At 68.8% G+C, this 230,686-nt stretch carries 212 protein-coding genes and 1 pseudogene (2 of these 213 running past the window's edge); 93 read left to right on the top strand and 120 right to left on the bottom strand.

The features are described from left to right. From zwf to BLV57_RS24750, 4 genes are all read left to right on the top strand, one after another. A protein-coding gene (gene zwf / locus BLV57_RS24765; RefSeq protein WP_091292552.1) for a glucose-6-phosphate dehydrogenase crosses the window boundary here: on the top strand, positions 1-1,521 show its 3' portion. The gene continues 6 nt to the left of window position 1, outside the view; 1,521 of the gene's 1,527 nt are visible here — the last part of the coding sequence; its start codon lies off the left edge, out of view; its stop codon occupies positions 1,519-1,521. Further along, on the top strand, positions 1,518-2,486 hold the full coding sequence (gene opcA, locus BLV57_RS24760) for a glucose-6-phosphate dehydrogenase assembly protein OpcA (protein ID WP_091292551.1): 969 nt from the start codon (positions 1,518-1,520) through the stop codon (positions 2,484-2,486). The genes zwf and opcA overlap by 4 nt, the downstream gene beginning before the upstream one ends. Further along, positions 2,483-3,262, top strand: coding sequence for a 6-phosphogluconolactonase (gene pgl, locus BLV57_RS24755; protein ID WP_091292549.1), 780 nt, complete (start codon positions 2,483-2,485; stop codon positions 3,260-3,262). The genes opcA and pgl overlap by 4 nt, the downstream gene beginning before the upstream one ends. 565 nt (positions 3,263-3,827) lie before the next feature. Next, positions 3,828-5,030: a sensor histidine kinase gene (locus BLV57_RS24750; protein ID WP_091292547.1), complete on the top strand. Its 1,203-nt coding sequence runs from the start codon at positions 3,828-3,830 to the stop codon at positions 5,028-5,030. A gap of 49 nt (positions 5,031-5,079) precedes the next feature. On the opposite strand, the gene BLV57_RS24745 is transcribed toward BLV57_RS24750, so the two are convergent. The 10 genes from BLV57_RS24745 to BLV57_RS24700 form a co-directional block, all read right to left on the bottom strand. Next, on the bottom strand, positions 5,080-6,000 hold the full coding sequence (locus tag BLV57_RS24745) for an NAD-dependent epimerase/dehydratase family protein (protein WP_091292545.1): 921 nt from the start codon (positions 5,998-6,000) through the stop codon (positions 5,080-5,082). Beyond that, complete coding sequence (locus BLV57_RS24740) at positions 5,997-6,602, bottom strand: dihydrofolate reductase family protein (RefSeq protein ID WP_091292543.1); 606 nt, start codon at positions 6,600-6,602, stop codon at positions 5,997-5,999. The genes BLV57_RS24745 and BLV57_RS24740 overlap by 4 nt, the downstream gene beginning before the upstream one ends. Next, a complete protein-coding gene (locus BLV57_RS24735; RefSeq protein WP_245757501.1) occupies positions 6,599-7,726 on the bottom strand; it encodes an FAD-binding oxidoreductase in 1,128 nt (375 codons plus the stop codon). Before BLV57_RS24735 ends, BLV57_RS24740 begins: the two co-directional genes overlap by 4 nt. Positions 7,727-7,778: 52 nt before the next feature. After that, positions 7,779-8,615 (bottom strand): DUF6597 domain-containing transcriptional factor, encoded by an 837-nt coding sequence (locus tag BLV57_RS24730; RefSeq protein WP_091292539.1) that lies wholly within the window; start codon positions 8,613-8,615, stop codon positions 7,779-7,781. A 110-nt stretch (positions 8,616-8,725) separates the two neighbouring features. After that, on the bottom strand, positions 8,726-9,067 hold the full coding sequence (locus tag BLV57_RS24725; protein WP_091292537.1) for an RNA polymerase-binding protein RbpA: 342 nt from the start codon (positions 9,065-9,067) through the stop codon (positions 8,726-8,728). 57 nt (positions 9,068-9,124) lie between these two features. Continuing rightward, entirely contained in the window at positions 9,125-9,355 is a 231-nt protein-coding gene (gene secG, locus BLV57_RS24720) for a preprotein translocase subunit SecG (RefSeq protein ID WP_091292535.1), read from the bottom strand. Between the two features lie 55 nt (positions 9,356-9,410). Continuing rightward, positions 9,411-10,196: a triose-phosphate isomerase gene (gene tpiA / locus BLV57_RS24715; protein ID WP_091292533.1), complete on the bottom strand. Its 786-nt coding sequence runs from the start codon at positions 10,194-10,196 to the stop codon at positions 9,411-9,413. Next, positions 10,197-11,417, bottom strand: coding sequence for a phosphoglycerate kinase (locus BLV57_RS24710; RefSeq protein ID WP_091292531.1), 1,221 nt, complete (start codon positions 11,415-11,417; stop codon positions 10,197-10,199). Between the two features lie 3 nt (positions 11,418-11,420). Further along, positions 11,421-12,425 carry a type I glyceraldehyde-3-phosphate dehydrogenase gene (gene gap / locus BLV57_RS24705; RefSeq protein ID WP_091292529.1) on the bottom strand — a complete coding sequence of 335 codons (1,005 nt, stop codon included), beginning with the start codon at positions 12,423-12,425 and terminating at the stop codon, positions 11,421-11,423. Positions 12,426-12,668: 243 nt separating this feature from the next. Continuing rightward, entirely contained in the window at positions 12,669-13,844 is a 1,176-nt protein-coding gene (locus BLV57_RS24700) for a winged helix DNA-binding domain-containing protein (protein ID WP_091292527.1), read from the bottom strand. A 436-nt stretch (positions 13,845-14,280) separates the two neighbouring features. On the opposite strand from BLV57_RS24700, the gene BLV57_RS24695 reads away from it, so the two are divergent. Beyond that, on the top strand, positions 14,281-14,922 hold the full coding sequence (locus BLV57_RS24695) for a LysE family translocator (protein WP_091292525.1): 642 nt from the start codon (positions 14,281-14,283) through the stop codon (positions 14,920-14,922). Here the strand turns inward: BLV57_RS24695 and BLV57_RS24690 are convergent. The 4 genes from BLV57_RS24690 to BLV57_RS24675 form a co-directional block, all read right to left on the bottom strand. Next, the gene (locus BLV57_RS24690) at positions 14,906-15,328 is read right to left on the bottom strand and encodes a S26 family signal peptidase (protein WP_091292523.1); all 423 of its coding nucleotides are present in this window, start codon (positions 15,326-15,328) and stop codon (positions 14,906-14,908) included. The genes BLV57_RS24695 and BLV57_RS24690 overlap by 17 nt on opposite strands. A 149-nt stretch (positions 15,329-15,477) precedes the next feature. Continuing rightward, positions 15,478-19,908 (bottom strand): coiled-coil domain-containing protein, encoded by a 4,431-nt coding sequence (locus BLV57_RS24685; protein WP_091292521.1) that lies wholly within the window; start codon positions 19,906-19,908, stop codon positions 15,478-15,480. 8 nt (positions 19,909-19,916) lie between these two features. Further along, positions 19,917-20,657 carry a hypothetical protein gene (locus BLV57_RS24680; RefSeq protein ID WP_091293218.1) on the bottom strand — a complete coding sequence of 247 codons (741 nt, stop codon included), beginning with the start codon at positions 20,655-20,657 and terminating at the stop codon, positions 19,917-19,919. A 47-nt stretch (positions 20,658-20,704) separates the two neighbouring features. Next, a complete protein-coding gene (locus BLV57_RS24675) occupies positions 20,705-22,144 on the bottom strand; it encodes a hypothetical protein (protein ID WP_091293219.1) in 1,440 nt (479 codons plus the stop codon). A gap of 101 nt (positions 22,145-22,245) precedes the next feature. Between BLV57_RS24675 and BLV57_RS24670 the strand changes: the two genes are divergently transcribed. The 4 genes from BLV57_RS24670 (at position 22,246) to BLV57_RS24655 (ending at position 28,256) form a co-directional block, all read left to right on the top strand. Beyond that, positions 22,246-22,683 (top strand): PPOX class F420-dependent oxidoreductase, encoded by a 438-nt coding sequence (locus tag BLV57_RS24670; protein ID WP_091293216.1) that lies wholly within the window; start codon positions 22,246-22,248, stop codon positions 22,681-22,683. 247 nt (positions 22,684-22,930) lie between these two features. Continuing rightward, the gene (locus BLV57_RS24665) at positions 22,931-25,513 is read left to right on the top strand and encodes a PQQ-dependent sugar dehydrogenase (RefSeq protein WP_091292518.1); all 2,583 of its coding nucleotides are present in this window, start codon (positions 22,931-22,933) and stop codon (positions 25,511-25,513) included. Between the two features lie 119 nt (positions 25,514-25,632). Beyond that, positions 25,633-27,042, top strand: a complete 1,410-nt coding sequence (locus BLV57_RS24660; RefSeq protein WP_091292516.1) for a hypothetical protein — start codon at positions 25,633-25,635, stop codon at positions 27,040-27,042. Continuing rightward, the gene (locus tag BLV57_RS24655) at positions 27,039-28,256 is read left to right on the top strand and encodes a glycosyltransferase family 2 protein (protein WP_091292514.1); all 1,218 of its coding nucleotides are present in this window, start codon (positions 27,039-27,041) and stop codon (positions 28,254-28,256) included. The genes BLV57_RS24660 and BLV57_RS24655 overlap by 4 nt, the downstream gene beginning before the upstream one ends. Before the next feature lie 48 nt (positions 28,257-28,304). Here the strand turns inward: BLV57_RS24655 and BLV57_RS24650 are convergent, their stop codons facing one another. Further along, positions 28,305-28,880, bottom strand: coding sequence for a TetR/AcrR family transcriptional regulator (locus tag BLV57_RS24650; protein WP_091292512.1), 576 nt, complete (start codon positions 28,878-28,880; stop codon positions 28,305-28,307). A 105-nt stretch (positions 28,881-28,985) separates the two neighbouring features. Here BLV57_RS24650 and BLV57_RS24645 point away from each other — a divergent pair, with 105 nt between their 5' ends. Beyond that, positions 28,986-29,870 (top strand): sterol desaturase family protein, encoded by an 885-nt coding sequence (locus BLV57_RS24645; RefSeq protein ID WP_091292511.1) that lies wholly within the window; start codon positions 28,986-28,988, stop codon positions 29,868-29,870. Here BLV57_RS24645 and BLV57_RS24640 read toward each other — a convergent pair. Continuing rightward, positions 29,798-30,694, bottom strand: a complete 897-nt coding sequence (locus BLV57_RS24640) for an alpha/beta hydrolase family protein (protein WP_091292509.1) — start codon at positions 30,692-30,694, stop codon at positions 29,798-29,800. The two genes, BLV57_RS24645 and BLV57_RS24640, sit on opposite strands and share 73 nt — an antisense overlap. 22 nt (positions 30,695-30,716) lie before the next feature. On the opposite strand from BLV57_RS24640, the gene BLV57_RS24635 reads away from it, so the two are divergent. The 4 genes from BLV57_RS24635 (at position 30,717) to BLV57_RS24620 (ending at position 35,982) form a co-directional block, all read left to right on the top strand. Continuing rightward, complete coding sequence (locus BLV57_RS24635; protein WP_245757499.1) at positions 30,717-33,242, top strand: tetratricopeptide repeat protein; 2,526 nt, start codon at positions 30,717-30,719, stop codon at positions 33,240-33,242. 3 nt (positions 33,243-33,245) lie between these two features. After that, positions 33,246-34,385: a glycosyltransferase family 4 protein gene (locus BLV57_RS24630; RefSeq protein WP_091292507.1), complete on the top strand. Its 1,140-nt coding sequence runs from the start codon at positions 33,246-33,248 to the stop codon at positions 34,383-34,385. Continuing rightward, positions 34,379-35,059: a class I SAM-dependent methyltransferase gene (locus tag BLV57_RS24625; RefSeq protein ID WP_091292506.1), complete on the top strand. Its 681-nt coding sequence runs from the start codon at positions 34,379-34,381 to the stop codon at positions 35,057-35,059. Before BLV57_RS24630 ends, BLV57_RS24625 begins: the two co-directional genes overlap by 7 nt. Before the next feature lie 86 nt (positions 35,060-35,145). Then, positions 35,146-35,982 (top strand): prenyltransferase, encoded by an 837-nt coding sequence (locus tag BLV57_RS24620; RefSeq protein WP_218134871.1) that lies wholly within the window; start codon positions 35,146-35,148, stop codon positions 35,980-35,982. A gap of 36 nt (positions 35,983-36,018) precedes the next feature. Here BLV57_RS24620 and whiA read toward each other — a convergent pair whose 3' ends face one another. From whiA to uvrC, 4 genes are read right to left on the bottom strand one after another with little or no spacing between them, the layout of a single operon-like run. Further along, entirely contained in the window at positions 36,019-37,014 is a 996-nt protein-coding gene (whiA, locus tag BLV57_RS24615) for a DNA-binding protein WhiA (protein WP_091292504.1), read from the bottom strand. Next, positions 37,014-37,991 (bottom strand): gluconeogenesis factor YvcK family protein, encoded by a 978-nt coding sequence (locus tag BLV57_RS24610; protein ID WP_091292503.1) that lies wholly within the window; start codon positions 37,989-37,991, stop codon positions 37,014-37,016. The genes whiA and BLV57_RS24610 overlap by 1 nt, the downstream gene beginning before the upstream one ends. Then, the gene (rapZ, locus tag BLV57_RS24605; protein WP_091293211.1) at positions 37,978-38,835 is read right to left on the bottom strand and encodes an RNase adapter RapZ; all 858 of its coding nucleotides are present in this window, start codon (positions 38,833-38,835) and stop codon (positions 37,978-37,980) included. The genes BLV57_RS24610 and rapZ overlap by 14 nt, the downstream gene beginning before the upstream one ends. A gap of 35 nt (positions 38,836-38,870) precedes the next feature. Beyond that, positions 38,871-40,814, bottom strand: a complete 1,944-nt coding sequence (uvrC, locus tag BLV57_RS24600; protein WP_091293210.1) for an excinuclease ABC subunit UvrC — start codon at positions 40,812-40,814, stop codon at positions 38,871-38,873. A gap of 164 nt (positions 40,815-40,978) precedes the next feature. Here uvrC and BLV57_RS24595 point away from each other — a divergent pair, with 164 nt between their 5' ends. The 3 genes from BLV57_RS24595 to BLV57_RS24585 all read left to right on the top strand — a co-directional run bounded on the left by BLV57_RS24595 (position 40,979) and on the right by BLV57_RS24585 (position 43,417). Further along, positions 40,979-41,671, top strand: a complete 693-nt coding sequence (locus BLV57_RS24595) for a S1 family peptidase (RefSeq protein ID WP_091292501.1) — start codon at positions 40,979-40,981, stop codon at positions 41,669-41,671. A gap of 172 nt (positions 41,672-41,843) precedes the next feature. After that, on the top strand, positions 41,844-42,566 hold the full coding sequence (locus BLV57_RS24590) for a S1 family peptidase (protein WP_091292499.1): 723 nt from the start codon (positions 41,844-41,846) through the stop codon (positions 42,564-42,566). Positions 42,567-42,637: 71 nt separating this feature from the next. After that, complete coding sequence (locus BLV57_RS24585) at positions 42,638-43,417, top strand: exodeoxyribonuclease III (RefSeq protein WP_091292498.1); 780 nt, start codon at positions 42,638-42,640, stop codon at positions 43,415-43,417. Here the strand turns inward: BLV57_RS24585 and BLV57_RS24580 are convergent. Next, positions 43,381-45,702, bottom strand: a complete 2,322-nt coding sequence (locus tag BLV57_RS24580) for an ATP-binding protein (RefSeq protein WP_143047141.1) — start codon at positions 45,700-45,702, stop codon at positions 43,381-43,383. The two genes, BLV57_RS24585 and BLV57_RS24580, sit on opposite strands and share 37 nt — an antisense overlap. Before the next feature lie 86 nt (positions 45,703-45,788). Here BLV57_RS24580 and BLV57_RS24575 point away from each other — a divergent pair, with 86 nt between their 5' ends. The 3 genes from BLV57_RS24575 (at position 45,789) to BLV57_RS24565 (ending at position 48,743) form a co-directional block, all read left to right on the top strand. Beyond that, the gene (locus tag BLV57_RS24575) at positions 45,789-47,009 is read left to right on the top strand and encodes a cytochrome P450 (RefSeq protein WP_091292495.1); all 1,221 of its coding nucleotides are present in this window, start codon (positions 45,789-45,791) and stop codon (positions 47,007-47,009) included. A 150-nt stretch (positions 47,010-47,159) separates the two neighbouring features. Continuing rightward, on the top strand, positions 47,160-47,567 hold the full coding sequence (locus BLV57_RS24570; protein WP_143047140.1) for a hypothetical protein: 408 nt from the start codon (positions 47,160-47,162) through the stop codon (positions 47,565-47,567). 57 nt (positions 47,568-47,624) lie between these two features. After that, positions 47,625-48,743: a glycosyltransferase family 2 protein gene (locus tag BLV57_RS24565; RefSeq protein WP_091292491.1), complete on the top strand. Its 1,119-nt coding sequence runs from the start codon at positions 47,625-47,627 to the stop codon at positions 48,741-48,743. On the opposite strand, the gene BLV57_RS24560 is transcribed toward BLV57_RS24565, so the two are convergent. The 9 genes from BLV57_RS24560 to rpe form a co-directional block, all read right to left on the bottom strand. After that, complete coding sequence (locus BLV57_RS24560; RefSeq protein ID WP_091292490.1) at positions 48,726-49,391, bottom strand: DUF2306 domain-containing protein; 666 nt, start codon at positions 49,389-49,391, stop codon at positions 48,726-48,728. The genes BLV57_RS24565 and BLV57_RS24560 overlap by 18 nt on opposite strands. Positions 49,392-49,628: 237 nt before the next feature. Continuing rightward, positions 49,629-50,282: a response regulator transcription factor gene (locus tag BLV57_RS24555; protein WP_091292488.1), complete on the bottom strand. Its 654-nt coding sequence runs from the start codon at positions 50,280-50,282 to the stop codon at positions 49,629-49,631. Further along, entirely contained in the window at positions 50,279-51,406 is a 1,128-nt protein-coding gene (locus tag BLV57_RS24550; RefSeq protein ID WP_091292487.1) for a sensor histidine kinase, read from the bottom strand. Before BLV57_RS24550 ends, BLV57_RS24555 begins: the two co-directional genes overlap by 4 nt. A 53-nt stretch (positions 51,407-51,459) precedes the next feature. After that, the gene (locus BLV57_RS24545) at positions 51,460-51,921 is read right to left on the bottom strand and encodes a PH domain-containing protein (RefSeq protein ID WP_091293208.1); all 462 of its coding nucleotides are present in this window, start codon (positions 51,919-51,921) and stop codon (positions 51,460-51,462) included. A 5-nt stretch (positions 51,922-51,926) separates the two neighbouring features. Next, positions 51,927-52,433 carry a 6,7-dimethyl-8-ribityllumazine synthase gene (gene ribH / locus BLV57_RS24540; protein WP_091292485.1) on the bottom strand — a complete coding sequence of 169 codons (507 nt, stop codon included), beginning with the start codon at positions 52,431-52,433 and terminating at the stop codon, positions 51,927-51,929. Further along, the gene (locus BLV57_RS24535; RefSeq protein ID WP_176968824.1) at positions 52,430-53,689 is read right to left on the bottom strand and encodes a bifunctional 3,4-dihydroxy-2-butanone-4-phosphate synthase/GTP cyclohydrolase II; all 1,260 of its coding nucleotides are present in this window, start codon (positions 53,687-53,689) and stop codon (positions 52,430-52,432) included. The genes ribH and BLV57_RS24535 overlap by 4 nt, the downstream gene beginning before the upstream one ends. Positions 53,690-53,748: 59 nt before the next feature. After that, on the bottom strand, positions 53,749-54,372 hold the full coding sequence (locus BLV57_RS24530) for a riboflavin synthase (protein WP_091292481.1): 624 nt from the start codon (positions 54,370-54,372) through the stop codon (positions 53,749-53,751). A gap of 10 nt (positions 54,373-54,382) precedes the next feature. After that, positions 54,383-55,375 (bottom strand): bifunctional diaminohydroxyphosphoribosylaminopyrimidine deaminase/5-amino-6-(5-phosphoribosylamino)uracil reductase RibD, encoded by a 993-nt coding sequence (gene ribD / locus BLV57_RS24525; protein ID WP_091293206.1) that lies wholly within the window; start codon positions 55,373-55,375, stop codon positions 54,383-54,385. A gap of 11 nt (positions 55,376-55,386) precedes the next feature. Further along, complete coding sequence (rpe, locus tag BLV57_RS24520) at positions 55,387-56,043, bottom strand: ribulose-phosphate 3-epimerase (protein WP_091293204.1); 657 nt, start codon at positions 56,041-56,043, stop codon at positions 55,387-55,389. 192 nt (positions 56,044-56,235) lie between these two features. Here rpe and phoA point away from each other — a divergent pair, with 192 nt between their 5' ends. Continuing rightward, positions 56,236-57,618, top strand: coding sequence for an alkaline phosphatase (gene phoA / locus BLV57_RS24515; protein WP_091292480.1), 1,383 nt, complete (start codon positions 56,236-56,238; stop codon positions 57,616-57,618). A 347-nt stretch (positions 57,619-57,965) separates the two neighbouring features. Here the strand turns inward: phoA and BLV57_RS24510 are convergent, their stop codons facing one another. The 4 genes from BLV57_RS24510 to ggt all read right to left on the bottom strand — a co-directional run bounded on the left by BLV57_RS24510 (position 57,966) and on the right by ggt (position 62,719). After that, the gene (locus BLV57_RS24510; protein WP_091292478.1) at positions 57,966-58,466 is read right to left on the bottom strand and encodes a flavoprotein; all 501 of its coding nucleotides are present in this window, start codon (positions 58,464-58,466) and stop codon (positions 57,966-57,968) included. Continuing rightward, positions 58,463-59,884: an RsmB/NOP family class I SAM-dependent RNA methyltransferase gene (locus tag BLV57_RS24505; protein ID WP_091292476.1), complete on the bottom strand. Its 1,422-nt coding sequence runs from the start codon at positions 59,882-59,884 to the stop codon at positions 58,463-58,465. Before BLV57_RS24505 ends, BLV57_RS24510 begins: the two co-directional genes overlap by 4 nt. Next, a complete protein-coding gene (gene fmt / locus BLV57_RS24500; protein WP_091292475.1) occupies positions 59,881-60,807 on the bottom strand; it encodes a methionyl-tRNA formyltransferase in 927 nt (308 codons plus the stop codon). The genes BLV57_RS24505 and fmt overlap by 4 nt, the downstream gene beginning before the upstream one ends. Positions 60,808-60,919: 112 nt before the next feature. After that, positions 60,920-62,719, bottom strand: coding sequence for a gamma-glutamyltransferase (ggt, locus tag BLV57_RS24495; protein WP_091292473.1), 1,800 nt, complete (start codon positions 62,717-62,719; stop codon positions 60,920-60,922). Between the two features lie 95 nt (positions 62,720-62,814). Here ggt and BLV57_RS24490 point away from each other — a divergent pair, with 95 nt between their 5' ends. Beyond that, a complete protein-coding gene (locus BLV57_RS24490; RefSeq protein ID WP_245757497.1) occupies positions 62,815-64,188 on the top strand; it encodes a pyroglutamyl-peptidase I in 1,374 nt (457 codons plus the stop codon). On the opposite strand, the gene BLV57_RS24485 is transcribed toward BLV57_RS24490, so the two are convergent. The 4 genes from BLV57_RS24485 to rpoZ all read right to left on the bottom strand — a co-directional run bounded on the left by BLV57_RS24485 (position 64,185) and on the right by rpoZ (position 69,161). Beyond that, positions 64,185-66,281, bottom strand: a complete 2,097-nt coding sequence (locus tag BLV57_RS24485; RefSeq protein WP_091292471.1) for a primosomal protein N' — start codon at positions 66,279-66,281, stop codon at positions 64,185-64,187. The two genes, BLV57_RS24490 and BLV57_RS24485, sit on opposite strands and share 4 nt — an antisense overlap. A gap of 99 nt (positions 66,282-66,380) precedes the next feature. Continuing rightward, positions 66,381-67,625, bottom strand: coding sequence for a methionine adenosyltransferase (gene metK, locus BLV57_RS24480; protein WP_425426031.1), 1,245 nt, complete (start codon positions 67,623-67,625; stop codon positions 66,381-66,383). Positions 67,626-67,654: 29 nt separating this feature from the next. After that, on the bottom strand, positions 67,655-68,875 hold the full coding sequence (gene coaBC, locus BLV57_RS24475) for a bifunctional phosphopantothenoylcysteine decarboxylase/phosphopantothenate--cysteine ligase CoaBC (RefSeq protein ID WP_091292469.1): 1,221 nt from the start codon (positions 68,873-68,875) through the stop codon (positions 67,655-67,657). Further along, the gene (gene rpoZ / locus BLV57_RS24470) at positions 68,868-69,161 is read right to left on the bottom strand and encodes a DNA-directed RNA polymerase subunit omega (protein ID WP_091292468.1); all 294 of its coding nucleotides are present in this window, start codon (positions 69,159-69,161) and stop codon (positions 68,868-68,870) included. The genes coaBC and rpoZ overlap by 8 nt, the downstream gene beginning before the upstream one ends. 237 nt (positions 69,162-69,398) lie before the next feature. On the opposite strand from rpoZ, the gene BLV57_RS24465 reads away from it, so the two are divergent. Next, entirely contained in the window at positions 69,399-70,520 is a 1,122-nt protein-coding gene (locus BLV57_RS24465) for a CYTH domain-containing protein (protein WP_091292466.1), read from the top strand. 509 nt (positions 70,521-71,029) lie between these two features. Continuing rightward, positions 71,030-72,187: an NAD(P)-dependent oxidoreductase gene (locus BLV57_RS24460; protein ID WP_176968793.1), complete on the top strand. Its 1,158-nt coding sequence runs from the start codon at positions 71,030-71,032 to the stop codon at positions 72,185-72,187. A 65-nt stretch (positions 72,188-72,252) separates the two neighbouring features. Here the strand turns inward: BLV57_RS24460 and mihF are convergent, their stop codons facing one another. From mihF to pyrR, 8 genes are all read right to left on the bottom strand, one after another. Beyond that, positions 72,253-72,570 (bottom strand): integration host factor, actinobacterial type, encoded by a 318-nt coding sequence (mihF, locus tag BLV57_RS24455; RefSeq protein WP_091292463.1) that lies wholly within the window; start codon positions 72,568-72,570, stop codon positions 72,253-72,255. A 165-nt stretch (positions 72,571-72,735) separates the two neighbouring features. After that, the gene (pyrF, locus tag BLV57_RS24450; RefSeq protein ID WP_091292461.1) at positions 72,736-73,566 is read right to left on the bottom strand and encodes an orotidine-5'-phosphate decarboxylase; all 831 of its coding nucleotides are present in this window, start codon (positions 73,564-73,566) and stop codon (positions 72,736-72,738) included. Between the two features lie 25 nt (positions 73,567-73,591). Then, entirely contained in the window at positions 73,592-76,906 is a 3,315-nt protein-coding gene (carB, locus tag BLV57_RS24445; RefSeq protein ID WP_091292460.1) for a carbamoyl-phosphate synthase large subunit, read from the bottom strand. Further along, complete coding sequence (gene carA, locus BLV57_RS24440) at positions 76,907-78,028, bottom strand: glutamine-hydrolyzing carbamoyl-phosphate synthase small subunit (protein ID WP_091292458.1); 1,122 nt, start codon at positions 78,026-78,028, stop codon at positions 76,907-76,909. After that, positions 78,025-78,522, bottom strand: coding sequence for a PH-like domain-containing protein (locus BLV57_RS24435; RefSeq protein WP_091292457.1), 498 nt, complete (start codon positions 78,520-78,522; stop codon positions 78,025-78,027). The genes carA and BLV57_RS24435 overlap by 4 nt, the downstream gene beginning before the upstream one ends. Next, a complete protein-coding gene (locus BLV57_RS24430) occupies positions 78,522-79,808 on the bottom strand; it encodes a dihydroorotase (RefSeq protein ID WP_091292455.1) in 1,287 nt (428 codons plus the stop codon). Before BLV57_RS24430 ends, BLV57_RS24435 begins: the two co-directional genes overlap by 1 nt. After that, a complete protein-coding gene (locus BLV57_RS24425) occupies positions 79,805-80,737 on the bottom strand; it encodes an aspartate carbamoyltransferase catalytic subunit (protein ID WP_091292453.1) in 933 nt (310 codons plus the stop codon). Before BLV57_RS24425 ends, BLV57_RS24430 begins: the two co-directional genes overlap by 4 nt. Next, positions 80,734-81,342, bottom strand: a complete 609-nt coding sequence (pyrR, locus tag BLV57_RS24420; protein WP_091292451.1) for a bifunctional pyr operon transcriptional regulator/uracil phosphoribosyltransferase PyrR — start codon at positions 81,340-81,342, stop codon at positions 80,734-80,736. Before pyrR ends, BLV57_RS24425 begins: the two co-directional genes overlap by 4 nt. Positions 81,343-81,601: 259 nt before the next feature. Between pyrR and bldD the strand changes: the two genes are divergently transcribed. Beyond that, on the top strand, positions 81,602-82,090 hold the full coding sequence (gene bldD, locus BLV57_RS24415; RefSeq protein ID WP_003096372.1) for a transcriptional regulator BldD: 489 nt from the start codon (positions 81,602-81,604) through the stop codon (positions 82,088-82,090). Between the two features lie 87 nt (positions 82,091-82,177). On the opposite strand, the gene nusB is transcribed toward bldD, so the two are convergent. The 3 genes from nusB to BLV57_RS24400 are packed head-to-tail and all read right to left on the bottom strand — an operon-like array spanning position 82,178 to position 84,328. Continuing rightward, entirely contained in the window at positions 82,178-82,639 is a 462-nt protein-coding gene (nusB, locus tag BLV57_RS24410) for a transcription antitermination factor NusB (RefSeq protein WP_091292450.1), read from the bottom strand. Further along, entirely contained in the window at positions 82,639-83,202 is a 564-nt protein-coding gene (gene efp, locus BLV57_RS24405; protein ID WP_091292448.1) for an elongation factor P, read from the bottom strand. The genes nusB and efp overlap by 1 nt, the downstream gene beginning before the upstream one ends. A gap of 34 nt (positions 83,203-83,236) precedes the next feature. Next, positions 83,237-84,328 carry a M24 family metallopeptidase gene (locus BLV57_RS24400; RefSeq protein ID WP_091293200.1) on the bottom strand — a complete coding sequence of 364 codons (1,092 nt, stop codon included), beginning with the start codon at positions 84,326-84,328 and terminating at the stop codon, positions 83,237-83,239. Positions 84,329-84,439: 111 nt separating this feature from the next. Here BLV57_RS24400 and BLV57_RS24395 point away from each other — a divergent pair, with 111 nt between their 5' ends. Beyond that, positions 84,440-84,910, top strand: a complete 471-nt coding sequence (locus BLV57_RS24395; RefSeq protein ID WP_176968792.1) for a B-4DMT family transporter — start codon at positions 84,440-84,442, stop codon at positions 84,908-84,910. Positions 84,911-84,929: 19 nt separating this feature from the next. Here BLV57_RS24395 and BLV57_RS24390 read toward each other — a convergent pair whose 3' ends face one another. The 10 genes from BLV57_RS24390 to BLV57_RS24345 form a co-directional block, all read right to left on the bottom strand. Beyond that, positions 84,930-86,429 carry a glycoside hydrolase family protein gene (locus BLV57_RS24390; protein WP_176968791.1) on the bottom strand — a complete coding sequence of 500 codons (1,500 nt, stop codon included), beginning with the start codon at positions 86,427-86,429 and terminating at the stop codon, positions 84,930-84,932. Positions 86,430-86,451: 22 nt separating this feature from the next. After that, a complete protein-coding gene (locus tag BLV57_RS24385; RefSeq protein WP_143047139.1) occupies positions 86,452-87,519 on the bottom strand; it encodes a GNAT family N-acetyltransferase in 1,068 nt (355 codons plus the stop codon). Beyond that, positions 87,516-87,950, bottom strand: a complete 435-nt coding sequence (gene aroQ, locus BLV57_RS24380) for a type II 3-dehydroquinate dehydratase (RefSeq protein WP_091292446.1) — start codon at positions 87,948-87,950, stop codon at positions 87,516-87,518. Before aroQ ends, BLV57_RS24385 begins: the two co-directional genes overlap by 4 nt. Then, positions 87,947-89,053, bottom strand: a complete 1,107-nt coding sequence (gene aroB, locus BLV57_RS24375) for a 3-dehydroquinate synthase (protein WP_091292444.1) — start codon at positions 89,051-89,053, stop codon at positions 87,947-87,949. Before aroB ends, aroQ begins: the two co-directional genes overlap by 4 nt. Further along, positions 89,050-89,577 carry a shikimate kinase gene (locus tag BLV57_RS24370; RefSeq protein ID WP_176968790.1) on the bottom strand — a complete coding sequence of 176 codons (528 nt, stop codon included), beginning with the start codon at positions 89,575-89,577 and terminating at the stop codon, positions 89,050-89,052. Before BLV57_RS24370 ends, aroB begins: the two co-directional genes overlap by 4 nt. Continuing rightward, a complete protein-coding gene (gene aroC / locus BLV57_RS24365; protein WP_091292442.1) occupies positions 89,574-90,761 on the bottom strand; it encodes a chorismate synthase in 1,188 nt (395 codons plus the stop codon). The genes BLV57_RS24370 and aroC overlap by 4 nt, the downstream gene beginning before the upstream one ends. A gap of 77 nt (positions 90,762-90,838) precedes the next feature. Then, complete coding sequence (locus BLV57_RS24360) at positions 90,839-91,477, bottom strand: prepilin peptidase (protein WP_091292440.1); 639 nt, start codon at positions 91,475-91,477, stop codon at positions 90,839-90,841. A 113-nt stretch (positions 91,478-91,590) separates the two neighbouring features. Next, positions 91,591-92,235 carry an anti-sigma factor family protein gene (locus BLV57_RS24355; RefSeq protein WP_091292438.1) on the bottom strand — a complete coding sequence of 215 codons (645 nt, stop codon included), beginning with the start codon at positions 92,233-92,235 and terminating at the stop codon, positions 91,591-91,593. After that, complete coding sequence (locus tag BLV57_RS24350) at positions 92,232-92,744, bottom strand: sigma-70 family RNA polymerase sigma factor (RefSeq protein ID WP_091292436.1); 513 nt, start codon at positions 92,742-92,744, stop codon at positions 92,232-92,234. Before BLV57_RS24350 ends, BLV57_RS24355 begins: the two co-directional genes overlap by 4 nt. Beyond that, entirely contained in the window at positions 92,741-93,109 is a 369-nt protein-coding gene (locus BLV57_RS24345; protein ID WP_091292434.1) for a hypothetical protein, read from the bottom strand. The genes BLV57_RS24350 and BLV57_RS24345 overlap by 4 nt, the downstream gene beginning before the upstream one ends. A gap of 118 nt (positions 93,110-93,227) precedes the next feature. Here BLV57_RS24345 and BLV57_RS24340 point away from each other — a divergent pair, with 118 nt between their 5' ends. Continuing rightward, positions 93,228-93,662 (top strand): Rieske (2Fe-2S) protein, encoded by a 435-nt coding sequence (locus tag BLV57_RS24340; RefSeq protein WP_091292432.1) that lies wholly within the window; start codon positions 93,228-93,230, stop codon positions 93,660-93,662. A 72-nt stretch (positions 93,663-93,734) separates the two neighbouring features. Here BLV57_RS24340 and BLV57_RS24335 read toward each other — a convergent pair whose 3' ends face one another. Together BLV57_RS24335 and BLV57_RS44255 are read right to left on the bottom strand one after the other, a co-directional pair. Next, positions 93,735-94,193, bottom strand: coding sequence for a PTS sugar transporter subunit IIA (locus tag BLV57_RS24335; protein ID WP_091292429.1), 459 nt, complete (start codon positions 94,191-94,193; stop codon positions 93,735-93,737). Then, complete coding sequence (locus BLV57_RS44255; RefSeq protein ID WP_091292427.1) at positions 94,190-94,561, bottom strand: PTS sugar transporter subunit IIB; 372 nt, start codon at positions 94,559-94,561, stop codon at positions 94,190-94,192. The genes BLV57_RS24335 and BLV57_RS44255 overlap by 4 nt, the downstream gene beginning before the upstream one ends. Before the next feature lie 56 nt (positions 94,562-94,617). On the opposite strand from BLV57_RS44255, the gene BLV57_RS24325 reads away from it, so the two are divergent. From BLV57_RS24325 to BLV57_RS24300, 6 genes are all read left to right on the top strand, one after another. Further along, a complete protein-coding gene (locus tag BLV57_RS24325; RefSeq protein ID WP_091293193.1) occupies positions 94,618-95,409 on the top strand; it encodes a GntR family transcriptional regulator in 792 nt (263 codons plus the stop codon). After that, entirely contained in the window at positions 95,406-96,635 is a 1,230-nt protein-coding gene (locus tag BLV57_RS24320; RefSeq protein ID WP_091292425.1) for a PTS transporter subunit EIIC, read from the top strand. Before BLV57_RS24325 ends, BLV57_RS24320 begins: the two co-directional genes overlap by 4 nt. Before the next feature lie 22 nt (positions 96,636-96,657). Beyond that, positions 96,658-96,927, top strand: a complete 270-nt coding sequence (locus tag BLV57_RS24315) for an HPr family phosphocarrier protein (RefSeq protein WP_091292423.1) — start codon at positions 96,658-96,660, stop codon at positions 96,925-96,927. A 55-nt stretch (positions 96,928-96,982) separates the two neighbouring features. Further along, the gene (locus BLV57_RS24310; protein ID WP_091292421.1) at positions 96,983-97,798 is read left to right on the top strand and encodes a serine hydrolase domain-containing protein; all 816 of its coding nucleotides are present in this window, start codon (positions 96,983-96,985) and stop codon (positions 97,796-97,798) included. A 107-nt stretch (positions 97,799-97,905) separates the two neighbouring features. Next, the gene (locus BLV57_RS24305) at positions 97,906-99,294 is read left to right on the top strand and encodes an alpha/beta hydrolase (protein WP_245757494.1); all 1,389 of its coding nucleotides are present in this window, start codon (positions 97,906-97,908) and stop codon (positions 99,292-99,294) included. A gap of 44 nt (positions 99,295-99,338) precedes the next feature. Then, positions 99,339-99,767: a hypothetical protein gene (locus BLV57_RS24300; protein WP_091292416.1), complete on the top strand. Its 429-nt coding sequence runs from the start codon at positions 99,339-99,341 to the stop codon at positions 99,765-99,767. Positions 99,768-100,084: 317 nt separating this feature from the next. Here BLV57_RS24300 and BLV57_RS44250 read toward each other — a convergent pair whose 3' ends face one another. The 3 genes from BLV57_RS44250 to BLV57_RS24285 all read right to left on the bottom strand — a co-directional run bounded on the left by BLV57_RS44250 (position 100,085) and on the right by BLV57_RS24285 (position 102,715). Beyond that, positions 100,085-100,360 (bottom strand): LuxR C-terminal-related transcriptional regulator, encoded by a 276-nt coding sequence (locus BLV57_RS44250; protein ID WP_091292414.1) that lies wholly within the window; start codon positions 100,358-100,360, stop codon positions 100,085-100,087. Between the two features lie 202 nt (positions 100,361-100,562). Beyond that, on the bottom strand, positions 100,563-101,504 hold the full coding sequence (locus BLV57_RS24290; RefSeq protein WP_091292412.1) for a D-2-hydroxyacid dehydrogenase family protein: 942 nt from the start codon (positions 101,502-101,504) through the stop codon (positions 100,563-100,565). Between the two features lie 17 nt (positions 101,505-101,521). Then, positions 101,522-102,715 carry an endonuclease/exonuclease/phosphatase family protein gene (locus BLV57_RS24285; RefSeq protein ID WP_091292410.1) on the bottom strand — a complete coding sequence of 398 codons (1,194 nt, stop codon included), beginning with the start codon at positions 102,713-102,715 and terminating at the stop codon, positions 101,522-101,524. Between the two features lie 152 nt (positions 102,716-102,867). On the opposite strand from BLV57_RS24285, the gene BLV57_RS24280 reads away from it, so the two are divergent. Both BLV57_RS24280 and BLV57_RS24275 read left to right on the top strand, forming a co-directional pair. Further along, positions 102,868-103,281 (top strand): hypothetical protein, encoded by a 414-nt coding sequence (locus tag BLV57_RS24280; RefSeq protein ID WP_091292408.1) that lies wholly within the window; start codon positions 102,868-102,870, stop codon positions 103,279-103,281. A 24-nt stretch (positions 103,282-103,305) separates the two neighbouring features. Then, positions 103,306-103,971, top strand: a complete 666-nt coding sequence (locus BLV57_RS24275; RefSeq protein ID WP_091293192.1) for a TetR/AcrR family transcriptional regulator — start codon at positions 103,306-103,308, stop codon at positions 103,969-103,971. On the opposite strand, the pseudogene BLV57_RS24270 reads toward BLV57_RS24275, so the two are convergent. The 8 genes and pseudogenes from BLV57_RS24270 to BLV57_RS43400 form a co-directional block, all read right to left on the bottom strand. Then, positions 103,949-104,523: pseudogene (locus tag BLV57_RS24270) on the bottom strand (GrpB family protein); the annotation flags it as partial. The gene BLV57_RS24275 and the pseudogene BLV57_RS24270 sit on opposite strands and share 23 nt — an antisense overlap. A gap of 41 nt (positions 104,524-104,564) precedes the next feature. Next, positions 104,565-105,440, bottom strand: a complete 876-nt coding sequence (locus tag BLV57_RS24265) for a shikimate dehydrogenase (RefSeq protein WP_091292405.1) — start codon at positions 105,438-105,440, stop codon at positions 104,565-104,567. Beyond that, complete coding sequence (mltG, locus tag BLV57_RS24260) at positions 105,412-106,773, bottom strand: endolytic transglycosylase MltG (protein ID WP_091292403.1); 1,362 nt, start codon at positions 106,771-106,773, stop codon at positions 105,412-105,414. The genes BLV57_RS24265 and mltG overlap by 29 nt, the downstream gene beginning before the upstream one ends. A gap of 338 nt (positions 106,774-107,111) precedes the next feature. Beyond that, positions 107,112-107,606, bottom strand: coding sequence for a Holliday junction resolvase RuvX (gene ruvX / locus BLV57_RS24255; protein WP_091292401.1), 495 nt, complete (start codon positions 107,604-107,606; stop codon positions 107,112-107,114). Further along, a complete protein-coding gene (gene alaS, locus BLV57_RS24250) occupies positions 107,599-110,262 on the bottom strand; it encodes an alanine--tRNA ligase (RefSeq protein WP_091292399.1) in 2,664 nt (887 codons plus the stop codon). The genes ruvX and alaS overlap by 8 nt, the downstream gene beginning before the upstream one ends. 66 nt (positions 110,263-110,328) lie before the next feature. Next, positions 110,329-110,613, bottom strand: a complete 285-nt coding sequence (locus BLV57_RS24245; protein WP_091292397.1) for a hypothetical protein — start codon at positions 110,611-110,613, stop codon at positions 110,329-110,331. Continuing rightward, positions 110,610-111,005 (bottom strand): DUF948 domain-containing protein, encoded by a 396-nt coding sequence (locus tag BLV57_RS24240; RefSeq protein ID WP_091292395.1) that lies wholly within the window; start codon positions 111,003-111,005, stop codon positions 110,610-110,612. The genes BLV57_RS24245 and BLV57_RS24240 overlap by 4 nt, the downstream gene beginning before the upstream one ends. 229 nt (positions 111,006-111,234) lie before the next feature. Next, positions 111,235-111,411, bottom strand: coding sequence for a hypothetical protein (locus BLV57_RS43400; RefSeq protein ID WP_176968788.1), 177 nt, complete (start codon positions 111,409-111,411; stop codon positions 111,235-111,237). A gap of 233 nt (positions 111,412-111,644) precedes the next feature. Here BLV57_RS43400 and BLV57_RS24235 point away from each other — a divergent pair, with 233 nt between their 5' ends. Beyond that, a complete protein-coding gene (locus tag BLV57_RS24235; RefSeq protein WP_091292393.1) occupies positions 111,645-113,705 on the top strand; it encodes a phosphocholine-specific phospholipase C in 2,061 nt (686 codons plus the stop codon). A 177-nt stretch (positions 113,706-113,882) separates the two neighbouring features. Here BLV57_RS24235 and BLV57_RS24230 read toward each other — a convergent pair whose 3' ends face one another. Then, positions 113,883-116,300: a LuxR C-terminal-related transcriptional regulator gene (locus BLV57_RS24230; RefSeq protein WP_091292390.1), complete on the bottom strand. Its 2,418-nt coding sequence runs from the start codon at positions 116,298-116,300 to the stop codon at positions 113,883-113,885. A gap of 47 nt (positions 116,301-116,347) precedes the next feature. Between BLV57_RS24230 and BLV57_RS24225 the strand changes: the two genes are divergently transcribed. Continuing rightward, positions 116,348-117,520 (top strand): cytochrome P450, encoded by a 1,173-nt coding sequence (locus BLV57_RS24225; protein WP_091292388.1) that lies wholly within the window; start codon positions 116,348-116,350, stop codon positions 117,518-117,520. A 77-nt stretch (positions 117,521-117,597) separates the two neighbouring features. Here BLV57_RS24225 and BLV57_RS24220 read toward each other — a convergent pair whose 3' ends face one another. Next, complete coding sequence (locus BLV57_RS24220; RefSeq protein WP_483860468.1) at positions 117,598-118,965, bottom strand: replication-associated recombination protein A; 1,368 nt, start codon at positions 118,963-118,965, stop codon at positions 117,598-117,600. A gap of 66 nt (positions 118,966-119,031) precedes the next feature. Here BLV57_RS24220 and BLV57_RS24215 point away from each other — a divergent pair, with 66 nt between their 5' ends. Next, positions 119,032-119,775: a metallophosphoesterase family protein gene (locus BLV57_RS24215; protein ID WP_091292386.1), complete on the top strand. Its 744-nt coding sequence runs from the start codon at positions 119,032-119,034 to the stop codon at positions 119,773-119,775. A 115-nt stretch (positions 119,776-119,890) separates the two neighbouring features. After that, positions 119,891-120,865, top strand: a complete 975-nt coding sequence (locus tag BLV57_RS24210) for a DUF222 domain-containing protein (protein ID WP_091292384.1) — start codon at positions 119,891-119,893, stop codon at positions 120,863-120,865. A gap of 33 nt (positions 120,866-120,898) precedes the next feature. Here the strand turns inward: BLV57_RS24210 and BLV57_RS24205 are convergent, their stop codons facing one another. From BLV57_RS24205 to BLV57_RS24185, 5 genes are all read right to left on the bottom strand, one after another. Next, a complete protein-coding gene (locus BLV57_RS24205; RefSeq protein WP_091292382.1) occupies positions 120,899-121,744 on the bottom strand; it encodes an SGNH/GDSL hydrolase family protein in 846 nt (281 codons plus the stop codon). Between the two features lie 68 nt (positions 121,745-121,812). After that, positions 121,813-123,000 carry a phosphotransferase gene (locus BLV57_RS24200; RefSeq protein ID WP_091292380.1) on the bottom strand — a complete coding sequence of 396 codons (1,188 nt, stop codon included), beginning with the start codon at positions 122,998-123,000 and terminating at the stop codon, positions 121,813-121,815. Between the two features lie 79 nt (positions 123,001-123,079). After that, on the bottom strand, positions 123,080-124,021 hold the full coding sequence (locus BLV57_RS24195; protein WP_176968786.1) for a DUF389 domain-containing protein: 942 nt from the start codon (positions 124,019-124,021) through the stop codon (positions 123,080-123,082). Beyond that, positions 124,021-125,793: an aspartate--tRNA ligase gene (gene aspS / locus BLV57_RS24190; RefSeq protein ID WP_091292379.1), complete on the bottom strand. Its 1,773-nt coding sequence runs from the start codon at positions 125,791-125,793 to the stop codon at positions 124,021-124,023. The genes BLV57_RS24195 and aspS overlap by 1 nt, the downstream gene beginning before the upstream one ends. Positions 125,794-125,897: 104 nt before the next feature. Then, positions 125,898-127,844, bottom strand: coding sequence for an intein-containing Rv2578c family radical SAM protein (locus BLV57_RS24185; protein WP_218134870.1), 1,947 nt, complete (start codon positions 127,842-127,844; stop codon positions 125,898-125,900). Between the two features lie 350 nt (positions 127,845-128,194). Between BLV57_RS24185 and BLV57_RS24180 the strand changes: the two genes are divergently transcribed. Further along, complete coding sequence (locus BLV57_RS24180) at positions 128,195-128,533, top strand: DUF190 domain-containing protein (protein WP_091292376.1); 339 nt, start codon at positions 128,195-128,197, stop codon at positions 128,531-128,533. Between the two features lie 21 nt (positions 128,534-128,554). Here BLV57_RS24180 and BLV57_RS24175 read toward each other — a convergent pair whose 3' ends face one another. After that, positions 128,555-129,010, bottom strand: coding sequence for a winged helix-turn-helix transcriptional regulator (locus BLV57_RS24175; RefSeq protein ID WP_143047138.1), 456 nt, complete (start codon positions 129,008-129,010; stop codon positions 128,555-128,557). Between the two features lie 106 nt (positions 129,011-129,116). Here BLV57_RS24175 and BLV57_RS24170 point away from each other — a divergent pair, with 106 nt between their 5' ends. Together BLV57_RS24170 and BLV57_RS24165 are read left to right on the top strand one after the other, a co-directional pair. Next, complete coding sequence (locus BLV57_RS24170) at positions 129,117-129,992, top strand: ketopantoate reductase family protein (protein ID WP_176968785.1); 876 nt, start codon at positions 129,117-129,119, stop codon at positions 129,990-129,992. Between the two features lie 45 nt (positions 129,993-130,037). Then, positions 130,038-130,976: a hypothetical protein gene (locus BLV57_RS24165; protein WP_091292371.1), complete on the top strand. Its 939-nt coding sequence runs from the start codon at positions 130,038-130,040 to the stop codon at positions 130,974-130,976. Here BLV57_RS24165 and BLV57_RS24160 read toward each other — a convergent pair. From BLV57_RS24160 to BLV57_RS24145, 4 genes are read right to left on the bottom strand one after another with little or no spacing between them, the layout of a single operon-like run. After that, complete coding sequence (locus BLV57_RS24160; RefSeq protein WP_245757493.1) at positions 130,973-131,755, bottom strand: class I SAM-dependent methyltransferase; 783 nt, start codon at positions 131,753-131,755, stop codon at positions 130,973-130,975. The genes BLV57_RS24165 and BLV57_RS24160 overlap by 4 nt on opposite strands. A gap of 52 nt (positions 131,756-131,807) precedes the next feature. Then, positions 131,808-132,761: an LLM class F420-dependent oxidoreductase gene (locus BLV57_RS24155; protein ID WP_091292369.1), complete on the bottom strand. Its 954-nt coding sequence runs from the start codon at positions 132,759-132,761 to the stop codon at positions 131,808-131,810. Then, positions 132,758-134,866: a S9 family peptidase gene (locus tag BLV57_RS24150; protein ID WP_425426030.1), complete on the bottom strand. Its 2,109-nt coding sequence runs from the start codon at positions 134,864-134,866 to the stop codon at positions 132,758-132,760. The genes BLV57_RS24155 and BLV57_RS24150 overlap by 4 nt, the downstream gene beginning before the upstream one ends. 12 nt (positions 134,867-134,878) lie before the next feature. Continuing rightward, complete coding sequence (locus tag BLV57_RS24145) at positions 134,879-135,715, bottom strand: PPK2 family polyphosphate kinase (RefSeq protein ID WP_091292367.1); 837 nt, start codon at positions 135,713-135,715, stop codon at positions 134,879-134,881. A gap of 149 nt (positions 135,716-135,864) precedes the next feature. On the opposite strand from BLV57_RS24145, the gene rocD reads away from it, so the two are divergent. After that, positions 135,865-137,088, top strand: a complete 1,224-nt coding sequence (rocD, locus tag BLV57_RS24140) for an ornithine--oxo-acid transaminase (protein WP_091292365.1) — start codon at positions 135,865-135,867, stop codon at positions 137,086-137,088. 31 nt (positions 137,089-137,119) lie between these two features. Further along, positions 137,120-138,484, top strand: coding sequence for a DUF2252 domain-containing protein (locus tag BLV57_RS24135; protein WP_091292364.1), 1,365 nt, complete (start codon positions 137,120-137,122; stop codon positions 138,482-138,484). Here BLV57_RS24135 and BLV57_RS24130 read toward each other — a convergent pair. The 4 genes from BLV57_RS24130 to BLV57_RS24115 form a co-directional block, all read right to left on the bottom strand. After that, a complete protein-coding gene (locus BLV57_RS24130) occupies positions 138,481-139,509 on the bottom strand; it encodes a family 2 encapsulin nanocompartment cargo protein polyprenyl transferase (RefSeq protein ID WP_091292362.1) in 1,029 nt (342 codons plus the stop codon). The two genes, BLV57_RS24135 and BLV57_RS24130, sit on opposite strands and share 4 nt — an antisense overlap. 192 nt (positions 139,510-139,701) lie before the next feature. After that, on the bottom strand, positions 139,702-140,583 hold the full coding sequence (locus BLV57_RS24125; RefSeq protein WP_091292360.1) for an NAD(P)/FAD-dependent oxidoreductase: 882 nt from the start codon (positions 140,581-140,583) through the stop codon (positions 139,702-139,704). Between the two features lie 19 nt (positions 140,584-140,602). Continuing rightward, positions 140,603-141,013 (bottom strand): nucleoside deaminase, encoded by a 411-nt coding sequence (locus BLV57_RS24120; RefSeq protein ID WP_245757492.1) that lies wholly within the window; start codon positions 141,011-141,013, stop codon positions 140,603-140,605. Then, positions 141,010-141,828 (bottom strand): TIGR03619 family F420-dependent LLM class oxidoreductase, encoded by an 819-nt coding sequence (locus tag BLV57_RS24115; RefSeq protein WP_091292358.1) that lies wholly within the window; start codon positions 141,826-141,828, stop codon positions 141,010-141,012. The genes BLV57_RS24120 and BLV57_RS24115 overlap by 4 nt, the downstream gene beginning before the upstream one ends. 93 nt (positions 141,829-141,921) lie before the next feature. On the opposite strand from BLV57_RS24115, the gene BLV57_RS24110 reads away from it, so the two are divergent. Next, a complete protein-coding gene (locus BLV57_RS24110) occupies positions 141,922-142,377 on the top strand; it encodes an Lrp/AsnC family transcriptional regulator (protein ID WP_091292357.1) in 456 nt (151 codons plus the stop codon). Here BLV57_RS24110 and BLV57_RS24105 read toward each other — a convergent pair. After that, the gene (locus BLV57_RS24105; protein ID WP_091293182.1) at positions 142,374-143,993 is read right to left on the bottom strand and encodes an ABC-F family ATP-binding cassette domain-containing protein; all 1,620 of its coding nucleotides are present in this window, start codon (positions 143,991-143,993) and stop codon (positions 142,374-142,376) included. The genes BLV57_RS24110 and BLV57_RS24105 overlap by 4 nt on opposite strands. Positions 143,994-144,077: 84 nt before the next feature. Here BLV57_RS24105 and BLV57_RS24100 point away from each other — a divergent pair, with 84 nt between their 5' ends. Further along, positions 144,078-144,719 (top strand): phosphatase PAP2 family protein, encoded by a 642-nt coding sequence (locus BLV57_RS24100; protein ID WP_091292355.1) that lies wholly within the window; start codon positions 144,078-144,080, stop codon positions 144,717-144,719. Here the strand turns inward: BLV57_RS24100 and zapE are convergent. Further along, on the bottom strand, positions 144,619-145,653 hold the full coding sequence (gene zapE / locus BLV57_RS24095; RefSeq protein WP_091292353.1) for a cell division protein ZapE: 1,035 nt from the start codon (positions 145,651-145,653) through the stop codon (positions 144,619-144,621). The genes BLV57_RS24100 and zapE overlap by 101 nt on opposite strands. 34 nt (positions 145,654-145,687) lie before the next feature. Between zapE and BLV57_RS24090 the strand changes: the two genes are divergently transcribed. The 5 genes from BLV57_RS24090 (at position 145,688) to BLV57_RS24070 (ending at position 149,962) form a co-directional block, all read left to right on the top strand. Further along, a complete protein-coding gene (locus BLV57_RS24090; protein ID WP_091292352.1) occupies positions 145,688-146,449 on the top strand; it encodes a pyrimidine reductase family protein in 762 nt (253 codons plus the stop codon). Positions 146,450-146,467: 18 nt separating this feature from the next. Next, positions 146,468-147,535: an ATP-dependent DNA ligase gene (locus BLV57_RS24085; protein ID WP_091293180.1), complete on the top strand. Its 1,068-nt coding sequence runs from the start codon at positions 146,468-146,470 to the stop codon at positions 147,533-147,535. A gap of 66 nt (positions 147,536-147,601) precedes the next feature. Then, positions 147,602-149,143, top strand: coding sequence for an alpha/beta hydrolase (locus tag BLV57_RS24080; protein WP_176968784.1), 1,542 nt, complete (start codon positions 147,602-147,604; stop codon positions 149,141-149,143). 88 nt (positions 149,144-149,231) lie between these two features. After that, positions 149,232-149,534: an ANTAR domain-containing protein gene (locus tag BLV57_RS24075; RefSeq protein ID WP_091292350.1), complete on the top strand. Its 303-nt coding sequence runs from the start codon at positions 149,232-149,234 to the stop codon at positions 149,532-149,534. Beyond that, positions 149,528-149,962 carry a response regulator gene (locus BLV57_RS24070; RefSeq protein ID WP_245757491.1) on the top strand — a complete coding sequence of 145 codons (435 nt, stop codon included), beginning with the start codon at positions 149,528-149,530 and terminating at the stop codon, positions 149,960-149,962. The genes BLV57_RS24075 and BLV57_RS24070 overlap by 7 nt, the downstream gene beginning before the upstream one ends. Here the strand turns inward: BLV57_RS24070 and BLV57_RS24065 are convergent. The 4 genes from BLV57_RS24065 to BLV57_RS24050 form a co-directional block, all read right to left on the bottom strand. After that, the gene (locus tag BLV57_RS24065) at positions 149,951-154,405 is read right to left on the bottom strand and encodes a HAMP domain-containing protein (protein WP_091292348.1); all 4,455 of its coding nucleotides are present in this window, start codon (positions 154,403-154,405) and stop codon (positions 149,951-149,953) included. The genes BLV57_RS24070 and BLV57_RS24065 overlap by 12 nt on opposite strands. After that, positions 154,405-155,478: an NsdA family TPR-like regulatory protein gene (locus BLV57_RS24060; protein WP_143047137.1), complete on the bottom strand. Its 1,074-nt coding sequence runs from the start codon at positions 155,476-155,478 to the stop codon at positions 154,405-154,407. Before BLV57_RS24060 ends, BLV57_RS24065 begins: the two co-directional genes overlap by 1 nt. 107 nt (positions 155,479-155,585) lie before the next feature. Next, on the bottom strand, positions 155,586-156,617 hold the full coding sequence (locus tag BLV57_RS24055) for a PAS domain-containing sensor histidine kinase (RefSeq protein WP_091292345.1): 1,032 nt from the start codon (positions 156,615-156,617) through the stop codon (positions 155,586-155,588). After that, the gene (locus BLV57_RS24050; protein WP_143047136.1) at positions 156,614-157,054 is read right to left on the bottom strand and encodes a response regulator; all 441 of its coding nucleotides are present in this window, start codon (positions 157,052-157,054) and stop codon (positions 156,614-156,616) included. Before BLV57_RS24050 ends, BLV57_RS24055 begins: the two co-directional genes overlap by 4 nt. Positions 157,055-157,148: 94 nt before the next feature. Between BLV57_RS24050 and BLV57_RS24045 the strand changes: the two genes are divergently transcribed. Continuing rightward, a complete protein-coding gene (locus BLV57_RS24045; RefSeq protein ID WP_091292344.1) occupies positions 157,149-157,508 on the top strand; it encodes a thioredoxin family protein in 360 nt (119 codons plus the stop codon). A gap of 61 nt (positions 157,509-157,569) precedes the next feature. Here the strand turns inward: BLV57_RS24045 and BLV57_RS24040 are convergent, their stop codons facing one another. Both BLV57_RS24040 and pruA read right to left on the bottom strand, forming a co-directional pair. After that, positions 157,570-158,499: a proline dehydrogenase family protein gene (locus BLV57_RS24040; protein WP_091292342.1), complete on the bottom strand. Its 930-nt coding sequence runs from the start codon at positions 158,497-158,499 to the stop codon at positions 157,570-157,572. A gap of 23 nt (positions 158,500-158,522) precedes the next feature. Then, entirely contained in the window at positions 158,523-160,151 is a 1,629-nt protein-coding gene (gene pruA / locus BLV57_RS24035; protein ID WP_091292340.1) for an L-glutamate gamma-semialdehyde dehydrogenase, read from the bottom strand. A gap of 122 nt (positions 160,152-160,273) precedes the next feature. On the opposite strand from pruA, the gene BLV57_RS24030 reads away from it, so the two are divergent. The 4 genes from BLV57_RS24030 to BLV57_RS24015 all read left to right on the top strand — a co-directional run bounded on the left by BLV57_RS24030 (position 160,274) and on the right by BLV57_RS24015 (position 164,974). Then, positions 160,274-161,842, top strand: a complete 1,569-nt coding sequence (locus tag BLV57_RS24030) for a PucR family transcriptional regulator (protein ID WP_091292339.1) — start codon at positions 160,274-160,276, stop codon at positions 161,840-161,842. A gap of 110 nt (positions 161,843-161,952) precedes the next feature. After that, entirely contained in the window at positions 161,953-162,933 is a 981-nt protein-coding gene (locus BLV57_RS24025; protein WP_091292337.1) for a hypothetical protein, read from the top strand. 93 nt (positions 162,934-163,026) lie between these two features. After that, positions 163,027-163,731, top strand: a complete 705-nt coding sequence (locus tag BLV57_RS24020) for an alpha/beta hydrolase (RefSeq protein ID WP_091292335.1) — start codon at positions 163,027-163,029, stop codon at positions 163,729-163,731. Positions 163,732-163,756: 25 nt separating this feature from the next. Then, positions 163,757-164,974 (top strand): acetyl-CoA C-acetyltransferase, encoded by a 1,218-nt coding sequence (locus BLV57_RS24015; RefSeq protein WP_245757490.1) that lies wholly within the window; start codon positions 163,757-163,759, stop codon positions 164,972-164,974. A 45-nt stretch (positions 164,975-165,019) separates the two neighbouring features. Here BLV57_RS24015 and BLV57_RS24010 read toward each other — a convergent pair whose 3' ends face one another. Beyond that, positions 165,020-165,901, bottom strand: coding sequence for an FG-GAP repeat domain-containing protein (locus tag BLV57_RS24010; protein ID WP_091292332.1), 882 nt, complete (start codon positions 165,899-165,901; stop codon positions 165,020-165,022). A 137-nt stretch (positions 165,902-166,038) separates the two neighbouring features. Here BLV57_RS24010 and BLV57_RS24005 point away from each other — a divergent pair, with 137 nt between their 5' ends. Beyond that, positions 166,039-166,638, top strand: coding sequence for a helix-turn-helix domain-containing protein (locus BLV57_RS24005; RefSeq protein ID WP_091292331.1), 600 nt, complete (start codon positions 166,039-166,041; stop codon positions 166,636-166,638). Between the two features lie 53 nt (positions 166,639-166,691). On the opposite strand, the gene BLV57_RS24000 is transcribed toward BLV57_RS24005, so the two are convergent. From BLV57_RS24000 to ligD, 4 genes are all read right to left on the bottom strand, one after another. Then, positions 166,692-166,928, bottom strand: coding sequence for a S1 RNA-binding domain-containing protein (locus BLV57_RS24000; RefSeq protein WP_091292329.1), 237 nt, complete (start codon positions 166,926-166,928; stop codon positions 166,692-166,694). A 122-nt stretch (positions 166,929-167,050) separates the two neighbouring features. Then, positions 167,051-168,061, bottom strand: a complete 1,011-nt coding sequence (locus tag BLV57_RS23995) for an MsnO8 family LLM class oxidoreductase (RefSeq protein WP_245757488.1) — start codon at positions 168,059-168,061, stop codon at positions 167,051-167,053. Positions 168,062-168,132: 71 nt separating this feature from the next. Next, positions 168,133-168,525 carry a DUF6221 family protein gene (locus tag BLV57_RS23990; RefSeq protein ID WP_091292327.1) on the bottom strand — a complete coding sequence of 131 codons (393 nt, stop codon included), beginning with the start codon at positions 168,523-168,525 and terminating at the stop codon, positions 168,133-168,135. 90 nt (positions 168,526-168,615) lie between these two features. Beyond that, positions 168,616-169,635 carry a non-homologous end-joining DNA ligase gene (ligD, locus tag BLV57_RS23985; protein ID WP_091293172.1) on the bottom strand — a complete coding sequence of 340 codons (1,020 nt, stop codon included), beginning with the start codon at positions 169,633-169,635 and terminating at the stop codon, positions 168,616-168,618. Between the two features lie 38 nt (positions 169,636-169,673). Between ligD and BLV57_RS23980 the strand changes: the two genes are divergently transcribed. The 8 genes from BLV57_RS23980 (at position 169,674) to BLV57_RS23945 (ending at position 175,798) form a co-directional block, all read left to right on the top strand. Continuing rightward, entirely contained in the window at positions 169,674-170,348 is a 675-nt protein-coding gene (locus BLV57_RS23980) for a TVP38/TMEM64 family protein (protein ID WP_091292326.1), read from the top strand. A gap of 118 nt (positions 170,349-170,466) precedes the next feature. Then, the gene (locus tag BLV57_RS23975) at positions 170,467-172,125 is read left to right on the top strand and encodes a serine/threonine-protein kinase (protein ID WP_218134885.1); all 1,659 of its coding nucleotides are present in this window, start codon (positions 170,467-170,469) and stop codon (positions 172,123-172,125) included. A gap of 53 nt (positions 172,126-172,178) precedes the next feature. Next, on the top strand, positions 172,179-172,487 hold the full coding sequence (locus BLV57_RS23970) for a hypothetical protein (RefSeq protein ID WP_176968782.1): 309 nt from the start codon (positions 172,179-172,181) through the stop codon (positions 172,485-172,487). Positions 172,488-172,506: 19 nt separating this feature from the next. Continuing rightward, entirely contained in the window at positions 172,507-172,929 is a 423-nt protein-coding gene (msrB, locus tag BLV57_RS23965) for a peptide-methionine (R)-S-oxide reductase MsrB (protein ID WP_091292323.1), read from the top strand. A 44-nt stretch (positions 172,930-172,973) separates the two neighbouring features. Continuing rightward, positions 172,974-173,654 (top strand): TIGR04222 domain-containing membrane protein, encoded by a 681-nt coding sequence (locus BLV57_RS23960; RefSeq protein WP_091292321.1) that lies wholly within the window; start codon positions 172,974-172,976, stop codon positions 173,652-173,654. A gap of 113 nt (positions 173,655-173,767) precedes the next feature. After that, positions 173,768-174,655: a TIGR04222 domain-containing membrane protein gene (locus BLV57_RS23955; protein WP_091292320.1), complete on the top strand. Its 888-nt coding sequence runs from the start codon at positions 173,768-173,770 to the stop codon at positions 174,653-174,655. Next, entirely contained in the window at positions 174,648-175,451 is an 804-nt protein-coding gene (locus BLV57_RS23950; RefSeq protein ID WP_091293167.1) for an MbnB/TglH/ChrH family RiPP precursor modification enzyme, read from the top strand. Before BLV57_RS23955 ends, BLV57_RS23950 begins: the two co-directional genes overlap by 8 nt. Next, positions 175,448-175,798, top strand: coding sequence for an SCO6045 C-terminal-like domain-containing protein (locus tag BLV57_RS23945; protein WP_091292318.1), 351 nt, complete (start codon positions 175,448-175,450; stop codon positions 175,796-175,798). The genes BLV57_RS23950 and BLV57_RS23945 overlap by 4 nt, the downstream gene beginning before the upstream one ends. Here BLV57_RS23945 and BLV57_RS23940 read toward each other — a convergent pair. Genes BLV57_RS23940 through hemE form a run of 4 tightly spaced genes read right to left on the bottom strand, consistent with a single transcriptional unit; the run spans position 175,769 to position 180,175 of the window. Beyond that, entirely contained in the window at positions 175,769-177,052 is a 1,284-nt protein-coding gene (locus tag BLV57_RS23940; RefSeq protein WP_091292316.1) for a CoA transferase, read from the bottom strand. The genes BLV57_RS23945 and BLV57_RS23940 overlap by 30 nt on opposite strands. After that, a complete protein-coding gene (gene hemQ / locus BLV57_RS23935) occupies positions 177,052-177,744 on the bottom strand; it encodes a hydrogen peroxide-dependent heme synthase (protein WP_091292315.1) in 693 nt (230 codons plus the stop codon). The genes BLV57_RS23940 and hemQ overlap by 1 nt, the downstream gene beginning before the upstream one ends. A 5-nt stretch (positions 177,745-177,749) precedes the next feature. Next, on the bottom strand, positions 177,750-179,129 hold the full coding sequence (hemG, locus tag BLV57_RS23930; RefSeq protein ID WP_091292313.1) for a protoporphyrinogen oxidase: 1,380 nt from the start codon (positions 179,127-179,129) through the stop codon (positions 177,750-177,752). After that, the gene (gene hemE, locus BLV57_RS23925) at positions 179,126-180,175 is read right to left on the bottom strand and encodes a uroporphyrinogen decarboxylase (RefSeq protein ID WP_091292312.1); all 1,050 of its coding nucleotides are present in this window, start codon (positions 180,173-180,175) and stop codon (positions 179,126-179,128) included. Before hemE ends, hemG begins: the two co-directional genes overlap by 4 nt. Before the next feature lie 85 nt (positions 180,176-180,260). Between hemE and BLV57_RS23920 the strand changes: the two genes are divergently transcribed. From BLV57_RS23920 to BLV57_RS23910, 3 genes are all read left to right on the top strand, one after another. Then, positions 180,261-180,824: a DUF3000 domain-containing protein gene (locus BLV57_RS23920; RefSeq protein ID WP_176968781.1), complete on the top strand. Its 564-nt coding sequence runs from the start codon at positions 180,261-180,263 to the stop codon at positions 180,822-180,824. Positions 180,825-181,911: 1,087 nt separating this feature from the next. Continuing rightward, complete coding sequence (locus BLV57_RS23915) at positions 181,912-182,628, top strand: response regulator (RefSeq protein ID WP_091292310.1); 717 nt, start codon at positions 181,912-181,914, stop codon at positions 182,626-182,628. A 100-nt stretch (positions 182,629-182,728) separates the two neighbouring features. Further along, entirely contained in the window at positions 182,729-183,952 is a 1,224-nt protein-coding gene (locus tag BLV57_RS23910) for a ribonuclease D (RefSeq protein ID WP_091292308.1), read from the top strand. A gap of 32 nt (positions 183,953-183,984) precedes the next feature. On the opposite strand, the gene BLV57_RS23905 is transcribed toward BLV57_RS23910, so the two are convergent. Then, positions 183,985-184,542 (bottom strand): TetR/AcrR family transcriptional regulator, encoded by a 558-nt coding sequence (locus BLV57_RS23905; protein ID WP_245757487.1) that lies wholly within the window; start codon positions 184,540-184,542, stop codon positions 183,985-183,987. A gap of 222 nt (positions 184,543-184,764) precedes the next feature. On the opposite strand from BLV57_RS23905, the gene BLV57_RS23900 reads away from it, so the two are divergent. The 10 genes from BLV57_RS23900 (at position 184,765) to BLV57_RS23855 (ending at position 200,240) form a co-directional block, all read left to right on the top strand. Further along, a complete protein-coding gene (locus BLV57_RS23900; protein ID WP_091292305.1) occupies positions 184,765-186,237 on the top strand; it encodes an amino acid permease in 1,473 nt (490 codons plus the stop codon). A gap of 10 nt (positions 186,238-186,247) precedes the next feature. After that, positions 186,248-187,018, top strand: a complete 771-nt coding sequence (locus BLV57_RS23895; RefSeq protein ID WP_091292304.1) for a DUF1989 domain-containing protein — start codon at positions 186,248-186,250, stop codon at positions 187,016-187,018. Beyond that, on the top strand, positions 187,015-187,617 hold the full coding sequence (locus BLV57_RS23890) for an urea amidolyase associated protein UAAP2 (protein ID WP_091292302.1): 603 nt from the start codon (positions 187,015-187,017) through the stop codon (positions 187,615-187,617). The genes BLV57_RS23895 and BLV57_RS23890 overlap by 4 nt, the downstream gene beginning before the upstream one ends. After that, positions 187,614-191,159, top strand: a complete 3,546-nt coding sequence (uca, locus tag BLV57_RS23885) for an urea carboxylase (RefSeq protein WP_091292301.1) — start codon at positions 187,614-187,616, stop codon at positions 191,157-191,159. The genes BLV57_RS23890 and uca overlap by 4 nt, the downstream gene beginning before the upstream one ends. Before the next feature lie 269 nt (positions 191,160-191,428). Continuing rightward, positions 191,429-192,619: a thiolase family protein gene (locus BLV57_RS23880; RefSeq protein ID WP_091293163.1), complete on the top strand. Its 1,191-nt coding sequence runs from the start codon at positions 191,429-191,431 to the stop codon at positions 192,617-192,619. After that, positions 192,620-194,731 carry a 3-hydroxyacyl-CoA dehydrogenase NAD-binding domain-containing protein gene (locus BLV57_RS23875; RefSeq protein ID WP_091292299.1) on the top strand — a complete coding sequence of 704 codons (2,112 nt, stop codon included), beginning with the start codon at positions 192,620-192,622 and terminating at the stop codon, positions 194,729-194,731. 355 nt (positions 194,732-195,086) lie between these two features. Next, complete coding sequence (locus BLV57_RS23870; protein WP_245757486.1) at positions 195,087-196,505, top strand: M1 family metallopeptidase; 1,419 nt, start codon at positions 195,087-195,089, stop codon at positions 196,503-196,505. 194 nt (positions 196,506-196,699) lie between these two features. After that, the gene (locus tag BLV57_RS23865; RefSeq protein WP_091292295.1) at positions 196,700-198,298 is read left to right on the top strand and encodes a twin-arginine translocation signal domain-containing protein; all 1,599 of its coding nucleotides are present in this window, start codon (positions 196,700-196,702) and stop codon (positions 198,296-198,298) included. A gap of 16 nt (positions 198,299-198,314) precedes the next feature. After that, positions 198,315-199,376, top strand: a complete 1,062-nt coding sequence (locus BLV57_RS23860; protein WP_091292293.1) for an alpha/beta hydrolase — start codon at positions 198,315-198,317, stop codon at positions 199,374-199,376. Between the two features lie 54 nt (positions 199,377-199,430). Further along, entirely contained in the window at positions 199,431-200,240 is an 810-nt protein-coding gene (locus BLV57_RS23855) for an LLM class flavin-dependent oxidoreductase (protein WP_091292290.1), read from the top strand. Positions 200,241-200,242: 2 nt separating this feature from the next. On the opposite strand, the gene BLV57_RS23850 is transcribed toward BLV57_RS23855, so the two are convergent. From BLV57_RS23850 to BLV57_RS43395, 3 genes are all read right to left on the bottom strand, one after another. Further along, the gene (locus tag BLV57_RS23850) at positions 200,243-201,370 is read right to left on the bottom strand and encodes a sensor histidine kinase (protein WP_091292288.1); all 1,128 of its coding nucleotides are present in this window, start codon (positions 201,368-201,370) and stop codon (positions 200,243-200,245) included. Further along, the gene (locus tag BLV57_RS23845) at positions 201,367-202,044 is read right to left on the bottom strand and encodes a response regulator transcription factor (protein ID WP_176968780.1); all 678 of its coding nucleotides are present in this window, start codon (positions 202,042-202,044) and stop codon (positions 201,367-201,369) included. Before BLV57_RS23845 ends, BLV57_RS23850 begins: the two co-directional genes overlap by 4 nt. Before the next feature lie 101 nt (positions 202,045-202,145). Further along, on the bottom strand, positions 202,146-203,621 hold the full coding sequence (locus BLV57_RS43395) for a PucR family transcriptional regulator (protein ID WP_176968779.1): 1,476 nt from the start codon (positions 203,619-203,621) through the stop codon (positions 202,146-202,148). A gap of 107 nt (positions 203,622-203,728) precedes the next feature. Between BLV57_RS43395 and BLV57_RS23830 the strand changes: the two genes are divergently transcribed. From BLV57_RS23830 to BLV57_RS23810, 5 genes are all read left to right on the top strand, one after another. After that, positions 203,729-205,189, top strand: a complete 1,461-nt coding sequence (locus BLV57_RS23830) for a sodium:solute symporter family protein (protein WP_091292285.1) — start codon at positions 203,729-203,731, stop codon at positions 205,187-205,189. Beyond that, positions 205,186-206,133 (top strand): agmatinase, encoded by a 948-nt coding sequence (gene speB / locus BLV57_RS23825; protein ID WP_176968778.1) that lies wholly within the window; start codon positions 205,186-205,188, stop codon positions 206,131-206,133. The genes BLV57_RS23830 and speB overlap by 4 nt, the downstream gene beginning before the upstream one ends. Further along, complete coding sequence (locus BLV57_RS23820; protein WP_091292283.1) at positions 206,134-207,786, top strand: thiamine pyrophosphate-binding protein; 1,653 nt, start codon at positions 206,134-206,136, stop codon at positions 207,784-207,786. It abuts the gene before it with no gap. Beyond that, positions 207,783-209,189, top strand: a complete 1,407-nt coding sequence (locus BLV57_RS23815; protein WP_218134869.1) for an aminobutyraldehyde dehydrogenase — start codon at positions 207,783-207,785, stop codon at positions 209,187-209,189. Before BLV57_RS23820 ends, BLV57_RS23815 begins: the two co-directional genes overlap by 4 nt. A 381-nt stretch (positions 209,190-209,570) precedes the next feature. Beyond that, on the top strand, positions 209,571-210,038 hold the full coding sequence (locus BLV57_RS23810) for a DUF6294 family protein (protein WP_091292280.1): 468 nt from the start codon (positions 209,571-209,573) through the stop codon (positions 210,036-210,038). 387 nt (positions 210,039-210,425) lie between these two features. Here the strand turns inward: BLV57_RS23810 and dxs are convergent, their stop codons facing one another. After that, a complete protein-coding gene (gene dxs, locus BLV57_RS23805) occupies positions 210,426-212,348 on the bottom strand; it encodes a 1-deoxy-D-xylulose-5-phosphate synthase (RefSeq protein ID WP_091292279.1) in 1,923 nt (640 codons plus the stop codon). Between the two features lie 112 nt (positions 212,349-212,460). Here dxs and BLV57_RS23800 point away from each other — a divergent pair, with 112 nt between their 5' ends. Genes BLV57_RS23800 through BLV57_RS23790 form a run of 3 tightly spaced genes read left to right on the top strand, consistent with a single transcriptional unit; the run spans position 212,461 to position 216,990 of the window. Beyond that, positions 212,461-213,939 (top strand): aldehyde dehydrogenase family protein, encoded by a 1,479-nt coding sequence (locus BLV57_RS23800; RefSeq protein ID WP_091292277.1) that lies wholly within the window; start codon positions 212,461-212,463, stop codon positions 213,937-213,939. A 14-nt stretch (positions 213,940-213,953) separates the two neighbouring features. Next, positions 213,954-215,453, top strand: a complete 1,500-nt coding sequence (locus BLV57_RS23795) for an APC family permease (protein ID WP_091292276.1) — start codon at positions 213,954-213,956, stop codon at positions 215,451-215,453. Beyond that, positions 215,446-216,990, top strand: coding sequence for a GMC family oxidoreductase (locus BLV57_RS23790; protein ID WP_091292273.1), 1,545 nt, complete (start codon positions 215,446-215,448; stop codon positions 216,988-216,990). The genes BLV57_RS23795 and BLV57_RS23790 overlap by 8 nt, the downstream gene beginning before the upstream one ends. Positions 216,991-217,041: 51 nt before the next feature. On the opposite strand, the gene BLV57_RS23785 is transcribed toward BLV57_RS23790, so the two are convergent. Then, positions 217,042-217,794, bottom strand: coding sequence for a LamG domain-containing protein (locus tag BLV57_RS23785; RefSeq protein ID WP_091292271.1), 753 nt, complete (start codon positions 217,792-217,794; stop codon positions 217,042-217,044). A 122-nt stretch (positions 217,795-217,916) separates the two neighbouring features. On the opposite strand from BLV57_RS23785, the gene BLV57_RS23780 reads away from it, so the two are divergent. Beyond that, entirely contained in the window at positions 217,917-218,729 is an 813-nt protein-coding gene (locus tag BLV57_RS23780) for an SAM-dependent methyltransferase (RefSeq protein WP_091292269.1), read from the top strand. Between the two features lie 42 nt (positions 218,730-218,771). Here the strand turns inward: BLV57_RS23780 and BLV57_RS23775 are convergent, their stop codons facing one another. Both BLV57_RS23775 and BLV57_RS23770 read right to left on the bottom strand, forming a co-directional pair. After that, positions 218,772-219,965: a class I SAM-dependent RNA methyltransferase gene (locus BLV57_RS23775; protein WP_091292267.1), complete on the bottom strand. Its 1,194-nt coding sequence runs from the start codon at positions 219,963-219,965 to the stop codon at positions 218,772-218,774. Then, positions 219,962-221,995: an APC family permease gene (locus tag BLV57_RS23770; RefSeq protein ID WP_091292265.1), complete on the bottom strand. Its 2,034-nt coding sequence runs from the start codon at positions 221,993-221,995 to the stop codon at positions 219,962-219,964. The genes BLV57_RS23775 and BLV57_RS23770 overlap by 4 nt, the downstream gene beginning before the upstream one ends. Positions 221,996-222,096: 101 nt before the next feature. Here BLV57_RS23770 and BLV57_RS23765 point away from each other — a divergent pair, with 101 nt between their 5' ends. Beyond that, a complete protein-coding gene (locus BLV57_RS23765) occupies positions 222,097-222,762 on the top strand; it encodes a potassium channel family protein (RefSeq protein WP_091292263.1) in 666 nt (221 codons plus the stop codon). Further along, entirely contained in the window at positions 222,762-223,418 is a 657-nt protein-coding gene (locus tag BLV57_RS23760; protein ID WP_091292261.1) for a potassium channel family protein, read from the top strand. Before BLV57_RS23765 ends, BLV57_RS23760 begins: the two co-directional genes overlap by 1 nt. A 95-nt stretch (positions 223,419-223,513) precedes the next feature. Here BLV57_RS23760 and BLV57_RS23755 read toward each other — a convergent pair whose 3' ends face one another. Continuing rightward, positions 223,514-224,164, bottom strand: a complete 651-nt coding sequence (locus BLV57_RS23755) for a DUF3159 domain-containing protein (RefSeq protein WP_091293157.1) — start codon at positions 224,162-224,164, stop codon at positions 223,514-223,516. Positions 224,165-224,232: 68 nt separating this feature from the next. Beyond that, entirely contained in the window at positions 224,233-224,610 is a 378-nt protein-coding gene (locus BLV57_RS23750; RefSeq protein WP_091292259.1) for an OB-fold nucleic acid binding domain-containing protein, read from the bottom strand. Between the two features lie 116 nt (positions 224,611-224,726). On the opposite strand from BLV57_RS23750, the gene BLV57_RS23745 reads away from it, so the two are divergent. Next, positions 224,727-225,446, top strand: a complete 720-nt coding sequence (locus BLV57_RS23745; protein WP_091292257.1) for an alpha/beta fold hydrolase — start codon at positions 224,727-224,729, stop codon at positions 225,444-225,446. Here BLV57_RS23745 and BLV57_RS23740 read toward each other — a convergent pair. The 3 genes from BLV57_RS23740 to dut all read right to left on the bottom strand — a co-directional run bounded on the left by BLV57_RS23740 (position 225,417) and on the right by dut (position 227,284). Further along, a complete protein-coding gene (locus BLV57_RS23740) occupies positions 225,417-226,040 on the bottom strand; it encodes a LysE family translocator (protein WP_091292256.1) in 624 nt (207 codons plus the stop codon). The two genes, BLV57_RS23745 and BLV57_RS23740, sit on opposite strands and share 30 nt — an antisense overlap. A gap of 87 nt (positions 226,041-226,127) precedes the next feature. Beyond that, positions 226,128-226,796 carry a DUF3710 domain-containing protein gene (locus BLV57_RS23735; protein ID WP_091292254.1) on the bottom strand — a complete coding sequence of 223 codons (669 nt, stop codon included), beginning with the start codon at positions 226,794-226,796 and terminating at the stop codon, positions 226,128-226,130. Then, positions 226,796-227,284 (bottom strand): dUTP diphosphatase, encoded by a 489-nt coding sequence (gene dut / locus BLV57_RS23730; RefSeq protein ID WP_091292252.1) that lies wholly within the window; start codon positions 227,282-227,284, stop codon positions 226,796-226,798. Before dut ends, BLV57_RS23735 begins: the two co-directional genes overlap by 1 nt. Before the next feature lie 24 nt (positions 227,285-227,308). Here dut and BLV57_RS23725 point away from each other — a divergent pair, with 24 nt between their 5' ends. Continuing rightward, on the top strand, positions 227,309-227,782 hold the full coding sequence (locus tag BLV57_RS23725) for a DUF3093 domain-containing protein (protein WP_245757485.1): 474 nt from the start codon (positions 227,309-227,311) through the stop codon (positions 227,780-227,782). Between the two features lie 99 nt (positions 227,783-227,881). Here the strand turns inward: BLV57_RS23725 and BLV57_RS23720 are convergent, their stop codons facing one another. After that, the gene (locus tag BLV57_RS23720; RefSeq protein WP_091292250.1) at positions 227,882-228,190 is read right to left on the bottom strand and encodes a DUF4193 domain-containing protein; all 309 of its coding nucleotides are present in this window, start codon (positions 228,188-228,190) and stop codon (positions 227,882-227,884) included. A 490-nt stretch (positions 228,191-228,680) separates the two neighbouring features. Here BLV57_RS23720 and cei point away from each other — a divergent pair, with 490 nt between their 5' ends. Next, positions 228,681-229,367, top strand: a complete 687-nt coding sequence (gene cei / locus BLV57_RS23715; protein WP_091292248.1) for an envelope integrity protein Cei — start codon at positions 228,681-228,683, stop codon at positions 229,365-229,367. A gap of 65 nt (positions 229,368-229,432) precedes the next feature. Here the strand turns inward: cei and BLV57_RS23710 are convergent, their stop codons facing one another. Beyond that, entirely contained in the window at positions 229,433-230,251 is an 819-nt protein-coding gene (locus tag BLV57_RS23710; RefSeq protein WP_091292246.1) for an inositol monophosphatase family protein, read from the bottom strand. Positions 230,252-230,315: 64 nt separating this feature from the next. Between BLV57_RS23710 and ppgK the strand changes: the two genes are divergently transcribed. Further along, positions 230,316-230,686: the start of a polyphosphate--glucose phosphotransferase gene (gene ppgK, locus BLV57_RS23705; protein ID WP_091292244.1), read on the top strand. The gene runs 391 nt beyond the window's last position; only the first 371 of its 762 coding nucleotides appear in the window; the start codon lies at positions 230,316-230,318; its stop codon lies beyond the right edge, outside the window.

Raw genomic sequence — 230,686 nt, 5'->3', positions numbered from 1 at the left:
GAGTGGGTCAACCCGCTGCGGGATCCCCGCGACAAGCGGCTGCCGCGTATCGCCGGGCCGTCGAGCCTGGTGATCTTCGGCGTGACGGGCGACCTCGCCCGCAAGAAGCTGATGCCCGCGATCTACGACCTCGCGCACCGCGGGCTGCTGCCCGCCGGCTTCTCGCTGGTCGGTTTCGCGCGCCGGGACTGGGAGCACCAGGACTTCGGCGAACTCGTGCACGACTCGGTGAAGGAGCACGCGCGGACGCCGTTCAAGGAGTCGGTGTGGAACCGGCTCGCCGAGGGCATCCGCTTCGTGCAGGGCACCTTCGACGACGATGACGCCTTCGACCGGCTCGCGCAGACGGTCAAGGACCTCAACACCGAGCGCGGCACCGGCGGCAACACGGCGTTCTACCTGTCGATCCCGCCGGGCGCGTTCCCGGTGGTCGTCAAGCAGCTCGCCCGCTCCGGCCTCGCGCACGCGGACGAAGAGACCTGGCGCCGCGTCGTCATCGAGAAGCCGTTCGGGCACGACCTGGAGAGCGCGAAAGAGCTCAACGCGATCGTCAACGAGGTCTTCCCCGAGGAGTCGGTGTTCCGCATCGACCACTACCTCGGCAAGGAGACCGTCCAGAACATCCTGGCGCTGCGCTTCGCGAACCAGCTGTTCGAGCCGATCTGGAACGCCAACTACGTCGACCACGTGCAGATCACCATGGCCGAGGACATCGGCCTCGGCGGCCGCGCGGGGTACTACGACGGCATCGGCGCGGCGCGCGACGTCATCCAGAACCACCTGCTGCAGCTGCTCGCGTTCACCGCGATGGAGGAGCCGCTTTCGTTCGAGCCCAAGTCTTTGCGCTCGGAGAAGGTCAAGGTCCTCGCGGCGACCAAGCCGATGGAACCGCTCAGCGAGTACACCGCGCGCGGGCAGTACACCGGCGGCTGGCAGGGCGGCAAGAAGGTGCCCGGCCTGCTGCAGGAGGAGGGCTTCGCGAAGGACTCGAAGACCGAGACGTTCGCGGCCGTGGCGCTGGAGGTGCAGAACCGCCGCTGGGCGGGCGTGCCGTTCTACCTGCGCACCGGCAAGCGGCTCGGCCGTCGCGTCACCGAGATCGCGGTCGTGTTCAAGCGCGCGCCGCACCTGCCGTTCGACTCGACGTCGACCGAGGAGCTCGGGCAGAACGCGCTGGTCATCCGCGTGCAGCCGGACGAGGGCATCACGCTGCGGTTCGGCTCGAAGGTGCCGGGCACGACCATGGAGGTCCGCGACGTCACCATGGACTTCGGGTACGGCCACGCGTTCACCGAGTCCTCGCCGGAGGCGTACGAGCGGCTGATCCTGGACGTGCTGCTCGGTGTGCCGTCGCTGTTCCCGGTCAACGAAGAGGTCGAGTTGTCGTGGGAGATCCTCGACCCGATCCTGGAGAACTGGGCGAAAGAAGGCGCACCCGAGCCTTATCCGCCCGGTTCCTGGGGTCCGCCGTCCGCGGACGAGATGCTCGAACGCAACGGCCACACCTGGAGGCGTCCGTGATCATCGACCTGCCATCCACCACGACCTCGCACGTCAACGCCAAGCTCGTCGAGCTGCGTGAGCGTGGTGGCGCCGTCGCGCTCGGCCGGGTGCTGACCCTGGTCATCGCCGCGGACGACGACGACAAGCTCGAAGAGGCGATCGAGGCCGCCAACGAGGCCAGCCGCGAGCACCCGTCGCGGGTGATCGTGGTGGCGAAGGGCTCGAAGACGGCCGCGCCGCGCATCGACGGACAGATCCGCGTCGGCGGCGACGCCGGCGCGAGCGAGGTCATCGTCCTGCGGCTGTACGGGCCGCTGGCGAACCAGGGCCAGAGCGCGGTCGTGCCGCTGCTGCTGCCGGACGCGCCGATCGTCACCTGGTGGCCCGGCGAGGGACCGAAGGCTCCGGCCGACGACCCGCTCGGGCAGCTGGCGCAGCGCCGGATCACCGACTCGGCCGCCGAGAAGAACCCGGTCAAGGCGCTGACCACGCGGGCGAAGTCCTACGTCGAGGGCGACACCGACCTCGCGTGGACCCGGCTCACCAACTGGCGCGCGCAGCTCGTCTCGGCGCTGGACCTGCCGCCGTACGAGAAGGTCGTGGGCGCGACGGTGACCGGCGAGGCCGACTCGCCGTCGACCGAGCTGCTCGCCGGCTGGCTCGCGGAGTACCTGAACGCGCCGGTCAAGCGCGTGAAGAGCTCCAGCGCGCAGGGCATCATCTCGGTGACGCTGGACCGGGAGTCCGGCCCGGTCGAGCTGCACCGCCCCGACGGCCGGGTCGGCACGCTGACCCAGCCGGGCCAGCCGACGCGCCGGATCTCGCTGGCGCGGCGCAACAACCAGGACTGTCTCATCGAGGAGCTGCGGCGGCTCGACCCGGACGAGGTGTACGAGGCGTCGCTGCACGGGCTGGGCAAGATCGGCGGGCCGGTCGCCAAGCCAGCGAAGGCGGCGCCGAAGAAGAAGGCGGCGGCCAAATGAGCAAGACCGAGGTCGTCGTCTACAGCAATGGCGAATTGCTCGCCGCGGCCGTCGCCGCCCGGCTGGTGACCAGGCTCGTCGACGTCCAGGCCGCCAAGGGCTGGGCGTCGCTGGTCCTCACCGGCGGCGGCACCGGCATCGCGGTGCTGCGGGAACTGCGTGACTCGCGCGCCCGCGACGCCGTCGACTGGTCCAAGCTCGACATCTACTGGGGTGACGAGCGTTTCGTCCCGCGCGACAGCGACGAGCGCAACGAGAAGCAGGCCCGCGAGGCACTGCTCGACCACGTCCCGCTCGACCCGGCCAGGGTGCACGCGCTCGAGGCGTCCGACGGCAAGTTCGGCGACGACGTGGACGGCGCCGCCGCGGCCTACGCCGAGGTGCTCGCCCGCAACGCGCGGCCGGAGGACCACTTCGACGTGCCGACGTTCGACATCACCCTGCTCGGCCTCGGCGGCGAGGGCCACACGGCCTCGGTCTTCCCGGAGTCGCCCGCGGTGTACGAGACCGAGCGGACGGTGGTGGCGGTCCGCAACTGCCCCAAGCCGCCGCCCACCCGGATCTCCCTCACCCTGCCCGCGCTCCGCCGCTCCCAGGAGATCTGGCTCATGACCGCCGGCGCCGAAAAGGCCGACGCGGTCGCGCTCGCGCTGGCGGGCGCCGGCGAGATCCAGATCCCGGTCGCGGGAGCCCGTGGCCAGCGCCGCACCCTGTGGCTGCTGGACCGCACGGCCGCCGGAAAGCTCACCAAGGTCTACCGCCCACCCCTGTCCTGACAGGTCCCGGCCACCCAGGGCCGGTACGCGAACCCTCGCGTACCGGCCCTCACCTTTCCCACCCCGCCAGGCATCGCGTGTCGAACGTTCGGGCACCCCTCCAAGCCCGGGGCCTTGGGCGTCGGCGCCGTCCCTGGATGGACGGCACCCGTGCACAGCCGGACGACACGCCGGAGCGGGACGCCGCGGCCGGGCGTGTCGTCCATCCAGGTACGCGTGTCGTCCGGCTGGGGACGCGTGTCGTCTATCGAGGTACGCGTGTCGTCCGCCCAGGGACGCGGGGCGGGTGGGGGTGTGGGGCGGGCGGGGGCCGTTATGACGCGTGGGTAGGGTATGACGTGTGTCACCTTTAGTGACCGGACGGTCGGTCTTTTGGAGGCAAACGTCCTTCACCCACATGGGCTAGCAGGTGCAGGTCAGGCCTCGATTTGCCAACTCTGGGTGAAACTAACCGCCCCCTCACACTTTCTCGTTAGCATCCGCACATTTGTTCGTGGATGCGCGTCCCGAACGGGCTCCAAGCACCTCTCATCACCAAGTCCACAAGACGAGTGAGGTCCAAGCGATGAGCACTGAGGGACTCTCCATCCCCGGCATCTCGGTCGGTGGCCCCGGCGCGGGGGTCACCGACCGAGTGAAGAGCAAGCTCGCGACCGACAGGCCGGCGCTGCTGCGCAGGCCCGCCGTGCTCGCGCTGACCGTCGACGTCGTTTCGATCATGTTCGCCGTGCTCGATGTGTGGCTCGTCATCCCCGTCAAGGCGCAGCCGTACTCGATCTACCTGTCCGGCGCCGCCTGCCTGGCGCTGGCACTGCGGCGCTGGTTCCCGTTCGTCACGCTGCTGCTGACCGTCCCCGGCTTCCTGGCGGGCTGGTCACAGCTCGCCGCGATGATCGCGCTGGGCATGCTGGCCACGCGCAAGCAGACACACTGGCAGACCTGGGTCGGCGCGGGCCTGGTGTGGATGTGCCGGTTCGTCCAGTGGCCGCTCGAGGACTTCGCCAAGCTGAGCTGGCGTGAACACGTGCTCGACGGCATCTACGGCGTGCTGGTCGCGGGCATGCCGGTCGCGATCGGCCTCCTCATCGGCGCGCGGACCGAGCTGTCGAAGAAGCTCGCCGAACTCGCCGCCAGCCGCGACCGTGAACACCGGCTCCACGCCGACGCCGTCCGTGCCGAGGAACGGGCACGCCTCGCCCGCGAGATGCACGACGTCGTGTCCCACCAGATCACCCTCATCGCGATGCAGGCTGGCGCGCTGCAGTCCCAGTCCAGCGAGCCGGGCTCGCTGGCGACAGCGCAAGTCATCCGGGACCTGAGCAAGAGCACACTTGAGGAGCTCCGCTCGCTCGTCGGCGTGCTGCGCTCGGGCTCGGACGACGACGGTCCCCGCTACGGCATCGAGGAGCTCGACCGCCTGATCCGCGCCTCGGACGTGTCCGTGCACCTCACGGTCGAGCAGGTCCCGGAGACCCTGCCGAGGCAGATCTCCGCGGCCGCCTACCGGACCGTGCAGGAATGCCTCACCAACGTCCACAAGCACGCACCCGGCGCGACCGCCACCATCCGCATCCAAGGCGGCCACGACGCACTCAAAGTAGAGGTCCGCAACGCCCGGCCGGCCGGGAGCGGCGGCGATCTCCCATCCGGCGGCCACGGCCTGACCGGCCTGGCCGAGCGCGCCCGCTTGCTCGGGGGCAGCTTCGAAACCTGCGACACCGAGGACGGCGGCTTCCGAGTCAGGGCCCGATACCCGCTCGCCCGCTGATCCTGAAAACCAGTGAAGGCCCGGCTCTTGAGCCGGGCCTTCACTGCGTTCAGCGAGCGTTTTCGGCGCGCCAGGCCGCGTAATCGGCGACCGCCTTGGCGACGTCGAACTCCGGCGCGAAGCCAGTGTCGCGGGCGAGCCGGGAGATGTCGAGGTAGGGATCCTCGCCTGGACCGTTCCGCCGACCGGGCAGGAGCCCGACCCGCAGGCCCGGCTTGAGCGCCTCCAGCGCGTCCCCGAACTCGCGGTTGGTGAACGGACGGCCGCTGGAGACGTTGTAGGCGACGTGCGACAGGGTTTCCGCCGACATCAGGAGCGCGATCGCGCGCCCGGCGTCGGGGGCGTAACAGGCGTCGCCACCGTCGTCGGCGTGCAGCGGCTGGGGATCATCGCCACGCAGCGCCGCGTTGATCAGCGGCGGAAGATGGCAGAACGGCGACTCCGGGTCGACGAGCGGGCCCCAGATGGTGCCGATCCGCAGCAGCACCGGCTGGATACCACTGCCCTGCAGGCCATGCGTGGTCAGCGGCTCGACGGCCTTCTTGAACGCGATGATCAAGTGCGGCAGGTCCGCCGTCGGCAGCGCGAGGTCCTCGTGCCACGGGATCTCGGACCTGCCGATGTACACGCCGAGGCTGCTGGCGACGGCGAACCGGCGCACGCCCCACGCGCGCGCGGCGTCGAGCGCGTTGAGCAAGCCGGTCAGGTCGGTGCGGAAGTAACCGACCGGGTCCTCGCTGGGGATGCTGCCCGCGAGGTGCACGATGTCGGTGATCTCGTGCCGCTCCCCGAGCGAGAGGAAGGCGGCCCGGTCGGTGACGTCGAGGGATTCCACGGTGACCCGGCCCTCGAGGAACGACGGGACGGTGCTCCGGCTGTGCGAGGTGACGACGACCTCGTGGCCGAGATCGACGAGCGCGCGGGCGGTGTGGGCGCCGATCATGCCGAGCCCGCCGGTGACCAGGATCATCGGATCACCTCGTAGCGGAGGTGGGTCACGCCGGGCGCCGGGACGGCCTCGATCAGCCGCAGCCGCACGTGCTCCGCGACCTCCTGGAAATAGCTGCGGCCACCGCCCAGCAGGATCGGCACCTGGTGCAGGATCACCTCGTCGACGAGACCGGCCTCGAGTGCCGAGGTGACGACCCCGCCGCCCATCAGGCCGACGTCCTTGCCACCCGCGAGTTCCCGCGCCGTGGCGATGGCGTCCCCGATGCCGGTTGTGACGAGCGCCTGCGCCTCGCCCACCTCGGGCACGGGCTCATGGCTGACCAGGACCATCGGCGCGTCCGGGTGCGGGCTGCCGCCGCCGAACCGGCTGGAGTGCTCATAGGTGGTGTGCCCGACGACGATCGCGCCCACCCGCGCGGCGGCGGTGTCGAAGAACGCGACGCTCTGCTTGCTCAGCTTGAAGCCGTCGAACACCTGGCTCGGCGTGTCACCGTCGAAGTACCAGTCGAACAGCATCGGCGCGTCACCGAGCCCACGCCCGAACTCCTTTTCGCCGTCAGGGGTGCGGCCGCTGAGATAGCCGTCGACCGAGACGGCGTGTGCGCTGAATACTTTGCTCATTTCGTTCCTTGGATCGCTTGAGGGAAATCGAAAAATCGGTGTGGGTCGTAGGCCTGCTTGATCGCGGCGAGCCGCGCGTGGTTGCCCGCGTGGTACGCGGCGGCCGGGTCGGCCAAGGCGAGATCGGGGAAGTTCGGGTAGACCCGCCCGGAGCCATCGGCGTGCGCGACCGCCCACGACCGGTCGATCCACGGATCGTCCGGCGCGGCGACGTGTTCGAGCAGGAACCGCTCGCCGCGGTGGGCGAACGCGGTCGCGTCCTCGGCGACCCGGTTGTAGGCGCCGCCCATCGCGGTGAACGTGAGCCTGCCCTCGAGCCGGGCCAGCAGCGACGAAATCGTGCGTTCGGACAGCGGTTGCGAGAAGAACTCCGACCGGATGCGCACGGGCAGGTCGCGCGGATCGGCGAAGCTGCTTTTCAAGCGGTGATAAGGCATACCGGCGCTTAACTCGACCTTGTCGGTCAACGCCCGCACCAGCTCCCGGGTCGTCGCCTCGTCGAGCGTCGAAGCGCCGAACAGGATGGCCTGGGCGGGCTCGAGGGTGAGGTTGACCGTGAGTTCGTCCGGCGCGTCCGGCGCCCACGCCTGCCAAGCCGAGATCAGCTCGCCGAACGGGATCCCGGAAAGCCGCGCTTCGATACGGGTGGTCGTCGGCTCGGGCACGGTGTCGAACCGCAGCTCCGTGACCACGCCGAACTGGCAGCCGCCCGCACCGCGCAACGCCCAGAACAAGTCAGGTTCGCGGTCGCGGTCGCACTCGACAACCTGGCGGTCAGCGAGCACGACCTGGGCGCCGACCAGGCGATCGCAGGTCAGCCCGTGTTCACGGCCGAGCAGCCCGATTCCGCCGCCGAGGGTGAGCCCCGCGATGCCGACGGTGTCCCCGCAGCCTGCCGGAATCGTCCGGCCGTGCTCGTGCAACGCCGCGTACACCTGGCCCAGCCGGGCACCGGCGCCGATCGTCGCGATCCCGTCGGCGGCGACGCTGATCCGGTCCAGACCGGACATATCGAGCACCATGCCGTTCGACGACCGGCCCGCGAAGCAATGGCCGCCTCCACGGGGCACGACGCCGGGCCGCAGGGCGGCGACGACGTCGGAAACAGAGCGGCAGTGGATCACCGCTTCAATCTAGGAAGAGCGCGGCGGCCGTTCTTGAACGAATCGCGCACGCTCAGAGCAGGAGCAACGGCGTCGCGCTCCGTCTCGCGAGGAAAGGCCGGTACGAAGCCGAATGCTCATGCCCGCAGGCGCAGCGGTCCAGGTCTCCGCCGAGCAGCTGACGCGGGGTGACACCGCTCAGGCGCAGGCATTCCCGGCTCAGGTGCGCCTGGTCGGCGTAGCCCACGTCGACCGCGAGCCCGGCCATCCCGTCCGCGCCACGCAGCCCCGAAGCGGTCGCGCCCGCCTGTGCCAGCGCGAGGAAACCCTGAAACCGCAACGTCCGCTGGAGCACCTTGGGGCTCACTCCGACCGTCTGCAGGCAGCGGCGGCGCAGCTGGCTCGCCGACAGCGCGAGGTGGCCGGCGAGCGCGTCGATGTTGACCGGGTGCCACGGCATCAGCGTCTTCACCGCCTCGCCGACCAGCGGATCCACGCGGACCACGCTGCGGAACTCATGCACGAGGTAGCCCTGCAGCACCATGAGCGCGCGCTCGGGGGTGCCCGCCAACGCCATCGTCTCGACGAGCCGGTCGACCGGCCGTCCCCAGAGGTCGGCGAGCGCCAGGCGCTGATCGACCAGGTCGTCGAGCGTCGTCGGGAGCCGTGGCGCGCTCCCCGGGTGGAACCGCACGCCCACGATCGTGGTGTGCGCCGGGATGACCTCGACCTCGGGGCGGGTCAGCGGGCCGACCAGCTGGGGGTGGCCGCCGATCGGGAAGTGGATCTCGACGCCGCCCGTGGGCAGGTGCCGCTGCACGTACGCGGCGCCCGCGGTGCGCTGGATCCAGACCGTCCGCACCACGCCGGCCAGTTCCGGCAGCGGCAGGCGCTCGACGTAGGACTCCACGCGGTCATCCTGGCACCGGGGCGCCGGGCGCGGCGGCGCTTTCGGGGAAGTCCGGGTAGGCCAAAGGCCCCGAGTACCGGAGTACTCGGGGCCTCGGAGCTGTGCCTACCTCAGATCTCGCGTCGCTGGCGAAGGCGCTCGAGCGCCTCGGCGAGGATGGCCTCGCCGTCGGCGTCGCTGCGCCGTTCCTTCACGTACGCCAGGTGGGTCTTGTAAGGCTCCGTCCGCGGCGCGGCGGGCGGGTTCTTCTCGTCCTGGCCACCGGGGAGCCCGCAGCGCGGGCAGTCCCACTCGTCGGGAATCTCCGCGTCGATGGCGAACGAGGGCTGAGCCTCGTGCCTGTTCGCGCACCAGTAGGAGATCCGGCGCCGGGGCGCGGACTCGCCACGCTCCGATTCGCCCGTCGGACCGGCACCAACCCTGGTGCCGCGAATCGCGTTACCGCCAACCATGAATCCTCACACCTACCGAATCGGCGGCGCGCCCCCCACAGGCACGCCGAAACAAGATCAGACCTTGAGCAGCAGACCCAGACCCACGATGCTGATCAGCCAGACCGCGCCGAGCAGCAGGGTGATCCGGTCGAGGTTCTTCTCGGCAACGCTCGAACCGGAGAGGCTGGACTGCATGCCGCCACCGAACAGCGACGAGAGACCGCCACCACGGCCACGGTGCAGCAAAACGGCTCCCACCAGCAGAAGGCTGGAAATGATCAACAGGATTTGCAGGAACAGCTTCATCTCATCCTCGCTGTGTGACGGACCGAATACCCAGGTTACCCGGTAGTGGACCCGATCAGGGCAGCGGCCCGCCAGCGGCGAGCGCGCAGAGTTTGGTGAACTCTTCGCCGTCGAGACTAGCGCCTCCGACGAGCGCGCCGTCGACGTTCTCGCAGGCCACCAGGTCGCCGATGTTGTTGGACTTGGCCGAGCCGCCGTACAGCACGCGGACCGCGGTCGCGACCTCGTCGCCGTACTTCTCGGCGAGCGTGGCGCGGATGGCCTTGCAGACCTCTTCGGCGTCGGCCGGGGTCGCCACCTTGCCGGTGCCGATCGCCCAGACCGGCTCGTAGGCGACGACCACGTCGCGCACCTGCTCGGCCTTGAGGCCCTTGAGGCCCTCGATCAGCTGGGTGGTGGTGTGCGAGATGTGCTCGCCCGCCTCGCGGACCTCGAGCTTCTCCCCGATGCAGAGGATCGGCTTGATGCCGTGCTTCAGCGCGGCCTTGACCTTCTTGTTGACCAGCTCGTCGCTCTCGAGGTGGTACTCGCGCCGCTCCGAGTGGCCGACGGTGACGTAGCTGCAGCCCAGCTTCGCCAGCATCGGGCCCGAGATGTCACCGGTGTACGCGCCCGAATCGTGGGGGGAGAGGTCCTGCGCGCCGTAGGTGAGCAGCAGCTTGTCGCCGTCGGTGAGGGTCTGCACGCTGCGGATGTCCGTGAACGGCGGCAGGACCGCCACGTCCACCTTCGCGTAGTACTTCTCCGGCAGCGCGAAAGCGATCTTCTGCACGAGCGCGATCGCTTCGAGGTGGTTCAGGTTCATCTTCCAGTTGCCCGCGATGAACACCTTGCGTGCCACTTAGTTCTCTCCCGCGTTGTCCAGAACCGAGACTCCGGGCAGTTCCTTGCCCTCGAGGTATTCCAGTGAGGCGCCGCCACCGGTCGAAATGTGCGAGAACCCGTCCTCGGGCAGGCCGAGCTGGCGCACCGCGGCGGCCGAGTCACCACCGCCGACGACGGTGAACGCGTCGCTCGCGACGAGCGCCTCGGCGACGGCACGGGTGCCACCCGCGAACGCCTCGAACTCGAACACGCCCATCGGGCCGTTCCAGAACACGGTCGCCGCGTCGGCCAGCTTGCCCGCGAACAGCTCGCGGCTCTTCGGGCCGATGTCGAGGCCCTGACGGTCGGCCGGGATGGCGGTCGCGTCCACGACCTCGTGCTCCGCGTCGGGCGCGAAGCCCGTGGCGGCGAGGACATCGACGGGGAGCACGAGCTCGACGCCCCGCTTCTCGGCTTCGGCGAGGAAGCCGCGCACCTGGTCGAGCTGGTCGGCCTGCAGCAGCGACTGGCCGACCTCGTGGCCCTGGGCCTTGAGGAAGGTGTACGCCATGCCGCCGCCGATGAGCAGGCGGTCGACCTTGGTCAGCAGATTCGCGATGACGCCCAGCTTGTCCGAGACCTTGGCGCCGCCGAGCACGACCACGTACGGGCGGGCCAGCTCGTCGGTCAGCTTCTTGAGCACGTCGAGCTCGGCCAGCACGAGGCCGCCCGCGTACACCGGGAGCACCCGCGCGATGTCGTAGACCGAGGCCTGCTTGCGGTGCACGACACCGAAGCCGTCGGACACGAAGGCGCCGCCGGGCACGAGCGCGGCGAGCTCGCCGGCCAGCGCGGCACGCTCATCGGCGTCCTTGCTGGTCTCGCGGGCGTCGAAGCGGACGTTCTCCAGCAGCGCGACCTTGCCGGCGGCCAGGCCCGCGACGGTCGACTTGGCGGACTCGCCGACCAGGTCGCCCGCGAGCGGGACCTCGAAGCCGAGCAGCTCGGCGAGCCGCTTGGCGACCGGGGCCAGCGAGAACTTGGCGTCGGGCTCGCCCTTGGGGCGGCCGAGGTGCGCGGTGACGACCACCTTCGCGCCCGCCTCGGCGAGCTTGGCGATGGTCGGCAGCGCCGCGCGGACGCGGCCGTCGTCGGTGATGGTGTCCCCGTCGAGCGGGACGTTCAGGTCGGAACGCACGAGTACGTACCGGTCCTGAACGCCCTCGCTCAGCAGGTCATCGAGGTTCTTGACGGTCATCGATCAGGAGAGCTTGTTGCCGACGAGGACGATGAGGTCCGCGAGGCGGTTCGAGTAGCCCCACTCGTTGTCGTACCAGCCGACGACCTTGACCTGGTCGCCGATGACCTTGGTCAGCGGCGCGTCGTAGATGCAGGACGCCGGGTCGGTGACGATGTCGCTCGACACGATCGGGTCGGTGTTGTAGCGCAGGATGCCCTTGAGCGCGCCTTCGGCGGCGGCCTGGTAGGCGGCGTTGATCTCCTCGACCGTGGCGGTCTTCTTCAGCTTGACCGTGAGGTCGGTGGCCGAGCCGGTCGGGACCGGGACGCGGAAGGCGAAACCGTCCAGCTTGCCCTGCAGCTCGGGGAGCACCAGGCCGATGGCCTTCGCGGCGCCGGTCGACGACGGCACGATGTTGACCGCGGCGTTGCGGGCGCGGCGCAGGTCCTTGTGCGGCGCGTCCTGCAGGTTCTGGTCCTGGGTGTACGCGTGGATGGTGGTCATCAGGCCGTGCTCGATGCCGAAGGCGTCGTTCAGGACCTTGGCCAGCGGGCCGAGGCAGTTCGTGGTGCACGAGGCGTTCGAGATGATGTTCTGCGAGCCGTCGTACTTGTCGTCGTTGACGCCCAGGACGACCGTCAGGTCCTCACCCGTGGCCGGCGCGGAGATGATGACCTTCTTGGCGCCGCCGGCGAGGTGCGCCTTGGCGGCGTCGGCCTTGGTGAAGAAGCCGGTCGACTCGACGACCACGTCCACGCCCAGGTCGCCCCAGGGGAGGTTGGCCGGGTCGCGCTCGGCGAGCGCCTTGATGGTCTTGCCGTCGACGACGATGCCCTCGTCGGAGACGCTGACCTCACCCGGGAAACGGCCCAGGATGGAGTCGTACTTCAGCAGGTGGGCCATGGTGTTGACGTCACCGAGGTCGTTGAACGCGACCACCTCGATGTCGTGGCCTGCGGCCTTGACGGCCCGGAAGAAGTTGCGGCCGATCCGACCGAAGCCGTTCACACCTACGCGCACAGTCACTGCTGCCACTCCTCTTGAAGCTCGAAGATTTGCCTTCTCGGCCGCAACACTAGCGTGCTGGCCTGGGCGTACTTGACCGCCCCGAAGAGACTTGCACCACTACAGCTTGCGGTCAAGAATCGATTCAGGTGTGGCGGCGGCTGCTGTTTCAACGACGGTTGGACACCCGACTGTTCGTGATCGAGCAAGAAGGACTTGACCTGCTGCTTCGACCCCGAAAACGGACCTGTCCCGGCCAGTGGTTCACAGGGCCAGCTCCTTCTCCAGCGGAGTGCGGAACCTGGGGATGAAACGGATGTCCCCGAGCCACCCGGCGAGCCGGTCCGCTTCGGCCTCGATCGCCCGCCCGGCGGCCTTGCCCACGTCGACCAGCAGACGGGTGGCGATTTCGCCGTCCGGGCGCTGCGCCCAGCCGCCTGCGATACGTCCGTCACACCAGATGGTCGGGCCGACGTTGCCGTACCGGTCGAACAGCGCCGCCTTGTGCTCGCCGAGGTACCACTCGCGCTCGGCCCAGCCCATCGGCGTCGGATCGAGCGCGGGCAGCAGCGCGATCCACGGCCCGGGGTCCGGCACCGGCTCCAGATCGTCGACGAGCAGGAGGCCCGTTGTGCCGTCGAGGTCGACCTCGACGGGCTCGACGAGCGCGAGCGCCTTCTTGGTCTGGCCCGCCGTCCACCCGGTCCACCAGCGCAGGTCGGCGATCGGCGCCGGGCCGAACGCGTACAGCCAGCGGCGGGCCAGCTCGGCACGCGCGGCATCCGCGTCCCATTTTTGGAGCCCGCCGGGCAGCCAGTCTTCGAGCGTGGACCAGTGATACTGCTGGGAGATCCACGACCCGCGCGGGCGGCCGCGGACGATCCGCCCGTCGACGGCCAGCTGGGCCAGCACGCGGCTGGTGACGTTGCCGATCGCCGCGTACGGCTTGCCCTTGGCCATGTGCAGCTGCTGCTTGAGCCGAGGCTCGTCATCGGTGAGCTGCTGCGCCAGCGCGGAGCCCCTGGCGGACAAGGCTTTCAGCGTCGACTCCTCGACCTCGGCGAGCCACTCCCCCGCGTTCGGCACGTTCTCCGGATGCCCGATCGTCTCCAGGTGCTGGACGAGCTTGCGCCGCTCGGTGCGCGCCACATCCGCCGAGCAGGCCGCCTGGACCACCGCCGCGGTCTCCCGGTCCAGCACGAACATCGTGCGGCGCATGCCGAGTATCCGCACCAGCGTCCGGTCGTCGTAGAGCGCCCGCTCCAGCTCGGCCACGTCGGGATCCGCCACGCGGGCGGCGGCCGAGAGGTGCACCGTCGCCGGGTCCGTCGCGTGCAGCGCGAGCAGGCCCGCGGTGGCCTGCTCGACCGTCGCGGCCTTGACCGCGAGCCCATGGCGGCGGGCCAGCCTCGCCCGCCGCTGCTCGATCCCGATTCTCACGCATCGTTAGTACCACCCGGCACCGACAAAAACCCGTCGTGAGGGTACGGCCGGTTCTAACCGGTCGTACCACTCACGACCTCTTGCGCTGGGGGACCTGGGTCGTGCGCGTTGCGGGCGGTTCTAACCGCCCGCAACGCTCACGACCCCCGATGCGCGCACCCGCGCGTGAGGCGGGAGTTGCTGTAGGGGCAGATGCGACTCGTGGGGGCTCGTGTGGCGCCGGGCCGGGCGGTCGATCCACATGAACGCCCCGTTCATTACGTTGAGCGTTGCGAACGCCCCGTTCATGCGGCCCAACCAGGGCGAAGGGGCCCGGTCGTGAGTGGTTTGGCCGGTTCTAACCGGCCTAAACACTCACGACCTCGTTTGGTCCGGTCGTATCGGGCGCTATTGGTATCCGCGGCGCGGGCGGTGGCCGGTTAGCATCGCGGCCATGGTCTCCGGTGGTCACTTCCTGGCGTTCGCGGCGCTGACGTTCCTCATGGTCGTCGTGCCCGGTCCGAGCGTGCTGTTCACGATCAGCCGCGCGCTCACGGCGGGCAGGCGCGAGGCGCTGCTGACCGTGCTCGGCAACGCGACCGGGGTGTACGCGCAGGTCGTGGCGGTGGCGTTCGGGCTCGGCGCGATCGTGCAGTCCTCGGCCGCGGTGTTCACCGCGATCAAGCTGGCAGGCGCGGTGTACCTGGTGTACCTCGGCGTGCAGGCGATCCGGCACCGACGCAAGCTCACCGAGGTCTTCGCGTCCGAGGTTCGCGCGTCTTCGGGGCGGCTGCTCACGCTGATGCGCGACGGGTTCGTCGTCGGCTTCGCCAACCCGAAGTCGATCGTCTTCCTGGCGGCGATCCTGCCCCAGTTCGTCGACTACCCGGCCGGGTCGGTGCCGCTGCAGATCCTCGTGCTCGGCATCGCGCTGCCGGTGATCGCGCTGCTGTCGGACTCCGCGTGGGCGCTGGTCGCGGGCACCGCGCGGGCCTGGTTCGCCCGCTCGCCGAAACGGCTGGAACTGCTCGGTGGCACCGGCGGCGTGGTCATGATCGGCCTCGGCACCTCGCTGGCGGTCAGCGGCCGGGACTGAGCCGCCGCACCACGAGCCCGAGCACGAGGTCACCGTAGGCGTATCCGAAGCGCCGCGAGTCGACGCTGCCTTCGGCGTTGTCGCTGAGCAGCACCAGCCGGTCGGGCGGCACGGTCTCGTCACCCTCGACGGCCTTCGCCACGGCGGCGGGAACGGGGTCGCCCGGCAGCGCCGCGACGCGTTTGATCAGCCATGACCGGTCCGACAGCGCGGGCACACAGGCAACAACGATGTCCCCGACCGACAGCCGCGACAGCCCGGACCGCCACACCAGCACCCGGTCACCGTCGGACAGCGCGGGCTCCATGCTGTCGCCCGACACCGTCACCGCCGAAAGCCGGCCGGCGACCCAGCGCGCCGCACCGGCCAGGCCGGCCGCGCCCAGCACGGCCACCCACACCTTCATCCCAGTAACTCCCCCATCAACGACAACTCGCACACAGGAAACCCCGTGTGCTCGCCACCATGACGCCGAAACCGGGACAAAGGTTTCCACAATGACTGATTTCACCGCTTGGCTGCAAAATCACCCGGGGCGGCGCGGCCAACCCGCGATCATGAGTCCTTGCTGAAGAGCCTGGTCGCGGAGATGCGGGAGGTCCCGTCCGGGTCTTCGAGCTCGTCGAGCGCCGTGCGGATGGTCGCGTCGACCGACAGGTACTTGCGGCCCGCGCGGAGGTCGGCGTCGTTGCGGAGGCGGACGATCAGCGGGAACTCCGACAAAGCGCCCGCGTCGAACAACCCCGTCGTATAGATCAGCTGCACGCCCAAGGCGCTCGCCACCACCCGCTGCAGCTCCAGCAGGTACCCGGCCGAGGCGCGGCCGATCGGGTTGTCGAGGAAGAGCACGCCCGAGTGCCGGTTGCGCATGCGACCGCGGTTGTTGGCGCGCAGCGCGGCCAGGGTGCAGTACAGGATGATCGCCGCGGTCAGCTGCTGGCCGCCGGAGAACACGTCGCGGATCTCCGAGACGCGCTGGCGTTCGGTGCGCAGCACCGAGTCCGGCTTGAGCATGTCGACGCGGAACCCCTTGGGCACCGCGGCCTGGACGCCGCGCAGCACCAGCGAGATGCCGTCGCGCTTGACGTCGCGGCCGTCGCTCGTCTTGCCCGCCGCGGCCTCGTCGACGACGCCGCCGAGCGCTTCGGCGAGGACGTTCTCCTCGGGGTCGGCGAAGCGGATGCGCAGGAACTCCTGGCCGGACCAGTCGCCGAGGCCTTCGGGCAGCCGCGAGAGGCGCTGCGCCGAGCGGAGCATGCGCAACGCGCCGTCGACCATGCCCTGCAGGCGGGCCACGATGCCGGACCGGTGGCGGTCGATCTGGGCGAGGTCGTCGGTCAGGGTACGCAAACGCGGGCGCAGCGCGACGGCCCACTCGGCCGCGTTGCCGGGCAGCGCGTCCCGCTTGACCGAGATGATCTGCTGCCGGACCGGGCTCGCGAGCTTTTCGAAGCGCTTGTCGGTCGCGTACTGCGCGAGGTTGTCGGCCGCCGACCGGACGCGCCGCTCGGCCTCTTCGACCACGCGCATGGCGTCGGCGAGCGAGGTGTTCAAGCGCGAGTACTTGGCCTGCGCCGTTTCGACGTCGCCGTCGAAGACCGACTCCGGCTCGTCGTCGGTGAGCAGGTGCGCCAGCGACTCGGCGAGCATCTTGAACCCCGCCGCCGAAGACGTGGCCGAGTCGAGGACGTGCTCAGCTTCGGAACGCCTGGCCTGCGCTTCTTCCCAGACGCGGGCGGCTCCGGCCGCTTCCTCGGCCGCCGCGTCGATGAGTTCGAGGCCGTGCTCGACGTCGCGCGGGCGGCCGTAGTGCTCAAGCGACGCGGGCTGCTTCGGGAGCTGGTCCAGCTCGGCACGCCTGGTCGCGACCTGGCCGATGATCTCGCTTTGCTCGTTCTCCAGCGCCGCCACCGCACGGCCGGCCCTGGCGTACGCGGCGGCGCGCGTCGCGGCGTCGGAGCCGTCGGCGGTCTCCAGCAGCTGACGGGACCGGTCGCGGATGGCCGGGTCGAGCGCTTCGAGCGCGGCCCGCGCGGAGGACTCCGCGCTTTCCGCCTGGTCCAGCTCGGCGCGCAGGTCGCTGCCGACCTCGACCTTGGCGTACGCGTCGCTCGCCGACACGAAGGTGCGGCGGAGCACGTCGATCGGCTCGTCGGGCACCGGGTCGTCCTCGGACACCGAGCCACCGCCCGGCACCTCGGCGAGTTCGGCGCGGGCGCCGCTGGCCGTGCGGCGGTGCCCGTCGGCCGTGCGCTGTTCCTCGGCGGCCTCGTCGCGCAGCTTGGCGGCACGCGCGGCGGCCATCTCGGCCTCGGCGGAGGCTCGCGAGGCGATCTCGGCGAACCGCTCCGCCTCATCCGTCCACTGTGGAATCCGGGCGGCCCGCGCGGCCAGCTCCGTCAGGACCCGGGCGCGCTCGTCACCGGAGCGCAATTCCCCGCGCAGCAACGGAACCGCCTCGCGCAGCCGGGCGCGGCGCGCGGACAGGTCCTGCAGCGACCGCTCCGCGACCGTCACCTCGGTCTCGGCTTCGGCGAGTTCGGTCGCCGCCGCTTCGGCCTCCTCGGCGAGCGTGGCGATCGCGCCGGGCGGGTAGTCCTCGCGCCAGGTGGTGAGCTTCCACTCGAGCGCGGCGTCGTCGCCGACCGCGGCGCCGAGCGCCTCCAAAGCCTTCTGCCGCCGCGAATTCCGGGCCGCGATCGCCTCGCGCTCGGCGTCGGCCGCGTCCTCGTCGTACATCGCGGGGTTCGGCGTGACCAGGAATTCGACGCCGGGGATGGCGGCTTCTTCCTTCATCGCCGCGGTCGTCGACACCGGCAGCACGACCCGGGGCAGGAGCTTCGCCTCGGCGAGTGCGTCCTTGGCTCGCGGCAGCTGCTTGGCGTCGTTCACCAGCACGCCGCCGACCAGATGCGGCAGGTCGGCGAGCACCCTCGCGCGGGCCGAAGCATCCATTGTGGACAGATAGCGCCAGCCGGACCAGGCCGTGATCCCGGCTTTCTCCAGCACTTCCAGCGCGGACTGGACCTCGGGCGGCGCGGGCAGGAGACCGCCGTCGCCCAGCGCGCCGAGCGCGCGCTCGTCGATCGACTCCTCGATGCGCAACGCCGTCTGCTCGCGCTCGGCCTCGGCGCGCGCTTCCTTGAGCCGCTTCAGTAAAGCGGGCGTGTCCGTCTCCAGCTGGACGTTCTCGCCGCCGAGCAGTTCGAGCAGGCGCGGGTGCGCGGCGAGACTGTCGGTGCGCCGATGCGCGACGGCCAGCTCCTGCGCCGTCCGTTCGGCACGCGCGTGCGCGGAAGAAGCCTTCTGCTGCACGCGATGCAGCTCGGTCTGCGCCTCGCTGTACTCCTCTTCGGCGTGCGCCAGGTCGGCCTCGCGCGCCGACAGCTCGCCGATCGCGTTCTCCGACCGCGTCTTCGCCTGCTGCGCGGCCGTCGCCAGCTCGGCGGCGTCGGCCAGCAGCCCGTCCTTGACGGCCTGGCGGACCTCGGCGCGCACCTCGTCGATCCGCGCGGTCAGCTGCGCGTGCTCGGCGCGGTGCTTGGCCGCCGTGCTCGTCGCCTCGTCGCGCTGCTCCTGCGCTTCCGCCGCCGCGGCGAGGGAACGTTCGGCGCGGTCCTGCGCGGTCTGCGCCTGGTCACCGGCTTCGGCGGCCAGCGCGAGCAAGCCACGCGCCAACGCGACCGCCGCCGCGTTCTTGGCCTCCAGCGCGGGTTTCGCGGTCTGCTCCCGCTCCCCCACGAGCGCCCGGATGTCGGCGGCCTTGCGGACCGCGTTGGCGTGCGCGAGCACCGTGCCGGTCTCACGCCAAGCCTCGGCGGCCGCGCGGGCTTCGGCGAGTTCGGCGTCGACGCGCTTGCGTTCCTCGGTCGCCGCCGCGAGCCGCAGGTCCGCGACGACCCGGCGCAGCTCGGTGACCACCGCGGCGAGCCTGCGGTGATCCCCTTCGGCGAGCTTCTCGGCGTCGCGCGTCTCGTTGACGTGCGCTTCGAGGCCGTCGAGCCGCTCGGACTCCAGCCGGTGCCGCGCGGTGACGGCGCCCGCGAGCGTCTGCGCCTCGGCGCGGGACTTGCCTGCGAGCTTGCGCGAGGCGGCGGCGATGCCCTCCTCCTCGGACAGCGGTGTCAGCAGGTCGAGCGCGCCCGCGACGAAGTCACGCTCGGCCAGCAGTTCGCCGCGCTGGCTGAGGTTGTGCGCGTAGGTCTGCACGACCTCGGCGAGATCACGCGGGTCGTCCTCGGCGATGACGGCCTTGAGCAGGAACTCGACGAACGCCTCGTCGCTGGTGAACGCGAAGGCGTCCGCCGCCTCGCCCTCGCCCGCGTTCATCGCGCGCTGGTAGCGGAACAGCTCGGTGTCGAGGCCGAGCGCGTCGAGCCGCTCGGTCCATTCGTGGTGCCGCCGCGTCCAGGCCAGTTCGAGCTCCGGCTCGGCCATGTGCGCGGCGACCAGCTTCTCCTGGAACGCGGACATGGTCAGCAGGCGGCCGTCGACGGTCAGCGGCAGCGTGTCGAGGCCGAGTGAAGTGCTGGGGTGGAAGCAGAACCACGAGTCGATGAGGTTCGCCGGGTCCGAGGACGTGACGTGCCCGCGCCACTCGGAGACCTTGCCGGTGATGATCCGCGCGCCGGTCTCGGTGTGCTGCCATTCGAGCACGACGTGCGAAACGTCCTTGGCGCTGACGAACTTCTCGAGCACACGCGTGTTGGTCGTGCCGACCACCTGGCGGCGGCCGGGCAGCATGACCGAGAAGATCAGCTTGATCAGCACGGACTTGCCGCCGCCGTTCTCCAGGAACAGCACGCTCGCCGGCGACGGGCGCCGCGGCAGCCCCTGCTCGGCGGAGTGGATGCCCGCGCTGAACAACGCGTCCTGCGTCGGCGCCTTGACGATCTCGCCGACCTCGCTGAAGTCCAGCAGCACGTCCTGGTACCGGGCGCCGGCCGGGCCGATGGAATGCAGGCGGACCCTCGAAAGTTCGTACATGCCCGCCTCTAGAGTGTGTCCGAAATGGACGGTCGAAGGGTGCCGGCGCCGTCGCCGACCGAGACCACGTTCAGCGCCAGCAGCTCCTCGAACGCGCTGTCGGCGGCGAGCTCGCGCACCTGCACCTGGTAGCGCGGGGTGGTCCGGTACGTGCCGCCCTGCTCGGTGTTGACCTGCACCAGGAACCCTTGCTCGGCAAGGAAACGCAGCGCCCGCGAGACCATGCCGCGGGTGGTGTCCGAAGCGAGCCTGCCGTCCTTGGTGGCCGCCGCGGCCGGGCGCCGCGCGTAGGCGCGCCACGCCTGCTCCAGCTCGGGGGCGTCGGACAGCGGGTCGTTGTTCAGCTCCGCCTTGGCCGCGCGCTCGTCCAGGATCCGGCAGGCCTCGCGGACCACGCCGTCGACCTGCTCGACGGTCACCCGGCCGATATAGGTGTCGTTCGCCAGGTCGTCGGGGCGCGGGTAGCCGAGCGACGCGGTCGCCAGGTGCACGATGCCGTGCAGCACCTTCTCGGTCTCGCGCCGCTCGCGGATCTTGCTCTGCCGCGCGTAGGAGTCCATCTTGATCTCGAAGACCGACTCGTCGGTGGCCGCGAGCACCGCGCCCGACATCGCGCTGACGTCGAGCACCATCAGCCCGAGCCCGGCCGCGACCGAGTTCGTGAGCTGCTTGAACGCGCTGTCCTCGCCATAGCGCCGCACGAGGTCGGCGTACACGACGTCACGCCCGGGCAGCTGCTTCGGGCGCATGCCGAAGGAGATCAGCCTCGCGGCCGATTCGGCGTCTCCCAGGACACTCACGCGCTTTCCTCCCTTTCGATCCACGCCGAAGCGAGCAGCAGGTCCGCGCCGCCGAACTCCGGATCGTCCAGCACCTGGCCGTCGTCGACGGCGATCAGGGCCCGATCGTCGCCCTGGCGGACCGCGGCCGCCACTTCGGGGCTGTAGGCGTACAGCGCCCGCAGCGCGACGAGCCGCGCGAGCTGCGGGTCGATCTCCCTGGCCGCCGCGATCAGGCCGGACAGGCGCCGGGGCACCTCGGGCAGGTCGAGCAGCTCGTCGGCCTGGCGCCACTGCTCGTCGCTGTAGTAGTCCAGTGTCTCCGACGGCACGAGCTCGGGCTCGGGCACCTCCCCGACCGTCTTGTCACGCTCGGGCGCCGGCCGCAGCAGCAGCGAGACCAGCGAGGACAGCGACGGCACGATCGGCACGTCCAGCCCGGACGCGCCGTGGAAGAACCGCTCGACCGGCGCGACCGCGTCGGCGATCGGCAGCTCCAGCGTCGGCACCAGCAGCTGGCCGAACAGGTCGATCGTGGCGCGCTGCGGCGGACCGGAGAACTGCTGGCGGTCCTGCTCGGCGCGGAACGTGGCGCCCGCCGCCTGCAGCCGCGACTGGAGCTGGGTGTGCCGGGAGATGCAGTCGCCGACGATGTCGACCAGCTCGGCCGCCCGGCGCTTGCGGTCGGGGTCCTCGGCGTCGTCGCGGGCGGTGGTGATGTTCTTCAGGATCGCGTTCTCGGCGCGGAACCGGGCTTCGATGTGGGTGAGCGCCGAGTCGAGCAGCTCGGGCATCTCCTTGTCCCAGTCGACGGCCCGCACGTCGCGGCGGGTGGCGTCGAGCTTCGCGCGCAGCGTCTCGCCGTACTGGACCGTGCGGTAGCGGGCCTGCTCGGCGGCGAGCTTCGCGTCGGCGAGCCTGCCGCGCTGGATCAGGTTCTCCAGCTTGACCTCGGCGGCGATCTGCGCGGACTCGACGTCGGTGTCCAGCGCGCCGACCAGCACGTTGATCGCCTCGTCGCTGGCGCGCAGGTAGACCTCGCCGTCGGGCGCGGCCAGCTCGACCAGGAGCTTGAAGTCGAACGCGCGGCGCTGGTAGCGGCCTTGCGCGTCGACGCTGCCGTAGACCCGCCGGAAGCCGCGGTCGGCCGTGCCGACGTTGATCAGGTTGTCGAGCACCCACTTGGCGACCCTGGTGTGCTCGGCGGCGGAGCGGCCGGGCGCCTGCGCCGCGATGAACGGCTGCAGCCTGCGGATCACCTCGTGGTGGTCGGCGCCGGTGTCGAAGTCCATCGCGATGGTGACCTGGTCGATCGTGTGCAGCGCGATCTCGGCCATCTGGTAGACCGTCGCGTCCGCCCAGTCCAGCAGCGCCTTGCGCGAGTCGAGGTCGTGCAGCGGCGCTGTGCAGGCGAGCGCCTTCAGGCGACGGGCCAGGCCCTCGTCACCCACGATCAGCTCGGTGTCTCGCACAGCGGGCCAGGTTAGTCGCCGCCACCGACACTCCGCTCGGGTGACCCACGCGCGAACGGGCGGAACTCACGGTAGCGTCCGTGATCATGCGCGAGATGAGCCGGGACGAGTGGTGGAAGTTCGCCAGCGAGGGCACGCGGACGGGGAAGCTGGCGATCGTGCGCGCGGACGGGCGCCCGCACGTGACGCCGATCTGGTTCCTGCTGAACGAGACACCCGACGGCGACGAGCTCGTGTTCACCACCGGCAAGGAATCGCTCAAAGGAAAGGTCCTGCGGCGCGATCCGCGGCTTTCCCTGTGCGTCGATGATCAGAAACCGCCGTTTTCCTACATCCAATTCAGCGCGATCGCGACGCTGCACGAGGATCTCGCGGAAATGTACCGGTGGGCGAGAGATATCGGTGGCCGGTACATGGGGACGGGCCGCGCCGAGGAATACGGGAAACGAAACGCCGTTCCGGAGGAATACCTGGTGCGCGCGAAGATCACGAAAGTCATCGCCAGCGCGGGGATCGCTGACTGACACGAGGGCGCGTCAAGCGGCCACCGGGCTGACGGACTGGTCCGGTCGGTGACGTTCTGCCCGAATCCAGCCGAAAGTCGCTCACCATAAGTAAGCGCTTTCCGTCGGTATTGACACACCTCGCGCGAAGGTGTGTGATCTGTCCCATAGAAAGGAAACTTTCTTAACTAAACGTGTGGGCTGATAACCCGCATCCGCCGGTGCTCCACCCTCCGTCGTACCCCGGATATCTACTTAGGAGGCCTCCGTGGCACCCCGTCCACACTGGCGCGCGTTACTGGCGTGCGCGGCCGCGACAGCGACAGCGGTCGCGCTCGCGCCCGCACTCCCGGCTTCGGCCGCACCCGTCGACTACCAGTCCGAATCAGCGACGATCGGCCAGGGCGTCGTCGAGTCGAACCACGCAGGCTACACCGGCAGCGGGTTCGTCAACTTCGACAACGTCACGGGCAGCTACGTCGAATACTCCGTGAACGCCGCGCAGGCGGGCTCGTACAAGCTGACCTTCCGCTACGCCAACGGCACCACGGTCGACCGCCCGCTGGCGGTCACGGTCGACGGCGGCAACGCGGGCACCGTGTCCTTCCCCGGCACCGGCGCGTGGACCACCTGGGTCACCAAGGACCTCACGGTCAGCCTGACCGCGGGCGTCAACAAGATCCGGACCACCGCGACCACGGCCAACGGCGGCCCGAACGCGGACAAGATCTCGCTCGACTTCTCCGGCGCCGCGGACACCGAACCGCCGTCCGCGCCGAAGAACCTGACCATGAGCAACCTCAAGCCGACGGCGGCGACCTTCACCTGGGAGGCGGCCACCGACAACGTCAAGGTCACCCGGTACGAGATCAACCGCGGCGGCAACACGCTCAAGGTGGTCGACGGCAACACGCTGTCCGCGACCGTCGACAACCTGACCGCGAACACCGACTACGACGTCTCGGTCGGCGCGTTCGACGCGGCGGGCAACGCCTCGCAGCAGAGCAACGTCGTGCAGTTCAAGACGCCGCCGAGCAACGACACCGAGCCGCCGACCGTGCCGGGCAACCTGCGCTCGACCGGCGTCACGGCGAACAGCGTCTCGCTGGCGTGGAACGCCTCCACCGACAACAGCGGCACCGTCGCCGGCTACGACGTCTACCAGGGCGCCACCAAGGTCGCGAGCACGAGCACCCTCGACGCGACGGTGACCGACCTGGCCGCGAACACCAGCTACACCTTCACCGTCAAGTCGCGCGACCCCGACGGCAACACCTCGGCGGCCAGCAACGCGGTGACCGTGAAGACCACCGGCGGCACCGGCGGCGCGGGCGGCGTGCCCGAGTACGACAAGGACATCGCCAAGGTCGACCTGGCCTGGGCCGTGGACTTCCTGCCGGACGGCTCGGCGCTGGCGACCGAGCGCGACCGCTTCGAGATCCTCAAGATCAGCCCGTCCGGCCAGAAGACCACGCTGGGCAAGGTCCCCGGCGCGGTCACCACGACCGGTGAAGGCGGCCTGCTGGGCCTGGCGATCTCGCCGAACTGGTCCGCCGACCACGCGATCTACGTCTACCACACGGCTTCCGGCGACAACCGGATCGTGAAGATGACCTACGACGGCACCACCCTGTCGTCCACCTCGACCCCGGTGCTCACCGGGATCGCGAAGAACCGCTACCACAACGGCGGACGGCTCAAGTTCGGCCCGGACGGCAAGCTCTACGCCACCGTCGGCGACGCCAAGAACGGCGGCAACGCGCAGAACAAGAGCTCGCTCAACGGCAAGATCCTGCGGCTGAACGCCGACGGCTCCGCGCCTTCGGACAACCCGTTCTTCGCCACCGGCGGCAACGCGCGCTACGTGTGGAGCTACGGCCACCGCAACCCGCAGGGCATCGCCTGGGACTCGCGCGGCCAGCTGTGGGCGGCCGAGTTCGGCGAGTCCAGCCAGGACGAGCTGAACCTGATCCAGAAGGGCGGCAACTACGGCTGGGACGGCTGTGAAGGCACCATCGGCGACTGCGGTGGCTCCATCGCGCCGAAGAAGACCTGGTCGACCTCGTCCGGCGGCCCCTCGGGCATCACGATCGTCAACGACTGGATCTACATCGCCGCGGTGACCGGCTCCCAGCTCTACGTCACGCAGATCAACGCGGCGGGCAACGGCGTCGGCACCGTCAAGTCCGTCTTCGGCGGGCGCTGGGGCAGGCTCCGCGACGTCGTCAAGTCGCCGGACGGCGGCCTCTGGCTGACCTCGACCAACAACGACAAGAACGGCGGCTCGCCCGGCACCATCGACAACGTGGTGGTGCGGCTGAAGTTCCCGGGCGGGACCGACCCCGGCCCCGGCACCGGCGACTTCGCGCTGACCAGCTCGGCGTTCAAGGACAACGCGACCATCCCGACCAAGTACACCTGCGCCGGTGACGGCGTGGCCGGTCAGGACGTCTCGCCGCCGCTCGCCTTCGGGCCCGGCACGACCGCCGCGAAGGGCTACGCGATCGTCTTCGCCGACGTCGCCAACGGCGGCAACAAGCTCCACTGGGCGATCTGGGACATCCCGGCGTCGGCCACGGGGCTGCCGGAAGGCCTCGGGGCGGGCTTCAACGTCCCGAACCAGGCCGGCGCCAAGCAGAAGGCCATGGGCAGCGGGGCGAACTCGCAGAAGTTCTTCGGCCCCTGCCCCGGCGGCTCGACCCACCCGTACACCTTCACGCTCTACGCGCTGAAGGCGGCGACCGTGCCCGGCATCACCTCGAGCTCGACCATGGCGCAGATCGAGACGGCCATCAAGGCCAACTCGTCGGCCAGCGTCAAGCTGCGCGGCAACTCGAACGCCGGCACCTGATCGACGGCCGGGGTGACGCGAGGGCGAACCCGTCACCCCGGCCGTGACCAACCCCGATACGTCAGCCCCCTGGACTCGCTTCCAGGGGGCTGACGTGCTTCTTGTATTGTTCGCGCATCATGAAGGGGATCTTGCGGGGGCATTGGCCGTTCCTCATCGTGCTCGCTTCCGGCCTGGTCCTGCGCGTGCTGACGATGGCCGCGTACTACCCCGCGTTCTGGTTCCAGGGCGACAGCGGCGCCTATCTGAAGGCCAGTGGCCAGCTGGCTCCGGGAAACGGGCCGAACACCCTCGGCTATCCCCTTTTCCTGGCGATTTTCCGTCCTTTCGGCTCGCTCGCGCTCGTTTCGGCCGTGCAGCACCTGCTCGGGCTCGGGCTCGCCGTCCTCCTCTACGTGTTCCTGCGCCGCCGCGGCCTGCCCGGCTGGATGGCGGTGGTCGGCGCGACGCCGACGCTGCTCGACGGGCACCAGATCACCCTGGAGCACTACCTGCTCGGTGAGGCGCTGTTCACTGTGCTGCTCACCGCGTCGATCATCGTGCTGCTGTGGAACGACCGGCCGACCTGGCTGATGTGCGCAGGCGCCGGGGCGTTGCTCACCGGCGCCGTGCTGACCAGGACGGTCGGCCTTGGGATCTGCGCGCTGGTGCTGGTGTATCTGGTGATCCGGCGTGCCGGACTGAAGCAGGTGCTGGCGTTCGGGCTGACCGTGCTGGTGCTGATGCTCGGCTATCTCAGCTGGTCGAAGGTGGCGAACGGGCACTTCGCGCTGAGCACCGCGCAGGGCCGCTACCTCTACGCCCGCACCGCGATCGTCGCGGACTGCTCGAAGCTGGACCTCACCGACGAGCAGCGTCCACTGTGCCCTCGCGAGCCGCTCGACCAGCGGCCGGAGCGGCCCGACTGGTACCTGTGGGTCTCCCCGGTGCTGAAGGACTACGGCCCCGAACGCGACGACATCCCCGGCGGGTTCGCGAAGGCCGTCATCACGCAGCAGCCGCTCGACTACGCGGGTTCGGTGCTGTCCGACCTCGGCAAGTACCTGCTGCCCGGACAGCAGAACTACGGGCCGTCGATGAACTGCCTGTCGTCGTGGTGGCTGATGCCGTCCGATCTGCGCGACACGGTGGCGAAGGAGGACCGCTGCAAGCCGTTGCTCGCCGACGGTGCGAGCTTCGCGAGCGAGCCGTCCGAGTCCCAAGTGGAGCCTTCGGCGCTGCGCGACTTCCTCGCTTGGTACTCACGCCATGTCCAGACTCCGCACACCGCACTCGGCATCGCCGTGCTGCTGGGCCTGGCCGCTTTGGTGTTCCGCCCGCGCCGCGGCCGCTGGCGTGACGGGCTCGACGCCGGCCTGCTGGTCGGCACCGGGCTCGCTCTGATGGTCGTCGCGGTGGCGACGTCGATGTACGAACCGCGCTACGGCGTCCCCTCGATCACCCTGATGGCCGCAGGCGCGATGCTCGCGGTCCACCGGCTGCGCGGCGCCTCGGCGCGCGCGGAGTCACCTGAGTTGGAGAACGTGTGAACCAGAACCTCGAAGTGACCGTGCTGCTGCCCTGCCTCAACGAGGCGGAGACGCTGGCCGTCTGCGTGACCAAGGCCGTCAAGTGCCTCGAAGAGCTGGGCGTCGAAGGCGAGGTGCTGGTCTCGGACAACGGCAGCACCGACGGCTCCCAGGAGATCGCGGTGCAGTGCGGCGCCCGGGTGGTCAACGCGCCGATCCGCGGCTACGGCGGTGCGCTCATCGCGGGCATCGAGAACGCACGCGGCAAGTACGTGATCATGGGCGACGCCGACGACTCGTACGACCTCGGCAACCTCGGCCCGTTCATCGAGAAGCTGCGCGCGGGCCACGACGTGGTCATGGGCAACCGGTTCCGCGGCGGCATCGCGCCCGGCGCCATGCCCGCGCTGCACAAGTACCTGGGCAACCCGGTGCTGAGCTGGCTCGGCCGCAAGCTGTTCGGGCTGCGTGACGTCGGTGACTTCCACTGTGGACTCCGCGGCTTCAACCGCGACCGCATCCGGGAGCTGGACCTCTGCATGCCGGGCATGGAGTTCGCCTCGGAGCTGGTGGTCCGCGCGGCGCTGGCGGGCTACGACCTCGTCGAGGTGCCGACCACGCTGAAGCCGGACGGCCGGTCCCGGCCGCCGCACCTGCGCACCTGGCGTGACGGCTGGCGTCACCTGCGCTTCCTGCTGGTGTTCGCGCCCGGCAAGACGCTGGTGGGTCCCGGGGTCCTGCTGTTCCTGCTGTCGCTGGTCGCGACGGTCGCGCTGACCGCCGGGCCGGTGACGATCGGCAGCGTGCGGTTCGACCTGGCCGCGCTGGTGTACGCGAGCCTGGCGTTGCTGGCGAGTGTGCAGCTGCTGCTGTTCGGCGGCTGCGCGAAGCTGTACGGGCGCGCCAACGGGCTGACCAAGGACACCGGGTCACGGCTGCTTTCCCTGATGCGGCTGGAAGTACTGCTCGGCATCGGCGCGGTGCTGCTGCTCGGCGGCCTGGTCGGCACCGGGTTCGCGGTGTCGATCTGGAGCTCGGCCGACTTCGCGGACCTGCGTCCCGAGGAGATCATCCGGGTCGTCATGCCGTCGGCGACGGCGATGGCGGTCGGCATCGTGTGCGTGTTCTCCGGGCTGCTGGCGAGCCTGCTCACTTTGCGCACCGCCCCGCGCAAGCCACCCGCGGTGACCGAGGAAGAGATCCTCGCGGAAGCCGCCCTCGAGCTTGGGGCGTAAGGGGTCGTGAGTGTTCCGGCCGGTTAGAACCGGCCGGAACACTCACGACTACCAGCCGAAGAGGTTCTTCATGATGCGGGCGCAGCGGTCGGTCATGGCCGTGGCGTCCTCGCCCGGCTGGTCGATCCACCAGCTGATGAGCGAGTCGACCACCCCAGTCCACACGTGCGCGATGGCCTCGATGTCCTGGTTCTCGGTGAGCCCGCGCGCGTGCATGAGCTGCGTCGCGCCGATCAAGGCGAACGCGTCCAGCTGCGCGCGATAGTCGCGTACCGCGTCGCCGATCTCGCCGACCGTCGGCAAGCTGTTGTCGCGCAACAGTTTCCAGGCGTAGCGGTCGTGGTCGAAGGTGCGGAAGATCGCGCCGAGCACCGCCAGCGGCATCTGCTCGGGTTCGCCGCCCGCCGCCATCGTCTCGGCGACGCCCTGGGTCAGCCGGTCGCCCGCGCGGTGCAGGCAGGCCAGGTACAGGCCGTCCTTGGAGCCGAAGTACTGGTACAGCAGCGGTTTCGTGACGCCGACCAGTTTCGCGATGTCCACCATGGACGCTCCGGCGTAGCCGTTGCGGCCGAACTCGTCGGTCGCCGCGCCGAGAATGAGCCCCTCCCGCTCGGAACGGGGCATGCCTTTCGTCCCGACGGACCTTGCCTCTGCCACCGCGCTATCTTACGCTGGAGTAAATGACCTTAGGGTAAGTTACCGTAGAGTCACATCCGAAGGGGTGATCCCATGACGGAGTTCCTGGCCCATCTGCGTGACCCGGTGCTGTTCGCGACGCCGGTGTTCCTGCTGTTCGTCGCCGTCGAGGTGCTGGCCGTGCACGTGCTCGGGCACGACGACAACGTGGTGGGCTACAGCGCGAAGGACACCAGGACCTCGATGGCCATGGGCACCGGCGCGCTGGTGGTGAACGGGTTCTTCCGCGTGGTCATGCTGTTCGTCTTCGCGGCGATCTACGAGTTCGCGCCGGTCAAGTGGGATCCCCGCGACTGGTGGACCTGGGTGATCATGCTGCTCGGGCAGGAGCTGGTGTTCTACGCGTACCACCGCGCGAGCCACCGCGTGCGGCTGCTGTGGGCCGGGCACCAGGTGCACCATTCGAGCGAGCACTACAACTTCTCGACCGCGCTGCGGCAGAAGTGGACGCCCTATTTCCAGCTGCCGTTCTGGTCGATCCTCGCGTTCGCCGGCATTCCGCCGTGGATGATCCTGACCGGCCTTTCGATCGATCTCGTGTACCAGTTCTTCGTGCACACCGAGAAGATCGGCAAGCTGCCGCGCTGGTTCGAGTACGTGTTCAACACCCCGTCGCACCACCGGGTGCACCACGGCAGCGACGCCGAATACCTCGACGCCAACTACGGCGGCATCCTGATCATCTGGGACCGGATGTTCCGCAGCTTCGTCCCGGAGGGCAAGCGGCCGACCTACGGGCTCACCAAGAACATCAAGACCTACAACCTGCTCAAGGTCGGCTTCCACGAGTACGGCTCGATCATGCGCGACGTCCGCGCGGCGCACACGTGGCGAGCGCGTCTCGGTTACGTCTTCGGGCCGCCGGGCTGGGAACCCGCGGTCGCCACGGCGGCCCCGACCGGCGCCTTGGTGAGGTAGAAAGTCGCCTCGTGCGGCTTCGCGCCGTTGTCGACGGTGTAGCCGCTCTCCAGCACTCCGTCGGCGCCGGGGAACAACGCGGTGAGGTCCGGCCGCGCGGCCACCAGGTCGTCGCGGTCGGCCAGATTGACCCACCGGCGGACGTTCCCCGGCACCCGCGGCGGCTGCGGCCGCGTGCGCTCGTACACGACGGTGCGCAGCCCGAGCGGCGAACCGAGCGTGACCAGCAGCGGCAGCGGCCGGTCCAGCCGGTGCGCCGCCTCGTACGCGACGACCGAGCCGAGCGAATGCCCGATGATCACCTCGGTCTCGGGCCCGATCAGCGCGGCGACCCGGGCCTGTGCGCGCTCGCGGATCCCGTCGTCGGTGAGGTACAGCGTGACCTGCCGCAGCGCCCTGACGATCACCCGCTCGGCGAACGCCACCCCGAACCGCGCGAACGGCTTCACCCGCACGAGCGCGTTGAGCACCGGCCGCACCGCCGCCCGGACACCCTGTTGCTCCCCCGGCTGGCCCGCGAGTTCCCGCTGAGCCAGCACGTCACCGGCCTCGGCGGCCCTGGCCAGCCACTCCGCGGCCAGCGCGGCGGCGAGCTCCTCGTCGTCGAGCTCGTCGGCCGAACCCTGCTGGTCGGTTTTGGCGAAGACGTCGCCATAGAACGCCATCCGCGCGTCGCCGGGCCCGTCACGCCACAACCGGTCCGCGACCTCGGGATATCCGGCGGTGCGGACCCCGCCCGCCAGGCTGGGCAGCCATTCGGCTTCGAGCGTATCCGCCGACTTCTGCTCTTGGGCAATTCCGTGTACAAGCACGATCCGGGCCACGACGCACAGTATCGTGATCGTCGTGGGAGAGCGGCTGGCCTTGGTGATCGCGTCACAATGCGATTCATTGAATCTGCTGTCGTTCCTGCCCAAAGCCGCGCACGAAGTCGCCGAAGCCCTGCTCGACCCGGAGATCGGCGCCTGCGTACCCGCAGTGCCTTCCCTGGACACCGGCACCCTCATCGACCCCACGATGGTCGAACTCGACGACGCGCTCGTCGACGCCTTCGAGCGCGCCTCGGACACCGAGTCGACGCTGTTCTTGGCGCTGGTCGGCCACGGCGACTACGCGAACGACGACTTCTACTTCCTCACCCGCGACGCCCAGTACCCGCCGGACAGCCGCAAGTCCTACCTGCTCGCCCAGCGGATCAAGGAGCTGCTGAGCCGGTACTCCCTGCTCGACGGCCTGGTCATCCTGCTCGACACCTGCCACGCGGGCATCGCGGCCGTCCAGGCGGCCGAGCGCTGGTCCCGCATCGTCGGCGCGGCGGGCAAACGCTTCGAGGTGCTGACGGCCTCTGATGACCGCACCGCCGCGAACGGCTGCTTCAGTCTCTCGCTGGCGAAGATCCTGCGCTCCGGCGACCCGGAGCTGGGTGAACGACTCCGCTGCCCTGATCTCAAACGAGTCATCTCCGGCCACTGCCCGGCGCAGACAGCCGTGCATCTGGCGTTCGACGGCACCTGGCTCACACCGAAGGGCGACGAAGGCCTCTGGCTGGCCCGTAACGCTTCAGAGGCTTGGCAGCCACTGCGCGGCAATCCGGCAGCTGAAGAGATCGAACGTCTTACCGAGGGTTACCGCCCGACGCGTGAGTTGCGCGACGTGGTCAGCCAGGTGCTCGGGGGCGCCCGCTGCGTCCAAATTCTCGGTGACCGGCAGGAGGCTTCTTCACTGCTCGCCGCTTTGGCGCGCCCCGCGGTCGCCGGGCGCTCCGTGCCGCTGGATTTCCTGGACGCGGTCCTGTTCGCGACACCCGGTCAGACCGTTGAACAACTGGCAGGGGAACTGGCCCGGCAATTGGCCCGAAGCGTTCCCGGCTTCACCGAAGTCAACCGGCCGGATCTCAGCGCGTTCGATCGCTCGGTGCTGGAACCGTTACGCGCGCTCGACCGTGACGAGCCCATCCGGATCGCGATCGACGGAATCGCCAGGCTGGCACGATTCGACCGCGAACGGCTGCGCGACTCACTGCTCGAGCTTGTGCACGACGCTTCACTCGACTGGATCCAACTGATCCTCACCATCGAGGCCGTCGATCCGTGGCCGCACAGCTCGGTCGTGATCTTCCCCGACAATCTGGTAGTGCGCCTGCCCGCAGAGGTGGAACCACCCACGATCGGCCCGCCGGTGATCACCGACCGGGGTACCTCCGAGCCCGTGGCGGAAGAGGAAGAGGTGACCGAGTTCGACCTGCTCGAGCTGCTGCGGTTCACCAAACTACTCGGGCCCCTGCCCGTGGCCGTGCTGCTCGCGGCGAGCGCGCGCAGCGGGGGCCCGGACCGCTTACCCATTTTGCGCGACGAGTTGTTCACGCAGCGAGACAACGTGGTGCGGCCCGGTGCGGGCACACCGGACGAACATGTCGAGTTACTCGGCCTGCGCGCCCGAATCGGCCACATCACGCGCGTCGGCGACTACCAAGGGACGCTCGCGGTCCTGCTGCACGCGATCGGCGAAGCGGCCGAGGAGGACCTGCCTTCGCAGCGCTACGCGATAGCCAACGAAGCCGAGTTGTACTGGATGGCGGGACGCAAGGCCGATGCGGTACACAGCCTGGAAACCCGGGAACTCGGCGTGCCTGTGGAGAACCGGGAACGTTGGGCGCATTGGGCGGCGCGAGTGGCCGACTCGGTCGGCGAGGATGACCGATTGGCCATCATCTGCCGGGCCCGGCACGCGACCTGGACCGGCAAGGCGGGTGATCCGGCCTTGGCGATCGACCGTTTCCAGCAGCTCCTGCCCGTCGCCGAACGGGAACTCGGGCCCGACGATCCCGAAACGCTGAGCATCCGGAACAACCTCGGCTGGCAGCTGTGGGAGCTGAACCGGTTCGACGAGGCACGCGAGGTTTTCCGCGAGCTGGCAAGGGATTCCCACGAGGCGCTCGGACCGGCACATGTGGAGACCATCCACGCACGGCACCTGCTCGCGGTGGCCGAGGGCAAGTGCGGCGATGGCCCGGAACTGCTGCGCCAGGAACGAGAACTGCTCCCGGACGCCATCGAAGCGCTCGGGAAGGACCACGAGTTGGTCGCCAAGATCGAACACAACATCGTCTTCTGGAGCACCGAAATCGACGCACCCCCCCCCGCTCTTCACGAGCATCGACGGCTGCTCGGCCAGGAACGGGCGAGGTTAGGTGAACGGCATCCCGACTTCCTCGACATCTGGTTCACCTACGCGCTCGCGCTGCACAGGCACGGCCAATCCGGCGCGGCGGTGGCCGAACTGCGCGCGCTGCTGCCGATCTCGCTCGAAGTGCGTGGTGAGCACCATGGCGAAACCGCCAAGATCCGCGCGAAGCTGGCCGCATGGGGATGATCGGTGAGCGCGCTCCGCATCGCGCTGCTGACTTATCGCGGCAATCCCCGCTGTGGCGGGCAAGGCGTCTACGTCCGGCATCTGAGCCGGGAACTGGTCGCGCTCGGGCATCACGTCGAGGTCATCGCGGGGCAGCCGTATCCCGAGCTGGATCCGGGTGTCACGCTGACGAAACTGCCAAGCCTCGACCTCTTCGCCGAGCCGAATCCCTTTCGCCGAGCCAAAATACGCGAACTCAAGGCGTTGCCGGACTGGCTGGAGTACGCCGCGATGCGCCGGGGCGGGTTCGGGGAGCCGCTGGCGTTCTCGTTGCGGGCGGCTTGGTACCTGAGACGCCGGGATTTCGACGTCGTGCATGACAACCAGAGCCTCGGGTACGGGCTGCTCGGGACCGGGCTGCCGGTGCTGGCGACCGTGCATCACCCGATCGCCATCGACCGTGAGCTGAAGCTCGCCGCCGGGCGGGAAGGCGTCGAGCGCTGGTACGGGTTCGTCGGCATGCAGCACCGAGTCGCGCGCAGGCTGCCGAAGATCTTGACCGTGTCCGAAGCGTCGCGTGACTCGATTCGCGAGCACATGGGCGTGGTCGCAGAGGTCGTACCACTGGCCGCCGACACGCGGATTTTCAAGCCACGCCCCGAAATCGCGAAGGTGCCCGGGCGGATCGTCACCACGGCGAGCGCGGACGAACCGTTGAAGGGGCTGGAACATCTGCTCGCGGCGCTGGACTCGCTGCCGGAAGCGGAACTTGTCGTAGTCGGCAAGCGCAAGCCCGCCGGGCCGCGGGTGCGGTTCGTCAGCGGGCTCAGCGACACCGCACTCGCCGAGCTGATCGCCAGTGCCGAAGTCGTGTGTGTGCCGAGCCTGTACGAAGGGTTTTCGCTGCCCGCCGCCGAAGCGATGGCGTGCGGAACGGCGTTGGTCACCACCTCGGCGGGCGCGATTCCCGAGGTCGTCGGTGACGCGGCGATGATCGTGCCGCCCGCGGATTCCGACGCGCTCGCGAAGGAACTGCTGCGCGTGCTGACCGACGGCGACCTGCGGGCGCGGCTCGGCGCGGCAGGGCTCGCCAGGACCGCCACGCTGAGCTGGGAAGCCACCGCCCGTGAGACCGTCCGGCACTACCGGGAGCTGACGTGCTGACCGTGGACTTCCGCCGGTTCGGGCGGGGCGGCCGGGTGCTCGATCTCGGCTGCGGTGATGGCAGGCACGCCTACGCGGCGTGGCGGCTCGGGTCCGATGTCGTCGCGGTCGACGTGGCCGACGCCGAGGTCAAGCATGTGCGCGACAAGTTCGACGAATTGACTCGGGACGGCGGGCCGTATGGCCTGGCCGTTCGCGCGAACGGGCTGGCGCTGCCGTTCCCCGATGGCGGCTTCGACCGGGTGATCGCCGCCGAGGTGCTCGAACACGTCCACGCCGACCGCGCGATGCTGGCCGAGGCGGTGCGCGTGCTCGCGCCGGGCGGGGTGCTCGCGGTGACCGTGCCACGCTGGTGGCCGGAACGGATCTGCTGGGCGCTTTCCGAGGAATACCACCAGGTCGAGGGTGGCCACATCCGGATTTACCGGCGCCGTGAGCTACTCGCTCGTTTGCGTGAGGCCGGGCTCGAACCGTTCGCGGGGCATCACGCGCACGCGTTGCATTCGCCGTACTGGTGGCTGAAATGCCTGGGCGAGAACAGGATCACCGAGGCGTATCACCGCTTTCTGGTGTGGGACATCATGAAGGGGCCCCGATGGGTGAAACTGCTCGAACGCGTGTTGAACCCGGTGCTCGGCAAGAGCCTCGTGCTCTACGCTCGCAAACCGCGCTGACCATCGCGGCCACCCAGTGGTCCACCGGCGGGATCCCTTGGGAGACAGGGAAAGCGCTCGACCCGTGGTGTCACGTCGAGGCCGCCATGGGACTCGACGTCGCCGGGTTCCACGCTGAGGCCGAAGCGGCGTACATCTGGCTGGCGGCCAACCAGAACGCGGACGGCTCCTGGTTCGCGGGTTACCAAGAATCCAGCCCGTCCGACAGGGCACTCGACGCCAACTTCACCGCGTACATCGCCGTCGGGCTCGCTCTGCACACCAGGCTGCACGGCGAGACGCTGGCCGCGCAACTGTGGCCGACGCTCGAACGCGCCATCGGTTTCGTGCGGCGGCTGCAGCGCCCGACCGGCGAGATCACGTGGCGTGTGGGCTCGAACCTCGCCCTGCTGACCGGAAACTGCAGCATCCACCACGCGCTGCGGCACGCGAGCGCGCTCGCCGCCGCGCTGGGCCGTCCCCGGCCCGCGTGGGACGACACGGCGGACCGGCTCCGGCTCGCGATCAGCTGCCCCGGCCTGTTCGAGCCGAAACCGCATTCGATGGACTGGTATTACCCGGTTCTCGGCTCGGTGCAGCCCGAAACGGCGCTGGCCGCCGACTGGGACCGGTTCGTCGTGCCGGGGCTGGGCGTGCGCTGCGTGCACGACCAGCCGTGGGTCACCGGCGGCGAGACCAGCGAACTCGCGCTGACGCTGGCCACGCGTGGCCGCCTCGCGGAAGCGACCACGCTGCTCGGCCAGGTCGAGCGCCTGCGGCACGCCGACGGTTCGTTCTGGACCGGCTACCAGTTCGAGGATCGCGTGCTGTGGCCCCAGGAACGGACCACGTGGACCGCGGGCGCGTACCTGCTCGCCCAAGCCGCGGTGACCGGGAACCCGGCTGTGCACGCGGTCTTCGGCGAACTTCAGACCGGGATTTAGCGGGCTTTATCCCAGACCGGGATAAAGCCCGCTAAATCACGCGTCCGCCTCGTCGTCCTCGAGCATGTCGGGGGTGACGGCGGACTCGGTGTCCGGGATGCCCTGTTCTTTCGCGCGCTTGTCGGCCATGGCCAGCAGACGGCGGATCCGGCCCGCGACCGCGTCCTTGGTCATCGGCGGGTCGGACAGCTGGCCGAGCTCCTCCAGCGACGCATGGCGGTTCGACAACCGGAGCTTGCCGGCCGCGAGCAGGTGGTTCGGCGCGGAGTCGCCCAGGATCTCCATCGCGCGCTCGACGCGGGCGGCCGCCGCGACGGCCGCGCGGGCGGAGCGGCGCAGGTTCGCGTCGTCGAAGTTGGCGAGGCGGTTGGCCGTCGCCTTGACCTCGCGGCGCATCCGGCGCTCTTCCCACTTCAGCACGCTCTTGTGCGCGCCGAGCCTGGTCAGCAGCGCGCCGATCGCGTCGCCGTCACGCACGACCACGCGGTCCGCGCCGCGCACCTCGCGCGATTTGGCCTGAATGCCCATCCGCCGCGCCGCGCCGACCAGGGCGAGCGCCGCTTCCGGGCCGGGGCAGGTGACCTCCAGCGAGGAAGACCGGCCGGGCTCGGTCAGCGAGCCGTGCGCGAGGAAAGCGCCACGCCACGCGGCTTCCGCGTCGGCGACGCCACCGGAGACGACCGCGGCGGGCAGCCCTCGGACGGGCCTGCCGCGCTGGTCGATCAGCCCGGTCTGCCGAGCCAGGCCTTCGCCGTCCTTGACGACGCGCACGACATAGCGCGTGCCCTTGCGCAGCCCGGACGACGAGATCACGTGCACATCCGAATGGTGGCCGTACAGCTCGTGGATCTCCTTGCGCAGCCGCCGCGCCACCGATCCGGTGTCGAGCTCGGCTTCGACGACCACCCGGCCGCCGACGATGTGCAGGCCACCGGCGAACCGCAGCATCGAAGCGACCTCCGCGCGGCGCGGCCCGATCTTGGTGATCTCCAAGCGGCTGAGCTCGTCCTTCACCTCGGCGGTCATCGCCATTACTGCCCCTCCATGCTGTTCAAACCGAGAGCTTCCCGCACGCACGCCGCCAGCGCATCGGGATCATGACGCCCCACGACGGCCAGGTCGGCCACGTCGGAGAGGAGCGCACGAGCACCGAGTGCTTCGGCCGCGCGGCGCAGCCGGGCCGGGGTGGGCACCGAATCGCGATCGGCGATCACGGCGTCCACCCGGAGTTCCGGAGCGTGCTGGAAGAGTACGTCCAGGTGCTGTTCGGGCGAGAAGCCCGCTGTCTCACCCGGTTGGGGGATGAGATTGAGGATGACCACCTTCGTGGCCTTCGTGCGGACCAGCGCGTCGTGCAGTTCCGGCACCAGCAAATGCGGCAATACGCTGGTGAACCACGATCCGGGACCGAGGAAGACCACATCGGCGTCCAGCACCGCGTCGACCGCCTGTGCGCACGCCTTCGGCGGCTCACCCGGCCGCCGTGCGTTGTGCAAACTGATCCTTTTCACCTGACCGGGTGTCGTCGCGACCGCGACCTGGCCCCGGATCCGGCGAATCGCCGCGTCGTCCTCGGCGTCGAGCCCGGTGACCTCGGCGTGGATGTCGAGCGGTTCGGCCGACATCGGCAGCACCCGGCCGGTCACGCCGATCAGCCCGCGCACCTCGTCGAGCGCGGCGACCGGGTCGCCGAGCACCTCGAACAGCCCGGCCAGCAACAGGTTCCCGACCGCGTGGCCGGCGAGCGCGCCGTCACCGCCGAAGCGGTGCTGGAACACCTCCGCCCACAGCGTGCCGCCGTCCTGCGCGGCGAGCGCCGAGAACGCCTGCCGCAGATCACCGGGCGGCAGCAGGCCGAGCTCACGCCGGAGCCGCCCGGACGAGCCGCCGTCGTCGGCGACCGTGACGATCGCGGTGACCGCGGTGGTGACCCGCCGCAACGCCGTCAGCGTCGCGTGCAGTCCGTGTCCCCCTCCGAGGGCGACAGCGTTTACCTCACTCGCGGCCAAGGTCTCGGTGCACCACCTTCACTGCCATACCGTCCTCAGTGGACAGCCGCTTCGCGAGCTCTTCGGAGATCGCGACGCTGCGGTGCTTCCCGCCGGTGCAGCCGACGGCGAGGGTCAGGTAGCGCTTGCCCTCGCGCTTGTAGCCCGCGCCGATCAGCCGCAGCAGCTGGTGGTAGCGGTCGAGGAACTCGTCGGCGCCTTCCTGGCTGAGCACGTAGTTGCGCACCTCGGTGTCGAGGCCGGTGTGCTCGCGCAGTTCCGGGATCCAGAACGGGTTCGGCAGGAACCGGATGTCCATCACCAGGTCGGCGTCCATCGGCAGGCCGTACTTGTAGCCGAAGGAGAGCACGGTGACGCGGGTCTGCGTCGAGGACTCCGAGCCGAACGCGTCCTCGATCTTGGCGCGCAGGTCGTGCACGGACAGCGAAGACGTGTCCAGCACGAGGTCCGCTTCCTCGCGCAGCGGCGAGAGGAGCGTGCGCTCGGCGGTGATGCCGTCGGCGAGCCTGCCGTCGCCCTGCATCGGGTGGCCGCGGCGGACCGCCTCGAACCGGCGCACCAGCACCGCGTCCGTCGCCTCCAGGAACAGCACCCTCGGCTTGTAGCCGCGCGCGTCGAGGTCCTTGATCACCGACGAGAGGTCCTCGGTGAACGCGCGCGAGCGCACGTCCATCACGACGGCGACCTTGGTGATCGCGCCGCGCGCCTGCGCGCCCAGCTCGACCATCGTGGCGATGAGCTCCGGCGGCAGGTTGTCGACCACGAACCAGCCGAGGTCCTCGAGGCACTTGGCCGCCGTGCTGCGCCCGGCGCCGGACAGCCCGCTGACGACCGCGACCTCCATCCCCGACTTGTGCTCTTGCTCCACCATGTCCCCACTCATGAACCCGACTCCCCTTCACCCTTGCTGACTGCCAATGCGGCGAACACGGTCTCCGCGGTCCGCCTGCCGACCCCCGGCACCGCGGCGATCTCGTCCACAGTGGCCTGTTTCAGTTTCCTGACCGAGCCGAAGTGCTTGATCAGCGCCGTCCGGCGGCTCTGCCCGAGTCCGGGCACGCCGTCCAAAACGGACACTTGCAGCCGTTTCGACCGTTTCTCCCGGTGGTACCGGATGGCGAAACGGTGAGCTTCGTCCCTGACGCGCTGCAGGAGGTACAACGCGTCGGAGGTTCGCGGCAGGATCACCGGATCGGGGTCGGCTGGCAGCCAGACCTCCTCGAGCCGCTTGGCCAGGCCGACCACCGCGACGTCGGTGATCCCGAGCTCCGCGAGCACGTCCGCGGCGGCCGTCGCCTGCGGCCCGGCGCCGTCGACCACGAGCAGGTTCGGCGGATACGCGAACTTGCGCGGCTTGCCCGTTTCCGGGTCGATTCCCGGTGTCGGGTTGTCCGGCTCGGCTGTTTCCTTGAGATAGCGCGAAAAACGCCGCCGCACGACCTCGGCGATCGACGCGACATCGCCCTCTTCGGCCGCCTCTCGCAACGCGAACCGGCGGTACTCGGACTTGCGCGCGATGCCGTCCTCGAACACGACCAGCGACGCGACCACGTCACTGCCCGCGATGTGGCTGATGTCGACGCACTCGATGCGCAGCGGCGCCGTGTCGAGCGCCAGGTGCTCCTGCAGCTCGGACAGCGCGGCCGACCGCGCGGTGAGGTCGCCCGCGCGCTTGAGCTTGTGCTGCTGGAACGCCTCGGTGGCGTTGCGCTGCACCGTTTCCGCCAGCGCGCGCTTGTCACCGCGCTGCGGCACGCGCAGCGCGACCCGCGAGCCGCGCAGCCCGGAGAGCCACTCCCCCAGCGCTTCGGCGTCGTCGGGCAGCTCCGGCACGAGCACCTCACGCGGCACGGGCGCGGCCTCGCCCTCGGCCAGCGCCAGATCCGACTGCTCGCCGTAGAACTGGGTGAGGAAATGGTCGACGAGCGCGGGCACGTCCATCTCCTCGGCCTTGTCGATCACCCAGCCGCGCTGCCCGCGCACACGCCCGCCGCGCACGTGGAACACCTGCACGGCCGCTTCGAGCTCGTCGTGCGCGAAGGCGACGACGTCGGCGTCCGTGCCGTCGCCGAGCACGACCGCCTGCTTCTCCATCGCCCGCCGCAGCGCGCCGAGATCGTCACGCAGCCGCGCGGCGCGCTCGAACTCGAGCTCGCCGGACGCCTCGGCCATCTCGCGTTCGAGCCGCCGGACCATGCCGTCGGTGCGGCCGGCGAGGAAGTCGCAGAAGTCCTCGACGATCGCGCGGTGCTCGTCGGCGCTCACCCGGCCGACGCACGGCGCGGAGCACTTCTCGATGTAGCCCAGCAGGCACGGCCTGCCGATCTGGCCGTGCCGCCGGAAGACGCCGGTGGAGCAGGTGCGCGCCGGGAACACGCGCAGCAGCAGGTCGAGCGTCTCGCGGATCGCCCACGCGTGCGCGTACGGCCCGAAGTACCGGACGCCCTTCTTGCGGGGGCCGCGGTAGACGTGCAGCCGGGGGAACTCCTCGCTCACCGTGACCGCCAGCACCGGGTACGACTTGTCGTCGCGGTACCGGACGTTGAACCGGGGGTCGAACTCCTTGATCCAGTTGTACTCGAGCTGCAGCGCCTCGACCTCGGTGCCGACCACGGTCCACTCGACGGCCGCGGCCGTGGTGACCATCTGGCGCGTGCGCGGGTGCAGGCCGGACAGATCGGCGAAGTACGAGTTCAGGCGGCTACGCAGGCTCTTCGCCTTGCCCACGTAGATGACCCGCCTGGTCGCGTCGCGGAACTTGTACACGCCAGGTGCGTCCGGGATGCTCCCCGGCGAGGGACGGTAGGTGGACGGGTCAGCCACGTCCACCAGCCTATGGGCCGACACCGACAGCTTTGCGCGTACCCGCCCTAGGACGCCGATCCGGCCATTCGGCCCGCCTGGTCTGGACATTCGGCAGTATCGGCCGGGTGATCCGGTGATTACGGTCCGTCTGACTCCCCACCCGGCCGGAAGGAATCCCCGCCATGCTCCGCACCGCCGCCGCCACCGCGCTGGCCATGACCCTCCTCGCGCCCGCCGCGGTCGCGCAGACCGACATCGTCGGCGGCGGCAACGCGCCTGCCACGCCCTGGGGCGCGCAGGTGCTCGTCGCACTGCCCGGCGGCTACGGCTTTTCGTGTTCCGGAACGATCATCGGCGCCAGATGGGTGCTGACCGCCGCGCACTGCGTCGCCGCGAGCACGACCGCGATGCAGGTGAGGATCGGCTCGAACACCCTCGGCGGCGGCACGGCCGCGGACGTCGACCAGCGCAAGAAGTCCCCGACCGGCGACATCGCGCTGCTGCACCTGACCAAGGACGTGCCGACGACGTTCAGCAAGCTCGCGACCGCCGATCCGGCCGTCGGCAGCACGAACCAGGTCTACGGCTGGGGCTTCACCGACCCGGACGGCCCGTTGTCCCCGACGCTCAAGGTGGCGAACGTGAAGGTGACCGGCACCTCGAAGGACAACGCGGGCGGCAAGGCGATCCAGAGCGTCGGCGTCAACGGCTCGCCGTGGAAGGGCGACTCGGGCGGCCCGCAGGTCGCGAACGGCGTGCAGGTCGGCGTCGCGTCGACCGTGTCGAACCAGGACGGCACGAACACCAAGGGGACGATGAACTACGCGAGCGTGGCGGCCAACCGCGCGTGGATCAAGACAACCTCAGGAGTCTGACCGTCGATCGGGCTACAAGGCAACCTTGAGTGCTGATATACCAACGGAAGTCGGGCAATTCCCCTAACCCGACTTCCGTTGGTTCCCTACCGGGTGAGTGGATAGTTACTTTCCGTCCCAGTGTTCCACCAGGTTCTCCTGGCAGGTTCTTCTGGCGAAGGGAAACGGAAAAGTGAGCCGTATCCGCACCTTGGGCGCAGCTTCGATCGCAGCGGCCGCACTGGCACTCACCGCGGGCGCCACGGCGAACGCGGGCGCACAGCCCGGAATCGTCGGCGGCGGCACCGCGCCGACGGTGAGCTGGGGCGCCCAGATCTACGTCAACACCCCCGGCCGTGACTGGGACGGGTTCAACTGCTCCGGCACGATCATCGCCTCGCGCTGGGTGATGACCGCCCGGCACTGCCTCGACACCGACGGCAGCGGCATGCGCGTGCGCGTCGGCAGCAACCAGCTCCAGGGCGGCACCGTGATCGCGGTCGACCAGAAGAAGATCTCGCCCAACGGCGACATCGCCTTGCTGCACCTGGCGAGCGCGTTCACCACCACCTACATCACCCTCGGCACCGGCGACCCGGCCAGCGGCACCACCAACCAGCTCTACGGCTGGGGCCGCACCACCCCGACCGGCCCGCCCGCCTCCGCCCTGAAGGTGGCGAACGTGCAGGTCACCGGCCGGTCGACGGACGCTTACGGCGGCCGCGCGATCCAGAGCGTCGGCATCAACGGCTCGGCGTGGAAGGGCGACTCGGGCGGCCCCGAGCTGTCGAACGGCGTGCAGGTCGGCGTCGCCTCGACCGTGCAGAACCAGAGCGGCAGCAACACCCGTGGCACCAACAACTACGCGAGCGTCGCGTCCAGCCGTAGCTGGATCCGCACGACCGCCGGGGTTTGAAGGCTCGTGCGCGTTGCGGGCGGTTCTAGCCGCCCGCAACGCGCACGACCCCCTGTGAGAGTCTCCCCCTCATGCGTATCGCGACCTGGAACGTGAACTCCGTCGGGGCAAGGCTTCCCCGGCTGCTCGCCTGGCTCGAAACGGCGGCGCCGGACGTGCTTTGCCTGCAGGAGCTCAAATGCACGACCGAAGCCTTCCCGCTCGCCGAGGTCTCGGCGCTCGGCTACGAGGTCGCCGCCTACGGGCTCGGCCGCTGGAACGGCGTGGCGATCCTGTCCAAGGTCGGCATCGAGAACGTCCAGCGCGGCCTGACCGACGAGCCGACTTACGAAGACGCGGTGGAGTCACGCGCTATCGGCGCGACGTGCGGCGGGGTCCGCGTGTGGTCGGTCTACGTGCCGAACGGCCGCGATGTCGAGCACGACCACTACGCCTACAAGCTGCGCTGGCTCGAAGCGTTGCGCGGCACGGTCGTCGCGGAGTCGAACGACGAGCCTTTCGCGGTGCTCGGCGACTTCAACATCGCGCCGTCCGACGAAGACGTCTGGGACATCGGCAAATTCGCCGAATCCACGCACGTGACCGAGCCCGAGCGCAAGGCTCTCGCGATGCTGCGCGACGCCGGGCTCACCGACGTCATCCCGCGGCCGCTGAAGTACGACCGCCCGTTCACCTACTGGGACTACCGGGCGCTCGCGTTCCCGAACAACAACGGCATGCGCATCGATCTGGTGTACGCCAACGGGAAATTCGCCTCCGCGGTCACTGACGCTTACGTCGACCGCAACGAGCGCAAGGGCAAGGGCGCGTCCGATCACGCGCCTGTCGTCGTCGATCTGACCGGCGCTTGATCCTCTCGAGCGACCCAGGCGGCCACTTCCGCACGAGACCGGACGTCGAGTTTCTCCCGGATCCGCTCCAGGTGGGTGGTCACGGTCCGCTCGGAGACCCGCAGCCTGCGAGCGATCCGGTCATTGGTGAAACCTTCGGCGACCAGGGTGGCGATCGTGTGCTCCTGAGCGCTCAGCCGCCGTTCCGCGGGTGGCGGAGCGACACCGTGCAGCGCGACCTCCGCGGCCCGCTCCAAGGGCACCTTCCGGCCCGCGGTTCGCGCCGCCGCGACGTCCCGGGGACGCAGCCTGGTGGACGCCGCGGCGACGGCCGCGTCCACCCGCTCCTGCCAGAACGGCTCGCTCGGCGTGTGTGCCCGCTCCCTGATGGCCGCCGCACAGGCGAGGAGGCGTAGTCCACGCCTGTCGTCCCCGCGCTCCACCGCGACGATGCCAAGGCCGTCGACCGTATACGCCACATGGTGCGGATTTTCGCTGTCGACGGCCAGCGAATCCGCGAACCGCGAACCGGCGGTCTCGGTGTCGCCCTCGAACAGCGCGAGCACTCCGGCGGTGTGGACGACAGAGGTGACCGTGCTGGGCGAACCCAGCCGAGCGGCCAAGGGAAGAGCCTCGCTGAGCAGTTCAGCCGCCAGCGCCGGCTCACTCCAGCTCAGCGCGGCCCACGCGAGGTTGTTCAGCGAACCGAGCAGCGCCACCGGATCGCCTAGCGCGCGGAGCAGTTCCAGGCTTTCCAGATAACACGGCTTCGCTCCACTGTGGTCGCCGGCGCAGGACCGCGTGTGGCCCTGCTCGTCGAGAGCCCTCGCCAGCCTCGCCGGCCGATCCAGGGTGCGCTCCAGCTCGACCGCCCGATCCGCGTGACTCCGCGCCTCGTCGAGTTCACCGCGGACGTTCGTGACCGTGGACAACGCGCTCACCAGCAGAGCGGCGTAGTCGGGCCGGTCTGCCGGTGCTCCTCGCAGTGCGGTGACCAGCATGTCCTGGGTGTCCGCCGCGTTGATCCCGCGATCCAGCCAGTGCGCGGCCAGCACACAGGCCAGCGGCGCGTGCCGAGGGTCACCGGTACTGGCGGCCCATTCGACGGTGACGACCAGGTTGTGCCAGTGCTTGCCGATCTCCCGCAGAACGGAGGGCGGAACGGAGAAATCGAGCAGGTGGGTCCCGAAGCGAGCGAGCATCCACTCGGCGAGCCGGTCGCCCGCCGACGCGAGTTCAGCCGCGGTGAGCCGTTCCCGCCCGAAAACGCGAATCGACTCCAGCTGGCGGAACCACACCGCCCCCGCCACGTCCACCGGCGTCAGCAACGACTTGGCCTCCAGGCCCGCCAGCGCATCCACCACGTCGTCGAGCCCGCTCACCACCTTGGCCAGGTCGAGCGGAAAGGGACCTGCCAGTACGGAAAGACGACGCCACAAGGCCTGTTCCCCCGCGGTCAGGGAGTCGTAGTCCCAGCCGATCGCGGCGTTCAAGCTGCGGTGCCGCGAGGCCGAGGTCCGGCCACCGACGCTCAGCACGTCCAGCCGTTCCGCAAGGCACGACAGCAGATCGGCAGGCGCGAGCACCCGGACCCGCCTCGCGGCCAGCTCGATCGCCAGCGGCATGCCGTCCAGCCGCTCGCACAGCGCGACGACCGCGCCGGCGTTGGCGTCGGTCAGGCGGAACCCGGGGTCCACAGCGGACGCCCGATCGACGAACAGCCGGACGGCGTCCGATCGGGCCGCCTGATGCCGCGTGACGGTCCCGACCGGCAAGGTGAGTTCTCCGAGCGGGAAGACGCGTTCACCCCGCGCTCGCAGAGCTTCCCGGCTGGTCGCCAGCATCACCAGCCCGCCGCAACGCGCGAGCAGTTCCTCGGCGACCGCGGCGCACTCCGGGAGCAGGTGCTCGCAGTTGTCCAGCACCAGCAGCACCTTTCGCCCGGTCAAGGCCTCCGCGAGCGCCACCGGGCTCTCCGCCCGGATGCCGAGCGTGCTCGCGATCGCCAGCACGACCAGCGCACCGCGCGAGACCGCGGCGAGGTCGATCAGCCACACTCCCCCGGCGTGTCCGCGCCTGCGGCGGGCGACTTCCGTGGCGAGCCGCGTCTTCCCACTCCCGGCGGGCCCGGTGACGGTGACCAGCCGGGAGCCGCCGAGCAACCGGCCGACGGCCGCGATTTCCTCGTGCCGTCCGATGAACATGTCCGGACAGGGCACGATGTTGCCCGCCCCGGCCACTTCCTTGCGACGCCGGTACGCGAGCTGACGGCAGGCATTCGCGCAATAATGCCTGCCCGGGCGCACCGGGCCGGCACACACCGGGCAGGTACGTCGTAACGGTGCGGGATCTACCGACTGACCGCCGGCCGGTCCGCTGGTCACCATCCCTTATGGCCCTTCGCTTCGATCCGACGGATCCCGCCTTCGTCCAAGACCCCTACCCCTTCTACCGTGAGCTGCGCGAGAACTCACCGGTCCATTTCGAAGCGTCACTGGGCGGCTGGGTCTGCACCCGGCACGCCGACGTCCAGGCGATCCTCCGCGATCCCCGGCTGATCCGGCCGCCGGTCGGCAGCGTCCTACTGGGGCAGGTGCCCGACGACGTTCGCGCCCAGCTGGCGACGTTCGAAAGGAAGCTAGCCACCTCGTTGCCCTTTGCCAACCCACCGGACCACACCCGGCTGCGCGCCTTGGTCGGCAAAGCGTTCACGCAGCCGACCATCGAGGCGCTCAGGCCGCGAATACAGTCGCTGGTCGACGACCGGCTGGACCGGCTGACGCCGCACGCCGATCTGCTCACCGACTTCTGCTACCCCATCCCGACCGCCGTGATCATGGAACTGGTCGGGGTGCCCGCCTCGGCGAGGGAAACCCTGCACGAGTGGGTTGTCGACATCACGCCCATCATCGGCAATTCGCTGCCGAGCGCGGACCCCGTCGGTATCGCGCGCAGAGCGGCCGCCGCCACAGCGGCGTTCAGCGACTACCTCGACGAGCTGATCGAGCAGCGGCGCAAGGAGCCACGCCCGGATCTGCTGTCCGATCTGCTCGCCGTCACGGACACCACGGGAGGACTGACCAACGATGAACTCACCCTGCAGATCCTGATCCTGCTCATCGCGGGCACCGAGACCACGGTCCACTACATCGGCAACGCCGTGCACGCCCTGTTGCGGAACCCGCACCAGCTCGCGCTGCTGCGTGAAGACCTGTCCTTGATCGAGACCGCCGCCGAGGAACTGCTGCGCTTCGAAGGGCCGGTGCCGCTCTCCACTCCTCAACTGGCCGCGCACGACCTCGAGATCGGCGGCCGACGCATCGAAAAGGGTTCGCTCGTCTACCCGGTACTCGGCGCGGCCAACCGCGATCCGCGGCGCTTCACCGACCCGGACCTGCTGGACCTGCGAAGGCCACTGGGCGGTGTGCTGAGCTTCGGCGGCGGCATTCATGCCTGTTTCGGCGCACAGCTGGCGAGGACCGAGGCGCGGATCGCGCTGGCGTCACTGCTGCGCAGGTTCCCCGGCATACGGCTGGACGACGCAGCGCCGGCGCCCGTGTACCGGCCGGACGCGACGCTGCGGGGCTTGACATCCTTGCCGGTCTGCCTCTGACAACCCGACATTGCACCTAAACCGGCAGAAATTCTAGCGGGGAATCCTGACCGATTTCACCCTGTCTTGAAACACCTTGCCAACCTTTCTTTTTCGACCTTAATTTGAGCCAGTCGAAATCAATTCCAAGCCAACTTGGAGGAATCCACTATGGACTCACAACGCACCGCCTTTCTTGAAGGACTAGAAGCAGAACTCACCACTTCTGAAGGAAAGACCACCGCGACCATTGGTACGGTCGGCGGCCGTCGCCGAATTCGGGAAAAGGTGGGCGCGCTGGGCGCCACCCTTTTCGCCGTCGGCTCGTTCTTCGCGCTTTCGGCAGGCTCCGCGAGCGCAGGCCCCGCCACCACGCAGGACGACTGCTGGACGCCCGACTACCGCGCGGAGAGTCACGTCAAGCACTGCTCCTGGCCCTTGGGGGACATCCAGCGCTTCGACTACCTGCGCTCCTACACCGCCAACAACGGCACCGTCCGCTGCCACGTCTTCGACCACTATTCGTGGACCTGCAACAACTGGTACTACATCGGCCAGCCGGAGGCTTGCGGACACTGACCGGACGCGGGTGCCCGCCCCCTCGGCGGGCACCCGCACAGTGGAACGGGAATCACCATGCCTGACAAGATTTCGATCGTCGTGCTGGCCAAGAACGAAGAACGCTGCATCGCGCGCTGCCTGGCCAGTATCACCGGTCATGACTTCGAGATACTGGTCGTGGACACCGGCTCGGCGGATGAAACCACGACTATCGCGGAAAACCACCCCGATGCCCGGCTTGTCCATTTTCCGTGGTCCGATTCCTTCGGCGCCGCCCGCAATTTCGCCATCGACCACGTCTCGACCGGCTGGATCGTCTTTCTCGACGCGGACGAATGGCTCAGCGAGCGAGCGGCGGAGGAATTGAAGACCCGGTTGTCCGCATGGTCCGGCGCGTCGAACCTCGCCCGCCTCGTGCTCACTCCGACGATCTTCGACGTCGACCGCGGCGTCGCGGAAGAAGGAGTCCCCCGCGTCTTCCACGCCGAAAGCTCGATCCGGTATCGGGGCCCGGTCCACGAGTACCCCGTCGTCGAGGGCGAGGACGACGTCCGCGTCGAACTCGCCCGCCTGGGCGTCGAGTTCCAGCACGACGGCTACCACCCGGAGGTCGCGAGAGCCAAGGACAAACTGCACCGCAACCTGCGGTTGCTCGACCTCGCCCGCGCCCACGACCCGGACAACCCCCGTTGGTGGTACTACACGCTTCGCGACGGCCTGCCGGTGTTCGATCGCGACCAGATCGTGTCGCTCTGCGAAACACTGCGAGACCTGCCCAGCGACAGCCGGCGGACGGGCGAACTGCTCAGCACGGCGGAGCTGTACCGGCTCGCGCTGGGCACCGCCTGCCAAGGCCTCGCCGCGCTGCGGGACTGGCGCACCCTCGACCGCTACTGCGCCGAACTGGACCGGCTGGGCAGCCCGGACGGGACCTACTTCCGCCTCATGGCCGAACTGCACAACGGCGTGCTCACCACCCGGGACCTGCTCGGGGCGGTACGCCTGCGCGGCGACGAGAAACTGGTCGCCACCAGCGCGGTCGACCCGGCAGGCAGGCACCTCGACGCGCTGATCGTCGCGTTGCTCGCCCGGCTGCGCGGCGAGCCGGAAGCCGAACGATATCGCGCGCTGTGCGAACCGTGGACCGACGTGTTCTTCGACGGAGGCCGGGAACGATCACCCGTGGCTCGCTAGGGCCGCCGGTCTGGCGGTCCGGCCGATGACCCACTCGGCCACGGCGAGGTTGATCACCCAGCCCGCGGCCATAAGCAACGCGTGGGTGAACTCCCCCGGCGCCCCGAACGCCACGGCCCAAGGCAGGTGCGTGAAGACCTGCGTGCCCGCGCCCATCCCGATCGCGTAACCGCGGATCATCCACCCGCGGTGGCGCCGGATGTCCCGCCGCAGCACCGCGACGGTACCGAGCACGAGCGCGACGACCATCCCCGAACCGAAGAAGATCCGGAACGCGAACAGCAGCGCCCCGTCACCCGGCGGCGACGGGTAGAAGAACGTCATCCACAGCCCGGAGAGCGCCGCGGCCAGCCCCAGCGGAACCAGCGCGCGCCCGGAGACGCGGTGCAGGCCCAGCCTGCGGCGGCGCAACCCGGGCGCGAACTGGAAAGCGCCCACCACGCAATAAAGACTGGCCGCGACGATGTGCACGATCACCGGCAACGGCACCGCGAAGAAGCGGGCGTTCTCCGGCGTGACCGGCGCGCTGCTCGACAGTTCCGCCACGCGCGTCGAGCCCGCCACGATAGGGAAAGCGCACAGCAGCAGCAAACCCGTGAGGATGCGCCAATCCGACTTCTTCTTCGCCGCCGCGGTTCTCGTCGCCACCGGAAGAGCCCTTCGTCCGTCCTGCTTTGGTGGGCTCAATCCTGGCGACGCGATGCCCTGGACTCATCGGGAAAACGGCCCCCGCCCCGGCAAGCCGGAAGCACGGCCACCCCCTCGTACTTTCGGCCGAGAGGGGGTCGTGAGTGTTGAGGCCGGGTGACAAGGGCGGCCCTTGTCACCCAGAGCGTCGCAAGGGCGCCCCTTGTCACGTGCCAAGGGTGGCTGAGCCCGGAACACTCACGACCCGGCGCGGCCGGTTTCGTAGGCCCACATGACGATCTCGACGCGGTTGCGCGCGCCGAGCTTCGCCATCAGGCTGGCGACGTGCGTCTTGACCGTGCTGAGCGTGATGTACAGCTCGGCCGCGATCTCCGCGTTGGTCCGCCCGCGAGCGACCGTGCGCAGCACCTGCTCTTCCCGCTCGGTCAGCGGTTCGACGGGTTGCTTCGGCTTAGCACGCCCACTGCTGGCGAAGGCGTTTAACAACCGCGCGGTGACACTAGGCGCGATAAGCGCATCACCCGCCGCCGCGGCATGGACGGCTTGCGAAAGCAGCTGCGTGCCCGCGTTCTTGAGAAGGAACCCGCGAGCACCCGCCCGAAGCGCGGCGTAAACGTACTCGTCGAGATCGAAAGTCGTGATGACGACGACGGCCAGAGGGTCGGCGATCTCCGGACCGGCCAGGAGGCGGGTCGCTTCGATGCCGTCCAGCACCGGCATCCGGATGTCGAACAGGCACACGTCCGGCCGCAGGCGACCGGCGAGGTCGACGGCCTGGCGCCCGTCCTCGGCCTGGCCGATGACCTCGATCCCGGGCTGGGCGTCGAGCATCATGGTGAGCCCGGTGCGCACGATCTCCTGATCGTCGGCGACGATCACCCGGACGGTCATGCCGGCGCACCGGCGCGCGGCAGGCTCGCGCGCACGGTCCAGCCCCGTCCGGGCTCCGGGCCCGCCTCGCACGAACCGCCGAGCAGGTCCGCGCGCTCGATCATGCCGAGCAGGCCGTAGCCGGGCGCCGTCCGGGCGGGGCCGCCGTCGCCGTCGTCGCTGACGCGCAAATGGACCGCGGTGTCATCGGCGGCGACCGTGACCTCGATCCGCGTGGCGTGCCGGGCGTGCTTGCGCGCGTTGGTGACCGATTCCTGGGCCAGGCGGTAGAGCGCGCTCCCGACCGACGGCGACACGTCGCCGATCTCGGCCGAGATGACCACGTCGACCGCCGGCCTGCTCGTGCTCGCGAGTTTCGGGAGATCGGCGAGCCCCTGGCCGGGCGCCAGCTCGGCGGGCTGATCGCGGCGCAGCACGTGGACCATGGCGCGCATCTCGTCGAGCGCGGCCGCCGCCTCCGCCTCGATCAGGCGCAACGCCTCGGCCGCGGCTTCCGGGCGCGACTCCATGATCGCGAGACCCGCCTGCGCGCGGATCGCCATCGCCGACACGTGATGGGCGACCGTGTCGTGCAGATCCCGCGCGAGCCGTTCCCGCTCCAGCAGCTTGATCTGGTCGAACTCCCGCCGGCGCGCGCCCGCCCGATAGCGGAACGCGGCGGCGAGCGCGAAGCTCGCGAACAGCACGACCACGCCGCCGAACAGGTCGCCCGCGCTGGTGTGGCCCAGGAAGCCCGTGAGCGCGAGCTTGCCGGACACCACCGCGGCGCCGAGCACGATCTCGCGGCCCGATCCCCACCTGACCAGCGAATACGGCAGAATCAGCAGATACGCCATCGCGTAGGACGCCGGCGCCACGCCGTCGGTCAGCACCTCGATCACCGCCGAGGCGCCGAACACGAGCACGAGCATCAGCAGCGGCTGGGTCCGCCGCCACAGCAAGGTCGGCACCAGCGCCGCGACGACGACCACGGACAGCACCCGCCACGGCAGGTCCGGCCGGAGCAGGCCTTCGAGCACCGTGGCCGCCAGTAGCACGGCCACGAGCACCCAGTCGCGCCGCGGCCATCGCGGCGCGCCGGGCGGCCGCGGCTCGTGCCAGGTCGAGCGGAGCAGGTCGGTCACGCGCTGATGGTACGAGAACCCGGCGCGGCGCAGATCGGTCCAAAGTACGACCGCTACATCGTGCCGGTGTGGCCTTCCCAAGCCTCACGGTGCAGTTTCCGCAGCGCCCGCACGGCCTCGACCGCATGCAACCTGTCCACCGACTGCACCGCCATGACCGAGTAGTACTCGTCCTCTGGCAGTTCCAGCCTGGCCCAGGAAGCGCCGTCCGGGAAACTGACCGAAAGCACCTCGTGCCAGTGGAAACGCTTGGTCAGCAACACATTGCGGACCTCGATGCCCTCGGCGTCGGCCCGCACACGCGGCATGGCGAACAGCATCGCGCCCGCCGCCAGCAGGATCCCGATGCCGATCATCGCGGCCTGGTCGGACGCCTGGAAGATCGCGCCCGTCTTCGAACCGCGCAGCAGCACACCGACCGTGGTGAACGCCGCCAGCAGGGCCAGCGCCAGCACACTGCACATCACCAGTGCCTTGCGCGGGCGGTACACGACCTGCTGCTCCGAAGCGGTCATCACGCTCACACGAAACCCTTTTCGGTCCACGGCTGACGCAGGCTGCGCAGCACGTGCGCCGTGTCGAGCGCGGCCACGGTCGCCTCGTGGCCCTTGTTCTCCTTGGAGCCGGGCAGCCCGGACCGGTCGAGCGCCTGCTCTTCGGTGTCGCAGGTGAGGACGCCGTTGCCGACGGGCGTGCTCTCGTCGAGCGCGACCCTGGTCAGGCCGGCGGTCACCGCGTCGCACACGTACTCGAAATGCGGGGTGCCACCGCGGACGACCACGCCGAGCGCGACGACCGCGTCGTGGTCGCGCGCCAGCGCCTGCGCGACCACGGGCAGTTCGACGGCGCCCGCGCAGCGGACCACGGTCGGCTCCTCTTCGAGCTTCGCCTCCCGCGCGGCCGCCAGCGCGTTGTCCAGCAGCGCGTCGGTGATCTTCGCGTGCCATCGCGTGCAGACGATGGCGAGCTTCAAGTTGCGGCAGTCGCTGAGGTCGAGCTCGACCTCGGGACGTCCTTCACCACTCACAGGGTTCCTCCGCCAGTGCGCGTCTCGTCGAATTCGGTCGCGCCGACCTGGTCGAAGTGTTCCAGCTGCGCCAGGTCGTGGCCCATCCGGTCCCGCTTCGTGCGCAGGTACCGCAGGTTCTCCGGATTCGGCGAGATCGGCAGCGAGACGCGGCCCGACACGCGCAGCCCGTAGCCCTCGAGACCGACGCGCTTGGTCGGGTTGTTGGTCAGCAGCCGCATCGACCGGACGCCGAGGTCGCACAGGATCTGCGCGCCGGTGCCGTAGTCACGCGCGTCGGCGGGCACGCCGAGCGCCAGGTTCGCGTCGACGGTGTCCGCGCCCGCGTCCTGCAGCTGGTACGCCTGCAGCTTGTGCAGCAGGCCGATGCCCCGGCCCTCGTGGCCGCGGATGTACAGCACGACGCCGCGGCCTTCGTCGGCCACGGCCTGCAGCGCCGCGTCGAGCTGCGGGCCGCAGTCACAGCGCAGCGAGCCGAAGACGTCGCCGGTGAGGCACTCGGAGTGGACGCGGACGAGGATGTCCTCGCCGTTGCCGATCTCGCCGTAGACGAACGCGATGTGCTCGATGCCGTCGAGCAGGCTGTCGTAGCCGACGGCGCGGAAAGTGCCTGCCGCCAACGGGATCCGGGCCTCGGCGACCCGCTCGACCTGCTTCTCGGTCCGCCTGCGGTAGGCGATCAGGTCGGCGATGGTGATCACCTGGAGGTCGTGCTCGGCGGCGAACACCTCGAGCTCGTCGCGGCGCGCCATGTCGCCTTCATCCTTTTGCGACACGATCTCGCAGAGCACGCCGGCCGGGTGCAGCCCGGCGAGCCTGGCCAGGTCGACGGCCGCTTCGGTGTGCCCGGGGCGGCGCAGCACGCCACCCTCCTTGGCACGCAACGGGACGACGTGCCCGGGACGGCGGAAGTCCTTCGGACCGGCCTCCGGGTCGGCCAGCAGCCGGATCGTGTGCGCGCGGTCCGCCGCCGAGATGCCCGTGGTGATGCCCTCGGACGCGTCGACCGTGACGCTGTACGCGGTGCCGCGCTGGTCCTGGTTCGTGTGGTACATCGGCGGCAGATCGAGCCGGTCGGCCTCGCTCTCCGTGAGCGAGACACAAACGTAGCCCGAGGTGTAGCGCACCATGAACGCCAGCAGCTCGGGTGTCGCCTTCTCGGCGGCGAAGATCAGGTCGCCCTCGTTCTCGCGGTCCTCGTCATCGACGACGACCACGGGCCGCCCGGCCGCGATGTCGGCGATGGCCGCGTCGATGGCGTCGGCGTCGAACTTCGCCCCGGCGCCGCACGGCGTCCATTCAGCAGTTTTCTCGCTCACGCCCGCTCCTCAGTTCCAGCCAGACCGCCATTGTCCCCCAAATAGGGCAACGTCAGCTTTTCCACATACTTCGCGACCACGTCGACCTCGAGGTTCACCAGGTCACCGGGCTCTTTACGGCCCAGCGTGGTCAGTTCGAGCGTCGTCGGGATCAGCGCGATGGCGAACTCGCCGTCGCCGATCGCGGCGACGGTCAGCGACACGCCGTCGACGGCGATCGAGCCCTTTTCGACCACGTACCTGGCCAGCTGGCCGGGCAGCGCGAACTTGGTCAGTCCCTGCTCGTCACGCGAGAGGAACACGCCGGTGCCGTCCACGTGGCCCTGCATGATGTGCCCGCCGAGCCGCCCGCCCGCGGCCATCGCGCGCTCCAGGTTGACCCGGTCCCCGACGGCGATCTTCGCGATGCTCGACCGCTGCAGCGTCTCGTGCACGACGTCGACGGTGAACTCGCCACCGGAGACCTCGACCACGGTCAGGCAGACGCCGTTCACCGCGATCGAGTCGCCGTGCCCGGCGTCGCTGGTGACCAGCGGCCCGCGCACGGTGATCCGTGCCGCGTTCGGCAGCTGCTCGACCGCGGTGATCTCGCCGAGCTCCTCGACTATGCCGGTGAACACTCAAGCCTCCTTAGTGCACGGGTGTCGCCGACACTCGCACGTCGCTTCCACTCATGGTGACCCCCTCGACGGCCCACCGGTGCATTCCGGTGATGGTCGCCACGCCCGCGTCACCCAGCGCGACCGGGCCGGAACCCAGCAGCGCGGGCGCGAGATAGGCCAAGATCCGGTCTATCCGCTTCGCGGCCGCGAACGCGCCGGCCAGGCGGGGCCCGCCTTCCAGCAGCACGTCCACGGCGCCCCGTCCGGTCAGCAGCGCGAGCACCTCTCCGGGGTCGTGCGACCGCACGTGCACGGTCTCCGCACTGCCATCCAACACCCGCGCGCCCGCTGGAATTTCCCCAGTGCCCACGACCACCCGCAAGGGCTGGCGCGGCAGCAGCGAGCCATCGGCGGCACGGGCGGTGAGCGCCGGATCGTCGGCCAGCACCGTGCCCCTGCCGACCACGATCGCGTCCAGCGTCGCCCGGATCCCGTGCACCTCGGCCCGCGACTCCGGCGAGGAGATCCAGCGGCTGGTGCCGTCCGCCGCGGCCACCCTGCCGTCCAAGGTCGACGCGTACTTCCAGGTCACGTGCGGGCGTCCGGTGCGCGCGTAGTGCAGCCAAGCGCGCAACGGCCCGCGCTCCACGTCCTCGCGCAGCAGGCCCTCGTGCGTCTCGACCCCGGCGGCTTCGAGCGTCTTCGCCCCGCCCGCCGCCACGGGGTTCGGATCCGGCACCGCGTAGTACACGGCCGACACGCCCGCGTCGAGCAGCGCCTGTGCACAAGGCGGGGTCCGGCCGTGATGAACGCATGGTTCGAGCGTGACGTACGCAGTTCCGCCGAGCGCCTTCTCCCCTGCTTGCCGCAGAGCCATCACCTCGGCGTGCGGGCCACCAGGGGGTTGCGTGACGCCTTCGCCCGCGAACTCACCGCGCGCGTCGAGGATGACCGCGCCGACCGGCGGGTTGGGGCTCGTGGTGCCGCGGGCGGTCTCGCTCAGCGCGATCGCCCGCCGCATCGGCTCGGGGTTCACCGCTCCGCGGCTCGGGCGGCCTGCTCGCGCAGGGCGGCGATGGCCTTGGCGGGGTCGGCCGCGCCGTAGACGGCCGATCCGGCGACGAAACAGTCGACGCCCGCTTCGGCGGCCTGCTCGATCGTGTCCGCGTTGATGCCGCCGTCGATCTCCACGACCAGCTTCAGGTGCCCGGTGTCGACGAGCCGCCTGGCCGTGCGGACCTTGTCCAGCACGTCGGCGATGAACGACTGGCCGCCGAAGCCGGGTTCGACGGACATGACCAGCAGCGTGTCGTAGTGCTTGAGGGTGTCGAGGTGGTCTTCGAGCCTGGTGCCCGGCTTGACCGACAGCCCGGCCTTGGCGCCGGCGGCGCGCAGGTCCTTGGCGATCTTGACCGGGTCCTTCGCGGCCTCGGCGTGCACGGTGACGTTGTAGGCGCCCGCCTCGGCGTACCCGATCGCCCAGCGGTCGGGGTCCTCGATCATCAGGTGGCAGTCGAGCGGGGTCTCGGTGACCTTCCGCAGCGATTCGACGACCGGCAGGCCGAGCGTCAGGTTCGGGACGAAATGCGCGTCCATCACGTCGACGTGCACCCAGTCGGCGCCCTTGGCGGCGTGGATCTCTTCGCCGAGCCTGGCGAAGTCGGCGGACAGGATGCTCGGTGCGATCAGCGGTCGATGTGCCACGACTACGCAGTGTAGGAGTCGACGGCTAACGCTCGCTAACCGGCTGAAGTGCGCTTGCACACACAACGGGCGCCCGGAGTTCTCGCCACGGCCATGAGCCCGTCACCTCTCGGCTCACAAGTGCACACATGCGCACTGATTAATAGCCCGGCACCCCCCAACGACAAAGGAGATTCGATGGCTTCGCTGCTCGCCGGCCGCCGGAAATGGCTGGCCGCCGGCGCACTCGGCGCCTCGCTGGTCGCCGTGGCCCCGATCGCTTCCGCCCAGCCGGACGACATGCGTGTCGCGTCCGCGGGCGACCGCACCCAGGACGTGCGGAGCGAGATCCGCGGCGGCGCCGCGCGCAACGTCATCCTGTTCATCGGTGACGGCATGGGCCACCAGGAGATCACCGCGGCGCGCAACTACGAGCGCGGCGCCGCCGGCCGTCTCGCCATGGACGAGCTGCCGCTGACCGGTGACTACACCACCTACGCCGTCGAGAAGAACAACCCGTCGAAGCCCGACTACGTGACCGACTCGGCCGCGTCCGGCACCGGCTGGGCCACCGGCGTCAAGACCTACAACGGCGCGATCTCGGTCGACGCCTACGGCAACCCCGTGCCGACCATCCTGGAGCTCGCCAAGCGCTCCGGCCTGCGCACCGGCGACGTCACCACCGCCGAGGTCCAGGACGCCACCCCGGCCGTGCTCGGCGCCCACGTGGTCAGCCGCGACTGCAAGGGCCCGGTCGAGACGACCGCCAAGTGCGCGGTCAACGCCAAGGAGAACGGCGGCGACGGCTCGATCTCCGAGCAGCTCGTGCAGACCAGGCCGGACGTGCTCCTCGGCGGCGGCGCGAAATACTTCAACCAGACGGTCACCGCGGGCAAGTTCAAGGGCAAGACCGCCCTCGACCAGGCCAAGGCCGCCGGTTACCAGGTCGTGAAGACCGCCGACGAGCTCGGCGCCGTGAAGAAGGGCAAGCCGGTACTCGGCCTGTTCGCCGACGGCAACATGCCCACCAACTGGGGCGGCCCGCTCGCCAAGCAGGGCGGCACCCCGCCGAGCCGCTGCACCGCCAACCCGGCGCTGCCCAAGACCCAGCCCAAGCTCGCCGACCAGACCCGCAAGGCGCTGGAGCTGCTCAACGACCGTCGCGCCGACAAGGGCTTCTTCCTCCAGGTCGAGGGCGCCAGCATCGACAAGCAGGACCACGCCGCCGACCCCTGCGGCCAGATCGGCGAGACCATCGACTTCGACGCCGCGGTCGCGGCGGGCATGGCCTTCGCCCGCAGCAACCCGGACACGCTGGTCCTGGTGACGGCCGACCACGGCCACACCAGCCAGATCGTCCCCAACGGCCAGGCCACGCCCGGCCAGACCGCGACCCTGGTCACCAACGAGGGCGCGAACATGACCCTCAACTACGCCACCGCGTTCCCGGGTTCCTCGATGGAGCACACCGGCACCCAGGTCCGCATCGCGGGTTACGGCCCGCAGGCGGCGAACATCGTCGGCCTGACCAACCAGACCGACGTCTTCGGCACGCTGAAGCGGGCACTGCGCCTGCGCTGACACCTCGAGCCCGAAAGCCACTTTCGTCAGGTGAGACCTGACGAAAGTGGCTTTCGGGCTTTCGAGGCCCTGACGGTTCTAACGGCCCTGAACGCTCACGACCCCAACTTCACCGTGGCCGTGGGCTCGGCCTGTATGAAGGGAGCCCTCATACAGCTGATGCGTATGAAGGGAGCCTTCATCGCATATAGCTGCATGAAGGGAGCCTTCATCCAGCGCGGCTTGTATGAGGGGAGCCTTCATACAGGTGGGCTGGGGGTGGGAGGCCCTCATTGGCGGCAATGTTCGTGAGCCCCCGGTCGAAGCCCGGGATAAAGCCCGCTTTATCCCGCCGGGGTCGTGAGCCCTTAAGCCTCAGGGAGCAAGGTGAGCGCGTCGCTCCAGTCTCGGCCGAGCCTGCGCAGCCGGACGCCCGCGCCCGCGAGCGTGTCGAGGTGTCCCTGCCAGGCCGGGTGCAGCGCCCGCGTGTCCTGGATCGAGTAGGCCAGCGCGATGGTCACGCGCGGCGAGCCGAGCACGTCGCCCACCACGGTCAGCGCCTGGTTGTCCGCGATGCCGAGCGCGAGTTTCGCGACCGAATTGGCCGTCGCGGGCGCGAACAGGAACACGTCGGGATCCGGATGCGGCCGTGCCTCCCCCGGCAGCCGGGAAACGCTCCGCACCGGCAAGTCCGTCAGCGTCTCAAGCTCAGCGAGGCCGCCTGTGACCTCGAGCCACCGATAAGCCGTCGGAGTCAGCGTGATCGCCAGCCGCCAGCCGAGCGCGGCCGCGGGTTTCGCCAGCTCGGCGGCGAACCGGGTGTCCAGTCCGCCGCACGAGCTGCCGATCAGGCCGAGTACGCGGGTCACGGCTTGCGCAGGACCGCGCAGAACATCGCGTCCGTGCCGTGGCGGTGCGGCCAGAGCTGGACGTACGGTCCGTCGCCGAGCCGCGGGACGCCGGGGAACAGCTCGCGCGCGTCCAGGACTTCCAGCTTGTTGCGGCGTGCGGTCTCGCCGACGACGCCTTCGGTCTCGGCGAGGTGCGGTGAGCAGACGACGTACGTCAGCACGCCGCCCGGGCGCAGCAGGCCGATGGCCGCGGTGATCAGCTCGGCCTGCAGTTTGGTCAGTTCCGAGACGTCGGACGGCTGACGGCGCCACCGTGCCTCGGGGCGGCGGCGCAGCGCGCCGAGGCCGCTGCACGGGGCGTCGACCAGGATGCGGTCGTAGCCGGGCTCGAGACCGGACTCGCGGCCGTCGGCCACGTGCACGGTCACCGGGAGGTCCTTGACCGCGTGCTCGATGAGCCGTGCGCGGTGCGGCGCGATCTCGACGGCGTCGACGCGGGCGCCCTGCAACGCGGCGAGCGCGCCCATGAGCGCGGCCTTGCCGCCGGGGCCGGCGCAGAGGTCGAGCCAGCGCTCGTCGGATCCTTCGAGCGGGGCCTTGGTCGCGGCGATCGCGCAGAGCTGGCTGCCCTCGTCCTGCACGGCGGCGAGCTTTTCGCGGATCGGCTCCGAATCGGCGAGGTCGCCGCTGCCGCTCGGCAGGTGGACACCGTAGGGCGAGTAGGGCGCGACTTCGCCGCCGGTGATGGCGGCGAGCTCGTCGGCGCTGATCTCGCCGGGCCTGGCGACCAGGTGGACCTCGGGGCGGGCGTCGTCGGCTTCGAGTGCCGCCTTCAGCTCGGCGCCCTTGTCCCCCAACGCTTCCGCGAACGACCGGGCCACCCAGCGCGGGTGCGCGGTATGGAAGGCGAAGCTGCCGATCGGGTCCTTCTCGGCGTCGGGCGCGAGCTGCTCGACCCAGGCCGCCTCGTCCTTTTCGGACACCGTGCGCAGCACCGCGTTGACGAAACCGGCGATGTGCGAGCCGACGTCCTCACGTACCAAGTCCACAGTGGACCCGACGGCCGCGTGCGTCGGGATGCGGGTGCGCAGCAGCTGGTAGGCGCCGAGCCGGAGCCCGTCGAGCACCTTGCCGTCCACTTTGGACAGCGGGCGGTCGAGGCAGGCGGCGATCACGTCGTCGAGCAGGCCCTGCGCGCGCGAGGTGCCGTAGGCGAGTTCGGTGGCCAGCGCGGCGTCGCGGCCGGAGATCCGGCGTTCGCGCAGGAGGTCGGGCAGCACGAGGTTGGCGTAGGCGTCGCGCTCGCGGACGGCGTAGAGCACGTCCAGCGCCGCGCGGCGGGCCGGGTCCTCGACCGGCGGGCGGCGCGGGCCGTCCTTGCGCGGGGCCGGTTTACCCCTGCTCGGCCGTCCCGGCCTGCGGTCCTGATAACTCACTGGAGGCGCTCTCCTTGCTCGATCCGTGATCCACGCGCCCAGTCCGTGGCCGCCATGCGTTTCTTGCCCTGAGCCTGCACCTCACCGAGCTGCAGTGGTTTGGTCGCGGTGCCGACCAGCACCCGTTTGCGTTCGACCCGCAGCTCGCCGGGACCGATGCCCAGCTCGTCCGCGTAGGTGACCGGGCCGATCTTCAGCCGCTCGCCGCGGAACTCCGCCCACGCGCCGGGCTCGGGCGTGACCGAGCGGATGTGCCGGTCGACCGCCGCCCACGGCAGCTTGAACGAGATGTGCGCGTCCTCGACGCTCAGTTTCGGCGCGTAGGTGACGCCCTCGTCCGGCTGCGGCACCGCGCGCAGCGTGCCGTCCTCGATACCGTCCATTGTGGACTTCAACAGCGCGGCGCCCGAGACGGAAAGCCGCTCCAGCAGGTCGCCCGCGGTGTCGGTCGGCATGACCTGCTCGGTCACCACGCCGAACACCGGCCCGGCGTCGAGCGCCTTGACGATCTGGAAGGTCGCGGCGCCGACGATCTCGTCCCCCGCGCGCACGGCGGCCTGCACCGGCGCCGCACCGCGCCACGCGGGCAGCAGCGAGAAGTGCAGATTGACCCAGCCGTGCGCCGGGATGTCCAGCGCGGACTGCGGCAGGAGCGCGCCGTACGCGACGACCGGGCACGCGTCCGGGGCGATCTCGGCCAGCCGGGCGAGGAACGCGGGGTCGCCCGCTTTTTCCGGGGTGAGCACTTCGATGCCGTGCTCGTCCGCGAGCGCGCCGATGGGCGAACGGCTCACGGTCCGGCCGCGGCCGGACCGGGCGTCCGGGCGCGTGACGACGGCGACGACCTCATGGCGCGGCGACTCGATGAGCGCGCGCAGGGAAGGGACGGCGGGTTCGGGCGTCCCGGCGAACACAAGGCGCACTACCCACGCACCTCCGCCGCGACAACCACTGAATCGGTGAACATCCCGGCCAGTCTAGGGCGCGCGCTCGTGAGTGTTCCGGCCGGTTCTAACCGGCCGGAACACTCACGACTCAACGAACCGGGAAGACCACCCGAGCCGCACCCGCGCCCCGGCGGACGGGTTCGGCGGCGGCCAGCCATTTGCCGTGGCCGAGGTATTCGACGCCGGTGGCGGCGCCGATCTCGGCGGGTGTGGACGAGAAGCCCTGGCCTCGGGCGACGAGCGCCGCGACCTCCGTCGTCTGGTCGAGGAACGCCTGCTCGACCTGGGCGGCCGCCGAGTTCCGCTGCGACGCGCGCGGCGCGGCGATGGCGTCCTTCAGCGACAGGCCACGGTCGATCCGGCCGAGCAGCACCTCCAGCGCGGTCGTGATGATCGACGCGCCGCCGGGCGAGCCGGTCGCGAAGAACGGCTTTCCGTGGTCGAGCACGATGGTCGGCGCCATCGACGAACGCGGCCGCTTGCCAGGGCCGGGCAGGTTCGGGTCGGGCACACCGGGCGTCACCGGGGTGAACGAGAAGTCGGTGAGCTCGTTATTCAGCAGGAAGCCGCGGCCGGGCACCACGATGCCGCTGCCGCCCTCCTGCTCGATGGTCAGCGTGTACGCGACGACGTTGCCCCACTTGTCGGCCACGGTCAGGTGCGTGGTGTTCTCACCTTCGTACGGTGTCGGCGCGCCGGTGGTGCCCGCCTGGCACGGGGTCGGGTTGCGCGGGTCGGCGGGCGCGACCGGGCTGGTGCCCGCCTTGGCTGGGTTGATCAGGCAGGCGCGGGTGTTCGCGAACGACTGGCTGAGCAGCTCCTTCGACGGGACGTCGACGAACGCCGGGTCGCCGATCCAGCGGTTGCGGTCGGCGAACGCGAGCCGCGTCGACTCGAGGAAGTAGTGGTAGTAGTCGGTCTTGGAGGCGTTCTTGAGGTCGAAGTTCTCCAGGATGTTCAGCGATTCGGCGACCGTCAGCCCGCCGGACGACGGCGCGGGCATGCCGTAGACGTCGAGCCCGCGGTAGCGCGCGTGCGTCGGATCGCGCTCGATCGTGCGGTATTTGGCCAAATCGGCGGCGGAGAGCTTGCCGGGGCGGACCTTGAGCGTCGACGCCGGGTCGACCGGCGGCTGCTGGACGGTCTTGACGATGTCCGCGCCGATCTGGCCCCGGTACAGCGCGTCGGTGCCACGGGACCCGACGGTCGCGTACGTGTCGGCGAGGTCGGGGTTGCGGAAGGTCGTGCCCTCGACCGGCGGCTGCCCGCCCTGCAGGTAGAGCGACTTCGTCGACGGGAAGGCGGCGAATCGGGCCGCGTTGTTGGCCACTTGGTCGTGGAAGGTCTTGTCGACGGTGAAGCCGCGGCGCGCGAGGTCGATGGCCGGGCGCAGCGTCTTCGACAGCGAGCGGGTGCCCCACTTGCGCAGCGCGTCCTGCCAGGTGCCGGGTGTTCCCGGGACACCGACGGACAAACCGCTGGTCACGGCTTCGGCGAACGGGATCGCCGTGCCGTTTTCGACGAACAGGTTCGCGTCGGCCGTCGACGGCGCGGTCTCGCGGCCGTCGAGGGTGTGCACCTGGCCGGTGCGGGCGTCGTAGAAGACGAGGAACCCGCCGCCGCCGATCCCGGCGGAGAACGGGTCGGTGACGCCCAGCGCGGCGGCCGTGGCCACGGCCGCGTCGACGGCGTTGCCGCCCTCGCGCAGCACCTGGGTGCCGATCGCGCTGGCGTCGGCGTCGATGCTGGACACGGCGCCGAAGTAGCCGATGGCCTCCGGCGATTTGGGCGGGGTGGGTGGCGCGGCCGACGCGGGCACGGCGAAGGCGGCGGACAGGACGAGCACGGCGGCGGCGGAACCCACAAGCCGGAAGCTGTTCGCAGGCATGCGGGGCAGTCTGCCCCTGTTGACGGGGCCCTTCAAGCGCCTAAGCAGACGAGTGGCCCTAACAAGGCTGTCGGCTCTTGCGAAACACTCTCGCCGTGATCACGCCACGCAGAGCTTTGAAAGCACTGGTTCCCCTGCTCATCGCGGTGCCGCTGCTCGCGGCGCCCGGCGTCGCGCAGGCCAAGTCCTGCTCGGACCCGGCCGTTCAGCTGACCGTCGAAGAGCTACGCCTGACCGCGTCACTCCCAGCCGGTGGACCGGCCGTCGGGCCCGAACTCGTCCGCCAAGCGGGCTTCGACCGCCTCGTCGCTGACTTCGGCAGGCGTCTTTGTGCCACACGTTCGCGCTGGACCGCGCAGCATCTGGCCGAAACCGCCGGAAACGACCTTTGGCGTACCGCGGTGGACCGGGCGCAGGGCCGCCGTCCCGATCTGGGCACCCTCGACCGCTACGACGACCGCCCGCTCTACTGGGCCCGCCTGCAGATGAGCAAGGCGCTGCGCCAGTGGACGCCGTCGTTCAAGCTCGACCCGGCTGCCCGCGCGGACATCATGACCAAGTTCGACCTCGGCGCGCGCGGGCTCGACGACGTCAGGTTCCCGATCGGCGGGAAGGTCAAGCGCGTGCTGATGAGCGGGTTCGACCCGTTCACGCTCGACGGCGCGGGCATCAGGATCGGCAACCCTTCGGGCGCCTCGGCACTGCAATTGGACGGAAAGCTGCTGCAGACCGCCGACGGACCGGCGATCGTGCAAACGGTCTCGTTCCCGGTCGTTTGGGGCTATTTCGACACCGGAATCGTCGAGAAGGCGTTCGGCACGGCGCTGGCCGACTCCCGTCGCCGCCCCGACCTGATCATGACCGTCAGCCAAGGCCGTCCCGGCCGGTTCGATGTCGAACGCTGGGCGGGCGCCTGGCGTGGCGGGTTCCCCGACAACAACAACGTGAGCGTCGTCGGCCAGATCCCGGCCGCGCCCGGCTGGCCGCAGCCTGCCGACCAGTTCATCGAGACGACGTTGCCGTACCAGCAGATGGTCGGCACCACGGGCGCCTATCCGGTGCAGTTCAACCAGTCGTTCTGCGTGTGGCCGGACAGCACCAAGCCGGGCACGGGCACGGCCGTCTGCCGCACCGACGCACCCAAGCCGGGCGAGATCGCGGCCTCAGGTGGCGGCGGCAACTATCTGTCCAACGAGTCCATGTACCGGTCCAACCGCGTCCGCGTGGGCCTCGGCATCGACCTGCCTGGCGGGCACCTGCACACGCCGGTCCTCGGCACGGCGACCGCGCCCGGTGACATCACCGACGACGCCTTCGTCGCCCGCCGCAAGGCGATCGCCGACCAAGTTGTCGCGCTGGTGACCACGGCAGCGGGCGCGACCGGAACAAAGGCGACGACGAACACCCTGCCCCAGCCGGCCGACGCGGCCACGGCCGTCCGCGACGTCCTCGGCACGGTCCTCGGCTAGATCAAGGCGAGCGGGTCGAGCTGGATCCGGATCGGCTCCGGCTCCTTCCTGGCGTCCCGGCGGGCGCTGGCGGCGTGGATCGACGCCGCCAGCGCCTTGCCGTGCACGCGCGCGACGCGCACCAGCGCGCGCTCGCGGTCCGAACGGCCCTCCTCGTCGATCTCGCCGAGCGGGACCGGGCCCAGTATTTCGCCGGATTCCGGCAACGCCAGGTCGTCGAGCACGGCCGCGACCGCGTCCGGGGTGCCCTCGATGCTCGCCATCCGCATCGCGGGCGGGAACCCGAGTTCCCGGCGTTCGGCCAATTCCAGGCCGGCGTGCCACGCCGGATCCCAGCGCACCAGCGCCTGCACGACCGCCAATCCGGCTTCGGCGCCGACGATCACGCGCCCGCCCGCGGACGCGGGCCGCACCATGGACGCGGCCGTCATCCAGCGCCGCAAGGTCTCTTCGCCCGCGCGCAGATCCTGACGGCCCAGCAACGCCCACGCGTCCAGCAACAGCGCCGCGCCGTACCCGCCTTCGGCCACCGGCTCGGCTCCCGGCGTGCACACGACCAGCGCGGGCTTGCCCGGCACCGACTCCAGCACCTCCTGGGCGCCGGACGTCCGCACCGGCACGCCCGGAAACGCCCGGCCCAGCTCCTCGGCGGTCCGTTTCGACCCGACGACGACCGCCCGCAGCCGCGCGGAACCACAAGCGGGACAACGGAACCCGGTCTCCGGGACCCCGCACCACCGGCACGCGGGCGGCTTCGGCATGCCGCCCTCCGAGCCGCCGGGCAGCGACAACGGACCGGCGCACCGGCGGCAGTGCGCGGGCGTCCGGCATTGCCCGCACGCGAGCCCTGGCACATATCCGCGCCTGGGCACCTGGACCAAAACCGGCGCTCCCGCGGCCAAAGACTGCCGAGCCGCCTCGAAAGCGACCGACGGCAACCGCGCGGCCTTCGCGGCTTCGTCCCGCGCGACGTCGAAATCCTCGCCGACCGGGGTCACCCTGGGCGCGGCAGCGCGCAGTCCGGGCCGATCGGCGACAACGGCCTGCGCCCAGCCGGACTCGACCAGGAACTGCGCCTCGGCCGTCCGCGCGAACCCGGCGACCAGCAGCGACGCCTTGGCCGTGTGCGCGCGGTCCATCAGCACGTCACGGACATGCGGATACGGCGCGTGCGGCTCGGAGTGGATGTCGTCGCCGTCGTCCCAGACGACGAACAGCCCGGGATCGGCGACCGGCGCGAACATCGCCGCGCGCGTGCCGACCACGACCTTGACCTGCCCGCGCAGCACCGAAAGCCAGCGCCGGTACCGGGCGGCGGGCCCGAGCCCGGCGATCAGCGCGGCCACGCTTTCGTCGCCCAGCAGACCGACGCACGCCTCGTGCACGCGTTTGAGATCGCGATGGTCCGGCACGACCAGCACCGCGCCCTTGCCCGCGGCGGCGGCGACCGCGGCGGCCTCGGCGAGCCGCGCGGGCCAGTCCTCCCCCGGCAACGCCTGCCAGACAGCGTTCGCGGGCTTCGACTCGGCCAGCGCCTCCAGGAACGCGGGCCCACGCTGATAGCGCGACCAGGCGGACACGTCCGGCGCGGGCGGCACCGGCGCGGGCTCACCCGGCGGCTCGGACTCGACTTTCCCGTGCCGGGGCGGCAATGCGAGCCGCAACACGTCCACCAGCGTGCCGCCGTACCGGTCGGCGACGGAGCGCGTGAGCGCGTACAAGGCGGGCGTCAGCACCGGCTCGCTCGACGTCACCCGCTCGATGAACGCGAGCTTCTTCTCATGGCTCGTCGTCTCGGCGCGCTCGGCGATGTAGCCGTCGACGAGCTGCCCGGCGAACCTCACCCGTACGCGGCACCCGACGACCGCGGTCTCGTGGAACTTCTCCGGGACGTGGTAGTCGAAGGTCCGGTCGAGATGGGTCAGCGGGATGTCGACGACGATCCGCGCCACCGGGTTCTCCGGGGCGGGTTTGAGCTGGCCACGGCGTTCCGCGGCCGCGGCCTTGGCCGCCTTCGCCTTGTCGACCGGCTTCGTCCGGGCGCGTGAGGGCACGGGGAGGTCCCACAGCGGCGGCGTCTCCGGACTGGTCACCCCCTGATCTTTACCAGCACCCCCCGACAGTCCCGGAGCCAGCCTGACCCAAAAGCCCCGCCCGGGAGATCCGGGCGGGGCTTTCGGGCAAGCGGGGTGTCAGGCGCCGGCGGCGGCCTTCAGCGCCTCGGCGCGCGCGGTGCTCTCCCACGGGAGGTGCAGCTCCGGGCGGCCGAAGTGACCGTACGCGGCGGTCGGCGCGTAGATCGGGCGCAGCAGGTCGAGGTCGCGGATGATCGCGGCCGGACGGAGGTCGAACACCTCCGAGATCGCCTGCTGGATCTTGGTCGGGTCGACGGTCTCGGTACCGAACGTCTCGACGAACAGACCGACCGGCGACGCCTTGCCGATCGCGTACGCGACCTGCACTTCGACGCGCGAAGCGAGCCCCGCCGCGACGACGTTCTTGGCGACCCAGCGCATCGCGTACGCGGCCGAGCGGTCGACCTTGGACGGGTCCTTGCCCGAGAACGCGCCGCCACCGTGGCGGGCCATGCCGCCGTAGGTGTCGACGATGATCTTGCGCCCGGTCAGCCCGGCGTCACCCATCGGACCGCCGATGACGAAGCGGCCGGTCGGGTTCACCAGCAGCCGCACGTTCGAGGTGTCGATGTCCAGCGCGGCGATCTCCGGGGCCACGACGTGCTCGCGGACGTCGACGCCGAGCATCGACTCGAGGTCGATCCCGTCGGCGTGCTGCGTCGACACGACCACGGTGTCCAGGCGCACGGGCTGGTCACCGGCGTATTCGATGGTCACCTGGGTCTTGCCGTCCGGGCGCAGGTACGGCAGCACGCCGTCCTTGCGGACCCGGGTCAGCCGCTGCGACAGGCGGTGCGCCAGCGCGATCGGCAACGGCATCAGCTCGGGCGTGTCCGAGCAGGCGTAGCCGAACATCAGGCCCTGGTCACCGGCGCCCTGGCGGGCGATCTCGTCTTCGGCCGCTTCGACCCGCGACTCGTACGCGGTGTCGACGCCCTGCGCGATGTCCGGCGACTGCGAGCCGATCGCGACGTTGACGCCGCACGAGTTGCCGTCGAAGCCCTTGGCCGACGAGTCGTAGCCGATCTTGAGGATGACATCGCGCACGATCGTCGGGATGTCGGCGTAGGCCTCGGTCGTCACCTCGCCGGCGACGTGGACCTGCCCCGTGGTGATCAGCGTTTCGACCGCGACACGGCTGCGCGGGTCCTTCGCGAGCAGCCCGTCGAGGATCGAGTCGCTGATCGCGTCACAGATCTTGTCGGGATGGCCCTCGGTCACCGACTCCGAGGTGAACAACCTGCTGTTGGACGCGGTCACGGCGTTCGTCACATCCCTCTTCGTCGTCTTCTTTAACCCCATCAGGGTACTTATCGCGGCTAAAGCCACACTCAACGCTTGAGCAAGCCCACAACGGCATCCCACACTGCGACACCCAGTTGCGCTTTCGACCCGAATGGGATAGGGCGTTCCGTCCCGTCCGAGGCGAGCAGCCAGCCTGCGTTGTCCTCGACCTCGAACGCCTTGCCGTCGCCGACGGCGTTGACGACCAGCAGGTCACAGCCCTTGCGGCGGAGTTTCGCCCGCGCGTGGTCGAGCACGGAACCGTGCTCGTCGCCGGTCTCCGCGGCGAACCCGACCACGATCTGGCCCGGCGCCCGATCGGTGACCAGCTCGGCGAGGATGTCGGCGTTGCGGTCCAGCATGATGACCGGGTCCGGCTGGTCATCGGACTTCTTGATCTTGGCGCCCGACACGTTCGCCGGGCGGAAGTCGGCCACCGCGGCGGCCATCACGACGATCTCCGCGGGCTTCGCGGCCTCGTGCATGGCGACGCGCAGCTCCTCGGCCGTCGAAACCTTGACGACCGTGACGCCGGCGGGCTCGGGCAGTTCGACCGTGTGCCCGGCGACGAGGGTGACCTCGGCGCCCCGCTGGGCGGCGACGCGGGCCAGCGCGTAGCCCTGCTTGCCCGACGAGCGATTGCCCAGATAGCGGACCGGGTCGAGCGGCTCACGCGTGCCACCGGCCGAAATCGCCACGCGGACGCCTTCGAGGTCGCGGGGCAGCGCGCGGGGCTCGGCCAGCAGCAGCTTGGCCAGGTCGATGATCTCCTGGGGATCCGCCAGCCTGCCCTTGCCCGTGTCCTTGCCGGTCAGGCGACCGGCGGCGGGCTCGGTGACCACGGCGCCGCGGTGACGCAGCAGCGCGACGTTGTCCTGGGTGGCGGGGTGTTCCCACATCTCGGTGTGCATCGCCGGGAAGAACGCGACCGGGCACCGCGCGGTGAGCAGGGTGTTGGTCAGCAGGTCGTCGGCGATGCCGTGCGCCGCCTTCGCCAGCAGATTGGCCGTGGCGGGCACGATGAGCACGAGGTCGGCTTCCTTGCCGACGCGCACGTGCTGCACTTCGGGCACCTCGGTGAACACGCCGGTGTGCACCGGGTGCCCGGACAGTGCTTCGAAGGTCGCCGCGCCGACGAAGTTCAGCGCGGCCTCCGTGGGGACCACGCGGACGTCGTGACCGGATTCGGTCAGCCCGCGCAGCACCTCACACGCTTTGTAGGCGGCGATACCGCCACCCACACCGAGTACGACTCGGGGCTTACTCACCCTCGGTGTGCTCGAGCAGTCCGGCGTGGATCTCGCGCAGCGCGATCGACAGCGGCTTCTCCCGCGGGCCCGGCTCGACCAGCGGACCGACGTACTCCAGCAGGCCTTCGCCGAGCTGGGCGTAGTAGTCGTTGATCTGGCGGGCACGCTTGGCCGCGTAGATCGCCAGCGCGTACTTGGAGCTGACCTTCTCGAGCAGGTCGTCGATCGGCGGGTTGGTGATGCCTTCAAGTTCCTCGCCGTAGGCACCCAGCGTCGTGGTCACTCGTGCAGCTCCTGAAATCATATGGTGTCTTGCCCGACCACCTAAGTCTAGCAAGTCGACGGCATACACTCTCACCTCGGCGTTCATAGCGCGCATGCTTGACCTCTACGATGTCGAGTTCGGGCGCAGCCTCGACAGCCACGTTTCGCCCAGCCCGCCTCCGACCAGTTACCAAGGACGACCGAACGACCACGGGGAGACAGATGACTAGGATCGCAGAAGGTCGACCCACTAGCTCGTTTTCCACACGGAGGCGGTATGCGCAACATCGAGTTCAAGGCGTACGCCGTGAACCCAGAACTACTACCAGGCGCACTTGACAGGCTGGGCGCACGGCTGGAACGCACCTATTCCGAGACTGACACCTACTTCAACACAAGGTCTTCTCGATTAAAGTATCGATCCGGCTCGGATAGGCTCCCACGCCTCATTGCATACGAACGCACCGACAACGCAAAGGCCCGAGAGAGCCGCTTACAACTGGCCGAATGCCAAGACCAGGACGACCTGCTTAAACAGATACTTGTCGACAATCTCGGCATTTCGACAGTAGTCACGAAAACCAGGAGCGTATACAGGGCTAACGGATGGCTAGCAAACGTAGACGTAGTCGAAGGTGCCAACTTCGTCGAAGTTGAAGTATTCGATGAAGGCAACGGAATTGATTCCACCCAGCGGGTGTCACGCGAATTAATGCACGCGCTCGGCGTCAGAGACTTCGACCTTGTACCTTGGTCCTACGAAATTCTACACACGATGTTACGCCAGTCGCGGGAATATCAAAAGCAACTTGGCAATAACCTTCACAAGCTCATACTCATCGACGGCGCATCCGGAGCAGGCAAGTCGTCGGTCGCTGCAGCATTGCGCGAGACGGTTCCAAATGTCGCGTACGTACACCGACGGACGACTCGACCACCTCGCGGCGAGGCCAGCGAACAGCATGAATACATATTCGTAACGCAGGATGAATTTGCGAGAGATGTCGCAGCTGGCGAATACTTAGAATCGAAGAATTTCCTATTCGGAATGAGCTACGGCCTTCACTGGCATGACGTAACAGCCGCTTTGACCGCTCCAACAAACGCCGCCGCATTTGGACTGATCAACCTGGGCACCATTGCTCACGTACGTGAGGTCGCACCATCCGCAACAACGATTCTACTGACCGCCGACGAGGCTACAATCCGCCGCCGCCTACTCTCCAGGCGAGCACACTCTGACGACGCTCTGCAAGAACGGCTTGAGAACGCGCGGCGAGCAACACAGGTGGCGGATCGTTACACGCACGTGATCGAGAATCACGACGGGGAGCTGGATAAAGTAGTCAACGAGGTCAGGCGAATCGTGGAGGACGTGGCGAATGGAGCAGACACCTGATCTAAATGGCCTAACCGCTATCTATTCATCGGTCGCACAGGAGATCGCATACCTCCGAGAGGTCGAGTTCCGGCTTGTAACAGCCGGACTCGCACTAGACGGCACGCTCGGACTAGCGCTTGCCACACTTGCTGGCCGCACCCATGTTTCCGGCTTGGTGCGCGCAGCGATAACTGGCTTGTCATCGGCCGTAGTACTCGTGTTAATCGTCTACGTGTTCCGCGTACACGGTTACCTTCTCGTGCAACGACAACTACGACATAGAATCGAAAAAATTCTCGGCGTATACAAACGCAGTAAGTGGCTAGCAGGCGAGCGACTCTTTCCGGACCACTGGAAAAACGGAAACCGTCTAAGCTATCGCTTCCAGCTAAAAAGCGTAGTAGTCCCCCTAAGCGTCGGCCTACTCTCATTCCACGCCCTTTTCCTGTACTTTTCATGGACAGTAGGCCCTTAGCCGCCACCTTAACGATGGACGCGAGCCGAACACTCAAATGAGAGGGCGCAATATGGAGGGAAGTCTTCCCGGGCTGCCACTAACCCGCCAGATTCTCACAGGCGCGGCTGAAACAATCGCCGACATCCCGGTATTGTTCGTTCAGCATCTCAAGCATGACACAGTGGCCTTCTTGCGTCTATGGCAAGAGAATGGCGGCCGCGTTGCCAGTTGCATAGCTATCCCGTATTCATGGAATGAGGAAGCACTGTCACTCGCAACAGCACTTGGACTCGACATCCAGGTACCCGACGCTCATTCGCTACTACGCGCTGCGGCGGACAGCGTAGACTCACTCACCAAACTTGGGCACCCATTTGTAGTCCAAGACGTTGGTGGACATATCGCAGACCTTCTCACCACGCGTCCATTGCCTCCAGCCCTGTTCGGCGTGGTCGAGGAGACGAAGCAGGGACTCTGGAGGTATCAAAGGCTCAACTCCCCCAACCTGCGAGTGTTCCAAATTGCAGACTCCCCACTAAAAGCGATCGAAGCAGGCTACGTCGGTCGATCTGTCGCTTCCACTGTTTCAGAATTGGTCAGGGCAAGCGGCCATTCTATCCATGGTCAAACCGCAACGGTTCTCGGATACGGCGACATTGGCCGCGCTTGCGCACTGGCCTTAAGAAATATTGGCTGTGAGGTCCGGGTTGTGGAGATCTCGCCAGTACGCGCTGTTGCAGCTGCAGGGGACGGCTTCCGGACACTTAAGCCGAAGCAAGCATTGACCCAATGTAGAGTGATAGTCGGCTGTACCGGGGCAACTTCGCTAAGCCTTGCCGACTTCGACGGTCTCCTCGGCGAGTTCTACTTGTTCAGCGGGTCATCTCGCCAAGTCGAGTTCGCCGCACTTTTTGACGAAGGCGCTCCCCAGGATCATTTCCCATTGCGTGGGCGATATACAAACGTATCGGTAGCTACCTTACACACCGCTACCTGCCAAGTGCATATCGTAAACCAAGGATATCCTGTCAACTTCCTACACGAGAGCTTGCCTGACGCCATCATAGACCTCGTCTTCGCCCAGATTGCTGCAGGGATTGCGCAACTGCTGGGCAATCAAGCCGATCCAGGCATCAAACCACTACCTGCAACACTCATGGATGACCTCGCCGACCGATGGTTAAGCCTACACGCGCAATCGATGGAGCCCGGCGAAATTGCACGATGAAATGCCCGATCATCCAAGAGTTTGGGTCGGGTCAGGCTTGCACCTGACCCGACCCACAACTCTACTCACTCGCCACTAAACTCAGCCAACAACGCCTTGCGCTGCCGATCGCCAAGGCCACGAAGACGACGGCTAGGGGCGATCTCCAAGCGCTCCATAGTCTGCTGCGCGCGGACCTTGCCGACGCCCGGAAGGGCCTCAAGCAGAGCGGAGACCTTCATCTTGCCGAGAACCTCGTTCTCGGCAGCGTCTTCCAGCACCTTGACCAGAGTGGTGCCGCCTCGCTTCAGGCGCTCCTTCAGCTCCGCTCGGATCTTCCGAGCGGCAGCGGCCTTCTCCAGTGCCGCAGCACGCTGTTCCTCTGTCAGCTGGGGAAGTGCCACGTTTTCCTCCGGTAGTTCTCAAATCTGGGTGGGTGAAACGACGGTACCCACCCTCCAGCGTCGACCACAATGCGGGGGTGGCTGGTTGCGCCAGGCCTGCCCGCCTGCTATTGGCTGTTTTCCAGGGGTTGTTCACCCCGAGCCCAGAGCGGGGTCAGCCGCCGTTCACCCCGGTGGCCGCAGCGAGTCACGGGTCCGGCGCACCGCGTCACGCAGCCCGGCGGGGTCTGGGCCGTGCTTGAGGATGTCCCGTGACGAGGCCGCGAGCACGCCTTTCAGGTCGTCGCCGAAGAGCTTGCGGAGGTCGTCGGCGGTCGCGCCCTGCGCACCGAAACCCGGCGCGAGGATCGGCCCGTTCAAGGCCCCCAGATCGAGTTCTCCGGCCCCGATGGTCGCGCCGACGACAACACCCACATCGCCGTACGGGGACGCGCCTTCGTTGACCTCAGCGGCCGCGTCGACGATTCCCTGCGCGACGGTCTTTCCGTTGGGCAGCAACGCGTTCTGCAGCGCGTGAGCCTCCGGATTGGACGTTCGCGCGAGCACGAACACGCCCCGCCCATTGGCCCGCGCCATGTCGATCGCGGGCTTGAGCGAGCCGAATCCGAGGTACGGCGAGACGGTGATCGCGTCGGCCGTGAGAGCGGTCTCTCCGGCCACGTAAGCGGCCGTGTAGGCGCCCATCGTCGACCCGATGTCGCCCCGTTTCACGTCGAGCAGCACGAGCGCTCCGGCCGCCCGCGCGGTCTCGATCACCCGCTCCAGCACGGCGATCCCCGGGGCCCCGAAGGCCTCGAAGAACGCCGACTGGGGCTTGATGATCGCGGTCTCCGCGGCCAGGATTTCGGTCGCTCCCAGCGCGAAACGCTCCAGACCGGAGGCGTCTGCGGGGAGTCCCCACGCCTCGATCAGCCCCGGATGCGGGTCGATCCCGGCGCACAGCGGGCCGCGCGCGGCCACCGCGTCGGCCAGCCGTTTTCCGAACTTTTCACTCACTTGGCCCAGCCCTCTCGGAGGTTTTTCACGACTTCGCGCGCAGCGCGGCCTGCAGGTGCTGCAGTGAGCGGACCCCGATGTCGCCCCGGATCAGCGCCTCGATGCCGTGCACGGCGGCCGCGGCGCCCTGGATCGTGGTGATGCAGGGGATGTCGCGGGCGACGGCCGCGGTGCGGATCTCGTAGCCGTCGATGCGCGGGCCGCTGTTGCCGTACGGGGTGTTGATGACCATGTCGACGCCGCCGTCGCGGATCATCGCCACGATGTCGGTCTCGGTCTCGGTGCTGCCCTCGGAGTGCTTGCGCACGACGGTGCACGGGATTCCGTTGCGGCGCAGCACTTCCCCGGTGCCGGACGTGGCGAGGATCTCAAAACCGAGGTCCGCCAGCCGCTTCACCGGGAACACCAGCGAGCGCTTGTCGCGGTTCGCCACCGAGACGAAGACCTTTCCGCTCAGCGGCAAGGATCCGTACGCGCCCGCCTGCGACTTGGCGAACGCCTTGCCGAAGGACACGTCGACGCCCATGACCTCGCCGGTGGACTTCATCTCCGGGCTGAGCAGCGAGTCGACGCCGTGGCCTTCCGGCGTGCGGAAACGGTGGAACGGCAGCACGGCCTCCTTGACCGCGACCGGCGAGTCGGCCGGCATGTGGCCGCCGTCCCCTTCGGCGGGCAGCACACCGGAGGTGCGCAGGTCCTTGATGCTGGTGCCGGTCATGATCAGCGCCGCGGCCTTGGCGAGCGGCACGGCCGTCGCCTTCGACACGAACGGCACCGTCCGCGACGCGCGCGGGTTGGCTTCGAGCACGTAGAGGACGTCGTCCTTGAGCGCGTACTGCACGTTCAGCAGCCCGCGCACGCCGACGCCGCGCGCGATCGCCTCGGTCGAGCGGCGGACCGCGTCCAGGTCCGTCCGGCCGAGCGTGATCGGCGGCAGGGCGCAGGACGAGTCGCCGGAGTGGATGCCCGCCTCCTCGATGTGCTCCATCACGCCGCCGAGGAACAGCTCCTCGCCGTCGAACAGCGCGTCGACGTCGATCTCGATCGCGTCGTCGAGGAACCGGTCGACGAGCACCGGGTGCTCGGGCGAGACGTCGGTGGCGCGCTTGATGTAGCCCGCGAGCGACTCCTCGTCGTACACGATCTCCATGCCGCGGCCGCCGAGCACGTACGAAGGCCGCACGAGCACCGGGTAGCCGATGCGGTCGGCGATGCGCTTGGCGCCGTCGAACGAGGTCGCGGTGCCGTACTTCGGCGCGGGCAGGCCGGCGTCGGTGAGCACCTCGCCGAACGCGCCGCGGTCCTCGGCCAGGTGGATGGCCTCAGGCGGGGTGCCGACCACCGGGACGCCCGCGTCGGCGAGCCGCTGGGCCAGCCCGAGCGGGGTCTGGCCGCCGAGCTGGACGATGACACCGGCGACCGTGCCGGACGCCTGCTCGGCGTGCACGACCTCGAGCACGTCCTCGAACGAGAGCGGCTCGAAGTAAAGACGGTCAGAAGTGTCGTAGTCGGTCGATACGGTCTCGGGGTTGCAGTTGACCATCACGGCTTCGAACCCGGCCTCGCGCAGCGCGAGTGCGGCGTGCACGCACGAGTAGTCGAATTCGATGCCCTGCCCGATGCGGTTCGGGCCCGAACCGAGGATGAGGACCTTGGGCTTTTCCGTCTGCGCCGCGACCTCGGACTCGGCAGCGGGGTCGGTCTCGTAGGCCGAGTAGTGGTACGGCGTCTTGGCCGCGAACTCGGCGGCACAGGTGTCGACCGTCTTGAACACGGGCCGGACGCCGAGCCGGTGCCGCAGCGCGCGGACGCCGTCCTCGCCCGCCAGTTCCGGGCGCAGCGCGGCGATCTGCCGGTCGGACAGGCCGGTGCGCTTGGCGCGCCGCAGCAGCGGCTCGTCGAGCACGGGCGCGTCGCGGACCTCGGTGCCGACCTCGAGGATCAGCGCGATCTGGTCGATGAACCACGGGTCGATGCCGCTGGCCTGGTGGACCTCTTCGACGGTCGCGCCGAGCCGCAGCGCGCGCTCGACCTCGTACAGGCGGCCCTCGTGCGGCACGCGCAGTGCTTCGAGCGTGTTCTCGCGCGTCGCGCCCGCGGGGTCCGGCTGCGTCCAGAAACCGGTCGACTTGGTGTCGATCGACCGCATCGCCTTGCCGAGCGCTTCGGGGAAGCTGCGGCCGAAGGACATCGCCTCGCCGACGCTCTTCATGGTCGTGGTCAGCGTCGGGTCCGCGCCGGGGAACTTCTCGAAGGCGAACCGCGGCACCTTGACGACCACGTAGTCCAGCGTCGGCTCGAAGGCGGCCGGGGTCTCGCCGGTGATGTCGTTGGTGATCTCGTCGAGCGTGTAGCCGATGGCGAGCTTCGCGGCGATCTTGGCGATCGGGAAGCCGGTGGCCTTCGAGGCCAGCGCGCTGGACCGCGACACCCGCGGGTTCATCTCGATGACGACCATCCGGCCGTCGCGCGGGTTGATGGCGAACTGGATGTTGCAGCCGCCGGTGTCGACGCCGACCGCGCGCAGCACGTCGATGCCGACGTCGCGCATGACCTGGTACTCGCGGTCGGTCAGCGTCATGGTCGGCGCGACCGTGACGCTGTCACCCGTGTGCACGCCCATGGCGTCGATGTTCTCGATCGAGCAGACGACGACCACGTTGTCGTGCTTGTCGCGCATCAGCTCGAGCTCGTACTCCTTCCAGCCGAGCACGCTCTCCTCGATGAGCACCTCGGTGACGGGAGACTCGGCGAGCCCGGTCGACGCGAGCCGCTCCAGCTCGTCGTGCGTGAACGCCAGGCCGGAGCCGAGGCCGCCCATGGTGAACGACGGCCGGATGACCACCGGCAGGCCGAGCTCGGCGACGGTCGAGCGGACCTCGTCCATGGTGTTGCAGACCCGGCTGCGCGGGGTCTCGGCGCCGATGTCGGCGACGATGTTCTTGAACTTCTGCCGGTCCTCGCCGCGCTGGATGGCGTCGATGTCGGCGCCGATCAGCTCGACGCCGTACTTGTCGAGCACGCCGCGCTCGTGCAGCGCGACAGCGCAGTTCAGCGCGGTCTGCCCGCCGAGGGTCGCCAGGATCGCGTCCGGACGCTCTTCGGCGATGACCTTCTCGACGAAGTCCGGCGTGACCGGCTCGATGTAGGTGGCGTCGGCGAACTCCGGGTCGGTCATGATCGTGGCCGGGTTGGAGTTGACCAGGCTGACCCGCAGGCCCTCTTCGCGCAGCACGCGGCAGGCCTGGGTGCCGGAGTAGTCGAATTCGGCGGCCTGCCCGATCACGATCGGGCCGGAGCCGATGACGAGCACGTGCTCGATGTCAGTGCGCTTGGGCATTTACTTGGCCTTCTCCATCAAGCTGGTGAACTCGTCGAACAGCGGCGCCGCGTCGTGCGGGCCCGCGGCCGCTTCGGGGTGGTACTGCACCGAGAACGCGGGCACGTCGGCGGCACGCAGGCCTTCGACGCAGCCGTCGTTCGGGCAGTAGTGGCTGACCTGGGCCGAGCCGAACGGCGTCTCGAACGGCTTGCCCGGTTCGCCCTCGAGCGCGAACCCGTGGTTCTGCGCGGTGATCGCGACACGGCCGGTCGCCACGTCGATCACCGGGATGTTCACGCCGCGGTGGCCGTAGCGCATCTTGTACGTGCCCATGCCCAGCGCGCGGCCGAGGATCTGGTTGCCGAAGCAGATGCCGAAGAGCGGGATCTCCCGCTGCAGCACGGCTTTCGTGAGCTCGGTCGCGTGCGCGGTGGTCGCCGGGTCGCCGGGGCCGTTGGACAGGAACACCCCGTCGGCCTCGATCGCGAGCACGTCCTCGATGGTGCTCGTCGACGGCAGCACGTGCACCTCGATGCCACGCTGGCTCATCATCCGCGGCGTGTTCGCCTTGATGCCGAGGTCCAGCGCGGCGACGCGGTACAGCGTTTCCCCTTGCGCGGCCACGACATACGGCTTCTTCGCGGTGACCTCGCCCGCGAGATCGGCGCCCTTCATCGGCGGGCTGGCGAGCACCTCGTCGAGCATGGCCTGGTCGTCGCGCAACGCGTCGCCGGAGAACACCCCGGCGCGCATCGCGCCGTGCTCACGCAGGTGCCGGGTGAGCGTGCGAGTGTCCACTTCGGAGATTCCGACGATGCCCTGGCTGGCGAGCTCGTCGTCGAGCGAGCGCACCGAGCGCCAGTTCGACGGGGTGCGCGCCGGGTCGCGGACGACGTAGCCGGCGACCCAGATGCGGTCGGACTCGTCGTCCTCGTCGTTCCAGCCGGTGTTGCCGATCTGCGGCGCGGTCTGCACCACGATCTGGCGGTGGTACGACGGGTCGGTCAGCGTCTCCTGGTAGCCGGTCATCCCGGTGCAGAAGACCGCCTCGCCGAGGGTCACACCGCGGGCTCCGTAGGCCGCGCCACGGAAGACGCGGCCGTCTTCGAGTACCAGCGCGGCAGGGGTCCTGGGTGTCACGAGGCACTTCCTTCACTCTTCGCGTGGATCGCTTCGATCCACTGTGGATAGACGTCGGGGTCGCCGCGGAAACCGGTGTCGAGCGGCACGTCGCCTGCCAGCCAGGTCAGCACCAGCAGGCCGTCCATGCCCATCACCTTCCCGGCGATGGCGCCCGACCGCCGGACGCCGGTGATCGCTTCGGCCGGGATCCAGAAGTCCTGCGCGCCGTCGCGCTCGATCGCGACACCCGATTCGTAGAGCCGCCAGGTGGCGTTGGACCGGACGCCCGCGCCGCGGGTGACGATCCGGTCCTGCCAGTTCCCGGCGGTGGTGGTGCTGACGTAGAGGCCGGAGTCTTCGAGCTTCGGCTCGCCGAGGTCCTCGGGGATGTCGGCGAAGACCGGCACCTGCACGCTCTGGGTGCGCGCCTTGCGCTTCCAGCCCCGCCACATCGCCCAGCAGCAGAGCACGAAGAAGGCGGCGATCGCCAGCGTCAGGAGTAAACGGTCCATCAGCCGATTTTCCCTTCCCGCGCGGTGATCCGCCCGCGCAGCAGGGTGGCGGTCACCACGCCGGGCAGCCGCATTCCCTCGTACGGGGTGTTCGCGGCGATGCTGGCGAGCTCGCGGCCGCTGACCGTCCACTCGGCGTCCGGGTCGACGAGGGTGAGGTTCGCCGGCTCGCCCTCGGCCAGCGGGCGGCCGTGGTCGGTCAGCCCGCCGATCTCGGCGGGCCGTTCGCTCATCACGCGGGCGACGCCGCGCCAGTCGAGTAGTCCGGTGCGGACCATCGTCTCGGCCACGATGGACAGTGCGGTCTGCAGGCCGAGCATGCCGGGCCGGGCGGCGGACCACTCGCAGTCCTTGTCCTGCACGGCGTGCGGGGCGTGGTCGGTGGCGACGCAGTCGATCGTGCCATCGGCCAGCGCCGCGCGCAGCTTCTCGACATCGGACTCGGTGCGCAGCGGCGGGTTGACCTTGTTGATCGGGTCGTAGGTCTCGAGCCGCGAGTCGGTCAGCAGCAGGTGGTGCGGGGTCACCTCGGCGGAGACCTGGGTGCCGCGCGCCTTCGCCCAGCGCAGCACGTCGGCGGTGCCCGAAGTGGACACGTGGCAGACGTGCAGGCGCGCCTTGGCGTGCTCGGCGAGCAGGCAGTCCCTGGCCACGATGGACTCTTCGGCCGAGGCGGGCCAGCCCGTGTAGCCCAGGCGCGAGGCCCGCTCCCCCTCGTGCGCCTGCGCGCCGACGGTCAGCCGGGGTTCCTCGGCGTGCTGGGCGATGACGGCGCCGAGCGCGTTGGTGTACTCCAGCGCGCGGCGCATCAGCAGCGGGTCGGCGACGCAGAGGCCGTCGTCGGAGAAGACGCGGACGTTGGCCTTGGACTTGGCCATGGTGCCCAATTCGGCCAGTTTCTCGCCCTTGAGCCCGACGGTGACCGCGCCGACCGGGTGCACATCGACCAAACCGACCTCTTGGCCACGCTGGTAGACGTGTTCGACGATCACCGCGTTGTCGGCGACCGGGTCGGTGTTGGCCATGGCGAACACGGCCGTGTAGCCGCCGAGCGCGGCCGCGGCGGAGCCGGTGGCGATGGTCTCGGTGTCCTCGCGGCCGGGTTCACGCAGGTGGGTGTGCAGGTCGACGAAACCGGGCAGGAGCACCTGGCCGTTCGCTTCGATCACCTCGGCGCCGGCTTCTTCGATCGTGCCGATCCGCGCGATGACGCCGTCTTCGATGAGCACGTCGACCGGGTCGCCTTCGCCGTAGAGCTTGGCTCCCTTGATCAACACGGCGGTCACGCGGCGGCTCCTTCTCCGGCCAGCAGGTGGTAGAGCACGGCCATCCGGACGTGCACCCCGTTGCGGACCTGTTCGGTGATGGCCGAGGCCGGTGAGTCGGCGACGGCCGAGGCGATCTCCATCCCGCGCAGCATCGGGCCGGGGTGGAGTACGACGGCGTGCTCAGGCAGCAGCTTGAGGCGTTTCTCGTTGAGCCCGTACGAGATCGAGTACTCGCGGGCGGACGGGAAGAACCCGCCGTGCATGCGCTCGGCCTGGACGCGCAGCATCATCACCGCGTCGACCGTGGGCAGTTCCGCGTCGAGTTCGTGCGAAACGGTGACGGGCAGGCTTTCGACGCCGACCGGCAGCAGCGTCGGCGGTGCGACGAGCACCACCTCGGCGCCGAGCGCGGCCAGCAGGTGGATGTTCGAGCGGGCGACCCGGCTGTGCAGGACGTCGCCGACGATCGCGATCCGGCGGCCCTCGACCGAGCCGAGCCGTTCCCGCAGGGTGGCGGCGTCGAGCAGCGCCTGGGTCGGGTGCTCGTGCGTGCCGTCGCCCGCGTTGACCACGGCCGTGCCGACGTGCGAGAGCCAGCCGGCGAGGCGCTGGGCGGCGCCGGAGGCGGGGTGCCGCACGATCAGGCAGTCGGCGCCGGCCGCGGCCAGCGTCAGCGCGGTGTCGCGCAGGGACTCGCCCTTGTTCACCGAGGAGCTGGACGCCGAGACGTTGATCACGTCGGCGCTCATCCATTTGCCGGCGATCTCGAAGGAAACCCTGGTGCGGGTGGAGTTCTCGTAGAACATCGAGATGACCGTGCGGCCTCGCAGCGTCGGGAGCTTGCGCACCTCGCGCCCGAGCAGGGTGTGCTTCAGCTCGTCGGCGGTGTCGAGCACGGCTGTCGCGAACGCCGGGTCGAGCCCGTCGGTGGCGAGCAGGTGCTTCATTCGGTTTCTCCCTGGGAATCGCTCTGGGGATTGGTGCGCAGCAGCACGGCGTCCCGGCCGTCCACTTCGGACAGCAGCACGGCGACGTCCTCGGCGCGCGAAGTGGGCACGTTCTTGCCGACGTAGTCCGCCCTGATGGGCAGCTCGCGGTGCCCTCGGTCGACCAGGACCGCGAGCTGGACCGAGCGGGGCCTGCCGATGTCCCGCAGCGCGTCGAGCGCGGCGCGAATGGTCCGGCCGGAGAAGAGCACGTCGTCGACGAGCACGACGACCCGGTCCTCGATGCCGGCGGGCGGAAGCTGCGAATGTTCGAGAGCCCTGGTGGGTTTGCGACGGAGATCGTCGCGATAGAGCGTCACGTCGAGCGCCCCGGTGGGCGGACGGACGCCGGAGAACTCTTCGACGCGCTCGGCGAGCCGTTCGGCCAGCGGTGTCCCCCTGGTGGGGATACCGAGCAGAACGGGCACCGAGGCGGAAGCCGCACCGAGTGCGGTCTTCTCGATGACCTGATGGGCCATTCGGGCGATCGTGCGCGCGACATCGCCGGAGGAGAGCAGCTCCCGCTCACCGACCGGTTCCGCCGCGCCACGGGTACGTGGCGCCAAGGCGGACCTCCTTCCCCGCCTCTCTGGACGGGTCCTTAAAGGACGTCGATTCCCTGCTTGGCTAGGAAATCGACACGACACTAGCAGCAGCAGGCACTCAGCCTTACGGGTGGTGTCACTTGCATCTGCCAAAGGTCGGACGATGATCTGCTTGACCTGATGACAACAATGCGTAACCATTACTCTGAGTATTCGACTCAAGGAGTCCCCTGAGCGGTCGTCCGCCGTGCGGGGGGTTGAGGAAACGGAGAACAACCACATGGGCGATTACGCCAAGGCGCTCGGGGCCAAGCTCCGCGGGATCCGCCAGCAGCAGGGCCTGTCCCTGCACGGGGTCGAGCAGAAGTCCGGCGGGCGCTGGAAGGCCGTCGTCGTGGGCTCGTACGAGCGCGGCGACCGCGCCGTGACCGTCCAGAAGCTGGCCGAGCTGGCCGACTTCTACGGGGTCCCCGTGGTGGAGCTGCTGCCGGAGGGCCGCGTTCCGTCCGGTGCCGAGCCCGCCACCAAGATCGTCATCAACCTGGAGCGGCTCCAGCAGCTGCCCGCCGAAAAGGTCGGGCCGCTCGCGCGGTACGCGGCCACCATCCAGAGCCAGCGCGGCGACTACAACGGCAAGGTGCTCTCAATCCGCACCGAGGACCTGCGCTCGCTGGCGATCATCTATGACATGACCCCTGGGGAACTCACCGAGCAGCTGATCGACTGGGGTGTGCTGCCTCCTGAAGCCCGCCCGTCCAAAGAGGACTGAACCGCTCCCCTGCACCAGGTAGGTGGTTCGTGAGCGTTTTCGGTTTGGGGACCGAAAACGCTCACGAAACAACCGCTTCTTAAGGCTTTAGAGGACCGCTCGCAGCCGGTCGGCGATCGTGCCGATGCGCCCGAGCACGCCGTTGACGAACCGCGGCGAGTCGTCCGTGGACAGTTCCTTCGCCAGCCCGACGGCCTCGTCGATGGCCACCGGGTCCGGCACGTCCTCGGCCCACAGCAGTTCCCAGACGCCGACGCGCAGCACCGCCAGGTCCACCGGCGGCATGCGGTCGATCGTCCAGCCCTGCGCGTGCTCGGCGAGCAGCTCGTCGATCGCCTCACGCCGCGCGGTGACCCCCTCGACCAGCGAGATGGTGTAGTCCGCGATCGGGTCCACATCGGTCGAACCGACCCGGCCGGCGAGCAGCGTCACCGCGTCGGCGTCGCGCTGCGCGGCCTCGTACAGCATCTCGACCGCGCGCTTGCGGGCCTGGCGGCGGCTGATCGGGCCGCCGCGCTGGGGGTGCTTGCCCGGTTTAGCGTCGGCCATCAGCTGGAAACGCGGCCGAGGTAACGCCCGTCACGGGTGTCGACCTTGATGATCTCGCCGGTGGTCAGGAACAGCGGGACCTGGATCTCGGCGCCGGTGACCAGGGTGGCCGGCTTGGTGCCGCCGGTGGAGCGGTCGCCCTGCAGGCCGGGGTCGGTGTGCTTGACCTCGATCTCGATGGAGGTCGGCAGCTCGATGTAGAGCGGGGCGCCCTCGTGCACCGCGACCTGGACCTCGGTGTTCTCCAGCAGGTAGTTGGCGTTGTCGCCGACGACCTCCTTGAGCACGGTGATCTGGTCGTAGGTCTCCAGGTCCATGAAGACGAAGTCCTCACCCTCCTTGTAGAGGTAGGACATGTTGCGGCGGTCGACGGTCGCGGTCTCCACCTTGGTGCCGGCGTTGAACGTCTTGTCGACGACCTTGCCGGTCAGCACGTGCTTGAGCGTGGTGCGCACGAAGGCGCCGCCCTTGCCCGGCTTGACGTGCTGGAAAGCGATGACGCTCCACAGCTGGTTGTCGAGCTTGAGTACCAGACCGTTCTTCAGGTCGTTGGTGGTGGCCACGGGTTGATGCTCCTGTGTGTAGTTCCGGGCCGCGTTAGACGACCACGAGTTCCTTGGTGCTCAGGGTGAGGAGTTCGGGCCTGCCGTCCCGCACGACCAGCGTGTCCTCGATGCGCACGCCACCGCGGCCGGCCAGATAGACACCGGGCTCGACGGTGACCGCCATACCGGCGGACAGTGTACCGACGCCCGTCGTGGCCAGGCTCGGTGCCTCGTGCACCTCGAGCCCGACGCCGTGTCCGAGGCCGTGCGCGAAGTGCTCGGCGTGGCCCGCGTCGGCGATCACGTCGCGCGAGGCCTTGTCCACCGCGGCGACATCCGCGCCGGGCAGCACGGCGTCGACACCGGCCGCCTGCGAGCGGAACACGAGGTCATAGATCTCCCGCTGCCAGTCGGCGGGCTCGCCGAGCACCACCATGCGGGTCATGTCCGAGTGGTAGCCGTCGACGGTGGCGCCGAAGTCGAGCTTCACGAAGTCGCCCTTGGCCAGCACGGCCCCGGTCGGGCGGTGGTGCGGGATGGCCGAATTGGCGCCCGCGGCGACGATCGACTCGAAGGACCGGATCTCGGACCCGTGGTCGAGCATCCGGTTCTCGAGGTCCCTGGCGACCTCCTGCTCGGTGCGGCCGGGATGCAGCCCGCCGTGCATGATCAGGTCCGACAGCGCGCGGTCGGCGGCCGAGCAGGCCTGGCGCAGCGCGTCGATCTCCTGCTCGTCCTTGACCAGCCGCAGCTGCTCGACGAGACCGGGCGTGCGCGTGAGCTCACCGCCGAACTTCGCGTTGAGCGTGTCGTACATCTCGACGCTGACGTGCTGGCTCTCGAACCCCGAGCGCCCGTACTGGCCCTGCTCGCCCGCACGCGCGGCGAGCGCGAGAGCGCTGGCGCGCTCCAAGACGCGTTCCAGGTCGGGGACCTGGACGGCGGACTGGGTGGCGTAGCGGCCATCGGTGCAGAACACGGTGTGCTCGTCGCCGGCGCCGTGCACCAGCAGCGCCGCGTTCGAACCGGTGAACCCGGTCAGGTAGCGGATGTTCAGCAGATCGGTGACCAGCAGCGCGTCGAGCCCGGCTTCTCGGATCAAGACACCCAGGGCGGCGCGGCGGTGAGCATGGGTTTCAGGCACGACCTCCACCTTAGTCCGCCTGGTGGTGCCCGACAGGCCGTCGACCTGACGGTCGCCGTGTGATCTCCACGCCATCCGACGGCCCCGGTGCGCACCGCCTACACTGCGACGATGCCAGCCTGGTTGCTCCGCGGACTCGGGATGGCCGTCCTGCACGGCGCCGCCGCGACCGTCCTCGCCAAGATCGCCGTGCTCCATCCGACCGACAGCACGGTCAGCTCGTCGATCGTCGTCGCGCTGCTGATCGGGGCCGCGGCGCTGTGGAGCGCGGTCGACGCGTGGCTCCGGCACACCGACCTCGGCCGGACCTGGTTCATCGCGGCGCTGCTCGCGGGCGTCGTGTCCGCCCCGCTCACGGTCATCGGCAAGGCGGTGTTCGTCGACCAGACGGGCGTGTCCGCGCTCGGCGAGGCCCTCACCGGCGGGGCCGCGTTCACCGCGCTCATGGTCCTCATCCCGGCGGGTTTGGGCATGTTCGTCGGCGGCAGGCTGGACCCGCCCGGCACCGGCTCGAAAAAGACCAAAACCGCCGGAAAGACGCCGTCCGTCGAAGAACCGACCGGAAGCGGCGAATCCGCCTGACCGGCGCCGGTCTTCAGTATCAGCGTGCGAGTGCCGAACCCGCTGGATAGGCGTCCCACTGCGCGGTGGTGATCTCCTCGACCGAGGAGTCGTTCATCCCGGTCACATCGGCCGAGCCGACCGGCCAGAGCTTGCCGTCGTCCAGCACGAGCCCGATCCCCCGCTCAGGCGCCCGAACGGCCTTGGCCGACGCCGTGAGCCGCGCGGCGACCGGGAGCTTGTCGAATTCCGGCGGACGCCGGTCGAGCACCCGCGTGGCCAGCGCCCCGGCGACGGACCGGCGATCCACCCGCACGAGCTTCCCGCCGACCAGCAGGTCCATCGTCCGCGCGGGCGACGGCGCGGCCAATCCGTCGAGCACGGTCATGGCCCGTTTCGGGTCGGCGCAGGCGCCGACCCCCTTGACGTCGATCCCGAAGTGCTTGAGGTCCGTCGGCGCTTTCGCGCCACCGATCACTGTCGCGCGGACCACGTCGAGCGGCACCCGGTCACAGGGGTTCTCCGACGACAAAGGCGCGTGGCCGTCCGCGCGGCGGACGAGCCCGGGCCCTTCCTGCCATGGTCCCTGGATGACCACCGGGCGGAACGGGCTCATCTTGAAGTCGCGGTCGAAGAAGGTGACCGTGGTGCCTTCGAAGGTCTCGTGCGCGATGGCGAAGGCGTCGAGCGCCTCGACCCACATCAGGTCGGCGCTGAACCCGTCGACGACCGACCGGGTGCGCGGCGCGTTCGTGCCCGAGGCGTGCTCGAACCCGCGTTCGCCGAGCGCCTCGACGCCCTTGGTGAACGCCGGATCCTGCGACCGGATGACGAACTGCCCGGCGCCGTTCCACCCCGCCGCCCGCCCCGTCGTGTCGGTGAACATCAGGTAGTACCAGCCGTCGAGGAAGACGACCGACGGCTGGCCCGCGCCGTAGACGTTGTCCCGATGCACGTCACGCGCCGGCCCGAGTATCGCGCCCCCGCCGTTCGCGCGAGTCCACGTGACACCATCCGTGCTGGTGGCGAGCCCGATCGCGTTGCCGAACGCGTGATCTCCCGCGGCGCCCGTGTAGTACAGGTAGTAGGTCCCGCCGACGCGCAGCACCGACGGATCGCAGGTGTGCACCCCGTCGAACGCCCCGGGGTTGCCGGACAGAACGGCCCTCGGCTCGGCGAACGGCCCATCGGCCGTCGCCGCCTCGGCGTACAGGATGTCGTCGCCCGCGGGCGCGGCGGAGCCCAGCTGGCTGCACCACCACATGCGGACCCGGCCGCCCTCGGCCATGACGGCCGGGCCGTAGTTGTAGACCGCGTCGGCCCCACCGGCCGCGACGACCCCCGTCGACCGGGACCCATCGGTGGCGAGTTCGACGTCGGCGGCGCGTCCGGGCTTCCCGCCGCCGATCGCACCCTGCCTGCCGCCCTCGGCGAGCGGCTGGGCCGTCTCACCGCTACAGCCCGCGACCAAAGCGACCGCGCTCAGAACGATCACCGGCACGACCGTGACTCGCCGTCCCCCACGACGAAACAACCTCATGATCGCCGAGTGTAGCGGCTGACTAACCCACTTGGGGGAAGCTACCCCCAGCTTTCGGGTGATCGTTTGCGACGAGCTCGACCTCGAACGAGTCTTCATTTTCCAGGTATGCGGCAAAGTGATCCGGCCCACCGGCGTGGGGGTACCGCTCAGTGAACAACGACCGCCACCCGTGCCGTCCCGCCTCGGCCACCAGTTCATCCACCCGGTCCCGCGTGTCGACGTGAAAGGCCACATGATTCAGCCCCGGGCGGGTCCGCTCATGCTCCCCCGTCGACAACGCCGGCGATTGCTCGACCACGAGGTACGTATGCCCCCGCTTCCAGCTGACCCCGTCCGGCCACCGCTGGAATTCCCGCCACCCAAGCTCACCGAGCAACCACCCGAAGCTCGCCTCGGCTCGCGCCAGATCGGCGGTCCACAGCTCGATATGGTGCGCCCGCCCATGTTTCGTCGGCAAAGCGACCAAAACCCGATGCGGCGCCCCGTAGTACTCCTCGACGCCGACGTTCAGAAAACCGACACGCTCGGCCAGCTTCAGGCTGGCCACATTGGACTCGTGCACCAACGCCCACACCGCGGGCAACCCGAGCGTATTGAGCCCATAATCGACGACGGCCGCGGCCGCCTCGGTCGCGAACCCCTTGCCACCGTACGAGCTGTCCAGCGAATACCCGATTTCCGCCACGTCGCCCGGAAGCTCCCAAGACGGCCGCAAATGCGCGATCCCGATGACCACGCCGCCCCCGCCGCCCGACCTGCCTCCAGCACCAGCGGCGCCCAGGTCGCTGCCGATGGCGCGATCCACTCCGATATCCGGGCCGTTCCCGCTACCCGGACCACCGCTTCCGGCGCCCGTGTGCCCGCCACCCGGATCGTCGAGTTCGATCACCCAGTGCCCCATGCCATCCGGCCCGTCGAAAGCCAGGCGCTTGGCGATCGTGGCCCGTATGTTCTCGGGATGGCTCAGGTCGGTCGGGAAGAATCTGCTCATCGCCGGGTCACTGAAGACCCGGATCAGCGCCTCCGTGTCGGATTCGTCGATCATGCGCAGCCGGAGCCGCTCGGTCCTCAGCTCGGGAACGTTCATCCGGCGGCGTTGTCAGCCAGCCACTTCAGTGCGAGTGGGTAACCATCGACACCCAACCCGACGATCACGCCCGTCGCGATGTCGGAAAGCACGCTGTGCCGGCGGAATTCCTCACGTTTGTGCACATTCGAGATGTGCACCTCCAGCAACGGCGCGGTCAGCTGGGCGGCGGCGTCGCGCACGGCGATCGAGTAGTGCGTCCACGCGGCGGCGTTGAGCACCACGGGATAGCCGTTGTCGCTCGCTTCGTGCAGCCAGCCGACCATTTCGGCTTCGCTGTCGGTTTGCCGGACATCGACCTCGATGCCGAGCTCCACACCCGCTTTGACGCACAACGCGGCCAAATCTTCGTACGTCGTCGAGCCGTACACCGACGGCTCGCGCTTGCCGAGCCTGCCGAGATTGGGCCCGTTGAGCACAAAAACCTTCACAGCAGCACCGTCCCGCCGGGCTTGGCGTCGGCCGCGACCGCGGAGTAGGCGGCGGCGAGCAGCGCCGGATCGGGGCCCTCGAGCCTGCCCGGCCTGGCGAGCCCGTCGAGCACGACGAACCGCAGCATCCCGGAGCGCGACTTCTTGTCGCCCTTCATGGTCTCGATCAGGTGCGGCAGCGCGTCCGCGTCGTATTTCGTCGGCAAACCGAGCAATTCGAGCACCGCGGCATGCCGTTCGGCGGTCGCGTCGTCGAGCCGCCCGGCCAGGCGCGCCAGCTCGGCGGCGAACACCAGCCCGACACTGACCGCCGCGCCATGACGCCACCGGTACTTTTCGCGCCGCTCGATGGCGTGGCCGAGCGTGTGCCCGTAGTTCAGGATCTCCCGCAGATCCGACTCACGCAGGTCGGCCCCGACGACGTCGGCCTTGACCTGGATCGAGCGCCGCACCAGCTCCGCGAGCACCTCACCGGCCGGGTCGACGGCCGCCTTCGGGTCGGCCTCGACGAGCTCGAGGATCCGGGGGTCGGCGATGAACCCGGCCTTGACGATCTCGGCCATCCCGGCGACGAGTTCGTTGGCGGGCAAGGTCTCCAGTGTCGCCAGGTCGACCAGCACCGCGGACGGCTCGTGGAACGCCCCGACCAGGTTCTTGCCCGCCTCGGTGTTGATCCCCGTCTTGCCACCGACGGCCGCGTCGACCATGCCGAGCAGCGTTGTCGGAACATTGACCAAACGCACGCCGCGCATCCAGGTGGCCGCCACGAAGCCGGCCAGGTCGGTAACCGCGCCGCCACCGAGCCCGACGACGACACCTTGCCGGTCGAGGCCGATCCGTCCCAGCACTTCCCAGCAGAAAGCGGCCACGGACAACGCCTTGCCGTCCTCCGCGTCGGGGATTTCGACACGATGCGCGTCCAGCCCGGCGGCGATGAGCTCGTCACGGACGGCCTCGGCGGTCGCGGTCAGCGTCGGCGGGTGGATCAGCGCCACCTTCGACGCGCCGTCGAGCACCTGGGTCAGCTCACCGAGCAGACCACGGCCGATCACGACCTCGTAGGGCTGTCCGGTCTTGACCTCGACACGGACCGGGTGGGTCATTGCGCTCCTTCGGTAACGGATTCCGCCAGCCGCCGCCCGACTTCGGCGACGATCTCCTCTGGCGTGCGGTGGTCGGTGTCGACCTCGATCGTGGCCACCTCGCGGTAGACCGGCAGCCGTGCGTCCAGCAGCGCCTTGTACGTCGCCCGCGGGTTCACCCCGGCCAGCAATGGCCGCGCGGTGGACAAACCGCAGCGCTGGACGCCCTCGGCCATGCCGACGTTCAAAAAGACGACAACATGCCCGTTCAGCCGCTTCCGCGTGACTTCCGCGAGCACGGCGCCGCCGCCGAGCGAAAGCACACCGTCGTGCTCGTCGAGCGCGACGGCGATCGCTTCGGCTTCCATCGCACGGAAAACCGGCTCGCCGTCCTCGGCGAAGATGTCCGAAATGGACTTCCCCGCCGTGGCGACGATGTCCTCGTCGGCGTCACGGAAACCGACACCGAGCTCGGCCGCGAGCAGCGGCCCGACGGTGCTCTTGCCGGAGCCCGGCGGGCCGACGACCACCGCGCGTGGGCTCACCAGCGCTCCTCGAGCGCCTTCAGGTAGCCCTGCGCGTTGCGCTTGCTCTCCTCGAGCGAGTCGCCGCCGAACTTCTCCAGCGCGGCGTCCGCGAGGACCAGCGCGACCACCGACTCCAGCACGACACCCGCACGCGGCACCGCGCACACGTCCGACCGCTGGTGGATGGCCACGGCGGGCTCACCCGTCGCGGTGTCCACAGTGGACAGCGCCTTCGGCACGGTCGAGATCGGCTTCATCGCGACACGCACGCGCAGCGGCTCGCCGTTGGTGATGCCACCTTCGAGCCCTCCGGCCCGGTTGGACCGGCGCGTGACACCGACCGGGCCGGTGCCGCGGTCGATCTCGTCGTGCGCCTTGCTCCCCCACCGACGCGCGGTGGTGAAGCCGTCGCCGACCTCGACACCCTTCATCGCCTGCACGCCCATGAGCGCGCCGGCGAGCCTGGCGTCGAGCCTGCGGTCCCAGTGCACATGCGAGCCGAGGCCCGGCGGCAGCCCGTAGGCGATCACCTCGATCACACCGCCGACGGTGTCACCCGCCTTCCGCACGGCGTCGACCTCGGCGACCATCAGGTCGGTGCCTTCCTGGCCGAACGCGCGCACCGGGCTCTCGTCGATCGCGGCGAGGTCCGAGGCCACCGGCAGCGGTCCCTCAGGCGCCTCAGCCGCGCCGATGGACACGACGTGGCTGATGATCTCGACGCCGAGCAGCTGACGCAGGTACGCCCTGGCGACCGTGCCGAGCGCCGTGCGCGAGGCGGTCTCGCGGGCGCTGGCTCGTTCCAGCACGGGGCGCGCGTCGTCGAAGCCGTACTTCTGCATTCCAGGCAGGTCGGCGTGACCGGGCCGCGGCCGCGTCAGTTTCTCGTTGCGCGCCAAGCCTTCCAGCTCGGCCGGATCCACCGGGTCCGCCGCCATGACCTTTTCCCACTTCGGCCATTCGGCGTTCTCGATGTGCACCGCCACCGGTCCGCCCTGCGTGAGACCATGCCGGACCCCACCGGTGAACTCGATGTGGTCGGTCTCCCACTGCATTCGCGGACTGCGCCCGAACCCGAGGCGTCGCCGCTCCAGCTGTTCGGTCACGTCGGCGGTGGTGACCGCTACGCCGGCCACCATGCCCTCCAGCACGGCGGCAAGCGCGGGGCCGTGCGATTCACCTGCGGTTATCCATCGCAACACCTGACAGATCCTGTCACGACCTGCATGGTGGCGACAAACAGCCCGCGAGTTCGCGCCCGTCCGGTCCTCCTCCGTGCTCATCCGACCATGGCCACCCCCGTTCCAAGTGCTGGGAACTCCGCGATCAGCCAGGCGCCGAGCAGCAGCCCGGGCCCATACGGGACCCCGTCGCGCCACCTGCGCCCCGCCAAGGACAGGGCGGCCGTGACGACCGCTGCGCACAGCGCGCCGAAAACGAGCGCGGCCCAGCTCACCGCGCCCAGCACTCCGCCGACGCTCCCGGCGAGCCGGACGTCGCCGGCGCCGAGCGACCGCGGCGCGCAGAGGTGCACCGCCAAATGCGCACCTCCGAACACCACCGCGCCGACGAAGGCCCGCACGGCGATCGGCGGGCCGTCGTAGGCGGCCGCGACACCGACGGCGGTCATGACCGCCGGATACGCGGGCATCGTCAGCACCGACGGCAACCGCGAGGACACCAGGTCCGCGTAGGCCAGCGGGACCGCGAACGCCGTGACCACCAGTGCGACCGGCAGCCACCACGAAGGCCATGCTCCGGCCGACCAGCGCCACCCGGTCACCGCCCAGCAAGCGGCGGCGGCCAATGCGCAGTAGAACGCCGAAACATCCACGCGGGCCGCGACGAGCGCACGCTTGCCCGCGGCGCCGGCGAACCCTCCGGCGGCCGCGAACAAGACGATCGTCAACCAGAACACGTAATCCAGCGTCCGCCGTTTTCGCGAGCGCCGCAACGAAGTTCGGCGGCGTTTGGACGGAATACCGCCGAAAACCGCTGAATCCAGCCATTCTCAGCCGGAAATTCGCTCGATCAGGTGGTCAGCCTTAACAGCGCGAGCCCCGATTTTGTTCGGATTTCCAACGCTTGCACATCCGCGCGGTGCAATGGCGTGCCCAGCACGATCCTCGCCGTGTACTGCGGAACGGCCTGCCAGGTCGCGAGCTCCGCCGTCTTGCCGTCCCGCTGCACGGCGACCAGCACGTAGTCGCCATTGGCGCGGCCACCGCGATAGCTGCAGGTCATTTCCAGTTCCATGCCCCAAGCCTGGTCGGTCACGACCACGTTCGCCTGCACCGGGAACGCCCCGAGCGCCGTCATCGCGACGCCGGGCACCGGCGCCTCCGACGGTTCCGTCAGCACGACGACCAAAGCGACACAAGCGGCGGCAGCCGTAACAAGCGCGCCCGCCGTGACAAACAGCCTGCGACGCCTGCTGCGTTTTGTCTTCTTAAGCACCGAAGGCAGCAATTCGGGCGGCGGCGGCTCGGATTCGGTCAGCTCGGGTGTCATGATTTGCGACAACAACCCCGGCAAACCGGCGAGTTCACGCACCGAACGGGCGCAATCGTCACAAGTCCGCAAATGTTGTTCGAAAGCCTGCCGATCCTCTGGGGACAAAGCGCCCAGCACGTACGCGGCGTCGAAACTCAAGAACGGGTCTTCCTCCGCGGTCACTGAGTCACCCCCTTTTCTTCCAGGACCAGCCGCAGCGCGCGCAGCGCGTAGTGCGTCCGCGATTTGACGGTTCCTTCGGCGATTCCCAGCCGCGCGGCGGCGTCCGCCACCGACGCGCCTTGAAAGAAGCACAGGATCAGCACTTCCCGATGCCGCGCCGACAGCTCGTTCAGCGCCTCGGCGACCAGCCAGCCCTGCACCGCGCGTTCGGTGCCGTCCGAGATGGACAGTTCGGGCGGGGTGTCCGTGCTGACCTCCGAGCGGGACGCTGCGGCTCGCCAGCCGTCGATGGCGATGCGCCTGGCAACAGTGAACAACCAGGCACGTGCCGAGCCTTGCGACTGGTCGAGTACCCGGGGATGCCGCCAGGCCCGCAGCAGCGTCTCCTGCACGACGTCCTCGGCCCTGGTCCGGTCGCCACCGGTCAGATGCAGCGCATAGGACCACAGCGCGCCGGCGTGGTCATCGTGCAGGGCGCGCATCAACTGGTCTTCGGCGCCTCCGGTCACGCCCGCCGACCAGGCCGCGCCACCAGCAGCGCGATCCCGAACACGACGCATACCGCTTCGGTGATCACGCCCCAGACCTCGGCCTGGGTGGTGAACCGTTCTTGCACATCGAAGAACCCGACGGTCACCGAAAGGACATAAGCGCCCAGCGTCGCCAAGCCGAACCCGATGGCCGCGAGCGCGGGCAGCCAGTGGTGCCAGGCCAGCACGGCGACCGCGATGACCACCCCGGCGACGACGTTGACCAGGAACAACGGCCCGACGACAGCGATGTCACGCATGAAGTCGGCCCACACCACCCAGTGCACCCACGCGGAGCCCAGCAACCCCGCGGCCACCAGAATCCGCATTGTCCAGGCGATCATGGTCCGCTCCTCGAAGCCACGTCGGAAACCGTACGCCTCTACCCACGAGAGGTTCACCGGTCCGGTTCAAAACCGGTCGAGATTGAACCAAAACGTGTCCCGCGTCGTTTCTCCACACATGACTGCCGAACTACCCACCCGCCGCACAGTCCTGTCCACCGGAGCGGCCGTCGCGGGCATGGCCGCGCTGGCCGCCTGCGGTTCCGGCTCCGACACCAAGGCGCCCGCGGCGGGCTCTCCGTCCGCGCCCGCCGCGAGTGGCAGCCAGCTGGCCACGCTCGCCGACATCCCCGTCGGCCAGGCCATCGCCGCGAAAACGCCGGACGGCCAGGAGGTCATCGTCGCGCGGCCGACCGAAACCACCGCCGCCGCCTTCAGCGCCATCTGCACGCACCAGGGCTGTGCGGTGGCGCCCTCCGGCTCGGAGCTCAAGTGCCCGTGTCACGGCTCACTGTTCGACGCGCTCACCGGCGCCGTCAAAAAAGGTCCCGCCGACCAGCCGCTGCCCGCGGTCCAGGTGAAGGTCGACGGCGGCAAGGTCGTCACCGCCTGACCCCACGCATGACTGAAGCCCCCTTTGGCCGGTTTCCGGCCAAAGGGGGCTTCGGCTGTCTTTCCAGAGCAGTCAGGAGCCCCAGCTGAACACGGGGTCGCCGGCGGTGACCGTCGCGCCCGCGGTCACCCCGGACAGCGCGTCGGCCGTCGCGTCGAGCGCGACGACCGGAACCACCGGCGAGTAGCCCGCCGCCGTCACGGCCTCGGGGTCCCAGCCGACGACCGGCTGCCCGGCGCGAACTGTTTCCCCCTTCACGACATGAAGGGTGAATCCTTCACCCTTTTGTTTGACCGTGTCGATGCCGAGGTGCACCAGTACGGCGTGCTTGCCGTCGGCCGCCGCGACGACATAGGCGTGCGGGTGCAGCGTCACCACCGTGCCGTCGATCGGCGCGACCGCGTCCTGCCGCCCGCCGGAAGGCTGCACGGCGACACCGGGGCCGACCATCGACTCGGCGAAAACCGGGTCGGGCACCTCGGTCATCGCGACCGTGGTGCCGTTCACCGGGCTCAGGATCTCCAAGCTCACAGCAGGTCCTCGATGTCGCTGGCGATGGTGTCCGCCTCCGGCCCGACGATCACCTGGACCACCGCGCCCAGCTTCACCACGCCCATCGCACCGGCCTGCTTCAGCGCGGCCTCGTCGATGATCGAGCCGTCGTGGAGCTCACACCGCAGGCGCGTGATGCAGCCCTCGATCTCGACGATGTTTCCGGCACCGCCGAGCGCCGCGAGAATCTTTTCCGGCCGTTCGTCCGCCATCGCGGTCTCCTTTTCACACAGGTCTTGCGGCTCATTACTACGCCGATTGCCCGCATGCCCGCCACCGTGGGCCACGAACCCATAACGGTGGTTGACACCCGTCCGCTCAGCGGAGCATCCTGCCCCATCAGACATTGGTCTAGACCGGAACGTACCACCGGGCGGGCCGACCCGAAAGGACGGTGAGGGCGATCAGCACGGCAGCGCACGGCAGCCCAGGGGCCGACCGGGTCATCGAAGGACCCACCCCGAAGCACGCCCAGCTCCGCGAGATCCTGCGCCGCACGGTCGAGCGGGAGCTGCCGCCAGGCGCGGCGATCCCGTCCGAGCGCGAGCTGGCCGAGCGCTATCAGGTGTCGCGCCTGACCGTACGCTCCGCGATCGGGAAATTGGTGGAGGAAGGCCTCTTGTCGCGCGTTCGTGGCAAAGGCACCTTCACCGCGGCGCGGCGCATGGAGCTGCAGCTTTACCTGATGTCGTTCACCGACGACATGCGACGCCGTGGGATGGCGCCGACCACCGAGGTGCTGCGTACCAGCACCGAGGTGCCGCCGGCGCCCGCGGCCAGCGCGCTCGGCATCGGCGCGGACACCCCCGCGCACCGGCTGATGCGGCTGCGCCGCGCGGACGGGCTGCCACTGGCCGTCGAGCGCGGCTGGTACCACGCGGGCAGGCTGCCGGGGTTCTTCGACCTCGATCTCACCCAGTCGCTGTATTCCCAGCTCGATCAGGCATACGGTGTCCGCCCAGATCACGCCTGGCAGACGGTGTGGGCGGAATCGGCTGACCGCGAAACCGCACGCCTGCTCGGCCTGCGGACCGGCAGCCCCTTGTTGGTCTTCCGCCGGGTGTCCAGCTCGCAGGGCGAGCCGGTGGAGGACATGACTTCCTGGTACCGGGGCGATCACTACCAGGTGACGATGCAGTTGGACCGGAATACCCCGGATTCCGGTCACCATTCCCACTACGGAGGTACCCGATGAGCGCCACCACAGCGGCGGGTAAGGGACAGAGCAGGGGGCTCGCGGGGCTGCAACGCTTCGGCCGCAGCCTCATGCTCCCCATCGCCGCACTGCCCGCCGCAGGCATCCTGCTCCGGCTCGGCCAGGAGGACCTGCTCGGTCCGAAGGGCCTCGGCTGGGACAAGGTCGCCGATGTGTTCGCCGCCGCCGGTGGCGGTCTGTTCGACTGGCTGCCGCTGCTGTTCGCGGTCGCCATCGCCGTCGGTTTCGCCCGCAAGGGTGACGGCTCCACGGCCGTCGCCGCTGTCGTCGGCTGGATCGTGTTCAACCACGTCGTGCAGGTCTTCGCGCCGATCAAGTCGGTGGAAGGCTTCAAAGAGGGCTGGTACCTGGCGCCGATCAAGTGGCCGTATAGCGTGCTCGGCGGTGTCGTCGTCGGCCTGGTGGCGGCGCTGCTGTGGCAGAAGTACCACCGCATCAAGCTGCCCGCCTACCTGGCGTTCTTCGGCGGCCGCCGGTTCGTGCCGATCATCACCTCGTTCGTGATGATCATCCTCGGCGTGCTGTTCGGCCTCATCTTCAAGCAGGTCGACCACGTGATCCACTGGGTCGGCGAGCAGGCCACCGCGAACTCCGTCGTCGGTGGCGGCGTCTACGGCCTGCTCAACCGCCTGCTCATCCCGATCGGCCTGCACCAGCTGCTGAACGTGCCGGTGTGGTTCATCTTCGACGGCGGCGACCTGAACAACTTCTTCAACCACGTCCAGGGTTCCGGCTCGTTCATGACCGGGTTCTTCCCGATCTTCATGTTCGCGCTGCCCGCCGCCGCGCTCGCCATCTGGCAGACCGCGAAGCCGTCGCAGAAGAAGGTCGTCGGCGGTGTGATGATCGCCGCGGCGCTGACCTCGTTCCTGACCGGTGTCACCGAGCCGATCGAGTTCGCGTTCATGTTCGTGGCGTGGCCGCTGTACCTGTTCCACGCGGTCATGACCGGTCTCTCGATGGTCCTGGTCAACGCTCTCGGCATCAAGCTGGGCTTCTCGTTCTCGGCAGGCGCGATCGACTTCGCGTTCAACTCGAGCCTCGACACCGCGAACAAGGCATGGATGCTCATTCCGATCGGCCTGGTCTTCGCCGTGATCTACTTCTTCGTGTTCAAGTTCGTGATCACGAAGTGGAACCTGGCGACCCCTGGCCGTGAGGACGACTCGATCGAGGCCGACCTCGAAAAGACCGCAGCCAAGTAACACCCCTGAAGAAAGGTCCCTCATGCCAGAACGACGTGTCACCGTGGCCAGCAAGGTCGGCCTGCACGCCAGGCCCGCCGCTCTGGTCGCCAAGGCGGCCGCAGCACAGCCCGTGGCGGTCCAGATCGCCAAGGCAGGCGGCACCCCGGTGGCCGCGGGCAGCGTGCTCAACCTGATGACGCTCGCCGCCGGTCACGGCGACGAAGTGATCATCAGCGCCGAGGACGCCGAGGGTGCCCAGGAGGCCGTGGACGCGATCGCTGAATTGGTGGCCAGCGACCTCGACGCGTGACCTGCCGGATGGGGGCTGGCTCAACCGAGCCGGCCCCCATTCGTAGGCTTTCCGCATGGACAGTGTGCGGTTGATCGACGAATGGCCCGTGGACAACGCCGCGACGGCGGTGGTGAACGCGGCCGGCGAGCTGCTGGGCAGCCATGGCGACACGGCACGGCCGTTCGCGCTGGCTTCGGTCACCAAACCGCTCACCGCGTACACGGCGCTGATCGCGATCGAAGAGGGCGTCGTCGAATTGGACACCCCGGCCGGGCCCGAAGGCTCGACGATCCGCCACCTGCTCTCACACACCTCCGGCCTCGCTTTCGACGCCCACAAGCCGATGGCCGAACCCGGCACCCGGCGTCTCTACTCCAACGCCGGCTTCGAGCAGCTCGCCGACGCGATCGCCGAGCACTCGAGCATCCCGTTCGCCGAATATCAGACGGAAGCCCTGTTCGGCCCGCTGGCGATGAGCGCGACCCGGCTCAACGGCTCCCCCGCCTCCGGCGCCGTATCGACGGTGACCGACCTGGTCGCCTTCGCAGTCGAGCTCCAATCGCCCAAATTGGTCGCCGCCGCGACACTCACCGCGGCGACCTCCGTGGTCTTCCCCGGATTGAACGGAGTCCTGCCGGGGTTCGGTCACCAGAAGCCCAATGACTGGGGACTCGGTTTCGAGCTGCGTGATCACAAAAGTCCACACTGGACCGGCGCGAACAGCTCACCAGACACCTTTGGCCACTTCGGACAGTCGGGCACGTTCCTGTGGGTCGATCCGGCCGCGCGAGCCGCCTGTGTCGCGCTCACCGACCGTGCGTTCGGTCCTTGGGCCGCCGAAGTCTGGCCCCGTTACACCGACGCGGTGCTGGCTGACCTAGCAAGGTGAAACGAGCTTTTCTTCTCGCGGTAGCGCTGGTCGGCGCATGCAGCGCACCGCCACCCACAGCCAACTCACCGCAACGGGCAGCGGCGGAGGTCGAAGCACCGGCCGCGATGGGCACCAACGGCGCGACCGTCCCCGTGTTGCGCTGGACGTCTTGTCACCATGAGTTCCAGTGCGCGGCCGCGGCCGTCCCGGTCAGCTATCGCGAGGCCCACGGCCCGACGCTGAACCTCGCGGTGATCAAATTGCCCGCGACCGATCCGGGGCACCGAATTGGCTCGCTTTTCGTCAACTTCGGCGGCCCCGGCACTGACGGGATCAGCGAGCTGGTGCGTTTCGGCGCACGCTATCCCGACGAGCTCCGCTCCCGCTTCGACCTGGTGAGCTTCGACCCGCGCGGTATCGGCGGCAGCTCGCCGATCAGCTGCCCGGGCGCGGAAAACACGGTGACCGGCTCCCCGTTGCGGCCCGCTCAGCACGACACGTTCTACGCGACGAGCGCTCGCGCGGGCCAGGCATGCGCGGCAGGTTCGGGCAAGTTGCTCGATCACCTTTCGTCGGCGAACGTCGCCAGGGACATGGATCTCCTGCGGCAGGCGACCGGCGACGCCAAGCTGAACTTCCTGGGTTACTCCTATGGGACTTACCTCGGCGGTACCTACGCGAACATCTTCCCGGCGAACGTCCGCGCGATGACCTTGGACGGCACCCTCGACCTGGTCGCCAACGCCACGGGCAAGCCAGGTGAGGAGGCCAAGCCGGTCGACGTCCGCGCGGACACGGCCCGGGCCCAGCTGGACGAGCTCGGCGCCTTCTTCGACGAATGCGCCAAAGCGGCGTGCGCGTTCTCCGGCGGCGACCAGCGGCAGAAATTCGCCGCCATCCTCGCCAAACTGACCAACGGCCAGGTCGCCGGCACGACTCTTGCCGGCTTCCTGAAGTCCCTGGAAAGCGCGTTCTACCAGTTCGGCCGCTGGAAGCGCCTCGGCGAAACGCTGAACACCCTCTCCGCCGCCTCACCGCCCGGTCCGGCCGCACCTGTCTTGGATCCCTACCTGCCGACCCATTCGCCGGGTTACTTGGCGGTCCAGTGCGTCGACAGCCAAAACCCACAGGATCCCGCCGCGTACGACCGTCTGGCGGTCACCGAGCAGACCAGGGTGCCCTATTTCGCGCTAGGCGCGGTGTTCAACATGGCTCAGTGCATCGGCTGGCCAGGCCACGACGACGACCGTTACCTGGGCCCGTGGAACCGCCGGCGGGAAAATCCGATCCTCGTGGTCAACAACAGACACGACCCGGCCACCCCGCTGCACAACGCCCAGTCCACAGTGGAAGAACTCGGCGACGGCAGGCTCCTGGTCGTCGAAAGCTTCGGTCACACCTCGCTCAACGTGCACAGCGCCTGCGCATCGGCCGCGATGGTCCGCTACTTCGTCGACCTGCGAGCACCGCAGGCCGGCACCACGTGCGCCCCGGACGCGCGGCCGTTCGGCTGACATCCACGCTGCGGAACTCACCGGCTCGTGTGACTCTGGAAGACATGACCTATCCAGATCCCGATCCCCGGTATCCGGGCACACCTGGATATCAAGAGCCTGTGGCCGAACGCGCCGAGATCGTCGAACGACCGTCCGGCAGGATCACGTTCATCAGGGTACTGAGCGCGGTCATCGACTTGATCTGCGTGTTGTTCGCGCTCGTACTCGGCATCCACATCGTGCTGGTGCTGGGCTCGGCTAATACCGGCAACGGATTCGCCCAGCTCATCGAAGACTGGTCGAAGGGTGTCTCGCTGGGCTTGCGGAACCTGTTCACGCCGGACAGCTTCAAGATCCGGATCCTGCTCAACGACGGCCTCGCGGCCGTGCTGTGGCTGATCATCGGTGGCGTGCTGACCAGCCTGCTCGGCCGGATAGCGCTGCCCACGAGCTATCGGCGGACCTGGTACCACCGCCGCGTCACCTCCTGACCAGCGATCAGGACCTTGCGCTGGGGAGCCCCATGCGACCTACTGCTCGCGGGCGGCGGCACTGAACGGCGCCCGCGAGTCCAGGTCGTCAACACGGCAGCGTCTTGGGCGTTGCTCGCCCAACAGGCCCTGGGCGCTGCCAGCAGGCTGACACCTGGGCCAGCAGATAAAGCAGGTCCGGCGTAGTGACGACCGCCGTCCTGAAATGGGCTGCAGGCGATAATGCCCGGTCTGCGCACACCAGAACCTACGAGCGGCCGAGATAAAGACTCGCCCGAAGCCTCCGCATTATCGTACCGATTTCGCCAAGAATCGATTCAGTGTCCACACGACGATTTCAGGTGCATCCTCGTTACCCCCATTGTTTGTCCTGCCGCGTCCAGGCAGCCGCGAATCTTCCATTCGGTGAACACGACCGCGGCGCCCACACGTGACGCCACCCCGAGTTTCAGGATGATCCGGCTGACATGGGCCCGCACCGTCCGCTCGCGAATCCCCAACCTGGCCGCGATCTCACGGTCGGTGCGATCAGCGGCGAGGTTTTCGAGCACGTCTTGTTCCCGGGCGCTGAGTGTTTCGATGGCCGGCTGCATGGGTCCCCCTGACTCGCGGAACAGGCATCGACGGCAAATGATGCAGCAGCGCCCGCCCAGATAGCGCCCAGATGCCGAAAGGCCGGGCAGCGCCCGCGCTGAGCAGGCACTTCCCGGCCTTCAACCCCTCTATAGACGCTGCGAGCCACCGCGCTCCGGCCCTCACTCGAGCAGCCGGATCCGACCCGTCCCGCGACGAGGCCTACTCCATCAGGCGGATCGGCTCACCGGCCTGGTACGCGGCGATGTCCTCGACCGCGTCGCGGTAGAAGATCTCGTAGACCTCACGCGTCACAAAACCGATGTGCGGCGTGAGCACAGTGTTCTCGAGCGAGCGCAGCGGATGATCGGCAGGGAGCGGTTCCGTGTCATAAACGTCGATGGCGGCGCACCCGATTTCCTTGCGCCGCAATGCGTCAACCAGCGCAGTTTCGTCAACAATCGGACCACGCGAGGTGTTGACGAGAATCGCGGACTTCTTCATCATACCGAACTCTTCGGCACCAACAAGTCCCCGGCTGCGGTCGCTGAGCACAAGGTGAATGGAAAGCACATCGGCCCGGCTGAACAATTCTTCCTTGGAGACCGCCGTGACGCCATGCGGTTCGGCCTTCTCCTGGGTCAGGTTTTGACTCCATGCGATGGTCTCCATGCCGAAGACCTGGCCGATCTTCGCCGCGCCCGCACCGAGCGTGCCCAGCCCCAGCAGACCGAGCGTCTTGCCGTGCAGCGTCATCCCGACCGTCGTCTGCCAGCCACCGTCACGCATCGACTGCACCTCCTTGGGCAGGTTCCGCGCGGCGGCGAGAATGAGGGCCCAGGTGTGCTCGGCGGTTGGCTGCGGGATGTAGCCAGTGCCCGAGACCGTGATACCCAGGTCACGGGCCGCGGCTACGTCGATGGCCGCGTTGCGGAGACCAGTGCTGACGAGCAACTTCAGATCGGTCAGCCTGGCGAGCAACTCGGCAGGGAAGCGGGTCCGTTCGCGCATCGCGACGACCACCTCGAAACCCTTGAGCCGCTCGGCTACATCATCCGCATGACCGAACGCCTCGGTGAAAACCTCGATTTCGGCGTTCAGCGAGCCCCAATCGGCGAAACCGAGCGCGACGTTCTGGTAGTCGTCCAGGATGGCGATCTTCATGCCGTCAGGCTAACCCGTCACCGGCGAGGGACGAAGATGTCCACTCGGACCAGGTGGTGGTCCGAAGCGTCATTGAGCCTGGCGAGCGGGTCCGCGGCGAGCGGCCAGAACACCTCGGCATGCCATGGCACGAGGCCACGCGACGGCAGGACATAGTCGACGCGCAGGTTGCCCGGCGCCTTGTCGTTGAAATCACCGGTGTCGTAGAACGGGTTCGTCTTGTGGTTCAGGTTCGCGCCACCCTGCAGTCGGGCAGCCTCGGCCGCTCCCTGACTGCCTGGCCTCGTTTCGAGCACACGCGGCGCGCGGAGCAACCGGTCGATCGCCCCGGGGACGCTATCGCCGTCCAGCGGGTCGGAGTTGTTGTCGCCTGCGACGACGAACTTTTCGTGCGCGCCGAGACCGCCACGACGCCCTTTGTCGTCATAGATGTAGCCATCCTTGCCCGGGGTCACGTAGTCGGCGAAGAAGCGAATCTCGTCGTTGTTGCGGGTGCCGTTGCGATCTTCCGGTCCGTCGAAACTGGGCGGCGTGGGATGCGAAACCAGGAAGTGCAAGGTCCTACCACCGACCCACAACGGCACATCCCAGTGAGATTTCGACGAAAGCCGGAGCACGTCCAGCACTTGCGGGGAGTACCAGTCGTGCGTAGCCGGGGTCGCCGGGTCATCCGGGAGCAGTGCCCCGGGCATGTCCTTCCAGAGGAACTTCTGAAACGTCCGTATCCGCGACACGTCGATCGGATACTTCGACAGCACAAGCAAGCCATATTGGCCCTCGAAAAGCCCGAAGCCTTGCGCGTCGTTGCCACCGCCGACCTGACCGTCACGATCGAGGTCGAAGCCGGTCGGCACGCCGGTGTTGACCGGCGCCGTGTAGGCGTACGGGTATTCGATCAGCCGGGCGCCGTTGTGCGGAATCCGGAGATAGTTCCGGCGGAACGCGTCGGCCGCTGCGTTACCCGGCACGTAGTCGAACTCGTTGACCAGCATGACGTCGGGGCGGTTGCGCTGGATCACCTCGGCAACCTTGTCAGCCTGGGCGTTGCCGGGCTTCGACAGATCGGCCAGCAGCTGGCCCGTCGCGCCCCGGTTCAGCGACGCGTTGAACGTCGCAAAACGCACGTTCTCACCGAAGAACGCGTCGGCTGACGCGGGCGCGGCCATCGTCACCAGCAGTGTCGCCGCGGCGACGGCAAGAAATCGTTTCACGATCCAACCTCCCAGGCTCGCTGCGAGCCTACGCAACCGCTGGTGCCCGTGACATGAGCGACAGGTGAACACTGACGGACTTGAACGCGTTCAAAACAAGGGCTACAGTCCCTCTTGAACACGTTCAAAAACCGACGTCCAAGGAGATGACCATGAATCACATAGTGGTGGCATACGCGCTCTACCTGCTGCTCAGCATCCCGCTGACCGTGATCGTCGCGCGAACACTGAGCAAGCACGGCAAGACATTCCTGGCCGAGGTGTTCGAAAACAAGGCCGAGCTGGCCAACGCCGTCAACCAGCTGCTCGTGGTCGGCTTCTACCTGATCAGCCTCGGTTTCGTGACACTGTTCCTCACCAGCCGCGGCGCGGTCGACGACGCGCGTGCCGTCTTCGAGCTTCTTTCGGTGAAGCTCGGCATCGTCGCGCTCGTGCTCGGCGCGATGCACATGGGCAACGTGCTCGTCTTCAACGGCATCCGGCGCAGGCACCTGACGGTCGCCCGCGCGCCCAAGCCGCAGCCGATCTTCCCGCCGCCGCCGGCCCAGCCCTACGGCGCGCAGTGACGGTGAGCGGATACGGTGCAGAGCGTGCCCAAGAGTGAGGAAACCCGATCCCTGATCGTCGGGACCGCGATGCGGCTGTTCACAGAGAACGGCTACGACCGCACGACCATGCGGGCGATCGCCGCGGAGGCCGGGGTATCGGTCGGAAACGCCTATTACTACTTCTCCTCCAAGGAGCAGTTGATCCAAGGCTTCTACGACCAGATGCAACGAGACCACCAGGAACGCTGCATCGACCTGCTCAGCGGCGAACCGGCATTCGAGGAACGGCTGAAACGGGTCTTGTTCGCCTGGCTCGACGTCGCCCAGCCGTACCACCGCTTCGGCACGCAGTTCTTCGTCAACGCCGCGGACCCGGAGTCCCCGCTGAGTCCCTTCAGCGAGGACTCCACGGCGGCCCGCGTCGCCTCGATCGGGCTCATGGACGAGGTGATCGGCGGTTCGGACGTCAAGATCGACCCCGAGTTGCGCGAAGAACTGCCGGAGTTGCTCTGGCTGTTCCAAATGGGGGTCGTGCTGTTCTGGGTCCACGACCGTTCCGCGGCCCAAAAACGTACGAGGATGCTGATCGGGCGGACCGTGCCGTTGATCGCGAAGCTGGTGGGACTCTCCCGGCTGCGGGTGCTACGGCCGGTCAGCCGAGAGGTCACCAGCCTGATCAAGGACCTTGCCAGGCCTGAGCCCGCGTGACGATCGCGTCGACCACGTCGTTCTTGGCGTCGGCGTAGTCCTGGATATACGCCCAGGTGCGGTCGGCGAGCTTCCGCTTGGTCGTCGCGTAGAGGTCCAATTCGCCGGGATGTGCGCGCAATCGGTCACGGAACAGCCGGTAGCGCTCGATTTCACGACTGCCCGGCGAATAACGTGCAGGTTGATGTCGGTATCCGGGCCTTTGAACGCCCGATGTTGTTCCCAGTCCGGCTCTCGAATGACCAATCGATAGCCGGCGGCCTCCAGCTGCGGCACGTAGCGGTCTTCATCCGCCGAATCGGGCACCACGAGCAAGATGTCGATGATCGGCTTGGCACAGAGCCCCGGGACGGACGTGGAGCCGACGTGTTCGAGCACCAGGGCCTGTTCACCCAGGATACCGCGGATCCTGACGGCTTCACGTTCGAAGAGACGCGGCCATTCCGGATCGTATTCGGCGAGGGTGACGGTCGAATTCAGCTTGGGCCGCTCGCCTACCCAGATCGCATCGGCCTGGGCTTCGGAATACGCAGCACGCTCGTGCTCAGGCATGGCTCCCCTTTCAGAAGGCAGCCAGCCAGGTTATCGCGCACTTACGCCAGCGGCAACGGCAAGATCCCACCGGTCGCCTCACGCAGGGCGTCGCGCATGGCTTCACGGGGCGCGGGCAGTCCGGTGAAGTGCTCGACCTGACCGAATGCCTGGTGCAGCAACATATCCAGACCGGTCGCGAGCCGTCCGCCCTTTTCAGCGACCGCCGCGGCGAGCGGAGTGGGCCACGGGTGGTAGATCACGTCGAGCAGACACGGCACCGTGGCCAATTCCGCGACGTGCGGAGCCACCGCGTGCGGCGGCACGGTGTTGACCAAGACAGCGGTCGAGGCGGCCACTCCCGCAAAGTCCACTTCAGACCAGGTAAGCACATCGACGGCGAGCCCGGCGGCTTTCGCGGCTTCCATCGTCTCGCCGGCTCTGTCAGGATTTCGAACAACGAGCCGGACCGACGAAAGCCCCATCGCCGCGAACGCGACAACAGCCGCCGCCGCGGTGCCACCGGCGCCCAGAACGGTCCCGATATCACCGTTGGACGGCGAATAGCCACCCGCGAAACGCAACGCACCGGCGACACCATCCACGTCGGTGCAATCGGCGAGCCACCCGGACTCCGTGCGCACCAAGGTGTTCGCGGCACCGACCGCGGACGCCCGTTTGGTCACCTCGGTGGCGAAATCGAGCGCGGCCCGTTTGCCGGGCATCGTCACGGAGAGCCCGGTCCACTCAGGACCGAGCCCTCCGACGAACGCGGGCAGACCCTCGGCGTCCATTTCGACGCGCTCGTACGACCAGTCGTCAAGTCCGAGCGCCTGGTAGGCGGCGCCGTGCAGAACCGGCGAAAGCGAGTGCTCCACCGGCTTTCCGAGAACCGCCGCCCGGCGGGCGTTAGTAGACACCACGGGCCTGCGCGTCATCCCTGTTCTTGTTGTGTTCGGCGTTCGTCACCGCGAAACACGACTGACCGCTTTTCTCGCATTTGACGAAAAACAGCCACTCCCCGGTCGCGGGCTGCAACGCCGCCTGGATCGCTTCCTTGCTCGGAGCACCGATCGGCGTAGGCGGCAGACCGGTGTTCGCATACGTATTGTACGGACCGGCCTTCGCCCGGTCTTCCGGTTTCGTCAGCAGCGTCGGCTTGTCGAGCACATAGTTGATGGTCGAGTCGACCTCAAGCTTCATGTTCTTGGTAAGCCGGTTGTAGATGACCCGGGAGATCTTGCCGAAATCGATTTTGACCGCCTCACGCTCGATGATCGAAGCGATCACCAGCGTCTGATACGGCGTTTTCCCGTCGATCCCCGTCTTGTCCGTGATACCGGCGGTCTGCAGCTGCAACGCCGAAATCTTGACCACGTCGGTGAGCAGTTCCGTCGCGGTCCAGCCCGGCTTGACGTCATAGACACCAGGCATGATCAAGCCTTCGAGGCGGCTGTTCTTCCGCTCGGCCTTCGACGCCGTCGTGGCGGCCCATTCCGGCACCCCGATTGACGTGAGATCGACGCTTTCGACCGTCTTGCGCAGCTCATCGACCGGAACACAGGTGCTCTTGCCGTTGATATCCGCACAAGACGCCTTCGACATCAGGGTGAAGACACCTTCGGTCACCTTGCCGTCGGGCTGGGTGATGTCGTCGAACGGCGTCCCAGCCCTGATCTGAAGCTGGCCGACCCTGCTGCCCGGCTTCACGATCTGCTCGGCGGCCGCGGCGCCGGACATCTTCTGCTTGAGCAGGTAGTAGCCCGGCTGCACCTTCGTCACCGCCGGAACGTCCTCGGATGCCTTGGCGAACGCCTTCGCGCTCGCCACCACACCTGCGGTTTCCAGCTTGCCGGCAATCGCGTTCGTCGAATCGCCGCCGCTGACCTGCACCAGCACGTCACCCTCGCCGGCACCTTCGAAGTCGTCGTACCCGAAGATCGTGGTCACGCCGTACCAGACACCACCGGCGAGCAGCAGCACGATCGCAACGAGTGCCAGCCGGCCGATCAGCTTCTTCTTACGACGACCGCGACGTGGCGGCGGGCTGTCACCCTCGATGTACTCAGGCTCGGCTCGTGCTTCCTCCTCGAGCTCGGCTTCGTCCTCGTCGTCGTAGAACTCGTCTTCGTACTCGTCGTAGTCGTCCTCGTAGAGCTCATCGTCCTCGAGCGGCAACTCGTCTTCGTAGTGGATGACCTCGGTCGGCGGGTCGGGCGGTGGCCGTCGTCGCGCGCCGGGCGGTGGCGGCCCTGGCCTTCGCGCGGGCATGCCAACAGAACCGTCACCCGGATGGGGACGCCTCGGGGGCATCGGCGCGGCCGCGAAAGTGCCGCTGGTTTGAGACGGTGGTTCTTGGGGCTCGCGCACCGGCGGCCTCCGGACCGGCGGTGGTGTCCCGGGCGGCGGTGGAACGGCCGCAGGGGGAATCCCGGGTCCCGAGGCCGGCGATTGTGGCGGTACCCGTCTGCTGTGCCGCGACGGTCCGGCCTGCTCCAGTCGTGCCCGTCGTTCAGGTGGCGCCGGTGGAGTCGGCGGCAGCTCCGGCTCGGCCGCGGGCTCACGAAGCCGTCGGCGCCCGCCCCTGCTCTGCGGTTCCCGAGGTTCGGTCATGACCCACCCGCCCGTGCTCGCTGCGCGGAGGCGGCGTCGAGCCATGCCTGCAGAATCTCCACAGCGGCCGCCTGATCGACGACAGCGCGCTGCTTCTTGCCCTTGACCCCGCGCTGGGACAGCATGCGCGACGCGGTGACCGTGGTCAGCCGCTCGTCGGCAAGCCGAACCGGAACCGGCGCGATGCGCCCGGCTAGCTTGTCGGCATACGCGATAGCGATGGCCGCGGCCGGTCCTTGCCGGTCCGCGAGTGTCCTTGGCAGTCCCACGATCACCTCGACCACCTCGTGCTCGGTGACGAGTCCTGCCAACTGATCCAGGTCACTGTCTTCGCGCTCATCACGAGAGAGGGTAACCAAAGGGCTGGCGAGGATGGGGGCTGGATCGCTCAGAGCCACGCCCACCCGGACGGATCCGACATCCACCCCAAGCCGCCTGCCACGCCCCGGATCGCCCTCACCAGGGCGATCCGGGCGTCGCTGGCTACCCAAAGTTCGCGACCGCCGCGCGCAGTGACGTGACCGCCTGCTCGGCGCCGGCGGGATTCGTGCCGCCGCCCTGGGCCATGTCCGGCTTGCCACCACCACGTCCGCCGATGGCCTCGGCGAACGACGGGACGAGCTTGCCCGCGGCTATGCCCTTGTCACGAGCGGCCGACGTCGTCGCCACCACGAAGCTGATTTTGTCGCCCTGCGGAGCGAATAGGGCGACCACGCCGGGCCGATCGCCGAGCCGGCCCCGGATGTCGCTGGCCAGCGCACGCAGACCGTTCGCGTCGACACCTTCGCCGAGCTTTTCGGCGACGACCGCGACCCCGTTGATGTCCTGCGCCTTGTCCGTGAGTGTGCCCGCCGACCCGAGCACCTGCTGCGTGCGCAGCTGGTCGATCTCCTTCTCGGCGTTCTTCAGCCTGGTCAGCACATCTTCGATACGCGACGGCAGCTGGTCGGACGGCACCTTGAAGGTGTTCGCCAGCTGTGAGACGAGCAGTTGCTCCTTACGGACGTACTTGAGCGCGTCCGAACCAACCAGCGCCTCGACGCGGTGCACACCGGACCCGATCGACGAATCGCCGACCAGCTTGACCAGGCCGAGCTGGCCGATGCGGTCGACGTGGGTGCCACCGCACAGCTCACGCGAGTACTCGCCCATGTCGACGACGCGGACGTCGTTGCCGTATTTCTCACCGAAGAGGGCGACGGCGCCGAGCTCGAGCGCCTTGTCCTTCGTGGTGACAAAGGTCTGCACCTGGACATCCGTCTGGAGGTACTCGTTGACCTCTTCCTCGACCTCGGTGAGCACGTCGACGGACACCGCACCGGCGGTGGTGAAGTCGAACCGCATCCGACCAGGCGAGTTCAGCGAGCCTGCCTGTGCCGCGCGCTTGCCATAAGCGCCGCGGACGGCCGCGTGCACCAAGTGGGTGGCCGAGTGCGACCGCTCGATCGACTGCCGCCGGTGAACGTCGACCGACCCGGTGACCTCGGTGTCGATCCCGATCTCGCCCTGGGTCACCTCGACCCGGTGCACGAACAGGCCCGGAACGATCTTCTGGACGTCGAGCACCTTCAGCTCGACGCCGTCGCCGACGAGCACGCCGGTGTCGGCGACCTGGCCGCCGCTCTCGGCATAGAACGGGGTCCGGTCGAGCACGAGCTCGGCCTTGTGTCCTTCGGCGACACTGCGGACAGGCGCACCGTCCTCGAGCAGGCCGACCACCTTCGCGGTCGCCTGCAGGTCGGTGTAACCCAGGAACTGGGTCTCGCCGTGCTGGTCGAGCACCTGGCGATAGGCCGAAAGGTCACCGTGACCGCTCTTGCGGGCCGCCGCGTCCGCCTTGGCACGCTGGCGCTGCTCGTTCATGAGCGCCCGGAAGCCGTCCTCGTCGACGGACAGCCCCTGCTCGGCCGCCATCTCCAGGGTCAGATCGATCGGGAACCCATAGGTGTCGTGCAGCTGGAAGGCCTTGTCGCCCGCCAGGATGCCGCCGCCGGCGGACTTGGTCTCCTCGGCCGCGAGGTCGAAGATCCGCGAGCCACTGGTCAGCGTCGAAAGGAAAGCCTCTTCCTCGATGCGGACGACTTCCGCGATCCGGTCGAAACCGGACACCAGCTCGGGGTAAGTCGGTCCCATGGTGTCGCGGACGACCTCAGCGAACGCCGGCAGCACCGGCTCGTGCACGCCCAGCAGGCGCGTCGACCGCACAATGCGGCGAAGCAGGCGGCGCAGGACGTAGCCACGGCCATCGTTCCCCGGCGTGACGCCGTCACCGATCAGCAGGACACCGGTGCGCGCGTGGTCGGCGATGACACGGAACCGCACGTCGTCGGTGTGGTCGGCACCGTAGCGACGACCTGAGAATTCCTCGGCGCGGCCGATGACCGGGCGCACGAGGTCGGTCTCGTAAACGTTCTCGACACCCTGCAGGATCGTCGCGACGCGCTCCACGCCCATGCCGGTGTCGATGTTCTTGGCGGGCAGCTCCCCCAGGATGGGGAAGTCCTTCTTGCCGCTGCCCTCACCCCGGATGTTCTGCATGAACACGAGGTTCCAGATCTCGATGTAGCGGTCCTCGTCGACGATCGGCCCGCCCTCGCGGCCGTACTTCGGCCCACGGTCGTAGTAGATCTCCGAGCACGGACCACACGGACCCGGCACCCCCATGGACCAGAAGTTGTCGACCATGTCGCGCGCTTGGATGCGCTCCGACGGCAGACCGGAGATCTTCTTCCACAAAGCGGCGGCTTCGGCGTCATCCTCGTAGACGGTCGCCCACAACCGGTCCGGCTCGAGGCCGTACCCGCCCTCGGACTGCGGGGTGGTGATCAGTTCCCAGGCGCGCTCGATGGCGCCTTCCTTGAAATAGTCGCCGAAGGAGAAGTTCCCGGCCATCTGGAAGAAGGTGTTGTGCCGGGTGGTCTTGCCGACCTCGTCGATGTCCGGCGTCCGCACGCACTTCTGCACGCTGGTCGCGCGCGGGTAAGGCGGCGGGGCCTCGCCGAGGAAGTACGGCTTGAACGGCACCATGCCCGCGTTGACGAAGAGCAGGTTCGGATCGTCGACGAGCAGCGGCGCGCTGGGCACCCGCGTGTGGCCGTTCTTCTCGAAGTACGTCAGGAAGCGATTGGTGATTTCGTGTGTTTCCACGGGAGATTGTCCTTGTGCTGAGCGAAAAGTGGGCAGCTGCTGCGGCGTAAGGCGGAGGCGTCGGCCTTACGCCCGGCGAGCTCGCCTGGCCGCGGCGTGCCGCCCCGCGGTCGCGCGCGAGGTGAGACCGGTGCGGTCCTCGACCATGTCGTGCAGCTCCTGTTCACGCTCATTCATCCCGGCGCGCACTTCCGCGCCGAAGGATCCGACAGCGCCCGCGAGTTCACGCACGGCGTCGCCCAAATTCGAGGCTAACCCAGCGGGCGTGGCCTGACGAGCGGTTTCAGTCGCTTTGCGCGACAACGCGACACCCGCGACGACGCCGACACCGAGCCAGAAGAGGCGCTTCACTGCTTCCTCCTGCGACCCGGGCGCGCGGCCTTCGCTTCCTTCTTCTTACGACGGGCCTTGATCGCTTTGCTGACCCCATAGGACAGTGCGGCGGTCTTCACCAGCGGGCCGCCCAACGTCGCGGTGAACACCGACGACAACGCCGAGACGTTGCCGCTGACGGCCTGCGCGTTGGCGGTGATGCCGTCCACCCGTTCGAGCTGGGTGTTGACGTGCGTGATGGTCTGGTTCGCGTTGACCAGCAACGGGTCGGTGCCGTCGTTCGCCGTCTTGATCGCTTCGGTGGCTGCGTCCAGCGTGCGGCCGAGCTTGAGCAGCGGAATCGCCAGCAGCAACACCAGCAGCACGAACGCTCCGGCGGCGATCAGCGCGGCTATTTCCACTGCTGACACGGGCCCTCCTCGAAGTCATGGGTGATTGCTGGTCAGGCTACCGCGCTGGGAGTCGTTTGCCGGGACTGCCCCGCCCGTCGGTGGCTCTCGGTGGCCGACCGGTGGCTAGCCGGGTTACTCGGCGGCGACCCGGCCGGCTTCCGCAGCCGATTCGTCGTCGAAGCGAACACGCGATCACGCGTTGTCACCGGGCACGTCGATGCTTTCCGTGCTCGGTGCGAGCACTCGATCAGTTCGGGCGAACCGCGGCGAAAAGCACAGCCATGTCGTCATCGCCACGTCCAGCGTCGACCGCGGCCTGAAGGTGCGTCATCGTGGCCCGCGCCCCGGCGAGGTCGGCATCGGACGCGGCGTCGAGCACGAGCTTCGCGTCCTTCAACGCGAGCCGCGCCGGGAAGCTGGGCAACGTAGTACGGATTGTCGCGATCAGTATCCAGCGAGCTACGCCGAAGATCGCAGACCTGCGACTTTACGGGGGGGGACGCCGCCACCCGGTACTGGCCGTATCCGCTGGTGCGAGCCGTACTGAGTCTGCCAGTGCATGGCTACTCGCTGGCAACGGCCGATCACCGGTCGCCCGCGATTCATAGACCCGTCGGGTTCTTGTGCCGTTCATCTCGCTCGGCAAAGGTTCCAGGCATGCCTGAACTGTCCCGCCGCCGTCTCCTCGGCGTATCCGGAGCCGCGATCGCCGGCTCCCTGTTGCCCCCGTCGGTCCACGCGGCCATGGCCGAACCCATGCGCCGAGGTGGTCTCGATCGCGTCGAGCACGTGATCGTGCTGATGCAGGAGAACCGGTCGTTCGACCATTACTTCGGCTCACTTCGAGGTGTCCGCGGCTTCTCCGACCCCCATCCGCTCGAGCTGCCGGACGGCAAGTCGGTGTTCGAGCAGCCCAACCCGGCGGGCGGCACCGTCCTCCCGTTCTCTCTGCGGAAGGAGGCCGAGCGCGAAGGCCGCGATCCGTCGGACATCCAGTACCTCGGCGATCTCGACCACAGCTGGGGCGGCACGGGCAAGGCATGGGCACGGGGCTGGAACAACGGCTGGATCGGCGCCAAGAGCCCGGCCACGATGACCTACTACGATCGCCGCGACATCGCGCTGCAGTACGAGCTCGCGGACACCTTCACAATCTGCGATGCCTACCACTGCTCGATCTTCGGTTCGACCAACCCGAACCGGAACTTCCTCTGGACCGGAACCGTCGGAAATGAGCCGAACGGCACCCGTGCGGTCACCAACGCGGCGTACTCCTACGACCACCCTGGCTACGAGTGGACCACCTACCCGGAGCGGCTTGAAGCAGCGGGCATTTCGTGGCAGATCTACCAGGAATGGGACAACTTCACCGACAATGCCGTCGAATACTTCGTGCCGTTCAAAAAGATCGGCAAGAAGATTCTAGCCGGAGTGGACGGCAAGTATCGCACGACCGAAGAGTTCTACTACGCGTTGTTCGACAAATCCGAAGAGGATCGGAAGAAGCTGCTCGCCCAGTTCGACGCGGCTGTCTCCAAGCTTACCCCCGCCGAGCAGAGCCTGTTCCGCAAAGCGATGTACCGCGGTGAGCCACTGACCTTGGCGAGCAGGTTGCGCGCCGACATCAAGGCCCACAGACTGCCGAAGGTCAGCTGGCTCGTCCCGTCGGCGGTGGACTCCGAGCACCCTGGCGCGTCGACTCCGGTCGGCAGCGCGAATCTCATCTACAACGTGCTGGACGCCATCGCGTCGGACCGGGAGACCTGGTCCAAGACGGTATTACTGATCAACTTCGACGAAAACGACGGATACTTCGACCACGTGCCACCGCCGGTTCCGCCTGGCAACGCAGCCAACGACGCGGACCACTACAACGGCCAGCCGCTCGGATTCGGCCCGCGCGTGCCGATGACGGTCGTTTCCCCGTGGACCATCGGCGGGTATGTGGATTCGACCGTCTACGACCACACTTCCGTGCTGCGCCTGCTGGAACGCTGGACCGGAGTGGCAGAGCCGAACATCAGCCCATGGCGCCGTCGAGTCGCCGGCGACCTGACAGGAGCCTTCGACTTTTCCAACGCCGGAAGGCCACCGCGAGTCGCCCACCCCGGCCCGGTTCCCGCGCCGATCACGCGCTGGCACCCTAAGCCGCCAGCCGAGCAGAAGCTGCCGACGGCCGAACCTGGCACGCGCCCCGCACGTCCATTGCCGTACCAAACAACCGTCTCCGGTGCGCTCAACGACGCGGGAAACCTCGTGGTCCGCCTCGCTAACAGCGGCCGCTCCTCGGCACATTTCGCCTTGTACGGCTACAAGGGCGAGCTTGCGGAACCGTCACATCAAGACGTTCAAGACACGCTCTCACAAACCCTGCCCCTGAGCGGGGACACGTACCGCGTGGTCGTTCAAGGCCCGAACCGCTCCTGGTGGGAGCTAGCAGGTAGCCGCCTAGGATCGGCCTCCAAGGTCGACGTCCAGACACGCATCCTGACCTACCGTCGCGGTGTCGAGTTCAAAATCGTCAACGGCGGCGCTTCATCGCTCACACTGCGGCTCGCCTCCGACCGTTCCACTCGCGTGGTGCGTCTAGCCGCTGGACGCTCCGCCCAGGTGGCTTGGCCGACATCCGACGGCTGGTATGACGTCCGTGTGACCGCCGACGGCGACCCCTCGTTCCTGCGTACGCTCACAGCCCGAGTGGAGGACGGCCGAAGCTGACGTTCACGAGGGTGCTGCCTACTCGGGCAGCACCCTCTCGTCTGCTCGATCCCCACTAGGCACTGTTCTTCGTCGGACCACGAAGACGTAGTCCCCCTTGGTCTGTGAACTCCAACGAACCGCCATATAGGTCGTTATACGGTGGCGCCCGGCCAATGCACACACGGCGATCGCCACCTATTCGACGTTTTCTCCCCTTGCGACCCAAGCGGCGACCTCCGCGCGAGAACGTACGTCGAGTTTTCCCCGGATACGTTCCAGATGGGTGGCGACGGTCCGGCGAGATACTCGCAACCTGCGCGCAATGCGCTCATTGGTCATCCCGTCGGCGACCAACGCGGCGATCGTGTGCTCGCGCGTACTCAGCACCACAGTCGGCGGCGGGACTACGCCGTTCAAAGCGTAGTCCGCCAGACAGGTCAACGTCATCCGCTGCCCCGCTGCCGAAGCCACTGCTTCGCGTGCTCCGAGTCTGCCTGCCGCTATCGCCGCGGCGGCATCCACTCGCTCAGCCCAGACCGGTTCCCCGGTGGTGCGAACTTGTCGGCGGACGGCGGCCGCACCGTGAATGAGCCGGATGGCACGATCGTCGTCACCGAGTTCAGCGGCCACGATGCCGAGACCTTCCAACCCGTGCACCAGGTGGTATGGATTTTCGCGGCCCATTGTCAATGATTCAGCGAATCTTTCAGCGGCACTGTCCACATCTCCCCTGATCAAAGAAAGCACGCCAGAGGTGTGGAGCAACGCGATGACCATATTACCGGATCCAAGATACTGCGCCAGCGGCAAAGCTTCCGCCAGCAATTTCTCAGCCAGGTCTTCTTCTCCCCAGTTAAGGGAAACCCAGGCGACGTTGTTGAGTGAACCCAGTAATGCGACAGGGTCGCCCAGCCCTCGCAGGATCCGCAGGCTTTCCAAGTAGCTTGGGCGAGCCGCTCGATACTCACCGGAACAGAACAACGCATGGCCGAGGTCATCAAGCGCTTTCGCCAAGCGCGCCGGCCGGTCCAGTGCTCGTTCGATGTCAACGGCACGCCATGCGTAGCCGAGCGACTCGGCTTGGTCGCCGAGAACGGAGGTCGTCGTCGAAAGCGCCGAAAGCACCAGCCCGGCATTCGCCGCGCCGGTCGCCATGTCCAGCGCGGCCCGCAGCATGCGATAGGTGTCCTCGAGGTTGATCCCATGACGCAGCCAGTGCTTACCCAGCGCGAACGCAAGCGCGCCATGGCGCTCATCGCGACGACTGGACATCCATTCGACGGCTGCGACCAAGTTAGGCCAATGCGCGTCAATTGCCTCAAGGACAGGCACCGGCATCATGTACCGCCCTAGATGCGGCTCGACAAGCTCCACCAGCCAATCGGCGAGTCGATCATGCGTGGCGTCGCATTCACCGGCAGCCTCCAGGCGATCACGGCCGTAGATCCGGATGGATTCCAGCTGGCGAAACCAGACGGAGTCGCCTTTGGGCACCGGTACCAGCAGAGATTTGGCTTCAAGACTCGCCACGAGGTCGAGCGTCTCCTTGCCGTGGCCCGCCACGGCCTCAGCGAGTTCGATCGGGAATGAGCCGGCAAGAACTGAAAGGCGCCGCCAGAGCTCCTGTTCGCCCGGCGCGAGCAGCTCATAATCCCAGCCGATCGCCGCTTCCAGACTGTCGTGCCTTGAGGTCGCGGTACGTGTACCGAGCGAGAGCACATCGAGCTTGCCGTCCAACCGGTCCAACAAATCGGCGGGCCCGAGCAGGCGCACGCGGCGGGCCGCGAGCTCGATCGCCAGAGGCATGCCGTCCAGCCGACGGCACAGCGCGGCGATCGTAGACGCGTTGGCATCTGTCAGCTCGAACCCGGGATCGACCGCAGTCGCCCGGTCTACGAACAAGCGGACGGCATCGGAGTGACCCGCTTGCGCGGCTGTGAGCACTTCGCCAGTGACCGGCAATGCGAGTTCACCCAGCGGGAACGACTGCTCCCCTCGGACACGCAGCGCTTCCCGGCTCGTCGCCAGGATGCGGACAGACGGACATGACGTCAACAAGGCTTCGACCGCGTCAGCGCAGCGACGGAGGACGTGTTCGCAATTGTCCAAGACGAGCAGCAGCTTCCGCTCCCCCATCGCCTCGGCGAGCTTCTCCGGGGCAAGGCCGGAACCGGTCCGGATGCCCACCGCACGTGCTATCGCCGGCACGACGAGATCACCCTTGGGGATGACGGTCAGGTCTGCTTGCCAAACCCCATCGGGATACCGATGACCATCTCGCTGTTGCCTGGCTGCGACCTCCCTCGCCAACCTGGTCTTCCCAGCGCCCGCAGGACCGGTTACGGTAACCAGCCTCGAAGCATTGAGCAATCTTCCCAGTTCGGCCAATTCATCATGACGTCCTACGAATGAATCAGGGAACTCGGCAAGGTTTCCAGCGATTTCGGAAGCACGGCTCTGCTTGGTCCTCAGTCGGTAAGCACGCTGACGGCACGCACTAGAGCAGTAGCGGGATCGTCCTCCCTCGGGGACGGGCCCGCCGCACGAGGCGCAACACAAACGTAACGGTGCGCCGTTTGCCGACTGCTGCGCACCCGTCTCACTCGACACCATTTCACTAAGCCGCGCTTTCCGTCCACCAGACCCGGGAACCCGAGGGAATGACACTCCGCTTCGACACACTGGACCCCGACTTCATCCAGAACCCCTACCCCTTCTATCGCAGGCTTCGCGAGCGAGCACCGGTGCACTTCGAACCGGCTCTGGGCGGCTGGATGATCACCCGCCACCAGGACGTGCAGCGGCTACTGCGACACCCTCGGCTGAAGCGGTCATCCACGGACGAAGCCGTGCCGCATCGAGTGCCGGACGACAGCCGGACACGACGCCTCGTCGATGAGGCGTTCACCAGACCTATCGTCGACGCGATGTGGCCGAGAATCCATCGGCTGGTCGAGCGACAACTGGATCTGGTTGCTGATGCTCCGTTCGTGGAGCTCCTCGCCGACTTCGCCGAACCACTGGCCGCACTGGTACGGCTCGAACTGCTCGGCGTGCCTGCTCAGGCCCACGAAACGATTCTGGCCTGGTTCGCCGACATCGCGCCCGTATTCGGCAGGACTCCTGCCGAACGTGACCCGATCGGCGTAGCGGCGAAGGCCGCGGACGCCACGGCGGCCTTCAGCGCCTACCTCGAAGAACTCGTTGAGATCCGGCGCCGCGAACCACGCCCTGACCTGCTGTCCAGGCTGACCACGGTCAGAGACGACGACGGACCGCTGAGCGAGAACGAACTCATCCGGCAAGTCCTGCTCCTGCTCGTATCTGGCACCGAGACAACCGTGCACTACCTCGGAAACGCCGTACACACCCTCCTGCGGCATCCCGATAAAGCCGACGAGCTACGTGCGGATCCAGAGATGATCGACACCGCCGCCGAAGAGTTGCTGCGCTATGACGGGCCGGTCTCGATCGGCGCTCCGCTGACGACCGCGGACTGCCTGAACTTCGCCGGCTACCGCATCAGGCCGGGCGACCTGCTGTATCCCGTACTCGGCGCGGCGAACCGCGACCCGAGACAATTTCGCAACCCTGAGTCCCTGGACCTGCGGCGACCGGTCGGAACAGTGTTCGGGTTCGGGTGCGACAATCCGTGTTGCCTTGGCGCGACGCTGGCGAGGATGGAGGTCAAGATCGCGCTGACAGGCCTGCTGCGCCGCTTCGCGCATCTGCGACTCGACGAGGACGCTCCGGCCCCGGTATACCGACCGGACCCACTGCTGCGCGGCCTCGTCTCGCTACCGGTGCGAGTCGATGCGCCAGTGCCTGCGTGATCTAAGTCTCCGAATGCGCGTCACAAGTGCGTGCGGCTCCGGCGCGCTCCGACTGTGCCTACCCCAGCCGTGCCTCTCTAGCGTTCACCACGGATGGTGCGACGCAGCTTCGGCACTCGCTCAGCGAGTGTCCGTTCCACGCCACGCTGGGTCGGATTGTAGTAGTCCTGCCCGACAAGAACGTCGGGCGGATACTGCTGCGTCAGCACGCCTTCGGGCACATCATGCGGGTAGCGATATCCCTGCGCGTTGCCGAGTTTCGCGGCACCCGCATAGTGCCCATCACGCAGATGCGGCGGCACGGTCCCGATCTTGCCGGCTCGCACGTCAGCGAGCGCGGCATCGATACCGGTGATGACCGCGTTGGACTTCGGGGCCGTCGCCAAGTGGATCGTCGCCTGTGCCAGCGCGATCCTCCCCTCGGGCATGCCTATGAACTGCACCGCGTGCGCGGCGGCCACGGCCACCTGAAGTGCCGTCGGATCGGCCATTCCGACGTCTTCGCTCGCGTGCACGACAAGTCGCCGCGCGAGGAATCGCGGATCTTCTCCCGCTTCGATCATACGCGCGAGGTAGTGCAACGCGGCGTCCACGTCAGACCCGCGAATGGACTTGATGAAAGCGCTGATGACGTCGTAGTGCTGGTCACCATCACGATCGTAACGAACCGCCGCCTTATCCACAGTGGACTCGACGATCGCGAGATCGATGGTCTTGTGTTCGGTTGCGGAAGCAGCGTCCGCGGCTGCCTCCAAAGCGGTCAACGCACGACGCGCGTCACCGGATGCCAGACGTACGAGATGCGCGCGAGCCTCATCTGCGAGCTGGAGCTCGTCGGCCAGTCCGCGCTCATCCGTCAACGCACGCTCGATCAGCTGCTGAATATCGTCGTCGGTCAAAGGACGAAGCTGCAGGACCAATGACCGCGACAACAGCGGCGACACGACGGAAAACGACGGATTCTCGGTGGTCGCGGCGACAAGCAGCACAGTACGGTCCTCGACCGCGCCGAGCAGCGCGTCTTGCTGGGTCTTGGAGAACCGGTGAACTTCGTCGATGAACAGCACGGTGTTCTCGGCGTTGTAATTACGGCGGCGCCGTGCCTCCTCGATGACGCCCCGCACCTCCTTGACACCGGCGGAGAGCGCCGACATGGCGACGAACCGCCGCCCAGTGGCAGCCGACACCAGGTTGGCCAGTGTCGTCTTGCCTGTCCCCGGCGGACCGTAGAGCAGCACGGACGCCGGCGCGGCGCCTTCGACGAGGCGACGCAACGGCGCGCCCTCCTTGAGCAGGTGCTGCTGCCCGACGACCTCGCCGAGCGTTCTGGGCCGCATCCGGACAGCCAGCGGCGAACCCGCGGGCACGGCCTGCGGCTCATACCCACCAGTCGGCGCCGGCGGCGGCCCAAGGTCGGGGTTCACGGTGAACAACTCATCCTGCACACCCCCGACGTTAGCCGACCGCGAACAGCACTGGGCGCGCATGTCGGCTGACACGATGCTGGACCCATGCTGAACCAAGTAGCCGTTCTCGCCGACATCCACGGAGTACTACCCGCGCTCGACGCGGTACTCGCCGAGCCGGACCTCCAGGCGGCCGATTTGATCGTGCTGTGTGGCGATGTCGCTGCCGGGCCGCTGCAGGGTCCCACGCTCGACCGGCTGGCCGGCTTGGGTAGCCGGGCCCTGTGGGTGCGCGGAAATGCCGACCGCGAGATGGTCGCGCTGGCCAGAGGGGAAGAGATCACCGTTCCTGATCCCATCGCCACGTGGGCGGCGGGCATGGTCGACATCGCACAGGTAGCTTTGCTCGATGCTCTCCCGACGTCGATGACGCTGGACATTGCCGGCTTCGGCGAGGTTTTGTTCTGCCATGCGACACCACGAGACGACGAAGAGATCGTGCTCGTGGACAGCGCGTTAGGCCGCTGGAACGAGGTTCTTGACGGCGTATCGGCAGAAACCGTCGTCTGCGGACATACGCACATGCCGTTTGCCCGGCTGGCCAACCAGCAGCTCATTGTCAACCCCGGCAGTGTGGGCATGCCCTATGGCTCATCTGGAGCCCATTGGGCGTTGCTCGGCGAGCACGGAGTGCAGCTCAGGCGGACGAAGTTCGACGCCGAGGCCGCTTGCGCAGCCATCACCAAGACGTCCGGATACCCGGACATCGAGGAGTGGGTGGACTTCTTCGTGCGAAGTCAGGCGTCAGATGTGACGGCGCTGGCAGCGTTCAAACCTCGCGCCGGTTAGCGCTTCTGCACCACTCGCCCTCAAAAAGCGGCTAACTGGGCCAAAACACGACCATCGACAGTCGCTGGAGGCCTGAAGTCGCGGTTCTGTCGGTGGCCCGGGTTACTCTCGCTGCATGATCAAAACAAACGGCCAGACCGTCCTATACATCATCACCGCTGAGGAAAGGGAGGCGCTGAAGACGCTACTGCCCGAGCAGCAAGGAATCGGTATATGCGCCGATGCCTCCGCATTGAGCGAGATGCCGGAGACATCGTTGGTGAACCTCATCGACAGCACGAACACGATGATCGCGCAGCATCAAGCTCTGCGGTACCGAGCCATCGCAGAGCTGAACAGACGACGAAGACGCTCGAACGAGGTACCAGCCTTGCTGGCAGCCGCGCTCAACGTCGGCCATGACCAAGCACAAGGGCTCGTCGCCGATGCGGATGCGCTTGTCAACCGTCTGCCGAAAACACTGGGGCTCTTGGAACGCGGTCTCTTGGACGGCTCGAAAGCAGCGACAGTCTGTAAGTCCACCGCGAACCTATCCGACGATGATGCGCGCTCCGTAGACAAAGCACTAGAAGATCGGCTGCCGAATAAGACGGACGACAGCAAGGTGCGTAGGGCCGCGAACTACGAAGCCGACAAGGCTGACCCCGAGCGACACGCCCGCCACGCCACTCGGCGAAACGATGCTGCCCGGAAGGTTACGGTCACACAGCACCTGGTGACCCGCTCGACGTCACTGTTCATCCGCAACTGCGAGCCCGCGAAGGTCGCCGCCGCCTACGAACGCATCGACCAAGGAGCTCGAAGACTCAAGACCGCCGATGAAACGCGCTCAATGGACGAGCTTCGCGCGGATGTCGCTCTGGAGCTCCTGCTGTCCAGGCGAAAGCGGCGCTCGAACTCACGGCGCCGTTTCCCCGCATCAGGCTGCGACGACGCTCGGCGCGCCGGAAGGCAAAGCCGAGCTAGCCGGAAGTCGAGCAGTACTGGCCGACCAGCCCAGGGCGAACCCGCCACAGCGTCGCCTACGAGCAACGTTCCCGAGCCTCGAGCAGGCGAGCAGCCCGTTCATCGCTCGCATGGAGGTGGTTGATGATCTAAGTAAGGGTGAGGACACTCGTAGTGGTCACCCTCGCCGGGACTCCCTGGCCCGCCAAGAACGCCACATGATCACCGCTGCGTACGGAACGAAGTCGCGCCCTCGGCGCCAAAGCCAAGGGATACCCTTCAGCACCAGCCAGCCCACGTGATCGGCCGTGCTCGGGTCGGCGCCACCGGAACAGGTCAGGCTCACCGGCTCGGGGATTTTGAACCCGGCCTCGGCGATCAGTCCGGCGAATCCGTCGGCGAGCAGCCGGTGTCCGAGCTCTGAGGGATGCAGCCGGTCGACGCTCCATACGCTTAAGTCATAGGCGCCGGGAAGCCGGTCGAGGTCGAGGCACGGCACGCCTTCGCGCGCCACGACGCCGTCGATGGCAGCGTTGAGCTCGCCGATTCGGCTCGTGAGCGCCCGGCGCAGCGACGATGGCAGCCGGAAGACCTTGCCGTGGTCGTGGAAGCGAACCGGCACGACCGTGGTGCCGACCGCGGCCAGCTCCCGGATGATCGTGGTCAGGTCAGCCGCGATCTGCTCGGCGTCGAAGTTGGAGCGCAGCGTGTCGTTCATGCCGACGATGAGCAGGGCGACATCCGGACGGTGGGCCACCGCGGCCGGCAATTGCTCGGTGAGCACGCACCGCATCCGCGCACCGGTGAACGACGGGTTGAGATAGCCATCCGGCTCGATGCCCAACGCAGTGGCCACTAGGGGGCCCACTCCACGCCAGCCGCCACGATTCGGCAGGGGATCGCCCAAGCCCACAGCCGTCGAGTCGCCAAGGACGACGAGACGCCGCGCCTGCCTGAGGTTGGGCGCCGAAGGTTCAGGTGTCTCGGTGACTTCGAAGCTCATCACTGTCACGGTGATGACCATCGAGCACGCAGACTCACCTGCGGTGATGCTGGGGTAACGCGACGAGGGCGCGTCGGCGAAGTTTTATCTCAGCGGAACGCCGGATAGAGCGCGAGGTCGAGACCAGGGCCGTAGCGGTCGTCCAAGGCCGCCGAAACTGCGTTCGAATGCTCGGCCACGTCGTCCAACTTTGCACGGGTCGCGTGCTTGGCTAGCTCGCGCCACCAGGTGACGAGGGCTGCCTGCGTGCTCGTCTGGCCGGCACCACGACCTGGCTTCAACCGCGGGAGCATCTCCCACGTGACAGTCCAGACGAGCAGCAGTTGGCTGTCCATGAGGTAGTCCGCGAGCACATAATCATCAGCCAGCGCCGGCCACACTCCTGCGACTTCAGCGCGCCATGCGGCGATCATCGCTTCACTCATGCCAGCCGGAAGCGCCAGCGCGTTGCGACTGGAGGCGAACGGCAACCTCAGGTAGGCGGCGTCGACCAACGCGTTGCGGACACGGCCACGCTCGAAGTCGAGGAACCGCACACCTGAGCTGGTAACGAGGTTGTTGTCCGGAGCGAGGTCGATGGGGCTGAACGCCCGATACGACGCAGAGCGGGCATTCTCAGCCGAACTCTCCGCACGCTGTCGGACCGAGTCCGGGGTGGGCACACCGAGGATTTCTTCCAGCATCGCCGGCACCTGCGCACAGGCGACCACGGGGGTGGTGTCTTCACCCTTCACCGGACCACCCAGCCGACGCAACAGCGCGTTGAAATCTGCTTCGCGGCTGGCAGTGGACGCATGCAACCTGCCGAGTGAGCGTGCCCAGGAGATCAGCGCCCGCTCAGCCGCACGGGCCTCGGCGGACCACAGCTTGTCACGGAGAGTGGGCGCGCGGCCGAGGTCGTCGAGCACGAGGACACGGTGCCTGGCGTCGTGGGCGAGCAGCTCGGGGCACATCCGTTCATCGGGCGCAAGGGCGGTGAACAGCTGGTAGCTGACTGCCTCCTGCGCGAACGGATCCGACTCGCCCGGCGTGGGTGGCAACGGATAGTGCTTGATCACCAAGGTTTTGGGGAGCGAGAACGGCGAGGAGGCGACTCGTGCGCGCACGACGGTCGCCGGGCCGGTTCCGGCCAGGTCTTCTGGATCGACCAAGGTGATCGCGCTGCCGAAGCGGCGGGCGAGTACCGATTCACCGGCCGCGACCGCTGCCTCCACGGCAAACGCTTCGGCTCCAGCTCCGACGGTTGAGTCGTCGGCGGAGGAGGTGTCGACTGTCATTGCCACCGACCCTACTAGTGAGCGAGTAACCATGACCACTTGCATCCCGAAAACTGTGTTCGAGAAGGCGGGCTCGAGTTCACTCGCGTGACAGCGGACGTTCGGTGCCCCCTGCACGTTGCCCTCTTCTTCGTAACATCAGCACAACGGCCGCGGCGATCACGATGCCGATCAAGTTGACCACCAACTGCCCGAACGAGTAGAGGCACCGTTCCCAATCCTGCAGCACGGCGGCGACGACCGCATAGCCAGCGGCCGGAACTGTGGTCACAGATATGAAAACTCCGACCAAAGCGGCAGATTTCGCCGAGGTCATCGAAAGCATCCCAGCGGCGCCGGCGAGCAGCGCGATGATCAACGAGAACTTCCCTACGTCGTAGACGAAGTCCACCTGGTGGTTCGCCAGCAGCGTCGCCCGGCTGAACAGGCCAGTGGCCTCGCCGAGCAGCGTTGCACCCAGTGTCACCGCCATGGCCAGCGGGAACCCGATCGCCAGCGCCACGGACGCCTGGCGCACCAGATCCCATCGGCGAAGCACTAGCCCGACCGCGATCGCCGCGAGAGGCCCGAATTCAGGGCCCACGACCATCGCGCCGACGATCGTCACCGCGGAGTTGGTCACGATGCCGACCGCCGCCAGCAGGCAGGCGATGGTGAGGAACGCTTGGAACGTCACGTTGAGCCGCGACTCCTCGCCGGTACGAGCGATGAGCTCTTGCCACACAACGGCGTCGGCGCCGTCACCCGGCGCGGCTTCCTCTGCCCGATCCGCGGCATCGGAAAGCGCGGTGTCGATCGCCTCGAGCGTGATGCCACCCGAGGTGTCGAGCTGCAAAGTGCACAGTGCACCAACGATTTCGTCGGCCGCCTCACGAGCTACGTCGACTTCCACGAGGTCACCCTCGGGCAGCACGGCGACGCCGCGATGCACGATGAGATGGGCTGTCCCGGGGTGTGCCCGCAGGACTTCGACCGCCTTGTCGGTCTTGTCCGGCGGGCACACGGCCCTGAGGTGGAGCACTACTGCTTCGGAGCCGGGGGCTTCGCGTCGATACCGGCGTCCTTGCGCTGCTCAGGCGTGATCGGAGCGGGCGCGGCGGTCAGCGGGTCGTAGCCGCCGCCGGTCTTCGGGAAGGCGATGACGTCGCGGATCGAGTCCGAACCGGACAGCAACATGGTGATGCGGTCCCAGCCGAAGGCGATGCCGCCATGCGGGGGCGGGCCGAACTGGAAGGCATCGAGCAGGAATCCGAACTTCTCCTGCGCCTCCTCCTCGGTCAACCCCATGATCTCGAAGACCTGCTTCTGGAGCGCGGCCTGATGGATACGGATCGAACCGCCACCGATCTCGTTACCGTTGCAGACGATGTCGTAGGCGTAGGCCAACGCGCTGCCGGGGTCTTCGGCGAGCTTCTCGATCCATTCGGGGGTCGGCGACGTGAACGCGTGGTGCAACGCGGTCCACTTCCCGCTGCCGACGGCCACGTCGTCGCCGATCTCCTCGACCGGCGCGAACAGCGGAAAGTCGACGACCCACACGAACGACCAGGCGTTCTCGTCGATCAGGTCCAGACGCTTGCCGATCTCGTCGCGCACGGCACCGAGGAGCGGCTGCGTGCTCGAGGCCTTGCCCGCGCCGAAGAAGATGCAGTCGCCGGGCCTCGCGCCGGCGGCCTGCGCGACGTTCTGGCGCTCCTCTTCCGAGAGATTCTTGGCGACCGGGCCGCCGAGCGTGCCGTCCTCGTTGACCAGGATGTAGGCGAGCCCCTTCGCGCCGCGCTGCTTCGCGAACTCCTGCCATGCGTCCAGCGTGCGGCGGGGCTGGCTTGCGCCACCCGCCATGACGACGGCGCCGACGTACGGCGCCTGAAAGACGCGGAACGGAGTGTCGGCGAAGAACTCGGTCATCTCGGTGAGCTCGAGGTCGAAGCGCAGGTCCGGTTTGTCGGACCCGTACTTCGCCATCGCCTCGGCGTAGCTGATCCGCCGGAACGGACGGGGGATCTCGACATCGATCAGCTTCCACAGCTCGGTGACGATGTCCTCGCCCAGCGCGATGATGTCGTCCTGCTCGACGAAGCTCATCTCGATGTCGAGCTGGGTGAACTCGGGCTGCCGGTCGGCGCGGAAGTCTTCGTCGCGGTAGCAGCGGGCGATCTGGTAGTACCGCTCCAGTCCGCCGACCATCAAGAGCTGCTTGAACAGCTGCGGCGACTGCGGCAGCGCGTACCACGAGCCGGGCTTGAGGCGTGCCGGAACCAGGAAGTCGCGGGCGCCTTCGGGGGTGGACCGGGTCATGGTCGGGGTCTCGACCTCGACGAACTCCTGGGCGTGCAGCACCTCGCGTGCGACACGGTTGACCTCGCTGCGCAGGCGCATCGCCTTGGCCGGGCCGCTGCGGCGCAGGTCGAGATACCGGTGCTTGAGCCGAACCTCTTCGCCGACGTCGACACGCTCGTCGATCGGGAAGGGCAGCACGGCGGCTTCCGACAGCACTTCGAGCTCGGTGACCAGCACTTCGATCGCACCGGTCGGGATCTCGGTGTTCTCGTTGCCGCCCGGCCGCTGGGCGACCTCGCCGACGATCCGGACGCAGTACTCCGAACGCAGCTGGTGGGCGCGCTCGGCCATCTCACCCTCGCGGAACACTACCTGGGCGACACCGGAAGCGTCCCTCAGATCGATGAAGATGACACCACCGTGATCGCGCCGCCGGGCCACCCATCCGGTGAGGGTGACGGTCTGACCGGCATGCTCGGCACGCAGGGTGCCGGCTTTGTGGGTGCGAAGCACTGCGGGTGCTCTCCTTCTCCAGTGGTCGAGTGGGCGCGTCAGCTGCGATTTCGCCGACGAACAAGGCTAACGAATCACCCACGGGGTACCGCCACCAGGTTTCTCTACAGCAAGGTCAACTGCTCGCCCGCGGCGGACGCGGCCGCCGCGCCCGGGTCCCGCGGTGCCGGGATCGCGCCGTCTGGCCAGCTCGCACTCTCGTCACCAGGCACGCCACGTGACCGCCTCCGAGACGACGGCTCCAGACCGTGACGCCTGATCAATGGCTCGATCCGCTTGGACAACCATCCCCGATACGCCTGGCTGACGTAGCTCCCCCGCGCGTAGAGCGTCCGGTACCGCGAAACGAGCTCGGGGTGTTCGGCCGCCAGCCATCGCGCGAACCACTCTCGGGCTCCGGGACGCAGATGCAGCGGCAGAACGGTCACTCCCGAAGCTCCCGCGTCGGCCACAGCGGCAAGCAGGGCGTCGAGCGCCTCCTCTGAATCGGTCAGCCCTGGCAGGATTGGCGCCAGGAACACGCCACAGGGCAACCCCGCACCCCTCGCCTTGCGCACGAGTTCGAGCCTGGCCTGCGGGCTAGGCGTGCCGGGCTCGAGTCGCCGTTGAAGCCGCGGGTCCAGTAGCGCGATCGAGACACCAAGCCCCACGGGGACGTCCCGCGCGACCGACTCCAGCAAGGGCAGATCGCGGGCGAGCACCGTGCCTTTCGTCAGGATCGAGAACGGCGTGCCCGTTTCGGCGAGCGTGGTGATGATCCGCGGCATCAGCTGGTAGCGGCCTTCAGCGCGCTGGTACGGGTCTGTGTTCGTACCCATGGCGACGTGTTCGCCCGCCCAGCCGGGTCTCCGCAGCTGCGCCGCGAGGACCTCGGGTGCGTTGACCTTGACCACGACCTGGGTGTCGAAGTCCTTCCCCGCGTCTAAATCGAGGTACTTGTGCGTGTTCCTGGCGAAACAGTTGTGGGTGACCATGCCGTTGGCGATGAAGTCACCGGTGCCGGTGGTGATGTCGAACAGCGGCATGTCCAGCCCGAGCGGCTCGATCGACCGGACTCGCAGAAATTCGCCCCCCATGGCCAGTGGCTCCAATGCTCGTTTGCGAGCGACCGCGGGGTCGACCGTGTGCAGAAATCGGAGCTGCTCGGCCAAACCCCCCGACAATCGGACCACGAGCACGCTGCGGTCGCGTTCGTGCTTCTTCACGGTGTAGGTGAAACCGAAGCGCGCCAAGGCATCGCAGACGGTGTCCACAACCTGTGGCACCTCGTGGACGATGCGCAGGACGTCCAGCTCCCACCCTCCCGCGGCATCGTATACACCGGCTAGAAAGCCTTGCTGCCAAACGAGTTCCGGACTTGGCAGCAATCTCGCGAAATCTGTTCCGGTGGTGAACGCGGGCAGGTAACTCAACGCACGGTCCGACGCGTCGCGCTCGCGGCCGTACTTGTCCGGCCGGAGCATTCCGCACAGATACCCCGCGCGATAGTCCACTGTGTCCTGCGGAGCCGCGGCGAACGAGCCCGTGCCGACGAGTTCGATTCCAGGTACGAGATGTGGTCGTTCGGCGGTGCCCCAGCCGCTGGTGCCGATGACGTGCTTCCAGCCGCTCGCGCTGAGGAATCGGTGGTCGCCGCTGGCGACGAGTTCTGTGCCGTCCTCCAGAGCGACGCGGTACGCCGGCTTGACCGTGGACCAGTGCGCGAGCACCTGCGTTCGCCGGAATCGCCGGTCCGCGCCAGTGCCTTCGGTGCCGTAGATCTCGTCGCCGACCCTGAGTTCCGCGAGCACACGGGTGCGCCCGTCCGCCATCAGAATCCGGGTGTCACCGGCCAAGCAGTAGGTGCAGGCGTGCGAGCAGCCACGATAAGGATTGACCGTCCATTTGAACGGCATCGGTGAGCCGCCCGGCACCTTGTTCAGCACGGATTTGGCGTGTACCTCGTGAAACGTGACCCCATCGAACTCCGGTGAACGCACGGAACGCACCAGGCCGTCGAGCCCGAGCAGCGCCTGTTCCCCCGCCCCCGCTTTCTGTTGTTCCCATCGCACGCCGCCAGTCGAACACATGTTCTATATGCTGTCAATGTCCGCAGCTCAGCGCCACCAACAGGGCTTCGCATCCCGATCACCGCGCGTCGAACGGCCGCTGGCCTTCATCACACGCGCAGGAAGGCGGCAGCCCACGCACGACAGCAGGGCCCTCTGGTCGCATACGAAGACTCAGGTCAACACGCCGGCCCAAGGCGACACGCCTCCCCGTTCGACGGCTCCCAGGACCCCGGAAAGCATTCGTAAGTTCACAGGCGAGACACTCGGCGCCACGGGTCGCGCGTACACCGTTCCCCATGGGACCGTCGATGCTCGCGGCGTCCCGTCGGGACGCGGTCAGGAGGACGATCATGGCGCTGTCCGGACGTGCGCTACGCCTTACGGTGTACGTCGGCGAGGACGACCTCTGGCGTCACAAACCTCTTCACCACGAGGTGGTGCGCCGGGCGCGAGACGCAGGACTGGCAGGCGCGTCGGTATTCAAGGGCATCGAGGGCTACGGCGCGAACTCGTTGATCCACACGAGCAACATCCTGTCACTGTCGGACGACCTACCTGTCGCCATCGTGATCGTCGACGCCGAAGCGCCGATCCGCGCCTTCCTGCCGCAGCTTGACGAACTCGTCGACGAAGGGCTGGTGACCTTGGACGAAGTCGAGGTCGTCCACTATCGCGGCCGAGCGAAGTAAGCCGCGATTGGATCGCCGCGGCTAGGCGTGCGGCATCTTGGCGAGCTTGATCGGGGGCGCCGCCTGAGTCGCCACGTAGCGAAACTGATCCGGCGTGACGGCCGTCCCGGTGCGCCGGTCGACCAGCACCGGCTCCGCTTCCAAACCTGTGACCGTGTCCTGCAGGCGGACAGCGCCGTCCCTTTGGGTGATGTGACGCCGTCCCCAGGCGGCGATCGACTCGATTACAGCCTGAAGATCCTTGCCACGGTCGGTGAGCAGGTACTCGTCACGCGGTGGGCGATCTTGGTAGCGGTGACGGGCCAGCAGGCCCGCATCGCAGAGTGCGTTCAACCGGCGCGTCAGCGAGTTCGGCGAGATGCCCAGGCTTTGCTGGAATTCGTCGAAACGGGTCAAACCGTGCAGCGCGTCGCGAATGATCAGCAGGCTCCACCACTCGCCTACCTCGTCCAATGTGAGCGCGATCGGACAGTTCATGCCCTCGAAGCTTTTGTGCCGCACGTCCGGCCCACCTCCGTGTCTTCCATCATGGAAGCTACCGTACTAGGGTTACTTCCATACTGGAACCAACCTGGGAGGGCTCGTGGCGGCGATCGGCGTAGTGGGACCTGGCGGAGTCGGCGGCTTGCTGGCGGCACGATTCGGGGCGGCCGGACATGCGGTGACCGTGATCTCCACCGAACGCACGGCGGCGGAGCTGACCGCGCGCGGGTTGAGGTTCCAGGGACCGGACGCCGCGCCGATCTCGAGCTTCCCGACCGCTCAACCATGGTTGACCACCGCTCTGGACGTGCTGTTCGTCGCGGTCAAGGCCACTGACCTGCTGCCCGCCCTGCAACGGGTGCCCGCATCGGTGCTCGGTACGGCGACCGTTGTCCCGCTGCTGAACGGTGTCGACCACCTGTCACTTCTACGCGCGGCCTACCCGTCGGCGGCGGTGATCGGCGCCAGCATCGCGGTCGAAGCGACTCGGCACCGGCCGGGTGTCATCGAGCAGCTTTCGCCGTTCGCCGACCTGGTGCTCGCGGACGGGACCTCGGCGGGCGTCGAGGTCGCCGAGCTGGCACGAGCAGCGGGCCTCGCGGTCTCGACTCACCCAGACGACACGACCGTGCTGTGGAGCAAGCTCGCGTTCCTCGCCCCGCTCGCACTGCTGACGACCGGGGCGGACGCGCCGATCGGCCAGGCGCGGGACAGCCACGAATCCTGGTTGCGACCGCTGGTGGACGAAGCCGCCTCGGCCGCCGGAGTCCATTCGGTACAGGTGGACGCCGACGCGATAACCGCGAGGCTGACGTCGTTGCCGGGCGGGATGCAGTCGTCGATGCTCAAGGACTTCCAGGCGGGCCGGACGTTGGAACTCGACGCGATCGCCGGGCCGATCGTCCGGACACTCGGTGCGGCCAAGGCGGCCACAACGATCGAGGTGATGCAGGTGATCCTCTCCGCCGGACGCTGAGAAAGTCGTTCGCGGCCGGCCCGGATCAAGGGAACAATCGGGTGGGTGACCAGGGACGCCGGACCGCTGGATCGGGTCGTGAACGAGGTCGGGCAAGAAACGCTCGACCTCCTTGTCGGCCTGCCCGGAGCGGATCTGACCACTTTGCTGCTCGAGGTCATGCGAATCCGTGCCGGAAAACGGTCGGCGACCGGCGTACTGCGCCAGTATCGGGAAGACCGCTTCACCGCGCCCGCTGTCGTTCCGGCGGACAGGTTGCGAACGACCGAGGATGCCGTCGTTTCCACGTTGCCGACGGGATTCGAACTGCTCACCTTGGCTCCGGTCGCTCCACTCGGCACTCATTCAGCGCTGGCCACCGTCGACCAGAACAAAGTGGTTTCGACCGCTCGGGGAAGCGAGGTGGCCGCCGACCCGACTAACGCGTTGGCGCTGGAAGCGGCAACACGACGGCGGCTTTTGACACAAAACGACCCGAAATCAGCGAGCGTCGTGCGGTTGGCCGCGTCGCAACGGGTCGTTCGCGCACAGAAATCGACCGGGCGGGCCACTTTCGCGCACTTCGCGTTGCTCGGCGCGGTGTCCGCCGGACGCGACACCGGAAACTTGGCTTTTGAGCGACACCACGTCGTCGAACACATCCGTTTCGTCGCGAACGCGATCAAAAACGCCGTCGGCGGCCACGTGGAAATCGGCCTCACCTCGCTCGCACCCGAGTTCGATTCCGTCGCCGTCGCGGTACACGACGCCTTCGCGAGCCGGCGTGATGTCGAAATAGTCGACGATCCACACCGCAGCACCGGCCGCGGTTACTACCTCGGACTCTGCTTCAAGGTTTACAGCGTGCTCGGGGACGGCCGGGTCGAAGTCGGCGACGGCGGTTTTGTCGACTGGACGCGCGCCCTGCTCGGCAACCGGAAGGAACGGTTGCTGATCAGCGGCCTCGGTATCGAACGCCTTGCGACGTTGGTCCCCGCTCTCTAAGGATTCGCGACGCCGCGCACCGACCAGGCTCTGGCAGTAAGCGGGATGGATCCGTCCGGTTTGGCCGGCAGACGGCTACGGAGCAGGTCGCGAAGCGCGGCACGATGGTCGTCGGGCAACGACATGACATAGCCGGGCGCGGGTCCTTGGCCGCCGAGGAACGGCCGCCAGTAGTCGTCGAAATCGGCGAAAACGGTGGGTATCTCGATGGGATGGACCGACACGTCGGCCAGACCAGCGGCCGTCCAGAGCCGGGCGAGTGGCTCCGGACGGCACCACGGGAAGCGATGCTTTTCGTCCAATTCGTCGACAGCGGGGTCAAGAGAGAGCGCCGCGTCCCAGAAATGGCTGAGTATGCCCATGCCGCCGGGGTAGTCCCATACATACGCCGCCACCATGGGCGCGACTCGCGCGAACTCGGCTACGGCTCGGCTTGGATCGAGGACGAAATTCAGCGCGAGCCCGCTCACCACGGCGTCGAAGGCGTGGTCGGCAAATGGCAGCGAACCGGCGTCGCCGACGACGAACGCCGATCGGGCGTCCACGATCCGGCCGCGAGCGAGGGACAGAAAACCCGCGGACGGATCCATACCGACCAATCGCGCAGGATCGGCGACCGAAAGCACGGCCGCGGACAACGCGCCGGTGCCGCAGCCGACGTCCAGCCACCGCGAGCGCGCCGGCATGCCGAGTCCCCGGACGAACCGCTCCGCGACCGGTGTGCTCCAGCGGCCCATGTAGGCCTCATACGCATCACCCGCGGCCCAGATTTCACGCATGAAGAGACGATACGACCGGTCGGCGGGCTCCGGCCGGAGCCCGCCGACCGGATCAGGCCTTCGGCGCCAGGCCGCGGACCTGCTCGAACGGGTCGTCACCGGTCGGGAGCAACGCGATGATCGGCGTGGTCAGGCCGTTGTCGGCGTAGGCCTGGACCTTCTCCCGGCACTCTTCGACGCTGCCGTGCACGATCAGGTCGTCGACCACCTCGTCCGGGATGACCTGGTTGGCCTTTTGCCGGTCACCGGCCGCCCACGCCTCGTGCATCGGCGCGAGAGCCTCGCCTCGGCCGAGCCACTCGTGGAAGGCCGCGTACACGGGAACCGTCAGATAGCTGCTGATCAGCATCCGTCCGAGCCCGCGCGCGGCGGCGGCGTCCGTCGTCGGGCAGACGAAAATGCGGGCGGCGAGCTCGACGTCGGGGCCGATCTCCGCACGGATCCGGGGCACGTCGGCCGGCGCGAGCCAGTTGGTGATCGCGCCGTCGGCCTCCTTCGCGGCGAGCCGCAGCATGCCCGGCCGAAGCGCGGCGAGCATGATCGACGGCGGCGGATCCGACGGGCGCTCCAAGCGGAACTTGTTGACCGCGAAGGTTTCGTAGGTCTCGCTGACCTTTTCGCCCGCCAGCGCCGCGCGCAGGAAACGCAAAGTGTCACGCGAGCGCGCGAACGGCGCTTCGAACTCCGCAGCGTTCCAGTTCTTGACGATCACCGGCGACGAAGCGCCGATGCCGAGCACGAAACGACCAGGCGCCAGCTCCGCGATGGTCGCGGCGCTCATCGCGAGCAGGCCGGGCCCTCGCGTGTACACGGGCACGATGGCCGTGCCGAGCCGCAGCTGCGGCGCCCACTGCGAGGCCAGCGCGAGCGGGGTGAACGCGTCCACCCCGGCGGTTTCCGCCGACCAGGCGTCGGTGTAGCCCAGATCCGGCAGCTGCTCGACCAGCTCGCGGTGCGCGGCCAGCGGCACCCCGGTCAACGGGATGGTGATACCCCAACGCTTCACGCGACGTCCTCCTTGACAGCGGCGAGTTCCCGCTTGATCCACTCGACCTGGGTGCGCATCAGGTTCTCGGCGACCTCTTCCGCCTGCGGCGACATATGCGTCGCGCCGGCGAGCGGCAGGAACACGTGCTGCCGCCCCTTCGCCAGCAACGCCGACGACAGCCTGAGCGCGTGCGCGACGAACACGTTGTCGTCGGCCAATCCGTGCACGATCAGCAGCGCTCGCGTCAAATCGTCCGCGATCAGCGAATTCCGCTCGTAGACGTCGGGGTTGTCCTGCGGAGTGCCGAGATACCGCTCCGTGTAGTGCGTGTCGTACAAAGCCCAGTCGGTGACCGGCGCTCCGGCGACGCCCGCGTGGAAGACATCCGGCCTGCGCAGTACCGCGAGCGCCGACAGATAGCCGCCGTACGACCAGCCGCGGATCGCCACCCGGCCCAGATCGAGCGCGGGCTCGATCTCGGCCGCCGCGTGCAGGGCGTCGACCTGGTCGGCCAGGGTGATCGATGCGAACTCGCCCGCAACCTCCTTTTCCCAGGCCGGGCCCCGGCCCGGTGTGCCGCGGCCGTCGGCGACCAGGACGGCGAAGCCCTGATCGGCCAGCCACTGCGAGGTCAAGAACGCGTTGCGGCTCTGCAGGACCCGCTGCGCGTGCGGGCCGCCGTACGGGTCGAGCAGAACGGGCAGCTTGCCGTCCTCCTCGCGATAGCCCGTCGGCATCAGCAACGCGGCACGCAGGCCACGCTCACCGAGCGCGAGCCACCTCAGGTTGGGCACGATGCCGGGGTCGACCGTGGCGGAGGTGATCTTCGCGACCGGTTCGCCGTCCGCCAAAACGCTGACGTCCGGGCCGCTGTGCTCGAGACTCCAGCTCGCGATCACCGCCAGTTCGGCCGAACCGGCGCCGACGTGCACACCGTCTGTTGTCGACAAACGGCGCACTTTGCCGTTTTCGGTGCGATAGACGTGAATCTGTGTCGAGTCTTCGTCCGAAGCGCTGAACAGCACCTCGGCGCCGACCTGCAGGACGGACCGGACCTGCAGCGCCGGCTCGGTGACCGGCTCGCCGTCGATGAACAGGCGATGACTGCCGTCCACCGCGCTCTCCCGCACCAGCCGGCCGTCTTTGGTCCACGCGGGCACACCGGGGGTGATCTCGACCCAGTCCGGGTCGGTTTCGGTGTGCAACGTTGTCACGGATCCGTCCGCGGGATCCGCCGCCAGGATCTCCAGCGTGCGCTGGTCCCTCGACTGCACGGTGACCAAAGGCTTTCCGCCCGCCGACCAATGCACGGCGACGAGGTACTCCCACTCGGCCGGCGCCAAGTCGACGCGGCCGCCGTCCAAGCCCAGGAAAGACAGCGAGACATCCACGTTGGCGGCTCCGGCGGCCGGATACGCGACAACGTTGGCAGGTGCCTGCGGATTGGCGGGGTCCGCGATCGTCCAGCGCGGCACGGCACTGCGGTCGGAGCGCTCGACGAGCAGGCTTTGTCCGTCCGGCGACCACCAGTAGCCACGAGCTCGGCCGAGCTCTTCGGCGGCGATGAACTCGGCGAGGCCCCAGGCGATCTCGTCTCCTTCTTCGTCGACCAAGAGACGATCTTCGCCGGTTGTGAGGTCGATCACCCGAAGCCGCCGATCGCGGACGTAGGCGATGTGCGTGCCCGTCGGATTGGGCCGAGGATCGACGACGGAGCTGTCTACGAGGACCTTCACCTCACCGGACGCGAGGTCGAGTGTGTACAGCTTTCCGGACAAAGTGAACGCCGCGACGCTGAACGCGTCGTCGACCGCGTAACCCACGACACCGCCACCGGACTCACGGCTGCGTTCGCGCCTGGCGCGCTCCTCCGGCGGCAGGTTTTCTTCGCCTGGCAGCAGCTCGGCCGCGTCGACCAGCTTGGATTCGGCGCCGGAGGCCAGGTCGAGCGACCACAGGCTGTTGCGCGGATCGACCCCGGACTCGGCACGCAGGAACAGCACACGCGAACCGTCCGGGGCGACCTTGAACTCCTTGGGCGCGCCGAGCGTGAACCTCTGGGTGCGAGCCTGTTTGCGGAGGAACGGAAGAGCCTCGAGGGCTGAGTCGGTCACGCCGCGCACTCTCTCAGAAAGTCAGCCGGGTACGCCAACAGTGTCGAGTTTCGCGAGTTCTTCGTCGACAGCAAAGTCAGGTTCGGGGAACCGCGGGTCCATTTCGTCCAAAGTCTCCGCGAGCAGATGGGCGACGAGCCAGTTCCGGTACCACTTGTGGTCCGCGGGCACGATATGCCAGGGCGTCGCGCTCGTCTTGGCGAAGATGTCGAGGTAGGCCTTCTGGTAGTCGCCCCACTGGGCGCGGGCGTCGAGATCGGCCGGGTTGTACTTCCACCTCTTCTCGGGCGTGACCAGCCTGGCCTTGAGCCGCTTGTACTGCTCCTCGGGCGAGATGTGCAGGAAGACCTTGAGGACGGTGGTGCCGGCCTCGGCGAGTTCCCGCTCGAACGCGTTGATCTCGGTGTACCGCCTGCGCCGCTCCTCGGCGGTCAGCAGGCCCTGCACGCGCGGTACGAGGATGTCCTCGTAGTGCGAGCGGTCGAACACGCCGATCTGGCCTGGTTTGGGCAGTTGCCGCCGAACGCGCCACAGGTAGTGGTGCCGCCGCTCGGCGGGCGTTGGCTTCTTGAACGCCGTGTAATGCACGCCCATCGGGTTGACGAGGCCGAGCACATGGCTCACCGTGCCGCCCTTGCCCGAAGTGTCCATCCCCTGCAGCACGAGCAGGAGGCTCCGGGAGCCGCCACCGACTCCCTCCGCGTAGAGCGCTTCCTGGCGTTCGTCGAGGAGACGGCCAGCGGCGAGGAGCTTCTTCTCACCCTTCGCCTTCTTGTCCGGGCCGATGGGAAACACGCCGGGGTCCAGCAGCGGGGTGTCCTTGGTGAAGCGCAACGCCTCTCGTACTCGTTTGGCCATCCCGTGAACATAGCCAGTCCACGCCGGTGACGCGCTTCGAAACCCGCACGCAACAATTCGCTTCCCCGCGACACAACTGCGCAACGAACGAGTCTTGAAAGCAATGATTCCCGGCTGAAGTCTCCACCGGCAGGCCTTAACCTGATGCAATGACGACGTTCGCCGGACCCACCACCACGTCTGACTACATCGCGCTTGACGACCGCTGGAGCACGCACAACTACCACCCGCTCGGTGTAGTGATCGCCGAGGCCGAGGGCGCTTCGGTCACCGACGTCGACGGCAAGAGCTACCTGGACTTCCTCTCCGGCTACTCGGCGATGAACTTCGGGCACCGCCATCCGGCGCTGATCGCGGCGGCCAAGGATCAACTCGACCGGGTGACCCTGACCTCGCGCGCGTTCCACCACGACCAAATGGGCCTGTACTGCCAGGAGCTGGCCGAGCTGACCGGCACCGAGATGGTGCTGCCGATGAACTCCGGCGCCGAGGCCGTCGAGTCCGCCGTGAAGGTCGCCCGCAAGTGGGCCTACCAGGTCAAGGGCGTGCCGGACGGCACCGCCGAGATCGTCGTCGCCGGGTCGAACTTCCACGGCCGGACGACCACGATCGTGTCGTTCTCGACCGATGAGACCGCGCGGGCGGATTTCGGGCCGTTCACGCCGGGTTTCGTCACCGTGAAGTACGGCGACGCCGCCGCGCTGCGTGACGCGATCACCGAGCGGACCGCGGCCGTGCTGCTGGAGCCGATCCAGGGTGAGGCCGGCGTCATCGTGCCGCCGGCGGGGTACCTCGCCGAGGCGCGGCGGCTGTGTGACGAAGCGGGCGCGCTGCTCATCGCGGACGAGATCCAGTCAGGGCTCGCGCGGACCGGCAAGCTGCTGGCGCTCGACCATGAAGGCGTGCGCGCGGACCTGTACACGCTGGGCAAGGCGCTCGGCGGCGGGATCATGCCGGTTTCCGCGGTGGTCGGCAGCCGGGCCGTGCTGGGGGTGCTGAAGCCCGGCGAACACGGCTCGACGTTCGGCGGCAACCCGCTGGCCTGCGCGGTCGGGCGGGCGGTCATCCGGCTGCTGGCGACCGGCGAGTTCCAGGAGCGATCCACGGAACTGGGCGCTCACCTGCACGGACGGCTCGGCGAGCTGGTCGGCAAGGGACTGGCGGAGGTACGCGGCCGCGGGCTGTGGGCCGGCATCGACATCAGTCCTGGCGGACCGACCGGGCGTGACGCTTCGCTGGCGCTGGCCAAGCTGGGTGTGCTGTGCAAGGAGACGCACGACGCCACGCTGCGTGTCGCTCCGCCGCTCGTGATCAGCAAGGCCGAGCTGGACCGCGGGATCGACGCCATCGCGCAGGTCATCAAGCCGTCGTGAAACTTTGACGGCTCCCGTACGTTGACACCTCGTGGAACCAGGAACATGGGTGGGCCGCGCGCTGCTGGGCTCGGAGGGTGTCGACCCGGAGGAGCTGTTCGACCGGGGGCGGGCGCTGCGTGACGCCACCCCGGCGAAGTCGCATGATCACGACGCGGCCGGCTCGGGCCGCCCGGATGCGCTGGATTTCGTCGAAACCAGCAACTCCGGGCGGCTGCCCGAGCTGATCGACCTGCGCCTCGAGCGGATGACCGCGTCGCCGTTCGCGTTCTTCCGCGGCGCGGCGGGGCTGATGGCCGCGGACTTGGCCGGCACGCCGTCGAGCGGGCTGAACGCGCAGCTGTGCGGTGACGCGCATGCGGCCAACTTCGGGCTCTATGGCACGCCGGACGGCCAGATCGTCATGGACATCAACGACTTCGACGAAACCGTGCCGGGCCCGTGGGAATGGGACCTGAAGCGGCTCGCCGCGAGCCTGGTGCTGGCGGGCAGGGAAGGCGGGGTCGGAGAGTCGCGGTGCGCCGAGGCCGCCGAAGACGCGGTCAAGTCGTATCGGCGGACGATCCGCGGGCTGGCCGGGCTGCCGTATCTGCGGTCGTGGAACGCGTTGCCGGACGCGTCCGTGCTGAGCAAGGTGAAGGCGCACGACCTGATCGACGACTTCGAGGAAGCCGCCGAGAAGGCCCGCAAGAACACGAGCGCCAAAGTGGCCGCCAAATGGACACGGCGCATCGACGACCACACGACCGGCATGAAGCGCAACCGGTTCGTCGAAGATCCGCCCGTGCTGCGGCACGTGGACGACGCCGTCGCCGAGGCGGTGTTCGGCGGTTTGGTCACTTATGTGGACACATTGCGCTCTTCGCGACGGAACCTGATCACGCGGTACCGAGTGTCCGATGTGGCCTTCCGGGTGGTCGGCACCGGCAGTGTCGGCTTGCGCAGCTACGTCGTCCTGTTGCACGGCAACGAGGACGAAGACCTGGTGTTGCAGGTGAAGGAGGCACGGCCGTCGGCTTTGGCTCCTTTTCTGGACATTCCCGCGCGCGAACACGAGGGCGAGCGGATCGTCGAAGGCGCTCGGCTCGTGCAGGCGGAGACCGACATCCTGCTCGGCTGGACGACGATCGGCGGACGGCCGTTCATCGTGCGGCAGTTCCGGAACCTCAAGGGCGACATCGACCCTTCGGCACTCAACGCCGGCCATTTGGACGACTACGGCCGGTTGGCGGGCGCCCTGCTCGCCCGCGCGCACACGCGGTCGCTGCATCCGCAGCTGCTCGCGGGCTATTTCGACGACGACGATGATCTCGACGAGGCGATCGGCCGGTTCGCCGTCAGGTACGCCGACCAGACCGAGGCGGATCACGCGAAGCTGGTGGCCGCTCGGTCCTAGCGGTCGCGAAAGGTGGCGAGCCTCGCGAGCGCGGCCAGTTCCGTGGCCGCGTGCGACTCGGCGTCCACCGCTGAAAGGTGGTGCATCGCGCGGGCGAGCTGCTGGTCGGCCTGGATCCGGGCCCAGGTCCGGCCACCGGCGAGGTCGACCAGGTCGGCTGCGAAAGCGAGGTCGGCGTCCGAAAGCGACTCGTCGCGGCAATACAACTCGGCGAGTTGGCGGCCCGCGGAGGTTCCGGAGTTCAGGGCGACCACGACCGGCAGCGACTTCTTGTGCGCGAGCAGGTCGGAGAACACCGGTTTGCCGGTGATCTCCGGGTCGCCCCAGATGCCCAGCATGTCGTCGACGAGCTGGAAGGCGAGTCCGAGCCGCTCGCCGAACTGCCGCAGATGCGAGACCTGGTCGGCCGTCCCGCCGCCGAAGTGGGCGCCGATCGCGCAGGCGCATCCGAGCAGTGCGCCCGTCTTGCCGTTGGACATGCTCACGCATTCGTGCAGATCGACGTCGGCGCGTCGTTCGAACGAAACGTCCGCGTTCTGGCCTTCTTGCAGCTGGAGGACAGCGGCGCCGAGTTCGCGCATCGCGGGCATGGCCAATGGCCCGCCGCCGGTGGCGAGCACATCGAATGCCAAGGTGAGCAGCGCGTCCCCGGTCAAAATCGCCGGGCCGGTGCCGAAAACCGTCCACGCGGTCGGGCGATGGCGCCGGGTTTCGTCACCGTCGAGCACATCGTCGTGCAGTAGTGAGAAATTGTGCACCAATTCGACGGCGACGGCCGCGGGGATCGCGTCGTCGGCCACGCCGCGGACGGCTTCGGCCGAGAGCAAGGCGAGCGTGGGACGGATCGCCCTGCCCTGGTTCGCTTCCGCGGGCGAACCGGCCGCGTCCAGCCAGCCGAAGTGGTAGCCGGCGACACGCGCGAACGAGGGGGGCAGGCTCCGCACCGCGGCGCGGAGCGCGTCGTCGAATACCGTACGACTCCAGGTCAATATGTCGGTTTCGAGCACGGCGATCCCTTTCGACAACGAATCCCTGCGGCCGGTTTTATTGCTTTCGGCGAATACGTGAATACCTCTCACGCGGTTTTTCTCCGTTTTTCAACATAGCAACGGGAGAAAATCCCGCAATTACCCGAAGGTGTCAGGCCACCAGGTCCGACCGGAGCCGAGACGGGCGGCCAGAGGATCAGGCATTTGGGTCGTGGGGCGACAAAGGATTCAGACGACCAGGCGTGCGACTTCTTCGGCGCAACCCCAGGACAGGGTGATCCCCGCGCCGCCGTGGCCGTAGCAATGGACAACGTCACCGACGCGCTCGAGCCTGACCTCGGGGCGGTGTGGGCGCAGGCCGACTTTGGTGCCGAGCACACGTGCGTCGGCGAGTTCGGGGACGAGCCGGCGGGCTCGGTGGACGATGTCCTGGGCCACCACCGGGTCGGGCTCGAGTGTGCGCCGGCCTGGTTCTTTCGTGCCTCCGCAGACCACATGGCCGCCGTGCGGAATGGCGTACGTGGCGACCGGCGAACGATCGTCGACGACCCACTCGAGGAGACCGGGGTCGGCGAAATGGACGACTTGGCCGCCGATCGGGGACACGGTGTCGTCGCCCGCGAGTACACCGCCGCCGAGACCGGCCGCGTTGACGACGATGTCCGCCGGGAGATCGGCCAGATTCCGGACAAGGCGGTGTTCGGTGCGCACACCGGCTGCCGCGACTTCGGCGGCGAGCCAGCCCAAGTAGACCAGCGTGTCGACGAGTGCGGTGGTGAACATGAGCGTGTCACCGTCCCAGGCCGTACCGGGCAGTGTCGATGCCAGGCCAGGGTCGGCGTCACGCGAAGGCAGCATCAGCCTGCCGGGCAAAAACCGGACACCGGGCGCGCCCGACCGCGCCAGACCCGCGACCGTGACTTTGGTCCATTTCGCGCACACGGCGAAGGGTTCCGTGCCAGGAGGCGGGAAGACGAGTCCGCCGGCGACGGCTGATGTCGTGTGCTCGGGTTTGTCGGCGGTGACGACGGTGACGTCATGTCCAGCCCGCGCCAGCCGCAGTGCGCAGCTGAGCCCGATCACGCCCCCGCCGACCACCGCAACGCGCATGTCCCCACTTCAGCATGGGTCAGCTGTAATAGCCATCGACCGGCACGCGTGCCTCGTCGAACAACGCGGGGCCTTCGTGCGGCACGGGCGCGAAACCGCCACCGGGCTTGAGATCCATGAGCTGCTCATTGGACAAGGCGAAGACGACGCGGCCGAGGCCGGACCGTTCGATCGCGCCGGTGCACATCCCGCAGGGCTGGCAGCTCGTGTACATCACCGTGGCGGCCGCGGTCTCCGGGTCGAGTTCGCGGGCGGCCCAGCGGGCGAGTTTCAGCTCCGGGTGTGCGGTGATGTCCGAGTCGGTGATCGACGTGTTCTGCTCTTCGGCGAGCACGTCGCCCTGCGGCCCGACGAGCAGCGAACCGAACGGCGGATTCCCGTTCACGCGTGCGGCCGCGGCGAGTTCGATGGCTCGGTGGAGGTGCTTCACTGCGCTTCCTTCCAGTTCGCGGCGACCGTTGCCAAGGCCTGCCAAGCGTTTTCGGGTTCGAGGGTGTTGGCGGGGTCGCCGGTGTAGGTGTCGAGCAGAACGGTTTCGGCACCGAAGGCACTGATCCGATGCAGATCGTCGATGACCTGGTCGATCGTGCCCTCGCCCGCGATCCGTTCGGTCCCGGTGATCGGCTCTTCGGTCAGCCGCAACGCGATCCGGGGCGCCAAGGCTTCGGGTTTTGTCCGTTCCACGGCCGCGGCCAGCCAGTCGACGGTGCAGTGCAACGGATGCCAGACGTCGCCGAAGGCTTTTGTTCGCCGGATGGCCGCTTCGCTGTTCCCTCCGACCCAGATCGGGATATGGCCGGCGCGGTAGTCGCCGGTATTCGCCCAAGCGGCACGGATTTCGCCCAGATAGTCGTCGGTCAGCCGGCCACGGCGTTCGAACGGTACGCCGAGCTTGGCGAACTCCTGTTTCGCCCAGCCGACGCCGACACCGAGCACGAACCGCCCGCCGCTGAGGTCGTTGAGGTTCGCGGCCATCCGCGCGACGAGCAGCGGGTCCCGGTACGGCACGACGAGCACCGTGGTGCCGAGCCGGACCCGGTCGGTGATCCCGGCCAGCCACGACAGCGTGGTGAACGGCTCGTAGAACGGCGCCGGGTACTCCACGGCGACGTCGTCGGTCACCACGACGTGATCCGACACCATCAGCAGGTCGAAACCGAGCCCCTCCACCGTTTTCGCCCAGCCGCGCAGCACACCGGGGTCGGTGCCCGGCCCGAAGTTGGGGACGTTGACGCCAAGTCGCATGGATCAAGACTATCCGCGCGTCATGCCGGGTTTGAAGAGATCGCTCACGGCATTCGGACACTTTCGCCGTGGATATCACGGTAGATTCCGGGTATGACCGAGAGTCTTGACGCGACGGACTGGGCGATCCTGGCCGAGGTCCAGGAGGACGGCCGGATCGCGCTGACCGAGCTGGGGCGGCGCGTGAGCCTCAGCGCGTCAGCGACCACTGAACGACTCAAACGGCTTGAAGCGGCAGGCGTCATCACCGGGTATCGCGCCGAGGTAAACCTTGAGAAGGCCGGGTTCCCGGTGCTCGCGGTGGTACGGCTGAAGTACCCGGGTAGCCGGCATCAGCCGCTGCACCGGCTGCTCGAGGAGCGGACCGAGATCTTGGAATGCCTGCGCACGACCGGCGACGACTGCTACACGCTCAAGATCGCCGCCGGTTCCATGGCGCATCTGGAAAAGCTCATCGACGAACTGGCCCAATTCGGCAGTACGACGACCAATGTCGTCTACAGCCAGACGTTGCCCTTCCGGGGACCGCGCGGGCCCGTCGCCGGCTAGCGGGCGCGCACCACCCGGCGCAGTGACCAGATCGGCTCGTCCACTTCGGACACCTTGCCGTCGGGCTCGAAGGCGAGGAACCGGTCGAAGCTGCGGGCGAACCAGCGGTCGTGCGTGACGGCGACGACCGTGCCGGTGAACTCCGCCAGCGCGTCCTGCAGCGCCTCGGCCGAAATGAGGTCGAGGTTGTCGGTCGGCTCGTCGAGCAGCAGCAGCGTCGCGCCGGACAGTTCGAGCAGCAGGACCTGGAACCGGGCCTGCTGGCCACCGGACAGTGACTCGAAGCGCTGTTCGGCCGACGCCGCCAGGCCGTACCGGCTCAGCACCCCGGTCGCCGCGCCTCGGTCGCGTCCGGCGCGCTGGCCCTCGCCGGAGCCGAGGATGTCGAGCAAGGTCCGCCCGACCCACTCGGGGTGCTGGTGCGTCTGGGCGAACAGGCCAGGCAGCACACGGGAACCGAGCCGGTAGCCGCCAGTGTGCTTGACCTGCTCCCCCGCGAGCAGCCGGAGGAAATGGCTCTTGCCGGAACCGTTCGAGCCCAGCACGCATACCCGGTCGCCGAAGAAGATCTCGGTCGAGAACGGCTTCATCAGGCCGGTGAGTTCGAGGTTCTCGCAGGTGATCGCCCTGATCGCGGTCCGGCCGCCGCGCAGGCGCGGTGCGACCTTCTGCGGTTTGGGCGGCAAGGGCGGGGCGCCTTCCTCCTCGAACTTCCGGAGGCGTGTCTGCGCGGCCGAATACCGCGACGCGAGCGCGTGGCTGACGGCTGCGGCCTGCTGCAGGTTGACGACCAGCTCCTTGAGCTGCTGGTGCTTTTCGTCCCAGCGGCGCCGAAGCTCGGCCATGCGATCGGCCCGGGACACGCGGGCGTCGTGCCAGGTGGTGAAACCGCCGCTGTGCACCCAGCAGGTTTTGCCGTCCAGCGACACGATGTGCGTCGCCGCGGCGGCGAGCAGCTCGCGGTCGTGGCTGACCAAGAGGATCGCCTTGTCGCACTCGGCGAGCCGTTCCTCCAGCCAGCGCTTGCCGGGAACGTCGAGATAGTTGTCGGGCTCGTCGAGTACCAGCACCTGCTCGTGACCGCGCAGCAGCGTCTCGAGCACCAGGCGTTTCTGCTCGCCGCCGGACAAAGTGCCGACGTCGCGGAACCGGGCGCGGTCGTAGGGGACGCCGAGCGCGGCGACCGTGACCGTGTCCCAGAGGACCTCGATCTGGTACCCGCCCGCCTCACCCCACGCGGTCAGCGCGTCGGCGTAGCGCATCTGGGTCGGTTCGTCGTCGGTCTCCATCAGCGCGAGCTCGACGTCGTCCAGCTCGGCCGCGGCGGCGCGCAACGCCGGGGGCGCGACGTCCAGCAGCAGGTCGCGGACGGTCCGGCCGTCGCGCACCGAACCGATGAACTGCGGCATGACCGCGAGGCCGCCTTGGACGTTGAACGAGCCGCTGAGCGGGGTCAGCTCACCGCCCAAGATCCGGAGCAGCGTCGTCTTGCCCGCGCCGTTGTCCCCCACCAGCGCGACGACGTCACCGGCCGAAACCTTGAACGACACGTCGCCGAAGAGTTCTCGGCCGTCGTTGAGCCGGTATGCCAGCGCACTGGCCTCAAGGAAACCCACCGCGAGATCCTCGCGGAAGACGCCGTCGTTGGCGAATGGTTTACCCACGCCCCTCACGTAAGCTCGGCGACCGAGGAGGGGTCCGTGAACCGAAACGTGCTCGTCGCCGGGCTGTGCCTGGTGGCCATGATCGCGCTGGGCGTCACCTTCGCGGGTGACAGCGGGCCCAGCGCCTTCGACACGGCGATCCGCGGCGTGATCGACCGTGGTCTCGGCGGTGACGAACCGCTGCTGCGGTTGCTCGTGGTCTCGACGCAGCCGTACGTGCTGATACCGCTGCTCGTCCTCGCGGCCCTGCTCTGTTTCGCCGAAAAACGACCACGGGACGGCGTGTTCGTCGTGGTGACGACGCCGGTGGCGATCACCCTCAACACCTGGGTGCTCAAGCCGGCTTTTGGCCGCCATTACGACGATTGGCTGGCCTACCCGAGCGGGCACACGGTCAGTTTGGTCGCCACGCTGACGGTCTTGGTCGTCATCGCCAGGCCCGGTGTCGCGCGTGGGCTGACCGCCGCGCTCAGTGTCGTACTGGTCGTCGCGGCCGGGATCGGGCTGATCGGGCTCGACTACCACTACGCCACCGACGTGCTCGGCGGCGTGCTCTTCGCGTCCGCGTTGGCCCTGCTCAGCGCACAGGTTTGCCGGCGTCGCGCGCCAGCGCCGTCAACCGGCTCACCGCGCGCAGATATTTCTTCCGGTAGCCACCGTTCACCATCTCGTCCGTGAACAGGTCGGGCAGCGGTCTGCCGGAGACGACGACGGGGATCGCCCGGTCGTAGAGCCGGTCGGCGAACGCCACCAGCCGCAGCGCGACGCTCTGATCCGGCGCCGGGTGCAGGCCGCGCAGGTGGACGCGGGTGACACCGTCGAGCATGCGGCCGTAGCGCGACGGGTGCAGTTCGGCCAAATGCGCACACAACGCGTCGAAATCGTCCACCGTCGAACCCTCGACGGTGGCGGCCGACGCGGCCAGCTCGTCTTCGGTCACCGGCGGCGGCGCGTCGGGCAGGCCACGGTGCCGGTAGTCGGGGCCGTCGACCCTGACCACCGCGAACCGCTGCGCAAGCGACTGGATCTCGCGCAAGAAGTCCTCGGCGGCGAACCGGCCCTCGCCGAGCTTGTCCGGCAGGGTGTTGGACGTCGCGGCGACGAAAACGCCCGCCGAGGTCAGCTCGCGCAGCAGCCGCGTCACCAGCATGGTGTCGCCGGGGTCGTCGAGTTCGAATTCGTCGATCGCGAGCACACGATGTTCGGAAAGCCGGCGAACGGCCTCGGGGAACCCGAGCGCGCCGACCAGATGCGTCAGCTCGACGAACGTCCCGTACGCCTTCGGGCCGGGCGCCTGATGCCAGGTCGAGGCCAGCAGGTGGGTCTTGCCGACGCCGAACCCGCCGTCGAGGTACATCCCCATCGGGCCGGTGTCCTGGCGCTCACCGCCGAACAGCGCGCGAAACCGCGACGGTTTCTTCGCCGCGGCGGCGGTGATGCGGTCCGCGAAGGCCGAGCACCGGACGACCGCTTCGGCCTGGCTCGGCTCGTCGGGATTGGGCACGTAGGTGGAGAACCGCACGGTGTCGAAACGTGGCGGCGGCACCAGCGCCGAGATCAGCTCATCCGCCCCGAGCTCGGGGCGGCGGTCGGTCAGGTGCGCAGGTGGCATGGCTGAGAAGCGTAGCCAGACGGGCTGTGCTGGGATGAGCACCGTGCACCGTCTGTGGCCGAACCCACCCCGAACCGACCTGACCGATGCCGATCTCGAAACGCTCTACGGCTACCCGGACGGGCTCGACCGGCCTTGGGTGCAGGCGAATTTCGTCAGTTCGGCGGACGGGGCCGTCACCGTCGACGACGTTTCCGAAGGCTTGTCACACCCCGCGGACAAGCGGATCTTCCTGCTCGGGCGCGACCTGTGCGACGTCGTGCTGGTCGGCGGCGGCACGGTTCGGGCGGAAAACTACCGGGGCGCGCGGGCCAACGGCGAACGCGCGAAGCGCCGCGCCAGGCACGGTCTCGCGCCGGTGCCGCCCATCGCCGTCGTCACCGGTGGCGCGAATCTCGACCCGGCCGCTCCCCTGTTCACCGACACGCGGGTACCGCCGATCCTGTTCGTCAGTGAGCGGGCGCCGTCGGACAAGACCGCGGCGCTGGCGCGAGCAGGCGCCGACATCGTCGTCGCCGGGGATCAGGCGGTCGACGTCCGGCAGGTTTTGGCCGAATTGGGACGACGTGGCCTGCTTCGCGTCGACTGCGAGGGCGGGCCGACCTTGTTCGGCGACCTCATCGCCCACGACCTGGTGGACCAGCTGTGCCTGACCGTCGCGCCGCTGCTGGCGGGCTCGGGCGCCGGGCGGATCGTCGCCGGTTTGCCGTCGGACGCGCCGCGCCGGATGGATCTCGCGTCGATTTTGCTCGAAGACGGCTTCACCCTGCATCGCTACCGGCGGATCAGGGACTGAACAGGCAGAATGGCGCGCATGCCGTTGCCGCTGAACCCACCGTTCAAGCCGATGCTCGCCAAGCCGGCCAAGGCCATCCCGGACTCGGGCGAGCTGCTGTTCGAGCCGAAATGGGACGGTTTCCGCTGCCTGGTGTTCCGCGACGGCGACGAGCTGACGCTGCAGTCGCGGGCGGGCAAACCGCTCAACCGGTACTTCCCCGAGATGGTCGAGCAGCTCAAGGCGACCTTGCCGGAGCGGATCGTGCTCGACGGCGAGCTCGTGGTGGCCAGGGACGGCAAGCTCGATTTCGACGCGCTCACCGAGCGGGTGCACCCGGCGGCCAGCCGGGTGAAGCTGCTGGCCGAGACGAGCCCGTCCGCGTTCGTCGCGTTCGACCTGCTGGCGCTCGACGACGAGTCGCTGATCGAGCGGCCGACGTCGGTGCGGCGGGAACGGCTGGAGAAGCTCGACGGGCTGAACATCACCCCGGCGACGACCGACGCGGACACCGCGCGGCACTGGTTCGAGCTGTTCGAGGGTGCCGGGCTGGACGGGGTGATCGGCAAGCCGCTGGACGCGCCGTACCAGGAGAACAAGCGCGTCATGTTCAAGTACAAGCATTCGCGGACGGCCGACTGCGTGCTCGCGGGCTTGCGCTGGCACGTCGACGGTGAGCCGGGCGAGATGATCGGGTCGTTTCTGCTCGGGCTGTACGACGAGGACGGGGTGCTGCACCACGTCGGCGTCGTCGGCTCGTTTCCGGTCACTCGTCGTCGCGAATTGGCCCAAGAGCTGTCGCCGCTCATCACCGACGCCGGGCACCCGTGGATCGACGGAACGGTCGAAAACCAGCGGCTGCCCGGCGGGATCACCCGCTGGCGGGCGACCGAACACGCCTGGGTGCCGGTGCGGATCGAACGGGTCGTCGAGGTCGGCTACGAGCATACCGAGGGCGGCTATCCGTCCCGGTTCCGGCACACCGCGCAGTTCAAGCGCTGGCGGCCCGACCGCGAGCCTTCGTCGTGCACCTACACGCAGCTCGACGAACCGGCACGGTACGACTTGGACGCGGTGTTCCATGGCGAGGTCAAGCGCACCCGCTAACCCCCGTCCCACACCGATCATGCGAAGCTCACCTCACCCTGCAGGCAGAGAGTGAGGAACGTGCCCGTGCGCCGCCCGGCAACTTCGCGAACACTACTGGCGGCGACGCTGGTGACGGCCACACTCGCGGGGTGCACGGCCGGGCCGTCGACCAGGCCGGAAGTGATCTCGAACGACGGGCCCGCCGCGCCGGCGTCGGCCGGGGACAAGCCGGGCGTCCCGCTGCCGCCGCTGGAGGAGCCCAAGTCGCCCACGATCAAGTGGACCGACTGCGACGAGGAGACCCGCGCGCGGATCGACCAGCCCGCGGCGCTGGGCGCGCTCAAGCTGAGCTGCGCACGCGTCGCGATCACGGTCGACGCGCCCGATCTGCCGAACCGGGGACTCAGCCGGATGTCGGTGCTCAAGGTCGGCACGGGGTCGATCCCGCTGGTCGTGGTCAATGACATCGACGGGGATCCCGGCACGCTGTTCGCCGCGAAGCTGGCGGCGACGGCGCCGCCGGAGTTGCTGGCGAAGTTTTCGCTCATCGGTGTCGACCGGCGTGGCAGCGGGCAGTCGACGCCGGCGCAGTGCATTCCGGGCAACGTGCGCAGCGACCTGCTCGACCAGGACCCCGCGGCCGAGTCCGGGATCGAGGCCGTGCTCGACGCGGCGCGCAAAGCGGGCCAGCAGTGCGCGATCGAACTCGACACGAACCAGACGGCGCTCGACAGCTGGCGTGCCGCCGGCGATCTCGATCAGCTGCGTGAAGAACTCGGCATGAGCAAGCTGAACGCGCTCGGCCACGGCGAGGGCTCGCGGGTGCTGACCGGCTACTCCGTTCGTTTTCCGTCCACGACCGGACGGATCGTGCTCGACGGCGCGCCGGACCCCGGCCCCGACACCGCGGCCGCGCTCGACGCCGTCGCGGCAGGCTTGCAGTCCACAGTGGACGGTTTCGCCAAGGACTGCGCGCAGCGCAAGTGCGCGCTCGGTGACGCGTCGGCCGTGCTGACCTCGGTCGTGGACAAAATGCGGAAGAACCCGTCGCCCGACGCGGGCGCCGGCATCGCGCTGTACGCGATCTCGTCCGGTCTCGCGCAGCGTGCGCGCTGGCCCGAGCTCGCCGACGCTCTCGGCGCGGCGAACGCCGGCGACGTGTCCAAACTGACCGCGTTCATCGAGCCGATGCTGAGCGACACGCGCGTGCGGCCGTCGCGCCTCGACGGCGCGCTCGCGACCAAGTGCAACGACAGCGCGACCCGGCTTCCCACCGACCAAATCCAGAAACTCGCCCAGACAATGCGCACGAAGTACCCGCTTTTCGGTGGTCTCGTCGCCCAGCAGCTGGCCTGGTGCAGCCCTTGGCCGGTCCGCCGCGAACCGCTGCCGCCCGCGGGCACGCCCAACGTCCCACCGGTTTTGGTCATCACGACGGCCAATGACCCGGTCACCCCTTTGGCGGGCACGACGAAGGTGGCCGACCAGTTCCCCACCTCGGTCCGCATCGGCTGGCAGGGCACCGGCCACGGCGCCTTCACCTTCTCGCCGTGTGTGACCGACGCGGCACGCGCCTTCCTCATCGACGGGAAAATTCCGGCCAACGGAACGCTCTGCCCCAGCTAGCCGCGCGGGCATAAAGAGCACACAGTCCCACGGAAGTTGGGACGTTGGATACTTTCGCGACGACAGAGTGTGCTGCCACGATCACGTCATGCACGCCATGACTTCGCGTCCCCCGTCGCCTGGCACGCCGGATACCGCGAGTGAGACGGCCACGTTGCGGTCTCGTCTGCGGCACTACCGGCGGCGCGCCGAGCAGCTGCAGCGGGCACTGGACCGCCGGTTGCCCATCGAGCAGGCGAAAGGGATCCTCGCCGAGCGGCACCAGATCGGGGTGGATGAGGCGTTCGTCCTGCTGCGGGCCTTCTGCCGGAACCACAACCGGAAGATCGACGAGGTGGCGCAGGCGCTGGTGGAACACCGGCTGCAGATTTCCCGGCACGTCGCATGCTGAGCAGCGCGATGTCCTCGCTAGGGCACGCGGCGGGCGGGAACGCGAAGCCGGCGCGGCTGCGGGTGCTGGTCGCCGATGACAATCCGATCATCGGCGCGGCGCTGCGGGTGCTGCTGGAGACCGAGCCGGACATCGAGGTGGTCGGGGTCGCGGCCGACGTGGACGAGGCGATCGTGCTGGCCGAGCGGCTGTGCCCGGCGATCGCGATCCTGGATGTGCGGATCCCGGGCGGTGGCGGGGTGCGGATGGCACGGGAGCTGCCCCGGCGGGTGCCGGGGATCAGGTTGATGGCGTTCTCGGCGCACGGGGACACCCGGTCGATCGCGCAGATGGCGTCGGCCGGGGTCACCGAATACCTGGTCAAGGGGATCGCGAACACCGAGATCATCGCCGCGGTCCGGCGGCTCAGCGGGCCGTCAGACGTCTAGCCAGCGTTCCATGCACGCCAGCAGCTCGTCCGCGTCGACGGGTTTGGTCACGTAATCGCTCGCGCCGGCGGCGAGGCTTTTCTCCCGGTCACCTTCCATCGCTTTGGCTGTGACGGTGATGATCGGCAGGTCCGTGAAGCGGGGCATCTCGCGGATCGCGGCCGTGGTCGCGTAGCCGTCCATTTCCGGCATCATCACGTCCATCAGGATCAGGTCGATGGTTTTGTCGGCCAGTAGTGCTTCAATGCCTTTACGACCGTTCGGCGCGTGCACGACCGACAGGCCGTTCAGCTCCAGCATCCCGGAGATGGCGAAGACATTGCGCGCGTCGTCGTCGACGAGCAGGACTTTGCGGCCCCGCAGCCGGTGGGGTGTCGTGTCGGCGCTCTCCGGGGTGACGAGCTCCAGGCTGGTCTCCGGCTGCCGGATGAGTGGCAGGATTCCGTCCAATTCGGCGGCGGAGAGGTGCAGCATGATGCGCTCGCGGAGCGCGTCCAGTGACGACAGCAGCTCGACCGGGTGGACCCGCACGTGGGCCTGCAGGAGCCGGTCCTGTGCGGAGCTGAGCTGACGGCTGGCGTGGGCCAGCACGGGCACGCTGATCGGCTCGGCGCCTTCGGTCAGGCGCTTGAGGAAGGTGAGCGCGGTCGTGCCCGGCATGCTGGTGTCGAGCACGATGCACCGGAACGGGTGAACCGCGAGCGCCTCGATGGCCTCCGCGGGCGCGGAAACGGACTCGACCAGAACGGGGCCGTGCGTGTCGGACAAGTCCGCGGCGACGCCCCGGGCGAGCAGGGTGAGCAGGCTGTTCGTCTCGCCTTCGACCACGAGCACCCGGCGTGCGCCGTCCGGAACCGCGGCCGGGGGCGGTTCGGCGCCGGTGTCGTCGAGGACGGCGGTGAACCGGGAGACGGGCAGGTAGAGCGTGAAGGTGCTGCCGTGGCCGAGCCGGCTTTCGGCACGGATCTCACCACTCAGCAGGTAGGCGACCTCCCTGCTGATCGAGAGGCCGAGCCCGGTGCCGCCGTACTTGCGGCTGGTCGTGCCGTCCGCTTGCTGGAAAGCGCCGAAGATCGAGTCGAGATTCTCCTCGGCGATGCCGATGCCGGTGTCGGTGACGCTGAACGCGACCAGAGGTTCGTGGCTTGACGGCGAGACGACGGTGTCGACCATTTCGACGTTGAGCTCCACGCTCCCTTGTTCGGTGAACTTCACGGCGTTGGACAGCAGGTTGCGCAGTACCTGCCGGAGCCGTTGTTCGTCGGTGAACAAGAGTTCGGGCACGTCGCGGCCGACGCTCACCTGGAAGTCGAGGCCCTTTTCGGCGGTGAGCGGACGGAAAGTCGTGCGGACGTAGTCGAGCAGCTGCCGCAGCGGGAACGGCTCGTGGTGGATGTCCATCTTCCCGGCCTCGACCTTGGACAGGTCGAGGATGTCGTTGATCAGCTGCAGAAGGTCCGTGCCCGCGGACTGGATGACCTTGGCGAACTCGACCTGTTTCGTGGTCAGGTTTTGGGTCGAATTCTGGGCGAGCACCCCGGCCAGGATGAGCAGGCTGGTGAGCGGGGTGCGCAGTTCGTGCGACATGTTGGCCAGGAACTCGGATTTGTACTTGGACGCGAGCGCCAGCTGCTGGGCGCGTTCCTCGATCTCCTGCCTGGCCTGCTCGATCTCGGAGTTCTTGACCTCGATGTCGCGGTTCTGCCTGGCCAGCAGCTCGGCCTTCTCCTCCAGCTCGGCGTTGGAGCGCTGGAGTTTCGCCTGCTGCGCCTGCAATTCCTCGGACCTGGCCTGCAGCTCGGCCGCGAGGCGCTGGGACTCTTCGAGCAGCGCGTCGGTGCGCGCGTTGGCGATGATCGTGTTGACGTTGACGCCGATCGTCTCCATCAGCTGCTCGAGGAAGTCACGCTGCACCATGGTGAACCGGGTGAACGAGGCCAGTTCGATGACGCCGAGCACCTGGTCCTCGAACACGGTCGGCAGCACGATGAGGTTCACCGGCGCCGCCGCGCCCAGGCTGGACGAAATCTTGACGTAGCCGGGCGGGGTCTGGTCGACCACGATCGGCTTCTTCGTGAGCGCGGCCTGGCCGACCAAGGACTGCCCGAGCGGGAACTCGCGCGGGATGTCGCCTTCCTCGCTGTGCCCGTAACTGGCGATCAGCCGCAGTCTCGTCCGGATTTCGCCCGATTCGGTGAGGAAGAACGTGCCGTGCTGGGCGCCGACGAGCGGGGCGAGCTCGTTCATGATCAGCGCGGCGACCACGCGCAGGTCGCGGTGCCCCTGGATGAGCCGCGAGATGCGCGCGAGGTTGGTGTTGAGCCAGTCCTGCTCCTCGTTGGCCCGCGTGGTCTCGCGCAGCGACTGGACCATCGCGGTGATGTTGTCCTTCAGCTCGGCGACCTCGCCCTGCGCTTCGACGGAAATCGACCGTGTGAGGTCGCCCGTCGCGACGGCGCTGGTCACTTCGGCGATCGCGCGGACCTGCCTGGTCAGGTTCCCGGCGAGTTCGTTGACGTTCTCGGTGAGCCGCTTCCAGGTCCCGGACACGCCTTCGACCTCGGCCTGGCCGCCGAGCCGCCCCTCGCTGCCGACCTCGCGCGCCACGCGCGTCACTTCCGCGGCGAAGGCGGACAATTGGTCGACCATCGTGTTGATCGTGGTCTTCAGTTCGAGGATCTCGCCGCGCGCGTCGACATCGATCTTGCGCGAAAGGTCGCCCTGCGCGACCGCGGTGGTCACCTGCGCGATGTTGCGGACCTGGCTGGTCAGGTTGTTGGCCATGGAATTGACGTTGTCGGTGAGGTTCTTCCACGTGCCGGCCACATTGGGCACGCGCGCCTGGCCGCCGAGGATGCCCTCGGTGCCGACCTCGCGCGCCACCCTGGTCACTTCGTCGGCGAACGCCGACAGGGTGTCGACCATCGTGTTGATCGTCTGAGCCAGCGCGGCGACCTCGCCCTTGGCCTCCACGGTGATCTTTTGCGACAGGTCACCGCGCGCGACCGCGGTGGCGACCTGCGCGATCGACCGGACCTGATCCGTCAAATTGTCGGCCATGACGTTCACCGACTCCGTCAGGCCCTTCCACGTACCCGACACGCCTTTGACGTCAGCCTGACCACCAAGCCGCCCCTCGGTACCCACCTCCCGCGCGACCCTCGTCACCTCATCGGCGAACGACGACAGCTGGCCGACCATCGTGTTGATCGTGTCTTTCAGCTCCAAGATCTCGCCACGCGCGTCGACCCTGATCTTCTGCGAAAGGTCGCCGAGCGCGACGGCCGTGGTCACCTGGGCGATGGAACGGACCTGATCCGTCAAATTGTCGGCCATGACGTTCACCGACTCGGTCAAGCCCTTCCACGTACCCGACACGCCTTTGACGTCAGCCTGACCACCAAGCCGCCCCTCGGTACCCACCTCCCGCGCCACCCTCGTCACCTCATCGGCGAACGACGACAGCTGATCGACCATCGTGTTGATCGTGTTCTTCAGCTCCAAGATCTCGCCACGCGCGTCGACCGTGATCTTCTGGGTCAGGTCGCCTTTCGCGACCGCGGTGGCGACCTGCGCGATCGACCGCACCTGCGCCGTCAGGTTCCCGGCCATGAAGTTCACCGATGTGGTCAGATCACGCCAGGTTCCCGCCACCCCTGGCACCTGGGCCTGCCCGCCGAGCGCGCCCTCCGTGCCGACCTCGCGCGCCACGCGCGTCACCTCGTCGGCGAACGACGACAACTGGTCGACCATCGTGTTGATCGTGTTCTTCAGCTCCAAGATCTCGCCACGCGCGTCGACCGTGATCTTCTGCGAAAGGTCACCTTTGGCCACCGCGGTCGTCACCTCGGCGATGGAGCGGACCTGATCCGTCAGGTTTCCGGCCATGAAGTTCACCGACGTGGTCAGATCACGCCACGTTCCGGCCACCCCGGGCACTTCCGCTTGCCCGCCAAGGCGGCCTTCGCTGCCGACCTCACGCGCCACCCGGGTCACCTCGTCGGCGAACGCGGACAGCTGATCGACCATCGTGTTGATCGTGTTCTTCAGCTCGAGCATCTCCCCCTTCACATCGACCGTGATCTTCTGCGAAAGGTCGCCCTGCGCCACCGCCGTCGCCACTTCGGCGATGTCGCGCACCTGGCCGGTCAGGTTCCCCGCCATCGCGTTGACCGAGTCGGTGAGGTCCTTCCAGGTCCCGGACACCGACGGCACCACGGCCTGGCCGCCGAGCTTCCCCTCCGTGCCGACCTCGCGCGCGACCCGGGTGACCTCCGAGGTGAACAGGGCGAGCTGATCGACCATGCCGTTGAACACGACGGCCATCTCGTCCATCAGCAGGTCGTCGACCTGCGGCAGCCTGGTGCTGAAATCGCCGTCCCTGACGGCCTTCAGCCCTTCGAGCAGCCGCTGCAGGCCTTCGTCGTTGAGCGCCCCCGCCATCAGGCGGCTACCGAACGGAACGCCGTGATGCGCTCGCCCAGCGCACGCGCGTCCGGGTTGTCGCTGCGGTAGTCCGCTGCTTTCTTAAGCGGTGTAAGACGATCCATGAACCGCGAAGACTTAAGAGTCAGAGCTTTCGCGAGCGCGTCGTCGACCACCGCCGCGGCTTGGTCGACGTCCCCTTCGAGCAGGTGACTTGTCGCCAGCATGACCAAACAGAACGACTTGCTGCGCGCCATGTTGCAGCCATAGCTCTTGACCACCTTGGTCAGCTCGGTGATCGCCGCCGACGCGTACGCCGAATCCAGCGTCACGGCCAGCTCGGTGTGCACGGTGCCCGCCATCGCCGTGAGGTCGGTCTCACCGAAGAACCGGGCCCACACCGGGGCGACCGCGTCCTCGGCCCGTTCGAACGCGTCGGTCGCCCTGCCGAGCGACGCCAGCGCGAGGTCGCGGTCGCCCAGCTTGGCGTACGCCCACGCCTCGTTCGCGCACAGCACGCTCAGCATGAGCATCGAACCGCCCTGCTCGGCGGCCCGCTCACCGAGCCGGAACATCTCCAGCGCGTCGATCGCGGCGTCGTGGTGCAGGAACACGCGGCCCTTGCGGTACAGGATGTTCGACGCCAGCACCTCGTCGCCGCCTGCCCTGGCGAGCTGCAGCGCGCGGTCGAACCTGGCGTGCGCGGCATCGGACTGCCCCGCGTCGAACGACGTCCAGCCGGCGACGCTGGTCAGGTCGGCGAGCGCGACGCACAGCCGTTCCCGCACGGTGTCGCTGCAGTCGGCTTCCAGCATGCGGTACCCCCAGGAGAGCTGAGCCGCGACGGCCTCCGAGCACCAGCCGCCGCCGTACCGGTAGTCCAGCGCGCGGAAGGTTTTCGTCTCGGTCTCGACCTTGCGGACCTCGTTGCGTCCGATACGCCCACGCCCGGCCACCGGCCAGACGGCACTGCGACGGGATTTACCGGTCTCGGGCATGACGCCCTCCCTGATCCTGTGCCACCAGGGTCCGGAGTGGGCTGGGCCTGCCTTCGCCGCCGTCGCGGGAATCCTCGTGGGAACCCCGGTCATCGCGTTTCGCCGGGACTGTCCAGGGGCAGCGGCCGACGCTGGGGAAATTATCCAGCGCGTGCCCGCGATCGCAGGTTGCGTTTGCTCAACGATTGAGCCGGAAAACGTCAGTCGTTTTCCCACGCCGCGCCGGGCACCCAGAATTCCACGGTCGTGCCTTCACCTGGCTGGCTCTCGACATTAAGCCAGCCGCGCACGGCTTCGGCCCGTTCGCGCATCGCGATCATGCCGATATGCTCGCCGCGCACGGCGGACACCGAGGCGGCGATACCGATCCCATCATCGGATATCCGTACCAGCAAACCATTCTGCTGTTCGGTGAGCGATACCTCGACGCCGGCGGCACGCGCGTGCTTGTGCACGTTCACCAATGCCTCCTGCGCTATCCGGAACACGTTCACCACCACTTCCGGCGACGGTTCCATGGTGAGTTCGTGCCGCAGGGTGTAAGCCAATCCCCAGCCGGCCACCACCTCTTCCAGATAGCCGCGCAGTGAAGCGACCAAATCACTGCCGTCGAGCGTCGGCGGCCGCAAATACGCGACGAGCACGCGCAGCCGCCGCACGGCCGCCTGGATCGACGCGTCGAGTTCGACCAGCACCTGCCTGGTGGCTTCCGGCTGCTGCCCGATGAGCACCTGCAGCCGCATGCTGGCCGCGATCATCGACTGGATCGAGTCGTCGTGCACGTCCCACGCGATCCGCCGCCGCTCGGTCTCCTGCGCGCGCACCAGGTGCGCGAAGGTCCGGCGCAGGTCGGCGTACCCGTCGTCGGCGTCCGCCTGCGCGCTCAGATCGCGCACGACCTTGCCGAACCCGAGCAGCCTGCCGTCCTCGTCCCGCAGCGGTGTGGTGACGACGTGCGCCCAGAAGCGCTCCCCGCCACGGCGCACCCGCCAGTCTTCGATCACGTGGCGGCCGTCGGCCGACGCCATGGCGAGATCGGCTTCCGGGCGCCCGTCGGCCGCGGCCTCCGGCGCGTAGAAGCGGGAGATGTGCTCGCCGATGATCTCGTCGGCACGGTAGCCGGTGATCCGCTCGGCGCCGGGGTTCCAGCCGGTGACCAGGCCGTCGACGTCGACCATGAAGATCGCGTACTCGACGACGCCCTGCGCGAGCAGGCGGAACTCGTCGGTCATCGCTGCCCGCCCAGCCGGTCGGCGCGGCCCGGCAGCAGCTCACGGTCGATGACGATCTCGCCGGCGGCGACCAGCTTGATGGCGCCGATCAGGTCTTCGAGCAGACCGGATTTCAGCAGTAGCCCCGCACCGCCTGCTTCGAGCAGCCTGGCCGTCATCCTGCTGGTCGCGTCGCCGGTGAGCACCAGCACCCGTGCGGGCGCGAACCGGCCGATGGCCTCGATCGCGTCGCCGTCCGGGAGCCTGCGGTCCAGCAGCACGACATCGGGCCCGAGCCGGACGGCGGCGGCGACGCCGGTCTCCAGCGAGTTCGCCCGCTCGATCAGCTCGACGTCGGCGAACCCCTCGAATGCCAGGCCGAGCGCCTCGGCGACCTTGTCGTGATCCTCGACCAGGAGCACGCGGACGGCGTACGCGGGGTCGTCTGGTGTCGCCATACGAGTCATCTCCACGGGTCTCGCCGCACCGGCCCAGGCCATTGTCGCGCTCGCGGAGAAGAAACACCTCCGCCGAGAGGGCAGAATGAGTTACATGGCCACCATCGACCTGACCGCCGCGACCTTCGACGAAACCGTCGAGAACCACGACTTCGTGGTGATCGATTTCTGGGCGGGCTGGTGCGTGCCCTGCCGCCAGTTCGCGCCGACGTACGAAAAAGTGTCGGAGAACCACGACGACATCCTGTTCACCGCGGTCGACACGGAGGCCGAGCAGCAGCTCGCGGCCGCGTTCGAAGTCCGCTCGATCCCGACGCTGGCGATCATCAGGGAAAAGGTACTCGTCTACGCGCAACCCGGCGCGCTCAGCGAAGCCGGCCTCGAAGAGCTGCTGAAGACCGCGCGCGAGCTCGACATGGCCAAGGTGCACGCCGAAGCGACCCCGAACGCCTGAACCGGGATAAAGCCCGCTTTATCCCGGTCGGGGACAAAGCGGGCTTTATTACGCGGCAGGGTCACCCGCGGGTGGCGAGGCCCCGCAGGAAGAACGTCAGGTTCGCGGGACGCTCGGCGAGACGGCGCATGAAGTAGCCGTACCACTCGTCGCCATACGGCACGTAGACGCGCATGGTCTCGCCGTCCGCCGCGATCCGGCGCTGTTCCTCCGGCCGGATGCCGTAGAGCATCTGGAACTCGTGGTCGGACGGCGCGCGCCCGGCCTCCATCGCCAGTTTTTCGGCGATGGCGATCATGCGGGGGTCGTGTGAGGCGACCATCGGGTAGCCCTTGCCCGCCATGAGGACCTTGAGGCACCGCACGTAGGACCGGTCGACCTCGGCTTTGTCCTGGAAAGCGACGGTCTCGGGCTCGGCGTACGCGCCCTTGCACAGCCGCACCCTCGAACCTTCGCCGGACAGCTCCCGGCAGTCCTGCTCGGTGCGGCGCAGGTACGCCTGCAGCACCGCGCCCACCCACGGGAAGTCGACGCGCAGCTCGCGCAGGATGCCGAGCGTCGAGTCCGTGGTGGTGTGGTCTTCCATGTCCAGCGTCACCGTCGCGCCGACGGCGGCCGCGGCCTCGCAGATGCGCCGCGCGTTCTCCAGCGCGATCTTCTCGCCGTCCACGGGCAGGAATTGACCGACGGCCGACAACTTGACCGAAACGTCCGCGCCCTGGGCCAGTCCGTCCGCGGCCAGCGCGGCGAGCATCTCCTCGTAGGCGCGAACGGTCGTGGTGGCCTGCGCCGCGTCGGTGGTGTCCTCACCGAGGTGGTCGAGGGTGATCCGCAGGCCGTCTTCGGTCAGTTCCCGGACGACACGGACGGCGTCGGCCGTGTCCGATCCGGCGACGAACCGGCGCACCACCGAGCGGGTGGCGGGCACGGTCTCGACCAGCGAACGCATGCGCCGCGACCTGGCGGCGGCGAGCAACGGTGCACGCAGCATGACGAGTCTCCTAGTGAAAAAACTCAGCCCTGGTGGGGGTAGCGGACGCTGGTGGGCGGGACGAAGGTCTCCTTGATCGAGCGCGGGCTGGTCCAGCGCAGCAGGTTCAGGATCGAACCGGCCTTGTCGTTGGTGCCCGACGCCCGCGCGCCACCGAAGGGCTGCTGCCCGACGACGGCGCCGGTCGGCTTGTCGTTGATGTAGAAGTTGCCCGCGGCGAAGCGCAGCGACTCGGTCGCCTTGGCGGCGGCGGCACGGTCGTTGGCGATGACGGCGCCGGTCAGCGCGTAGCTGGCGGTCTCGTCGATCAGCTTGAGGACCTTGTCGTAGTCGGCGTCTTCGTAGACGTGCAGCGACAGGATCGGGCCGAAGTACTCGGTGCTGAAGATCTCGTGCGTCGGGTTGTCCGAGACGAGGATCGTCGGCTTGACGAAGTAGCCGACCGAATCGTCCGCGGTGCCACCCACGAGGACCTCGATCTGCGGGTCGGCGGCGGCCGACTGCAGCACGGCCGAGTGCTTGTCGAACGCGCGCTTGTCGATGACCGCGCCGGCGAAGTTGGAGAAGTCGGTGACGTCTCCGATCTTCAGCGCCTCGGTCTCGGCGACCAGGCCGTCCTTGAGCTGAGCCCACAGCGAACGCGGGACGTAGGCACGCGAGGCGGCGGAGCACTTCTGGCCCTGGTACTCGAAGGCGCCGCGGACGAGCGCGGTGCGCAGGACGTCGATGTCGGCGGACGGGTGCGCGAGCACGAAGTCCTTGCCGCCGGTCTCGCCGACCAGGCGCGGGTAGCTGCGGTAACCGGCGATGTTCGCGCCGACGGTGCTCCACAGGTGCTGGAAGGTCGCGGTCGAGCCGGTGAAGTGGATGCCCGCCAGGTCGCGGTGGGTCAGCGCGACCTCGGACACGGGCGCGCCGTGGCCGGGGAGCAGGTTGATCACGCCCGGCGGCATGCCGGCCTCTTCGAGCAGGCGCATGGTCAGGTGCGCGGCGAAGCTCTGCGTCGGCGACGGCTTCCACAGCACGACGTTGCCCATCAGCGCGGGCGCGGTCGGCAGGTTGCCGGCGATGGCGGTGAAGTTGAACGGGGTGATCGCGTAGACGAAGCCCTCGAGCGGACGCTGCTCCATGCGGTTCCACAGGCCCGGCGAGCTGGCGGGCTGCTCGGCGAGGATGCGGCGGCCGAAGTCGACGTTGAAGCGCCAGAAGTCGGCCAGCTCGCAGGCGGAGTCGATCTCGGCCTGGATGGCGGTCTTCGACTGGCCGAGCATGGTGGCGGCGTTGAGCTTGGCGCGCCACGGGCCGGACAGCAGGTCGGCCGCGCGCAAGATGATCGCGGCCCGGTCGTCGAAGCTGAGCGCGCGCCACTCGGGGGCGGCGGCGTTGGCGGCGGCGATCGCGTCGGCGGTGTCCTGCGCGGTGGCGCCGCGGATGGTGCCCAGCACGTGACCGTGGTTGTGCGGCTGGACGACGTCGATCTTGTCGCCACCGCCGACGCGCTGCTTGCCGCCGATGGTCAGCGTCAGGTCGATCGGCTCGGCCCCGCCCAGCTGCTTGAGCGCGCCCTCGAGCTCAGCGCGCTCGGCGCTGCCGGGTGCGTAGTTCAGCACCGGCTCGTTCTTGGGGGCGGGGGTCTGGGTCACGGCATCCACAGCAGCACTCCTGACGACTTCACCTTCGTGGGGTACCCGAAAACGGTATGCCCCGAAGCGTGCCATGTGTTTGTCCGGCTCGCTAAGATAGCCAGTACTGGTTTGTTCGATCGGATGAAATCTTGAGTACTTCGCTTCGCCATATTTTGGCCACGCTGGGCGACCCGCTGGTCGAGGTCGTCACCGCCCCGCAGGGCCTGGGCGTGCGGGTCGACGACGTGGTCATCCTCGATCCCGAGGACCCGCCGGAGGCCCACGCGGGCGACCTCGTGCTGGTCATCGGCGCCCGCGGCCGGTCGGCGGCGCCCGCGATCCGAGTCGCGGGCAAGAGCGGCGCGGCCGCCGTGGCCGTCAAAGGCGCGACGGGGCTGGCGAGCGTCGCGGCCGACGCGGGCGTCACCCTGCTCGAGGTCCGCCCGGAGGCCCGCTGGGAGCAGGTCGAGGCGTTGACGCGAGCGGTCATCGACGCGGCGCGAGCGGGCGGCGAGGCCGAGACGGGCGAGGTGCTGGGCGACCTGTTCTCGCTGGCGCAAACGATCGCGACCCTCACCGGCGGTTTGGTCAGTATCGAGGACACGGCGAGCCGCGTCCTCGCGTATTCGCGGGCGGGCGACGAGGTCGACGAGCTGCGGCGGTTGTCGATTTTGGGACGGCAGGGCCCGGAACGCTACCTCGCGATGCTGCGCGAATGGGGCGTTTACCAACGACTGCGCGCGGGCGAAGGCATCGTCCGCATCGACGAACGGCCGGACCTCGGCATCCGCAGGCGCATCGCGGCGGGCATCCACGCCGGTTCCCAACCGCTCGGCACCATCTGGGTGCAAGAGGGGTCGCAACCACTCAACGACCAGGCCGAGTCCGCGCTTTTGGGCGCCAGCCGCACACTCGCGCCCCAGCTGATCCGGCACCGGACCCTGCCGAGCCCCGAAAACCGCCTGCGCGAGGACCTTTTGGTCAGTTTGCTCGACGGGCGCGTCGACGCCGAGTCGGTCGCCGACGACATCGGCGCCGACCCCGCGCGCCCGGCGATGGTGGTCGTCTTCGCACTGCACCGCGAGGGCGCCAGCACCGGCCGCCAGCTCCGGCGCGCCGAACTGGTCAACCTGATCTCGGTGCACACGGCGGCCTACCGGCGCAGCGCGATGGTCAGCGTCATCGGCGGCCGCGTGTACGCGTTGCTGCCGGATCTGCCCGACCGCGGTGAAACCCGCGTGCTCGCTTTGGCCAAGGAGATCGTCGCCGCCGCGGCACGGCATCTCGACGTCCCCGTCCGCGCCGCTTTGGGCGGCGTTGTTCCACGCCTCGCCGAAAGTGTCCTTTCGCGTGCCGACGCCGACCGAGTGCTCGCGACGATGGCCCGCGGCCATTGGAAAGCCGACGTCGCCTCGCTGGCGGACGTGCGCGCCGAGGTCTTGCTCTCCGAGGTGCTCGCTTATCTGGGCGACCAGCCCCGGATCCGCGACCCCCGGCTGACGGAATTGGTGACACACGACGCCGAGCACGGCGGCATCCTGATCCCCGCGCTGCTGGCGTATCTGGACGCTTTCGGTGATGTGCGCAAAGCCGCCGGGGAGCTGAACATCCACCCGAACACGGTCCGATATCGCGTCCGCCGCGCCGAGGAGATCTCGGGAATCGACCTCGCCGACCCCGCGCAACGCATCCTGACGCAGTTACAACTTAGGCTTTAGGATGGGCCGTTCGAGCTAAAACAGATTTCACTTCCGTCAATTTCCTTACAACGCGCAGCCGAACCCGGAGCATGGGACCGATACCGTTAGGCCTAACGGGGGAGGACCAGATGGCCGACGAACCCTTTGTGCTGCCGAAGAGCCCCACACCGCTGGAGCTGCGCCGCGAATTCATCAAAGCCGGCCAGCCGCATTTCAACGAGATCCGCGACAAGTTCTGCGAAGTCAACGGGGACATCATCGAGGAGCACTACTACCCGGACACGCCCGCGGCGGCCATCCTGGTGCGCAGCAGGCGGGAACGCCGTCTGTTCGGACGGCGATGGTTCACCAAAGGCGCTTACAAGCTGCATGTCAACTACAGCAGCGCGGAAGCGACCCCGAGCTTCGCGGCGGCATTACGCTCCGCCCGGCAGGAAGAACACAAGAACTCCGCGCTCTTGCGGAGCCGGGCGCAGGAAATCTTCGCGCAGACGATCTACAGCGTGATCGTGCATCTGCTGGGAATCCTCGATCTCGTCAGCCGAGAACGCGAAGAAGCTTCACGCGACCTCACAAGCCAGCCCGATCTGGAATGGCTCGATCAACGGCAGAGCCAAGAAGCCGAAGCCGCGGAAAAGGACATCACCGAGGCGAAGGCCTTCGCCACCTCGGCGGTGCGCAACTCGGCGATCACCTTCTACATCATCGGGCTGCCGCTCGGCGTGGCACTCGTGACGATGCTGATCTTCGGGCTGCTGCTCGTCCGGGACCTGGCCGACGGCCAGCTCGCGGTCTGCCTGGCCGCCGGCGCGATCGGCGCGCTCCTGAGCGTGATGACCCGGATCACGAACAATGGCCAGGTCGACGTGGCGATCGAACGGACCCGCTGGATGACGGTGCTGGCCGGCGCGTTCCGCCCGGCGGTGGGCGCGGTCTTCGGCGCGGCGATCTACGTGCTCATCCTCGGCGGGCTGATCCCGTTCAAGGAGGCCGTCGGCACCGGCACGACCTTCTACTTCACCGGCCTGGCGTTCCTCGCCGGGTTCAGTGAGCGCTGGGCGCAGGACACGATCGTGCAGAGCACGCCGTCCTCGGCCGCGACCCCGTGAGTGGTGTGCCGTTCGGTCCAGCCGATGGTCCAAACGGCACAGAGCGGCTGCCGGAAAATGGGCAGTGGTCCCGGTTTTCGGTAAAAAGGTCGCATGAGGCTGCACACGCGTGAGTGGGGTTCCGGCGACCGGGTCGCCGTGCTGGTGCACGGGATGGGCGCGAGCTCACGCGCGTGGTGGCGGGTCGGGCCGGAGCTGGCCGGACGCGGTTATCGGGTGATCGCCGTCGACCTGCCCGGGCACGGCGGCTCGGCGCCCGCGCCCGACGCCGAGCCGGCGGAGTTCGCCGAAGCCTTGCTGGCGACCGTGCCCGCCAAGCCCGCGCTGGCGCTGGGTCACTCGATGGGGGGAATGACGCTGGCGCTGGCCGTCGAGCGGCTGCTGCCGGAGCGGGCGGTCTACTCGGAGCCGTTGTTCCGGGTGCCGCGGCTCGATGTGCTGGAGGCGTTCATCACCCGGGATATGGCGCGCACCAAGGGACTCAGCGTCGAGCAGCTGTTCGCCGAGCGTCCACAGTGGAACGACGAGGCGCGCGAGGTAGAAGCCGAGACCATCGCGGCGTGGGACCTCGACACCTCGATCGGGTTCCTGCACCGGCTGGCCGGGCAAGATCTCTCGCCGCCGCCGGTGGTGCCGTCGATGATCCAGCTCGCGAAGCCGAGCCGGGTGCTGTCGACGGCGTTCGCGGCCGAGCTGGCCGGGCGCGGGTTCGAGGTGCGCGAGGTGGCCCATCCCGATCACACGTTGCACTACGCCGACCACGCGGGGTTCATGGGCTCGCTCGACGGGTGGCTCTGAACCGCCGGGTGGCACTATGACCGGCGTGACCGAAGAAGTGCTGATCTGCGAACCCGTCCGCACCGCCGTCGGGCGATTCGGCGGCGTCTACAAGGACGTCGCCGTGACCGAACTGGCCGCGACCGTCCTCCGCGAAGTGCTGCGCCGCACCGGCATCCCGGTGACCGCGGTCGACGACGTGATCTTCGGCCAGTGCAACCCCAACGGCGAGGCGCCGGCGATCGGCCGGGTGGCGGCGCTGGACGCCGGGCTGCCGGTCGAGGTGCCGGGCCTGCAGGTCGACCGGCGGTGCGGATCCGGGCTCCAGGCCGTGCTCGACGCGGCCATGCGCGTGCAGACCGGGGTCGCGGACCTCGTGCTCGCCGGTGGCGCCGAGAGCATGAGCCAGGTCGAGTTCTACAGCGACGCGATGCGCTGGGGTGTCAAGGGATCCGGCGTCGAGCTGCACGACCGGCTCGCGCGGGCGCGCCTGACCGCAGGCGGCGCTAACTTCCCCGTGCCGGGCGGCATGCTCGAGACGGCCGAGAACCTCCGGCGGGAGTACAAGATCCCCCGTGAGGAGCAGGACGCGCTCGCGGTGACCTCGCATCTGCGGGCGGTCGCGGCGCGCGCGGTCTTCGCCGAGGAGATCGTGCCGGTCACCATTCCCGGCAAACGCGGGAAACCCGACGTCGTCGTCGACGCCGACGAGCACCCGCGCGCGGACACCACCGCCGAGTCGCTCGCCGCGCTCAAGCCGGTCATGCTGCGCCAGGACCCCGAAGCCACCGTCACCGCGGGCAACGCGAGCGGGCAGAACGACGGGGCCGCTGTCTGTGTGGTCGCCAGTGCGGCCAAAGCCGCTGAGCTCGGGCTGCGGCCACTGGCCCGCCTCGTCTCCTGGGCGGTCGCCGGCGTGCCACCGCGCACGATGGGGATCGGCCCGGTCCCGGCCACGGCCAAGGCGCTCGAGCGCGCCGGGCTCGGCCTCGGCGACATCGACCTCATCGAGCTGAACGAGGCCTTCGCCGCCCAGGTGCTGGCCTGCACCCGCGAGTGGAAGCTGACCGAGCGGGACTTCGCCGAGCGGCTGAACGTCAACGGCTCCGGCATCTCGCTCGGTCACCCGGTCGGCGCCACCGGCGTCCGGATCCTGACCACGCTGGTCCGCGAGATGCGGCGCCGCGACGCCCGCTACGGCCTCGAGACCATGTGCATCGGCGGCGGCCAGGGGCTCGCCGCCGTCTTCGAACGCGTGGCGTGAGCGCGCGGTGGGGGCCGGGCCCGGCCCCCACCGCCGCTCCCCCGATCAGACCGGGATGTCGCCCGCGACACCCCACTGCGTGGTGAACAGGTTCAGGCCGAACCAGTACCCATTGCTCGGGCGCCACACCACGAAATCGGCACGGGAATCGCCACCGAAATTACCGCCCAGCGGAATGTCGCCCGCCGTGCCCCATTGCTGGTGCACGATTCCGCGCACATACCAGACGCCGTCGCTCGGCCGCCAGACCACGAAATCCGACTTGCCGTCGGCGTTGAAATCACCGGCCACCGGAATGTCACCGGCGGTGCCCCACTGCACGGTCGCGATATCGCGCACGTACCAGACGCCATCACCCGGTCGCCAGACCGTGAAATCGGCCTTGCCGTCGCCATTGAAATCACCGGCCACCGGCACGTCGCCACTGGTACCCCACTGCACGGTCGCGATTCCGCGGACGTACCAGACACCGTCGCTCGGCCGCCAGACGGTGATATCGGCGCGCCCGTCCCCGGTGAAATCCTCGGGCAGCGGAACGTCTCCGGCGGTACCCCACTGCGTGGTCACGACCGCGCCGTTGCTGCTTTGGATGATGTACCAGACACCATCGCCCGGACGCCAGACGGCGAAGTCCGCACGCTTGTCGCCGTCATAGTCCGCGGCGACCGGGACATCACCCGCGGTGCCCCACTGGCGGGTGAGCACACTGCCGTTGCTGCTGCGGATCACGTACCAGACACCGTCGCTGGGCCGCCACACCGCCTTGTCGGCGAAGCCGTCGCCGTCGAAGTCCGCCGCGATCTTCTGCGACGCGGGCGACGCCGCGATCCGGGCCGCACCGGTGTCGGCGCCCGCGACCGCGGGCGCCACGGCCAAAGCCGCGAGCGCACCGGTGATCATCGCTCCCAGCCGAATGGTTCTTCGCATTTGCCGGAACCCCTTTCCCCTTGGTGGATGTACTCTTCCCGGCGCGCTCGGCATTGCCCGAAAATACGCACCGGGGTACCTACAGCGTGACCTTCCGGCGCTGGGATCGTCATCATCAGTTCCGCACAGCGGACCGAATGAGGGGGATACATATGAAAACGAAAAAGCCCAGAAGTGTGCTCGAAGGGGCATTCACCCTGCTGGACGCATTAGTAAGACACCGGGGAGAAGCAGGACTGACACAACTGGCCGATTCCTGTTCGATCCCGAAGGCGACGGCACACCGGTTACTCGATCAATTAACCGAATTGGAGGTTGTCCAGCGCAGCGAAAACCGCTATCGCATCGGCGTGCAGGCGTTCCGGCTCGGCCAATGGTGGCAGCCCTACCCTCGGCTGCTCGATCTCGCGCGCCACCGGCTCCGGCTGCTCGCCACCACCACCCGGGCCAGCGCGGTGCTCGCGGTGCCCTGTGACGGCCACATGCTCATCGCCGCGGCCAGCCTCACCCGGCCGGAGCACGAGTGCCTGCTGCGGCCCGGCGCCACGGTGCCCCAGCACACCGGGCGCTTCTCCCCCTGCTGGCAGGCCGAGCACGGCCTGACCGTCTCCGAAGCGCCCGTCCGGCTGCCGACCGGCGAGATACTCGGCGCCATCGCGGCCACCCTGCCCCCTCAGCGCGGGCTCGTGGCGGTCGAGCACACCGCCCGCGCGGTGAGCGCGGCGCTCGTGTCCTGACCCGGCGAGCGCCGTGTGCCGGTCACGGAGGCAACCGGCACACGGCAGAGCCGCTAGGCCCGCACCAGGCTGAAGCGGCGGTTCTCGACGTCGATCCGGTCGATCTTCACCGCGATGCGGGCACCCAGTTCGGTGGCGACCCTCGGCAGCAGGCCTTGGACGCCGTCGGCGACCTCGACGAACGCGCCGAAGGGCAGCACCTGGGTGACGAGCCCGTCGAGCACCCCGCCGGCGCTGTGACGCGCGACGAAGTCCTGCCATACCGGCAGTGGAATCTGTGTGGGAGACATGCTTTTCACCTCCTTCCCGTGCACGTTTCCCCAGCGGAGAACGCACGGAAGGCGGCGGGCCACGGGCGGTCAAGCCCTGGCCGGGCACCCCGTCTGCTCATGGCTCAAGGCCGACCCGGCAGTCACCCGGCGACAGTAGCAACTCCGGCGCGCACCAGGCCAGCGAGCCTGCGATACGACTCGAGCAGCTCGGCGCGGTCATGGCTCGCGGTGGTGATCAGGAACTCGTCCGCGCCGGTGCGCCCGGCGAGTCCTTCGAGCCGGTCCAGCACCTCGGACTCGGTGCCGTGGATCTGACCGGCGAGGGCCTGATCCAGCCGTTCCCGCTCACGGTCGGTGATCGAGAGCGCGCGCACCTGGTCCGGTGCGAGCAGCGGCGGGAACTCGCCGCGGGTGCGCGAATAGGTCGTCGACCACGCTTCCGGGAGTAAAAGATCGCGCGCCCGCGCTGAATTCCCGGCCACCGACACGGCCGTGGAAACGATCACATACGCGGGACCGAAGGATGATTGTCGGAAATTGTCGCGATAGCGGGCTATCGCGTCGATCATCGCCTTTTCCCCGCGAATGGCGCCGATCACGAGTGGCAGCCCGAGTTCGGCCGCGAGGTCCGCGCCGGCGCCGGTCGCGAGCAGGAACGCGGGCACCCGCGTGCCCTCGGCGGCGACCGCGTGCACGCCGGGATGCCGCTCCTGCGTCCCGTCGAAATAGCCCAGCAGCTCGGAAACCTGCTCGCCGAAGCGTTCGGCGTCGTCCTTGCCGTGCCCCAGCGCACGGCGGATTCCGCCGGTGAAGCCGACGGAACGCCCCAATCCCATGTCGATCCGGCCGGGAAACAGCGATTCCAGCACCCCGAACTGTTCCGCGACCACGAGCGGCGGATGGTTCGGCAGCATCACCCCGCCGGTGCCGACCCGGATGGTCGAAGTCGCCGCCGCGACGGCCGAAGCGAGCACCAGCGGAGCGGCGCCCGCGATGCCGGGAACGCTGTGATGCTCGGAAACCCAGAACCTGTGGTACCCCAGCGCTTCGATCTCCCGCGCGAACGCGACGGTCTCACGCAGGGCCGCACCGGGCGACGAGTTCGCGCGAACGGGTGAACGGTCGAGCACGGAAAATCGGGACGGCAGCACACAAACAGCAACGCCGGCCGCCGGAGATCATTCCCGGCCTAGGGCGTGTTTCCAGACTGAGGAAGCACGCCCTACGGCTTCCAGGCGTCGTTGTACTCCTTGTGGTCCACGTACGGCAGCGCGAGAAGCCGCAGCGTCATGCACCAGTTCGAGCCTGCCTCGTCCGACGGGACATGACACGTCTCACACCAGTAGTCCCTGCCGTAGAGCGGGAAACCGGGCACCTGGTCGTTGACCGCCGTGCGGTGCGTCGCCAAGATCCGGCGCACCGTCTCGGACTCCTGGACCATCTGGTTGACCACGTCGAGCTCGAGCTCGGTCAGCGCGCGGATGCGCTTCTCGATCACGACCTTCGACTCGCCGCGGTCGAGCCGCTCGCCGGATTTGGTCTTCTTGACGGCGCGCATGATCAACGACTGCCGTTCGGTCACTCTGGCCTTGAGGAAGGCGACCAGATCGTCCATGCCGGCAATCCTCCTGGGTTCGGCCGAGCGTCATGTATTGCGCATAGTCGCGGCTGCGCCCTACGACGTTACCCGTTCGGCCGAAACAACTTAAGTATCGGATCGCGCTTTACTCGGTTGGACGCGCTTGGGCTCACCAGGCATTTTCGGATAATCGGGCGGATAAGGCAGCTCGGCGACTCCCAAGTCACGTTCATCACGTGCGTACCACTCGAGCAACGTTTCGATACCGTGCGTGACCGAGTCCAGCTCGGCGTGCGGATCACCGACCTCGGCGAGGCGGACCGGTACGGACAAGATGTCGAAGTCGTCCGGGTGCACCTCGGTGAGCTCGTCCCAGGTGACCGGAGCCGACACGGTCGCCTTGGGCGTCCCCCGGACGGACCAGCTGGACGCGACGGTCCGGTCGCGGGCCGCCTGGTTGTAGTCGATGAACACCCGGCCGCCGCGCTCCTCCTTCCACCACGAGATGGTCGCCTTCCCGGGCATCCGCCGTTCGACCTCGCGGCCGAGCGCGATCACCGCGTGCCGGACGTCGATGAAGTCCCACTCCGGCCGGATCCGGACCAGCACGTGCACGCCGCGCCCGCCCGAGGTCTTCGGGTACCCGGTCAGCCCGGCGTCGGCCAGCACCTCACGCACGCAGCAAGCGACCTCGACCGCGTCGCCGAAACTCGCCTCGTCCGGCGGGTCGACGTCGATGCGGAGCTCGTCCGGGTGATCGACGTCGGGGCGGCGCACCGGCCACGGGTGGAAGTCGAAGGTGCCGAGGTTCGCCGCCCAGGCGAACACGGCCGGCTCGGTCGGGCAGACCTCCTCGGCCGTCCGGCCAGAGGGGAAGGTGATCTTGGCGGTCTCCACCCACTCGGGTGCGCCCTTCGGCACCCGCTTGGCGTAGAACCAGTCCCCCGTGACGCCGTCGAGGTAGCGCTTGAGCGTGGTCGGCCGCTCGCCGATCGCCCGCAGCAGCGGCTCCCCGACGGCGATGTAGTACTCCACCACCTGCCGCTTCGTGAACCCCCGCTCGGGGAAATACGGCTTGTCGGGGCTGCTCACCCTGACCGTGCGCTCGCCTACCTGGTACTCGATCGGATCGCCGTGCTTGGGCATGCCGTCCACGGTAATCCCGGATCGGTACCGTGGGTGCCATGTCGGGGAGAACCAAACTGGTCGTGGCGCTCGCGCTGCTCGCCGTGCTCGTGGCGGCCGCGGTGCTGCTGCCGATCCCCTCCCCCGCCGAACTGCGCGTCTGGGCGGGCGAGCTCGGCCCGGCGACGCCGTGGCTGTTCTTCCTCGCCTACACGGTCCTCACGGTCGCCCCGATCCCGCGAACGGTCTTCAACCTCGCGGGCGGGCTGCTGCTGGGCGCGACCGCGGGCATCTTGATCGGCATCCTCGCCACCACGATCGCCTCCGGGTTGTCGTTCGGGCTGGCCAGGCTGCTCGGCCGCGACCTGGTGGCCCGGCATCTGCACCGCAGGTCGGTGCGCGTGGTCAACGAGCACCTCTCCGACGGCGGTGTGCTGGCGATCACCTCGCTGCGGCTGATCCCGGTGGTCCCGTTCGCGCCGATGAGCTACTGCTGCGGCGTTTCCTCCGTCCGGCTGACGCCGTATCTGCTGGGCACAGCGCTGGGTAGCCTCCCGGGCACCATCGCGGTGGTCGTGCTCGGCGACGCGCTGACCGGCAACACGCCGCCCGCGCTGCTCGCCTGCTACGCCGGATTCGCCGCCCTGGGCGCGATCGGCCTGGTCAGGACCTTCAAGCGCCGGGTACCGCCGGTCGCCGAGCCGGAGTACGTGACGAGTTCTACGGCTGGCTGACGCAGATCGCGAACGTCAGCCCGCTACACTCGATCGGGTGCGCGAGGCGGGGTTCGCGCTGACCAACAGCCATCATCGCGGAGATTTCCGAGGAGCAGGCGCCATCGACACCGGGCAACTGATCGCAGGGCACTATCGCCTGGTCGAACACATCGGCAGCGGTGCCATGGGGGTCGTCTGGCGCGCCATCGACGTGCGCCTCGAACGCTCCGTGGCCGTCAAGCAGATCCTCGCCCAGCCGGGGGTGTCCGAGGCCGAGCGCGACAACATGCGCCAGCGCGCCATGCGCGAGGCGAAGAACGCGGCTCGCTTCCAGCACCCGAACGCCATCGTCGTGTTCGACATCGCCGAGCACGGCGGTGACCCATGCCTGGTGATGGAGTTCGTCGACGGGCCCAGCCTGTCGGCCGTGCTGGCCCAGAACCCGACGCTGCCGGTCGGCCAGGTCGCGCGCATCGGTGAGCAGGTCGCCTCGGCGCTGCTGGCCGCGCACCGCGCCGGGATCGTCCACCGCGACGTCAAACCGGGCAACATCCTGATCGACGGCAACGGCGTCGCCAAGCTCACGGACTTCGGCATCTCGCGGGCCGCCGGCGACATGGCGCTCACCCAGACCGGCCTGATCGGCGGCACCCCCGCCTACCTGGCGCCAGAGCTGGCCAGGGGCGCCGACCCGGTCCCCAGCTCGGACGTCTTCGCGCTCGGCGCCACGCTTTACCAGGCGCTGGAGGGCTTGACGCCCTACGGCGACACCTCGAACCAGCTCGCGCTGCTCTACGCGGCGGCGAACGGCAACATCGTCCCGCCGAAGCAGGCCGGACCGGCGACGTCGCTGGTCATGAGCCTCCTGCAGCCCGAGCCGGATGACCGGCCGAGCATGGCCGAGGCCCGCGACCAGCTCGCCCGCCTCGCGTCGCGCAGCACCGAACAGCTTCCCGGCATCACCGTCTCGCCGACGCTGCCCAGTGGTGGCGCGGGCGGCCGGAGACCGGTCGCGGCCGAGAACGGCGCGCCGCCGCCCTGGCAGCGCAACACCCCGCAGGGCCCGCCGGCTCCGCAGGGACCGCAGACTCCGCCGCGCACGCCGACGGCGGCCTACGCGCCGCCGATGACTCCCCCTCGCCCGACCCAGGCGATGCCGCCGCAGACCCCGCCGAGGCCCGTCCCGTCGGCCGCCGCGCCGATGCGCGCGCCGCAGCCGCCGAACTCCGACTCGAAGCGCAAGACCCTGCTGTTCGCGGGCGCCGGCGCGGCGGTCGTGGTCATCGCGGTGATCGTCTTCCTGGTGCTGAACTCGGGCAGCGACGGCAACGACTCGGGCGGCACGGCCTCCGGCCCCGGCTCCAGCTCGTCGCAACAGCCCGGCAAGAGCAGCCCGAAGTCGCCGTCCAGCTCCGGCACTCCGGCCGGAGCGCCGGGCACCACGCCGACGGAGAGCAAGGTCACCGACTTCGGCAGTGCGGCGAAGGCGATGACGACCTTCATCGACGACTCCACCAGGGGCAGCGCCGCGGCCTGGAATCTGCTGACCCCGGCCGCACAGAAGGTGTACGGAACCCAGCAGCAGTTCCAGCAGTACTGGGCGGACCCCGCGCAGAAGATCGGCTCGTGGAACACGGTGCGCTCGGACCTCGGCAAGCCGAACGACGATGGCTCGCTGACGATGAACGTCAACATCAACTCGGCACCCCGCTACGGCTGGCGGCTCATCAACCTCGGCGGGTCGGTCAAGATCGATTCGGATACCAGGCTGTCACCGGGTTCGCCACAAGGCTGAGACGCGCCGCGGGATAAGTGCCACGAACGGTGTCCGTGGCATACCGTGGGGGCATGGCCGAGACCGGACCACCCACCGGACCGGGCCAGCATCCTCGTTTCCACGAGGACCTGGTCGGGCTCGATCCGCACGACCCCGAAGCACGCGCGTTCGCCGAACATCTGGACCGGATGGAACGCTGCGGGCCCAACTTCACCGTCGAGGCGTCGATCGACGGCGTCGCCGACTTCGCCGATTCGAGCAACCGCCTCGGTGGCCTGCGCTGGTGGATCGCCGCCTTCCTGGCCACCCTCATCATCGTCGGCGTGATAGTCGCCGCTTGGGACATCGTCGAACGGGCTTTGCAGTGGCTCGCGGAGTAACGTCGTAACCGTGAAAGGCATGAAACCCGTGGTCGGGGCCACCCCGCGTGTGGTCAAGTCCGAGCAGGAATGGCGTGAGCAGCTGTCCCCGGAGGAGTACGCCGTCCTCCGCCAGGCCGGGACGGAACGTCCGTACACCGGCGAGTACACCGACACCGAGACCACCGGCTCCTACGAGTGCCGCGCCTGTGGTGCCGAACTGTTCCGCAGTGACACCAAGTTCCCCAGCCACTGCGGGTGGCCGTCGTTCTTCGACCCGGCCGACTCCGACGCCGTGCTGCTGCGCGAAGACCGCACGATGGGCATGAAGCGCATCGAGGTGCTCTGCAACTCGTGCCATAGCCACCTCGGGCACGTCTTCGAGGGCGAGGGCTACGACACCCCGACCGACCAGCGCTACTGCATCAACTCGATCTCGCTGAAACTGGTCCCCAAGGAGTAGCGAACCTCCCGCCGCTCCTCCACGTCCTGTGTGTTGGAGGAGTCATGGCGGGGTGGACGTATCTGGCGTTGCTGATCCTGCCCGCGCTCGTGGGCGCGGGCTGTGTCCTGCTGCTCGGCGCCAAGCACGCCTGCCGCCTGCCCACGCTGTACCACTTCGCCTATCTGGCTGGCGGCACGGCGCGCGTCGCCGAGACGGTCGTCGCGGCGATGATCGAGCGCGAGCAGCTGCGCGTCAGTGACACCGGGCGGCTGTTTCGAACGCCCGTCGCCGCTGTCCATCCGCTGGAGCACGAGGTTGCCGCCGCGACGCTCGCGCCGGAAGGGGTCACCGCGGCCGGAATTCGCGTGCTGCTGGCCGATTCCGCGGCGATGCGGGCGATTTCCGCCGAACTCGAAGCACGCGGATTGGTCACTCCGGAACGGCTGCGTCGCCGTGTGTGGTGGGCCGTATGCGCCGTGTACACCTTGGTGCTCACGCTCGGCGTCATCAGCTGGAAATGGCCTTTACTCCTGCCGCTGGTGGTCGCGGCGATGGCGGGCGCAGCGTTCCTGGCCAAGGAGCGGAAGCAGCCGAGGCCCACGCTCGCCGGGCTGAAATCCTACGAAATGGCACGTGGGGACCGGTCCGCGGTCGACGGCGCCGCCGGGCTGGTCGCGGTCGGCGGGCTGCGCCGCTACCCCGACGCGAGGCTGGCCAAGGCCTTGCAAGCCAGCTCGACCTGAAATTGCCCCCTCAAGCTTGCCTTAAGTCGAGCTCTCGAACCGGGTCACAGGCTCTACGCTCTCTTCACTCGGCCATTACGGTGGACCGACACCCGGATGGGAGGGGAAGCGCGATGGAAAACCCTTGGGGAATCTCGGGACCGGCATTCATCCAGATCTACATCGGACTGTTGATCGCACCGCTGGTGGTGCGGTTCATCCTGGGCATCGGTGCGCGGATCGCGAAGCCGACGACCGCGATCGACACCGGACGCCCGCTCACCGTGTACGAATACGCCTACCTGGCAGGCGGCCAGAACCGCGTGATCGAGACGCTCATCGCCGCGCTGGTCGAGCGCGGGCTGCTGCGGGTCAGCAGTGACCGCAAGATCCGGGCGACCGGCGCGATTCCCGGCGATCCGCTGGAAGCCGCGGTGGTCAAGACGGCGACCGGCAAGTCGACCTTGAGCATCATGGTCCGGATGCGCAGCTCCGCCGAGCTCAAGGCGCTCGCCACCGACCTCGAACGGCGCGGGCTGATCGTGCCGAACAGCCGGACGCGGACCATCCGGAAGGTCGTTTTCTGGCTCTACCTGGCGGTTTTGGCCATCGGCTTCGCCCGCTGGGTGAACGGGCTTTCGCTCAACCGCCCGGTCGGCTACCTCACCGCGCTGGTGATCGTCGCGGTGGTGGCCACGCTGATCGCCCGCGTGGTGGCCAAGCGGCCGATCAAGGCCAAGCCGACCGCCAAGGGCCAGAGCGAGCTGAGCAAGGAGAAAAGCCGGACAGGGCACCACAACGCGGTGCTGGCGGGCGCGGCGGGACTCGTCGCCGTCGGCGGCATGACGATGTACCCGGACCCGGCGCTCAGCGCGGCGCTGATGCTCCCGGTCGCCAGCAGCGGCGGCGGCTGGAGCAGCGGATATTCGGGTTCCAGCTGCAGCAGCTCGAGTTCGTGCAGCAGCGGAAGTTCTTGTGGTGGCGGCAGTTCCTGCGGCGGCGGTGGTGGCTGCGGTGGCTGACCAGCGGGGGAAGCTCGGCGTGGGGATCGGCTGGCGGCCCGAACTGGACCTTTCGATCGCCCGGATCCCGGGTGTCGACTGGGTCGAGGTCGTCGCCGAGAACCTCCACGCCGAGCACCTGCCCGAGTCCCTCACGGGGCTCGGGCTCCCCATCCTCCCGCACGCGGTTTCGCTTTCACTGGGCGGAGCGGAGCCGGTCGACACCACGCGCGTCGAGCATCTCGCCGCGATCACCGAAGAACTCGGCGCGCCGATGGCCAGCGACCACGTGTGCTTCGTGCGCGCCGGCGGGCTCGACGCCGGCCATCTGATCCCGGTCCCGCGTACTCGTGACGCGCTGGATGTCTTGGTGGACAATGTCAAACTGACTCAGTCCATTGTGGGCGTTCCCTTCGCGATGGAGAACATCGCGGCCGTCTTCGAGTGGCCGGACGCCGAGCTGACCGAGCCCCAGTTCCTGTGCGAACTGACCGAACGCACCGGCTGCCTGCTGATCATCGACGTCGCGAACCTCTACGCGACCGCGCGCAACCTGGGCACCGACCCGCTCGCGTTCCTCGACGACATCCCGTGGGAGCAGCTGGCGTACGTGCACATGGCAGGCGGTGTCGAGCGCGACGGCATCTATCACGACACGCACGCGCACCCGATTTTCCCGCAGGTGCTGGAACTTCTCGGCGAGCTCCGGTCCAGAGTGGACCCTCCGGGCATGCTGCTCGAACGCGACGACAACTACCCGTCCGACGCCGAACTCACGTCGGAACTGGCCGCCATCCGGAAGGCGGTCACCCGATGACGTCCGCCCGCGAGCGGCTTGCGGCGCAGCAGGGGAAGCTACTGCGCGCGCTGCTCGCGGGCGGCGTTCCACCGTCCGGGTTCGACCCGGACCGTGTGCGCGCCGAGGTGATCGTGTTGCGCAATAAGCGAAAGCGCGTCGTCGGCTATCTCCGGCCGGACATTCCGGAGGAACTCGGCGCGCGGTTCGGGGAGCTGTTCGAGGTCTACGCCGTCGAATACCCGAAGTTCGAAGGAACCCGGGCACGCGACGACGCGGAGCGGTTCGCGAAGTGGCTCATCGAGCGCGGCGACCTCAAGAAGCCGAAACGGCGCTGGCTACCAGGAAAGCGGATCACTGCCGGGTAGATGCGAGGCGTTCGTCCAAAAAGGATTCCCGCCGGGCAGCTCGCCGGGCACCTTGACCCTGGTCAGCTCGCCGAACTGACTGTCCACCTTCTCCAGCAGATCGGACACGTCCGGCATCTCGCCCGCGGGATCCTTGCGCCCCAGCGAATCCAGCCAAGACGCGGTCCTCGCCAGCGCGAGCCGGACATGCCGGGTGCCACCCTCGGCGACCTGCGCGCGCACCGCTTCCATGATCCCGGCGGCGGCGAGCCAGCCCGTCGCGTGGTCGAGTGCCTGCACCGGCAACGGCCGAGGCTCGTCCATCCCCTGCTCGGCGGCGATGCCCGTCGCGAGCTGCACGAGGCTGTCGAACCCGCGGCGGCGTGCCCACGGTCCCGTCCAGCCGTACGCGCTGAGGTCGGCGATGATCAAGCCAGGCCTGACGGCCGCCAGCTTCTCGGGCGTGAAACCCAAGCGCGGCAACGCACCCGGCCGGAACGACTGCAGCAGCACGTCCGCGCGCGCGACCATCTTCCACAGCTTGGCCCGGCCTGCCTCGGTGGTCAGGTTCAGGTACGCGGACTTCTTGCCCATGCCGGTGTCCATCACCAGCGGCGCGACGGTCGGCAGATGCGCGGCGCCGAGATGCAGCACGTTCGCGCCGTGCGCGGCGAGCACCCGCCCGGCGACCGGGCCCGCGATGACGTGGGTCAGATCCAGCACGCGAATGCCGCCGAGTGGCCGATCCGACTCCCACAACTCGCGCTTCGGCCCATCGCCGATGACGTCGTGCCCGGTCAGGGGAAGCGCGCCGACCGCTTGGCCTTGCGGATGAGCGGCCCAGTCCTCGGGCGACCGCATGAGCGCGGCCGCGCCACCCGCCGCGATCACGGCTTCCTGCACGTCGTGCGCGGACCGCTTCGCCACCGCGGCCGTGACCGCCTCAACGGTCGGCGGCACACCGAGTCCCCAGCAGACCGCGTCGGCGTGGTGCGGGTAGTTGCAGTGCAGCCGCACCCAGCCGTCACGCGCCTGGTAATTCCCGGAAAGCGGCGCCCAGAGATCGCCGCCGTCCGGGGAGAACGCCTTGAGCAGGTACGCCTCGCTGTGGAACGCGGCCGCCGCGTGGCGAGTGTCCACAGTGACCTCACCGGGCGCGATTCCGCGCAGCCGCAGTAGTTCCCCCGCGGCGTCGGTGGCGGCCTCGATGCTCAGCGCCGCCGCGCGCGCGACCCGGAACGGTCCGGGCAGTACCGATTCGCTGCCGGTGATCACTACGGCAGGTTCGCGATGAGCTCGGCGGGCGGCACGCGCGGGCCGGTGTAGAACGGGATCTCTTCCCGGACGTGACGGCGGGCCTCCGTGGCGCGCAGGTCACGCATCAGGTCGACGATGCGGTGCAGCTCGTCGGCCTCGAAGGCGAGGATCCACTCGTAGTCGCCGAGCGCGAACGACGAGACCGTGTTCGCGCGGACGTCCGGGTAGCCGCGGGCGGCCTTGCCGTGGTCGGCGAGCATCTTGCGGCGCTCGTCGTCGGGCAGCAGGTACCAGTCGTAGGAGCGCACGAACGGATAGACGCAGACGTACTTGCGCGCGTCCTCACCGGCGAGGAACGCCGGGATGTGGCTCTTGTTGAACTCGGCGGGCCGGTGCAGCGCCATCTGGCTCCAGACCGGGACCGACGCGCGGCCGAGCGGCGTGCGTCGGAACCCGCTGTACGCGGCCTGCACCTGCTCGACCTCTTCGGCGTGCCACCAGATCATGAAGTCGGCGTCGGCGCGCATGCCCGCGAGGTCGTAGACCCCGCGCACGACCACGCCCTTGTCCTCGAGCGCGTCGAGGTATTCGGCGGTCTCCCGCGCGGCGTCGCCGCGATCCTCACCCAGCTTGCCGGGCTCGGCCCGGAAGACCGACCAAGCGGTGTAGCGGATCGTGTCGTTGAGTTCGGTGTAGTTCAGCCGCGCCATGCCATTCATCTTGTCAGAAGCCGGTTGACCGCCGTCGTCGCCGTGGCCACACAAGCGGGTAGTCCCACCCCGTGCAGTGTCGCGCCCGCGACGGCCAGACCTGGGATTTCGCCGACGGCCCGCTCGATGCGGTCGACGCGGTCCAGATGCCCGGCGCCGTATTGCGGCAGCCCGCCACCCCAGCGGGTGACGATCGTCTCGACCGGCTCGGCCGTGACGCCGGTGAGATCGGCCAGATCACGCCGGACGGCGGCGATGAGCTCCGAGTCGTCGACCTGCAGGACCCGCTCCTCGCCGAACCGGCCGACGGAGCCGCGGACCAGGACCGGCCCGTCGCCGTAGTGGGCCCACTTGCGCGTCGAGAAGGTGAACGCCTTCGCCGCGAACGGCTTGCCCGCGGAGTCCCGTTCGCCAGCGCCGATCAGGATGCCGGAGATGTCCGGCAGCTCGGCGCCTTCGGGCAACGCCATCGCCACCACGGCCATCGACGCCAGCTCGATCTCGCCGAACGCCGCCGACGCGGCGGGCACGATCCCGTCGAGGAGCTTGCGCGCGGACGGCGCCGGGACGGCGAGCACGACCGCGTCGAACTCCCTGACCTCGGTGGACGTGGTCGCCCCGATCTCGAGGCGCCATCCGTCGGCAGATCGCCGGAGCGAGCGCACCGGAAGCCCGAGCCGGACGTCGGCCTTGGCCAGCTCGGCGAGACGGTCGATCACCGTGCTGAGGCCGCCGACGGTCGTGCCGAACACCGGCGCGGTGCTGCGGGATTTCGGCAGTTGCGCCGCCGCGGCCGCGGTCAGCGAGCCGGCACCCTTGGCCACGGCGGCGGCCAGGCCCGGCATGGTCGCGCGCAGGCCGAGGCCGTCCGCTCCCCCGGCGTAGACGCCGCCGAGCAGCGGGTCGACGAGCCGGTCGACCAGTTCGTCGCCGAACCGGTCGCGCAGCAGCCTGCCCAGCGGAACGTCCCGGTCCGGCAGGGACAGCGGCAGGGTCGCCTCGGCGGCGACGGCCTGGCGGCCCGTTTCCGACAGGATCCCGGCGACGGCTTCGGCCGACGCGGGCACGCCCATGACGGTGCCCGGCGGCAGGCCACGCGAAGTCCCGCCCGCGCGGATGGTCGCCCGCGCGCCGGTCGGGTGCGTGAGCTGAGCGTCCAGCCCGATTTCCTGGACGAGCGCGAGCATCTCGGGGCGGCGCGCGAGGAAGGCCTCGGCGCCGACGTCATAGGCCTGACCGGCGAGTTCGATCGTGCGCAGCTTGCCGCCGAGTGCCGTGGCCGAGTCGAAGACCACGATCTCGGCCGCGTCACCGAGTGACTGGCGCAGCCGGTACGCGGCGGTCATCCCGGAGATGCCACCGCCGACGACCGCGACCGTCCTCACAGCGAATGGACCAGCTCGACGACCTTGGTCAGCACCTCGGGCTCGACGCCGGGCAGCACCCCGTGGCCGAGGTTGAAGATGTGCCCGCTGGCCGCGCGGCCCTCGTCGGCGATCCGCCGGACCTCGGCCTCGAGCACCGGCCACGACGCGTGCAGCAGCGCCGGGTCGAGGTTGCCCTGGACGACGGCGTCGCCGCCGAGCCTGCGGACGGCCTCGTCGAGCGGGATGCGCCAGTCGACGCCGACGACGTCCGCGCCCGCGTCGCGCATGGCGGCCAGCAGCTCGCCGGTGCCGACGCCGAAGTGGATCCTCGGCACGCCGTACTCGGCGACGCCTGCCAGCACCTTGGCCGAGTGCGGCAGCACGAACTCGCGGTAGTCCCGCTCCGAGAGCGCCCCGGCCCAGGAGTCGAACAGCTGGATCGCGTCGACCCCGGCGTCGAGCTGCGCGCGGAGGAAGGTCAGCGCGACCTCGGCGAGCCGGTCGGCGAGCGCGTGCCAGACCTCCGGCTCGGAGTGCATGAGCGCCTTGGTGTGCTCGTGGTTGCGGCTCGGCCCGCCCTCGATGAGATAGGAGGCGAGCGTGAACGGCGCGCCGGCGAAGCCGATCAGCGGCGTCTCGCCGAGGCGCTCGACCAGCAGCCCGACGCCCTCGGCGACCTTGCCGACCTGGTCGGCTTCGAGCACCGGGAGCGCCTGGACGGCGGCCTTGTCGCGCACCGGCGACGCGACCACCGGGCCGGTGCCGGGCACGATGTCGATGTCGACACCGGCGGCCTTCAGCGGCACGACGATGTCGCTGAACAGGATCGCCGCGTCCACGCCGTGCCGCCGGATCGGCTGCAGGGTGATCTCGGCGAGCATCTCGGGGTCGAAGCAGGCGTCGAGCATGGCCACGCCCTCACGGAGCGCGCGGTACTCGGGCAGCGAACGGCCTGCCTGGCGCATGAACCACACGGGGAGCCGCGAGGGCTTGCCGCCGGCGGCCGCCACGAGGAAGGGGGCGTCGGGCAGTGCGCGGCGCCGCGTCTGGAGTGTAGGAGACATCGTTTACATCGTATGGCTCTCGGCTGAGCGGCTTCTCGGCGCGTCTACCTCGGCTTCGGCAGGTTCCCGCCTTACAGTCGGATTCGTGACCGCGATGACGCAAGCGCCCGAGGTGTTCCGTGAAGCCGTGGCCGCGCTGCGCTCGGTGGTTCCCCGCCGCGAACTCGAGCTGGAAACACTGCGCGCGCCCCAGCGGCTCGCGCCGTGGTCGTACGCGATCAGCTGCGAAAGCACCGGTCCGGCGGACGTGCTCGCCACCGGGCGGCTGGTGCTGCTGCACGACCCTGACGGCCAAGACGGCTGGGACGGCGTGCTCAGGCTCGTCCTTTATGTACGCGCGGAGCTTGACCGCGAGCTGGCGACCGACCCGTTCCTCCCGGCCGTGGGCTGGTCCTGGCTGACCGACGCGCTGGAAGCGTCGGGCGCGACCTGGACGGCACTGGGCGGGACGGTCACGGAGACCTCGTCCGCCCGCTTCGGCGACATCTCGGGCCCGCCGCGGACCGACGACCTGGAGCTCCGTGCCTCCTGGACCCCGGTGGACGCCCAGCTCCGCCCGCACGGCGAGGCGTTCTGCCAGGTCATGTCGAGCGTGGTCGGCCTGCCGCCGGTCGGCGTGACCATGTTCGGCCAGCGCCAAGGCTCGTGAGTGTTCCGGCCGGTTAGAACCGGCCACGCCACTCACGACCCCCTCTCTAACGCGGGCGCCTGGCCACGCCCGAGGTGACAGCCCAAGGTGACAAAGGGCGCCCTTGTCACTTCTAGCCTCACAAGGGCCACCCTTGTCCCGTCGCGCCCGCCCGCCCGCCCGGACACTCGTGTCGACCACCCAGGCACCTCGTGTCGAGCACGCGGGCTTAGGCGGCTCGCGGACCCGTTCGCAAGCCGTCGGCGGCGAGCGCTCGGTCCGCACCGCCCAGCGACACGTACCAAAGCGAGACCCGAGTTTGGGCCATTCGATGGCCGAAACTCGGGTCTCGCGGGGCTCAAACTTCCCCCAACCCGCTGGCCGAGCCCACTTTGTCGCATTTGCCCAACCTTGAAGGGCTCCCGGAGGGAACGAACGGGGCTTTTGTGTCGCTCAGCGCCGCGAAAGTGGCGTCCGTGCGGATCGGCACCCCGGGGAGAGCGGCCCGCCGCGCCGGGCTGGCATGCGGCCGAGTGACACGCTGGGCCATTCGCGCGCCCTCAGTGCCGATGTGAGGGGTTTTCACGTCCCAGGGGTATACGGGTGTTCACCTGAGCGCTCTAGCCCGTCTGGCGGCTTGCCAGCGGCCGTTCACTATCGTGAACCCGGCCGTGTCACTCACCGCAACAAGATCAACTTCTCTTCATGTTTTGGTGAATGCCGTTCACTGCGCGGGCGCGGTCTTCCGCGCGTCGCCCGGCGTGTCGCACCGAAATCATCAAAAACGGCGTTTTCCATGCGGATGAAAGGCGACCGAGGCGGTTGCACGGGCCATCTGCACGATCGCTCCGCAACCGGCAAAGGGGTTTCATCGTGTTCCCAGGGCGATCCGTTAGCCACGGGCTGTTCACTAGCCCGATCGTGTGACAACGAACCCGCTGAGTAACCACTAGTTCCAGATAGATACCCGTTCGATCCCCCCGAAACGCCTCTCAGACAGCTACAGTGCCTTCGACGACACCACTTTCGGTCTAAAGCTGGCGCGGCTAAACGGCCGAAGGTCCCGGTGCCGGTCGGGGGGCACGACCGACTCCAGGGAGGTAGTGACGTGGCTACCGTCGGCTTGAATCAGGCCGTCCGATCCACGCCAGCCGGTGCTTTGCCGGCGAGCATGGTTCCGCACCCGCGGGAAGAGCTTTTTTCCGTGCTGGTGGTCGATGACCACCCGCTGCTGAGGGAGGCAATAGCCGCACGACTCGCACAAATGGGTGCGGGCACAGTTCACGAGGCCGCCACGGTGGCCGAGGCGAGGGCGAGGGCAACGGCCACTGGGCCGTGCGACCTGGCGATCCTCGATCTCGGCCTACCCGATGGCAGCGGCATTGAGCTGGTTACGGAACTCCGTAGCCAGGGCTGGCCTCGCGTGGTTGTGCTCGCATCATCCGACGACCCGTACGCGGTCAGGTCGGCGTTCCAGGCCGGAGCTCAGGCATACCTGCTGAAATCCGCGTCGCCGGTGGTTGTCACCGACGGCGTGCGCAGGGTGCTCGAGGGCGGCGTGTACGCGGACCCGAGCGTGGCTCCGGTCCTGGCCACCGGCACGCGTGTTGCCGGCACCGACAACACCCCGCGCGAGCTTTCCGCGCGCGAGGTCGAGGTGCTGCAGCTCGTCGCCGACGGCCAGTCCAACAAGGAGATCGGAGAGGAACTCAGCCTCTCCGCGCTCACGGTGAAGTCACACCTGTCCCGCATCGGGCGCAAGCTCGGGACCGGCGACAGGGCTCAAATGGTGGCGTTGGCGATGCGCGCAGGCGTTATTCGCTGACTCGGACATCAACTCTACGGGGCGGGCTGACCAGGCGCGGTACGCCCGTCCCGTAGGGTCGTCAGTTGTGCAAACCGCAGACCAGGGATTCGACGACGCCATGGAACCGCCAGAACCGATACTCCTGAAGGAGCCGGTCGACGGCACTCCACCGGTGATCGTCGACGCCGCCCAGCTCGCCGAAGCCTGCTCGAAGCTGGCGGCGGGCACGGGAGCGATCGCGGTCGACACCGAGCGCGCCTCCGGCTATCGCTACTGGCCGAAGGCGTATCTGGTGCAGCTCCGGCGTGATGGGGCCGGCACCTTCCTGATCGACCCGATCGCACTGGAAGGCGAGCTCGCACCGCTCGCCGAGGTGCTCAACGGGCTTGAGTGGGTGCTGCACGCGGCATCCCAGGATCTGCCCTGCCTGGCGGAGCTCGACCTGCATCCCGCGAGCCTGTTCGACACCGAGCTGGCCGGACGGCTGGCGGGCTACGACAGGGTCGCGCTCGGCACGCTGGTCGAGAAGCTGCTCGGCTACACGCTCGAAAAGGGCCACAGCGCGGCGGACTGGTCCAAGCGGCCACTGCCCGTCGACTGGCTGAACTACGCCGCACTCGACGTCGAGCTGCTCGTCCAGCTTCGCGAGAAGCTCGAAGCCGAGCTCGACGCCCAAGGCAAGCTCGAATGGGCCCAGCAGGAGTTCGAGGCCGTCCGGACGGCACCGCCGCCCGCGCCGAAGGCCGAACCCTGGCGCCGCACCTCCGGCGTCCACAAGATCCGCAGCGCCCGCGGCCTCGCCGCCGTGCGCGCGCTCTGGCAGGCCCGCGACGAACTCGCCCGCAAACGCGACCGCGCGCCCAGCCGGGTGCTGCCGGACAGCGCGATCATCAACGCGGTCTCCGTCGACCCCAAGACCGTCGCCGAACTGCAGGCGCTGCCCGTGTTCGGCGGCCGCGTCCAGCGGAAGTACACCGCCTCCTGGCTCCGGCACCTCCAGGCCGCGAAGCAGCTGCCCGCCTCGGAGCTGCCCAACCCGGCGCAGCCGAACGATGGTCCTCCGCCGCCCAACCGCTGGGCGGACAAGGATCCGGACGCGGCGGCCCGGCTTTCGGCCTCCCGCGCGGCGCTGATCGCGCTCGCGGAGCACCACCGTCTCCCGGTGGAGAACCTCCTGCTGCCGGACCTGGTCCGGCGCACCTGCTGGCGTCCGCCGTCGGACCTGAGCGAAGCGTCGATCGCGGAGACGTTGCGCGAGGGCGGCGCCCGGCCGTGGCAGATCGCGCTGACCGCGCCCGAGCTGGCCAAGACCCTGCTTGCCAAGGCCGCCAAAGAGTCGTGAGTGGTATGGCCGGTTCTAACCGGTCATAGCACTCACGAGTCCTTGAGGAGGCGGAGCGCGGCCGCGTGGAGCATGGCGCCGGGTTCGGTGCCGGTGATGCGCAGTACCGCGTCGGCGCCGTGCCGGGCGTGGGCCTCGATGTCGACGTCAGGGGTGTCGCGGCGCACGAGAGCCGTGCTCTCCACCAAGCCGAAGACCAGGTCGGTCAACGCCGCCGCCCCGCCGATCAGTGCGCGGTAGGCGTCCTTGAGCTCGAACCGCTCGGCACGGAAGTCAGCCAGGCCCGGCGAGCTGATCTCGGGCAGCAGGTAGAGCGCGCCGAGGTTGTGCGGGCCGCCGCCGAGCAGGTGGATGTCCGAGTAGCTCAGCGCCCAGAGGCGCGTCGAAGCCGGGGCGTCGACCTTCAGGAGCGCGCGGGCGACGTCCAGCGACGGCCGGACGGTCTCGGCGAGCAGCGCCGCCAGCAGATCTTCCTTCGCCGGGAAGTGGTAGTAGAGCGAGGCTTGACGCAGGCCCGCGCGTTCGGCGATGGCGCGGGTGGTCGTCGCGGCGTACCCGGCGCCGGTGAAGAGCTCCGCGGCCGCGTCCATGACGGCTTGTCGCGCGTCCTGTCTGCTCGCTGCCGCACCACTCGCTCTTGGTCTGCCGACTCCGCTGCTCATCTTCGAGATCTTGCCCGCTTACCGGCCCGGACCGCTATGCGGAAGTGAAACAGCATGCAATTTACATACAGCTAACCTGACTGGAACGGGTTCGTTCCCGGCCGGGCTTAATTTCGGTCGCCTGATCGAAACCACTTCAAGGAGCCGCCGGTGTCCGAACTCGCAGAATTCGGCTACAAACAAGAACTCCGCCGCTCACTCGGGGGTTTCTCGGCCTTCGCGGCCGGATTCTCCTTCGTCTCGATCCTGACCACGGTGTTCCAGTTGTTCGGCTTCGGCTTTTCCTTCGGCGGGACGCTGTTCTTCTGGACCTGGCCGCTCGTCATCGCCGGCCAGCTCATGGTCGCGCTCAATTTCGCCGAACTCGCCGCGCGCTTCCCGCTCGCCGGAAGTGTGTACCAGTGGGCGAAACAGCTCAGCCGTGGCTTCGGCGGCTGGGTCGCGGGCTGGATGATGCTGATCGGCTGCGTCGTCGCGCTCGCCTCGGCCGCGATCGCGCTGCAGGTCGTGCTTCCCTCGGTGTGGAGTGGTTTCCAGCTCGTCGGGGGCGACTCCTCGGTGACGTCGCCGACCGGCGCGACCAACGCGGTGCTACTCGGCGCGCTGCTCATCGTCTTCACCACGGCCGTCAACGCCGCGGGCGTGCGCGTGATGGCGCGGATCAACGACATCGGCGTCGCGGCCGAACTGCTCGGCGTCGTCGTGCTGCTGACCGGGCTGGGCCTGTTCGCCGTGCGCGGGCCCCAGGTCGTCACGCACGGGACCGGCGAAGCGGGTGTCGGCGGCGTACTCGCCTCCGCGCTGATGGCCGCGTACGTGCTCTACGGCTTCGACACGGCCGCGTCGGTCGCCGAGGAGACGAAGAACGCCCGCAAGTCGGCGCCTCGCGCGGTGCTGCGCGCGCTGCTCGTGTCCGGGCTCGGCGGCCTGGCGCTCGTCCTGTTCGCGCTGATGGCCGCGCCGAGCCTGACCGACGGGCAGCTCGCGGGCCAGGGCCTGCCCTACGTCATCAAGGCCGTCTTCGGTGACACGCTCGGCCCGATCTTCCTCGCGGACGTCGCGGTCGCCGTGGTCGTCTGCACGCTGACCATCCAGACCGGCACGATCCGGCTGATCTACGCGATGGCCCGCGACCGCGCGCTGCCCGGCTCCCGCGCGCTCGCCAAGGTCAACGCCCGCACCGGGACCCCGCTCGCGCCCGCGCTGCTGTCCGGGGCGCTCGCGATCGGCCTGCTGCTGCTCAACGTCGGCAACCCGACGCTGTTCAGCACCCTCACCGCGACCTCGGTCGTGGTCGTCTATCTGGCGTATCTGCTGGTCACCGGCCCGCTGCTCGTCAAGCGCCTGCGCGGCACCCTGCCGTCGGCCCAGCCAGGCTGGTTCGCGCTCGGCCGCTGGGGCGTCGTGGTCAACACGCTCGCCGTGCTCTACGGGCTCGCCATGATCGTCAACATCGCCTGGCCGCGCGCCGAGATCTACGACCTGGCTGGCACCGGATCACCGTGGATGTTGCTCTTCCCACTCGAATTCGTGGCAGCCACGGTGGTGATCGGTTGGCTATGCTGGCTTCGTTTGAAACCAGCCGGAACCCCAGCACTCGAACCCGTCCCCGCAGTGTCCTGAAAGGACAGTCATGAGCACCGCGACCACGTACGGAGCCCGCGACCACGCCCGCGCCCAGGACGGCACCATCGTCGAGACCATGCCGACGATCCCCGCGTCGAACTGGCCCGAACCCCCACCTGGGGTGAAGGCCGAGGACCTGGTGTGGGCCGAAACGGTCGCGGGCGACGGCTACACGCACAAGGTGCTCGCGCGCGGCACCGAGCTCCGGCTGACCGATCTCGACGGCGACGCCTGCGCGCACCTGCTGCTCTTCCACGCCGACCAGCCCTGGGAGCGGCTCAACGTCGCCGACACCGTCAAGGTGCAGTGGAACGCCTACCTCGGCAAGTCGGTCGCGCTGCTGTCCGACCAGGCGAGGGTGCTCGCCACCATCATCTCGGACGACTCCGAGCGCCACGATTCGCTGTGCGGCGCGTCGCCGAAGGCGCTGGCCTCGTTCACCGTCGCGGCCGCGAAGCACGGGCTGACACCCCGCGATCTGCCGCCGAGCCTTTCGCTGTTCCAAGGCGTCCGCGTCGAGGACGATGGCGGGCTGGAGTTCGAAGGCTCCGCCGAGGCCGGGTGTTCGGTGACACTGCGCATCGAGCTACCGGTCGTCGTGCTCATCGCGAACTCGGCCCATCCACTCGATTCCCGTGGCCAGGTCTCGAATCTGCGCGTGCTGGCCTGGAAATCGAAACCGTCCACACCGGACAGTCCGGAGTGGAACGCGACGCCGGAGGCCCGGCGTGCCTTCGAGAACACCGCCGACTATCTGACCGCGAGGGGGCTGGCGTGAGCGTCATCCTGGACACCGAAGTGCCCGCCATGGCGCCGTTCTCCACCATCGTCCGCGAGGGCCAGACGCTGGCGATCATCGACCTGCACGGCAACCAGGCCGTCGACTTCCTGGTCTACGACGCCGAGGACACCGCGCAGCGCTACAGCGCGGCGGCCACGATCGCCGCGCAGCGCAACATCTTCCTGACCACCGGAAGCGTGCTGCGCACGGCCGAGAGCAAGCCGCTGATGACGGTCGTCAAGGACACCTGCGGCCGCCACGACACCATCGGCGGCGCGTGCAGCAAGGAGTCCAACACCTTGCGCTACGGCCAGCACACCCGTCACCAGCACGCCTGCGTCGAGAACTTCCTCAGCGAGGGCGCGAAATGGGGACTCGGCAAGCGTGACCTGGTCAGCAATGTCAACTGGTACATGAACGTCCCGGTCGAGAAGGATGGCACGCTCGGCATCGTCGACGGGATCTCCTCGCCGGGGCTGGAAGTCCAGCTGCGCGCGGAGACCGACGTGCTGGTGCTGGTCTCGAACTGCCCGCAGATCAACAACCCCTGCAACGGGTTCGACCCGACCTCGGTCCGCATGGTGGTCACCGGATGAAGCTGCTGATCGCCAACCGCGGCGAGATCGCCGTCCGCATCATCAGATCAGCGCACGAACTCGGCATCCCCTGTGTGGCGGTGTACTCCGACGCCGACCGGACCTCGGCGCACGTCCGGCTCGCGGACGAGGCCGTCCGGCTCGGGCCCGCGATCGCGCGCGACAGCTATCTCCGCGGCGATCTGATCATCGAGGCCGCGCTCAAGACCGGCGCGACGGCCATCCATCCGGGATACGGCTTTCTTTCCGAGGACGCGGCGTTCGCCCGCGACGCCGAGGCGGCCGGAATCGCGTTCGTGGGACCGGCACCCGGGCACCTGGAAGTGTTCGGCAGCAAGCACACCGCGCGCGAGAAGGCCATCGAAGCCGGGGTCCCGCTCCTGGCTGGCACCGGCCTTCTGTCCGATGTGGACGAAGCGCTGGCCAAAGCCGCCGAGATCGGCTACCCGGTGATGCTCAAGGCGACGGGCGGCGGTGGCGGTATCGGCATGCGTGCCTGTCACACGGAGGCCGAGCTGCGGGTGGCGTGGGAGTCCGTGCAGAGTATCGCCGCCAAGAGCTTCGCCAACTCCGGCGTGTTCCTCGAACGCCTCGTGACCCAGGCGCGGCACGTCGAGGTCCAGGTTTTCGGCGACGGGCATGGCGAAGTGCTCGCGCTCGGCACGCGTGACTGCACGCTGCAGCGCCGGAACCAGAAGGTCGTCGAGGAATGCCCGGCGCCGGGCCTGCCGGAAGAAGTCCACAAGCGACTGTCCGAAGCGGCCGTCCGGTTGTGCTCCTCGGTGCGCTATCGCTCCGCGGGCACCGTCGAGTTCGTGTACGACCCGGTGCGCGAGGAAGCGGCGTTCCTGGAGGTCAACACCCGGCTTCAGGTCGAACACCCCGTCACCGAAGCGGTGTACGGGATCGATCTGGTCGCGTGGATGCTCCAGCTCGCCCAAGGTGAGCGGGACATGTTCGCCACTCCCCTGGTCCCGCGCGGGCACGCCGTCGAAGCACGCGTCTACGCCGAGGACCCCGCGCTCGGGCACCGTCCCAGCGCGGGCTTGCTGACGGGCGTCACGTTCCCGCCGGATGTCCGGGTCGACACCTGGGTGGAAGACGGCACGACGGTCACCACGAACTACGATCCGTTGCTGGGCAAGGTGATCTGCCACGGCGAGAGCCGCGACGAGGCCGTCGCCAAGCTGCTCGCCGCGATCGAGGCGACCAGGGTCGACGGCGTGCGGACCAACCTCAGCCACGTCGCCGCCGCGCTCGCCGACCGGCGTTTTCTCAGCGCGGACCACGACACGGCCACGCTCGACACCATCGCCGACCCGGCGCCGCGGATCGACGTTCTGCGCGCAGGCACGTCGACAACCGTGCAGGAATGGCCTGGCCGCACCGGGTACTGGCACGTCGGCGTGCCGCCGAGCGGCCCGATGGACGACTTGTCGTTCCGGCTGGGCAACCGCGCACTCGGCAATCCCGAAGGCGCGGCCGGTCTCGAATGCACTGTGGACGGTCCGGAACTGCGGTTCGGCGAGACAGCCACGGTCTGCGTCACCGGCGCTCCGGCGGAAGTCACGGTCGACGGCACGGCGGTTCCACAGTGGACGCCGGTCACGGTGCCCGCCGGGTCCACACTGGACATCGGCCCCAGCACCGCGGGCCTGCGGACCTACGTGCTCGTGCGCGGCGGGCTGGACGTCCCGGATTTCCTGGGCAGCAAGGCGACTTTCACGCTGGGCAAGTTCGGCGGCCACGGCGGCCGGACGCTCAAGGCCGGCGACGTGCTGCGTCCCGGCGAGCCCGTCAGCGACCTGATGCGCCCGGTTCCGGAGTCCGAACGCCCGGCCTTCACCGAGCACTGGGAGATCGGCGCGCTCGAAGGCCCGCATGCGGCGCCCGAGTTCTTCACGCCGGACGACATCGACACGTTCTACCGCACCAGCTGGCGTGTGCACTTCAACTCGGCGCGCACCGGTGTCCGGCTGGTCGGCCCCCGGCCCACCTGGGCGCGGGAGGACGGCGGCGAGGCGGGATTGCACCCGTCGAACATCCACGACACCCCGTACTCGGTCGGCGCCGTCGACTACACCGGCGACCTGCCGATCCTGCTCGGCCCCGACGGCCCCAGCCTCGGCGGTTTCGTCTGCCCGGCGACCGTGGCGACCGCGCAGCGCTGGAAGCTCGGGCAGCTCCGTCCCGGCGACACCGTGCGGTTCGTGCCGGTCAGCGACTCGCACGCGTCCGGCCTGCGCCTGCGTCCCAACGGGACGGTCCCGGCAAGCCGCAAGCCCATCCGGGACGGCGGCATCCTCGGCCAGGTCGGTGACGTCACCTACCGGCGCAACGGTGACGACAACCTGCTCGTCGAGTACGGCCCGATGCAGCTCGACTTCGCGCTGCGGATGCGGGTGCACGCGCTCGCCGAGCGGCTCCAGGCCGAGAACGTGCCCGGCATCGTCGACATCACCCCCGGCATCCGGTCACTCCAGGTCCACGTCGACCCGGAAACCCTGCCTGTGCAGAAGATTCTCGGGCTGGCCAAGGAGATCGAGACCGAGCTACCGGCCACAAAGGACCTCGTGGTGCCCAGCCGGACCGTCCGGCTGCCCCTGTCCTGGGACGACCCGGCCACGCGCGAGGCGATCGAGCGCTACATGACCGGCGTCCGCGACGACGCGCCGTGGTGCCCGTGGAACATCGAGTTCATCAGGCGGGTCAACGGACTGTCCAGTGTGGACGACGTGTACCGCACGGTGTTCGACGCGCAGTACCTGGTGCTGGGCCTCGGCGACGTTTACCTCGGCGCGCCGGTGGCCACCCCGCTCGACCCGCGCCACCGGCTGGTGACCACCAAGTACAACCCGGCACGCACGTGGACGGCCGAGAACTCGGTCGGCATCGGCGGCTCCTACCTGTGCATCTACGGCATGGAGGGCCCCGGCGGCTACCAGTTCGTCGGGCGGACCGTGCAGGTGTGGAGCGGCTGGCGCCAGCGCGGCTCGTTCGAGCCGGGTTCGCCGTGGCTGCTGCGGTTCTTCGACCGCATCTCCTGGTACCCGGTCGACGCCGACGAGCTGCTCGACCTGCGCGCGGCCAGCGAGGCGGGCGAACTCGAGCTCGACATCACCGAGGGCGAGTTCGCGCTCGCGGACTACCAGCGGTTCCTGGCCGACAACGCCGACGACATCGCGGCGTTCCGCACCAAGCAGACGACGGCCTTCGAGGCCGAGCGCCAGGCGTGGGCGGCGGCGGGCGAGTTCGACCCGAAACCGGAGCCTGTGTCGGTCGCCGCACCGGCGAACGTGCAGGCCCCGCCGGGCGGCCACGTCGTCGAGGCCCCCTTCGCGGCGACGGTGTGGCGCGTCGACGCGCGGCCGGGCGACGTAGTGAACGCGGCCGGCGCGCTGGTCACGCTCGAAGCGATGAAGACCGAGACCGTGATCCCCTCGCCCGCCGAGTACGAGGTGCTGGAGATCCTCGTTTCCCCAGGTGACGAGGTCGCGCAGGGCACACCGCTGGCCGTGCTGGCCAAACGCCAGGACGCCTAGCAAAAGGGGTCGTGAGTGTTTTGACCGGTTCTAACCGGCCGCAACACTCACGACCCCCAGTCTGGGGGCGGTAGGGGTGCGCGAGTAGGGACAGGTCGCGCCGCGCGTGGCACGCTCGGTGCGGCCCCTGAGTGTGCTTTCGCCCACTCGACCGGGGCACAAGCCTGGTTACCCGCCGGTAACAAGGGCTATGGTTCGGGCAGAATTCCCAATCGCAAGGAGCATTCGTGGCCGCACCAGGAACCGCGCTCGCGCCGGACGCGCGCGCGGTGCGCACCGTGGCCTTCGTCGAGGGGGTACGAACCCCGTTCGGCAAGGCGGGCGACAAGGGCATCTACGCCGGCACCCGGGCCGATGACCTGGTCGTCAACACCATCCGCGAACTGCTGCGCAGGCACCCCGAGCTACCGCCGGAGCGCGTGGACGAGGTGGCGATCGCCGCCACCACCCAGATCGGTGACCAGGGCCTGACCATCGGCCGGACCGCCGCGATCCTCGCCGGGCTGCCCAAGTCGGTGCCGGGCTTCGCGCTCGACCGGATGTGCGCGGGCGCGATGACCGCCGTCACCACCACCGCCGCCGGCATCGGCTTCGGCGCGTACGACGTCGTCATCGCCGGCGGTGTCGAGCACATGGGCCGCCACCCGATGGGCGAGGGCGTCGACCCGAACCCGCGCATCATCGCCGACAAGCTGGTCGACCCGACCGCGCTGGTCATGGGCCAGACCGCGGAGAACCTGCACGACCGGTTCCCGCACATCACCAAGCAGCGCACCGACGCCTACGCCGCGCGCAGCCAGGAGAAGTACGCCGAGGCCGTCAAGACCGGCAAGATCGGGCCGGAGCTGGTGCCCGTCGCCACCCGGTCGGCCGAACTCGGCTGGGGCCTCGCGACCGAGGACGAGCCGCCGCGCCCCGGCACCACGCTGGAGCAGCTCGCGGGTCTCAAGACGCCGTTCCGCCCGCACGGCCGGATCACCGCGGGCAACGCGGCCGGGCTCAACGACGGCGCCACCGCCGCGCTGCTCGCCGACGAGGCGACCGCGCGGGAGCTGGGCCTGCCGATCGGCATGAAGCTGGTCGGCTACTCGTTCGCCGGCGTCGAGCCGGAGGTGATGGGCATCGGGCCGGTGCCCGCCACCGAGAAGCTGCTCAAGCGGACCGGTCTGTCCATTGAGGACATCGGGCTGTTCGAGATCAACGAGGCGTTCGCCGTGCAGGTGCTCGCCTTCCTCGACCACTACGGCATCGCCGACGACGACCCGCGCGTCAACCAGTGGGGCGGCGCAATCGCTTGCGGTCACCCGCTGGCCTCCTCCGGCGTTCGGCTGATGACGCAGCTTTCGCGTCAGTTCGCCGAGCGCCCCGACGTGCGCTACGGCCTGACGACCATGTGCATCGGCATCGGCATGGGCGGCACCGTGATCTGGGAGAACCCGGCTTTCGAGGGGAAGAAGTAAATGACTTTCACCGCTGAAGAAGCGCAGAAGGCCTTCCCTGACGAGGTCGTCACGAAGGCCGTCACCCGGCTCGTGAAGGTGCCGGGGCTGGACAAGCCGGTCGCGCTGATCACCTTGGACAACGGGCTCGACCACACCCGGCCGTCCACCTTCGGGCCGCAGGGCCTGGTGAGCCTGAACTCCGCGCTGGACGTGGCGTTCGCCGCCGAGCCCGCGGCGATCGCGGTCACCGGCAAGCCGTTCATCTTCGCCGTCGGCGCGGACCTGTCCGGGGTGGAGTCGGTGTCCGACCCGGAGCTGGCGCGCCAGATCGCGCAGACCGGGCACGATGTGTTCCGCAGGCTCACCGAGACCAAGGTCCCGACGTTCGGGTTCATCAACGGCGCGGTGATGGGCGGCGGGCTGGAGCTCGCGCTGTCGTGTCACTACCGGACGCTGTCGGAGAACGCGGCGGCGATCGCGTTCCCCGAGGTGTTCCTCGGCCTGTTCCCCGGCTGGGGCGGCACGCAGCTGCTGCCGAACCTGATCGGGCCGGACGCCGCGGTGACCGTGATCATCGAGAACGCGCTGGCGCAGAACAAGATGCTGAGCGTCAAGCAGGCCGCCGAGCTGGGCATCGTCGACGAGGTGTTCGGGTCCGCCGACTATCTGGAGCAGTCGCTGCTCTGGCTGTCCAAAGTGGTCCGTGGCGAGATCACGCCCGCACGCCGCGAGATCGACCGCGGCGCCGAGTGGGACGCGGCGCTCGCCCGCGCCAAGGCCATTGTGGACGGACGCACGCACGGCGCGTCGCCCGGCGCGACCAAGGCCGTCGAGCTGCTGGAGCTGGCGCGCGAGAACGACCTCGACCGCGGCTACGCGGCCGAGACCGACGGGCTCGCCGAGTTGCTGATGAGCGACGTCCTGCGTGCCGGGCTGTACTCGTTCAACCTGGTCAACAAGCGGGCCAAGCGGCCTGCGGGCGCACCGGACAAGTCGCTGGCGCGCAAGGTGAACAAGGTCGGCATCGTCGGCGCCGGGCTGATGGCGAGCCAGATGGCGCTGCTGTTCGTCCGCCGCCTCAAGGTGCCGGTCGTGCTGACCGACGTCGACCAGGCGCGTGTGGACAAAGGTGTGTCCTATGTGCACGGTGAGATCGACAAGCTTCTGGCCAAGAAGCGCGTCTCGCAGGACGGCGCCAACCGGCTGAAGGCACTGGTCACCGGTTCGCTCGACAAGGCCGCGTTCGCCGACGCCGACTTCGTGATCGAGGCCGTCTTCGAGGAGCTCGGCGTCAAGCAGAAGGTCTTCGCGGACCTGGAGCAGTACATCAAGCCCGAAGCGATCCTGGCGACGAACACCTCGTCGCTGTCGATCACCGCGATGGCGTCGGGCTTGCGGCACCCGGAGCGGGTGGTGGGCTTCCACTTCTTCAACCCGGTCGCCGTCATGCCGCTGCTGGAGATCGTCCGCGCCGAGAAGACCGACGACGCGACGCTGGCGACCGCGTTCGCGCTGGGCAAGTCGCTCAAGAAGTCCAGCGTGCTCGTGAAGGACGCAAGCGCTTTCGTCGTCAACCGGCTGCTGCTGCGCTTCCTCGGCGAGGTGCTGATCGCCGTCGACGAGGGCACCCCGTTCGAGGTCGCGGACAAGGCGCTGGAGCCGCTCGGCCTGCCGATGACCCCGCTGGTGCTCATGCAGCTGGTCGGCCCGGCGATCGCGCTGCACGTCGGCGAGACGCTGCACGAGGCGTTCCCGGACCGCTTCAAGGTCAGCGAGAACCTGGCCAAGTTCGTCAAGGCGGGCAAGTCCGGCGTCTGGCAGTGGGACGCCGCGGGCAACGCGACGGTCGACCCCGAGGTCGACGCGTTGTGGCAGCGCGGCGACGCACCGTCCACAGAGGACGAGGTGCGCGCGCGGGCGCTGGCGGCGATCGCCGAGGAGATCCGGATCATGCTCGACGAGGGCGTGGTCGCCCAGGCGCAGGACATCGACCTGTGCCTGATCCTCGGCGCGGGCTGGCCGTTCTGGCTCGGCGGCATCACGCCGTACCTGGACCGCGCTGGCGTCTCGGAAAAGGTCAACGGCAAGCCGTTCCTCGCCCCGGGCGTCGCCTCGGTCCCGGCGGGCTAAGGGCTCGGTGGGCAAAGCGGGCTTTATCCCGGGCGCTTGCCCGGGATAAAGCCCGCTTTATCCCGCCGCCGCAGGGCCGGTGAGTGCGGTTCGCGGCGTTGAACGCCCTGATTCCTCCTCAGTCAACCCGCTTGACCAAGCCTGATGAACGCGGCGTATGTGACGCTGACCGTTACATACGCCACTTTTGTGCGATCCGGCGCAGGGCGACCGCGCCCAGGGCCCGCCAACCGCGGCAGGGCAAGCGACGTATAGCCCCCGCATCCGGGATAAAGCCCGCTTTATGCCGGTCGACAACGCGCACGCGAATGCCGGCGACAAGTACTTGTCCGGTGTTCGACCTGGAGGAGTGTGCGTGAGATCGACCAGACGTGTGACAACCCTGTTCGCGGCGGTTCTGCTGTGCGCGAATGTCGGCGCGGCCGCGGCGAGCCCCGATGGCCTGCCACGGCCAGGCAGCGACGGCGCGGGCGACAGCTACTTCCCGCTGAGCGGCAACGGCGGCTACGACGTCGCCGAGTACGACCTCGACATCGGCTATGTGCCGTCGTCGAAGGAACTCACCGGCCAGGCCAAGATCTCGGCGAAGGCCACGCAGTCGCTGAGCTCGTTCAATCTCGACCTGCACAAGCTGACCGTCGACGCGGTCAAGGTCAACGGCGTGCCCGCGAAGTTCTCCCGCACGGGCGACGAACTCACCGTCACGCCCAGGCTGCCGTTGTGGAAAGGCCTGCCGTTCACGGCGGAGATCACCTACCACGGTGTGCCCGAAGCGCTCGAGAATCCCCGGTCGGGCCCCGGCGGCTGGCGGTTCTCCGAGTCAGGGGGTGCCTTCGTGCAGGGGGAACCGCTCTCGGCGTCGACCTGGTTCCCGGCGAACGACACACCCCGGGACAAGGCCGCCTTCCAGCTCGCGGTGACCGTGCCCAGCGAGTGGACCGTCGTCGCGAGCGGGCGGGAAACCGGGACACGTACGTCGCCGCGCGGCACCACGTACCTGTGGTCGCAGCGGACGCCCGCCGCGCCCTACCTGGTCACCGTGGCCATCGACAAGTGGAAGATCGTGCGCGGCAAGATCGGCGACGGCGTCCCGACGGTCCACGCGTTCCAGCCGGACAGCGACGATGCAGAGAACCAGCGGATCGTCGACGATCTGCCCTCGATCATCGGCTTCTTCTCAGAGCAGTTCGGGCCTTATCCGGTCGATTCGGCGGGCGGCATCTTCCTGCGCGGCAGCGAGTCGAACCATTCGCTGGAGACCATCGGGCGGCCGATCTACAGCAGCGGCGGCCGCGAGACGATCATCCACGAAACCGCGCACCAGTGGTTCGGCGACGCTGTGTCGGTCGGCGGTTGGAAGGACATCTGCCTCAACGAGTGCCTGGCCACGTACGCGCAGTGGATCTTCCCGTCCGGCGACCCGGACTCGAACATCGACAGGTACTACGACTTCAAGCTCGGCCAGTACGACCGCTTCATCGGCTGGGACGACCCGGCGGACAAGCTCTACGACATGGGCAGGGAGAACCTTTTCCGCGCGGTGTACGACAAGGGGCCGCTGGCGATCCACGCCCTGCGCCGCACCGTCGGTGACGACACGTTCTTTCAGCTGCTGAAGACCTGGGTCGCCGAGCATCGCGACGGCACCGCGACCACGCAGGACTTCCAGAGGCTCGCGGAGCGGCTCTCGCACAAGAACCTGCAGCCGTTCTTCGACGCCTGGTTCTACCACGTCGGCAGGCCCGCCGAGGAGTTCCTGCACCCCAAGGCCTAGCGGGTCGTGGATAAAGCGGGCTTTATCCCGGGCGTTTTTCCCGGGATAAAGCCCGCTTTATCCCGGGCGGGACCTCACGTGACATTCCTGACAGATCGCGAGCGGCGCATGGGGCGTTCTCCGGCACGACACCGTCCGTTCACCGGCTGCGTTTAGCGTCCAGCCGACTTCATCGGCTCGGCAGCAGGAGTGACATGACCAGCGAGAACGTGGACCGCCGTGGGTTCCTGAAGCGGGCGGGACTGCTCGGCGCGGCGGCCGCCGCGGGTGGGCCCGTGCTCGGCGCGCGGCCTGCCGAAGCGTCCGGGATCGAGCTGGATATCGATCTCGGGCTGCTGTTCGGGCGGGAGAGATACCAGTGGCTGGCCGGGGACCATCACATCCACACCCAGTACTCGTACGACGCCATGTACACAGTGGACCGGATCGTCGGCGGCGGGCGGCGCAACGGCGCCGACTGGATGGTCATCACCGACCACGGGCACGCCACGCACGAGAAGTCCTCTGTGGAATCGACGAGCAAGGATGTCCTTGCCGCACAACGGAAGTACCGCGACACGCTGCTGTGGCAGGGCATGGAGTGGAACGTGCCGGGCGCCGAGCACGCGACGCTGTTCTTCCAGGCCGGTGCGAACCAGGCGGCGAAGCTGCGTGAGTTCGAGCGGAACTTCGACTGGCGGCTGACCGGCACCGAGGCGGGCACGCCCGCGAACGAGGCGAAAGCGCTTGCCGCCATCCGGTGGCTGGTCGAGCAGGAGCGCACCGGGCAGATCCACGCGCCGGTCGTGCTGATCAACCACCCGCTGCGCAACGGCCGTGTCTCCCCGCACGAGCTGCGCGCGCTGCGGGACGCGGCGCCCGGCATCGTGATCGGGATGGAAGGCGCGCCCGGCGCGCAGGCCGACGGGTTCCCGGTCCCGCTCGGCAACGGGCAGGGGCACCGCGGCGGGTACGGCAACTCCCCCGGCGCCAACTCGTGGGCCGGGTTCCCGGCCGAGGCGTACCGCACCTACGGCGGGTTCGACTGGTCGGTCGCGAAGGTCGGCGGGCTGTGGGACTCGATGCTGGCCGAGGGCAAGCCGTGGTGGATCACCAGCAACTCCGACGTGCACTACGGCCGGGGTGACACGCTCGTCCGGCCGCAGGTGCCGGACGGCTGGTACGACGGCACCGGCAAGTACCCCGACCCGATCGAGACCGGGGTCAAGCAGTTCTTCCCGCCCTACGCGGACTTCTACCCCGCCGAGTTCAGCCGCACCTATGTCGGCGCGACGCGCCGCAGCTACGAAGGCGTGCTCGAAGGCCTGCGCGCGGGCCGTGTCTGGGTGAACCACGGCGGGCTGGTCGACGCGCTCGAGGTCGGGGCGCGCGGCGGCTGGGGTGACACGGCGACGCTCGGCGGCAGGCTGCGGGTGCGGCGCGGCGACTCGGTCACGGTCGTCGTCTCGGCGCGGCTGGCGAGCCAGCCCAACGGCGGCGGGTCCATCCCGAGGCTGGCCAGGCTCGACCTGATCTCGGGCCCGGTCACCGGCAAGTGCGATCCCGACACCGTGTCCGCTCCGGGCACCCGGGTGGTCGACTCGTTCGAACCGCGCTGGGCTCCGGGCAGGCACGTCACCTTCCGGCACACCTTCCGCAACGTGCGTGAGCCATTCTACGTCCGCGTCCGCGGCACCGACGGCAAGCGGCACGCCGACGGCGGTATCGAGCCGATCGCGGACGTGGTCGGCCAGGCGAACCCCTACGAGGACATGTGGTGCTACGCCAACCCCATCTTCGTGGACGTGCGCTGACGGTAAGTTCGGCCGTATGCCGAGACGCCTCTTCCTGCGCGCGATCATGGCCGCGCTGCGGTTCCTGCTGAACCTGCCGGAGCCGCTGCTGCGGGTGGTCGCCGGCCGCCCCGTCGAGATCGACGGGCAGCGGCTGGCGACCACCGCGCAGGTCATGATCCGCGTCTCGAAACTGGCGCCGTTCGACTATCCGCACACCAACGGCAGCGTCGAGCGGGCGCGCGGTGAGCTGAACGCGGCGGGGGTGCTGGCGGGCTCCGGCATCCGCGCGCGGGTGCGCACCACCGATTCGTCGTGCAAGGGACCGGGCGGGGCGATCCCGCTGCGGCTCTACGAACCGCACGGGGTCGCCGCGCCCGGCCCGGCGCTAGTGTTCTTCCATGGCGGCGGTTTCGTGCTCGGCAGCATCGACACGCACGACGGCGCGTGCCGCTATCTGGCGGCCGAAGCGGGCGTTCGCGTCATTTCGGTCGACTACCGGCTCGCGCCCGAGAACCGCTTTCCCGCCGCGGTCGAGGACGCGCTCGCCGCGTTCGAGCATGTGCGCGCCAACTCCGCGGACTTCGGCGCCGACCCGGGACGGATCGCGGTCGGCGGCGACTCCAGCGGCGGCAACCTCGCGGCGGTCGTCGCGCACGCGGGCGCGCGCGGGGACATCCCGTGCCCGGCGTTCAGCCTGCTGCTGAACCCGGCGACGGACGCGTTCGGCACGCACGCGTCGCAGGAGCTGTTCGGGCTCGGTTTCCGGCTCGACACCGAGGAACGCGACTGGTACCGCGACAGCTATTTAGTCGACTTGGCGCTTTGCCGAGACCCGCGCGCGTCGGTGCTGTACGACGACCAGCTCGACGGCCTGCCGCCGACTTACGTGGCTACGTCCGGCTTCGATCCGCTGCGCGACGAAGGCGAAGCGTACGCGCGCCGTCTCCAAGAAGCCGGGGTTCCGGTCGTTCTCAGGCGGCATGAAGGGCTGCTCCATGGCTTCGCGAGCCGCGCGGGTGTCGACCCCGACGCGCGCGTCGCCTTGCAGCACGCGGCAGGTGTCTTACGCGCCGGTTTGGCGCTCACCACCCCATGAGCCTCGCGTTTTCGACATACTGGAAGAAGTCGAATTCCTTGGGGTGATGGAAAAATGCCATTCCGGTTCGGAGTCGTCGCGGCCCCGCAAAGCGGCGCTGACCAGTGGCTGGCCACCGCGCGCCGCGCGGAGGAGCTGGGCTACTCGACCCTGCTGACGCCCGACAACCTTTACCTGCCTTCGCCATCGGTCTCGCTCGCCATCGCGGCGGGCGCCACGACCACGCTGCGTGTCGGCACCTTCGTCTACGCGGGCCCGCTACGGACGCCGCGTGCGACGGCTTGGGAAGCGCACAGCCTTGCGCTGCTCACCGGCGGCCGGTTCGAGCTGGGCATCGGCACCGGGTTGCCGTCGATGCGCGAGCAGGCCGAAGAACTCGGCCTGCCCTATGGCGACGCGGCGGAACGCCTGGAGCAGATCGGCACGACGATCGATCACGTCCGGCGGCTCGACGGCGAGCAGCACACACCGGTGATGATCGCGGCGCGCGGCCCGAAGGCCCGCGCGCTCGCGGCCGCCCGCGCGGACATCGCGATGCTCTCGTTCGACACGCTCGAGACCCGTGCCGGGGCGAAGGCGATCATCGACGACATCCGCACGGCGGCCGGTGACCGCGAACTCGAGTACGCGATGAACATCTTCGTGGTCGGCGAGGAGATCCCGCCGTGGATCCAGCGCTTCATCGGCGCCGGCATCGAGACGCTGATCAAGCACGACTCGCTGACCATGGTGCGCGGCAGCATCGACGAGATGGCCGCCGAGCTCGAACGGCGGCGCGACGAGTTCGGTGTCTCCTACGTGACGGTGAACGGCGCGTTCATGGAGGAGTTCGCCCCGCTGGTCGAGCGCCTCGCGGGCAAGTAGGCCTAGCGCAGGGCGGGCAGGCGGACCGTCACCGACAGCCCGCCGCCGACGACGGGCTCGGCCGTCACCACGCCACCGTGCGCCTGCACGGCGGCGCGGACGATCGACAGGCCGAGCCCGGCGCCGTTGCGCGCGGTCCGTGCGACCCCCGCGCGGCGGAACGGCTCGAACAGCTCCTCCACCATCGCGGGATCCACCAAGCCACCGGAAGAACGCACCTGCAGGACCGACCATTGTGGACTCGGCAGCACGGTGACGTCGAGCCAGCCGCCGTCGACGTTGTGCCGCACCGCGTTCTCCAGCAGGTTGCCCGCGACGCGTTCCAGCAGCGCCGGATCACCGAAGACACCGGCGGGCGGCGTCCGGAAGTCGGCGCGGATATGGCGATGCTCGGCCTCGCGTTCGACCGCGCGCCAAGCACTCCCGGCCACGGCGGCGAGGTCGACCGGTTCGCGGACGACCAGCCCGGCGCCATCGGTGCGGGCCAGCAACAGCAGAGAGTTGACCAGCTGGCCTGCCCGCTCGGTCGCCTCCCTGACCACGCCGCCCATCCGGCGCAGCTCGGCCTCGTCCGCGTCGTCGTCGGCGAGCGTCACGTCGAGCTCGGTGCGGATGACCGCGAGCGGGGTGCGCAGCTCGTGGCTGGCGTTCGCGACGAACCGGCGCTGCGCGTCGAACGCGGACTGCAGCCGGTCGAGCATGTCGTCGAAGGTGTGCGCGAGCTCGGCCAGCTCGCCGCGCGACTCCCGCGAGCCGATGCGCTCCCCCATCGACTCGACCTGCAGCCGCCGCGCGGTGCCGGTGATGTCGCGCAGCGGCCGGAGCACGCGCGAGGTGAACGTCCAGGCGAGGATCCCGGCCGCGCTCACCACGAACACGAACGCGATCGAGCCGAAGACGAGCACGTTCCGGCGCGCGTGCCTGCGCAGATGATCGGCGAGCGCGGACGCGTCGACGTCGATCCCGTCGACGCGGACCGCGGTGCCCGGCGGCATCTGCGGCACGGCCGCGACGGCGTCACCGACGAGCTTCCATGCCAGCCAGAGCAGGCCGAGGCTGGCGACGGCGGTGAGGCCGGTGGCCAGCAGTGTGATGCGGGCTCGCAGGCCCCGCACCGGGATCAGTTTCACCCCGCAGTTGTACCCGTCGCCGGTACCCGGTAGCCCGACCCCACGACGGTTTCGATGATGCCGGGTTCGCCGAGCTTCTTGCGCAAGGTCATCACGGTGACCCGCACGGTCGTGGTGAACGGGTCGGCGTTCTCGTCCCACACCCGTTCGAGCAGCTCCTCGCTGGAGACCACGGACCCGGCCGCGGACAGCAGCACCTCGAGCACGCCGAACTCCTTGCGGGTCAGATCGACCGGCCCGGTGCTGCGGCGCACGGTTCGCTTGGCCGGGTCGAGCTCGACGTCACCGGCGGTCAGCAGCGGCGGCGCGGCGGGCGTCGCGCGCCGCCCGAGCGCGCGCACCCGCGCGACCAGCTCGGGGAAGGCGAACGGCTTGGCCAGGTAGTCGTCGGCGCCGAGCGAAAGCCCCTCGACCCGGTCGGAGACGGACCCGCTCGCGGTCAGCATCAGCACGCGCGTCAGCTCACCCGAGCTGACGATCTCGCGGCACAGCTCGTCGCCGGACATGCCGGGCAGGTCCCGGTCCAGCAGCACCACGTCGTACCGCGTGATGGTCGCCTTCTCATGGCCGTCGTCGCCGTTGAGCGCGATGTCCACGGCCATGCCCTCACGACGCAGACCACGCGCGATCGCGTCGGCCAAGGGCTCTTCGTCTTCAACTACCAGAATCCGCACTCCACTACGGTGCCATAGTTTCCTGAGAGTGACCTTTAAGGACTTGACACCCGGGCGAGGGACTCGTGAGCGTTGCGGGCGGTTCTAACCGCCCGCAACGCTCACGAGCCCTTCGCCCAGCGCAGGGCGAACCACAGCTCCATCCGCGTCTCAGGGTCCGCGAGGTCGACGTCCAAGGCACGCTCGATCTGCCCGATCCGATGCCGCACGCTGTTCCGATGCACGCCCAGCGCCGCGGCCGTCCGATCCCACCCGCCGTGATGGGCCAGCCAGGTCCGCAACGTCTCGACCAGTTCGCTGTCCCGTGACTCGTCCAGCGCACGCAACGGCGCCAGCACCGACGCCGCGAAACCGCCCGCAGCGGCAGGCGTGATCAAGGAAGCCAGGCCCAAGCCCGCGGCATCCGCGACGACCGGGCGCTGCAAAGCCCGCGCCCGGTCCAGCAAAGCCTCCGATTCCGCCAAAGCATCAGGCAAGCCCGAAGCAGGCACCGAAGTCCCCACCACCGCCAGCCAGCCGTGTGCCCGGAGATCGTCCACGTCCGGAACGGCGGAGGCGATCGCGACGAAACCGTCGGCCGTCACCTCGACCAGCGGGGTGTCCAGACGCGCGCGCAGCCAGTCGTAGCGCGACGCGACCTCGTCCGGGCCGCGCCGGTAAGGAACCCCGCGGACGAGCCGGGATTCGCCCAGTCCGACCGCCCGGCCGAGCAGCAAAGCCGTCGCGACCGCGCCCAGCGAAGCGGCGTCCGAGCCCGTCCGCCCGGCCAGGCCGAGCAATGCCGCGCCCACCGCGAGGATCGCGCGGTCGGTGCGGTCGAAGCGCTCGGCGCGTCCGGTCACCAGCAGATGCGAGGCCGTCGCCTGCGGGTAGACCGGCTGGGCGACGACGAAAGTGCCGTCCGGCAAGGAGGTCGACGCGATGCGGATGCCCGAGCCTGCGCGCAGGGTGGCGAGCAGGTCGCCCACTTCCGGGGGCAGCGGGCGGGGTGCGCCGCGGTCGGCCGCGAACTCGCCGGACGCGTCCACGAGGGCGACCCAGGCGTCCATGCGGGTGGCCAAGGTGGTCGCCAGTTCGCCCAAGCCGTCGCCCGCCGCGCGGGTGAGGGCTTCGCGGGCTTCGGCGACGCGGCGTTGCTCGCGGTGGGAGGCGTCGCTCAGCGCGTCGGCGACCGCGCGGCTGATCGCGAGGAACGGGGTGCGCGGCGGGACGACGAGCAGGGGCAGGCCGTGGCGGATGCAGGAGCGCCTGAGCCGGTCCGGGAGCGCCGGGTACAGCTCCGGGGTCAGGCCGAAGCCGAGCGCGGTGATGCCGCTCGCGCTCAGCCCGCGCACGTAGAGGTCGACTTCCTCCGGTGAGGACGACAGGTTCACGCCCGCCGACAGCAGCAGCTCGTCGCCCAGCAGGTACGGCCCGGGCTCGCGCATCTCGCTGACGTGCGCCCAGCGGACCGGCAGGTCGAGCGCGCCGGGACGGAGGCTCTCGGTGACGAAGCGGAGGCCGAGATCCAAGTTGCCGGCGACCGCCCGTAACGGGACATTTACGTCGGAGGCCATCAAGTCCGGGTTTGTGGTCATTTCATCCGCAAGATACGTCACCAGGGATGAAATGTCCCATGTCGATCAGGGTGACGCCGACCCTACGGTGGCCCGAACAAGCAGGACCGAGCAGTGAGGAGAACACCGTGGCCGGTGACTACGCGGTGATCGCGCTCTACGTGGCAGGCATGATCGGGATCGGCTGGTGGGGCCTCAAGCTCGCCAAGACCAAGTCCGACTACCTCGTCGCGGGCCGCAGGCTCGGCTGGTTCATGTACTCCGGCACCATGTCGGCCGTCGTGCTCGGCGGCGCGTCGACCATCGGCGGGATCGGGCTCGGCTACAAGTTCGGCATCTCCGGCGCCTGGCTGGTGCTCTCGATCGGCATCGGCATCATCGTGCTGCACGCCGTGTTCGCGCGGCGGCTGGTGAAACTGCGCGTCTACACCGTCGGCGAGATGCTCGACCTGCGTTACGGCGGCTCGACCAGCACCATCTCCGGCGTGGTCATGTGGGCGTACACGCTCATGCTGACCGTCACCTCGACGCTGGCGTTCTCGACCGTGGTCAAGGTGATGTTCGACGTGCCGTCCGCGGTCGGCATCGGCATCGGCGGCGGGATCGTGGTGCTCTACTCGGTGCTCGGCGGCATGTGGTCGATCACGCTGACCGACATCGCGCAGTTCGTGATCAAGACGATCGGCATCCTGTTCATCCTGCTGCCGGTTGCGCTGACCAAGGCGGGCGGCTTCGACGGCATGCGCGACCGCCTCGACGCGAGCTACTTCGAGTTCACCGCGATCGGCGGCGAAACGATCGTCACGCTGCTGCTCGTCTACGGCTTCGGCCTGCTGATCGGCCAGGACATCTGGCAACGCGTGTTCACCGCTCGCACCCCGAAGATCGCCACCGGCGGCGGCCTCATCTCTGGCGTGTACTGCCTGGTCTACGCCGTCTCCGGCGCGCTGATCGGCACCGCGGCGAAGTCGCTCTACCCCAGTCTCGCCAGCAAGGACGAAGCGTTCGCGACGATCGTCGAGGACCTGCTGCCGACCGGCGTGCGCGGCCTGGTGCTGGCCGCCGCGCTGTCCGCGATGATGTCGACCGCCAGCGGCGCGCTGATCGCCTGCTCGACCGTGAGCACCTCCGACCTGCTCGCCAAGCTCCGCGGCAAGTCCGCCGGAGGCGATGACGACGTCCACAAGAACCGCATCACCACGCTGGTGCTCGGCCTCGTCGCGATCGGCATCGCCATGGTGGTGACCAGCGTGATCGACGCGCTGACCATCGCCTACGACATCCTGGTCGGCGGGCTGCTGGTCGCGATCGTCGGCGCGCTGTTCTGGAAGCGCGGCACCCGCGAGGGCGCGCTGGTCTCGATGGTCGCCGGAACCGTGGCGGTGATCGCGTTCATGTTCATCGACGGCGTCGACGCCAACAGCCCCATCTACTGGGGTCTCGGTGCGAGCCTGGTGACTTATGTCGCCGTCAGCCTGCTGACGCCGCGCACGCCGGAGGCCATCCTGAGTGTGTGGACCCGCCGCCTGAACGGCGACGCGGCCCGCGAAGAAGAACCCGTCAACCAGAAGCAGGAGCTCGCGAAGTGACCGACCAGACCCCGATCGGCCCCGTTGACTCGTCGAAGGTGCCCCGGTTCGCCGGCTTCGCCACCTTCGCCCGGCTGCCCCGCATCGACGAGGTCGAGCGCGCGGATGTGGCCGTGGTCGGGATCCCGTTCGACTCGGGTGTGTCGTACCGGCCCGGCGCGCGCTTCGGCCCCGCCGCGGTGCGCGAGGCGAGCCGCCTGCTCCGGCCGTACCACCCCGGGCTGGACGTCTCGCCGTTCGCCGAGAAGCAGGTGGTGGACGCGGGCGACATCGCGGTCAACCCGTTCAACATCGGCGAGGCGATCGAGACCATCCAGGACACCGCCGAGCGGATGACCGCCGACGGCACCAGGCTGGTCACCATCGGCGGTGACCACACGATCGCGCTGCCGCTGCTGCGGGCCGCCGCCAAGCTGCACGGGCCGGTCGCGATGCTGCACTTCGACGCGCACCTCGACACCTGGGACACCTACTTCGGCGCGCCGTACACGCACGGCACCCCGTTCCGGCGGGCCTCCGAGGAAGGCATCCTCGACACCGAGGCGCTCTCGCACGTCGGCACGCGCGGCCCGCTCTACGGCAAGCGCGACCTCGAAGAGGACCGCCGTCTCGGCTTCGGCATCGTCACCTCGGGCGACGTGCTCAAGCGCGGGATCGACGAGACGGTCGACGCGCTGCGCCAGCGCATCGGCGACCGCCCGCTCTACATCTCGATCGACATCGACGTGCTCGACCCGGCGCACGCGCCCGGCACCGGCACCCCGGAGGCGGGCGGCATGACCAGCCGCGAGCTGCTGGAGATCCTGCGCGGGCTGCGCGACCTGAACCTCATCGGCGGCGACGTCGTCGAGCTGGCGCCCGCTTACGATCATGCCGAGATCACCGCGATCGCGGCGTCTCACGTGGCGTACGACCTGGTGAGCCTGCTGAGCTTGGGGAAGTGAATGTCTGATCAGGAACGCATCGGCGGCGATGTCGTCGTCGAGACCTTGCGCGCGCTCGGCGCCGAGACCGTGTTCGGCCTGCCAGGCCAGCACGCGCTCGGCCTGTTCGAAGCGCTGCGCCGTGCGCCCGACCTGCGGGTGATCAGCTCGCGGGTCGAGAACAACCTGGCCTTCGCCGCCGACGGGCACGCCCGCGCGCTGATGGCCGCGAACCCCGGCGGGCCCGCGCCGGTCACGCCGATGATCGTGTCGACCGGCCCCGGCGCGCTGCTGACGCTGGCGTCGCTGCAGGAGTCGGTGGCGGCTTCGGTGCCGCTGCTCGGCATCTCCAGCCAGATCCCGGTGGCGGGGCTCGGCGGCGGGCGGCACGGCTACCTGCACGAGCTGACCGATCAGCAGGCCAGCTTCCGCGACATCGTGAAGTCGGTGCACGTGGTCCGCACGGTCAGCCAGATCCCGACCGCGCTGCGCGAGGCCTGGGAGTCGGCGGCGACCGTGCCGTTCGGCCCGGTGTGGGTCGAAATCCCGCAGGACGTGCTGCTGGCGCCGACGACGCTGCCGCCGATCACCTCGGTGACCGCGTCGCCCGCGCCGCTCGCCCCGCTGCCCGAGCTCGTCGCCGAGGCGGCGAAACTCCTTGGCGCGGCGTCGAATCCGGTCATCCTGGCCGGTGGCGGCGCGGCACGCTCCGGCGCGCACGCGGAGCTGAAAGCGCTGTCGGAGGCCTTGCGCGCGCCGGTGTTCTCGACCTTCGGCGCCAAGGGCGTCTTCGGCTGGGAGCACCCGCTGTCCGCGCAGTCGTGGATGGAGGACTGGCACAGCACCGAGTACCTGCAGAACGCGGATGTGCTGCTGGTGCTGGGTTCCGGGCTCGGCGAGCTGAGCAGCAACTACCGCGAGTTCGCGCCGCGCGGCACGATGATCCAGGTCGAGGCCGATCTCGGGAAGCTGGAATCGAACTACGCGGCGCTGGGCATCCACGCCGACGTCAAGCTGACGCTCGAGGCACTGCTCGAGTGGGTGCCGATGCGGGAGTCGGACGGCCGCGCCGAAGCCGCGGTCGCCGAGGTGCTGGCCAAGGTCCAGTCCCGATTGGACAGTCAGCCGGTCGAGGTCGAGCGCAAGCTCATCGAGGACATCCGCGCGGCCGTCCCCGAGGGCACGCAGACCTTCTGGGACATGACGATCGCGGCCTACTGGGCCTGGTCGGCCTGGAACTCCGACAACGCGCCGATCCACACCTCGCAGGGCGCGGGCGGGCTCGGCTACGGCCTGCCCGGCGCGCTCGGTGGCGCGGTCGCCACCGGTGGCCCGGTGCTGGCGGTGTCCGGCGACGGCGGCGCGATGTACGGCATCGCCGAGCTCGCGACGGCCGTGCAGCACGAGCTGGACGTGACCTGGCTGATCGTCGACGACGGCGGCTACGGCATCCTGCGCGAGTACCTGACCGGCGCGTTCGGCCAGTCGACCGCGACCGAGCTGTCCCGGCCCGACTTCGTGGCACTGGCCCACTCGTTCGGCGTTTCGGCCACACTGTCCAGTTTGGACAACATCGGCACCGATCTCGGCAAGGCGCTGCGCACGCCAGGCCCGAGCATCGTCGTGCTCCCCGCGCTGCTGAAGATGTTCGCCGCGACCCATCTGGAGAAGTGATGACTGTTCTGAACTTCGTGGACGGCAAGGAAGTCCCGGCAGCGGGCGACCGCACACTGGAGCTGGTGGACCCCGCGACCGGCACGGTGTTCAGCGCCAGCGTCCTCTCGGAGCAGTCCGATGTGGACGCCGCGCTGGAAGCGGCCGAGCGCGCGTTCAAGGTGTGGCGCAAGAGCACCCCGGCCCAGCGTCAGCTCGCGCTGTTGAAGATCGCCGACGCGCTGGAGGCCCGCGCCGAGGAGTTCGCGGACGCCGAAGTCCGCGAGACCGGCAAGATCCGCCAGGTCGTCCTCGACGAGGAAATCCCTGAGTGCGTAAGCGCGTTGCGGTTCTTCGCGGGCGCGGCGCGACACCTCGAAGGCACGGCCGCCGGTGAGTACTCGCCGGGCCTGTCCTCGGTCATCCGCCGTGAGCCGATCGGCGTCTGCGCGCAGATCGCGCCGTGGAACTACCCGCTGATGATGGGCGTCTGGAAGATCGCGCCCGCTTTGGCCGCGGGCAACACCGTCGTGCTGAAGCCCGCCGAGACGACACCCAGCACCGCGGTCCTGCTGGCCAAGGTGGCGTCGGAGTTCCTGCCGCAAGGCGCGTTCAACGTGCTCTGCGGCGACCGCGACACCGGCCGCGCGCTGGTCAAGCACCCGATCACCGAACTCGTGTCGATCACCGGCTCCACCCGCGCCGGCATCGACGTCGCGACGGTGGCGGCGGCCGACCTCAAGCGCACGCACCTGGAACTCGGCGGCAACGCGCCGCTCCTGGTCTTCGACGACGTCGACGTGGCTTCGGCCGCCGAGGGCATCGTCGGCGCGGCGTTCTACAACGCGGGCCAGGACTGCACGGCGGGCAGCCGCGTGCTGGTGCACGAGTCGATCCACGACGAGTTCGTCGCCGAGCTGACCAAGACCGCCGCCGCCCAGACCCCCGGCGAGGACTACGGCCCGCTCAACAGCGCCCCGCAGTTCGACCGCGTGCGCGGGCTCGTCGCCCGCGTGCCGAGCCACGCGCAGGTGCACACGGGCGGAGCCCAGCACGGGACGGACGGGTTCTACTACGCCCCCACGGTGATCTCGGGGCTGGCGCAGGACGACGAGATCGTCCAGGAGGAGATCTTCGGCCCGGTCATCACGGTGCAGAAGTTCGGCTCCGAGGAGGAGGCCGTCGCGCTGGCCAACGGTGTCCCGTACGGGCTGGCGTCGTCGATCTGGACGAACGACCACTCGCGCGCGGTCCGGGTCTCCGGCGAGCTGGACTTCGGCTGCGTCTGGATCAACACGCACGGCCCGCTGGTCTCGGAGATGCCGCACGGCGGCTTCGGGCACTCGGGGCACGGCAAGGACTTGTCCGGCTACGCGTTCAACGAATACACGCGCATCAAGCACGTGATGACGAATCTCGGGTAATGAGTCGTGAGTGTTGCGGCCGGTTCTAGCGGACCGGTACTCGCCTGCCTACCGCCCCGAGTCTCGGCGCGAGTGGGAGTTTTGCTCCGTTAGATGCAGAAATCCTCCCACTCGCTCGGGCTCGTTCACCCTTGGCACGTGACAAGGGGCGCCCTTGCAACGCTCTGGGTGACAAGGGCCGCCCTTGTCACCCAGGCCGGGGCCCGGTGTGTGGGAAACGGAGCGTTGAACGCCTCGTTTCCCGCACACCACCACACAGAAGTCACTTTTGTTCCGCTGAGAGTGACACAAGCCCCGTTCGTGCCGACCAGCCGAGACCACACCCTTAGGGCCGCCCGATCGTCCGTTGTGGCCGCTCGGGCGGCTCTGGTCTGGTATTCCATGATCCGAAACCGTGTGCGCACCGTCTTCGTCGCCGTGCTCGCCGCGGCGGGCACGCTACTGAGCACCGCCGCCGAGGCCTCGACCCAGCCGACCGTCACCTCGGGCATGGTCACCCAGGATCTCGCCTATCAGCGATTCACCTGGGGCGAGCTCCGGGTCGGCGACTGCCACCAGACCAACGGGACACTGACCTTCTACTCCGACGGCACGGGGTACTGGAGTGCCAGGACCTGGACCGACAGCACGCACAGCGGCGACATCTGGCACACGCGGTTCCAGATCGTGGCGGGTGCGGGAGCGGGCGAGTTCTTCGTGCCCGAGCCGCCGAAACCGCACGACTTCCCCACGTTCGACAGCCCGCGCATGGACGACGGCGGCCCGCGCTACGACTGGGGCCGCCCCTTCACCTACGACAAGCTCTATTTCAACTCGGCACGCGAGGTCTACCAGCGCTACAGCTGCTGACCCACTGCTGGGGGTCGTGAGCGTTGCGGGCGGTTAGAGCGAACCGGTATTCGACGACCTGCCCGTGACGTCGCCTTGGCTGGCGTGCACGGGCGGGGCTTGTGTCACGCTCAGCGGAACGAAAGTGACTTATGTGTGGTGGCGTGTGGGAAACGAGGCGTTCAACGCTCCGTTCCCACACGCCGGGCCCGGTCTGGGTGACAAGGGCGGCCCTTGTCACCCAGAGCGTTGCAAGGGCGGCCCTTGTCACGTGCCCAGGGTGGACGAGCTCGAGCGAGTGGAAGAATTTCTGCATCTAACGGAGCAAACCTTCCACTCGTGCCGAGACTCGCGTGGTAGGTAGCCAGTTACCGGTCCGTTAGACCCGGCCGCAACGCTCACGAGCCTTTACTCCTGGGAGGCCACCTGCTGCTCGGCCTCGGCGGTCTTGGCGGGCGCGAGGTTGGCCGTCCACTCGGTCACGCGGCGCGCGACGTCCTGCGCCGTCAGGCCCAGGCGGGTGAGGACCTCGTCGCGCGAGGCGTGCTCGTGGAACTCCTGCGGCACCGCGAGATCGCGCAGCGGCACGTCGCACTCCGCGTCGCGGAAGACCGCCGAGAGCGCCGAGCCGAAGCCGCCGTGGCGGCCGCTGTCCTCCACGGTCACCACGAGCTTGTGCTGCGACGCCAGCGCGACCAGCTCGCCCGGCACCGGCAGTACCCAGCGCGGGTCGACGACCGTCACGCCGATGCCCTGATCGGCCAGGCGGTCCGCCGCGGCGAGACCCAGCTTCGCGAACGCGCCGACCGCGACCAGCAGGACGTCGGCCTCGGCCGACGCGGCCGGGCGGCGCAGCACGTCGACGACGCCGACGCGCTCGAGTGCCGGCACCGAGTCGACCACGCCGCCGCGCGAGAAGCGCAGCGCGCTCGGACCGTCCGAAATGGACACCGCCTCGCGCAGTTCTTCGCGCAGGGTAAGGGCATCGCGGGGCGCGGCGACGTGCATGCCGGGGACCATGCCGAGCAGCGACAGGTCCCACATGCCGTGGTGGCTCTTGCCGTCGGGGCCGGTGATGCCCGCGCGGTCGAGGATCAGCGTCACCGGCTGCTTGTGCAGCGCGACGTCCATCAGGAGCTGGTCGAACGCGCGGTTGAGGAACGTCGAGTAGATCGCGACGACCGGGTGCAGCCCGCCCATCGCGAGCCCGGCGGCCGAGGTGACCGCGTGCTGCTCGGCGATGCCGACGTCGTACCAGCGGTCGGGGAAGGCCTCGGCGAACTTGTGCAGGCCGGTCGAGCGGAGCATGGCCGCGGTGATGGCCACCACGTCGTCGCGGTCGTGGCCGATCTTGACCATCTCGTCGGCGAACACGCCGGTCCAGCTCGGGCCCTTGACCGGGGGCAGGCCGGTCTCGGGGTCGATCGCGTCGGTCTGGTGCATCTGGTCGTGCTCGTCGGAGACGGCGGGCTCGTAGCCGTGCCCCTTCTCCGTGGCGACGTGCACGATGACCGTGCCGCCGAAGCTCTTGGCGTGCTGGAAGGCCTTCTCCAGCGCGACCAGGTCGTGCCCGTCGACCGGGCCGACGTACTTGATGCCGAGGTCGGAGAACATCGGCTGGTGCAGCACTGCGTCCTTGAGACCGGCCTTGGCGGCGTGCAGCGCCGCGTAGATCGGCTTGCCGACCACCGGGACGCGCTGCAGCATCGCGCGGCCCAGGTCGAGGAAGCGTTCGTAGCCGGGCTTGAGCCGCAGCGACGCGAGGTTCTCCGCGAAGCCGCCGATGGTCGGCGAGTAGGAACGGCCGTTGTCGTTGACGACGATGATGACCGGGCGCGAGCGGTCGGCGGCGATGTTGTTCAGCGCCTCCCAGCACATACCGCCGGTGAGCGCGCCGTCACCGACGACGGCGATCGCGTGGCGTCGCTCACCCGCGAGCTTGAACGCCTTCGCGAGACCGTCCACGTACGACAGCGCGGTCGAGGCGTGGCTGTTCTCGACGAGGTCGTGCTCGCTCTCGTCGCGCGCCGGGTAGCCGGTGACCCCGCCGACCTGCCGCAGCTTGTCGAACCCGGCCTGCCGCCCGGTGACGATCTTGTGCACGTAGGACTGGTGGCCGACGTCCCACACGATCGCGTCGCGCGGCGAGTCGAACACCCGGTGCAGCGCCAGGGTCAGTTCGACGACACCGAGGTTCGGGCCGAGGTGCCCGCCCGCGAGGCGGACCTTCTCGACGAGGAAGTCACGGATCTCCGCGGCCAGCCCGCCGAGCTGCTCGTGATCCATCCGCTTCAAGTCAGCCGGTCCGTTGACGGACTCCAGCATCGTCACACCCCACCTCTCGCCTGTTAGTCCGCACAGTCTATCGACGAGTGGCGGTGTTCGACCGTGACCGCGATAATCACACCTTCGGCGTAGACGGATGAGCCCTTGGAGTGGCTTGATGGCGGATTTCTTCATTGGCGGCCGCTGGGTCGACTCGGTGGCAGGCGGCACCAGGGAGATCCGCTGTCCAGCGGACAACTCCCTGGTCGCGACGGTCGCGGAGGCGGTGCCCGAGGACACCGTGGCGGCCATCACCGCCGCCAGAGTGGCCTACGACACCGGCCCATGGCCGTCGACCTCCGCCGCCGAACGGGGGAACCTCCTGCTCAAGGTCGCCGATCTGCTCGATCGCGACTCTGCCGGTTTCGCGCGCGCCGAGTCACTCGATACGGGCAAGCGGCTCGTCGAAAGCGAATACGACATGGCCGATATCGCGGCCTGTCTCCGCTACTTCGGCAAGCTCGCCGGCCAGGACGCCGGGCGGATCGTGGACACGGGCAGCGCGGACTCGTTCAGCCGGATCGTGCACGAGCCGGTCGGCGTCTGCGGCCTCATCACCCCATGGAATTACCCGCTGCTGCAGACAGTGTGGAAGATTGCACCGGCGCTGGCGGCCGGGAACACCTTCGTTCTCAAGCCCAGTGAATTGACCCCGCACACGGCGATCATGTTCATGAAGCTGCTGCAAGAGGCCGGGCTCCCCGACGGCGTTGCCAACCTCGTGCTCGGCGCCGGGCCGCAGGCGGGCGCGCCGCTGTCCGAGCATCCGGACGTCGATCTGGTGTCGTTCACCGGCGGGCTGGCGACCGGCAGGATCATCGCCGCCTCGGCGGCCGCGACCGTCAAGAAGGTCGCGCTGGAACTCGGCGGCAAGAACCCCAACGTGGTGTTCGCCGACGCGGATTTCGACACCGCGGTCGACTACGCGCTCACCGCGGTCTTCCTGCACTCCGGCCAGGTCTGCTCGGCGGGCGCGCGGCTGATCCTCGCCGAGGAGTGGCATGACGAGTTCGTCGCCGAAGTCGTGCGCCGCGCCGAGCTGATCCGGCTCGGCGGCCCGTTCGACGAGCGCGCGGAGACCGGCCCGCTCATCTCGGCCGCGCACCGCGACAAGGTCGAAACCTATGTGGCCAAAGCGATCGAGGAGGGCGCGAAGCTGCTCACCGGCGGCAAGCGGCCGGACGATCCGGCGCTCCAGGATGGCTATTACTACCTGCCGACCGTGCTGGACAACGTCAAACCGGGCGGGTTCGCCGTCACCGAGGAGTCGTTCGGCCCGGTGCTGACCATCGAGACCTTCGCCGACGAGGACGAGGCCGTCCGCCTCGCCAACGACACGCACTACGGGCTCGCGGGCGGCATCTTCACCAACGACGCCTCGCGTGCGCAACGCGTCGCGGGCAGGCTCCGGCACGGCACCGTGTGGATCAACGACTATCACCCGTATCTGCCGCAGGCGGAATGGGGCGGCTTCAAGCAGTCCGGTACCGGGCGTGAGCTCGGCCCGACCGGACTCGGCGAGTACCAGGAGATCAAGCACATCTACCAGAACCTCAAGCCCGCTCCGCAGCGGTGGTTTTCCGGGGAGCCCGCCTAGCGAAAGGACGCGTTATGTCGGCTGACGACGGTCTCGCAGGGTTCGGATACAAGCAGGAACTAGAACGGACGCTAGGCAACTTCCACACTTTCGCCGCCGGCATCAGCTATATCTCGATCCTGACCGGCACGTTCCAGCTCTTCTATTTCGGTTTTTCCTTCGGTGGCCCGGCTTATTGGTGGTCGTGGCCGCTCGTGTTCGCCGGCCAGCTGATGGTCGCGTTGTCCTTCGCCGAACTGGCCGCGCACTACCCGGTGGCCGGTTCGATCTACAACTGGTCGAAGAAACTCGGCAACCCGCACGTGGCGTGGCTGGCGGGCTGGATGATGCTCACCGCGTCGATCGTGACCATCGCGGCGGTAGCGCTGGCCTACCAGATCACGCTGCCGCAGATCGCGTCGTTCTTCCAGTTCGCCGAGGACCCCGCGGTCAACGCGGTGATCCTCGGCGGCGTGCTGATCCTGTTCACCACACTGGTGAACGCCTGGGGCGTCAAGCTGATGGCGACGCTCAACAGTGTCGGCGTGTTCATCGAGCTGATCGCCGCGGTGCTGCTGATCATCGCGCTGGCGGTGAACATCACGCGCGGGCCGTCGGTGGTGATGGAGACGCACGACAAGGGCGCCGGTCAGCCGTGGGGCTACTTCGGCGCGTTCTTGGTGGCGTCGCTGGCTTCCACGTATGTCATGTACGGCTTCGACACCGCGAGTTCGCTCGGCGAGGAGTCGCACGACCCGCGCAAGAACGCGCCCAAGGCGATCATGCGGGCGCTGATCGCGTCGTTCGTCATCGGCGGGCTCATCCTGCTGTTCGCGCTGATGGCCGTGGGCGACATCAACAACCCGCAGATCGACACGGGCGGGCTGCAGTTCATCGTGCTGGACGTGCTGGGCAGCACGGTCGGCAAGATCTTCCTGATCGCGGTGGTCATCGCCATCACCGTGTGCAACCTGGCGGTGCAGTCGGCGGCGATCCGGATGATGTTCGCGATGGCCCGCGACAACAACCTGCCCGCCGGGTCGAAGCTCGCGCGGGTCTCGCCGAAGACCAAGACGCCGGTGGTGCCCGCGGTGATCACCGGCGTGCTCGCGCTGCTGATCCTGGTGGTCAACATCAACCAGCCGCAGATCTTCACGGTGATCACCAGTATCGGCATCATCATGATCTACCTGGCGTACCTGCTGGTGACGGTGCCGATGCTGCTCAAACGGCTGCGCGGGCAGTGGCCGCCGCCCGAGCAGCCCGGCCAGAAGTACTTCTCTCTCGGCAAGTTCGGCCTGCCGGTCAACATCCTGGGCGTGCTGTGGGGCGGCGCGGTCGTGGTGAACCTGGCCTGGCCCCGGCGCGACGTCTACAACGCGACGCCGCCGTATCACTGGTATCTGGAATGGGGCGCGGTGCTGTTCGTCGGCATCGTGGGACTGGTCGGGTTCGGCTACTACTGGTTCGTGCTGCGGCACAAGACCGGGGTGCTGGCCGACCACGCGGCGATCGAGGAGGTTCTGGGTGACTGACGAGTACGACTACATCGTGGTCGGCGGCGGCACGGCGGGCTCGGTGGTCGCGGCCAGACTGACCGAGGACCCGTCGGTCACGGTCTGCCTGCTGGAGGCCGGGCCGTCCGATGTGGACGATGACGCGGTGCTCTCACTCACCAAGTGGATGGCGCTGCTGGAGTCGGGCTACGACTGGGATTACCTTGTCGAGCCTCAGGAATCCGGCAACTCCTTCCTGCGCCACGCCAGGGCCCGCGTGCTCGGCGGCTGCTCGTCGCACAACTCGTGCATCGCCTTCTGGGCACCGGCCGAGGACTTGGACGAGTGGGCCTCTCTCGGCCTGCCCGGCTGGTCCGCCGCCGACGTTTTCCCGCTGTACAAGCGTCTTGAGACCAACGACGGGCCAGGCGAGCACCACGGCCGCTCCGGCCCGGTGACCATCCGCTCGGTCAAACCGCACGACCCGACCGGCGTCGCACTGCTCGAAGCCTGCGCGCAGGCGGGTATCCCCCAGGTCGAGTTCAACTCGGGCACGACGGTCACCCACGGCGCGAACTGGTTCCAGATCAACGCCCGCGAGGACGGCACGCGCTCGTCGGCCTCGGTCTCGTACCTGCACCCGGTGCTGGACCGGCCCAACCTCGACGTCCGCACCGGCGCCCGCGTCCGGCGGCTGACCTTCGACGGCAAGCGCTGCACCGGCGCCGAGTACCTGGCCGACGACCTGATCCACGGCGTCCCGCTGCGCGCGCGGCGCGAGGTGATCCTGAGCTCGGGCGCGATCGACACGCCCAAGCTGCTGATGCTCTCCGGCATCGGCCCGGCCGAGCATCTGCGCGAGGTCGGCGTCGACGTGCTGGTCGACTCCCCCGGCGTCGGCTCGAACCTCCAGGATCACCCCGAGGGCGTGATCCAGTGGGACGCCAAGCGGCCCATGGTCACCGAATCCACGCAGTGGTGGGAAATCGGGATCTTCACCACGACCGAGGACGGCCTCGACCGCCCTGACCTGATGTTCCACTACGGCTCCGTGCCGTTCGACATGAACACGCTGCGCCACGGTTACCCCACGACGGAGAACGGCTTCTGCCTGACCCCGAACGTCACGCGCAGCCGCTCGACGGGCACGGTTCGCTTGCGCAGCAGGGATTATCGCGACAAGCCCCGGGTGGATCCGCGGTACTTCAGCGACCCGCACGACATGCGCGTGATGACCTACGGCATCCGCCTCGCCCGCAAGATCGCCTCGCAGCCCGCGCTGGCGGAATGGGCGGGCGCCGAACTCGCGCCGGGCCCGGACGCCCAGTCCGACGACGAGATCGCCGACTACCTGCGCAAGACGCACAACACGGTCTACCACCCGTCGTGCACGGCGAAGATGGGCGGCGACGACGACCCGATGGCGGTGCTGGACGCCCGGCTGCGGGTCCGCGGCGTCGACGGCCTGCGGGTCGCGGACGGCTCGGCGATGCCGTTCCTGGTCGCGGTCAACCCGTGCATCACGACCATGGCCATCGGCGAGAAGTGCGCCGACCTCCTCAAGGCCGACGCCTAGCCGGTCGTGAGTGGTATGGCCGGTTCTAACCGGCCATACCACTCACGAGCCCTACGCCGGGTGGTACGCCCGGTACAGCTCGGAAACCTGAGTGTGGGTGAGCGCGCCTTGGTAGAGGCGGACATCGTCGACGTCACCAGGCCAGAACTTGTCCGCCTGCCCCGCCGTCTTGGCCGCGCCGATACGCAGGCCGCCGCCGGCGTTCCACGGTGTGGTGAGCGTGCCTTCACCACTCAGGGTGCCGTCGAGGTAGATGCGAACCCGCTGCGCCGCGGCGTCGTACACGCCCACCAGATGCGCCCACTGGCCGACCTCCGTCGGGAAGATGGTCACGGCGACCTTGGTCACCTGGGCGTTGTCCGTGTCGGATTCCGGTCCCTGGAACGACCACGCGCCGAACTGGTTGTTGTCATCGTCCACGATGTGCCCGAGCCGGAACTTGCTGGTCCGGTCGCCGTCCACGCTGACAGCGGTGACCTCACCGAAGTTCTTCGCCGAGAGCCGCACCCACGCGGAGACCGAGAAACTCTGGTCCGTGGCGATGTCGACGTGGTCGCCGAGCGCCTGGCCGCCGACACCGTCGAAGTTCAGCGCTCCGCCGGTGAACGACGCTCCGCCGAGCAGGCCGAGCTGCCGCCCGGCCACGACGTCGGCCGCCGTGGCGCCCTGCGTCTCGTCCAGCGGCCAGTGGTTCGCGAGCGCCGGATCGGCGGGCGAGGCTCCCGCGGCGGGTGTCACGGCGAGTGCGGCGAGCGCGGCGGCCGCGATCACGAGGGCACGACGGCTCAGGACAGGTGACTTCATCTGCTCCCCCACAGTGAGTACGTGAGCCACCAGTCTTCTCGACCGGCCGCGGCGCGCGCAACGTTTTCAAGCCTGGCTGAATGCGGGCGTATCATCCCCGGAACCGACTTCCGAGGAGACGGATGAGATCCGAGCACCAGCCGGCGGGCATCGACCTCGACCGGCCGAACGCGGCGCGCGCCTACGACTGGGCGCTCGGCGGCACGGCGAACTGGGCCATCGACCGGCAGTACGGCGAGATGGCGCTCAAGGCGTATCCCGAGCTACGCCAGGCGACGCGGGCGAATCGCGCGTTCCTGGGCCGGGCGGTGCGGTACTGCATCGAGAACGGGGTCACCCAGTTCCTCGACCTCGGGTCCGGCATCCCGACCATGGGCAACGTGCACGAGATCGCCGACGAGCTCGACCCGGACAGCCGGTGCGTCTACGTCGACATCGAGCCGGTGGCGGTCGCGCACGCGCGGATCCTGCTCGAAGAAGAAGGCGACCCGGACCGCCACGCGGTGATCCACGCCGACCTCTGCAACCACCGCCAGGTGTGGCAGGAGGCCTTCGAGACCGGCGTGCTCGACCCGGACAAGCCGATCGGCATGCTGACGGTGGCCGTGCTGCACTTCGTCCCGGACTCGACGGGCGTCGCCGACGCGATCCGCGCCTACCGCGACCTGCTTCCTGCCGGGTCGCTGTACGTGATCTCGCACCTGACCGACTCCGAGGTCGAGAACGACACGAAGAGCCAGCTCGCGGACCTGAAGGAAGTGAGCAAGCGCTCCAGCACGCCGGGCGTCCTGCGCAGCACCGAGGAGGTGCGGGCGTTCTTCGGCGATTTCGAGCTGGTCGAACCCGGCCTGGTGCCGGTCGGCGAATGGCACCCGGACGACCTGGACCCGACCGTGCGGACCGCGATCGGCGGCGTCGCCCGCAAAACGCGCTAGGGAGTCGTGAGTGGTATGGCCGGTTCTAACCGGTCATACCACTCACGACAACAGCGCCACGCACTCCACGTGGTGCGTCATCGGGAAGGCGTCGAACGCCCGCAGGTCCGTGAGGCCGTACCCGTGCTCCGCGAACGTCGCCACGTCCCGCGCCAGCGCGGCGGGATCGCAGGCCACGTAGACGATCCGGTCCGGCTGCCCGGCCACGATCGCCTCGACGACGGCCTTGCCGGCACCCTTGCGCGGCGGGTCGAGCACGACCACGTCGACCGGCTTCTCGGCGGCCTCGAGCAGACGCTCGACGCGACCGCACTCCCAGCGCACCTGCGGCAGATCGGCCAGGTTCTCCCGTCCGTCCTCGACGGCTTGGTACCCCGATTCGATCGCCAGCACGTCGCCGTCCGGCCCGACCTGCCCGGCCAGCACCGAAGCGAAAAGTCCCACCCCGGCGTACAAATCCCACGCGCGGCCGCCGCGCGGCGCCTCGGCCCATTCGCCGACCAGTGACGCGAAGGTGTTCGCCGCGTCGGGATGCACCTGCCAGAAACCGTGCGCGTCGAACCGCCAGTCGCGCCCGGCCGCGTGCTGGAACGCCGTGCCGCCGATGAGCTGCCTGCCCCGGGTCTTTCCTTTGACCGTGGTGAGTTCGCGCAGGTGCGAACGGCTCGAGCCGTCGAGCGTGACCTCGATTTCCGTGCCAGGGCGCCATTTCCGGTCGAGTGCGTCGTCGAGCGCGCCCGGGATCGAGATCGGGCAGTCGTCGAGCGCGATGACGTCGTGGCTGTGGTGCGCGCGCAAGCCCGCGCGGCCGTCGCGGCCCGCGACCAGGCGGACGCGGCTGCGCCAGCCCAGCGGACCGCCGGGCAGCGCTTCGACGCGGACCTCGCGCTCGATGCCCGCGAGGCGCTGGAGCTGCTCCGCGACCACCTTCGACTTCAGTTCGAGCTGGTAGTTGGGCGACGCGTGCTGCCAGTCGCAGCCGCCGCACCCGCCGGGCGCCGCGAGCGGGCACGGGGGCGTGACGCGCTCGCCGGCCGGGCGCAGCACCTGGACGGCGTCGGCGCGGCAGAACGAGCCGCCATTGTCCTCGGTGACCTCGGCGAGCACGAGCTCGCCTGGCAGCGCGTGGCGGACGAAGACCACCCGGTTGTCCGATCTGGACACACAGTGGCCGCCGTGTGCCACCGCGCCCACTTCGAGCTCGAGTGTGCGGCCGGTCCAGTCCTTTTTGGTCACTTAAGGCTTTCTTTCTCTGGTGGTTTGCCCGGAGCGGGCGTGAAGCCGCGGCGGACGTCGCCCGCCAGCGGCCTGGCGCGGCGGTCGCGGTCGCGCGCCTTCTCCGAAGACCGCAGCTGCCACGGCACGCTCGTCACCATGACGCCCGGCTGGAACAGCAGCCTGCCCTTGAGCCGCAGCGCGCTCTGGTTGTGCAGCACCTGCTCCCACCAGTGACCGACCACGTACTCGGGGATGAGCACGGTGACCACGTTGCGCGGGTTGTCGCCGCGGATGCGCTTGACGTAGTCGAGCACCGGCTTGGTGATCTCCCGGTACGGCGACTCGATGACCTTGAGCGGCACCTTGAACTTGTGCTTCTCCCAGTCGCTGACCATCTTGCGGGTGTCGGCGTCGTCGACGTTGACCGTGACGGCCTCGAGCACGTCCGGGCGCATCGCCTTCGCGTACGCCAGCGCGCGCATGGTCGGCAGGTGCAGCTTGGACACCAGCACGATCGCGTGGTTGCGCGAGGGCAGCACCACGGCCGAGGTCTCTTCCTGGTCCATTTCCCGCAGTTCGGCGGCCACGTGGTCGTAGTGGCGGCGGATCGCGGTCATCAGCAGGTAGATCGCCACCATGGCGGCGATCGCGATCCAGGCGCCGAGCAGGAACTTCGTGATCAGCACGATCACCAGCACGGTGCCGGTCATCGTCAGGCCGATCGCGTTGACCGTCTGCGAGCGCCGCATCCGGCGCCGCACGGCGGGATCGGTCTCCTGGGCCAGCAAGCGATTCCAGTGGCGGATCATGCCCGCCTGGCTGACCGTGAACGACACGAACACACCCACGATGTAGAGCTGGATCAGCCGGGTGACCTCGGCGTCGAAGGCGACGATCAGCACGAGCGCGAAGGCGGCCAGGAACAGGATGCCGTTCGAGAAGGCCAGCCGGTCGCCCCGCGTGTGCAGCTGACGCGGGAGGTAGCGGTCCTGCGCCAGGATGGAGCCGAGCACCGGGAAGCCGTTGAACGCCGTGTTCGCCGCCAGCAGCAGGATGATGCCGGTGGAGAAGGAGATGTAGTAGAACGCGGGCGGGAACGACGGGAACACCGCGTGCGCGATCTGCGCGACGATCGTCTTCTGCTCGTAGCCCGCCGGGGTGCCCGAGAGCTGCGTCTCCGGGTGCTCGGCGAACTTGACGTCGGTGATGATCGCCAGCGTGATGATGCCGACCAGCATGGTCACCGCCAGCACGCCCATCAGCAGCAGCGTGGTGGCCGCGTTCTTCGACTTCGGCTTGCGGAACGCGGGCACGCCGTTGCTGATCGCCTCGACACCGGTCAGCGCCGCGGCGCCGGACGAGAACGTGCGCAGGATGAGGAAGACGAAGGCGAACCCGGTCAGCGACGCCTCGGCGTGCAGCTCGAAACCCGCGCTCTCGGCACGCAGCTCGGTGCCGGTCGCGGCTTCGAACAGGCCCCAGATGACCATGCCGAAAATGCCGATGATGAACCCGTATGTCGGAATCGCGAAGGCCTTGCCCGACTCACGGACGCCGCGCAGGTTCAGCGCGGTCAGCACGGCGACGATGATGATCGCGGCCAGCACCTTGTTCTGGGCCACCCAGGGAACCGCCGAGCCGATGTTCGCCACACCGGACGAAGTGGACACCGCGACGGTGAGCACGTAGTCCACGAGCAGCGCGCTGGCGACCGTCAGGCCGAATCTGCCGCCCAGGTTGGTGTTGGCGACCTCGTAGTCGCCGCCACCGCTCGGGTAGGCGTGCACGTTCTGCCGGTACGACGCGACGACCACCAGCATGACCACCGCGACCGCCACGCCGATCCACGGCGCGAACGCGTACGCGGACAGCCCGGCGACGCTCAGCGTCAGGAAGATCTCTTCGGGCGCGTACGCGACGCTGGACAGCGCGTCGGAGGCGAAAATGGGCAGCGCGATGCGCTTGGGGAGCAGCGTGTGGGCGAGCCTGTCACTGCGGAACGGGCGACCGAGGACGAGCCTCTTCAGAACGGTCGGAAACTTCGACACCGCCAGAGCGTAACGGTAGGACGGAACACGGTAGGTTCGGCGCTGTCGTGTCGCGGGTACCTGCGGACGGGTGAACTGAGATTTCAGGAGGAGGACGTGGCGTGCACGTGGTGATCATGGGGTGCGGCCGGGTCGGCGCGTCCCTGGCCGCGGCGCTGGAACGGCTCGGCCACGAGGTGGCCGTGATCGACAAGAACCAGCAGGCCTTCCGTCGTCTCGGCAGCGACTTCCACGGCCAGCAGATCACCGGGGTCGGCTTCGACCGCGGCGTGCTGATCGAAGCGGGCATCGAGCGCGCGGGCGCCTTCGCGGCCGTGTCCAGCGGTGACAACTCGAACATCATCTCGGCCCGTGTGGCCAGGGAGACCTTCGGTGTCGAGCACGTCGTCGCGCGGATCTACGACCACAAGCGCGCCGCCGTGTACGAGCGACTGGGCATCCCGACGGTCGCGACCGTGCCGTGGACGACCGACCGCTTCCTGCGGACGCTGCTGCCCGACGGCGTCGCCGCCGCGTGGCGCGACCCGTCCGGCAACGTGGCGATCATGCAGCTCCCGCTGAACGAGGGCTGGTTCGGCCACAGCGTGCGCAACCTGGAGCAGGAGTCGGGCGCGCGGGTCGCGTTCATCATGCGCGTCGGCACCGCGGTGCTCCCCAATTCGAAGAGCGTGCTGCAGGAGGGCGACACGGTCTACGTGGCCGCCAAGTCCGGCACCGTCAGTGATGTCACCAGCGTCGCCCAGCGGGCACCGGAAGAGGAGGGCTGATGCGGGTCGCGATCGCGGGCGCGGGGGCCGTTGGCCGCTCGATCGCCGCCGAGCTCATCGACGGCCGTCACCAGGTGATGCTGATCGAGCGTGAGGTCGACCAGTTCGAGCCGCAGATCGTCGAGGAGGCCGACTGGGTGCTCGGCGACGCCTGCGAGGTGTCGACGCTCGAGGAGTCCGGCATCCAGCTGTGCGACGTCGTCATCGCGGCGACCGGCGACGACAAGGTCAACCTGGTCGTCTCGCTGCTGGCGAAGACGGAGTTCGCGGTGAAGCGCGTCGTCGCGCGGGTGAACAACCCGGCGAACGAGTGGCTGTTCAACGACGCCTGGGGTGTCGACGTGGCCGTCTCGACCCCGCGCATGCTCGCGGCGATGGTCGAGGAGGCTGTGAGCGTCGGCGACCTGGTGCGGCTGATGACGTTCCGCCAGAGCCAGGCCAACCTGGTCGAGCTGACGCTGCCGGAGGAGACCCCGCTGGCGGGCAAGCCGGTGAGCGCGCTCAACCTGCCGCGCGACTCCGCGCTGGTGACGATCCTGCGCGGCGACCGCGTGATCGTCCCCCAGCCCGAGGACCCGCTGGAGCCCGGCGACGAGCTCCTCTTCGTGGCCACCTCGGACGTCGAACCCGAGATCCGCACCGCCCTCGGCTACTAGGAAAAGCCCGAAAGCCACTTTCGTCAGATGCGATCTGACGAAAGTGGCTTTCGGGCTATAAGACCTGCCGAAAGTGGCTTTCGGGCTTTGACTGGCTACTCAGGGGCCTGGGCGTACTTCTCGCGGAGCTGGGCTTCGACCTCGGCGTCCGTGAGCTCGGCCGGCTTTTCCTCTTCGAGGGCCTTGAGGCGCTTTTCGGAGCGGCGGACCGCCCAGACCACGACCAGCAGGCCGAGGATGTAGAGCGGGTAGCCCATCGCGAGCTTCGCGAAGGCGAGCCAGCCGGTGTAGTCCTCGTTGTACAGCCAGCGCTGCACCACGAACCGCGCGGCGAACACGGCGGCCATCGCGAGCGTCGCGATGTCGTAGCCGAAGCGGGACGGCTTGTCCTTGCGCCAGGCGTGGCCGGTGCCGTTGAGCAGGTTCCAGACGACCCCGGCCAGCGGCCAGCGGATCACGATCGAGAACACGAAGATCCCGCAGTAGACCAGGCTCGCCCAGATGCCGAACAGGAAGAAGCCCTTGGCCGACCCGGTCCGGTAGGCGATGAACGCGGCGATCGCCACCCCGAAGAAGCCGGAGATCGCCGGCTGCAGTGGCTCCTTGCGCACGATGCGCAGCACCGTGATGGCGACCGCGCTGCCGACCGCGCACCAGATGCCGGGCATCAGCCCGAAGAAGGCGTTGGCCAGCACGAACACGACCACCGGCACCGAGGAGTAGATGAGGCCGGACACGCCGCCCATCTGCTCGAGCAGTGTCGGCGGCTTGGTCTCTTCTTCGGTGGAGTTCTCGCTCACGCTACTTAGTCAACTCACTGGGCTGTTTGGAGCTCGTAATACGGGTTGTAGAGCACCTTCTGGCCATCGCGCACGGCCATCCGGCCACGCACCTTGATGGTCCGACCCGGCTCGATGCCGGGGATCCGGCGACGGCCGAGCCAGATTAGCGTCACGCCCTGTGTCCCGTCGAACAGCTCGGCCTCGAGTGTCGCGGCTTCGTCGCTCGGGCACAGTTCGACACTGCGCAACCGGCCGAGCACGGTCACCTCTTGCCCCTGCTTGCAGTCACAAGCGCGCTGCGCGCCCTCGACCTCGGATTTTTCCGAAAGGTCGTCGGCGTCGAGCTCGTCGACGTCGCTCGTCAGCTTCCGCTTCAGCCGGCTGAAGTAGCCGCCTTCTTTGGCGGGCATATGCGCAACTCCTGTGCTCCGGGGCCCCCGACAAGACCGGCCCGTGCTTAACCAGCGTAGCCGTGGTTCACGCCAGCGAAACGCGTTTGCGCCAAGATCGCAACGTGACCTCCGCTATGCCTACATCGGTCGCGGCGCTGCTACCCGGCACCGGCTCAGATGAAACGTTCATCCGCGAAGTCTTCGCCGGACCGCTCGCGGCGGTCGGTGTGCGGCTGATCGCGCCCGCGCCACCCCGCGGCGCCGATCTCGTCCGCGGCAGCCTCGCGGCGCTCGACGAGATCGCGGCCGGGGCGGACGGGCCGATACTGGTCGGCGGCGTTTCGTTCGGCGCGCACGTCGCCGCCGCGTGGGCCGTGCGGGAGAACAGCCGCTGCGCCGGGCTGATGGCCGCGCTCCCGGCCTGGAACGGCGAACCGGGATCGGCACCCGCGTCGCTGGCCGCGAAGCTCTCCGCCGATCTGGTGGCCGCGAACGGCCTGGAGCCCGCTTTGGCCGCGTCCGTCGACGGCGTCCCGCGCTGGCTGGCCGACGAGCTCACCCGGGCCTGGCGCGGGCACGGCGACGCGCTCGCCGGCGGCCTGCGCGCCGCGGCCGGGTACCCGGCGCCGACACTGGCCGATCTGGCCAAAGTGGACGTTCCGGCGGGCATCGCCACGTGTGTCGACGATCCGATACACCCTACGAAAGTCGCGTACGACTGGGCGGGCGCGCTGCCCCGCGCGGCCGTCGTCGAGACGACGCTCACGGCGTTGGGCGAAGACCGGGAGTCACTGGGCCGGGCGACCGTGCTGGCGTTGCTGCGCTCAATCCGCCAAAGCGACGAAACCGCCTAAACCGACCATCGTCGCTCCGCTCGCCACGCGCTGACGCACCCGCCAGCGGGCGTTGCCCAGCAAGCGCGACGAAAGTTTCCCCGCGAAGACCGCGACCAGCAGGTCCGCGAGCATGGCGAGCGCCAGCGCGATCAGGCCCAGCACGATGAACACCAGCGGCGCCGGCGCGCGCTCCGGATGCACGAAATGCGGCAACAATGCCATGAAATACAGCGCTGTCTTCGGATTCAGCAACTCGGTGAGCACGCCCTGGAGCAACGGCGACCTGGCCCACTGCCGGGCGGCGCCGTTTTCACCGCCGTCGTCATGCCGTTGAAAAATCGCCTGCAGCCCGAGGAACACCAGATAGGCCGCGCCCGCGTATTTGACGACCGCGAACGCCACGGCCGACGTCGCGAGCAGCGCGGAAAGCCCCAGCGCCGCGGCGACCACGTGCACGGACGCCCCGATCCCGTTCCCGATGACCGAGCGGATCCCCTCGCCGCGCCCACCACGCAAACTCCGCGCCAGCACGTACAGGATCCCCGGCCCCGGCGTGATCGCGAAGATCGCCGCCGTCCCCAGGAAGACCAGCAACTCAGCGAAATCCGGCATTCCCCGACCCTAACGATCAGGGGTCGTGAGTGGTATGACCGGTTCTAACCGGCCGTACCACTCACGACCCCTGGTCGCGTGGAGTGACTACTGCTGGGCCTGCTGGGCGGCGATGTGCTCGGCGACCGCGTCCGGCAGCGTGATCGTCAGCGGGGTGCGCACCGGCATCGGCGCGTCGCCGCGGTCGACGATGGTGCCCTTCACGATCTCGCGCAGCACCCCGGGCGCCATCGGGGCCAGCGACTGCGGCCCGGCGATCACGCCGCGCAGCATCCAGCGCGGCCCGTCGACGCCGACGAAGCGCAGCGCCACGTCGCCGACGATGGCCGAGATCTCCATCCCCCACTCGCCGACGCCGATGTTGACCTTCGCGCCGTCCGCGCGCAGCTGCTCGGTCAGCTCGTTGCTGACCTCACGCCACAGCCCGCCCGACTTCGGCGCGGCGTAGGCGCTGACGGTGACCTGGCCGTGCTCGGTGACCACGTGCACCGCGCGCACGCCGCCCGCCTGCGGGTCCATCTCGACCTGCACCTGCGAGCCGTCGGGCACGGGCACCTTCACCGAGCCGAGGTCGATGCGCGGCACGTCGTCTTCGCGGGCGTCGGCGATGTCGAACGGCCCGTCGGGCGCGTTGGAGAGCTCGGCGGCGATGTCTTCGGCCGCGTCGCCGTCGTCCTCCGTCTCGTCGACCTCGGGCGCGGCGTGCCTGCCGGTGGACTTTTCCTCAGTCCGCCGCTTGCGTCCGAAAATCCCCACTAGTTGTTCTCCGTTCCTTCCCCAGTACTGGCTGCGGACAGTGTGGCGTGCCCGCCGGTGGATCCGTAACCGCCCGCGCCGCGTTCACTCTCGCCGAGCTCGGCCACCTCGACGAACACCGCGTGTTCGACACGCTGGACGACCAGCTGGGCGATGCGGTCGCCGCGGGTGAGCTTGAGCGGCTCGCGCGGGTCGTGGTTGATCAGGCAGACGCGGATCTCGCCGCGGTAGCCGGAGTCGATGGTGCCCGGCGTGTTGACCACCGAGAGCCCGGCGCGGGCCGCGAGGCCGGAGCGCGGGTGCACGAAACCCGCGTAGCCCTCGGGCAGCGCGATGGCGATGCCGGTGCCGACCACCACGCGTTCGCCGGGGTCGAGCACGACGTCGGACGTCGTCACCAGATCGGCGCCCGCGTCGCCGGGACGCGCGTAGGCGGGCAGTGGCACATCGGGATCGACGCGGGAGAGCAGTACCTGAACGCTGGACACGACGGGCGAGATTACCCTGAGCTTGTGGCGAAGAGTGTGAGCGCGGCCGTTCAAGGCACGATCAGGTATTCGGAACGGCTGTACGTGCCCTGGTGGAACTGGCCGCTGCCGCTGATCGGCGGCGCGCTGATGGGCGCGACCATCGACCTGGGTTACCCGGGCCTGCGCGGCTGGCTGCCCTACGTCGTGGTGGAGGCGCTGGTGGTGGCCATCATCCTGGCGCTGGGCAAGGCGCGGGTGCGGATCACCGACACCGAGCTGCTGGTCGGCGAGGCGCACATCCCGCTCGAGTTCATCGGCGAGGTCGAGATCTTCGACCGCGAGCACAAGCGCAAGGCGCTCGGCCGCGACGCCGACCCGGCCGCCTTCGTCGCCCACCGCGGCTGGGTGGGCCCCGTGGTGCGCGCGCGGCTGACCGACCCGGACGACCCGACGCCCTACTGGCTGTTCAGCACCCGCAAGCCCGAGCGGGTGGCCGAGCTGCTGCGTCAGGCGTGAAAAAAGACGGGGCGGGCACCTCGCGGTGCCCGACCCGTCTCCTGAAACAACCCCTGATGCTCCTGTGGTGGTCCCGCCGTCAGCCGGTCAGGCTCAGGCTCACGCGCAGTCGCGACAGATCAGCCGTCCGTTGGCCTCTTCGGCCAGGCGGCTGCGGTGGTGGACCAGGAAACACACGGAGCAGGTGAACTCGTCAGCCTGCTTGGGCACGACCTTGACGGTCATGTCCTCACCGGAGATCCCGGAAAGGTCCGCACCGGGAAGTTCGAAGTTCTCAGCGCTCGCGTCCTCGTCGACGTCGACGACGCCGGACTGATTCTCGTTGCGACGAGCCTTGAGCTCCTCCAACGAGTCTTCGGCCAGCTCGTCGGCCTCGCTGCGGCGCGGAGCGTCGTAGTCGGTAGCCATTTGTCCCTCACCCCTGCGATCAGCTTCGATAGTCTGGGTCCGGGCCTGGGAGAAGAGGTCTCTCTCAAGCCCGTGCCGCTGGTCAACGTTCCAGGGCCCCTGTTTGTGCCCGGCGAGAACAGTGAGCGAAGTCTCTATTTTCAGATGCACTGTGCGGCTCGTTCTGCGACCGAAGCTCGCAGAGGGTAGCTCACCCGGTTCCGCGGCTCACAACGCCCCGGTATTGATCATCAAGTCCGTCACCCGGCCGGGTGACTTCGCAGGTCGACGCGGCTTCCCCCGTTCGGGTTGCCCAGAGGTTCGTAACCTCACTCGGACGCCTCGATCGCTTGCCCCGGGCCACCGCGGCGTGGTGCGATCCGGAGACACCAGGACGGGTGCGGATCCTCCCGCCGACCCACGCTGCCGGGTGACAGCCGGAACGCCTAGGCTGATCAGCAGCGACCATTGTCAGTGCGGGAGTGTCGGCGTTCGGGAAGGGACGGGGCAGGTGGCGTCGGGGAACGGCTTCGGGGACCGTGGGACTCGGCCATATCGCAAGCGGCGGCCGCTGCCCGCCCTCATCGTGATCGGCGTGCTCTTCGTGGGCGCGATGATCGTCTGGGTGAACGCGATGCTGAGCAAGGCCGACATCGACGAAGCGATCAAGTGCACGCCGGCGCCCATCGCGGCGGAAGGTGTCACCTACACACCGCTCGGGCACGCGGCGCTCGACGACCGCTCCCCCATCCCGCCGGACAAGATCAGCCTGCGCGTGCTCAACGCCAGCGGTGTCCGCGGCCAGGGCAAGATCACCGACACCACGCTGCGCGAGCTCGGCTTCACCGGTATCACCGAGACCACCAACGACCCGGCCTACCCGGAGAAGACCCCGGCCAAGTGCAAGGGCCAGATCCGCTTCGGCGAGAACGGCGTCACCGCCGCACGCACGGTCAGCCTGATCGCGCCGTGCGCGGAGCTGGTCAAGGACAACCGCGCGGATGCCTCGGTCGACCTGGCGATCGGCACCAAGTTCGGCGACATCCAGCCCAAGGCCGAGGCGAGCAAGATCATCGAGCAGCTCAAGACCTGGTCGGCCCAGCACCAGGGCGGCGGAGGCGGCGAGCAGTCCGCGGGCGCCCCCTCCCCCAACATCGACCAGACCCTCCTGGCCTCGGCCCGCGACGTCACCTGCTGAAAACGGGATAAAGCGGGCTTTATCCCGGGTGCTTTTCCCGGGATAAAGCCCGCTTTATCCCGTTTCTAGACCGAGCCGGCGCCCGCCTCGATCATGGCCTCGCGCAGGGCGGGGGCGATCGAAGGAGCCGCCGCGTAGGTGGCATCGGCGCCCAGCGCGACGTCCTCGCCGGGCAGGCTGACGAAAGCGCCCGCCTCCGACGCGACCAGTGCGCCCGCGGCCCAGTCCCAGCGGCCGAGGCCGTGTTCGATGTAGGCGTCGGTCCACCCGGCCGCGACCGAGCACAGCTCCAGCGAGGCGGCGCCGGGCCGCCGGATGTCCCGCACCCGCCCGAGCATCCCGGCCGCGAACCGCGCCTGCCGGACCCGCCGCTCCTGGCGGTACGCGAACCCGGTGCCCAGCAGCGTCAGGTCGAGCCGCGCGGGGCCGCTGACGGAGAGCCGCCGCCCGTCGAGGAACGAGCCGTGCCCGCGCGCCGCCGTCCACCGCCGCCCGCTGACCGGCTCGACCACCGCGCCCGCCACCGACACGCCGCCGACCTGCGCCGCGAGTGAGACCGCGAACCACGGCAGGCCGTACAGGAAGTTCACCGTGCCGTCGATCGGGTCGATCACCCAGGTGACGCCGTCGCCCGCCGCGCCGCCAGCTTCCTCGCCGAGCACGGCGTCGGACGGCCGCAGCTCGGCGAGCCGCGCGCGGACGAACCGCTCCGACTCGTGGTCGACCGCCGTCACCACGTCCGTGTCGGCCGATTTGGTCCCGACCTCGACGGATCGGCCCTCCTGGATCCCCTTCCAAGCTCTGAGAACCAGCTGCGCGGCGTCCCCGGCGACCAGTTCGGCGATATCTTTCAAAGCACGCTCGTCAACTCCCACGGCGGACATGTCACCACATCCGGTTAAAGTCTCCGAGGCAAGCTTCTGAATCGTGCGAGAAGGGACCACATCCGTGACCGCTACCCGGGGTTTCGGCATCGACATCGGCGGCAGCGGGATCAAGGGCGCCCTGGTCGACTTGGAGAAGGGCGCGCTGATCGGGGACCGGCTCCGCATCGACACGCCCAAGCCGTCGACCCCGGAGGCCGTCGCGGACGTCGTCGCCGACGTGGTCGGTCACTTCGGCTGGACCGGGCCGGTCGGGGTGACGCTGCCCGCCGTCGTCAAGAAGGGCATCGCGCTCACCGCCGCGAACATCGACAAGAAGTGGGTCGGCACCGACGCGGACGCGCTGTTCGCGAAGCGGCTGGGCCGCGGTGTCGACGAGATCGCGATGATCAACGACGCCGACGCGGCGGGCATCGCGGAGATCCGGTTCGGCGA

Origin of the sequence: Amycolatopsis xylanica (assembly GCF_900107045.1) — a bacterium.
GTDB classification, from domain to species: Bacteria; Actinomycetota; Actinomycetes; order Mycobacteriales; family Pseudonocardiaceae; genus Amycolatopsis; species Amycolatopsis xylanica.
This window is presented reverse-complemented; position numbering and strand designations above follow the sequence as displayed.

Excerpts from the sequence above, each read along its gene's own strand:
- BLV57_RS24020 (WP_091292335.1), top strand. The coding sequence starts at position 163,027 with ATGAGGCTGCACACGCGTGAGTGGGGTTCCGGCGACCGGGTCGCCGTG.
- BLV57_RS24305 (WP_245757494.1), top strand. The coding sequence starts at position 97,906 with ATGGGCACCAACGGCGCGACCGTCCCCGTGTTGCGCTGGACGTCTTGT.
- BLV57_RS44250 (WP_091292414.1), bottom strand. The coding sequence starts at position 100,360 with ATGCAGCCGGCCATCGAAACACTCAGCGCCCGGGAACAAGACGTGCTC.
- BLV57_RS23860 (WP_091292293.1), top strand. The coding sequence starts at position 198,315 with ATGCCGAGACGCCTCTTCCTGCGCGCGATCATGGCCGCGCTGCGGTTC.
- BLV57_RS23810 (WP_091292280.1), top strand. The coding sequence starts at position 209,571 with ATGATCCGAAACCGTGTGCGCACCGTCTTCGTCGCCGTGCTCGCCGCG.
- BLV57_RS23945 (WP_091292318.1), top strand. The coding sequence starts at position 175,448 with ATGACGTCCGCCCGCGAGCGGCTTGCGGCGCAGCAGGGGAAGCTACTG.
- BLV57_RS24215 (WP_091292386.1), top strand. The coding sequence starts at position 119,032 with ATGCTGAACCAAGTAGCCGTTCTCGCCGACATCCACGGAGTACTACCC.
- msrB (WP_091292323.1), top strand. The coding sequence starts at position 172,507 with ATGAAACCCGTGGTCGGGGCCACCCCGCGTGTGGTCAAGTCCGAGCAG.
- BLV57_RS44255 (WP_091292427.1), bottom strand. The coding sequence starts at position 94,561 with ATGTCTGATGGGGCAGGATGCTCCGCTGAGCGGACGGGTGTCAACCAC.
- BLV57_RS24050 (WP_143047136.1), bottom strand. The coding sequence starts at position 157,054 with ATGGCGACACCAGACGACCCCGCGTACGCCGTCCGCGTGCTCCTGGTC.
- BLV57_RS24060 (WP_143047137.1), bottom strand. The coding sequence starts at position 155,478 with ATGACCGGGGTTCCCACGAGGATTCCCGCGACGGCGGCGAAGGCAGGC.
- mltG (WP_091292403.1), bottom strand. The coding sequence starts at position 106,773 with ATGCCCGCGCGAAGGCCAGGGCCGCCACCGCCCGGCGCGCGACGACGG.
- zapE (WP_091292353.1), bottom strand. The coding sequence starts at position 145,653 with ATGCCACCTGCGCACCTGACCGACCGCCGCCCCGAGCTCGGGGCGGAT.
- BLV57_RS24390 (WP_176968791.1), bottom strand. The coding sequence starts at position 86,429 with ATGAGGTTGTTTCGTCGTGGGGGACGGCGAGTCACGGTCGTGCCGGTG.
- BLV57_RS24110 (WP_091292357.1), top strand. The coding sequence starts at position 141,922 with ATGACCGAGAGTCTTGACGCGACGGACTGGGCGATCCTGGCCGAGGTC.
- BLV57_RS24740 (WP_091292543.1), bottom strand. The coding sequence starts at position 6,602 with ATGAGCAAAGTATTCAGCGCACACGCCGTCTCGGTCGACGGCTATCTC.
- BLV57_RS24225 (WP_091292388.1), top strand. The coding sequence starts at position 116,348 with ATGACACTCCGCTTCGACACACTGGACCCCGACTTCATCCAGAACCCC.
- BLV57_RS24690 (WP_091292523.1), bottom strand. The coding sequence starts at position 15,328 with ATGAAGGTGTGGGTGGCCGTGCTGGGCGCGGCCGGCCTGGCCGGTGCG.
- rocD (WP_091292365.1), top strand. The coding sequence starts at position 135,865 with ATGACGACGTTCGCCGGACCCACCACCACGTCTGACTACATCGCGCTT.
- hemE (WP_091292312.1), bottom strand. The coding sequence starts at position 180,175 with ATGTCTCCTACACTCCAGACGCGGCGCCGCGCACTGCCCGACGCCCCC.
- BLV57_RS24680 (WP_091293218.1), bottom strand. The coding sequence starts at position 20,657 with ATGCGCCCGAAGCAGCTGCCCGGGCGTGACGTCGTGTACGCCGACCTC.
- BLV57_RS24595 (WP_091292501.1), top strand. The coding sequence starts at position 40,979 with ATGCTCCGCACCGCCGCCGCCACCGCGCTGGCCATGACCCTCCTCGCG.
- BLV57_RS24385 (WP_143047139.1), bottom strand. The coding sequence starts at position 87,519 with ATGAACGTTCCCGAGCTGAGGACCGAGCGGCTCCGGCTGCGCATGATC.
- BLV57_RS24570 (WP_143047140.1), top strand. The coding sequence starts at position 47,160 with ATGGACTCACAACGCACCGCCTTTCTTGAAGGACTAGAAGCAGAACTC.
- BLV57_RS24310 (WP_091292421.1), top strand. The coding sequence starts at position 96,983 with ATGGACAGTGTGCGGTTGATCGACGAATGGCCCGTGGACAACGCCGCG.
- BLV57_RS24645 (WP_091292511.1), top strand. The coding sequence starts at position 28,986 with ATGACGGAGTTCCTGGCCCATCTGCGTGACCCGGTGCTGTTCGCGACG.
- BLV57_RS24115 (WP_091292358.1), bottom strand. The coding sequence starts at position 141,828 with ATGCGACTTGGCGTCAACGTCCCCAACTTCGGGCCGGGCACCGACCCC.
- BLV57_RS23780 (WP_091292269.1), top strand. The coding sequence starts at position 217,917 with ATGAGATCCGAGCACCAGCCGGCGGGCATCGACCTCGACCGGCCGAAC.
- BLV57_RS23970 (WP_176968782.1), top strand. The coding sequence starts at position 172,179 with ATGGCCGAGACCGGACCACCCACCGGACCGGGCCAGCATCCTCGTTTC.
- BLV57_RS23865 (WP_091292295.1), top strand. The coding sequence starts at position 196,700 with ATGACCAGCGAGAACGTGGACCGCCGTGGGTTCCTGAAGCGGGCGGGA.
- BLV57_RS23745 (WP_091292257.1), top strand. The coding sequence starts at position 224,727 with ATGCCTACATCGGTCGCGGCGCTGCTACCCGGCACCGGCTCAGATGAA.
- BLV57_RS24575 (WP_091292495.1), top strand. The coding sequence starts at position 45,789 with ATGGCCCTTCGCTTCGATCCGACGGATCCCGCCTTCGTCCAAGACCCC.
- BLV57_RS24710 (WP_091292531.1), bottom strand. The coding sequence starts at position 11,417 with ATGACCGTCAAGAACCTCGATGACCTGCTGAGCGAGGGCGTTCAGGAC.
- nusB (WP_091292450.1), bottom strand. The coding sequence starts at position 82,639 with ATGGCCGACGCTAAACCGGGCAAGCACCCCCAGCGCGGCGGCCCGATC.
- BLV57_RS24545 (WP_091293208.1), bottom strand. The coding sequence starts at position 51,921 with ATGACCGCTTCGGAGCAGCAGGTCGTGTACCGCCCGCGCAAGGCACTG.
- BLV57_RS23875 (WP_091292299.1), top strand. The coding sequence starts at position 192,620 with ATGACTTTCACCGCTGAAGAAGCGCAGAAGGCCTTCCCTGACGAGGTC.
- BLV57_RS23990 (WP_091292327.1), bottom strand. The coding sequence starts at position 168,525 with ATGGACGATCTGGTCGCCTTCCTCAAGGCCAGAGTGACCGAACGGCAG.
- BLV57_RS24125 (WP_091292360.1), bottom strand. The coding sequence starts at position 140,583 with ATGCGCGTTGCGGTGGTCGGCGGGGGCGTGATCGGGCTCAGCTGCGCA.
- BLV57_RS24230 (WP_091292390.1), bottom strand. The coding sequence starts at position 116,300 with ATGGTGTCGAGTGAGACGGGTGCGCAGCAGTCGGCAAACGGCGCACCG.
- BLV57_RS24340 (WP_091292432.1), top strand. The coding sequence starts at position 93,228 with ATGACTGCCGAACTACCCACCCGCCGCACAGTCCTGTCCACCGGAGCG.
- BLV57_RS23910 (WP_091292308.1), top strand. The coding sequence starts at position 182,729 with ATGGAACCGCCAGAACCGATACTCCTGAAGGAGCCGGTCGACGGCACT.
- BLV57_RS23895 (WP_091292304.1), top strand. The coding sequence starts at position 186,248 with ATGAGCACCGCGACCACGTACGGAGCCCGCGACCACGCCCGCGCCCAG.
- BLV57_RS24670 (WP_091293216.1), top strand. The coding sequence starts at position 22,246 with ATGCGCGAGATGAGCCGGGACGAGTGGTGGAAGTTCGCCAGCGAGGGC.
- rpoZ (WP_091292468.1), bottom strand. The coding sequence starts at position 69,161 with ATGATTTCAGGAGCTGCACGAGTGACCACGACGCTGGGTGCCTACGGC.
- BLV57_RS24300 (WP_091292416.1), top strand. The coding sequence starts at position 99,339 with ATGACCTATCCAGATCCCGATCCCCGGTATCCGGGCACACCTGGATAT.
- BLV57_RS24210 (WP_091292384.1), top strand. The coding sequence starts at position 119,891 with ATGATCAAAACAAACGGCCAGACCGTCCTATACATCATCACCGCTGAG.
- ribD (WP_091293206.1), bottom strand. The coding sequence starts at position 55,375 with ATGCGGCGGGCGATCGCGCTGAGCGAGACCGCCCGCGGCACCACGAGC.
- BLV57_RS23980 (WP_091292326.1), top strand. The coding sequence starts at position 169,674 with ATGTCGGGGAGAACCAAACTGGTCGTGGCGCTCGCGCTGCTCGCCGTG.
- BLV57_RS24065 (WP_091292348.1), bottom strand. The coding sequence starts at position 154,405 with ATGGCGGGGGCGCTCAACGACGAAGGCCTGCAGCGGCTGCTCGAAGGG.
- BLV57_RS24585 (WP_091292498.1), top strand. The coding sequence starts at position 42,638 with ATGCGTATCGCGACCTGGAACGTGAACTCCGTCGGGGCAAGGCTTCCC.
- BLV57_RS23710 (WP_091292246.1), bottom strand. The coding sequence starts at position 230,251 with ATGTCCGCCGTGGGAGTTGACGAGCGTGCTTTGAAAGATATCGCCGAA.
- BLV57_RS24040 (WP_091292342.1), bottom strand. The coding sequence starts at position 158,499 with ATGCTGCGTGCACCGTTGCTCGCCGCCGCCAGGTCGCGGCGCATGCGT.
- BLV57_RS24265 (WP_091292405.1), bottom strand. The coding sequence starts at position 105,440 with ATGACGCGCAGGCCCGTGGTGTCTACTAACGCCCGCCGGGCGGCGGTT.
- BLV57_RS23740 (WP_091292256.1), bottom strand. The coding sequence starts at position 226,040 with ATGCCGGATTTCGCTGAGTTGCTGGTCTTCCTGGGGACGGCGGCGATC.
- BLV57_RS23960 (WP_091292321.1), top strand. The coding sequence starts at position 172,974 with ATGGCGGGGTGGACGTATCTGGCGTTGCTGATCCTGCCCGCGCTCGTG.
- BLV57_RS24055 (WP_091292345.1), bottom strand. The coding sequence starts at position 156,617 with ATGACCGACGAGTTCCGCCTGCTCGCGCAGGGCGTCGTCGAGTACGCG.
- BLV57_RS43395 (WP_176968779.1), bottom strand. The coding sequence starts at position 203,621 with ATGACCACAAACCCGGACTTGATGGCCTCCGACGTAAATGTCCCGTTA.
- BLV57_RS24005 (WP_091292331.1), top strand. The coding sequence starts at position 166,039 with ATGAGGGGGATACATATGAAAACGAAAAAGCCCAGAAGTGTGCTCGAA.
- BLV57_RS24205 (WP_091292382.1), bottom strand. The coding sequence starts at position 121,744 with ATGGTCATCACCGTGACAGTGATGAGCTTCGAAGTCACCGAGACACCT.
- secG (WP_091292535.1), bottom strand. The coding sequence starts at position 9,355 with ATGAAGCTGTTCCTGCAAATCCTGTTGATCATTTCCAGCCTTCTGCTG.
- phoA (WP_091292480.1), top strand. The coding sequence starts at position 56,236 with ATGGCTTCGCTGCTCGCCGGCCGCCGGAAATGGCTGGCCGCCGGCGCA.
- BLV57_RS23795 (WP_091292276.1), top strand. The coding sequence starts at position 213,954 with ATGTCGGCTGACGACGGTCTCGCAGGGTTCGGATACAAGCAGGAACTA.
- BLV57_RS23855 (WP_091292290.1), top strand. The coding sequence starts at position 199,431 with ATGCCATTCCGGTTCGGAGTCGTCGCGGCCCCGCAAAGCGGCGCTGAC.
- BLV57_RS23720 (WP_091292250.1), bottom strand. The coding sequence starts at position 228,190 with ATGGCTACCGACTACGACGCTCCGCGCCGCAGCGAGGCCGACGAGCTG.
- BLV57_RS24235 (WP_091292393.1), top strand. The coding sequence starts at position 111,645 with ATGCCTGAACTGTCCCGCCGCCGTCTCCTCGGCGTATCCGGAGCCGCG.
- BLV57_RS24345 (WP_091292434.1), bottom strand. The coding sequence starts at position 93,109 with ATGATCGCCTGGACAATGCGGATTCTGGTGGCCGCGGGGTTGCTGGGC.
- BLV57_RS24725 (WP_091292537.1), bottom strand. The coding sequence starts at position 9,067 with ATGGTTGGCGGTAACGCGATTCGCGGCACCAGGGTTGGTGCCGGTCCG.
- BLV57_RS24180 (WP_091292376.1), top strand. The coding sequence starts at position 128,195 with ATGGCGCTGTCCGGACGTGCGCTACGCCTTACGGTGTACGTCGGCGAG.
- metK (WP_425426031.1), bottom strand. The coding sequence starts at position 67,625 with ATGGGGTTAAAGAAGACGACGAAGAGGGATGTGACGAACGCCGTGACC.
- rapZ (WP_091293211.1), bottom strand. The coding sequence starts at position 38,835 with ATGGAGGTCGCGGTCGTCAGCGGGCTGTCCGGCGCCGGGCGCAGCACG.
- BLV57_RS24025 (WP_091292337.1), top strand. The coding sequence starts at position 161,953 with ATGGCCGACGAACCCTTTGTGCTGCCGAAGAGCCCCACACCGCTGGAG.
- BLV57_RS24425 (WP_091292453.1), bottom strand. The coding sequence starts at position 80,737 with ATGAAGCACCTGCTCGCCACCGACGGGCTCGACCCGGCGTTCGCGACA.
- ligD (WP_091293172.1), bottom strand. The coding sequence starts at position 169,635 with ATGCCCAAGCACGGCGATCCGATCGAGTACCAGGTAGGCGAGCGCACG.
- BLV57_RS23750 (WP_091292259.1), bottom strand. The coding sequence starts at position 224,610 with ATGCCCGCCAAAGAAGGCGGCTACTTCAGCCGGCTGAAGCGGAAGCTG.
- aroB (WP_091292444.1), bottom strand. The coding sequence starts at position 89,053 with ATGACCCACCCGGTCCGTGTCGAGGTCAAGACCGGACAGCCCTACGAG.
- BLV57_RS24290 (WP_091292412.1), bottom strand. The coding sequence starts at position 101,504 with ATGAAGATCGCCATCCTGGACGACTACCAGAACGTCGCGCTCGGTTTC.
- carB (WP_091292460.1), bottom strand. The coding sequence starts at position 76,906 with ATGCCCAAGCGCACTGACATCGAGCACGTGCTCGTCATCGGCTCCGGC.
- BLV57_RS24685 (WP_091292521.1), bottom strand. The coding sequence starts at position 19,908 with ATGTACGAACTTTCGAGGGTCCGCCTGCATTCCATCGGCCCGGCCGGC.
- ggt (WP_091292473.1), bottom strand. The coding sequence starts at position 62,719 with ATGCCTGCGAACAGCTTCCGGCTTGTGGGTTCCGCCGCCGCCGTGCTC.
- BLV57_RS23785 (WP_091292271.1), bottom strand. The coding sequence starts at position 217,794 with ATGAAGTCACCTGTCCTGAGCCGTCGTGCCCTCGTGATCGCGGCCGCC.
- BLV57_RS23955 (WP_091292320.1), top strand. The coding sequence starts at position 173,768 with ATGGAAAACCCTTGGGGAATCTCGGGACCGGCATTCATCCAGATCTAC.
- BLV57_RS24395 (WP_176968792.1), top strand. The coding sequence starts at position 84,440 with ATGCCAGCCTGGTTGCTCCGCGGACTCGGGATGGCCGTCCTGCACGGC.
- BLV57_RS24010 (WP_091292332.1), bottom strand. The coding sequence starts at position 165,901 with ATGCGAAGAACCATTCGGCTGGGAGCGATGATCACCGGTGCGCTCGCG.
- BLV57_RS23820 (WP_091292283.1), top strand. The coding sequence starts at position 206,134 with ATGTCTGATCAGGAACGCATCGGCGGCGATGTCGTCGTCGAGACCTTG.
- BLV57_RS24435 (WP_091292457.1), bottom strand. The coding sequence starts at position 78,522 with ATGGACCGTTTACTCCTGACGCTGGCGATCGCCGCCTTCTTCGTGCTC.
- BLV57_RS24160 (WP_245757493.1), bottom strand. The coding sequence starts at position 131,755 with ATGCGTGAAATCTGGGCCGCGGGTGATGCGTATGAGGCCTACATGGGC.
- BLV57_RS24695 (WP_091292525.1), top strand. The coding sequence starts at position 14,281 with ATGGTCTCCGGTGGTCACTTCCTGGCGTTCGCGGCGCTGACGTTCCTC.
- BLV57_RS24075 (WP_091292350.1), top strand. The coding sequence starts at position 149,232 with ATGCACGCCATGACTTCGCGTCCCCCGTCGCCTGGCACGCCGGATACC.
- BLV57_RS24200 (WP_091292380.1), bottom strand. The coding sequence starts at position 123,000 with ATGACAGTCGACACCTCCTCCGCCGACGACTCAACCGTCGGAGCTGGA.
- BLV57_RS24460 (WP_176968793.1), top strand. The coding sequence starts at position 71,030 with ATGGAGGGAAGTCTTCCCGGGCTGCCACTAACCCGCCAGATTCTCACA.
- BLV57_RS23760 (WP_091292261.1), top strand. The coding sequence starts at position 222,762 with ATGCGGGTCGCGATCGCGGGCGCGGGGGCCGTTGGCCGCTCGATCGCC.
- uca (WP_091292301.1), top strand. The coding sequence starts at position 187,614 with ATGAAGCTGCTGATCGCCAACCGCGGCGAGATCGCCGTCCGCATCATC.
- hemQ (WP_091292315.1), bottom strand. The coding sequence starts at position 177,744 with ATGGCGCGGCTGAACTACACCGAACTCAACGACACGATCCGCTACACC.
- BLV57_RS24315 (WP_091292423.1), top strand. The coding sequence starts at position 96,658 with ATGCCAGAACGACGTGTCACCGTGGCCAGCAAGGTCGGCCTGCACGCC.
- BLV57_RS24175 (WP_143047138.1), bottom strand. The coding sequence starts at position 129,010 with ATGAACTGTCCGATCGCGCTCACATTGGACGAGGTAGGCGAGTGGTGG.
- BLV57_RS24465 (WP_091292466.1), top strand. The coding sequence starts at position 69,399 with ATGCGCAACATCGAGTTCAAGGCGTACGCCGTGAACCCAGAACTACTA.
- BLV57_RS24145 (WP_091292367.1), bottom strand. The coding sequence starts at position 135,715 with ATGGCCAAACGAGTACGAGAGGCGTTGCGCTTCACCAAGGACACCCCG.
- BLV57_RS24280 (WP_091292408.1), top strand. The coding sequence starts at position 102,868 with ATGAATCACATAGTGGTGGCATACGCGCTCTACCTGCTGCTCAGCATC.
- whiA (WP_091292504.1), bottom strand. The coding sequence starts at position 37,014 with ATGGCGATGACCGCCGAGGTGAAGGACGAGCTCAGCCGCTTGGAGATC.
- BLV57_RS24750 (WP_091292547.1), top strand. The coding sequence starts at position 3,828 with ATGAGCACTGAGGGACTCTCCATCCCCGGCATCTCGGTCGGTGGCCCC.
- BLV57_RS23905 (WP_245757487.1), bottom strand. The coding sequence starts at position 184,542 with ATGGACGCGGCCGCGGAGCTCTTCACCGGCGCCGGGTACGCCGCGACG.
- BLV57_RS24565 (WP_091292491.1), top strand. The coding sequence starts at position 47,625 with ATGCCTGACAAGATTTCGATCGTCGTGCTGGCCAAGAACGAAGAACGC.
- BLV57_RS24620 (WP_218134871.1), top strand. The coding sequence starts at position 35,146 with ATGGGACTCGACGTCGCCGGGTTCCACGCTGAGGCCGAAGCGGCGTAC.
- BLV57_RS23800 (WP_091292277.1), top strand. The coding sequence starts at position 212,461 with ATGGCGGATTTCTTCATTGGCGGCCGCTGGGTCGACTCGGTGGCAGGC.
- BLV57_RS24000 (WP_091292329.1), bottom strand. The coding sequence starts at position 166,928 with ATGTCTCCCACACAGATTCCACTGCCGGTATGGCAGGACTTCGTCGCG.
- bldD (WP_003096372.1), top strand. The coding sequence starts at position 81,602 with ATGGGCGATTACGCCAAGGCGCTCGGGGCCAAGCTCCGCGGGATCCGC.
- BLV57_RS24650 (WP_091292512.1), bottom strand. The coding sequence starts at position 28,880 with ATGCCCCGTTCCGAGCGGGAGGGGCTCATTCTCGGCGCGGCGACCGAC.
- BLV57_RS24555 (WP_091292488.1), bottom strand. The coding sequence starts at position 50,282 with ATGACCGTCCGGGTGATCGTCGCCGACGATCAGGAGATCGTGCGCACC.
- BLV57_RS24660 (WP_091292516.1), top strand. The coding sequence starts at position 25,633 with ATGAAGGGGATCTTGCGGGGGCATTGGCCGTTCCTCATCGTGCTCGCT.
- BLV57_RS24085 (WP_091293180.1), top strand. The coding sequence starts at position 146,468 with ATGCCGTTGCCGCTGAACCCACCGTTCAAGCCGATGCTCGCCAAGCCG.
- BLV57_RS24070 (WP_245757491.1), top strand. The coding sequence starts at position 149,528 with ATGCTGAGCAGCGCGATGTCCTCGCTAGGGCACGCGGCGGGCGGGAAC.
- BLV57_RS24045 (WP_091292344.1), top strand. The coding sequence starts at position 157,149 with ATGGCCACCATCGACCTGACCGCCGCGACCTTCGACGAAACCGTCGAG.
- BLV57_RS23755 (WP_091293157.1), bottom strand. The coding sequence starts at position 224,164 with ATGGGCGGCGTGTCCGGCCTCATCTACTCCTCGGTGCCGGTGGTCGTG.
- pgl (WP_091292549.1), top strand. The coding sequence starts at position 2,483 with ATGAGCAAGACCGAGGTCGTCGTCTACAGCAATGGCGAATTGCTCGCC.
- BLV57_RS24090 (WP_091292352.1), top strand. The coding sequence starts at position 145,688 with ATGAGCACCGTGCACCGTCTGTGGCCGAACCCACCCCGAACCGACCTG.
- BLV57_RS24320 (WP_091292425.1), top strand. The coding sequence starts at position 95,406 with ATGAGCGCCACCACAGCGGCGGGTAAGGGACAGAGCAGGGGGCTCGCG.
- BLV57_RS24745 (WP_091292545.1), bottom strand. The coding sequence starts at position 6,000 with ATGATCCTGGTCACCGGCGGGCTCGGCATGATCGGCGCCCACACCGCC.